This is a genomic window from Chitinophagales bacterium, assembly GCA_020635995.1.
In the GTDB taxonomy this organism is placed as follows: Bacteria; Bacteroidota; Bacteroidia; order Chitinophagales; family UBA8649; genus JAFMKE01.
Window position 1 is genome coordinate 1 of sequence record JACJYS010000005.1, and the last position, 196,900, is coordinate 196,900.

Below are 196,900 nucleotides of genomic sequence, written 5' to 3' on the forward strand. Positions count from 1 at the left end.
AGTTTTTTTGTACTGAGTTAAAACCATCTCCTCTCTATCTTTTATAGAGAAAAACTGCAAAGCCTGCCCTTGCACTATTGTTTTATGTAAATGTCGGGTTGACTGAATTACATCATAAGGATTTCTATGTAAATTAATAAACTTAGCATTAGGATAAAGTTCTAAAAGCTCTTTAATTCTACTGGTATTATGTGGGTTTTTTAATACCAATTGCTTACCGTCATTAAAAAAAGTAATGTTTTGCAATAAAAAATGATAATCTTTTCTCCATTCAGCTTTTTCTTTTGCACTAACTCCCTCAAATAAATTATACTTAGTGAAATAACTTTGATTTTGAGGGAAATTCCACGAATGGATTCCCGATTTAGTACTCAAAACACTCATAGGTTGCTCTTCTTCTGCCGGTAAATCGGGCGAAACTCTAATATTATCCTGTGGTCTTTTGCTGGGCATTAAAGGCGAAAGCACAATTTTTAATAAAGAGCGACTTAAATGTGCCACATTAAACAAAAAACTTTGATAGTTGCTCAGTGTTCCGTACTGTGGGTCTTTGTGCATCAAATAATGAAGATGTGTGGTGCCACTTCGCCAATGACCTAAAATAAAAATAGGTTGTTGCTTGCTTAAATCTACTTTAGATATTTTTTTATTAAAAATTATTTTTTGCAAGAATTGCAAAGGCATCATTATAAAATAAACCATAAAAGTAATATACCTTGCTTTCTTTTTATAAATGCCGGTTATTTCATTTTCTTTTTGCAACTGACGCCATACACGTGGCAGTGCATTATATAATAAATGACCTATTACCTTTTGGTTTTTTCTCTTTGTCATTATTAGCTATGATGTTTTTTTTGCAAAATTAACAATAATAATTCTATATTTTTTCAGAACATTTTTTATTTTCGGTGCGTATAAGAAGATAAGGGTTATCCTTTTGCCTAAAAAACCACAAAACTTAGAATGAAAAAATTATTAAGTCTGCTGTTGTTTGTTAATATTCTAATATTTGCATCCAGTAGCCACACACTAAACGAAGACAGTGCGACCAACAGTTCTTCTGATATTTCTGACAATGATATAAACAAACAAAGTGTTTTTGAAAGCATAAATTTTGGTATCAACGTACCTTCAAAAAAAATGTTTGATTTGGCTTATGCCGGATATACTAAACTAAAAGAACAAGGTAAAATAAAGAAAGAAATATTAAGTATTGTTGATTTTGAACAATCATCTAATAACAAACGACTTTGGATTATTGATTTAAAAAACAAAAAAGTGTTATTCAATACTTTAGTAGCTCATGGCAGAAATAGCGGCAATGAGTTTGCTACTTCATTTTCTAATGTAAATAGTTCTTACAAAAGTAGCTTAGGTTTTTATATTACTGGTGGCACTTATACCGGCAAGCATGGCAATTCTTTGAAACTTTATGGTGTAGAAAAAAATATAAACGATGCGGCTTATGAAAGAGCTATTGTAATACACGGAGCTGATTATGTGAGCAGTAAATTTGCTCAAGCTTATGGCAGAATAGGCAGAAGTTTAGGTTGCCCGGCAGTACCTGTTGAATTAGCTGACGATATAATTGCGGATATAGCCAACGGTTCGTGCTTATTTTTGTATAAAAACGACACTAAATATTTAAGTGCAAGTCAGTATGCGGACAGCAAAAACAATCCTTTAGTTACAAATTATTAGTAGTTTATATTCTTCCTTTTATCTTTCAATTCATATTTTCCTACATAAATTTGAAAAAACTACTACCACCACAACTTTTTCTGCTTTGCATAGCACTAATGATTGCTCTGTATTTTTGGTATCGTGGAATTATAGTAATAAATTATCCTTTCAATTTATTGGGGATTATATTCATTGTATTAGGTTTAGGCATTACTATAAAAATAAGCAGAAAATTTAGTGCAGTTGATACAGAAATACACACATTTAAGACACCAAGAAAATTAGTTATCAATGGTCTTTTCAAGTATAGTAGAAACCCTATTTACACAGGATTTTTAATTGCTTTAATTGGAGTTTCTATTCTTCTTGGCAACCTAAGCTCTATTATTGGAGTTCTTCTATTTTTTTTCGCTGCCAATTTTTGGTACATCCCTTTTGAAGAAAATCAGTTAGAAAAAGAATTTGGCAAACAATACAGCGAATACAAAAACAGTGTAAGACGCTGGATTTAAAGCATAAATATTTGATAAACTATATATAGTTTAAATTAATATTTATACAATTTCTTTTACTCCTCTAAAATCCCTTCTAAATCGGCAGGAGAATATGCTACAGATTTTAGCACTTTATTATCACCTACCCTATATACCAAATATTTATCTTCCTTCTGCTTAATAAAAGATTGCGTGCCGTCTTTTGCTTGATATTTAGCTTGTGTAGCTTCTGCCTCTTTATGTGTAGCACAAGCTTTGCTCATATTACTACGCTGTACTTCATTAAACAAAGTTTCAAATTTATCTGCCAAACCAAATTCTAATACTGCACCGGAAAGTACGTATTGTATATCTGCCAATGCATCTGCTATTTCTATTATATCGTTATCTTTTATAGCTTGTTTTAGCTCGTTTAATTCCTCTTGAAGCAAATTAACTCTAAGCTCACAGCGGTCTTTAGATGGTATAGTGGGTTTATCTAACACCGGTGCATCAAAGGTGTGATGAAATGCTGCTACACTATTTAATGCCTGCGGTTCTTTATACTTTTTCATTTTGTTTTGTTTTAGCTGTTTGCGATTTTAAACTTAATATTTCTTTTATGTACTCATTTATTTCATCTGCTCGGTTTACTATCATAAAATGGGTGCCACCACGCACTTTGTAATAGTTTTTTATATGAAAAAATGGAAAAACTCTATCGGCAGTGCCATGTATATGATACAAATTTTTAGGAACTGTTTTATTTTTCCAATACACGGCTTGGTTGGCACACCAATCGGTAAAAGGTCCGTCTATAACATCTACCATACTTTTTATTAATGCCTTATCCTCATCTGTTGTTTTTCCAAAAGGAAACCAATACCAAAACTGAAATTTACTTACTCTGTCTGCCTTAATAAGTTTGTGCAACGGAATTGCCTTTGCCATTTTTATGGTATTAGGAAACTCTCTTCGCGTTTTTACGCTAGAAATTAATATGGTTTTTTCTACAGGCAATATTTTAGCCAACTCTACAGCAACTATTCCACCAAAACTTAAGCCACACAAAATACTATTCTCGGGGTCTTCTATTTGGCTTGATAAACGTTTTGCATATTGTGGCAAATCTTCATTTTCTTTTGGTTTCAACCATTTTATGCCTTTTCTTTCATATCCGGGGAACTCCAATTTATCAAATGCATGCACGGTAGCTCCAAGCCCGGGAAGCAAATACACAGTTTTTTTACTCATATTAATTACAAAATTATTATTTTAGTGTCTCTTTTAAACATATTTACAAATGTCAGATTATCTAGAAACAAAAAACCACTACAATCCACCGCCAAAAAATATAGTTAATTTCTTAGCTCGCTTTAGCCAATGGTATTTTGAACCAGAGTACATAGGTTTAAACAATCTACATAAAGATAAACCCGGCATTTATGTTTCTAATCATACATTATTAGGCATAACCGATGGTCCTCTTTACATCCCAAAATTATACAATGATTTAGACATTTACCTAAGAGTTTTGGTAGATAATATGCACAAATCTGTTCCATTGTGGAGAAGTATTATGACAGACTACGGTGCTGTAACGGGCAGCCGAGAGCACGCTAAAGCATTAATGGAAGCCAAACAGCATATTTTAGTATTTCCGGGAGGTACAAATGAAATATGTAAAACCAAAGGAAATGAATACACTTTAATGTGGAAAGATAGATATGGATTTGTAAAAATGGCTGTAGAAAATGCTTATCCTATTTATCCCATTGCTTCATTGGGTGGAGATGAACTTTACGATATTATTTATGACAAGGAAGATTTAGTTGATTCTAAATTTGGTAAATGGCTTGAAGAAAAAGGTATTTTAGATAAATATTTTAAAGGTGGCGAGAATATACCTCCATTAGTAAAAGGAATAGGTCCTACTCTTTTGCCTAAACCTAAAAAGATTTATTACAAATTCTGCAAACCTGTAGAAACCAAAAAACTAAAAGGTAAGGCTACTGAAAAGCAACTAAAAGAAATTAGGGAAAAAGTAGAAGAAAAAATTTATGACGGCATTCACGAGTTAATGGAGCTACGCTCTAAACAAAACGATGATGAGCAGCACCCAATAAGAAAGTTTTTGAATAGTTTGTAAAAACTAATTTTCTTTAAAGGTAAAGGCTATACCTATTAATACTATTAATCCACCAACTATAAGTTGCATAGTAATTTGTTCATTTAAAAAAAAGCGGGCAAAAATGGCACTAAAAAATGCTTGACTTAACAAACTTAAAGACACTCGGGTGGCTCTCATATTTTTTAAAGCAAAACTGATGAGCACCCATGCTAAGACTTGACAAATAATACCCTGCACTAAAAATGAAAACCAAGCATTTTGAGAATGAAATAAAAAGTTTTGTTTGGTAAATAAGCAAATAAAAAATAAAAACACCGTAGAACTTACTAATGACACAGAAAGAAAACTCATTACGTCCATTTTTTTCATGCTTTCTTTGCTTAGCAAAATATACCCGGCATAAAACATTCCTGAAATTATAGCTAAAATAAAACCTCTGTCAAAATCAAAATGGCTTACACGCTTTACGCCCAGCATAAAAATTAATCCTAACAGAGCAATACCTACACCTATCCAAAAATTTCTATGAGGTCTTACCTTTAAAAATAGCAAAGAACCTATACCCACCCAAACCGGTGCTAAATTTACCAATAATGTAGCTTGCGTTGCATTAGATTCCATTATTGAAACGTTCCATAAAGCAACATCGCTGGCAAAAAACAAACCACTTAAGGCAGACAAACCCAATAATCTTTTATTAGGAATATGTAGTTTTTTACTTGCTATGGTAAAAGGAACTATCACTACAGTGGCAATTCCCATGCGATAAAATGCGGCAATAAAACCACTTGACAACTCTAATTTAATAAGTATAGGAAAAATAGAAATACAAAGTATTCCAACAAACAACGCCAGTCTTGCTTTCATAAATAACAACAAAAAAAATGGTAGCCGCTTAAATAAACAGCTACCGTAAATAATTTATTCTTTTACAAATCTAAATAGTTTAGAACTTTTATTGTTAGATAATTTTACAAAATATACGCCACTTGCTTTTTGGTTCATATCAAAAGTTATATTTCCCTTTTGAGTGTTCAGCTCTTTTTGAGCAATAATTAACTGACCAATAGTATTATATATTTCTATGTTTAAATCTTGATTTTCAGTAAATACATAATCTAAAGTAATGCTACTATTAGTTGGATTAGGGTATAAACTAATGTAAGAAATCCAGTTAACTTGCTCTATTGCCACATTGCCAACAGTAGCTGTATCTATATCTTGACAACCATTAGCATCTGTAGTGGTTAATATATAAACTCCCGTACTTAGATTGTTTAAATTTTGGGTTGTAGCTCCATTAGACCATGAAAAAGTATAAGGTGGTGTTCCACCAAAAACATTGGTATTTACATTGTTATTATTTACTATTAAATCAACACTTAATGTATTTTGAACTGTTATAATTTCTTGTTCTAAAGTATCGCTACAGCCATAAGCATCTGTTACAATTACGGTGTAATTTCCGGCAGGAATATTATTTAAGTCTTCTGTTGTAGCCACACCCCAGTTGTAGGTTAAATTTCCCGAACCACCTACTACATCAATATCTATACTTCCACTATTGCTACCACCGCAACCTACATTTTGAAAACTATTTACACTTACTTGAGGGGCAGGTTGGTTTACTACTGTGTATGTAGAATTATATGTACAGCCATTGCCATCGGTTAAACTAAAAACGTAGCTTCCTGCATCTAAATTATTAATGTTTGAACTTCCTGCATTTCCGTTCCAGCTGTAACTATAAGGTTGTGTTCCGCCTGTAACAGCTAATTGAATTGTTCCATCTCCTTGTCCACAATGCTCATCTACAACAGTTTCTGAAACCAAAATTTCATTAGGTTGGCTTATAGTATAATTTTGTTGTACCATACATCCTGCGTTATCTGTAACTGTAAGTGTATAATTACCTGCATACATATTGCTATTAGTATTTGTAGCTCCCCAGCTATAGTTGTAAGGAGATGCTCCTCCTGTAACAGTAGCCGTAGCACTACCTGTATTAGTGCCATAGCAAGTAGCACCCGTAGTATCTATAGATAAAATAGGTGCATTAGCATTTGAAATTGAAAAACTTTGTACTTGAGAACAACCATTTCCGTCAGTTATAGTAACAGAATATGTACCAAAACCTAAACCCGAAACGCTATTAATTCCTGTGGATGTACCCGAGCTAAAATTAAAAGTATATCCACTTATGCCACCATTTACGGTAGCTGTAGCCGTACCATTGTTTTGCCCACAAGCCGCTGGAGAAGTAGATACAGCAATATTATAATTAGGTACAAAATTTCCAATAGTAAAACTTTGTGTGGCTGTACAACCATTAGAAGCTGTAATAGTAACTGAATATGTGCCAGATACTAAACCACCAACACTATTTGAACCCGTTGAAACACCATTGCTAAAGCTAAAACTATAACCGGATGTTGTTCCATTTACAGTAGCACTTGCTTTTCCAAAACCTCCGTTACAGGTATCTGAAGAAGTTGTTACTACAATATTATATGTTGGAGTTGTATTTGTTATGGTAAAACTTTGAGTTTTTGTACAATTATTAGCATCAGTAACTGTAACCGAATATGTGCCTGCCGACAAATTAGTATTACCTCCACTTGACCAAGAATATGAATAAGAACCCACACCTCCACTTGCACTTGCCGAAGCACTTCCATTACTTTGGTTACAAATTTCATTATTTGTAGATACAGATAAACTTAAAGCCGTAGGTTGCGTTATAGAAGTTGAAATACTATTAGAACAACCTGCACTATTTGTAACTGTGGCAGTATATGAGTTTGCAATTAAATTACTTGCCGTAGCACTTGTGGAGCTACTATTTGTCCAAGAATAAGTATATGGCGAAAGTCCGTTAGAAACGCTTACTGTAGCACTACCATTATTGCCACCATTGCAAGAAACGTTAGTTTTAGAAATACTTAAGTTAGGCAATGGACTAACCGTTATATAATTTGTTTTAGTTTCGGTATCAGAGCCGTCTGCATTGGTAGCTGTTAAAGTTACCGTATATGTGCCTGCTGTATTATAGGTTACAGTTGGGTTTGCTTGTGTAGAAGTACTTGGCGTACCTCCACTAAATGTCCATGCATAAGATGTAGGATTATTGGTACTTTGATTAGTGAAAGTAGCTGAACTACCTATACAAACCGTAGTATTACCCACTGTAAAATCTGCTACAGGAGGATTAGAAACCGCTGCAACATCTATATTTATATTATCTATGTACAAATTATTTCCATATCCATTTTTGCCTACTATAGCAAATTGAATATTAGGCTGATTATTAAAAAATGGATCGTTTAAATCTAAAACCATATTTTCCCAATCTGATGAAGCTGGCGTATATGCACTATTAGTGCTTCCTGCTGTAGCTAAATCAGTTCCACCTTCTTTATAAATGGCATACCAATTAGTACCACAGTCATTAGATGCTGCCACTATTAATGTGTCATAAAAAGAATTTCCACTTTGAGAGCTATAATAATAAGCATAAGCATAATCGTAGCTTAAAGTAGCACTTGTAACTCCTGTAAAATCTAAAGCCGGGAGCATAAACCAATCTAATTGACCTGCACCATTATAACTATAATTATCTATAAACATAGATGCGGTACTACCACTTCCTGCACTTGTTGTTCTTTGCCATGTATCGCTGTTGTCTGGGTTGTATAAACTATAATTAGTAGGTGGAAAAGTAGAATTTTGAAAATTTTGTGTTAATGGTAATGCAACGCCCATAGTAACATTAAATGTAGTAGTTTTAGAATCATTAGATGTATTTTGGTCTGTGCCACCATTAGGATTTTGAGTGTAAACAGTTAAAGAATTGCTCCCATTTACAGCATTATTTAAAGTATTTAAAGTTACACTTTGAGTAGCATTAGTAGTTAAACTACCTGTCCAATTGTAAGTATATGTAGTTCCTCCATTAAGCTGATATTTTATGGCACAAGATGTTAAAGTACTACTTCCATAATTTCTTAAAGTTACTATGGGAGTATAACTAGTTCCACAAATATCGGTACTTGGTTCATCTATTGTAACTATTCCTGCATCTCTTGCCACAGAAGGTGCACAAGGGCTGTAGGTTCCTGTTAAACTGGTAGTAGAACCACCGCCTACAGGATCTAACCAAACATCTAATCTTCTATTATTAGCACTGCCATTAGAGTTCCAATGGTAAGAAACTTTACCGTAATAATCTGCTGAGTTAGGTGCGGAACAATATGAACCTCCTCCTGTTAAAGTACCTATTATTTGTCCTAAATTATTAAACAATGGAGAACCGGAAGATCCTCCTTCTGTAACGCCATGACCATTTGTTGTAGCTGCCCAAGTTGTTTGATAATGAGAGGGCAAACCATTACTATTCCAGCCCGTAGTAGTTAAGTTTGAAGTATAAGTAGATATTTTTTTAATATCTCCCGCAGGATGGTGTATGCCTACTCCGTCTGTTGTTACCGTATTTAATAATGCCGAGTTCCACCCATTGTAATATACATTATAACTTTGAGGGACACTGTTATTAAATTCTAACAAAATAAAATCTGAACTGCTACTTCCGCCATTATTACTACTAGCCAATACGCTACAGCCTGTTACCGTATTAGAACTAGGCTCGCTACCAGGATTTGAACAACCGCTTGCCTCATAATTAAAATAGAATACCCAACTATTAAAATTTGAAGTAGATGAACCTTCTGCACAATGGAAAGCCGTTAAAAAATAAGGTGCACAGTCTAAATTTGTATTATTAACCAACGAACCCGAACACCAACCAGCAGAATTTCCTGCCACAACATAAATTCTTGCTACTCCTCTTTTCTCATCTTGCCAGTTTGCTCCTTCTGAACAGTTTACATTTATTTGGCAATTTTCAGAATCATTAAAACCATCAATATAAGTTTGATTAGGTAAACCTTTATACATGTGAATTAACGAGGTAATAGAAAAAGTACCTTGACCTTTAACATTAGCAGGTTCATAATACTCTACTATACTTTTGCTTCCCTTTATTAATTCTGTAGTAAATTGTTTTGATTCATGATTATTAAAACTGGTAAAAGCACCTATTATTTTGCTGTAATCTTCATTGTAAACAAATAATTTTGCTCCATTAGGTAAATGAAAATCATTATACATTAAAGTGGTAGCTAATGCTCCTTTTGACTCAATTTCTACTCGCCAAATCCTATCGCCATTTTCTAAATTAACCCATGTTCCGCTATTTAAAAGCGAAATATTTACTTGCCTTACTATACCGGTTCTTTCTATTCCGCCCTCTAAATATTGAACGCTATTTAACTCCCTTTCGCTTGGCTTTTCTAATTCAACTTTTTGAAATTGTTTGGATAACTGATTAGTTAATGAATAAGGTTTTCCTCCTTGACTAATTTGTGCTTTTACAAAGCAAACACTTACTAATAATGGTAAGAAAACAAGTAATAATCTTTTCATCTTTAATATTTATTTAGTGTAAATTTAGTTATTATTATTCGCTATTGAAATTTATTCGTTTTTTAACACTACAAAAATCATACTAAAGAAAGCAATTTAGTTTTCAATTGAGTGTAATTTTCTATTTCAGAACTATTCTTCTCCTTATTCAGTATTTTTTCTACAGCTTGCGGAATAGTTGTTTTAACATGCAATGTTTCTTCCACCACATCTATAAATTTGCAAGGATGAGCCGTTTCTAACGCTACAACAAGTGCTTCTTTATTTAACTCTCTATATGTTTTACTTCCCAACATTGCCACCGCTCCGTGTGGGTCTAAAATGTAGCTGTGTTTAGTATAAATCTCACGCATCATTTCTTGCGTTTCACTATCCGAAAAACTATACGAACTTAAATCTTTTTTTAGTAAATCTAAATTGCCGTTATACAACTCCATTATACGCACAAAATTACTGGGCAAAGCCACATCCATAGCGTTTGATATGGTAGAAACAGACACTTTTTCTTCTAAAATGCCTGTTTTCATATACTGCGGTATTACATCATTTGCATTGCAGGCAGCTATTAAATGCTTTATGGATAATCCCATTTTTTTAAGCATAAAAGCCGCACATATATTCCCAAAGTTTCCACTTGGCACCGAAAAAACAAACTGTTTTTTGCCTTGTTTAATTAATTCTTGCAAAGCAAAAGCATAGTAAAACATTTGAGGCAACCAACGAGCCACATTTATAGAATTGGCAGACGTCAATTTTAATTTAGATGTTATTTCCTTATCCAAAAAGGCTGTTTTTACCATTGCTTGACAATCATCAAAACTACCATTTACCTCTACAGCTTGTATATTGCCACCAAAAGTTGTCAGTTGTTTTTCCTGTATGGCAGACACTCTGCCTTTAGGATACAAAATAACCACATCTACACCCTCTACGCCATAAAAGCCATCTGCTACAGCTCCGCCCGTATCACCGGAAGTGGCTACTAACACACAAACTTTTTCTTTATTGCCTTCATTAAAATAGCCTAAGCACCGAGCCATAAACCGTGCTCCCACATCTTTAAAAGCCAATGTAGGTCCGTGAAATAATTCTAAAATATAATTATTGTTTTCAAGTTCTATTAAAGGAAAATCAAAACTGAGGGTTTCCGCTATTATTTGTTGCAATTTATGGGCAGGAATATCATTTCCCACAAAAGGTTTTATGAGCTCAAAAGCTAAATCGTTTCTACTTAAAGTAGAAAAATTATCCATAAAATCTTTATCTAATTTAGGAATTTCAAAAGGGAAATACAAACCTTTATCCGGAGCTATTCCATTGATAACAGCCTCTTTAAATGAAGCGGTATTTTCTTTATTATGTAAGCTAAAATATTTCATTTTCTAAAAAAAACGCAAGTTACAATAAAGTTGTAGGAAACTTCAAAAGTTTCAGCAACTTTTAACCTAAGTTCGGTTATTCCGGCAAAGTCAAAATTTATAATTGCAAGGCAGATTTTGTAAAGGATAGCCCTGCTATCGTGGGAGGAACTCATACCACGACTTTGAGTTGTGGCACGAGTACAAAACTTTCTTCGCAATTTAAGGTGTTTTTACCTTGAATAATTCCCTTACAAATTCAGCATTAATAATAAAACCGTTATTCTACCAATAATTTATGCTTTAAGATAGCTTCTTGGGACGTTTAAGTAATTTGAATTACAGTTTGTGGTCTTTTACTTTTGTCTTGATACAAAAGTAACAAAAGATCAAGACTGTAATCAAAAACACTAAAATGCTATAAAACAGACGAGGACAAATTAATGTATGCTCAATTTTAGTTTTCCTAAAGTATTTTTATTTGTAGGAGCATACTAATTTGTCTGTTTACTGTTTTATAATTTCATTCATTTTGGATGTCTGTTTTACATCATTTCTTAACGTATTTTTGATTAAGGTCAGGTAAAAGTGCACCTTAAGTTTGCAAGCGGGACACCCATTAACCGAAAACTCCGTAAAAAATTAAACTGTTTGAAGAACAGAGTGATGAGTTTTTGATTTTTAGGAGTTGAGGTTATAATGGGTCGCTGAAAACTTAGTGCGATTCTTTTGTAACTTTTCTTCTAAAGAAAAGTTAATGTAAAATACTTCATAGGTATCTTTATGGATAATCATAAAAAAAGCTATCCTTTTCTATGCGATTACCGCATACACGACAATGACGTTCTTGGGAGAATTTTTTTCTATGTAGCTTATTAACCAATTAACATTAATCACTCCGCATATTTATCAAAAGCTGTAATAATTTTGCCTACTAATGGGTGGCGTATTACATCTTTAGTAGTTAGCTCTACATGACCTATGCCTTTTATATTTTTCAATAAATTAATAGCCACACTCAGCCCCGATTTTTGATGTTTAGGTAAATCTATCTGCGACATATCGCCTGTAATAATACACTTAGCACTTGGTCCTATACGCGTTAAAAACATTTTTAACTGCGAAACCGTAGTGTTTTGTGCTTCATCTAAAATAATAAAAGCTTTATCTAATGTTCTACCACGCATAAATGCCAGCGGAGCTACTTCTATCACTCTATTTTCAAAATAATAAGACAATTTTTCTCCCGGTATCATATCATACAAGCCATCGTAAAGTGGACGTAAATAAGGATCAATTTTTTCTTTTAAATCGCCAGGCAAAAAACCTAAGCTCTCCCCTGCTTCTACTGCTGGGCGAGTTAAAATAATACGCTTAACTTGTTTTTCTTTTAAAGCCTTTACAGCCAGTGCCACCGCAGTATAAGTTTTCCCTGTTCCTGCCGGACCTACGGCAAAAACTATATCATTTTGGTCAGAAATTTCTACCATTCGCTTTTGGTTAGCCGTTCTGGCTCGCACTATATTGCCATTATTGCCATAAACTATAATATTGCTATTATCGGCAGGCAAAGATTCATTTACTTTATCTTCATCGCCCAAAAGCTCATCTATTTCTTTAGCTCCTAGCTTTCCATATTTTTCTAAATAATTTAAAAGCACTTTTACTTTTGCTTCAAAAAGTGCCAATTCTTCTTCACTACCAGCGGCTTTTAGCTTGGTTCCTCTGCTTACAATTTTTAATAATGGAAACTTCTTTTTAACAAGATTAAGTTTAGAATTGTTAACACCAAAAAAATCTATTGGATTAACTTGCTCAATATTAATGGTTAATTCGTTCAAATTAGTAATTTTGTTGAGTTAATAAATTAATTTTACAATTTATGCCTTTAATTACACTAACTACAGACTATGGCACAAAAGACCATTACACCGGTGCTCTTAAAGGACAACTATACTATGCAAACAAAGATATAATAATAGTTGACATAAATCATGAAATTACTCCTTACGAAATTATTCCTGCGGCTTTTACAATGAAAAATGCTACAGCTAAATTTCCTAAAGGAACTATTCATATTGCAATAATAAACATTAGGGACGGAAATAGTCGCTATTTAATTGTTAAAAGAAAAGAAATTTTTTACATAGTTCCCGATAATGGATTAATCTGTATGATGTTTCCCGATGAAGATTTTTTGGCTTATGCTTATCAAGACTTAGCTAAAGATTTTTCTTATAATGAATTGCACGAAGCTCTTGGTATAATGATTAAAGCTATAAGTGAAAATAATATAGAAGAAATTAGTGTTCCTATAACATCCTATAAAGTGCTAAACTTTGCTCAACCTTTTGTAAGCGGAGATGTTTACAAAGGTTCTGTTATTTATATTGATAATTATAAAAACATTATTACCAATATTACCAAAGAAGATTTTTATAATTATGTGCAGGATAAACCCTTTATTATTTCTATAAGACACAACAAAATTTTTAAAATAAGTAAACATTATTCAGAAGTAGATGAAGGCGAAGCCTTGGCACTGTTTAACGATAATGATTACTTAGAAATAGCCGTAAACAAATCAAGTGCTTCGGGATTATTGGGTTTGCATTATGGGCAAGTAGTTTTAGTAGAGCATCAGTTAATATAATTATATGCGTTTCACTTTTTTAGGCACAGGTACATCAAGTGGCATTCCATTATTAGGGTGTAGTTGCCCTGTGTGTACCTCTACCGACTGGAGAGACAAACGCCTGCGGTGTGCCGGACTTTTAGAGTGGGATAACAAAACTATAGTAATAGATGCCGGGCAAGATTTTAGGCAACAGATGCTCCGAGAAAATGTAAAACACATAGACGCTATTCTCATAACGCACGCACACATGGATCATATAGGTGGCTTAGATGAATTACGAGCCTATAATTTTGCTCAAAATATGGATATGCCCGTTTATGCCGATGCTTTAGCTGCTGAAATGATGAAAAAGATGTTTGCCTATATTTTTGCAGAAGAAAAATATCCCGGTGTTCCTAATCTTGATTTAAAACTGATAGAAAAAAACAAAGCCTTCAATTTATTAGGAAAAGAAATACTGCCCTTAGAAGTTTTGCACGGCAAAATGCCTGTTACTGCATTTAAAATAAACGATTTTGCTTATGTAACAGATGCTAAATATTTTTCTGATGAAACTACAAAATCCTTAAAAGGTATAAAAACCCTTGTAATTAATGCTGTACGAATAGCCGAGCACCACAGTCATTTAAACTTAAAAGAAGCTTTAGCATTTATTGAAAAAATAAAAGCTAAAAAAGCATATTTAATACATATTTCTCACCGTTTTGACAAGCATACCGAAATAGAAAAAATGCTCCCTCCTAATGTAAAGATAGCTTATGATGGTTTGCAAATAGATGTGTAATACTAATATCCGTAAAGATACTCATGATGTATTTTGGAAGAACAGAAAACATCAAACACTTTTCTTTACTTCGGGATTTCCACTTTCGTGGGAATGACGTTATACCAATAAGGCGAAGCCAATATTGGACTATTATATATTCCTAATCGTTATAAGATTGCTTCACTCCGTTCGCAAAGACGAACCGATATGAGTACGTTCTTGCTAGTGAGGCACGAACGAAGCAATCTCTACAGTAAACAATAAAGCACAACTTGACAGTTATTAACAAGAGTTGCTATTAACTGTTAGGTTTTTTAGGCATAACTTTCCGCTATGACATTCCACTCTAATATTTCATAATTAAACATTAACAATCAAACATTGACAATTATTTATTTATCATCAATCTTCTAGTATATACCTTGCCGTCTAATATAATTTTGGCAGTGTATGTACCAGAGGCCAACTCTTTAATATCAAATGCTATGTTTTGATTGCCTTCGTGTAGTAATTGGTCTTTGGCTATTACCAATTTGCCTGTGGCATCATACAATTCTATGTTTACATTGGCTTCTTTTACTAATGTAAACGATATAGCACTTGTATGGTTTGCCGGGTTTGGTACAAAAGCTCCTACTCCATTATCGGCTTTTCCGCTTATGCTTGTCGAACGGATTTCGCTATACTCAAACTGCCCGTCATAGTCTATTTGTTTTAGCTTGTAGTAGTATGTGTCATTTGCACTTAAATTTTTATCTAACAAGGTGTAGCTGTGCACTTCATTGCTTGAACCAAATCCATCTACCCACGCTATTTTTTCAAAACTTTGTCCGTCTGTGCTTCTTTGCACTTCAAAACCTTCATTGTTTATTTCTGTTGCCGTTATCCAGTCTAATTGAATATATGAGTTATCAATAGCTTTGGCTTCAAAACTTATTAGCTCTACTGGTAGTGGTACATTATGTTCTGAACCATGTATCCAAAATTCCGAAAATTGACTTACAGTTATTTCTACATAATTGCCGTTAAAGTTATTATTTCCTGTTCCACTGTTACTTGGTGTTAATAAATAGGCTGTGCCATCGCCTGCTGTAAATGTACCGTCTTCATTGGTAGCTCCGTGTATTTGCGTTACTACTAAATCGTTTATGGTGTTTACATCATCATCATCTTCGCAACCATTAGGGTCATAAGCCGGTGCTGTACTTGATGTATGCGAGTTGGCTACTAAGGACGCTAATTCCGTATCTGTAAAATATAATCGTAAACCAACATTGCTTGTAGGAGCGTTTGCCGAGTTTATTTTAAAACTTCTGTTTAGCACCGCTTGTGTACCACAACCGCCCGATGCGGTAGCTACATTAAATGAGTTTCCGCCATTGTAATATACTTGTGCGGTTACATCGCCTAAGTCTTGCCCATGGCTATTTACCGATGCTATTATATTTCCTGCTGCATTGTAGATATGTACCCACGCATTATCTGTTACGGTACATGTTCCTGTGGCATCTGTCATCACTATTGGGTTTGGATTGTTTACTTCTATATCTACAGCATCATTAGTGGCTGTACAGGTACCATTTGTTATTGTCCATGTGCCTGTATAAGTACCACTTGTACTAAAACTTACTTGAGCATTATACGTATTTGCATTACCACTTACATAAGTAGGGGCAGAAGGACTCCATGTCCATGTACCTGTTCCTATAGTAGGGTTGTTGGCTGCCATGGTTGTGGTATTGCTTAAACAAGAAAATTGGTCTGCTCCTGCGGTGGCTGCTGGGGATGGATTAGCTGAAACAACAAAATCTACATGAGCATTTGAAGTACAGTTTGCCATACCGCTTGGATGATCCCAACAAAAACCACAAGCATTTTCCCATCGTGCATGTATTCTATATGTTCCGGGTGTAGTGGGGGTAAAGGTAAATCCATTACTTGCTGCATTAGGATTTTGGTTTGTATATACATTCCATGAAGCATTTCCCGGGGGAGATTGAACCCAATAATGTGGTGTGCCATTACCTCCTGAAGCGGATACCCCTATGGCTTCTCCTATACAAACAGATGTTGCTGTACTTGCTGTTAAAGTCCCATCTATACCTACAGGATCTACTGTTACGGTAGTCGTACCACTTGCTGCACTTGTACACCCACTCACACTTGCCGTTACGGTATAGCTTGTATTAGTAGTCAAATTACCTGTCGTTTGGGTTTCATTTACAGAAGCTGCCGGAGCACTTGTTCCCGTCCATGTATAAGTGTAATAATTAGGATCTATATAAGTACCATTTACAGTAGCATTAGACCCAGTAAGTGCTGTTCCATTTCCATTAAGAGGTAAGTTTTGTAATAAACCTGTAGTAACAGTAGGCGTTTCTAAACGCATATCATTTATGATATTTGTTTGGCTTCTTGCTAAATTCCAAACACGAATATTATCAATTTGACCGCCAAAATATCCGTATCCCATACTCACAATAGAACTTGGGAATGTAGGATATAGTGATGGTAATCCCGATTTTACCAAAGCACCATTAACATAAAGATATGGAACATTGCTTATATGAACTACCGCTATGTGTGTCCACCCTGTAATAGTACCCGCATAACTTAATGTAACGGGAAAATGACAAGGACCGTGCTGTACTACTTCTATACCATTTGTTCCTACCGAAACACCAACTCCTACATTAGTAGGTGTGCACCCACTACCCCCTATATTCCTAGGTTCAATAGCAAATGAATATTCCGTAGTAGGAGATCCTAAACTACCCGATACTCCTGAATTTTGTTCCGTATGCAATACAACCGTTCTACCGGGGTTTACCCAAAATTCTATTGTATGATTATTTAATACGGTAGTATGTGCTGTTCCATTTATTTTATTGGTTGAATTATTTGCCATAGATACACCTTTCCCACTCGGTGCCATTCCTGCCACTGTTAAATCGGCAGGAGCACCAATACATACCGGACCATTATTTGATACAGAAGGAGGTGCAGGAATATATACATAATTTACAGTAGTAGAAGCACAAGAACTAACGCCACAATCTCCTTTTCTGTGTGTATAGTAGGTAGTAGTAGCCGTTGGAGTCACAGTTATAGATGAGCCTGCTCCAATTATAGGTTTTTCATCTAAAGAAATAAAATCTAAATCCATAGTAACACCACTTGCCGTAGCCCAATCATAACGCCATCCTTGTATGTTCCCTCCGGTAGTATATTGCGGATCTTGCCACATATCAATAGATAAAACATGCCACTGTCCATCAGAGATTAGTGAGCCAAACCCCGTTTCTCCACCTACGGCATAGTTATGTGTCGGATTATGAAAAAAGATTTCTGTACTTCCGGCTGTACCTGATACTACTCTATATCTTAGGTTGATATATCTATATACTGTAGGGTCAAAAGAACCTAAGTTGTTCATGTGAATCATTGGGTCTCCATTGGTAGAAGTAACCCGTAAAATTCCATTGGTAACGGAATTAACTGTGGTATTGCTTACAGAAAAAGGCTGAGTACCCCAGTTTTGGCTATAGGCTTCATTACAACTACCTGCAAACCAAACTTCCGTAGCATTTGTTCCTAATGTTCCGCCACTTGCAGCAAGAGTTGTATTATTTCCTGCACATAAAGTTCCACCTCCGGACATTGAAGTAGCTGCTGTGGGAGGAGTACAATTACTTATAACTTGAATCTCTCTAAAATTTGGATTTGAAGATCCTTGTATGTTGCTAAATCTAAGTCTTGACGTAGTTATGGAAGAAAATGTTATACCATGGTCACAAGTTGTTGAGTTATTATAATTGTAAAAAGTAACATAGGATGAACCATTCCAATACTGAATAGCACAACTTGTCATAGGTCTATTGGCTTTATTAAAAATTATTTGATCAAATGTTTGATTAGAAGACCATATATAATCTATGTTAGCACCTGAAGTAACCCATCCCCATTGATATGTCCCTGTAATAGCACAAGTAGGAATAGCATTATTGTTATATAATTCCGGACCATATCCTGTTCCAGAAGTACCACCACTACTATGTGAAGCTGTTGCAGTAAGTCCTACATTTATTTGAGAATTTACTACTTGAATACAAGTTAATAAAGTAATAAAAAGTAAAAGTTTTTTCATAGTAAGTAGTTGTTAGTAATGTTAATGATAAACAAATTTCATACCAAATATAATAAAAATATAAATTATTTTATAGCTTTATTGAGTCTTTTTTAACAGAATGACTATTAGTATGGATACTTACACGGTTTTTTTCAAAGAGATTGCTTCACTCCGTTCTCAAAGACATACCGTTTTTTTTTAAATCGTTAGTCATTCGTAATTCATAATTCGTCATCAGAAATAAGAGATTACCACAAAATTACTCCTTCATCATAATTTCCTAAAAATGATGCGTTTATTAGACAAACATTAAGCATTATAGAGATAGCAGATAAGGTTATTTGTTCCTCATAACTTTCCGCTATGACATTCCACTCTATATTTAATTAAACATTAACAATCAAACATTGACAATTACTTATTTATCATCAATCTTCTGGTATATACTTTGCCGTCTAAAATGATTTTAGCGGTGTATGTACCCGATGCCAATTCTTTTATATTGAATGGAACTGATGAATTTCCTATTCCTAATGTTTCTGTTTTATATTCTATTAATTTTCCAGTTATATCATAAAATTCTATACTAACATTAGTTTCCTTAATCATGCTAAATTGTAAAACACTACTATTATTTGCCGGATTTGGCACAAAATTTCCTACATGATTTTCATCTTTTCCACTTATACTTGCCGAACGAATATTGCTATATTCATACTGCCCATCATAGTCTATTTGTTTTAATTGATAGTAATATGTTCCTACATTTACATTATTGTCTTGATAAGCATAATGATGAATTTCGGCACTATTACCATATCCATTAGCCCAGCCTATTCTTTCAAAATTAACACCGTCTGTACTTCTTAGTATTTCAAAGCCTTCATTGTTTATTTCAGTAGCTGTAGTCCAGTTTAATTGTATAAACTGATTATTTACAGCTTTAGCTTCAAAAGAAGTAAGTTCTACAGGCAGAGGAACGTTGTGTTCAGAGCCGTGTAAATATATATCTGAGAAACTTGAAACTGCAAAATCAACATAATATGCTTGGAAAGTGGCATCATATCCATTGCCTAATTGTGTATAATTAATAACGCCTCCAACACTTCCCGGGGGAACTCCAGTAGCATATTTAGTTATAACTATATCACTAATATTTCTAACATCATCATCATCTTGACATCCATTTGCATCATATACAGAAACACTAATACTTGGACTTGTACTGTGATCCACTAATGATTCATCAATTAAAGAAGCTAATTCTGCTTCAGTAAAATATAATCTTAAATTAATATCATTAGTGTACCAAGTTACATTTGTAGAGAAAAATCTAAAATATCTACCCATATAAGCATTCATACCGGTAGAACCACAAACATCAGATGCTGTAGCATTCCCCACATTTGGAACAGTTACTGTAACATTCCCCATCATATATCCATTATCATCTACAGATGCTATAATTTTACCATCATTATCAAATAGATGTACCCAATCATTAACTCCATTTGATGTACATGTACCTGAAGCTCCAGCAGTAGTTGTAATAATATCCGGAAGATTTACTCCTATAATTACATCATCACTACTACTTGAGCAATTGCTCGTTATAGTCCATGTACCCGTATAAGTTCCACCTGTTGAAAAGCTAACAGTAGCATTTGGAGTATTTGCGTTGCCCAATACATAAGTAACTGTACCAGGCCCACTCCATGACCATGTTCCCGTACCTACAAGTGGAGTATTTGCCCCTAATACAATATTAGAACCTCTACAAATAAAATCATCATTCCCAGCAGAAGCACTTGTTGGTGCATCTTCCGTTACGGTAACAGTAGCATTACATGTACTTGAATTTCCATTATTATCTGTAACGGTTAAGGTAACTGTATTTGTACCTACATCACTACAAGTAAATGCAGTTTTACTTAAACTTAAACTTGCAATTCCACAAGCATCATTACTACCGTTATTTATATTTGCTGTAGTTAAAGTTCCATTACCACTTGCATCTAAAGCTAATGTATAGTTTTGACAAATTGCTGTTGGATTTACATTATCTTCTACCGTTACTGTAGCAGTACAAGTATTTGTGTTACCATTACCATCATTTACAGTTAAGGTTACGCTGTTAGCTCCCACATCACTACAATTAAATGTATTTGGAGAAACAGATACTAAGTTTACTGTTCCACAATTATCAGATCCCGTATCATATACGTCAGCTGAAACAATACTAGCAGAACCTAAAGCGTTTAAGTAAATTGTAATATTCTGACAACTAACAGTAGGTGGTGTATTATCTACAACAGCCACATTAAATGTACAATATGCTGTATTACCATTACCATCATTAGCCGTTAATGTTATAGTATTAGTAGAACCACTTATAGTGGAACCAATAGCTGGTGACTGCGTAATAGTAACTGTACCCGGAGGTGCACAATTGTCAGAAGCTGTTGCCAGACCTCTGTAATCTGGCAAAGTAGCTTGACAAGATGCATTAGCATTTACAGTTTGATTACCTGGACAAGATATAATAGGATTTGTATTGTCTTGAACAGTAACAACTCTACAATTACTTGCCCACTCAGCCCCTCCACAATCTGGTGTCCCTGTTGGATTTACTGTAACAGCATAAGTAGTAGTAGTAGTTAAACCACTTGGTGGATTATAACTTGAACCAGTAGCCCCACTTATGGCTGTCCACCCTGTAGTTGAAGTTCCAGTAGGACAAGTAACTGAACCCGTTCTTGAATACCATTGATAAGAATATGTTCCCGCAGCTCCTGAAGGTGCTGTACTAAACGCAATGTTGGCAGGATCTCCTAAAGGACAAATAGTCTCATTACCATTAGCTACAGTTCCTGGATTAAAATCAGGTAATACTGTAATTGTTACCACATCAGTCCATCTATAACAACTACCTGATTTTACTCTTCTAACAAAACATGTAGTGGTAGTTAGATTTCCTATAGTACTACCTGCTAAAGTAGTGTTATCAACACCCAATGCAGCATACCCAGAAGGAGCCGAAGCACTTGTATAACTTGAAAAATTAAAGCTACAATTTGTAGTTGAAGAATACCATTCATATTCATAAGCTTGGCAGGCAGGCAATACTCCACCCGTTGTAGCTGAAGTTTGTGTTAAAGAACTAGGTTGAGTATTATAACATATAGTTTGATTGCTACCCACAGCACCTGCTGTTAAAGCATTATAATCTGGATGCTGAAGATTCGTATTATAGGTACCTGCACCACCATTGGCATTACCTGTACCTGCAGCTACAGATATAGATGCAGAGTTAGTATATGTACCACATGGGTTTACAAAAACTTTTATACGTCCTCCTCCTCCTCCTCCTCCCGAAGCACCTGCTGTAGCATTATTAAAATACGCTCCTGTTCCTTTTGCTCCTCCTGCTCCTCCATTTCCACCCTCCGCTTGAAGTGTTCCTGTTAGACTAATATTGCCTGCTGCAGCTAACAAAATTCCACCACCAGAACCTCCACCGGCTCCTCCGCCACCACCACCAGAACCTGAGTATGTTCTTTCATCACAACCTCCAGACAAATCACCACAACATTCTCCAGTTTCATAACTATTACCGCCTTTACCACCAGCACCACCATTAGCTCCGTTCATATATATAGCTCCAGGCACTGTTAAATTGCAAGAAGCATTTAAAAGCACACCTCCACCTCCAGCACCACCAGAAGAACCACTAGTAACACCTGAAGGTCCTCTTCCTCCTCCTCCAGCTCCTCCTCCTCCTGAACCAAAGTCTATATCAAATCCAGTAGATGTACCATACGTATCTGTTCCTGCATTACCTCCTGTTGCTCCGCCTCCATAATCATCTTTAGTATTACAAGTAGCAGTATTACACCCCGTTTCATCTCCTCCTCTACCTCCAGAACCTCCAGCACCAGCAAAGCCTCCATAACCACCACCTTCAGCTCCTCCTCCGCCTCCAGCACCTTCTATTAATCCCCCTTCGTCATCCCAATTATTGCATTGTTGCTTTACCCCATTTCTATATGCTGCTGTACCGCCTGCTGTACCACCTGCTGTACCACCACCCGTACTTCCTCCATTACCGCCATATAATCTTAAGTCTCTACAATTATCTTTATCCCAACAATAAGTAATTCCCCTTCCATCGGTGTATCCTCCCTCACTCCACAATGCTCCATAGCTACCACCACCACCACCTGCTGCACCTCTTCCATTTCCATCTATTGTGCCATTAATTGTTATATTATTGGCATTAACCTCTAGTAAGCACCCATTTGCAACATATACAGTAACACCACTATTAACTGTAAAATCATTAGCACCTAAATTATAAGTTCCAGACATAGTAACATTGCTAGTTAAAGTAAGGTCACCACCACTATAGTTACCTCTAGGGATAACTGCATCTGAAGAAACTGAATAACCATAACAGTTTATACCTCTTCTTACTCTATAATAAGTATATTGAGGGTTAGTAGCGGCAGTTATAGTATAAGTAGAACTAGTAGCTCCTGAAATATTTGTCCAAGAAGAACCATCATTACTTCCTTGCCATTGGTAGCTTCCTGTACCTCCAGAATTACTTAATACTGTATTGTTACAATTGTATGCTATTGAGGGCTTTGCTCCTCCGTCATGATATATTTGCTTAACTGTTAGAGTATGAGATGCTGCAACCCAATTACAATTATTGTGCCTTACATAAAGGTAATAAGTTCCAGCTACAGGCAACTCAACTGTATAAGATCCAGTTGTTACATTACTTATTACGTATGAGTCTGTATATCCCGTAGGACCATCTACATAAATATATGTGTTGCTTCCACCTGATACAGAAAAAGTAAATCTATCACCAGCATCTAATGCTGTTATTTCTACTCGCTGAGTAAATGCAACATTAGAATATGTTCTTGTCCCATTACATTCTGGGTCAGTTTGAGTAGAATGTTGATTATAATAAGTTGTACATTGGCTATATGTTTCAAAAGAAATAAATAGTGCTGTAAAAATTAAAAGTATATATTTTTTCATGGCTTTAGTTTTTTGGTTAGTTACTAATTGTCAGATTTTTTTGATTCTATGAATGTTCTAAATTCAGGATGTTTTATATACCATTGATATAGATCATTTAGATATAAAACAACATCCTCTTGAGTAGGATTATCTTTTTGAATAGCTTGAAATTTCGGATAGCTTGGGAATTTCTTAAAAATATTAAAACCCCAAACATTTTGAAAATGTATTTCAACCATTTCATCAGAAAATGAAAAAAGAATGGGTTGAGGATTGTATATAAATGTAGATTTATAATCATCATAAGACCACTTACCTATATAACTCTCATTACTCTCAAACGACTTTTGAGAAAATGAAAAACCATAAACGAGTATAAAAATGATAGAAATGTAAAATGCTTTCATGATTTAGAAGTTTAACGGTAAATAATATCAAATACTGTACCAAGTTAATAAAAAAAAAGTATTTATAAAAATTCTTGCCTAATTATTTTTGCATCTCCATGGTTCGGAGCCAATTTTTCTCCAATTTCTAAATATTTTTTTAGCATTTCTATATTAGATAGCTTTCCGTAAGCATAAGCTATGTTTAAATACGCTTCCGGTACTTGAGGATTGTTTTTAATTATTTCTTTATTTAGGTCTATTACATTATTATAATTCCCTAAATCATATTCTAATGAAGATAGATTGAAATATAAATCAATATTATAACCCGCGTATTCTATATATTTTTTTATGTTAGTAACTGCTTTTATTTTATTGCCTTGCTGTAAATATAAATCTGCCAACGACAAATAAACATCATAAAATGTACTGTCTTTTTCAATAACATAATTATAATGTTTTATGGCTTCATCATCTAATTTTAATATTTCATCAACCCGAGCTAAATCATAATGCGAATTAAAAAAATCGGGATAAATTTTTAGTGCCTGCTCTAAATGGGTTTTAGCCTGTTTAACGTTTTCAACGTTAATTCCACTTGGCTTAGTGGTTTCTTTTTTCATTATAGTATGAGCCATTAAAGAATGTAATTTAGCTGACTGAGGGAAATTCTTTACATCCGTTGAAAATAATTTATAAGGAGTTTCCCATTTTTGAACTCTAAAAAATGAAACTAACACAAAAGTCAATATTAATATGCCTAATAACGATAAACTAATTTTTTCACTTTTCAAAATTTTAAAAATCAACGATATTAATATAATGGAAAATGGTAAAACTAAAATAAATGCCAATCTATCTGCAACAATGCCGGGTATAACTTCAAAAATATTTGAAATACTTACTAATGTAATTGCCGATAATAAAATGCTCCACAAAACAATTTTTTCTTTCCTAAAAAAATAAGTTAAAAAAGCTCCTGCGACTATTAAACCAAACAATATAAAAAACTGATTTAGAGGGCTGAGAATGGGATTAATAATATTGTATCCATAATAAGAAGATAAGGGATAAGGCACTAATATTTTTTTTAAATAGAATAAAGCACTACTTATACTTTGTCCGTTTTGTATAGTATTATTTTTATAATAGTAATAAGGATTTTCGGTTAAATCAATAACCCTTGAAGAATAATCGGTATTTTGATGAATATACTCTTCATTAATAATTTCTTCTATTTCATAATCTCTAAATTCTGAAAAAACTCTATTTGGATATGAATAATCAACGTAAGAAATCAGGAAAAAACTAATTAGTATTAATGTAATCATTTTTAAATAAAGAACTTTAGATAAAGATGCCTTAGTGTCTTTCAAAAATGCATTTACAATAATAAATATGATGAGTAACAAATTAAAAACATCATAAAGTACATTGTTATTTTCTTGAATAGTATAAAATAAATCTATAGAAAATATAATAAGGAATCCAAACAATATATAATTGATAATCTTCTTGTTTTTAAGCTGTAAAAGATGCAATGCCGTATATAAAATTGGAAGAATTACTCTCGTATCAACTTTCTGCTTACTATAAGAAATCCATATTCCAATAATTATATAAACAGTAATAAACAGCCATTCTTTTTTTATTTTAATTCTATTGAATGAAAACAAATTACTTTGATATATGACCAATGTAATTAATATTACCATCCAATAATTCTCTTCTATAATGAGAAATAAATAGGCAGGAAACAATAAGCTAAGCTTTAGATAATTATCCGATAAAATTTTATTCTTAAATAATAATGGCACTATCATGAATAAAATATACCATCTCCCACCTTGATAGGCTATAAACAAACTTGCTACAACAATAGCTATTAATATAAAGACACCAAAATATCTACTCTCTTTATCTAAAAATTTTTGTCTTAGTAATGAATAACTATTAATTACGATAAGACTTATTGAAACCAATAAAAATATTGCAATCAATTTACTAATAACAAAAGAATCCTTAATAGAAATAATTACAAAAGGTATATAACTTAAAATAAGCAAGCCTAAATTCCACCAATTTAATTGCCTCAACAACACCACTAAAAATGGCAAACTCACAACTAAAGCCAATGCACTTTGCTTAGAGTATATAGCTAAAAAATTGCAGAGAGCTACCAACAAAAACAAATACCAGCGTTTAGAATCTATGGCTTTCATTGATATTATCAATCCTAAAAAGGGAAATAGAAATGCTAATAACTCTTCCCTATTCTTTATACTTGCCACCGCTTCTACATGTAGAGGGTGCACTAAAAATAATAAGGTAATTAATAGTGGTATCCACTTGCTGGGAAACGGTATATAAGTAGATAAAAAATAAAATATCAAACTACATATAAGTATATATAATACTACATTAACAAAATGACTAAAATGAGGATTCTCGCCAAATAACTGATATTCTATAGCAAAAGTAATTTGAGATACAGGTCTATAACCATATTTATACCCCATATCATCTTCATAATAATATCCTTCTAATATTTCTTTTATGCCATCAAAACCTTTTTCTACTCGTTTGTTTCCTACAGTTACAAGCTCATCATCCATATTAAATTTATAGCCTATAGACTGACCATAAATGAGCAAAGTAAGTACGGCTATAACAAAATAATTATAACTATTTTTCCATTTCACATTTCAAATATAATACTTTGGCTTGTAGTATTATAGGCTGATTACTTATCTTTACACCACTTATGAATTCAACATTAAAAATATACAACACGCTAACGAAACAAAAAGAAGAATTTAAACCTATAAACCCTCCTTTTGTGGGCATGTATGTTTGTGGTCCTACGGTGTACAACGAAGTTCATTTAGGCAATCTCCGACAGTTTATTAGTTTTGACGTAGTATATAGATACTTACTTCATTTGGGCTATAAAGTTAGGTATGTTAGAAACATTACAGATGTAGGACACTTAACAGATGATGGCGATAATGGAGAAGATAAAATAGAAAAAATGGCTTTAGCTCAAAAATTAGAGCCCATGGAAATAGTGCAACGCTACACCAATAGTTTTCATCAAGTGAGTCATTTGTTTAATTTAAAAAACCCCGATATTGAACCCACCGCCACAGGACATTTAATAGAGCAAATAGAAATGATACAGCGTATTATTAACAACGGATATGCTTACGAAGTAAATGGTTCTGTTTATTTTGATGTAAAAAAATACATTGAAGACCACGATTATGGCACATTATCGGGTAGAAAAGTAGATGAACTGCTTGAGCAAACAAGGGAAGAATTAGAAGGCTCTGACGAAAAAAGATTTTTTGCCGATTTTGGTTTATGGAAAGCTGCATCGCCAAATACTATTATGAAATGGAACTCTCCATGGGGCGTGGGCGTGCCCGGCTGGCATTTAGAATGTTCTGTTATGAGTACAAAATATTTGGGGCAAGAATTTGATATTCATGGCGGTGGTATGGATTTAAAGTTCCCACATCACGAATGCGAAATAGCCCAAAGTGTAGGTGCAGATGGCAAAGCTCCCGTTAAATATTGGATGCATGGCAATATGCTTACTGTAAATAACGACAAAATGAGCAAAAGTAAAGGCAATGCCTTTTTGCCCATGGAATTAGTAACCGGCAACCACCCTATTTTAAATAAAGGATACGCTCCTATGGTTATTAGGTTTTTTATACTTCAAAGCCACTACAGCAGTACTTTAGATTTTAGCAATGAAGCCTTAGATGCTGCCGAAAAAGGCTATACAAGATTAAGCAATGCTTTCAAATTAATAGATAAATTAGAAATCCATAAGGAAAAACAAAATACGGATAAAGTATTAGCCGAATTAAAAGAGCAATGCTACAACAATATGAACGATGATTTTAACACACCAAAAACTATTGCAGTTTTGTTTGATGTAGCAAGTATAATTAATAAAGTTTATAGCAAAACTGAAAGTATTAGCCAAGAAGGATTAGACATAATAAAGACATTAAAAGAAGGCATACTTGAAGATGTTTTAGGCTTAAAAATTGAAAGTACTAATGAAAACTCTGTAATAGACCCGGTAATGGATTTGCTAATAGAATTAAGAAACGATGCCCGAAGCGAAAAAAACTGGACAGTTTCCGATAAAATTAGAGATGGTTTGCAAAAAGCAGGCATACAATTAAAAGACGGAAAAGAAGGAACTACTTGGAACGTAAACTAATTATTAGTGATTAATTATTAATTAAAAATGAACAATACGAATCTTTTTAAAATACTTGCCATTACCGAAGGAATAAGTTTTTTACTAATATTGTTTATCACCATGCCTTTAAAATATTTTGCAGATATGCCAATGCCTAATAAAATTGTAGGAATGGCACACGGTTTTTTATTTATTGCTTATGTAGTTATGGTTTTTATGGTAAAAAACAAATTTAAGTGGACAAAACAGCAAACTATGTTAGCCTTATTAGCTTCTATTATACCTTTTGGCACTTTCTATATTGAAAAAAAATTTGTCCCAAAAAATTAAATCTTCTAAAATGAAAAGAATTATAACCATTATTAGTGTACTATTTTTACTAAGCCAATGCAAAACAGACCCAAACAGTACAAATACTAATACAGAAACTACCACTAATAATGAGCTAAAATTAAATGATGCTCCTACATTTAATGAAGATAGTGCCTATATATATGTAAAGAAACAAGTAGATTTTGGTCCGCGAGTGCCTAACTCTACTGCTCATACTGAAACCAAACAATGGCTGTCTAACTTTTTAAAGCAATATGCAGATACTGTAATAGAACAAAATGCAGATTTAAAAGCTTTTGACGGGAATATTTTAAAATCAACAAATATTATAGCCAGTTTTAATACTGAAAACAAAGACCGTATTTTATTATGTGCCCACTGGGATACCCGCCCCTTTGCCGACCAAGACAAAGAAAACATTAAAGAACCAATAACAGGAGCTAATGATGGAGCGAGTGGCGTAGCTGTACTTTTAGAAATAGCCAGACAAATAAAAACAAAAGGCATTAATAAAGGTATAGATATTATATTGTTTGATGCAGAAGATTACGGACAACCCAATTTTAGCACAGATGATTACATGCCTAACTCATACTGTTTAGGTTCTCAATATTGGGCTAAAAACTTGCATACGCCTAATTATAAAGCACAATTTGGTATTTTATTAGACATGGTGGGAGCACCTAATGCGGTTTTTACTATGGAAGGCACTTCAGTAAATTTTGCTAACGACTACTTACACCAAGTGTGGAAAATAGCTCATGCTATAGGCTATAGTTCTTATTTTTCTTATAAAGAAACTTCTCCCATAACTGACGACCATTTATATATTAATCAGATAGCTAAAATTCCAACTTTAGACATTATTCATTATGATGCCACTACGCCATCCGGGTTTGGGTGGTACTGGCACACTCATAAAGACAATATGGATGCTATAGACAAAAATACATTAAAAGCAGTTGGACAAACTGTGTTACAAACTATTTATCAAGACTAATAATCTTTAATTAAATAATTACTGAGTTTTTTAACTTTAGTCTAAATCTTAGTCAGATAACAGAAAACAGTTAACAGATAACTAAACATATCTTAAATCTACACTAAATTTTTCGGGATGTTTTCCTGTAATGTTTTTGTAAAAACTCATTATCTCTCTCATGTCTTTTTCCATATCATCGCTTGGATAAAGAACCTTACCCACTCCAGCTAATTTCTTTTTATAATCTAAAAAACCTAAAGCAATAGGTACGCCTGCCAATTTTGCAACATGATAAAACCCTGTTTTCCACTCCGTTCTTTTAGAGCGTGTACCTTCTGGTGTAACCATAACTGCTATTTTATCATTTTCTTTAAACATATTAGCCATTGCTTGCACCGTACTTGGTCTTTCTTCTCCTTCTTTTTTAGGTGTTCTATTAATAGGTATGCCTCCCAATGGTCCAAAAATTAAATTATAAGGAAATTTAAACAAAGAATCTTTAACGGTAAATCTTAAAGGAATTTTCATAATAACAAATGCCGCCTTAGCAATAGGAAAATCCCAATTGCTGGTATGTGGCGAAGCTATCATTACACACCTATCAATACCTTTAGGCATAACTTCTTGAACCTTCCAGCCTATCAATTTTAAAAATAATTTAGCAATCATGATACAAATATCCGATAATTTGAAACAATAATGTAACTACCAGCGTACATAGTTTTAACAAAACACAAAACCATGAAAAATATAATTACAATTTTAACAGTTTTACTTCTTTTAAACTTTGCTACAGCAAATGCACAAGAAACGCCACTACCACTACCAGACCATTCAAGCAATGAATTTAAACCGGAAGCTCCTACTTCTCAGCATGTATGGGTAAAAGGACATTACGAATACAAATCGGGAAAATACTACTGGATTAACGGAGCTTATGTTTTAGGCTTAGAAAATCAAACTTGGGTAGATGGAAAATGGGTATTAAATGAAAGTTCAAATATGTACAGTTACTCTCCCGGATACTGGAAACAAGAATTAGAAAATATTACACACAATGGTATAGTATATGAACCTGGTGTTGTAACAAAATTAAGTGTTGTTGAGATGTATGATCCTACGCTTTATAGTGCCTCGGCAGAATAAACTATAAAACTGTAGTTTCATTTTTTAAAAGCGAGTATATAATAATGTACTCGCTTTTATATTTTTATTAATATGTATATGCTGACACAAAATAGATTAGACTATTTTGTGTTTCTTACACCACCCATATAGTGGCTATCTATTTTTGCATGTCTTTATCCACATAATTTTCCTGACGTTTGAAACTACAGAACAGGAAATTTTGTATTGTATTAAATGGTGTTGTATGGTCTTCTGTTACACAACGAATTTTATCAAAGCCGTTTTTAAATTCCTCTATCAAAGAGTGTTCTGTGTACTGTTTAATTTCAAGTCCGCTACACTTTGTTGGTCCATTTTCCGAAAAAGTCCCGATTGCCATAAAACCATTTACAGATTTCATTGCTGTTTCCACATATTTTGAAACTTGTTCATCTGTTGTCAAAAAATGAAAAGTTGCTCTGTCGTGCCAAATATCAAAAGTTGTATTTGGTTCAAATTCTGTAATATCGCTAACAACCCAGTTTACTTTTTCAGCTTTGTTACCTACACGAATTTTTGCTTTTTCAAGTGCTTTGGCAGAGATATCTAAAACTGTTATATTTTCAAAACCTCTTTCAAGCAAAAAGTCCACTAGTTTACTGTCTCCACCACCAATGTCAATAATTTTAGCATCTTTTGCCACATTAAAAGAAGAAATGAAGTCAAGAGAAATATTTGGAATTTCTTGCGTCCAACTTACTTGGTCTGGATTTTTAGTTTCATAAACTGTTTCCCAATGATTTTTCCTATTCATATTATTTATTTTCATTTATTTAATACCGCTTAAATAGCCGTTTAGAATAATCATTATTCTATTACACATATCCATGCGGTATTTTAATATAACAGTATTTACCATTCTAAAATTCAAAATAGATTAAACTATTTTAGAGTAACAAATTGGTATCACTTACACCTCAAACTCTTTCCCGTCCACAGCCAGTTCCGTATTTTCAAAAACTTCTTTTGCTTCTGCCTGAAAAGGACGTATATCATGATACTTTGCAGAATAATGTCCTAAAATTAATTTACCCACATTAGCTTTTTTAGCTATTAACGCAGCTTGCTTAGCTGTGCTATGATTCCACTTTTCTGCTTTATCTTCTTCGCTACTTAAATATGTAGCTTCATGGTATAGCAAATCTGCATCTTTTATTATGGGAATTATTGCTTCATTATAAACAGTATCTGAACAATAAGCATATTTTTTACAAACTTCCGGCTCAAAAGTAAGTAGCTCATTCTTTATAATTTCCCCTTTATCATTTACAAAATCTTTGCCTATTCTCAATTTAGGAATAAAAGTATTAGGCACATTATGCTTTAGCAATGCCTCAGCATTTATTTTCTTGGGCTTAGGTTTTTCTATAAATAAAAAGCCATTGCAGGGTATTCTGTGCTCTAAAGGAATAGTAAAAACTTCTAAATATTTTGTTTCGGCTATTTTATACGATTTCCCATAATTATGTGCATGAAAATAAACAGGATATAGCCAATCTTCTCTTGTATAATCGGCTTGCAACTGTATAATTTGTTCTAATTCCGGAGGACCATAAATGTGCAAAGGAGCTTCTCTCCCACCCAATCTAAAAGAGTTAAGCAAACCCACTAAACCAAAATAATGGTCGCCATGCAAATGCGAAATAAAAATATAGTTGAGATTAGCTCTTTTTATTTTAAACTTACTAAACTGAAACTGCGTGCCTTCGCCACAGTCTATTAAAATAGACTCATTTTTATACTTCAAAAGTTGCGAAGTAGGAAATCTATCAAAAGCAGGAACAGCAGAATTGCAACCTAAAATAGTTAAGCTAAAAATACTCATTTCATCTATCTCAAATCTCTTTCCAGTTCATTGAGCATTACTAAGTCAACACCTTCTTTTAATGTTGGCGTAATATTAAGTATAGTATCTAACTGCGATAATTTTATAAGTTTCAAAATATTATCGCTACAAGCAACCAAAACAAAATCGCCTTTGGCTTTAGTACAAATTCGTTCTGCTACTAAAAAAGCACTCAATCCGGAGGAATCCACATAGTTTACATTGCTTAAATCGCAAATTATATTTTTAAATCCACTATTGTTTAATAGCAGAAACTCAGTTTTTAAATCCGGAGCATTATTAGCATTAATTATTTCCTCATTAGGTATAATTACCGCATATTTTTCTTCTTTTGACGTTTCAAATTTCATAAGTCAATGTAGTTAATTGAACCAAAAATAGCGAATGTTATAGATTTACACAAAATTATGTGAATTAATTAACAACAATATTTGTTTTGAGTTGTACAAATTAAGTCTATCTTAGAATCGTTATAGAAATAACAATGGCTTAATTTTTGAATTATAGAAGAATATGGAAGCAAAATTTTCACCAGAAATAAAAGAAGTTCTTTCAAACAGTACAGAAGAAGCACTTAGGCTAAATCATGACACTGTGGGAATAGAACATTTAGTATTGGGATTATTGAGAGATAATGACAATATGGCAGTAAAAATTCTTAAAGAATTAGATGCCAAACCTGTGGTATTGCGTAAAAGAATAGAGCGTTCTATGGCAGACAGACCTATTTTTACTCATTTAAAATCTAAAAGTTTAAACTTAACAAAGCAAGCCGAAAAGATTTTAAAAGTAATGATGCTGGAAGCAAAATTATACAAATCGGAAAGTGTAGGAACAGAACATTTACTACTTGCCATACTTAAAAATGAAGACAATATCATTTCGCAAATATTTTATGCCGAAGGAATTGATTATCATTTGTTTAAATTAGAAATGGAATTAATATCGCCAAATGAAATAAAAAATCAAGCTGAAAATGACGATAATGGCGGTATGGGCGAAGACGATCCTTTTGATAAAAGTTTTGGTAGCAGACCTAAATCTACAAAATCAAAATCTAAGACACCTGTTTTAGATAATTTTGGCAGAGATATAACACATTATGCCGAGTTGGGAAAACTGGACCCAATAGTAGGAAGAGAAGTAGAAATAGAAAGAGTTTCCCAAATACTTAGTAGAAGAAAGAAAAACAACCCAATATTAATAGGCGAACCGGGCGTAGGAAAAACAGCTATTGCCGAAGGTTTAGCACTACGTATTATTGAAAAAAGAGTATCTCGTGTGCTATTTAATAAGCGAGTAATAATGCTGGATTTAGCCGCTTTAGTAGCCGGCACAAAATACCGTGGGCAGTTTGAAGAACGTATGAAAGCCATAATGAATGAGCTGGAAAAAACAGATGATGTAATTTTGTTTATAGACGAAATACACACCATAGTGGGTGCAGGCGGAGCTACAGGTTCCTTAGATGCGTCTAATATATTTAAACCTGCATTGGCAAGAGGCGAACTGCAAGTAATAGGTGCCAGCACATTAGATGAGTATCGCCAGCATATAGAAAAAGATGGAGCTTTAGATAGACGTTTTCAAAAAGTAATAGTAGATCCACCTTCTGTAGAAGATACGTTAAAAATATTAGAAAATATTAAACCCAAATATGAGGAGTTTCATAATGTAACTTATCAAGAGGGTTCTTTAGAAGCTGCCGTAAAACTGAGCAACAGATATATTACCGATAGATTTTTGCCCGACAAAGCCATAGATATAATGGACGAAGTGGGAGCAAGAGTGCATTTAAGTAATATTCAAGTGCCTAAAAATGTTTTGGACTTAGAAAAACAAATAGAAGAAGTAACGGAAGAAAAGAAAACTGTAGTTAGCAATCAAAACTATGAAATAGCAGCCAGTTTAAGAGATAAAATACGTCATTTAAACGACCAACTTAAAGAAGCTAAAGAGGTTTGGGAAGAAGAAATAAAAACAAAAAGATACCCCGTAACTGAAGATGATATAGCGGAAGTAATAGGCATGATGACGGGAATACCGGTAAGTAAAATAGCTCAAAGTGAAAACAAAAAACTGGTGGCTATGGCAGACGAGCTTAAAAAAATGGTTATAGGGCAAGATGGAGCTATAGAAAAAATAACAAAAGCCATACAAAGAAATAGAGTGGGCTTAAAAGACCCTAATAAACCAATAGGTACTTTTATTTTCTTAGGACCTACAGGAGTAGGAAAAACAGAATTAGCACGAGCTATTTCAAGGCTAATGTTTGATAATGAAGGCTCTATGATACGCATAGATATGAGTGAGTACATGGAGAAATTTTCAGTATCTCGGTTAATAGGTGCACCTCCGGGCTATGTGGGCTACGAAGAAGGTGGGCAACTGACCGAAAAAGTAAGACGCAAGCCTTATTCTGTAGTGCTTTTAGATGAAATAGAAAAAGCACACCCCGATATTTTTAATCTATTACTTCAAGTATTAGATGAAGGTATGCTTACTGATGGTTTAGGAAGAAAAATTGATTTTAAAAACACCTTAATCATCATGACATCAAATATTGGTGCCAGAGATTTAAAAGAGTTTGGCACAGGCGTAGGTTTTGCCACCAAAGCTAAGCAAGATGCTAATACCGATATTTCGCAAGGCGTTATTTCTAAAGCGTTAAAACGCACATTTGCTCCTGAGTTTTTAAATAGAATAGATGATGTAGTAATGTTTAATGCTTTATCTAAAGATGATATTCATAAAATTATAGATATTGTTCTTAAAGGCGTATATAAAAGATTAGAAGATTTAGGCTACAACGTTAAGTTAACTAAAGCCGCTAAAGATTTTATAGCTGAAAAAGGCTACGACCCAAGTTTTGGAGCACGTCCGCTACACAGAGCTATTCAAAAATACTTAGAAGATCCTTTAGCAGAAGAAATTTTAAATAAAAAACCTGAAGAAGGAGATATTTTGCAAGCCGACTTTAATAAAGTTGATAATAAAATAGAAATTTCAGTAATAAAAGGCGACAAAAAGAAACTGGACAAGCCTAAAGAAGAAAAGTAACATATAATAATTAAATTTTTATCAAAAACACTTTACTCTTTTAATTAAGGTAAAGTGTTTTTTGTTTCTATAAAACATTATTGTTAATTTTATACTGAAATGACTAAAGAAGTAAAAGAACCATCTATGGCTTATGGCAAAGTTTATACCTATGCCGATTATTTAACTTGGACTAGTAAAGAAAGAATAGAGTTAATAAAAGGTAGAGTGTTTAAAATGAGCCCCGCTCCTGCTGTTAAACATCAAAAGGTTTCAAGGGAGTTGAGTCGCTTTTTTTTAAATCATTTTCATAAATCATCCTGCAATGTTTTTGTCGCTCCTTTTGATGTGCGTTTAACAGATAAACGCAAAAAATCAAAAAAGACGAAGATATTACTACCGTTTTTCAGCCCGATTTATGTGTTATTTGCGATGAAAGTAAATTAGACGAAAGAGGCTGCATAGGTGCTCCCGATTTGATAATTGAAATATTATCGCCAAGCAATTCTTCTAAAGAAATGAAAAATAAGTACGAGCTGTACGAAGAAAACGGAGTTAAAGAATATTGGGTAGTTGATTACACCCACCAAACCATACTTATTTACATACTTGAAAACAATACTTACAAAAGTTTAAAGCCTTACACTTCGGAAGATGTAGTACAAAGCTATTTATTCCCTAAATTAACTTTTGATGTTAAAGAAATATTTGAAGATTAAATTTCTAAATTTTCATTATAAGAATATTTATATAATTAAGGTAAAGTGTTTTTTGTTTCTATAAAACATTATTGTTAATTTTATAGTGAAATGACTAAAGAAGTAAAAGAACCATCTATGGCTTACGGCAAAGTTTATACTTATGCAGATTATTTAACTTGGACTATTAAAGAAAGAATAGAGTTAATAAAAGGTAGAGTGTTTAAAATGAGTCCTGCTCCTGCCGTTAAGCATCAAAAGGTTTCAAGAGAATTGTCATTGCAGTTGGGTACATTTTTTAAACATACAAACTGCCAAATGTTTACCGCTCCTTTTGATGTGCGTTTAACAGATAAACGCAAAAAATCAAAAAAAGACGAAGATATTACTACCGTTTTTCAGCCAGATTTATGTGTTATTTGCGATGAAAATAAATTAGACGAAAGAGGCTGCATAGGTGCTCCCGATTTGATAATTGAAATATTATCGCCAAGTAATTCTTCTAAAGAAATGAAAAATAAGTACGAGCTGTACGAAGAAAACGGAGTTAAAGAATATTGGGTAGTTGATTACACCCACCAAACCATACTTATTTACATACTTGAAAACAATACTTATAAAAGTTTAAAGCCTTACACTTCGGAAGATGTAATACAAAGCTATTTATTTTCCAAATTAACTTTTGACGTTAAAGAAATTTTTGAAGATTAAATTTCTTTAAGTTTGTACAATAAAGCCGTAATTTTATAGAATGAAAAACATAGTAGTAAGTGGTGCCAGCAAGGGAATTGGTAGAGCAATAGTATTATATTTTGCACAAAAGGGATTTAACGTAGCTTTTTGCTCAAGAAGCGAAGAAAATTTATTGAAATTAAAAGAAGAAGTTTTAGCAATTAACCACGAAGCAATAGTGTTAGCTATAAAAGCCGATGTTTCAAAAATTAAAGAATTGCATTTTTTTGCAGAAATTGTAAAAGCAAATTTTGATAAAATAGACGTTTTGGTCAATAATGCCGGTGTTTTTTTACAGGGCAATTTAACGGATATGGAGTTTGATGATTTTGATACCGTATTAAAAACAAATCTTTATAGTGCATTTATCCTTACCCAAGAATTTACACCATTTTTTAAAAATCAAAACAATGGTTATATTTTTAATATAAGCAGTATAGCTGGCTTAGAAGCCTATAAAAATGGAGGTGCGTATAATGTTAGCAAGCATGCTTTAACGGGTTTTAGTAAAACTTTAAGAAATGAACTTAAAGATTTTAACATTAAGGTAAGTACGGTTTATCCCGGAGCTACTTTAACGGACTCATGGGCAGGAGTTGATTTACCGGAAAACCGTTTTATTCCTGCCGAAGATATTGCCAAAACTATTTTCAATATTTATTCTTTAAGCGATAGAACCGTAGTGGAAGACATAATTCTTAGACCTCAATTAGGAGATATTTAATATTTAATAATGAAAAAAGGTTTATTCTTATTTTTCTTATTTACAATTAGTTACTCTTTAGCTCAAAACAGCAAGCACCAAGTTATAGTTTTAGGTATAGACGGTTTAAATAATTATCGTTTTGATGAAGCTTATACGCCTCATTTTGACTATTTAAAACAGCACGCATCTTGGACTTTGCATGCACAAGCTAATGAGCCGCTTTCCAGTAGTCCAAATTGGAAATCTATTATAACGGGTACTACTCCGGAAAAGCATTTAATAACTGAAAACGGTTTTAGCAGAAAAGTTTATAAAAACAATCCTACATGCGAGGAAGAACCTAAAAAATTCCCTACTATTTTCACTATGATAAAAAGAGATAATCCCAAAGCAAAAGTGGGTTTATTTGAACACTGGGGAGCTTTTTGGCGATTAGTAAAAGGAGATAAACTCAACAGAAAATTTTGGTGGGAATTTAAACCTAAACCCAGCGTAAAAAGAGCAATGGCATTTTATAAAAAGAGAAATACTACCCTATCTTTTATTCAAATAGACCAGTGCGACCATGCAGGGCATAAATATGGACACGAGTCGGCAGAATACGTAAAAGCCGTAGAGCAAGCAGACGAACTTTTGGGCATAGTACTTAAAACCATAAATGAAAAAGATAATTTTAAAAACACCACTTTAATTGTTGTAGCCGACCACGGAGGCAAAGGGAACAGCCATGGAGCTGGCACACCAGAAGGCATGAATATTCCTTTGTTTATTATGGGATCAAATATTAAAGCAGGCTACGAAATTAAAAATACTACAGTAAAAAATGAAGATGTAGCTGTAATGGTTTTAAAAGCATTGGGCATAAAACCCCATAAATGCTGGACTGCTAAATATATTGATGAAATTTATTTATCAAACTGATTAGGGTAAGTATTTTTTAAACTATCTATTGATTTTTCAACTTTAGCTTTTAAAGCTTCTTTATAATCGGCTATATTTTGAGCTACTTTATCATCAAAAGCTCCTACAATTTGAGCCGCCAAAATACCGGCATTTTTAGCTCCGTTTAAAGCAACCGTTGCCACGGGAACGCCTCCCGGCATTTGCAAAATAGAAAGTACGCTATCCCAGCCGTCAATAGAATTGCTACTTTTTACCGGAACGCCAATAACGGGCAAAGTAGTTAAAGAAGCAACCATACCCGGCAAATGTGCCGCTCCGCCTGCTCCCGCTATTATAACTTTAAGCCCTCGTTGCTTAGCACTTTTGGCATAATCAAACATGCGTTCTGGTGTGCGGTGTGCCGAAACTACTGTTACTTCATAACTTACACCCAATTCTTCTAAAACAGCAATAGCCTCTTTCATTATCGGCATATCACTTTCGCTTCCCATTATTATTCCTATCATTTTAGTCGTTGGTTTTTAGTCGTTGGTCATTGGTTTTTAGATCTGAATCTCAATTCTAATATCTAACATCTCACTACCACTTTTTCCTTTACAAATTTAATTTTTTCTAAAACTTCTTCATCAAAATTGCCTAAAATAGTAATGTGTCCCATTTTTCTACCTGGCTTTGTTACTTCTTTGCCATACAAATGTACAAATACATTTTCTAAAGCACTTATCTCTGCAATTCCTTCATATAAAACCTTGCCCGTATATCCTTCTGCTCCTACTAAATTAACCATTGCACTCACATTAACTCGGTTTTCAGAATTTCCTAAAGGTAAACCTGTTAAAATTCGCAACTGCTGGTCAAACTGTGAAGAAGCCGAGCTTTCTATAGTATGATGCCCGCTATTGTGAGTTCGGGGAGCTGTTTCATTTACCAGCACTTCTCCTTCTTTGCTAATAAACATTTCTATAGCAAAAATTCCGGCAGAATGTAAACCGTCAACCACTTGCTGTGCCAGTCGTTTAGCTCTTTCTTGCTGATAATCAGTAATATTTGCAGGAGCTTTTAAATAATCTACTAAATTATAAACAGGGTCAAAAACCAACTCAACTATTGGGAAAAACTCCGTATTTCCATTCACATCTTTAGCTACTATTACCGATATTTCTTTGTCAATATCTACTGCCTTTTCTAAAATACTGGGAGCTTCAAATGCTTTATCTAAATCATTTTCATTGGCAATATACTGCACTCCTTTCCCGTCATATCCATCGGTTCTTGTTTTTTGAAAAGCAGGCAAAAAAGTTAAATATTCAGCAAGCTGTGCTTTATTTTCTATTAATCTAAACAAAGAAGAAGCTACTTCATAATCTTTATAAAACTGCTTTTGTAAACCCTTGTCTTTTATAATTTTTATGGCTTTAGCCGAAGGGATAACTTGTACGCCCTCGTTTTCTAATTGTTCTAAAGCTTCTACGTTAACGTGTTCAATTTCTATGGTAACAACATCTACATTTTTACCAAATTTGTAAACTGTATCAAAATCTTTAAAGCTTCCCTGCACAAAATGTGGCGTTAAAGTACTACACGGAGCATTTTCCGAAGGATCTAAAATATGAATTTCAACATTATACCTTAGGGCATTTTCTATAAACATACGCCCCAACTGACCGCCACCTAATATACCTATCTTTTTTTGTAAAGGATTTTTAGTTTCCATTAGGGCAAAAATAGGTAGTTATTTTTAATTTTTAGTAGCTTAGCAGGGCAATGATAAAACACTACATCAAAACACAACGCACTGCCCGTTATTTTTTATCGCAAGAAATACATAGTGGCATAAAACACGTACTTTTTGTATTGCATGGCTACGCCCAAAATGCCGATGATTTTTTACAAAGTTTTGCTCCTCTGTTTAAAGATAATACTTTAATAGTAGCTCCTGAAGGCTTATCAAAATTGTATTTTAAAGATTTTAGCAATAATCCTGCTTCAAGCTGGATGACAAGGCTGGAAAGAGAAAATGAATTAGCCGATTTTTATACTTATATGAAAAAAGTAGAACAAGAAATTGTAAACAAAATAAATGGAAAAGTAGATTTTCATGTTTTAGGATTTTCGCAAGGTGGAGCTATGGTAAGTAGATATGTGGCTGACAGTCAATTGTTTTTTAAAAACATTTTTATTTACGCTTCCTCTCCTGCCCACGATTTAGATTGGCATAAAATACCGAAAGAAAGCCAATGGCATTTAATATATGGCGATAAAGATTGGGTGGTAACACCCGAACGATTTAATGAAGTTCAGCAATTATTTAAACAACAAAACATAGCTATTTCTACTTTTAAGTTTGAAGGCAAACACGAAATAGATAAAAAAGCATTGGAGTATATAATGCCAATGGTTGATTCAAAATAGTATAAACCTCAAACCAGCACTACAAATCCACTTTATGTTTTTCAAAAAAAGGAATATCATCATCGGCTGTATAGTTTACTGTTTCTTCTGGCTTGTAATTTCTATAGTCAAATAAAGCCAATGCTATACCCACTATAGCTCCTGCCAAATGCCCTTCCCAACTTACATTTTCTTCTACAAAAAAAGGAAAAATACCCCACACCATACTCCCATACGTCAGTATAATAAAAAAAGTGAGTGCCATGGCATTTCTATTCCTAATTTTAATACTTGCCGTAAACAAATAGGCTGCCAAAGCATAAATTAAACCACTTGCTCCCACATGCACACTATTTTGCCTACCTATAAACCAAAGCAATAAACCCGAACCCAAATACAAAATCAACAATACTTTAAAGCTCCTATGTTCATGAAAAATAAATAAACCAGCCAATAACATAAACAAACTAAAAGCATTAGATATTAAATGATTCCAATCGCCATGTATAAAAGGAAAAGTAAGCACACCATACAGTCCGTTTAAAGATTTTGGCTTTACTCCGTATGCTTCTAAATGCAATTGAAAAAGATTATCAACAATTTCAATAACAAAAAGCACAAAAATAAACAAGGCACTCAATTTTAACTTGAAATAAAATGCCTTTCGTTCCTTTATATTACTTATATTTGTTGACAAGTTGTACTTTAATTTCCTTAAAACAAAAACCTTACCGTGTACATTTTTCGTTTTATATTCACTTTTTTACTGACAATATGTCTAATAATAGTTTTAAACATGAGCATTGGTGGCTTGCCCGCATTAGGCTCTTTACTAAATCCTTATACCGGGTTTTATAATTCTGCTGAAAATCCCTCGGACTTGCCCTTGCCCAATGAAGTAGCTTTATCAGAACTAAAAGAAGAAGCCAATGTTTATTTTGATGAACGCAGAATACCGCACATTTTTGCTAAAAATGAACAAGATTTATATTATTTGCAAGGATATGTAGTAGCCAGCTTGCGTTTGTGGCAAATGGAATTTCAAGTATTAGCTGCTGAAGGCAGAGTAAGCGAACTGCTGGGCAATGACGAAAAATATATCAATTTTGACAAACAGCAGCGTAGGCTGGGAATGAAATACGGTGCAGAAAACAAACTGAAACAAATAACTCAAGAAGCAGATAAATCTAAAGATATTATTGAAGCTTTTTCAAAAGGTGTTAATGCCTATATACACAGTGTTAAAGATAAAGACCTACCTATTGAGTATAAATTAATAGGCTACAAACCCGAAGAATGGAATACCTACAAAACAGCACTTTTGCTTATGAATATGAGCAATGTATTAACCAGCACTGAATACGATATTGAGAATACAAATTTTGTAAGTGAATATGGCAAAGAATTGTTTGAACAACTTTATCCTTCTTACGATTCTACAATAGTTCCTATAATGGAAACACCGAAAGAAGGCTGGGTAAATAAGCTAAAAGAAAAAGACACTTTGCAGCAATTAAACTTACCTATAGCTCCTGCCGCTGCGGTAAGTAACCAAACAAGCTTAAACAAACTTTACGATAAACCGGATGTACAAATAGGTAGTAATAACTGGGCAGTAAGTGGCAAAAAAACAAAATCGGGGTATCCATTGCTTGCCAATGACCCACATTTAAGACTAACCTTCCCTTCTGTTTGGGTAGAAATGCACTTAAATTCTCCGGGACTAAATACTTACGGTGTTGTTTTTCCTGGTGCTCCGGGTATTATCATTGGTTTTAATGATTATATAGGTTGGGGTGTAACCAATGCCGGACGTGATGTTAAAGACTGGTACGAAATAGAATTTAAAGACAACAACAAAGATTTTTATAAGTGGGAAAACGGCTGGAGAGAAACTACTAAAGTAGTTGAAGAAATAAAAGTAAAAGGTGCATCAAGTGTTTTTGACACTATCGTTTTTACGCATTTAGGTCCTGTTACTTATGAAAATTTTGATACCAAAAGTGGGAAAAAGAACTTGGCATTGCAATGGATGGCTCATAAATCCAGCAATGAATTAATGGCATTTTATAAGCTGAACAGAGCCACAAATTTTGAAGATTATTTGAATGCTTTAAGACATTATTCTTGTCCTGCACAAAATTTTATTTTTGCCGATGTAAGTGGCGATATTGCTATTAGACAACAAGGAGAATTTCCTGTTTTAGAAAAAGAAGAAGGTGTATTTATTCAAGACGGAGCTACCCACGAAGCTTGGTCAAAATTTATTCCTTTTGATGAAATACCGCTAATGCACAACCCTACACGAGATTATGTAAGCAGTGCCAACCAACAAATAGCAGATACTAGCTATCCTTATTATTACAATGGAGTTTTTGAATATTATAGAAATAGAGTTATTAATTCTACCTTAGATACTTTGCAAAATGCTACAGTTGAAAGCATGAAAAAACTACAGTTTAACAACTATAATAAAATGGCAGAAGAATGTTTGCCTTTATTAATGGGATATATAGACGAAACACAACTAAATGACGAAAGCAAAGCTATTTTTAATGCTTTAAAAAAATGGGATTACTACAATGAAGTAGATTCTAAAGAAGCTATTTATGCCCAGCTCTTTTTAGAGTCTTATTATACTAATTTATGGGATGAATTTGTAGAGAAAGAAGTAATTGGCGGCTGGGATCCATACACTTGGAAAGATGGCTGGAAAGCACCAAATGAGTTTCAAACGTATGTACTTTTAAGAGATAGTATTCAGCACCAATTTATTGATAATAAAGAAACTACAAAAGAAGAAACTACGGCAGATATAGTGCTAATGTCTTTTGATGAAATGGTAAAAGGAAGTGAAAAATTAGCCGATGAAACTTGGGGCGAATACAAAAATACTTACATAGAACATTTAGCTATGCTACCTGCATTTTCTGAGCATGTAATAACAGGTGGCAATTATAAAATAGTAAATGCTACAGGGAAATTTCATGGCCCGAGCTGGCGAATGATTTTAGATTTTGACAAAGGAAAAATAAAAGGCTACGGAGTTTATCCGGGCGGACAAAGTGGCAACCCCGGCAGCAAATATTACGACAACATGGTAGAAGAATGGAAAAACGGAAACTACCACGATTTAATAAACAGTCAAGATGAGAGTTTTTACTCATCAGATAATTATTTAAAAGTAACTTTTAAAACAAAAAATTAAATGAAAGAAATAATAGCTTTTATCATTTTAATAGTTTTAGGCATCATAGCACATTTGTTTTTGCCGTGGTGGTCGGTAGCCATTGTAGCGTTTTTAGTAGGCTTAGGTTTTATAGAAAGTACTTCAAGAGCCTTATTAATAGGCTTTTTAGGTGTTTTTATACTATGGGGAGCAAAAGCGTTAATTAGCTCTTACCAAAATGATTTTATATTGGTAAACAGAATGTCAGAATTGCTACCTTTTAAAAATGGAATACTTACCATTCTTGTAACAGCTATATTAGGAGGAATTATAGGAATGCTAAGCACCTTAAGTGGGTATTTCCTTCAAACTATAGGAAACAGCGGTAAAAGAAAAAGATTTAAGTAGCAGTTTTTACTCATCATCTTCTTCTTCATACTCTTCGTCTGTATTGTCCTCTCCTTCAAAATCCGATAGATTAAAACCATCTCTTTTAGCAAAAGTTTCAGAATTTAGTTTTACTAATTCTATCCTATCTAACCTAAAAGTTCGCCAGTCATTTCTTAAACGGCAAAAAGCTACTAAGTTCCTTTTTCTGTTTTTATAAATAAGTGCCATAGGCTCTACTTTTCTTTTAGTAAGCTCATTGCCACTTGAATCGTATTCTAAATCAACCACTACTCTATTTTCAATTGCATTGTTTAAACAAGCTAATAAATTAGGGGAATAGTGCATTTTTTTTCGGGCGGATTGGTTGTCATATCTACTCATATTGCATTGGATTGTTTACTCTAATTTAAAAAAGTATTTTAACTAAATAATAAAAAGGCTGTGATATTTAATACCACAGCCTTTTCTGATTTAGGGTTAGTTACAATAATTTATTGAAATTCAGCCACTTGAGTTGCCGCAGATTCATTTATAAAATAAAATGTTTTGCTACTAAAGTTAGCCACTTCAAAGTTATAAGCAGCCACTTGCACCGCTCCGTAGCCACTTGCACCCGATAATTCTGCCGATGTAAATGTAACAGAAGTAACACCTGGAGCTACAGTTCTTGAAATAGAAGTACTACCAAATGATACTACATAAAAAAGAGAATCTGCATAAGAAGGAGCACTTTCTATAGAAACCACTAAGTTTTGGTTTGTATTAACGGTTGAATAATCTCCAGAAAGTTTAACCATACTTGGTGTTCTTTTTACTGTAGTTTTATTAAAGGCAGCTACGCTTCCATTTCCTGTTACAGACCAAGTATTTTGACCACCGGTATAAATATTATAATCTAATTCAGTAGAACCACCAGTAGTGCCCGGTATAGAATAAGCATTATTGCTAAATTTTTCTAATTCATAATCGGTGTTAATAGTTACAGTTCCTATATCTATAGCAGAACCGTTTTCTTGTACAGCTGCTGTGGCAGCATCCATATCAATATCAAATGTCCCTACGGGTGTAGTAGTAGATGTTTGAGTTTGAATAGCCGCAAATACACCATCCGAATCTCCAAAACTTGGAACAGGATTAGCAGGTGCAGTTGCCGCAGGTGTATCATCATCGTCTGATTTATTACAAGAAGTTGTAAACGTTAATGACAATAGTAAAAGGGGTAATAATAAATAGGTTAATTTAGTTTTCATAATATATATTTTTTGTTTACGCAAATATAATACAATTAGAGCACCTACGTAAATACGGCAAATTGCGTATATTTTAGCTACGGAGTATGTTGCTTCCTAAAATGTTTGTAAGAAATTTGTGTCAACGAATTATAGATATGTATAAATTGGAAAAGAAAATAGAAATTCCGATATAACTATCCGTTATTATAACAATAACTTATGCGTTAAGATAGCATCTTGGGACGTTTAAGTAATTTGAATTACAGCTTGTGGTCTTTTACTTTTGTCTTGATACAAAAGTAACAAAAAATCAAGACTGTAATCAAAAACACTAAAATGCTATAAAACAGACGATGACAAATTAATGTATGCTCAACTTCAGTTTTCCTAAAGTATTTTTATTTGTAGGAGCATACTAATTTGTCTGTTTACTGTTTTATAATTTCATCCATTTTGGATATCTGTTTTACATCATTTCTTAACGTATTTTTGATTAAGGTCGGGTAAAAGTGCACCTTAAGTTTGCAAGTGGGGCACCCATTAACCGAAAACTCCGTAAAAAATTAAACTGTTTGAAGAACGGAGTGATGAGTTTTTGATTTTTAGGAGTTGAGGTTATAATGGGTCGCTGAAAACTTAGTGCGATTCTTTTGTAACTTTTCTTCCAAAGAAAAGTTAATGTAAAATACTTCATGGGTATCTTTACGGATAGTTATATTCCGATTTAACACATAACTCTCCCCTACACACAACAGTGTTGTGCATTCGTTTTTCTATCTAATAACTTTTAATTTTCGTTTGCTGATACATTCTTTAAATACGGAAAAGGTCATTCCTTTTGTTTCTTTCGCAATTTTCTCCTTTACAGCTCTAAAAATTTAACTGTGTCAAATGTTTTGTTCTTTATTTTTCATTTTCAATAATATCTTTTGGAGAGATGTTCGTCTAAACTAACTCACAACCATCCAATTTCAAAAATAAACTGACATTTGCTCCTGTAGTTTCTTAGCCTCTTTGCCGGCTACTATTGCAAAATTTTCAGTATTATCTGCATATATAATACTTCTTGAAGAGTTTATTATTAAACCAATATCCTCTTTAATTAAAGCATTTTCTACTACATCTTTTACGCTTCCACCTTGTACTCCCACTCCGGGAACTAAAAAGAATACTGTAGGAACTTGCTCTCTTATTGCTTTTAATTCTTTGGCATGGGTAGCTCCTGTTACAAACATTATATTTTCATCATTGCCCCATTGCATTGATTTTTCTATAACTTTTTGATAAAGCATTTTACCATCTTGTTTTATATACTGAAAATCGGCACTGCCTTTATTAGAAGTTAAAGCTAATATTATACACCATTTATTTTTTACAGAATTTAAAAATGGCGTAACAGAATCTTCGCCCATATAGGGAGCAATGGTTACCGCATCAAAATTATAAGTTTCAAAAAATGTTTTAGCATACATTTTAGAGGTATTGCCTATGTCGCCACGCTTAGCGTCTGCTATGGTAAATATATTTTTAGGTATATAATCTACTGTTTTTTTTAAGCTATCCCAGCCTTTGCTTCCCATACTTTCGTAAAAAGCTATATTGGGTTTGTACGCTATGCAATATTGCTTTGTAGCGTCTATTATTCGTTTATTAAATTCAAAAACGGGGTCTTCAAAATCTAATAAAAATGTAGGTATTTTGGTAATATCTGTATCTAAGCCTACACATAAAAAAGACTTTTTTATGTGTATTTGTTCTATTAGCTCTTTACGAGTCATTTACTTTATTTCAGAATTATGAGATAAATTAACCGCTTCTACACTTTTTATTTCGGGTACAGATTTTAGTACAGCTTCTTCTACGCCTGCTTTCATAGTAAAAATACTTTGAGGGCAAGTTTCACAAGTTCCCAATAAACGCAATTTAAGTTCCATATCATCGGTTAATTCTACTATTTCTACATTGCCACCATCATTTTTTAAATAAGGTCGCATTGTATCCAACGACATTTCTACCCTTTTCAATATTTCTTCTTTACTTCTCATTTTTCGGTTATAATTGGTTCTTCTTTTTTAGTTAGGTTATTTATGGCTATTTGCTGAGCTACTTTTTCTGCTATGGTATCAAATGCTGCTATTACTGCACTATCATCGTGTGTAACAGCAGGTTTGCCTAAATCGCCACCTTCACGTATTCTTTCTTTTAAAGGAATTTCTCCTATAAAAGGTACGTCATAGGAATCTGCCAGCTTAACACCTCCTCCTTTACCAAAAATATAGTATTTTTTCTCCGGCATATCTTCTGGTATAAAATACGACATATTTTCTACCACGCCTAAAATAGGAACATTAACACTTGGCATAGTAAACATTGATAATGCTTTTTTAGCATCTATTAATGAAACCAACTGAGGCGTAGTTACTACCACAGCTCCCGTTACTTTTACGGTTTGTATCATGGTTAAATGCACATCTCCCGTACCCGGAGGCATATCTATAACTAAATAATCTAATTTCCCCCAAATTACATCTGTAACGAACTGGCGTAATGCCGATGTAACCATGGGACCACGCCATACTACGGCTTGTCTTTCATCTACTAAAAAACCTATGGATAAAACTTTTATTCCTTTAGCTTCAATAGGCAAAATGTAATTTTTGCCTTTTATGTTTCTAACATCGGGCATCTGTTTTCCTACGCCTAACATTGTTGGTATAGAAGGTCCGTGTATATCGGCATCTAAAATGCCCACTTTTGCTCCTTGTTTGGCTAATGAAAGTGCCAAATTTACTGTAACTGTAGATTTTCCTACGCCACCTTTCCCCGAAGCTACACAAATTATATTTTTAACACTTGGCAGTACATTTATATCCGTATTTCTGGCAGAAGTTATGTTTGATGTCATATTTATATCTAACACTGCCGAAGGATAAACTGCTTTAACTGCTTCAATACAATCTTGTTTTATTTTTTCTTTTAAAGGGCAAGCCGGTGTAGTAAGCACCACCGTAAAAGAAACACTTGTTTCCGAAATTTTAATATCCTTAACCATATTAAGCGATACTAAATCTTTATTCAAATCGGGGTCTTGAACGGTGCTTAGTGCTTTAAGTATTTTTTCTGTTGTAATTTCTTGCATTTCAAAGCAAATTTACGGATAGTTATAGTAATTTCCATTATTATAAACTTTCCATTTCACATTATCTAAACGATAAACAACTGTATGATTAAATAATTCAAAATCTGTTGCTATTTCTTTAGAAAATGAGGTCGTTTCTCCATTAAACATACCTTTTAAATAGCCATAATTATCTCTAAAAACTACAATATCGTTATCTAACTGAAATTTTGTAGGCGTATAAGGTGCTAATCGGCTTACTTTTCCTTTATAAAAACAATAAAAATTACCAAAATCATCGGTGTAAACCATTACATTTTCTTTTATAAGCACATCTTTTGGTTTTATACTCATTAATTCTATTGTTTCTCCTTTGTACCATACTTTAAACTGCTCCATATCATCTATATAAGCTACAAACTCCTCTCCCACTTCATACCAACTTGGCTTTTGATACATTAAAGTATTCGTTTCTCCTTTATACCATACTATAAAATCGTTTAAATTGCTTACATAAGCCAGTATATCTTTAGATGTTTTATAAGTAAATGGCGGATTACTTTCTAAAAAGGTAACTTCTCCTTCGTAAAATATTTTAAAAATATTGTTATTGTCCAAATAAACAATGGTATTATCTCCTGCTTTTATTTGATTAACTGCCCACTGCCCTATTATATATGTGGAGTCTTGATAATAAACTTTAAACTCTCCATACATATTTGTAAAACACAATATTTCATCTCCCAATGCAAAATTAGTTTCTACCCACGGGCATAAAAACTGTACTTTGCCGTTTTCTAATATCCAAAGTTGTTCATCTACAAAATAAGCTAAAATATTATCCTTAGCATAAAACTTAGGATTAACAATATTCATGTCTTTTTGTTCGCCATTGGTAGAAATAATAAATCGGTTGTTGTTTCTAATATAAGCCACATAATCTTTACCGTATTTAGCTTCTACTATTGGTATAAATTCAGCTTTTACAATTCTATCTTCGCTAAAAATATTAAAATAGTTCCAGTTTTTATCTGTAAAATATGCTGTTTGACCTTGGCTTAGCAGAAAGACTACTAAACTTAAAAATAGAAAAAAATGTTTCATATATATAGTATAATCATAAAAAAGGCGAGATGGTTTCATCTCGCCTTAATTTATTTCAATTATTTTGCCAAAATTTATTCTATAGATTCCGGCTCTTGAGCTTCATATTCAACTTCTATTGGTAATTCTGCTGCACTATTGTTAACTAATTTAAACTCAACACGTCTGTTTTTAGCTCTTCCTTCCGGATTATCAGAACCGTCAGGATTTTCATTTGGTGCAATTGGTTTGCTTTCTCCAAAGCCACTTGTTCTAATTCTTGCTTCTTCAATTCCTTTTTCTACTAAGTAATCCTTAGCTGCATTAGCTCTTCTTTCTGACAATGCTTGGTTATAAGCATCAGAACCTTTGCTATCTGTATGTCCTTCTACACTTACGTTTAATTCTTTGTATTTGTTCATTAACACAATAACAGAATCCATTTCATCTTGATACATTTCTCTAATATCATTTTTATCAAATGCAAAATAAACATTTTCTACTACGGCTTTGCCTATAGGACGCATTACTAAAGTTTTCAGTATGGTATCGCCTTCAGAAGCTAAAAATTCATCAGCAGATAAAGTTTCTATGCTTGGCCAGTAACCTTCTTTATTTCCATTCACTTTATAACTTGCTTCTTCTATTAAGAAATATATTGGGTTACTACCACTAACGCCTTCTCCCATAGGGTCAAATTCATTACTTCCCATTACTTTATACAATCCTAAATCAACACCATTTACTACTGCACCTTTAGTATCTACAGCTTTTACAGCTATATATTTATCAGTTTTAAGTGTTACTTTAAAAATATCATCACAGCAAGTTTCGCCTCTATCTGAAGTAGTGCCTGGTCTGTTTGAAACTAAATATCCTTTTGAACCGGCAGTATTTAAAGCTAAGTATAAATCATCGGCACTTGAGTTTATTGGAGCTCCTAAGTTTACAACTTCGTCAGACCAATTATCAATATTACCTTCCAATTTAAATACATCTAAACCTCCATATCCCGGATGTCCTTCTGAACTAAAATAAAGTATTTGATTAGTAACATCATAATGAGGTGTCATATCGTCCCATTTCGTGTTTACTGTATTGCCCATATTTACAGCACTTCCTAATTCTCCGTCTTTTCCTACTGTAGCATAAAAAATATCCATACCACCTTTACTACCTGTTCTATTAGATGCAAAATATAACACTTCATTTCCATCTTCATCTTGCCCTAATGCCGGTTGAGTAGTAGAAGCACCTTTTCTGTTTATAGCTAAAAACTCAGGGTCTGACCAGCTATTACCTTGTTTTTTACTTCTATATATATTACATGTCATGGCTGTAGCGTTATCTTCTGTACACTGTGTGTAGTACAATGTTTTTCCATCGTAAGAGAATACCCCATTTCCATTATGTTTTTCATCTACATTTATATTTTCCGGTAATAAATTTTCTGACCAAGCTCCATTTTGGTTGCTTGATAAAAATAATTTAGAATAATAATCTTTCCCTTCATCCCAAGCTTCTTCTCTATTTACAGCTCTCGGTTCTGTAATAGCAGACATTAATACAGTATTATCATCTACATATTTAGGTGCAAAATCTTGTAATTCATGGTTAATACCAGGAACTACATCTACTTCTGCTTCTTCTTTTTCGCCTTCTAAAGATTTAGCTAACTCAATACCTTCTATCTCAATTTTAGCTCTTCTTTTTAACGGAGCTAAAACACCATCTTTATCTTTAGCATCTTTAGTATCTCCTAAAAATTTTTCAAAACTATCTTTGGCTTTATCGTATTCTCCTTGATTTTTTTGCATTAAAGCTTCATAAAATTTAGCTTCCGGCCATGATTTTTCGCTTAGCTCAATGGTTTTTCCATACCATTTTTCTGCTTGTTTATAATCGTTAAGTTGTCTATTGGTTTCAGCCAACTTAAATGTTACGTTTGAGTTATTTTCTTTCTTCTGCTGAACTTCTTCAAAATAATCTACTGCGTTATAATAACTACCTTCTTCGTATAAATTTTCAGCTAATTTCATCTTCTTTGACGTGGCACAAGAAGATATAGTTAAAATAGCTACTCCTAATAAAAAGATATAATTTAGTTTCATGTTTAGTTTTGTTTAGAATCTTGGGTTGAACAAATATGTGTTTGTAGTAACTGATTTATTTTTGTAAGGACCGATATAACTAACTGCTATTTCAAATGCGTTAGGCATACGTGCTCCAGTATCGTTTTTCAAATCTTTTCCAAAAGCTCCTGTTCCTATATCATAAGCTCCTGATAATCTGAAATTTTCAAAATCAAATCCTGCTTTCGCTATTACAGCAACATCCCATCTGTACCAAGCACCTAAGAATATTTTAGCTGTTTTCTCTTTTTTTGTTAATAACTTATATCCAAAAGTAGAACCAAAGTTTATTTCTTTAGTTTTTACTGTAGTTTGGTATAATGCACCTGGTAGTATTAACCATTTCTTTTTAATTTCAAACTCAAAACCTCCATGTGCTACATGTCTAAATGGCGTTTGATTATCTTTTGTTGTTATAAAATCATCTTTATGGCGTAATACATTAAAGAATGAGTACCCTGCATAAAAAGTCATCCAATCTGTAAACTTTGCATCAAACAAAGCTCCAGCAGTCATATCAACAGAGTTAACAGCTTTTTGATTAGTTAAATTCATATCATCATAACCTGGTAAACCACCACTCAAAATATCTTCTTCAAAAAGATAATCTCCATTTATTTGTCTATTTCCATATACACCCTGCAAACCTAAAGCTAAATGATATCTGTTATTTTTATCTAAACCTTTATGGTAAGCTAAGCTTAAGCCCGCTTTTAAAGTATTTAAACCTCCTACTTTATCGTAAAATACCATTGCTCCAACACCCAAAGCGTCTGTTTTAAGTTTGTTTTTAAGCAATGAAAAATCTACCGAAAATGAAGGTGTCATATATGGTAGTGGATTATTGCTAACAGCATTTCTATATTGGTCTCGGTATATAGCATTTACACGCCAAAGCCCATCAAACTTACCTGTAAGAGCAGGGTTTAGTGTTAATGGCGAAGCATAATACTGCGAAAAATGAATGTCTTGAGCTTCAAGATGATTTGTAGCCAGAAATGTAAATAACACCGCCAGCAGGGTAAATAGTCTTATTTTCATGTTTATAGTAGTTTTTATTAATTAATTCAATTTTTATCTAAACAAGCTTACAGAGCCCGAAATTATATAATTTTCTGTTATTTTATCAATTACTATGTAATAGTTATAAACATCCACTGGTTGATCTTCCCCTTGGAATGTTCCGTCCCATCCATTATCGTTATTATATTGATAAACTAACTCTCCCCACCTGTTATAAACGTTAAATGTAGTTACATTAGAATTATTATCCAAATAAACTGGGAAAAATAAATCATTTTTTCCATCTCCATTAGGTGAAAAGGCATTTGGCATCTCCGGATTGGATACTTCTATCACATAAACTGTGGTAGAATCTGTTTCAATACAAGAGAAATTATCTCCATTATTTAATACAAACTGATTAATAATATCAACACTTACGGAGTTTAATCCTGCACTATCGGCACTAAAAGTATTTCCATTAAATCTACTAGCCGGATACCAAACATAATCTGTATTATCTAAGGAATTAACTACTTGATATTCGTGAGTTTGATTAATTACCAATGTATCTAATGCTTCAATTTGTCCGTTATTACAAGCAGTTGTAACGGTATATTCAGTAAGTGACTCACATCCATTTACGTCCACAGTTCTTATACCGTAAGTTGCATTAACACCACTAGTCAGGGTTACAGGTCCCGGAGCTGGGTTTATATTGCCATTCCAATAAACTCTATCTAAAGCTACTCCATTTTCAACTATTGCATCAAAATCTATTACTACCGTATCATTACAACATAGAACATTTCTTACTAAGTCTGTATTTAAAGTAGCTGGGTTTGCAATATTTACTTGTATATCTGTAGATCTTGAACATCCTAAAGCATCGGTAATCGTTAAGGTGTATAAACCCGTTGTATTTACCACTATGGAAGATCCTGTACCTGTTTCGGGTCCCGTCCATACCATATCATAAGATGAAGCGGCATTAGTTAATAAGGTAACAGGTTCATCTAAACAAGTACCTACTTGACTTGCTCCTCCATTTAAAATAGGTGCATCTATTTCATTAACGGTAACTGTTACTTGTCCATTAACGGTACAATTAGTTAACTCTACATCAACATTATAAGTTGTAGTGGTACTTGGGTATGCTGTTGGATTAAAAATAGTGTCATTAGATAAGGAACTATTATTGGGTGTCCAGACCGGATTAGAACCTCCATTAGCAAATAATTGAACAGTATCACCTTCACAAATTGTAGTATCATTAGAAACTGTTAATGAACCCGCAAAATTAATCTCTAAAGAATCTATAGTAGTACAAGAGCCGTCACTCACTTCTAAATAAACAGTAGTAACGGTATTTACTTCATCTGTTATAATTGGATTTTGAATAGTATCATCATTAAATGTCCATGCAGGATTTGAACTCCATTGATAACTAATTGGTGCATAACCGGCAGGAACATAATCTGTTTTAAATCTCACATTTGGTCTATCATTACTTGCAAATGGAGCATTTAAAGAACATCCACTTGCTCCGTCTGTAACATCATAAACTGCGGTATTCTGAACAGTTTCGGTATAGTAAACAGCATCATTATTTGTCCAATCATTATTATCAAAACAAGCTTGAACTATAATATTAGAAACACCGTCCCACGTAAAGTTGGTAGAAAAATTATGCCAATTCCATCCTAAATGTTCATTGTAGGTAGAACTTGGGGCTACAGTAACAAAGCCTGTAGTAACAAAGCCTGTCATAGCTGTAAGATTACTATGTGCCATTGAAATTGTAAATCCACTATATGGCATTGTAGAGTTTGAGGTAGCTACTTGAAACGCTATCCCTGATAAATTATCTCCTGCTACTAATCCTTGAGCACTTAATTCTGAGGCATAAAATAAATACTGTAATCTGGCATCTTCCCAAAGTCCTCTGTAAGGAGTATATGTAGTAGTAGATAAAACAGAATCTGTTCCAATTTGTATTACAGAATCTTTAGGTTGCAATAAAGTAGTTGTAGAAGCTGCTCCATAAAGCTGTATATTATCATCTGGACAAGACAATGCTATATCATCAGACAATGAATCTATAGTTATAGTATCAACATTAACATAAACTGTTGCACTTGTGGTACAAAATCCATCTTGCATGTTTACTGTATATTCTATATCTCCTTCAGGTGTGCTGGTAACTGTAGCCCCAGACGTAGAACTCAACCATGTAGGAGGAGTCCAAGTATAATTTGGATTTACAGGTGGACTTAAAGGGATATAGCTAAAGCTTGTTTGAGAAATTGTAAAACTAGTACTATTCAAAGAATCAATTGCATACCCCTCAGTTCCTGTGCCGTTTTCAATTCCTTGTGTCATTGTTGCAAATGTTCCATCATTTTGAACATCAATATTATTTATTACAACAGTACCATTTTCATATAAAATAACTTGTACAGAAACTGTATTTGAACTACCAAAATGATTTACACCAATAAAGTTAAAAACCACATATCTGTTAGGTGCTGTTCCGCCTGTATAATAGCTTGCTGTTCCACCTGAACTAAAGTTCAAATCATCCCATAACCAAGCTATAATGTTATTTGGTAAATTGGTTGAAGGAATAATAGTATTACCTATGTATGCTGAAGCTAATGAATTAAAACTTATAAAACCATTAGAACTCAAATAAACTTCGTTATATCCTGTTCCAAAAAAAGGAAAGTTAAACCCTAAGCTAATAGGTCCAACAGTCGTTTCATCGCCTAATCCTGTTATGGTTGTACCTCCTGTTGTTGACATTAAATTATAAGATGATTCAACCAATATATATGCAGGAGCATCTGGACTAATTCCTACAGTTAAATCTACAGAAGACCCCTCACATACTGTTGGGTTTTGAGGCGTTACGGCTATAGGTAAGCCTACACCTTGAACCTGTAATAATACTGAATCTTGAATAACACATCCACTATCTGAAGTTACTGTAGCTACATATTGTGTAGTTATCATAGGAGATGCCGTAACATTATTTCCTGTAGAATCATTTAATGTACCTACATTATTCCATTCTACTGAAGCTATAGAAACAGAACTTGGAGTAGTAGTAAGCATTATTTCTTCTGAACCATTTGCACATATTGTATCTAATTGATTAAAATGAATATTAAATGAGTCTTCAACAAATACCATCATACTATCTACACCACAATCAGAAGTAATGAAATATTCAGTATCTTGAGTAGGATTAACATAAGGATTAGGAACTGAAGGATCACTTAATCCCGCTGTAGGACTCCATGATACTGTAGCCCACGGTGCTACGCCTGTTGCATTAATTTGTCTGCCTATTCCTCCACACGAAACTAAAAAGTCTGGTCCAGCGTCAGTTGGATTCATATATACAGTAGCTGTAGTACTACAAGTGTCATCTATCAAATTGGTATAATAGTATGTGGTAGTATTAGTACCGGTAGGCACAAATTCTATAGGATTATCAAATAAAAAATTCCAGTTTTCATCAAAAAACCCATAAGTAGGGTCTGCTAAAAACACTTGAACATTATCTAAACCCCAGTGGTCAAAATTTTCTGTTGAACTAAATATTTGAGACCATTGAATTTGAGTTGAATTAGTTTGTGCTCCCACAGGAATAGGGAAACAATATGTGGCCCACTGAGTAAATGGAGTTTGCCCAGAAGCTCCCGGTGCTGTTGATGCATTACCCGGATTAGAAACCCAAATACCCGGTCCCCAGCCATTTCCACTTGGGTCAACAGAAGTTCCATTTGGAATAAAATAAGCAATATCTATCCAAGTAGTACCTCCGTCTATTGAATATTGCAAAGAAACGCCTTCGTCTGGTTCGTCTGGACCTTCTGTGGGCGTTGGATCACTTTGTACGGCATATACTAAATCAAAACATATTTGACCTCCATAAGTTAAATCTAATCCTATAGAAGTTAAATTTCTTGGTACATCCGCTTGGTCTCCCATCCATAAATAAGTATCATTAGTTAAACTTGGAATATACGGATTGTCAAACTGTGCTGAACTTGTAGCTTGCCACCCAGGACCCGCATTTCCTAAATTAAAGTCATTATTTAAGGCATAATCTGCAAAACCACTTAAAAATATTTTAGCAGTATCGCCACAATCTAAGGTATCTGCCAAAGGAACAGCATTTACAACACACTGAGCATTAACTTTCCCTATAAAAAAATATGATGATACTATTACAAGTAATAAAGTGTAAATCTTTTTCATGTTTCCTAATTTTTATTTAACATTTACTGAAAAATCAACTAATTTTCCTACAAATGCATTTTGGTGTTTTGTAATAGAATGATCAAAAATACACAAATTCTTTCTATAAAACTCTTCACAAGTTCCTTCTATAGATGAATTAGCAGGAATTGAAACACTATAAAACTTAGTGTCTTTCTTCTTTTCAGTATTGGCATTGCCATAATCCAAAGCTAAGGTATATTCCAAAGCTAAAGTTTCAGATGTTTTATTTTCAAACTTCAGCAATATATAATCGTAATCAAACCCTTGATTAGATTTACATACAGAATGTTTGTAAGTAATTGTATAATTTTTATTATCTTCTATATTTACCCAGTCATCACTATTATTAGTTTGACTAAATGCTACAGATATTAATAAAAAGAAAGAAAAAAGTAAAGTAATTTTTAATTTCATACTTATGTATATTGTTTAAGTAGGCAAAGTTAACAAAAAAGTAATAAATACTACTATCTTCTTTAAAGATTAATTAATCTAATATTTTGTGTGAAAAATTACAAAAAAGTACAGTAAAATATGCTTATTCAATTTTTGAACTTATATTTGCAAAATTATTTCTAATTAAAAAAACTTAACAATGAAAAAACTTAGTTTACTATTTATGTTGTTTGGAATAACAACAATGACTTTTTTATCAAGCTGTGGTGATTCTACAAACGCAGGGGAAGATGCACCCTTATTAACGGTTACACCTTCTGAAAGTGGTAATGTAGTGGAAGGTACAGTTGTAACTGTAGAAGTAAGTGCCGGACAAAATCCAACTTCTAAAAAAGATTTGAAAACATTAACTGTTGCAACACCAGGTACAGATACTACTATCACTATTAATGCACCAACTTATTCAGTTACTTTTAATGTAACCGCTCCTCAAGAAGGACAAAGTGATACTTACACTTTCACTCTAACAGACAAAGCTGATGTATCAACTACTAAATCTTTTACGTTAACAGGTACAAGTAGCTCAACAGGTACAAACTTTGGTGCTGAAATTTCCGGTGCATTTTTCCACATTGGTGGTACAGAAAAAGGTGCTTATGATTTAGTAGCAGAAACTCAATTAGCTGCAAGTGCTAATGATGCTAACAAAGATATGCTAAATTCAGATATAGCCGGAGATCCTTTTTCGGGTTCTTGGAAAACAGGAACAGGCAATGGAACAAGATATGTAAAAGCTAATTCTTTTGATTATGCTAATGGAACGGTAGAAGATGCTACTACTTACTATAATAGTGGTGCTAATATTTTATCTCAAGCTCAAAATCCACAAGCCGGGGATATCTTTATTGCAAAATTAAGAGGCGGGAATGATTATGCTTTAATAAAAGTAGTATCTATTGATCCTAACGATAATACTTGCGGTTGTGGTAACAAAGGGAAAATAACATTTAGTTTTAAAAAATCTAATTAAATAAATACACGCAATTAAAAGTTGTGCTAAAAAATTAACATTGGCATAGCTTTTGATTGTACCTTTGTATTCAATTCATAAAACAAAAAAAAATAACAATGAAAAAAATTAGTTTATTAATGATGTTGTTTGGAATAGCAACAATGACTTTTTTATCAAGCTGTGATCCTTCTGGAGATAGCGATGTAACACCTTTATTAACTGTTACACCTTCTGAAAGTGGTAATGTAGTAGAAGGTACAGTTGTAACTGTAGAAGTAAGTGCCGGACAAAATCCAAGTTCTAAAAAAGATTTAAAAACTTTGGTAATTACAAAACCAGGTACAGATACTACTATCACTATTAATGCAGCTACTTATGCTGGAACTTTCACATTTGTAGCACCATTAGCTCCACAAAGTGATACTTACACTTTCACTTTAACTGATAAAGCTGATGAAGTAGCTACTAAATCTTTTAGCTTAACAGGTACTAGTGGTACAACTACTACTCCGTTAGGTTCTGCTACACCTTTTACATGGCAAAGAGTAGGCGGTAGTGCTGGTACTGGATTATCTCAATTTGGATTATCTTGGACTTCAAATACTTCTACAAGTGCTATTATAGCTGACGCAGCAGATAAGTTGGTAGTTTTATCTTCTTCTCAGTGGTCTTCATTAACTACTCAAGAAGATTTACAAGCAGCTATTGACGCTGGTACAGGAGTTGCTCAATACACAGGAGTTTCTTCTCAACAAAATGGAACTTATGATGACGTTTTGGGTACTAAAAACGGAAGTAACTACTACTTAATTCATGTAACTAGTGGTCAAGTTTCAACTTCTGGTTCAGGTACTACTATTACTATTACAGGTAATTACAAAGAATAATAAATTCTTAATTTCATATCAAAACCCGAGCAACTTGCTCGGGTTTTTTGTTTATATTAACACCATATTTATTACTTTGGCACACTACTTGAACTTATCTTTGCAACTAAACTTTTAATAGTTATGAAAACCTTAAAAAATATAACAACCATCATTGCCGCTTTTCTAATTGCAAATATTAGCCAAGCTCAAGAAGGATATGATTATTCTGATAACATTAGAGTACTTTACGGTAGAGTTTTTAATGGCGATACCATTCCTATGGTTACTGTGCCAGAAGTGCAAGTAACTTACTATAAATTTAAAGACCAAAAAGAAGAATATTGGTACAACTACTATTTGAAAAGGGTAAAAAAAGTATATCCTTACTACCAAATTGCCAACCAAGTGGTAGATGAATTGGAATACGAAAAAAACAACTCTAATAAAAGAGGCTACAATAAATACAAGAAAAACCGTAAGCAAGAGTTGATGAAAGAGTTTGAAAAAGAACTTAGAGATTTAAAAGTTTCAGAAGGTAAAGTACTGGTTAAAATGATAAACAGAGAAACGGGTATCAATTTTTACGACTTAATTAAAGAATACAACTCTGGCATTAAAGCGTGGACATATAATATAGTAGCCAATAGATATGACTATGACCTTAAAGAAGTTTACGACCCTAATAAGGAAGAAAACAGAATGCTTGAATTAGCTATTAAGCAGGTATTAGATAATAATTAGCCTGTTTTACAATTTCATCTGTATTAATATCATTCATACATTTAAAATGTTTTTTAGGGCATTCCTTATAGCCTATTTTAGAGCAAGGTTTACAACTTAAATCTTCTACTTGAATTATTTTATAATTCTCTTTATCCATATATGGATACATTCCCAGTTCGGGCACAGTATTTCCCCATATAGTAATCATATTTTTATTAAATGCCGCTCCTATGTGCATTAAGCCGGTATCGTGGGTTATTAAAAGCTGAGCTTGTTTTACTACCCATGCCGATTGGTTCAAATTTAATTTGCCACAAGCCGTAACAACTTGCTGATTGGTTGTATGCCTAACTATCTCCTCTCCTCGTGCTAAATCTTCTAAGCCACCTAAAAGTATAATAGGCTGATTTAGCTTATTGCAAATCTCTATAATTTTTGTGTAAGGCAATCTTTTAGTGAAAAATTTAGCTCCAATAGCTATAGCTATATAATTATCTCCCACTTCTAGGAACATCTCGCTTACCTTAATTTCATCTTTTTTAGGAATAAAAAAGTCTAAACCTTTGCTATCGTTTTTTACTCCTAAAGTTTTAGCTGTGTATAAATATCTATCTACTATATGGTTGTACTTAGGCAGTTTGTCTATTTTAAACTGTGTGAGCAACCATTTTTCAAAATTGAGTTTATTTACCGTTTTACTCTTTATTCTTAATCTAAATTTAATAATTTGAGTACGTACATTATTGTGCAAATCAATAATTAAATCAAAATTCTCTCTGCTCAATTCTACAATAAGTTCCTTAATATCTTTATCTAAAGCGTGTACTTTATCTACATAAGGGTTAGATGCCACAATTCCTGCATAAGATTTTTTAGTGGCATAATGTATTCTTACATCAGGTACTTGTTCTTTTACGCACCTAAGCACAGGCGATGTTAGTACAATATCGCCAATAGAGCTAAATCGCAATATCAGTATTTTCATAAAAGCAAATAGGTTTAGGTTTGGTTTTTTGTTGCTTTACATTTAATACGAGATATTACTCGGCACTTGTTTCACTTAAAACGGTAGCGGAGTATTGGTGGTTGGCTATATTATTTACCATAGATATTATTTCGTCTTTTGTTACTACATTATTATCAAAAGATACGGTAGCCGTGCTATCTTCATAAACTACATCTGCTACTGCCACACCGGCCATATCGTTTAGTTCTTTTTCTATCAATCCTGCACAGCCTATTTCGCACACCATGCCACTAATAGCCAGCTTTGCTTCATCATTAGGCGTAACGGCTACTTTTTCTACCGCCACTTCTTCTTCATTGTGCTTTGCATTTTTATCGCAAGACTTTTGCGAACATGAAAATAAAGTTAAAGAAGTAACAACAACTAACAATAGATTTTTAAACATTCTCATAAATTCTTATTTTGTGCAAAGTTAAGAAATTTAAAAATAGGCTTAAGTTTTTTAACACCAAGCAAATGAAAATAAATGTGAAATATGAAAATTAAATTTTGTGGTGCAGCAGGCACCGTTACAGGAAGTAGTCATTTAATAACTTTAGATGATGGCTTTAAAATACTTTTAGACTGTGGGCTTTACCAAGGCAATGAAAGCAAATACGAAAATTTTAACTACACGTGGGCTTTCAACCCTGCCGAAATAGATGTACTTATACTTTCTCATGCCCACATAGACCACTGCGGTAGAATACCAAAATTTGTAGCTGACGGATACAATAAAGACATTATTTGCACCCACGCCACCAGAAATTTGGCAAATATTATGCTATTAGATAGCGGCTATATACAAGAAAAAGATGTAAGCTATATAAATGAAAGAAGAAAAAGAAAAGGGCTTCCTTCTGTTGAGCCACTTTACACCGTAGCAGAAGCAAAAAAATGTGCAGAAAACTTTGTGGGAATAGGTTATAACAAATGGCATTCTATACATAAAAATGTAGAGGTAAAATTTGTAGATGCCGGACATATTTTAGGAAGTGCCAGCGTAACGCTTCGTATAAAACAAGAGGACGGAAGCTATAAAACTATAGGTTTTAGTGGCGATATAGGCAGACCGCACCGCCCAATTTTAAGAGACCCTCAATTAATGCCACAGGTAGATTATCTTATCTGCGAATCTACTTATGGCGGAGAAGAACACAGCTCTTTGCCTAACGATAAAACCGATTTATTGAGAATAATAAGAGAAGCTTGTGTAAATAGAAGAGGGAAACTAATAATACCCGCTTTTAGCGTAGGTAGAACACAAGAGTTGGTTTATATGATGGATCAACTGAGTAATGAAGGTTTATTGCCTAATATTCCTGTATTTGTAGATAGTCCTTTAGCTATAGATGCTACCGAAATTTATATGCTACACCCCGAATGCTATGATTTTGATTTATTAGAATACATGGCTAACGACCCTAATCCATTTGGTTTTAGAAAACTAAAATATACACGTAGTGTAGCAGACTCAAAAGCTATAAACAATGTAAAAGGACCAGCCATAATTATAAGTGCCAGCGGTATGATGAGTGCCGGCAGAGTAAAACACCATTTAAGTAATAATATAGAAGACCCAAGCACCACCATATTAGTAGTAGGTTATTGTGCCGAAGGAACTTTAGGCAGAAGAATACGAGATGGAGAAAAGGAAGTACGTATTTTTGGAGAAACGAAAGCCGTAAATGCCCATGTGGAAATAATGGATTCTTTTAGTGCCCATGGCGACAACAGTGAAATGCTTGACTTTTTAGAAAATCAAGATAGAGAAAAACTAAAAACTATTTTTTTAGTACATGGCGAACCAAAAAAACAGCAAGCTTTTAAAGAAAGTTTGCACAGCAAAGGCTTTAAACACATAGAAATACCGGAGTTGAGAGATGTGGTAAAGTTGTATTAACAATTGATATTAAGTATTCTACAAGGGGTTGAAACCCCTTGGGTTATTGTATTTCTCCAAGGGGTTTCAACCCCTTGGATTATCGTATTCTTATTTCGCCAGTTTGTTATACACTTTCTTCTTTCAAAAATTAATATTTTGTTGCCCTTAAAAAAAGTAAAAAATTCTGAACGATTGGAGAGTTCAGAACTTTAAATATATATTTGTACCATGAGAAAAGACCCAATAGATAAACTATTAGTAATTCCTATTACCCGTTTTATGAATAATTCTACAACCAGTGGAATTTTACTATTTGCATCGGCTGTGCTTGCGTTAATATTAGCAAACTCTCCCTTAAAAGATGTGTACCATCACTTTTGGGAAAACACTTTTTCTATCGGTTTTGGAGATTTTGTTGTTTCTAAATCTCTCCATCATTGGATAAATGACGGCTTAATGTCAATTTTCTTTTTTGTGGTAGGTTTAGAACTAAAAAGAGAGGTAATGGCGGGCGAACTTTCAAGACCTAAAGATGCCATTTTACCCCTTTTTGCTGGATTGGGCGGTATGATTGTTCCCGCGTTATTATATTTAATTTTTAATTCATCGGGAGAAACATCTACCGGCTGGGGAATACCTATGGCTACAGATATTGCTTTTGCCTTAGGCATACTTTATATGCTGGGAAATAAAGTGCCTGTTTCACTAAAAGTATTTTTAACTGCTTTAGCCATAGCCGATGATTTAGGAGCAGTATTAGTTATAGCGTTTTTCTATACTTCTCACATTTCTATGGTAAGCCTTTTAATTGGAGGGGGATTTTTATTGGTACTCATACTTGCCAATATTTTAGGCGTGCGTAATACCTTGTTTTACGGAATTGTAGGAATAGCCGGTTTATGGTTAGCTTTTTTACTTTCTGGTATCCATGCCACTATTGCCGGTGTATTAGCAGCTCTTACTATTCCCGCAAATGTTAAAATACAAGACACAAAATTTATTGAAAAAATAAAAAGCTTAATAAGCAAATTTGAAAAAAGCACGCCAAACAATGTAACGCTGGTTACTCATGAACAATTAGAAATTTTGGAAGACATAAGATATTATTCAAAAGGAGCCATGACACCCCTACAACGCCTTGAACACGCTATGCATCCTTTAGTAGCTTTTGTGGTAATGCCCATTTTTGCCCTTGCCAATGCAGGTATTACTTTTTCTGGAGATTTCTTTAACGACTTAAGCAGCAATGTAAGTTTAGGAATTATATTTGGTTTAGCCTTAGGTAAGTTTATTGGAATTATTTCTGTTTCTAAAATCTTAGTAAAACTAAAATTTGCCACACTTCCTGAAGGTGTTAATTGGCGACAAATGTATGGCGTAGCTATGCTGGCAGGTGTAGGATTTACTATGTCGCTATTTATAACAGATTTAGCTTTTGTTAATCCTACGTATATTATTCAAGCTAAAATAGGCATTTTTATGGCTTCTATCTTATGCGGTGTTGGCGGTTATTTTACTTTACGAAAAGCATAGTTTAACTTTTTGCCACTTATTAAAACGGAGTAGAATCGTCTTCTGGAGTGGCATTATCAAAGCCATCAAAACCTTTATCAAAATCGCTTTTTTCATCTCCTTCGTTCATTTTAGACGATTTTGTAATAACATTACTTGGTCCAAAACTATCGGGCAAAACAAAACTTGAATTTCCTAAATCCTCAAACTTAGCATACTGACCTACAAATCTCGCTTTTACGGTTTTGAGCTCTCCATGTCGGTTTTTAGAAACTATTATTTCAGCTATACCTCTACAGTCATTTCCTTCTTCATCTTCTGTTATTTTATAGTATTCCGGTCGGTATAAAAATATTACCATATCGGCATCTTGCTCTATAGCTCCAGATTCACGTAAGTCAGAAAGTAACGGACGTTTATTTCCTCCCCTTGATTCTACAGCTCTACTCAACTGCGATAAAGCAATAATAGGCACGTCCAGCTCTTTAGCTATTCCTTTTAAACTTCTTGAAATATAGGATATTTCTTGCTCTCTATTTCCAGAGCCTTTGCCATCGTTAGTGGCAGTCATTAACTGCAAATAATCTATTATTATTAAAGAAACATCATGCTTAGCTTTTAATCTTCTACATTTTGCTCTTAATTCAAAAATTCCAATAGCGGGTGTATCGTCTATAAATATTGGTGCTTTTTGAAGGGTATCTATATTTTTAGTTAAATGTTTCCATTCTTTTTCAAGTAGCGTTCCTTTTCGTAGCTTATCAGATTCTATTTCTGTTTCCATTGAAATTAGCCTACTTACTAATTGGTTTGATGACATCTCTAAAGAAAAGAAAGCCACAGCTTTTTCGTTTTGCACAGCGGCATTTCTGGTTAAAGCCAAAGTAAATGCCGTTTTTCCCATACCCGGTCGGGCTGCCAATATTATTAAATCAGATTTTTGCCAACCAGCTGTTAATTTATCTAACTCTTCAAATCCACTTCTAACGCCCGTATAAAAATCGCCACCTATAGCACTTTGTCTTCTTTCATTTATATTATCTAACTCACTCATTAATACAGAACTAATACGTTCCGTATTTTTCTTCATGTTTTTTTCAGTTAACTCAAATAGCTCTGCTTCGGTTTTGTCTAATAAATCAAAAACATCTATCGTTTCGTCATAAGCATCTCGCAATGAAGTACTACTTATAGAAATCAATTCTCTTTGCAAATATTTTTGAGCTAAAATTCGGGCATGAAATTCAATATTGGCACTTGATGAAACTTTATTGGTTAAAGATGCAATATAATAACTTCCTCCCACCATATCTAAATCGCCAGTTGACTTTAGTTTGTTATTTACGGTCAATATATCTATGGGTTCATTTTCGTTATACAGCATTACCATAGCACTAAAAATTTTAGCGTGGGCATCTACATAAAACGATTGTGCTACTAATATTTCAACTATTTTATCAAAAGCTCCTTTTTCAAGCATTACCGCACCTAAAACTGCTTCCTCTAAATCTCTTGCTTGTGGCAAAAGCTTAGCGTTTTCAAGACTTTCAAGTTTGTTTCCTCTATTTTTTTTAATAGCTTCACTTAGTCGTTTATTAAAGTCTTGTTGTTCGTCCATTTATAGCTTTTTAGTTGTTTTTAAGAAAAATACACTAAAGGGAATAGTGTTTTACAGTTGTAAAAGTAAATGTTTAATTATAGCTTTTTAAACATTTGGCAAAGTAAAAAAGTTAACACTATAACGTTGAAAGAGTGTGGAAAATTTTATTATTTTTTTAAAGTTATCATGCACAGGTACTTATGATTATTCTACCGTTTTTTTCTTTGTTTGAATAAAAAAATAATAGCCAAATATGGCTGGAATTATTATATTGATTAGCCATATAGAAATTACAGACAATATGATGCCGAGTTCATTTGCTGTTAAGTTTCGTAAAATTAACATTAAAGCATTTCCTTTTACGCCTAAATCTATAAAAGGAACCGAAGGAAACATGGTATGGATAATCAACATTGTAGAAACTGAAGAAAACAACAAACTAAAAGGCAAATTGACACCAAAAAACAGCAAAATAATTGCATATTGGCATACATAAATAACATACCTCAATAAAGTAATCCCCAAAATTATAAGCAGTTGATTTTTAGGAATTTCATATTCTACGGGGTATTTTTCTGTTATTTTTCTTAATAAAGGAAATTTTGAAACCCACGATAGAACCGTTTTTAAATTGAAATATATAACACTTGTTATTAAAATAATAGCAAAAGCTAAGGGTACGGTATAGGAATCTATAGATTTTATATTGGCATGTTGCACTATAGTTTTGCCTCCCATATAAATTCCAAAGCTAAAAGTTACCAAAAATTGAGCTATGCCGCCCCAGTAACCGGCAGTTAATGCTCGCGACCTATATGCCGGTTCTAATGGTTTTAAACGCCCCACAAATTCGCCTACCCTGTTGGGTGTCATAAATCCAAAAAAAGAACCGCACAGCATACTCTGTATGGCTTGTTTCATATCAAATTTTTCATTGAAATTAGAAATTAGCTTATTCCATTTTATACTTTCTAAAAAAATATTGACAGGCATTAATACTAAAGCTATAAAAAGCAAATAAATTCTACTCCACGAAAAATTTTCGGCAAAAGCCTGTAAAAGGTTATATTTTTCAGTTCTTGTTTGAATTTGCCATGCAATCAAAAACATAAAAACTCCAAAGAGAATTATCTTTAAAAGGGTAGTTAAGAGTTTTTTTGTCTTAATTTTCAATTGAAAAGCTTAGTTTAGTGCTTTGTAAAGATAATTTTTTCCTATCTAATAAAAAACTATGGCCATTGTAGAAAAAATAATTTTAGGAATTGACCCCGGCACCAGCATATTTGGATATGGCGTTATTAGCATAAAAGGAAAGGAATTAACCCTATTATCATTAGGTAGTGTAACGGTAAATAAATATGATAATCATCAGCTCAGATTAAAATACATTTTTGAAAGAGTTCAATATCTTGTAGAAGAATATAAACCGGATGAGTGTGCTATAGAAGCTCCTTTTTACGGAAAAAATGTACAAAGTATGCTCAAATTAGGTAGAGCTCAAGGTGTAAGTATGGCGGCTGTGCTTACCAGAGATATTCCTATTGTAGAATATTCTCCAAGAAAAGTTAAACAAGCTATAACGGGCAATGGAAATTCAAGTAAAGAACAAGTGGCAGCTATGTTAAAAAGTATCTGCAAATTTGATAAAACACCTAAAAATTTAGATGCCACAGATGGACTGGCCGTGGCGGTATGCCATCATTTTCAAACGGCAAATGGAATAAATACCTCAGGAAAAGCTAAAGATTGGAGTTCGTTTATTAAAAACAACCCCGATAGAGTTAAAAAATAGGTTAGACTATTTTGTGTTAACAATTGGTATTAACTGTTAAAAGCTTCAGCTATTTTATGAGCTAATGCTGTCATTTCTGTAGCTTCTAACTGCAATTTAGGTTTAAAGAAATTAATATCGTCTTCTTTAACCAATGGCACTAAATGTATATGTGCATGAGGCACTTCTAAACCCAAAACTGCTACACCTACCCTTTTGCATGGCACTACTTTTTTTATAGCCAACGCTACTTTTTTTGCAAAAGAATGCAGCTCTAAATACAAATCGTCTTCTATGTCAAAAATGTAGTCTATTTCTTTTTTAGGTATCACTAATGTATGCCCTTTAGTTAATGGATTTATATCTAAAAATGCATAGCAATAATCGTTTTCTGCCACTTTATAAGACGGAATTTGCCCGTTTATTATTTTAGTGAATATGCTACTCATTATAAACTAATAGAAAGAATTTCAAAATCTATTATTCCTGCCGGTACTTTTATAGATACTTTATCGCCTACTTTTTTGCCCAATAATCCCTTAGCTATAGGAGATTCTATAGATAGTTTATTTTGAGATAAATCTGACTCAACAGCCGGAACAATTTGATACTTAAATATTTTATTAACCTTTAAGTTTTTAATCTCCACATTGCTCAGTAAAAATACTTTTGAAGTATCTAATTTAGACTCGTCAATTATTCTAGCTCTTGCAAAAGAATCTTCTTTTTCTGCTATTTTCTTTTCTAATAAACCTTGTGCTTCTTTAGCTGCATCGTATTCTGCATTTTCCGATAAATCTCCTTTTTCTCTTGCTTCTGCTATAGCTTGAGCTGCTTCTGCTCTACCTTTTGTTTTTAGCTCATGAAGCTCTTTCTTCAAATTTTCGTAACCGTCTTTGGTTAAATAAACGTAATTCATAGTTAAGTTTTTTATAAAACAAAAGCGTTTCTACAAAAGTAGAAACGCCTTGTGTAGTTTTTTAAATTGTTTTTATTCTATTGAAAGCTCAACTCGCCTGTTGTTGGCTCTACCTTCTTCGGTATCATTTGTATCTATAGGATTTTCTTCTCCATGACCTTTTGAGTTCATTCTATCAGAATCTATTCCTTTGCTTTCCAAATATTTTTTAACGTTGTATGCTCTTTCCATACTTAAATATTTATTGTCATCATCATCTCCTACATTATCGGTATAAGCATCTATATTTAAAGTAGCACTTTCTTTATCTTTCAATAGTTTTGCCAATTCATCTAAATTTTGTTTAGACTCATCTGTTAAATCTGCACTTCCTGTTTCAAATAAGATATTTTTAGCAATATAATCTATTTGTTCAGATTCTTCTTTTGTAAGCTTAACCGCTTTCTTTTTCTTTTTAAAGGCATCTTTACCGTCTTTTCCACTTACATCACATGGGTCTCCACCTTTGCCTAAACCAAAACGTAAACCTATACTGTGTGTTCCTCCAAAAGGATTAGATGTTCTATAAGAATAATCTATACCCAAAGAAGGTCCATTTTGCTTAAATGGTACATTTACAGAAACGCCACCGGCAAATCCGGTATAAGCATTTGTTCTTGTATCGGGGTTGTACATTCCTTGCTCATGTCTATATCCTACACGAGCCATAAACATTTCTTTAAAAGCATACTCTACGCCTCCTCCAAAATGGTCTTTTCCAAAACTATTTGAAGTAAACTGAGCTGACAATGTTAATCTGTGCAAATTATAAGCATCATTACATACATACTCCGGACCTAACCAAAAATCGTAAGACGCTGAAATATTTAATTGAGTAGGTAAATCAAATTTATTAGGTACTTCAGAACGAGTTCCTTCATAGTCTGCTCCACTTTGAGGTTCTCCTCTATATGTAAAACCATCTCCTTGGTATTTCATAGGTGTTCCCCAATTTCTTAAAGCAACTCCAAATCTAAGATTCTCCTTCTTTCCTAGTACATACTGCAATCCTAAATCAATAGAAAAACCTAACGCTCTAACATTCCCTACATTTTCAGTTATTAAACGCACTGTAGCTCCCCCATATATTCTATTAGAAAACATTCTACTATATGTTAGTCCTACATTTATAAATCTTGGTTTAAAAGTACCTAATCCATTATCCGGGTCAGGTTGCCCTACGGTAGTTCTGTATAACTCGCCAACATTTAATGATTGTAACTCAAAGCCAATAACATTATTTCCGCCTATATTACCTGCAAAACCTGCTTGGGTTACTTGTGTTTGAGAACCCTGAAACCACAATGAATGAGCTACAGCAGCTTCCATTTTATTCAAATGAGCTAAACCCGCAGGGTTTAAACGCATAGCTTCAATACCTGTTACTCTGGCGGCATACATATCCCAAAATCCTGTGGAACGTGGCCAACCGTTAATTAATAGTTCATAAGCTCCATTTTCACCTATCCTATCGGGATTACCGGCATAAGTATTTAGAGAAATTATTGATAAAAATATGATTAAAATTCTTTTCATTTATTTGAATTGAAATAGTTAATTAAAATTAGAAATTACTTACGTCAGTAGGTCTCATGAATACAACTGCTTTTGTTACTTTTTCGCCTAAATCAAAAGCATTTACATGTATAATATATGTTCCACTACCTATTGGTATTTGTTTAGAGTTGTTTAAATCCCAAGTTAAAGAGTTATCTAAATTAACTCCCTGCCCTGTAACTTGCCCAGATGTTGTTTCTGACCTATTACTTAATACTTCAGCCAATGCACCAACAGATCTATTGAATTTTCTTACTAATTTACCGTCTAATGAGAAAATACTTATTTCGCATTTATCCGGCAATCCAATAATTTTTACAACATTATCTATCTGATTTTGCTCATAAGCAGAATATGCATAATAAGGATTTGGTACTACTCTAATATTATCTAAAGCACTCTCAGCTATTTCAGTTTGATTTTCTAACGGTGCTTTTCCTACGGTGCTAAATCTGTATCTCGGTAATGAATCATTAGTTTCCGGTGTTAAAGTTTCGGCAGTAAATAATGGTTCAAAAGGCTGATTTACATTTATATTTATTCTAGCTGTAGTAGGGATATTTGTAGGAGTAAAAAACTCATATCCTTTTTCTACTATAGGAATAAACGTATAAATAATATCATCATACACATCACTTATATCAGTTGGGATAAGGGTAGTAGCACTTGTAGGAATAGTATTATTCATAAAAACTGAGTGTACTGCGTTTCCATTATCGTAAGGCGTATTAAATACATATACATAATGTCTTCCTCCCCAAAGAGGCAGGTTTGCTTCTGTTCCTATTAATGTTGTAGTGTTAGACGCTATATCACTTGTAGGGTTAAACACCATATCAACACCATTGTATGCAGATAAACTTGAGGCTTCTCCAAAAGCAATGTTTAATCTTTGCCCTGTTTCCAAGTTAATAGCATAACCCGGGAATTTTCCTTTTCCTACACCATAACCTATATCTCCAGAACGCAAAGCTCCTTTAGGTGTTCCATCAGCAGTATATAAAATATCATCTCCTGTTTCAAAAACCACACAATCTGACCATTTTGATTGGTCTGATGTTAAAACGATAGTTACACTTACTAATTTATCTAAATTGTTCTTTGGATTTTTAACTACTGTAGCGTTTGTGTTTGCAACGTCCCAGTATTCCCATCTAAAAGCAGGACCATATAAAAACTGTGGTCTTGAACTTTCTTCATTAGTACCTTCAAATCCCGGATTAGCGTAGTTACTTGCTAAACAGTATGGAGCAATTTGCCCATCTAAAATAGAAGTTCCAAACATAGTAGATTGGTCAACTTCCGGATCGTAAAAAATTTGAGATTGACTACCTCCTACATTATCATATTGGTGTGCGTCATAAACTTGAGCTAATGAAACTACTTGAGATTCACTACTTCCAGCTCTTATCCAGTTATTAGGTGTTATAAAACCATCATCTGCTATAAATGATAACCAAGGCTTGTCTATATTATCAAATACAAGCTCACTTGACAGTACACTATATACAGGATTTGAATTTAACAAATTGGTATTTTTTGGCTTAGGTATATTTACAGATACTGAAATACCATAATCTTCAATAACTTGTTCATAAGCATTATTAAATTCTCTATCTGCCTCTATCGTATCTATAGGTGTTCCACTTTCATTTGTTACAAATATTTTCCAAAAACTACTATCCGAGAATGACGATTCTGCATCTGCATATCTAACCGGAATAGTATCCATAACATTAGGTGTTACGGTTGTATCCAAGGAGTAAAGAGTGTCCCATCTAAAAGAATAAGATTCAAAACGCAATTCAAAATTTACATTCTGTAATTTTAATGGGTCTATAACTTTTGCTTTTAAAGGATCGGCTCCTAACTTATACTCTAAAACATCTTTAAATCCTCCATTAGTAATAATGTCATTTTCTGTTCCTTCAGATAATTCAATTACTTTTCCTCCATTACCTCTTCCTTCATATCTAAATACTTGAAGTGGGTCTCCCGTTTCTGCTTGTAGCTCTGTACCATTAGCTCTTGAATCTATAGCGTGAGGAATAGCCGAATATATTTTAAAATTATTTCTACCTTGCAAAAATACATCCAATTTAGGTAAACCTTGTGTAGTCGGATAAGGATTATAATCGGCATACGCATACGCAACAGCTGTAAAATAATATGGCTTATTATTCACTAAGGCATTATCTCCAGTAGCAAAGGCATCTGTAGTTACTTCTATTGTTTTATTAGTTCCCGTATTATTTCCATCTACTCTTAGTATTGCATTATATGTTCCATTTCCATTATCTTCATAATTAAAAACTTTACTTACATCATCTTCTATATCTGACTGATAAATTAATACTGCTTTTTCAGGATTAGTTAAATCCGTAGCAGTAACCTCTGCTACTTTTGTTTGATAAACCATATATCCTTGGAATCTATACAAAGAATCGTTAGTAGCTACACCATTATTTGGTAGAGGGTGAGGCTCTGCATACATTTCTCCAAAATTATTTGAACCTCTTTCATTAACTAAGTTAATAACTAATTTATTCTTTAGTTCTCTAATGGCTAAAGTAGGAGCATCTGGTCCGTCAACTATATCAAAATAATTATCAAATAAATTTTGAGCTAAATCATCAGGAGGTCCTAAAATAACATCTCTATCAAAGTTATTAACATAATTATCAGGAAATACTGTTAAAACACCTATAGTGATACGCTGAGGATCTCCTGGTTGCAAAGTAAAAGGGCCTGAATTTTGCACAAAACGTCTATCCGCAGGAGCGTTACTGCAAGATACTTCAGACAATTCAGCAGGATTAGCAGGGTTACCTGGGTAAACGTAACTAAAAGGAGGATTTCCTGTACGTGCATCGCAAGAATAAACAATAGGTAAGCCGTCTGCCCATTTACTTGTTTGATAATTTCTAAATTCTGCAGCTACGTCAGGGTCAGATTGAGGTCCTGTAGTATTATTAAAATATACAAAAGAAGATAAGCCTAATTGATTTCCGTTATCATCTAAAGGTCCCTCAAAAAAATCAATGGCCGTAATTGGTGGATTTGAGCCATACTGTCCATCTATAGCATTAGCATTATATACATATCCTATATCTCTAACCGTATCACAACCTATATAATCATCTGTAGCATCACCTAAATCCGGATCAACAAAAATACCCATATATGTTTCATACAAAGGATTTGGTGATTTTTTAATAATTTCAAATGTATAAAAAGTCATATCATTAAGTGCATTAGCTGTAGTATAAGCAAATGCTAAACAGTTAACTTGCACACCTATTACTGCTCCACCTGTTCTACCGTGTATTTGTCCATTATCGTTAATTACCCAAAATATCATTTGGTCTGCATAAGTAGGTTGAATAACTCCAAATTCATCTTTTACACCTATAATTGGGTAATCTCCTTTTCTTGGGTCGTAAATATTATTTCCATCTACATCAAAGAAAGGAGCTAAAGAACCTTCATTGTAATATTTGTCTGTTTCATTTTCTAAATAGTAGGGATTTCCTTTACCCGGCCATTTTAATACATTCTCAGGAATGTCAGCTGACGGAATGTCATTTCCACCAGCAGCATTATACAATGAAATCAATGTAGAAATTTCAGATGCAAATACTTCAAAATGCTCGTCATAAGTTTTACACACATCAAAATTCACATCTCCATACAAACCACTTAATGGCCCTGTATAAAAATCGTGCCCTTGATTTCTGTATGTTTGAGATGCACATTTTAAGTTTCCCCCATTATCTAAACCTGTAAACCATAACGCTCCTGTAAATAAAGAACTTACAGGTGTAACGCCTGAAGCAGGGTCAACCTTAGGCACTTCATATTTAGCTGTTTCTACTCCATCCCACCAAAAATCACCACCGCCTAATATTCTTGCTCTAATATTATTTATATTAATATCAATTTGGCTTGATGAAGGTGTACAATCAAATGCCCCTGTTTTTCCTGAAACGGGATTAACATTTGCATGATTTTTTCCTGAATAACCAACATACTTTTTAGCACTTACACTTGTAGCTAAAAGTAAAGTTGAAATTAAAATTATAGATTTTATCTTCATTGTTCTCATATTCATTCTGTTTAAAAATTAACTGATGCTCCTAAATAAATTCTTCTTGGCGATGAATATTTAGTAGGCGAATTTACTCTCGCTTTATACAAATCTCTATAGGCTGTAGGGTTGCTAGATGCTTCAGCTGCTTGAATTCCTGCCGGACTTTCCAAATAACCATCATCATTAGCTGTTCCAGTATATCTATATACATCTAATACATTAGCTGTACCTAATAAATTATCTATCCATAAATAAACATTAAAGTAAAGGTTTCTTTTTTCTGCATCTTCTTTCTTCTTACCGATCTCTACATTAAATGATTTGTCAATTTTTAAATCTGCTCTAAAGTTCCAGCCTATTCTTGAACCATTTATGTATCCTAATGTTACAAGTCTTGTAACCGCAGCTAAAGCTTCAGGGGATGCATCTCTTTGACGCGTATAAGGTGTACCTGAACGTGCCTGAGCTAATAAGTTGATACCAAAATTAGATAATATTTGTTTTCCTTTTTTAGAAACAGGACCATTGTAATCACTTCCCTCTCCAAAGCGGTAATCTATAGTCATATTGATAGCATGTCTTGAATCAAAATCTAAAGGATTAACCGTTCTAAAGTTTGTACCTGAATTTCTAACTACTTGTTGTTGTGTTTGGTCATCACTACCTGTACCTTCTGCAAATTGAAGTGTATAGTTAGCTGTTAATCTTATATTTTTTGTTCTTCTTAAATCATATCCAAATTCAAAACCTTTAGTATTTCCAAAGTCTATATTATCGTAAGAATAATAGAATTTAGAAGATTTTCCATTAACACCGTCAAACTTCTTAAACTGAATTAAGTTTTTAAATTCTTTATAGTAAGCAGAAAATGTTAAAGCCGAAGTTTTGGTTACTTTTTGTTTAAATCCTAATTGGAAATCAATAGTTGTTTCCGGTCTTAAATTGGGATTGTTAATTACTGTGTTTTGCTCTATAAAATAATAATCCATTGGATTCCCAATAGAACGGTTATTTATAAATCCATCAGAAATACTTGATTGAGGTGTTTGAGATAACACATCGTAATGAGCAAAGAATAAAGCATTATCTGTAATGTTAAATGAAAATTGCAAACGTGGCATAAAGTTAAATGCCGTTTTATAATTTTGAAATGCTTGGTCAATATCATAATCATCTGCCTGAGTGTCTGAAGCTTGTCCATCTGGTTTTACAGGCACTCCTTTATCTTCGCCTAATGAGTTATAGTTTTTAACTTCAACTCCTTCTTTATTATAAAATGTATTGCCATTTCTATAACCTGTTATAGCTCCACTTGTAGTACCATCTGAAGTATAAACAGCATAATCATTTCCTATATTAGAAGGATGCTCTCCTGCTTTAAATTCTCCCGCATTTAAAGAACCGAACATTGAGTATGGGTCTTTCAATACTTTTTGATTAGCGTTATAAGCATCTACTCTAAAACCTATTCTAAATGTTAAATCTTTTAATTGAAATTTATCTTCTATGTATCCAGCTGCATAAATAGGTTTAAATGGAGCAACAGGTCTTGTATGCACACCATTTTCATCTGTTTTCTTCCAAAAATCTTCAAATGAAACTTTTCCATTTACTCTATTGCCATATACGTCATATCCTCTGTAATCTCTATTAACAAAATTATTTCTAATTAACTCATCTGCACTAAAATAGTCTATACTAAAATTTTCAAGAGGTTGGTCATATACGTTAATCCATTCATTATCTGCTATGCCATTAGCTGCTCTAAAGTTTTCATCAAAATAAGATTGTACTCTTTCTCCTTTATCGTTATAAACAGTTGGTTTGTAGTAATAATAAATTGAATCTGTGAAATAGATTGCTTGTCCATCTACAGGAGTTAATTCTCCATTATTATAAAAATAAGGATTGTCCGTATCCAATTCTAAATGATTGTTAGTTAATTGTCTTGCTCCGTCCCATAAACCTAGTGGATTTAAAGCATAATGTCTCATAACTTGTTGCTGATACTCAACTCCAAATGTTAGAGAGTGTTTGTTTCTTGACTCTGCTCCCGGTTTTAAAATATCAAAACCTGCATTTATTTGTCCTCTATATTTTTCATCGTCATTATCTACGCCCACACCGTTATACTGACGTCCCGTATTAAACCAGTTAATGGAGAATGGGTTATTACTTGGTCTTTCTCCGTTTATAATAGCTTGAGTAGCTTGTAAATCTGCTACACTACCATTAAAGTAGTACTCTCCATTAGCGTCTTGTTTTACACCCGGTCCTTGTAAATCATAATAAGCGGTGTTATAATTTGAACCATATCCGTTTACATCTGAAGGGGTATAATATACTGCCGTATCAGCAAAGTTTGTTAGCTCCCAGTACTCACTATTAGCACTTTCTTCAAATACCGGTGCTCTGTCTGTTCTAAAGTTTCCAATATATCCATAATCCCAATAGTTTTTACCGTGGGTATCATCTTCATAATCTCTTCTATATTTCTCAAAATCAAACTGAACTTGATAAAAAGCATTTTGAAAAGCAGATTGTTTATCGCCTTCTTGTTTTTCTTTATTAAAATTTTGTGTGAAACGGATATATGTTTTATAGTTTTGAGTAGTATATAATGGGTTGTTTTCAAAGTTTAATAAAGCATAATCTTCTACCCATCTGTGTTCTCTTTTATATTCTATATTTCCCCCAACAGTTAAAAATTTACCATCACCTAGTCTAAAATCTAATTTTGCATTACCTCTAGCTTGGTGTCTAACGGTATTTCTTTTTATTTTATTTACTTCTAATGAATCTGCCGTTAAATCTTGTGCTCTTACTTTTATTACGCCATCTTCTATACGCAATGGTTGTTCTCTCATGCTTTCAAATATGTCGTCTTTAACTTTATACATATCTACAGATGAAGGTTTAGGGTCTTTATCTCTTTGATATTCTAAGTTAACAGCATAACCAATAACTGTTTGATCTTCTTTATTTTTTAATAATGGACCAGCTAAATTAAAGTTCACTAAGTCAAATCTCCATCTATCTAAAGAACCTTGATATTCAACGCCTCCTGTTATTTTTCTAGCTCCACCTTTAGTAGATATATTGATAACCCCGGCAGTTGCATTACCAAATTTTGCAGAAACACCACCTGTTATAATGTCTATTTGCTCTACAGCAGATACCGGTAAGTTTACGTTTCCGCTTACTCTTATACCATCTACGTAGTAAACAACAGCATCACCTCTACCACCACGTATATTTATACCTCCATCTTTATCGGTTTGTTGTACACCCGCAGTTGTAGATGCTATGTTTGCAATATTTCTGGTAGGTAAATCGGCAATATCCTCTGCTGTTACTGTGTTTTTAGATGAAGTTTCCCCTGCATCTATCAAAGGAACTTTATATTGAATTACCACAACTTCTTCTATAACTTGCTCTGTGGCAGCCATTTTTTTATCTAAATATGTGGTTTGGTCGTTTTTTACTACCACCCCTACTTCTCTTACGGTTTGATAACCAACTGTAGAAAATTGAACATCATATTTTCCAGGATTTAAAGGTTTAATAGAATAAAAACCATCAAAATCTGTAGTTGCACCAATACCAGTAGGCACTCCACCCTCTACTATTGCTACCGAAGCAAAAGGAATACCTTCTCCGTTTTCATCTGTAATTTTACCACTAATCTCCCCACTTTGTGCCATGGCAACAATAGAAAAGATAGACATTAACAGTACTAAAATATAATTTTTCTGCATATTAAATTGTTTAACATTATTTTAACAACGACCAAAGTTATAAATATTTTTAAGAAACATTAGCATTTTAGTGTCATAATATTAAGAGAATTTTAACAAAAAGTATCAAAAATTAGTCTAAATAGGCGTTCCCGAGAATTTTATTACTTAAAATTTTTGCCAACTTATATTTTGATTGGTGTGTCCAGCCTGCTATATGAGGCGACACAATGACATTTTTATGAGAGAATAATTCTTCATACATCTTCTTTTCCTCATTTGTATAGGTCTGTAGTTTTTCATTCTCAAAAACGTCTAAGCAAGCACCTAATATTTTTTTATTGTTTAATCCATTTGTTAAATCCTTGGTGTTTACCACTTTACCTCTTGAGGTATTTATTAAGTAAAAAGGATGCTTCATTTTATTTATAAAACCCTCACTAAAGTAATAATGGGTTTCTTTATTATATGGTACATGAAAACTTAAAACTTCCGCTTCATTATATATGTCTTGAAGATTAACCTGTTTTGCATATTTATCATCTTCTGTTTTTAAATATTTATCATAAAATAAAACTTGTACATCAAAACCATATAGCTTTTTTGCCATGACTTTGCCTGTATTTCCATATCCTATTAAGCCTATGGTTTTTCCTTTAAGCTCTTCTCCCCTTCTCTGTTCTCTTTGCCAAATAAAATTTTTTACTTCATTATTGGCATATATTAATTGGTTAAACAAACCAAGCAACATTCCTATGGCGTGTTCTGCTACGGCATCTCTGTTCCCTTCAGGCGAATTATATACTTTTATTCCTTTGCTTTCGGCATAAGGTATATCCACTATCTCCATACCACTACCCAAGCGACCTATAATTTTCAACTTTTCAGCTTTATTTAAGAATTGTTTATCTACATTAATTTTACTATTTATAATGAGTATTTCATATTCTGCTATTATTTTTTCTACTTCTTGCTGCTGAATATTAGGCAAATAGGTACACAGATAGCCTGCCTTTTCTATATCTTCTATCAATATATTGTGAACACTATCTGTAATTAATGCTTTTTTGGGGGTCATAAATAATTTGATATTACGCCCATAAATTTACAACTTGTTTGTGTATAATACCGATTAGGAATATATAATAGTCTAATATCAGCTTATTAGATGTATTAAACTAACGGTATTTACCATTGTAAATGAAGTAATTTGATGATTGGGATTACCGTATGCATGGCAATGACGTTTTGGGGAAGGTTAATAAATCTACCATGTTCGTCATACTTCTACCTATCGGTAGACAGGTATCGGCAGACACGGTGCGGAGGCAGGTATCTCAATATCAGTTAACACAGTTTTGTTGTAAGGTATTTCTGCTTCCTTAGGAATTGTAGTGTGTTTATAAGATTTAATACAAAAAACAAATATCTCATTTCTCTAATCTTATATAACTAATTTTAGGATTATCAGATTTTACATAAATCGTAAACCTTTGTTCTGTAGAACTAAAGTCATTTTTAAACTTATAACGATGTTCTCTTCTTACCGTATCCCCTTCAATGAGGTAATCAAAACTTACTAACTGACTTCCCTTATCATACACTGCTGTCAAAGGCAATGAAGTAATTGTATCAAAAGCAGAAGAATCTATGATTGGCTCTGTAAAAGACATTATCGAAAAAGAAGGATTATCAGAGTCATAATACACGTAATACTTTTCCCCATCAATTACAAAAGGGTAATCAGATTTAGACAATTTAACTTTATACACACGCCCCTGTACCAGATATTTCCAAGTAATATATCTAAACCCTGAGTACACTATTCCTTCAACTTTAATCCCCTTTTTAGGTAGATTACGGTAATTAATAGTTTTTACTATTGCAATACTCATTACTACCGAGAACAACACAAAGGCGAAAATATTTTTTCTCTGTGGTCGGCATCCCTGCTGATTTTCACTTCTTTTTTTCATACTCATAACTCAAATGTAAGTATTTTTTTATTTATATTTGATTAAATAGGTAGAGCGTTTCCACTACTCGTGCCACCACTTGGAGTGGCGGCACGAGTATTTCATCCTTTGTACTATGACTATAAAGAGATTGCTTCACTCCGTTCGCAAAGACGAACCGATATGAGTGCGTTTTTGCGAGTGAGGCACGAACAAAGCAAACTTAAGTACAACCGTCATGCCTCTACCTATCGGCAGACACGGTGCGAAGGCAGGCATCTCAATGTCAGATAGTGCAGTTTTATTGTAAGGGATTACCGCCTTCGTGGCAATGACGTTTTTGGGGAAGGTTTTTTCTATCTCGTACGTCTTTACGATGAGTGTAGTGAAACGGAACGAAGAAGTAATCTTTTTAGACAGAATTTAATTTACACTCCCAATCGCTGTTAAAACTCCCCACCTCCATCATCGGTAAATGTAGGTTTTTTAGCTTTATAGTTGTTTATTTTATATGATAATGACAATATAATACTTGGTGCTTTTGGTTTATTTACTCTGCTATAATCAAAGTTTGGCCCACTATTTATACTTTGCCTTTTTACTGTTCCAAAAATATTTCTGCCCTGCAAACCTATTTCTAATTGTTTGTTTAATAAACTTTGTCTAAATCCGGCATCAAAACTTAATATATATTTATCTTTTCCTTGTGCCGTAACTATAGGACTTGAATAAGAGGCATTAAACTGAAACTTTGTATTTTTCTTTATGGTAAAATAGTTATTCCATCTAAAATTATACGAAAAACTACTTCTATCATAACTAATATTTTGGTAGCTTCCTTTTAAATTAAAGTAAAATAAATTTGCCATTAAATCGGTATTCCACCATTTAAGTAATAAATAGCTCAAGCTTGATTCTAAGCCTACAGAGTTTGAAACACCTACATTTTCCGGACGTTGTAGTGTTAATTGATAATCTACGGGCAGTCTGATAAAGGAAATTACATTTTGCTCATTCCTAAAATACACTTCATTGCTCCAAGTTCCTTTTTTGCTAAATGTATATAACCAGCCCAGTTCTACACTATGAATATACTCCGGCAATAAATCGGGATTTCCACCCCACAATGTATTGGCATCGGAATAAATAACATTAGGTTCTAAATACCACGGTCGTGGTCGGTTTATTCTTTTAGAATAGTTTAAAAACATCTGGTGTTTATCATTAAACTGATAAGAAAAATACGTTGATGGGAATAAATCTAAGCGTTTAACTTTATAGGTGGTATTTAAGTTTTTAGATTCTATGGTTCTATTGGTATGCTCGCTACGCACACCTATTTGATAGCTCAACTTTTTCCATTTGCTTGAAAAAGTACCATAAAAAGCTCGTATATCTTTACTGTTTTTTAAATCGCTGTAAAACTGATTTTGCTCGGTAAATTCATTGGTATTTACGTCTAAAATATAAGCTATATTTTCGTCTTGCCCTTTTGAAAGTTCTTGCAAAAAGCCAAATTCAAACTTACTATTTTCACCTACGGGAGCAGTATAATCTATATTTATTCTCAGTCGGCTTGAAGGACCTTTTTCTTCACTTTTTGTGTTGAAAATCAATTCATCATTATCTTCTCTTTTATTGTCTATTTGTTCTAAAAAATTTCTAAAATTATAGTTGACACCCGCTTTTAATTCGTGTTTATTTTTAAAAGTATTGCCATAATTTAAAGCAAACTCGTGAAATGGACCTTTACGTAAACTTTCATTATAATTGGTGAAACTTTCCTCTTCTCCGGTAGTTCTATTTATAAATTGATAGTCTAATTCATCATTTGACAACATTTTAAAAGCACCGTATCTGTAGCTTACACCTATAAAACTATTGTCCGTTATATCGTATTCTATACCTGCATTTATATTATAGCGTGTAAAACTTCTTTTTTTACTTCCATTATTAATGGTGCTTACAGTAGTATCATTTAAAGTGGTGTTCATTACAGATTCATAAGTGCCGGGATGCCCCATGTGGTTATAATTTCCCGACAATAAAAAAGTAAATCTCTTTTTCTTATAAGAAAGCGTAGCATCTCCACCATAAGTATCCCAAATTCCCCCTCGTACATTTATAATGCCACTAAAACCTTCTAATTTTTGTTTTTTAGTTATAATATTTATAATACCACCTGTTCCTTCTGCATCATATTTAGCCGATGGATTGGTTATTATTTCTATATTTTCAATAGTGCTGGCAGGTATTTGCTGTAAAGCATCATTGGCATCTAAAACAGAAGGGCGACCATTTATAAAAACTTTAAAATTGCTACTGCCTCTTAAAGAAACATTGCCATCTATATCTGTTTGAACCGAAGGAACTGTAGCTAAAACATCGGCAGCAGTACCGCTACTGGCAGCTATATTTTTATCTACATCCACTACTTTTTTGTCTAATTCATATTTAACTGATTGTTTAATGGCTGTTACCTCCACTTCGCCTATTACATCTGCATCTGCTCCTAAGTAGGTTACGGGCAAAACTATTTTAGGATTGCTTGGACTTAACACCAAATTTCCTATTTTTTTAGATTTAAAACCTATGAAAGATACATCTACATAATAATTCCCGGGTTTTAGATTATCTAAAGTAAACTTTCCTTCTAAATTGGTAACTAACCCTGTTACAAGACTTGAATCGGAGGTATTATAAAGCGAAACTGTGGCATACTCCATCACTTGTTTTGTATCATTGTCTTTAACTATGCCAGATATGCTAAAATTACTTTGAGCTAAAGCTGATATTACAAACAAATTACTTATTATAAAAAATGTAAAAATTCTTTTCATTCAATTCATTATTGTGGCTAAAGATAAAATTGAAAATTTATCCTCAAAATAAATTATGATTATCTTAATTTATTTTAACTTATTAATGTCTAATTCTGTTTTTAAAGGTGGATATCCCAATGGAAGTTTTTGTAGGGTTTCTACTACTGTTTTGGCTATGGTATAATCTTTATACCAGTTTTGGTCGGAGGGTACAATATACCATTTTGCATATTCTTGGGTATTTTCTATACATTCATTATAATATTGCATATATAAATCCCATTGAGCTCTGGTTTCCCAATCTCCATCGCTGTGTTTAAAAAACTTTTCGGGATTTTTCATTCTGTCCAGCAAATCTTCTTTTTGTTCTTCTTTGCTGGCATTTAAAAAGAATTTTAGGATAATGGTATTGTTATGTTGTACAATATTTTCAAAATCGTTAATTAATTTAAACCTCTTTTTAGCCGTTTCATCATCTGTTAGTCCCAATACTCTGGTAACTAAAACATCCTCATAATGAGAGCGGTTAAAAATAGTAATTTGCCCTTTGCTTGGTGTGTGCCGGTGTACACGCCATAAAAAATCGTGAGCCAATTCTTCTCTTGTGGGCTGCTTAAAAGATGCTACGCTAATTCCAAAGGCAGGAATTTCAGAAAAAACTCTTCTTACTACGCCATCTTTTCCGCTGGCATCCATTCCCTGCAAAATAATAAGCAAGCTATATTTTTCTTGTGCTCGCATTTTGTGTTGCAACTCTGCCATTTCGGTTTTTAGCTCCTTTGTTTCTTTTTCTATATCTTTTTTGTCAATAGTTTTAGGTGCTTTAGTATCTAATTTTTGTATCTGCATATAACAAAAGTAAAAAATATTTTACATTAATTCTGAACGCTTATTTCGCCAGCCAAAGCTCTGGATTAGTTTTTTCAGTACCTTTCCATATTTCAAGGTGTACTTTGCTTTCGCCATTATCGGTATATACTTTTCCTATTTCTTGCTTGGTTACTATATTGTCGCCAGCTTTTACACTTACCGTTTTTAGGTTTGAATATACCGTAAAATACTCTCCATGCTTTACTATTACTGAATTTTGCGTAGCCGGCAAATAAAAAGAGTTAATAACTGTACCGTTAAATAAAGCTCTAACTGTAGCATCTTTTTCGGTTTTTATATCTACGCCATTATTGTTGGTATAAACTTCATGAAGCGTAGGATGCTCGTGTTTTCCAAATTTACTAACTATAAATCCTTTGCCTACAGGCCAAGGTAATTTCCCTCTATTGTTTACAAAATCTGTAGAAATTAATTTTTCTTCGGGAGTTAAAGCTAAACCTGTAGTGCTTACCGTTTTTCCTTTTGCTTTAGCTTCTTTGGCAGCTTTTTCTTTAGCTAAGCGTATTTCTTCGGCTATTATTTTTTGTATTTGGCTGTTTAAATCTTGAGCCGCTTTATTTTTATCTTTAGCTTGCTGTTGTAGTTTCCCCTCATCTTTTTTAAGCTGGCTAATTAGCGAGTTTTTTTCATCTTGCTCACTTACTAATTGCTTTTTTTGTGTTTCTTCTTCGCCTAAAAGAGCTTGTTTGTTGGCTTTATCTTCTTTTAAAGTTTCTATTTTATGGTTTAAATCGGCAATGGTACTTTCTATTAATTTAGATTGATTGCTTCTTGTTCTGGCATAACTTTGCAAGTAAGTAAGTCTTTGAATAGCTTGGTTAAAACTTTCAGCATTTAGTATAAATGACAAATAACTATTGCCTTTATACTTATTATTATAAGCATTTTGAACCATTACGGCATAGTCTTTTTTTAGCTGCTCTATATCTTTTTTTAATGAGGATATTACGGTTTCTTTATCGGCAATTTTTTCGTTCAGTAGGTTTATTTGTTCATTAATGTTGCTTATTAAATTTTGTCGCGAATTTATTTTGGTTTTTATGCTGTTTAGTTGCCCTAAATAATTACTTCTTTCTTGTTTGTTTTCTTTAATTAATGATTCAATTTCTTTTAATTCTTTCTGTATTTTGTTGTATTGATTTTGCAGTTTTTCTTTTTTGTTTTGGGCATTTGCATTTAATGAAAAACTAAAAAGTAAAACAATAATAAATATTATTTTAGCAACTATATTTTTATATGAAAGGATAATTTTATTCATTATTTTTTTAGTCTTTCAGGAACAGAAAAAGGAAAATCTAAGTTACTCTCTTTTTTTACTTTAGAAAAATTGAGAGCTAAACGCATATTGTTATTTCCATCGGAAAAAACCATATCTCTTAAAAATGCAAAAAGCTGATTTTCAATTATTTTATAGTCGTTATAAGTTAAATTTACTCTTCTATTATTATTGGTTTGGGTAAATAAAGCTCTGCTGTATTTGTAATCAAAATCAATAAAATAAGTAGCGTCTATATCTTGGTTTTTTTCTTTTATTACGTAGTTGTTTTTGTCTAATTCTACTTTATCTTTTCCACTGCCTGAAATATTAAAAGTATTGCCTACTAATAAATTTTCTAAAAAAGGTAAATCCACACTAAAAGGTATATATCTATTAATATACTCAAAAGTTTGATCTTCGTAAGAATTAGAAAGTTTATTTATAATTTGAACTCTATTGGGTTCTATAAGCACTCTGGCACCTTCTATACCAAATGGACCAGTAAGCGATAGCCAAATAGTTTTGTTGTGTTCTATTCTTATGTTTGCCGTAAAATTTTGATTAAAACTGCCGTCATCAAAATTAACACGAGCTTTTGCCGACAAATATTGGTATTTAAAATCAGCTTCGTTCATATTTTTTAATAAAACTTTGCTACTCGGAATTTTACTTTTTGAATCGCTTAAAGTTTTACTGTTTTTGCAAGCAGCTAACAGTAAAATAGAAAAAAATAGAGGAATAAGAAACTTATTCATACAATTTGCCCTCATCTATTTTTTGCTGTAAAAATTCAGAGCCTTCGCCATATTCTTTAGCTTCTTTCCATTTAGTTAGTGCTTCGCTTTTTTTGCCTAATTTATATAGTATATCGCCTAAGTGTTCTAAAAGTGTATCGCTTGGTTTTTCTCCTGCCGAAATTGCTTTTTCTTGATATTCAAGAGCTTTTTTATAGTCGCCTTTTTTGTACAAAATCCAAGCATAAGTATCTAAAAAAGAACTGTTGTTAGGTTCTAATTCATTAGATAATAAGCTCATTTCTGCCGCTTTTTCAAGTTTATCGCCACGCAAGGATAAATAATAACTGTAATTATTTAATGAATAAGCATCTTTTGGGTTGATTTCTAATGCGTTATCAAAACTTTCATCACTTTTTTCATATTCTTTAGTGTCATTATAAGCATTGCCTAAATTAGCATAAAACTGACCTTTTAGCAGCTTGTTGTCTCCTGTCATTTTTACACCTCTGTTATATGCTTTTATAGCTTCTTCATTGTCTTTTAATTGCTGATTTGCCATGCCGTTAAAAAAGTAAACCAATGCCTGATTAGGAAAATAGATTTTAGCTTCTTCCGTTTTATTTTTTAGCTCTTCATAGTTTTTTAAATCGCTATTAATAAAAAATATTTGCTGCCATACAGAAAATACATCTTTTTGTTTTTCTATAGATTTATTATAGTACTCCAGTGCTTTTTCCGGTTCATCATTTATATTTCTTAAATCACCAGCTATAGAATAGCCCTTGGCTTCTTGTGGATGAGCTTTAATTAATAAATCGGACAGGGTGTAGGCATCTTGTATGTCGTCTTTTCTTTTATCAAAAAACTGAATATAATTATAAAGCACGCCAATCTTAGCATCTATAGGAATATCGGGGTTAGAAAAAGCTCTTTCTTGGTAGTATAAAGTTTTTTCTTTGTCGCCTTTAGTGCTGTAATAATCGGCTAAAGAAGTTAAGGCAACAATATTGTTTGGGTCTTGTTTTAAAATTTCCTCATAAGTTTCTACGCCTTTTTCTTCTTGACCAATTTCTATATAATATTCGGCAATTTTGTTTTTCATTTCCAAATCATTAGGGTCTAAAGAGTAAACTTTTTTAAGCTCGTTTAAAGCTTTTTCTTTTTCGCCTAATTCATTATATAGTTTCTGTTTTTGCAAAGAAATATCAGGTTGAATACCTACTTCTTTTTCTAATTCGTCATAAACGCCAAGTGCTTTTTTGTATTCTTTACCTAAAATATAGTAATAAGCCTCTCTATATGAAAAATCATAAAACTCAGGATTTTTTGCTCTTAATTCATGATAAATTTTGGCGGCTTCTGTAAAACTACTTTGCGTAGCTAAAACATTAGCATAAAACTGTGCATACCATATATTATCGGGCGAAATGGCTAATGCTTTCTGAATACTCGCCTTAGATAAGTCATATTTTGAGCCCAATTGTTCTATTTGAGCCATTTCATAATAAGCGGCATCAAGTTTAGGATTTTGTTTTACAGCTTTAGCAAAATTTTCGTAGGCTAAATCTATATTTCCTACTATTTTTTCCCTTTGTCCATCAAAAAAAAGACGTTCAGCACTTAGTTCATTTCCTGCATCATTAAAAACATAAGTTACTTCTTTATCTTGTTTTTTATTTTTCTTTTTTTTCTGTGCAGATAGCGGTAGTATGCCTAAGCACAAAATGCATAAAAGAACTAATTTTAAGTTACGCTTCATAGTTTATATTTGTATAATCTCCAAGGCTATGATTTTCGGCTTTTCCGTTTAGCACAACTTTATTGCCTATCATAGCTCGGTCTAATATAACGTTTTTAATAGTGCTGTGTGTTTGTATTATAGAATTTTTAACAATACTATTTTCTACTTTGGTGTTTTTGCCTAAAGAAACATGTGGTCCAACAATGCTGTTTTTTATAGTTACGTTTTCGCCTATAAAGCAAGGTTCTATCACTATACTATTCTCAAAATTAGTAGAAAACTGCAATTTTTCTTTGCCTTTTGCATTTTCCAGCACTCTTTCATTAGAGTAAACACAGGCATCTTTATTGCCACAGTCTAACCATTCTGTAACCGTGCCCGGCACAAACTTAGCTCCTTTCTTCTTTAAGTTTTCAAGAGCATTAGTTATCTGAAATTCTCCTTTTTCACGCAAATCATTATTTAGCAAATATTCTATTTCTGTTTTTAAAGCTTTACCGTCTTTAAAATAGTAAATTCCTATTATAGCTAAATCGGAAACAAAGGTTTCGGGTTTTTCTACAAAATCGGTAATAGTGCCTTCTTTGTCTAATTTTACAACACCAAAAGCTTTAGGGTCTTCTACTTTGCTTACCCAAATAACGCCATCTTTAGAGGTATCAATTTTAAAATCTGTTCTAAATAAAGTATCGGCAAAAGCTACAATAATGTTTCCATTAAGGCTTTCTTTAGCACAATATATGGCGTGGGCTGTACCTTCCGGGCTGTCTTGATAAGAAATAATACCTTTTGTTCCCAAATTTTTAGCTACGCTAAGCAGTTTTTCTTCCGTTTCTCTGCCAAATTCTTCACGTATTACAAAGTTTATTTCTTCTATATCTTCATCTATAGTTTGTACTAAACCTTCTACTAAACGCTGTACAATAGGCTTGCCGGCAATAGGCACCATAGGTTTTGGAATAGTTAGGGTGTGCGGACGTAATCTTGAGCCCCAGCCCGCCATAGGTATAATAATTTTCATTAGTTAATTTTTGTAATTGGGGCAAAGATAGGTATTATACCATTAAAATAGTTCAGACTATTTTGGATTTTACAGCCCACAAAAAAAAGCTCCTAAGAGAGGAGCTTTTTTTTTATTTTCAAAAGTGTGTGTGTTGTTATTCCATTATAACGTACGAGAAGCTTTCATTATTTAGCATTTCAATATTGCTAAGTTCAGTTACAACTCCCGGCTCGTATGCTATACCATTAAATTTAATAATTTGAGCTTCGTTATTTTTCCAATATCCTTGGCTATAAGAGTACAAATTAGTTTCAGCATCTTTTACCCATTGACCATCTACCCAACTACTATTATCTAATTTTTCTACGTAAGCACCGTTTACCCAATAGTATTTACCTGCTTTTAGTTCGTAATGACCTTTTACATATATGTGGTCAGCACTTGGTGCTTCAGGTATTATTTCATTGCTTACTTTGTCTTCTAAAGGAGTAGGTAGTCCTTGTGCTTTAGCAACTGTGAAAGAAAAGAAGAAAACTGCGATTAAGATTGTTAAATTTTTCATGTTTGTGCGTTTTTGATTTAGTAAGGTTTACGGCAATGTTTTTTATATTGTTTCAAATAGTTTCTTTTTTTTTCAAAAAAAATATTTTTTATTGAGAAACCTATGTATATATCTTTTGAAACGCTATTATCAATTTAAAACAGTATAAACTACAGGGAGCGTATAGTGTAATAATACGTTTATATCAAAAACACTCGTGCCACCATTTGGAGTGGTGGCACGAGTATATCTTTTAAAAAAAGTTCAAAACGCTTTTTTACTCTTCATAATAAGTTGTACCCTTATCTTCTTTCTTTTTAAACATATATACAAAACGGAAAGTAAGAGCATTATGATACCAACCGTTTCTTCTTGCTTTTGAGCCAGGGTCGGGAGATGCTAAAATAGAATTTAGCGAATAGTTTACTTTTAAATTAAAACCAAATCTTTTTTTAAGTATAAATGTACCACCTGCCGTAATACCAAATTCCCATTTTTTAGGGTCTGTACTTACTAAATTAATAGCATTTCTGGCTTCATTTCTTATTAGCCTACCAAAAGTAATACCTGCACTAAAAATAGCCACTTCTTTTTCGTGGTAGTTAAATAATACGGGAATTTCAACATAATCCATAGTATATTTCTTAAAAGAAGTGGGATTATTATTTTTAAAAGCCTCTTGGCTTCCTTTCATTGAGTATGAAATTTCTATACTGTTAGAAAAAAATGGCTTATACATAATATATGTTCCCACTCCGGCATTAGCTCCCACTTTTCTGTAGCCCGCCATTCTATCGCCTGCTATCTGCGATACATTCATACCTGCTGCCAAGTACCCAACAAAGAGCTGTGTGTCCCTCTGTTTTTTTTGAGCAGTAAGCAAAAATGGAAGAAGCATAATAAAGCCAATCAGAATATTTCTCATATTGTGTATATTTACTTTTCAAAAGTAAGGCAAAAAAGATAGTTTGCTTATAATTTTGGGTTATAATTTATGAAATACACTAAAACAACGCTAAATAAAGCAGAAAAATTATTAGAGGATATTGATTTTATAGTTCGCTATGAAAAAGGAAATTTTAATAGTGGCTACTGCCTGCTTGAAGATAAAAAAGTAGTAGTTATTAATAAATATTTTGAAATAGAAGCTAAAGTAAGCTCATTAATAGATATTATAATGAAACTCAAATTTAACACCAAAGACCTAAGCGAAGAAAGTCAAAAGTTTTATTTGCAGATAAGTCAATTAGAATTAGGAGATTTAGAATGAACCCAAAAGATTTGCATATAGAAACGGAACGTCTTTTAATAAGACCTTATACTATTGAAGATGCCCCTGCAATAAAGGAAGCAATAGATAGCAGTTTGCCTGAGTTATTGCTTTTTATGCCGTGGGCTAAAAATGAGCCACAAGGTATTGATGCAAAGAAAGAATTAATAAAACATTGGACTAAAGAAATAGAAGAAGATAAAGACTACACCTTAGGTATTTTTGATAAAGTATCAGGGGATTTTATTGGTTCTACAGGAATCCATACCATTAGAAGTAAAGAAAGACAAAATTTTCATATAGGGTATTGGTGTCATTCAAAACATACCAGGAAAGGCTACATTACAGAAAGTTCAAGAGCACTAACTGACTTTGGTTTTAATAAATTTAATGCGGAGAGAATGGAAATACATTGTGAGGAATCTAATATAAAAAGTGCAGCAATTCCAAAAAGATTAGGCTATAATTTAGAAGGCACTTTTAGAATATTAGAAAAAGACGAACACGGAAATAGAAAAAAACACCAAGCGTGGTATATGTTTAAAGAAGAATGGAAAGGATAAATTATGATAGTACGAATAGTGAAAATGAAATTTAAAGCAAATGAAATTGATAATTTCTTGGCTACTTTTGAAAAACAAAAAGAATTTATTGCCGGTTTTGAAGGATGTAGCTTTTTAGAACTGCTTAGAGATAAAAATGACGAAACTATATTTTTTACTCATAGCCACTGGGATAATGAAGAAACTTTAGAGCGATACAGACAATCTGATTTTTTTAGAAATATATGGAGTAAAGTAAAATTACTATTTAGCGACAAACCCGAAGCTTGGTCAACACAAAAATATGCATAATATAAACTTACATTTTGGCGAAATTAATGAGCTTTTAAACGCTTATTTAAAAGAAAACTCTTTTAATAAAATCTTTATTCTTGTAGATGAAAATACTAAAAGAGATTGTCTGCCACTTATCCATTTTAACAATTTTATAGAGATAGAAATAAAAAGTGGAGAACAGCATAAAAATATACAAACTTGCCAGCAGATTTGGGCAGTTTTATTAGAACATGAAGCCCACAGAAATGATTTACTTATAAATTTAGGTGGGGGTGTTATAGGCGATATGGGCGGTTTTTGTGCCTCGGTATTTAAAAGAGGTATTAGTTTTGTAAACATACCCACTACCCTGCTTGCTATGGTAGATGCCAGCATAGGCGGTAAAACGGGGATTGATTTTTACAATCAAAAAAATATGCTGGGGGTGTTTAACAAACCTAAAGCTGTATTAATAGACAATATTTTTTTAAAAACACTTCCTACACGGCAGCTACTTTCCGGAAAAGCCGAAATGCTAAAACATGGCATTATAGCTAATGAAGAACATTTTTTTAGTATTCCTATTGATGAAATTCCGACCTTAAATTTAATAGAAACATCAATTAATATTAAAAATGATTTTGTAAAACAAGACCCTTATGATAAAGGATTGAGAAAAACACTAAATTTTGGTCATACTTTAGGGCACGCCTTAGAAAGCTATTGTCTTTCAGAAAATTATGATTTGCTTCATGGCGAAGCTGTTGCTCAAGGTATGCTTTGGGCTATAGATTTATCTGTTAATTTTAACGCCTTAGATTTTTCTATGGCTACGAGATTAAAAAATCATATACGCCTGTTTTTTAAGCCTTTGCAAATACCTAATACTTCTTTAAAAGAAATAATTATTATAGCTCAAAACGACAAAAAGAATAATGATTCAAGTATTAACTTTTGCCTTTTAAAAGATATAAGTAATCCTATAGTTGATTTAAAACTCAATGCTAATCAAGTATATGATTGCTTATCGGATTAAAGTTACATTACCTGAAAGCACTTTATTTTCTCCGTCACAATAATATTCTACCACATACATGTAAACTCCTATATTTTGTGGTTGACCTTTATATGTACCATCCCAAGGGAGTAATGAATCATGTATTTTTTCGCCCCAGCGATTGTATATTGTAAATGACTGAACTATTGTTTTCTCATCTAATACTATTGGTTTAAACGTATTATTTACCGCATCTCCATTTGGAGAAAATGCCGTAGGAATGACTAAGCAATCTTTTAAATTTTTAATATTTACAACCAAAGTATCATAAGAAATACAGCCGTTATTAATTGCCTGTAAAATATAAATCATACTTGAATCGGCATTAATAATAGGTTCTTTACAATTAATACACGATAAACCATAAGGCGGTGTCCAATACCAATCTACTGCATTCCCAATTACTTCGGCTTGTTCTTCATCATTTTCATACATTTCTATAGGAGAAACTATATCTATTTCCGGAAACGTATCTACATACAAATTAATAGAAGAAGTATAATTACCGCAATAATCGTTATATAAAATAGCAGTAATGGTTTCTGAAATAGTAGCTGTATCTGCTAAAGGATTTTCATTAGAACCCACACTCCACCACACACTATCATTTGTAGCTATGTTTAAGTTGTAAATATCCCCTTCGCAATAAATAGTATCGCCTATTATTGTGGCATTAGGTGTATCTATGGCTACTACAAATAAGCTATCATAATTACTACAGTATTGGTCTTCATAATTTACTATAATTGAGGTATCATTTGCTATAGTGTATTGGGTGCTATTGGTTGTAGCTCCATTTGACCATAAATAAGTATAACCTACAGGCAAACTGTATGTTTCTACAGTATTAATACATGTAGTATCATTTCCTACAATACTTAAATTAGGTAATGAACGAGCATATATATTTATGGTATCATAAACACTACAATAACCATTGTAGGTTTGTAAAATAACCGAAGTATCATTATTTACTACAAAATCTATTTGCGTAACGGTATCGTTATTTAATGTAGTTGTAATACCCGTAGAACTAATAGTTATGATATCGTTTTCATATTGACATACGGTATCTGTATAAGTAAACAATCTTGCAGGAATAGTATCTATATTAAGTGTTATAGAATCGGAAACCATTCCACAATAATCATTAAATTGATAAACCACTATTGTATTGTCTAAAGTAGTTGCATTTCCAATATAAGTATTGCCTATTGTTCCATTGTTCCAATAAACGCTATCTGTAGTATTTACAATTAAATTAACTACATCGCCATCGCAATAATTTGTATCTCCTATTATAACTATTTGAGGTGTATCTATTACAAAAACATTAAATGAATCGGTATTTTGACAATAAGCATCTTCATAAGTAACATAAATGGTAGTATCTGATTCTATAGTATATGTGGCAGAATTTGATGCACTACCATTTGACCATAAATAATTATACGCTCCTGCTACGCTATAACTTTCCGTACTATTTATACAAACCGTATCTACTCCCGTTATACTATCTTCCGGCAAATCTCTTGTATAAATTTGTATGGTGTCCTCTGTTCCACACAAACCATTATAGGTAGTTAAGTAGAGTATGGTATCTTGCTCTATAAATACAGGATATGCTGTGGCAGTATCTCCACTTTCCCAAACAGGTATGCCCGTAGTTTGTACATTTATGGTATCCCACGAGTTAATACAAACCGTATCATTAAATACTAAATTAATATTAGGGATAGTATCTATATTAAGTATTACAGAATCGGAAACCATTCCACAATAATCATTAAATTGATAAACCACTATTGTATTGTCTAAAGTAGTTGCATTTCCAATATAAGTATTACCTATTGTTCCATTGTTCCAATAAACGCTATCTGTGGTATTTACTACCACTAAATTAACTACATCCCCTTCGCAATAATTTGTATCTCCTATTATAACTATTTGAGGTGTATCTACTACAAAAACATTAAATGAATCGGTATTTTGACAATAAGCATCTTCATAAGTAACATAGATTATAGTATCTGATTCTATAGTATATGTGGCAGAATTTGATGTACTACCATTTGACCACAAATAATTATACGCTCCTGCTACGCTATAACTTTCCGTACTATTTATACAAACTGTATCTACTCCTGTTATACTATCTTCCGGCAAATCTCTTGTATAAATGTATATAGTGTCTTCTATCCCACACAAACCATTATAGGTAGTTAAATAGAGTATGGTATCTTGCTCTATAAATACAGGATATGCTGTGGCTGTATCTCCACTTTCCCAAACAGGTATGCCTGTGGTTTGTACATGTATTGTATCCCATGAGTTAATACAAACCGTATCATTAAACACTAAATTAACATTAGGGATAGTATCTACTTCTATATTTAAAGTATCATAGAAAATACAATCTTCAATAAATAGTCTAACTGTTATTTGTGTATCTTGAAGTAAAACAAAATTAAGTGTATCAAATTGGCTACCATTACTCCATATTAAAGAATCATTTGGGGCATCAACATAAAGTTGCACACTATCATTGGCACAAATAGAAGTAGCACTATATTTTATTATAGAATCGGGCTCATATACAAAATGAATAGTAACACTATCTGTATTTACACAGCCGGTAAAATTATCTGTAACAACCACCGTGTATGTTTCTGAGTAATTTATACTTGCTATAGGATTGGCAATATTTGAATTATCTAAGCCATTAGTAGGTGTCCATATATAAGTATAGTCAGAAATACCTATATCTCCTAATTGATAATGTACACTATCATTACCACAAATATTGGTATCCGGAGCTAAGTTTAATAAAGGAATATCATTTACATAAATATTCTTTAAAACAGTATCTTGCCCGCAATCATCAGATAAAATTAACTGCACTTGATACATTCCCGGAATTGTATATGTAACCGCAGGTGGATTTTGTCCCACATAAGTTGCAGGGCTAGCCCCTGTTCCAAAATTCCAAGTAAAGGTTGGGTTTGTTCCTTCTATAGATGTATTGGTAAAAGTAACTGTTTCATTAACACAAATAATGCTGTCGCTTATATCAAAATCGGCAAAAGCACCACAACAAGGTAATACATTAATGATAACCGTATCGCTGGCTTCGCAACCATTACTATTTTGCCCTATTACTATTAATGTATCTGTTGTATTGCCATTAAAAATTGGGTCAGCTATATTGGCATTATTCAAATTAGCACTTGGCATCCAAATATAAGATACTGCTCCGGTGGCATTAAGTTGAACGTTTGTATTTGGACATACTGTTGTGTCATTAAAAGATGCTTCTACGTCTAAACTACTAATTTGTATATGCAGGGTATCAAAATATTGGCACACAGAATCTTCGTAATAAACAATATATGTAGTATCTGTTTCCGGCCAAAAAATTGGGTTTGCACTATTTACATCAGATATATTGTAATTAGGTGTCCACGATATATTGCTTACTGCACCTAAATCTATTTGCAATGAATCGCCTAAACAGATTAATGTATCTATAGAAGAGTTATTGCATACTACTATAGGATTAATTGGTGTATCGCAATTTACTTCACATTCTATTTCAGTTAAAACAGTAAGGGTATTAACTGTAGGAATATCATTAAAAACATTTAATGTAATATTTGATCTAGTAAAATTAATAGTAGTCATAGAGGAGGAAACAGTACCAAAGGCTAAAGTTGTATCTACTAAAATACAAGAACTTAAGGCTGTATCTGTTTTTATTATACCTACTTTATTTCCGTTAGAAAAATATGGCGAAGTATAAGCTATAATGAGTTCTTCTGCACTTGCTGCCGGAACTATAGTTCCATGCAATAATAATGAATTGTTTATTGTTGATGTTTTTTCTTTAAGTACATTTCCCGAAGCATCAAATTTAATTAATAATTCATCTTGAATAGTACTACCTACATATACAGGAGTATATAAATATAAATTACCAAAAGCATCTTTTAATATTTCGCCATCATATACATCTCTATTGGAAATCCATCCTGTACTTTGCTTCCAAATAGGATTAAAATTAGCATCAAATTTTTCTATAAAAATTTTAGCATTGCTTCCACTTTTATCTGAACCGTGTGCATAATAAAAGTTTCCATCTTTAAATATACTTCTATATAAAGAATAAGTGGAGGAATTCTCTATTTTACTATGTATTATATTTCCATTTGGATCTATTTCAAGTAGGAAAGGATTGGAAGAAAGAACTCCTGACATAGCAAGTCCTCCTGCACCATTAGATATAACTCTAAAAAATTGGTCATCAGAATAATCGTATTGATAAGACCATAATACATTTCCATTTCCATCAAATTTATACACTACCAAATTATCGGATGAGCCAGAAGGTGCATACCAGCAAACCATATAATATTCATTGTTTCCGGCATTTACTAGTTTAGGTCGTCTTATGATACCTTTTTGCAGACGTTTATTCCAAACAATGTTTCCTGCATTGTCAATTCTATATATTATTGCTTGGTCATTTTTTAATTCTACTGTTAATATATCCGAATTATTATCGGCAAACAAAATAGTGCCAATAAAAGAAGTAGTGCCTGCACTAGCAGCATACTCTCGCGACCAGTTAGTAGTTCCGTCTGTTTCCATATTTGCCATAAATAGATTGCCATTTACGGTTCCACCACTCATGTATAGTTGATTCGTAGCACTTTTATAAACAATATCATTTACAGTATTATAATTATTGTATGTTTTTAAATAATCACAATTTGAATTAGTTTGGGTGTTACACAACACCTCACATATAACGCTTTCAGTTATAGGCATAGTCAGTTTAGATAAATTGGCATTTATTTCTGTAGGGTATATTCCTTCTGTAAAAGTTCTTGAAACGGGTGTAATATTAATATTAGATTCATTCCAAAGTACTGTATTTATTTCATTGCAAACCGTATCTGTTCCTAAACTCAATTTTGTAATGGTAATGTCAAAATCATTTCCGCCATAGCTTCTAGTGGCATAGGAAAGTAACCCATATCCTTCATTTTCATTTATTTTAAAGAAACCATCTCTATGAAAAATATCTTCTTCGGCAGCCCCACCATATAATTTTGTCCATTGCTCTACCCCATTTGCATCTAATTTTGTTACAAACACATCATAACTACCATGACCTGCTATATTATTAGTTTTACCCGCCATGTACAGACTTCCGTCAGAAGATACCATTATCTCATCTCCAAACTCTGAACCTGATTGATTAAAATATTTATTCCAAATAATATTACCTGCATAATCTATCTTGGTTAGTATATTGCCACCATTACTTGCTCCGGTAAGTATTATATTGTTATCGGGTGTTTTATTTATACTATAATAAAAATCGCTTCCACTATAGTTATCGTAGGTTTTAACCCAATCAACATTCCCATTAGAAGGTTCTAATTGATAAACAACTCCTTTTTCGCCACCTCCAAAGGCCGTTGTGGTGCCACAACCATATATTTTACCATTATTACCTAATATTTGTCGCATTCCATGCTCTATAGAACCAAATCTTAATTTCTTCATCCATATTCTATTGCCACTACCGTCTATTTTTAACGTATAAATTTGTGCTCCACCACCCGATGACCCCATTAAGTAAAATTCATTATTATATTCTAAAATACTTGAGGCATGCAAGTAAGAAGAGCCCGAAACATCTATAGCTTTTTGCCAAACTATATTACCAGTTGCATCTAATCTCATATAAACTAATCCTCCTGCATCAGTTCTATTTGAATAGGCAGTTGATTCAAAAGCTACAAGATAGTCGTTTGTTGTAGTTTGAATAATATAAGCTGTACCTGCCAGCTCTCTTGAAGTAGTACCATAAGTATTAGACCACTCAACTTGGTTATTGGCATTATATTTTACTACAAAAATATCTTCTTGCCCTGCGCCATAACTATTAGTCATACCAGCTATTACATAACCCCCATCGGAAGTAATATAATTACTGATGTTTTTAGAATCTTGGGAGTTGTCATAATATTTTTGAAATAAATCGGTGCAAGAAGTTTCCGAATTAGAATTACAAACAGCAAAACAGCTTGTATCTACAACCATAGGATTAACTGTTTCAGACATATTATATGAAGCAAAATTACCCAGAGATGTATTAGATGCACTTATATTTTGAACAATTGGATTTATGGTTTGCTCTACCCACAATATTCCTTGTGCACTGCAACTGTCTTGTTCCTCTAAATTAAATTTAATTATATAAGGATCAAAATCACTTCCCCCGTAACTTTGGGTAGAACCTACCAAAATTCCGTAACCACCACTTTCATTAATTGCCAACATATTAGGATGTGCATAAACAGATTCATCTTGTTGCCCACCATAAATTTTAGTCCAAATTTCATTGCCCTGTCCATTAATCTTTGTAACAAATAGCTGCTTTCCATTACCAAAACTTGAGGTAACACCTGAAATGATATAACTATCTCCGCTCATTTTCTTAATACTCATTCCTTCATCGTAATCCGAACCAGCCAAAGATTTTGACCAAATTAAATTCCCGATAGCATCTACTCTAATTATATACAAATCAGCATTTGCGTTCACGTCAGTTCTTCCCAAACCTAAAATATCTCCATTATCAGCTTCTACAAATCCATCAAATCCATCAGCCAAATTTGGAATATCATATTTTTTAGCCCATAATGCATTTCCTATATTATTAGAACAATGAATAGTTGCTGTTGAAGCACCTGAAGCAAAAGTTCTATTAAGACCTCCCCAATACAAATTATTGTTAGAATGTAAAATTACATTTATTGAATGATCTATATATGAACCATTAAAACTACTTGACCATAAAGCATTCCCATTGGCATCTACTTCCATTAAAAAGGCATCTGAATTGCCTCCATTACTTATTATTTGACTGCCCGTTAAATAATAATGTCCATTTTGAAAAATTAAATCCCTTCCATTAAAGTAATCAGAAGTATTTGGTATTAATTTATTTTTAGCCCATATTATAGAACCGGAAGTACTTAATTTTATTAATGTTGTATTTTTTGTCCTATTTGCAAAATCTATATATTGAGATGATCCCGACATTACTAATAAATCTCCATTATTATCCTCTATCACATGAATTGACACCCCCTTTTCTGAATTAGACGTACCAATAATTTTATTCCACATTAATTGATCTTGGCTATTAAATTTACTAACAAATAAATCAATAGAACCAAAAACACCATCATTAGTATACCCCACTAATACATAACCTCCATCCTGTGTTAAAACAACAGCATTTGCTTCACTATCTCCGTTATCATTCAATGTAAATTGATAGGAGTTTGAACAATTTGTAGAAACAGACGTGCTTACATTCACTTCCGCACTCCCACTTACCGTTCCATTACAGTTATCATTACTCATACTTACCAAACTGTAAGTAGTGGTTGCAGAAGGATTTACCTGAATATAATATGGCGAATACTGAACATTATTTTGTGTAAAATTGTTAGTGCCATCTGTATAAGTAAAACTATAAGGTGGTACACCTGTAAAATCCACTCTTAAAAAAGCTACTCCGCCCGGAACTATAGTTGCATTTCCCGAAATAGTGGCTGTAGGTGTAGTTACTGTTATATAATTTGTTTTTGTTAGCACATCATTACCATAGGCATTTGTTACGGTTAAAGTAACACTATACACTCCCGTAGTAGCATAGCTTACTGTAGGGTTTTGCAATACCGAAGTGCTAGGCATACCCCCCGGAAAAGACCAGCTATAGGTTAAAGGTTGCACCCCGGCACTTTGGCTATAAAACTGTATAGATTGATTGGGACATACCAAGGTATCTTCTGCATAAAAAGCCACCACAGGAGAAGTACTCAAGCACTGCAATGCCGCTTGTGCATCTACCCTGCCTGCTCCTAACTGATTGATATAACTGGGGTTTTGTGCATCTATATTTACGGCAGTTGTTTTAAGGCAACTTTCTATCATATCGGGGGTAGCACCATAATTATAGCATTTCATTAAAGCACATAAACCTGCCACTAGTGGCGATGCCATAGATGTTCCTTGCTTAATATCATAGGCATTATCTGCTCCTGCCACCGTACTTAGTATAGCTACCCCGGGAGCTGCCACGTCTATAGTGCTTCCATAGTTTGAAAAAGAAGCTCTTGTATCTGTTTGATTGGTGGCAGCCACACTTATAACATGGTTATAAGCGGCAGGATACATAGGCACGCTTGTATTGCTATTTCCAGCTGCTGCCACAAATGTTATTCCTTGGTTGTAGCCTGCTGTTATTAAATTTTGATAGGTAACTGAATACGAACCCCCACCCCAACTCATATTTACAACATCTACATAACCACATGCTATGGTATAATCTATTCCTGCCCATGCTCCTACTAAACTACCACTACTATTTGCTCCTATTTTTACAGGCATTAATTGTACGCCATAACCTATAGAAGCTATTCCAATAGCATTGTCCGTAGCTCCGCCTGCTATACCTGCCACATGCGTACCATGAGAAAAATAAGAATTAGTAGCCGATGCCGGAGGAGCAGGATTATTATCATTATCTGCTGCATCCCAACCTACTACATCATCTATAAAGCCATTATTATCATCATCAATGCCATTATTAGGTATTTCATTAGGATTATTCCACAAAATGGGTGCAATATCTTCATGGGTTATACGCACTGCGTCATCTGTAATAGCCAACACTACTTGACTATTGCCTATACAAGTAGCAATATCCCACGCTAAAGGAGCATTTATTAACGGTAAAGCATATTGCTGTGGATACAAAGGGTCATTAGGTGTATAAAAAAGTTCGTACTGCGGTACTTCTTCTATATATTCTATAAAAGAATATTGTTTTGTATTTTCCAATAATCTTTCTAACGATATATTAGCATTGGTTTTAAGTAAGTATGTATGTTGTAAATTGACATCCTTCGTTTTAAAAGGCTTTTCTATACTTTGTATTTCATTATTTTTTATAAAATCAAATAATGGATTATTTTGAGAATAAATATCTTCCGATAAATCTATTTCAAAATAATTATACGTTTTAAGAAAATACTCATTTTGGGAATAAATGAAAAATCCAAATAAAATTAATATTTTTGTTAGTATAATTTTTTTCATCCTAATTTTTTAATCATAAAATTAATAGGATATAAAAGTACAATAATTATAATGTATTTTAATAAATTTAGCAATTTAATTTTATAAATAAATATCTAATCTATCTAAATGGGTACTTTATCTGACAAAACATCTAATATTTCAATAAATCTTCCCGCCTCTAAAAGTATAAGCAATAGAGCTTTAATTATTCAAGCTATATGCAGTAATTCCATTAAACTTTTAAACATTTCCGCTGCTGAAGATACTCAGATAATGTTGCATAATTTATCTGATAATTCTACAAAAAAAGATGTAGGCATGGCAGGCACGGCAGCTCGTTTTTTAACTGCTTTTTATGCACTTAAAAAGCAAAAAACACACATAACTGCACACCCAAGAATGCAAGAACGCCCCATGAAAGAGTTATGCTCAGCTTTAGAAAACTTAGGTGCTAAATTTGAATATTTAGATAAAAAATATCATCTTCCGTTTATAGTTGACGGTACTAATACTACAGGCGGAAATTTAGAAATAGATGCAACTATAAGTAGCCAATTTACCACAGCACTTATGCTGATTGCTCCTGCGTTAAAAAATGGTTTAACTATAACATTAAAAGGAAAAACAACTTCTGAATCCTATATTTTAATGACAAAAAATATAATGGAACATTTTGGCGTAAAAGTAAAATACAAAGAAAATAAAATAGAAATTAAAGAACAGGATTACCATCCGAACTCACTTGTAATAGAAAATGATTGGAGTAGTGCGTCCTATTTTTACAGTGCATTTGCATTAATGAAAAACGGGAGACTAACACTTAAAAATCTAAGTTCAAACTCATGGCAAGGCGATAAAATTGTTGCTGAAATTTATTACAGATTAGGTGTAAAAACAATTGTAAATGGAAATGATTTAGTTCTTGAACATTCAGAACATAAAATAGATTACTTAAACTATGATTTTTCCGATTGTCCCGATTTAGCTCAAACTGTAATTTGTACTTGTACAAGCTTAGGTATACAAGGCAATTTTAAAGGACTCCACACTTTAAAAAACAAAGAAACCGATAGAATAAAAGCTTTACAAAATGAACTTAAAAAACTAAGGTGGTTGCTCATAGAAAACAAAGACCATTCTTATACTTTAAAAAGAGCCTTACCCACAGAAACTTACAACCCTAAAATTAATACTTACAACGACCACCGCATGGCTATGGCTTTTGCTCCTTTAAAATTGCTACATCCAAAATTAGAAATTGAAAATCCCGAAGTAGTAAAAAAATCTTTTCCTAATTTTTGGTTAGAAATGGAAAAAATAGGAATATTTGCATCGTAATGCCTGTTTATCAACTTACGGAAGAACTCATTTTCCCTCATCCATCGTTAGCAGAATCCGATGGACTATTAGCCATTGGTGGAGATTTATCTACAGAAAGATTAATTCTTGCCTATAAAAATGGCATTTTCCCATGGTATAATGAAGACGAACCTATTTTATGGTTTGCCCCAAACCCACGCTTTGTTTTGTTTCCCGAAAAATTAAAAGTTTCAAAAAGTATGAAACAATTAATAAACAAAAACGAATACCATATAACTTTAAATCAATCATTTGAAAATGTAATAGGAAATTGCAAAAAAGTAAAACGCAAAAATCAAAATGGCACCTGGATAACTAACGATATGGAAAAAGCCTACATAAAATTGCACAAAAAAGGCATGGCACACTCCGTAGAGGTTTGGAACAAAAAAGAAGAATTAGTTGGCGGTTTGTATGGCGTAAATTTGGGAACTGTTTTCTTTGGAGAGAGTATGTTTCACAAAGAAAATAATACTTCTAAATTGGCGTTAATTCATTTAGGAACGAAATTTGATTTCAGTATAATAGATTGTCAAGTTTATACTAAACATTTAGCATCATTAGGAGCAGAAAACATACCGTTTAATTCCTTCTATGCAAAAATTGTTAAAGAAACCGAAAAACAATCTGTATTTTAAATTTATATTAACTTTGTAAAATGAAATTAAACATGAAAAAATTATTTGGCACTTTATTTTTAACTTTTGCTGTAGCATTTATGTTTGCTCAAGGCAATATTGAAGGCATTTGGTACAACACTACTAAAACAGGAAAAGTAAAAATATTTAAAAAAGGCGACAGCTATTATGGCAAAATAATATGGCTAAAAGAACCTTTGAGCGAAAAAACCGGAAAACCAAAAACAGACGAAAATAATCCTGAATCTAAATATAGAAACAATCCTATAATTGGTTTAGAAGTACTTCAAAACTTTGTTTATGATGATGGCAAATTTGTAGATGGCACTATTTACGACCCCGAAAATGGAAAAACATATAAATGCAAAATGACCTTGACAGATGCCAACAATCTTGATGTTAGAGGATATATAGGCATACCTGCATTAGGTAGAACAGAAAAATGGACACGTACTAAAGAGTAATGTTTAAAACACACATTATTTATATTCACACACAATCATAAATTTGTAAGATGCAAATATTTAAACTTATTAGGGCAGTTTTTGTATTTACTTTACTGCTAACCTTATTTTCATTTTCTTTTAATGGCAAAAAGAAATTAGTTAAAAGCAATCATGAAAAAAAAGGAGTTTATTATTCAAACTATGGGAATTTTAAAAACGGTAGTTTAATTATTAGAAACACCGTAAAACCCAATGAATTTCTATCTACAGTTTTTTCAAAATTTGATTTAGACAACAATTCAGCTTTAAGCGTAAGCACTTACAATGCCGATATATTTGATGCCAAAAAATTTAAAAGTGGAAACCCTTATGCTTTTGTAATAAATGTAAAAGACAAAAAAATAAGTCCACGCAAATTTATTTATGAAAAGAATGTAATAGAATACGCAGTATTTGATTTTACAAAAGATGAATTAACCGCCAGCTTAGAAAAAAAGCCTATTGAAATTCAAAGCAATGAAATAGCACTGCAAGTAAATGGTTCTTTGTACAATACTTTAATGAGCTACGATATCAATCCTACTTTGGCTATAGAAATGAGTGATATTTTTAAATGGACAATAGATTTTTACAGAATACAAGAGGGTGATTTTTTTAAAGTAATATATGATGAAGAAATAGTAGAAGGTCGTTCTATAGGAGAATTTGATATAAAAGCCATTAATTTTAACCACTTAGGAAAAGACCATTTAGCATTTTCTTACACAAGAGCAGGCAATGAAAAATTTGAGTATTTTGATGAGGAAGGCAACACCCTAAAACAGTTCTTTTTACAAGCTCCTGTGGCATATAGCCGTATCAGTAGTAAATATTCAAAAAACAGATATCACCCTGTTACTAAAAAGAATAAACCGCACTTAGGAACCGATTATGCTGCACCTACAGGAACGCCTATTTATGCTACCGCAAATGGTGTAGTAACTAACGCTCAGTATAAAAAATATAATGGCAATTATGTAAAAATTAAACACAACGACACATACAGCACACAGTATTTGCACATGTCAAAAATAGCTAAAGGCATAAAAAAAGGTGTGTATGTGCAGCAAGGGCAGGTTATAGGTTATGTGGGTAGCACAGGTTTAGCCACTGGACCTCACGTTTGTTATAGATTTTGGAAAAACGGAAAGCAAGTTGACCCTTATAAAGAAATAAAACCAAAAGCAGACCCATTGCCTAAAGATGAAATACCTGCTTACAAAAAAACAATAGAAGATTTATACACTAAAATAACTAATTTAAAACTCCTTAACGTATGATAAAGATTTATTTAACCCTATTAGGACTGCTTTTGTTTTCAATTGGAAACTCACAGGAGTACACCAAAGAAGAAACAAAAGAAGCTAAAAAAGAGATAAAGGCTTTGCTTAAAAATCCTGAAAATATATTGTTCTAAAAAATGAATCTCAGGAAAAGACAAAAATTATAGGCGACCAACAAGAAGATATAAATGAGCTAAAAAGTCAAGTAGCAATATCTAATATGGAATATTTGAAACTAAAGAATAGTTTACAAACAACACCTACTGCTCCTGCCGTTACAAAATCTCAAACTAATATAGCAGCTGGAAATTATAGAGTACAGATTGGTCTATTTAGCAATTTTGACATCAGCGATTTATTAAATAGTCCTAAGGCAATTTTTCATGAAATAATTGCAGGATCTCATAGATACTCAATAGGTAATTTCAATTCTCTTGAGGAAGCTTTAACTTTCAGAGACCAAATTAAAAAAATGGGTATTAAAGATGCTTTCGTTACAGAATATGCAGAAGGTGCAAGAAATATGTCTTTCTCAATAGATAATTATTCAAATACTCAGAATAACGCACTTACCAAAAATTCTAATAGTACAAACAATAATAAAAAGGTCAATTTTACCGCTGACGAAATTAAATCAATGACAAACACTACAAGTATTCAAACTGATAATTTGAATAACAGTAGTAACAGCTCTAATAATATTAGCAACAAAAAAACAAAGAAAGATTCTCCCTCTAATGAAGATTCTATAATATATATGGATACGGAGTAAGCTTATAACTGAAAAATTTTAAAAAAGCACTTGAAATTTCAAGTGCTTTTTTAATTTGCAATATATACTTATCTTTGCACGCTAATTAAAAATTAAAAAACAATCTAAAATAAAAAACACGAAATTATGGGTATAGCTTTTTATTTACCACTTATCCTTGCTTTAGTAGGTTTAGCATACATGTTTTACTTACAATCTTGGGTAAAAAAACAAGATGCAGGAAATGAAAAAATGCAGTCATTAGCCACTTTTATAAACGAAGGTGCTTTGGCTTTTTTAAATGCAGAATACAAAATCTTAATGATATTTGTTGCTATTGCATCCGTTCTTTTATTCTTAATATCTGTTATAGTTCCTTCTACACATTGGTTAATTGTTCCTGCATTTATTATAGGAGCAGTTTTTTCTGCTTTAGCGGGCAATGTAGGTATGAGAATAGCTACGCAAGCTAACGTAAGAACCACACAAGCAGCTCGTTCATCTTTATCTAAAGCATTGCAAGTTGCCTTTAAAGGTGGAACAGTTATGGGACTTGGAGTTGCAGGCTTAGCCGTGTTTGGCTTAAGCTTAATATTCTTAGTATTGGTTAAAATGTTTATGACAGAAGGTGGAGATTTCTACCACGAAATGACGATGGTACTTGAAGCATTAGCAGGTTTCTCATTAGGAGCAGAGTCTATCGCTTTATTTGCTCGTGTGGGTGGTGGTATTTACACAAAAGCTGCCGATGTAGGTGCTGATTTAGTAGGTAAAGTAGAAGCCGGTATTCCTGAAGATGACCCTCGTAATCCTGCTACTATTGCAGATAACGTGGGCGACAACGTAGGAGACGTAGCCGGTATGGGAGCCGATTTATTTGGTAGTTATGTAGCTACTATTTTGGCTACTATGGTTTTAGGAAACTACATTATTAGAGATACTTTTATAGAAGATGGCATTTCTGTAGGCTATGGTCCTATTTTATTGCCTATAGTAATTGCAGGTTTAGGTATTATTTTCTCTATTATAGGTACTTTCTTTATAAGTGCTAATGATGATGCCAAAGAAGCACAAGTACAAGGAGCACTAAACAAAGGAAACTGGGGTTCTATTGTTTTAACTTTAATTGCCTCTTTCTTTTTAATTAAATGGTTAATGCCGGAAACTATCACTATGAATTTCTTTGGAGAAGGTTCTATGGTTGTAAGCCAAATGAATATATTTATTGCTGTTTGTATCGGTCTTTTTGTCGGTGCGGTAATATCTGCTATGACAGAATACTACACAGGTTTAGGCAAAAAACCAGTTTTAGAAATAGTACAAAAATCAAGTACCGGAGCAGCTACAAACATTATAGCAGGATTAGCTACAGGCATGATTTCAACTGCCGGACCTGTTATTTTATTTGCTGCCGCAATTTGGGCATCTTATGCTTTTGCTGGTTTTTATGGTATTGCTATAGCCGCCAGTGCTATGATGGCAACTACTGCTATGCAGTTAGCTATTGATGCTTTTGGTCCTATAGCAGATAATGCCGGTGGTATAGCAGAAATGAGTGAACTACCTGACGAAGTACGAGAAAGAACAGATATATTAGATTCAGTAGGAAATACAACGGCTGCTACGGGCAAAGGTTTTGCTATTGCTTCTGCCGCACTAACGGCTTTAGCTTTATTTGCTGCTTATGTAACTTTTACAGGAATAGACGGTATCAATATTTTTAAAGCACCTGTATTGGCCGCTTTATTTGTAGGCGGTATGATTCCTGTTGTTTTTTCTGCTTTAGCAATGAACAGCGTAGGAAAAGCTGCTATGGAAATGGTAAAAGAAGTAAGACGCCAGTTTAAAGAAATTCCGGGAATTATGGAAGGAACAGGCAAACCGGAATACGGAAAATGTGTTGATATTTCTACAAAAGCAGCCTTAAAAGAAATGATGTTACCGGGAGCTATTACTATTGTTACACCTCTTTTAGTGGTGGGTATTGCTATTATTGCCACAGGTTTTGATTATAAATTGGCTGCCGAAGTTTTAGGTGGATACATGGCGGGAGTAGCCGTAAGTGGCGTACTTTGGGCTATTTTTCAAAACAATGCTGGTGGTGCGTGGGATAATGCTAAAAAATCTTTTGAAGCAGGTGTAGAAATAGACGGTAAAATGACTTTTAAAGGTAGCGATGCTCACAAAGCTGCCGTAACAGGAGATACTGTAGGAGATCCATTTAAAGACACTTCTGGTCCTTCTATGAACATTTTAATTAAATTAACTTGCTTAGTGGGCTTAGTTATTGCTCCAATTTTAGGAGAACATATTAATGCTAACAATCACCATACAGAAACTACAAGCCATGTAATAGAAGAAAGAGTTATTGAAATAGCTGATGAAACGGATGGTAGCACAGTAGAATTTAAAGCAGTAGAAGTTGATGGCGTTAAAACTATAGAATTTGTTTCTGGAAGTATTGAAGATTTAGATGAAGCAACTATATTAAAATTAGAAGCTGACGGTTTTGATTTATCAAGTTTTATGGACGAAGAATAAATCTCAATCAAAAACTATAATGAAAGGCTACAATTAAAATTGTAGCTTTTTTTGTTTCCGTTAACAATCTCATACAATATAACTGTGCTAACTGATATTAAGATACCTTTCTACAAACCATGTCTGCCGACAGGTAGAGGCATGACGTACGTGATATATTTAGCAAACCTTCCTCAAATCGTCATTACCGCGAAGGCGGTAATTCCGTAAAATAGAACTGTACTAACTGGATATTGAGATACCTGCCTCCGCAGGCATGACGTACGCTGTATATTACTTCCAAATTACCCAATTACCTCATTTTCAAATTAAAGTTTAGAAAATGTAAGGAATCAATATTTTTCTTTCTTTGGGATAATTATCAAATTTCTCTTTATACCACTTATGGTTGGCTATGGCTCGGGGAACTAAATTAGCTAAAGTCCACACCAAAAACGAAAAAGAAGGCAAGCACCACGTCATCACTGCAAAACCAGTCCATTCTATTATTTCTCCAAAATAATTAGGATTAGTAATGTATTTGTACAAAAATCCATTGGGTATTTTATAACCCACCTCATTGGGTTTTCTTAAATTTATTAAAATATAATCGCTGTATTGGTTAATTAAATATCCTATAATAAACAACAAAGCTCCTACTATAAACTGCCACGAATGAAGCCAATCAATTCCATATCTTTCAGGATTTTTTGCTAGAAAAGAAGCTATAAAAAAAGTATTAACACTATTAAAAAAAACAGCAGCTAACACTATAACTAAAGGCATTCTTTTTCCCTTAGTTTTTATTCTAAAAGGGAAAATTAAGGTTCGGTTAACATAGTGCAACAACCAAAAAATTACAAAAACAAGTACCACACTGTTGGTATAATCTTTAAATGCAAAAAAGTAAAATAAGAATAGAAACAATGCCGGAGATTCCATTAATATCCATCCCAATTTATTATCTACGGTAGGACCCCAGCCTTCTTTAGTGTGCCTGCCATAAGGAGCTGTTTTAAAAAAAATAAGATATAAAAAAGTGAGAACGCCTATTCCAATCCATATCCAATTCAAAATAGTAGTTAAATTCATTAGTTTGGTTTTGTCTTTGTTACAAAGCTATAAATAATACTCGTATTTTTGCATTATGACTAAAAAAGTGGTTGTAGGATTATCGGGCGGAGTTGATAGTAGCGTTGCGGCTTATTTATTAAAGCAGCAGGGCTATGATGTCATTGGCATTTTTATGCGAAATTGGGTTGATGATGAAGTTATTATTTCTGACGAATGCCCGTGGATAGAAGATAGCAACGATGCTCTTTTAGTGGCAGATAAATTGGGTATTCCTTTTCATGTTATAGATTTTAGTAAAGAATACAAAGAACGTATAGTAAACTATATGTTTGACGAATACGAAAAAGGTAGGACACCCAATCCGGATATTTTGTGCAATAGAGAAGTTAAATTTGATTTATTCTTAAAAAAAGCCTTGGCTTTAGGAGCTGATTATGTAGCAACAGGACATTACTGCCAAAAAACTACAACTAAAGACAATAACGGAAAAGAAATTTACCACCTTATAGCCGGTGCCGATAAAAATAAAGACCAAAGCTACTTTTTGTGTCAGGTAAGTCAAGAACAACTGGCTAAAGCTTTATTTCCAATAGGACATTTACAAAAAAGTGAAGTACGCACAATAGCTACAGAGCAAAAATTAGTAACCGCAGATAAAAAAGATTCGCAAGGTTTATGTTTTATAGGCAAAGTTCGTTTACCCGATTTTTTACAACAACAACTAAAACCTAAAGAAGGAAATGTTATAGAAATACCCGAAAATCATGCGGATTTTATTAGAAACTGGGAAAATGACACCTTAGAAAATTTAGCTCAAAATTTTATTTACAACGAAAACGATGGGAAAATAGTAGGTAAGCATCAAGGAGCTCACTACTATACCATAGGGCAAAGAAAAGGCTTAAATATAGGTGGCACTCCTCTCCCACTTTTTGTAATAGCTACCAATACTCAAACTAATACTATATACGTTGGGCAGGGAGAAAACCACCCCGGTTTGTACCGAAAAATATTAAAAGTAGCAAATAAAGACATCCACTGGCTACAAGAAAATTTAACACTAAAAAATGGTGAAGAAGCTAAATATAGTGCAAGAATAAGATACCGACAGCCACTTGAAAACTGCACACTTTACCAAAAAGAAGATGGCTTGTACTTTGTGTTTGATAATTTTCAAAGAGGAATAGCCGCAGGGCAATTTGTAGCTTGGTACAAAAATGACGAGCTTATAGGAAGTGGAGTTATTGGTTAAAAAACCAGCATCAATTCTTTAACAATAATATAAAAAGCCACTATAAAAGTAAAAATAGCGAATCCCTTTTTTAAGGCTTTATCTTTAATGTGTTTAGATAAATACATACCTACAAAAATACCAATAACAGACATGGCTGTATAAGAAATTAACAATTTCCAGTCTATATTATAACCTGCTTTTAAATCGCCTAAAAAACCAATAAAAGAATTGAAAGCTATTATAAATAATGAAGTACCTACAGCTTCTTTAATATCTATTCCTAATATAAGCACTAAAGCCGGAACAATTAAAAAGCCGCCACCTGCACCTAAAAATCCGGACAGCAAGCCTACTGCCACACCTAATAATAACAATGTTAATCTTCTATTTTTAGTTTCTTCTTTTCTACCCGAAACGTCTATTGGCTGGGTTTTATACATTCTTATTCCGGCTTGAAAAGCAAAAAAGGCAAACACAATCATAATAACAACATCTCTTTGCACAGAAATTCCTCCAATACTAAATAGAATAGTGGGAATAGCAGGCATTATCCATAATCTTGTAGCAAAAGTTACCATAGATGCAGGCAAAGCAAACATAACAGCTTCATCTAATTTCACATTGCCCGAAAAATAATTTTTAACAGCACCCACAGCAGAAGTTGCACCTACTGTAAATAAAGAATATCCTGTGGCTACAACGGGATTAATATGCAATAAATAAACGAAAACCGGCAAGGTTATTAATGAACCGCCACTACCTATTAAACCTAACGACATGCCCATAAATAAGGCAATAATATATGCTATTATCTCCAAAACGGTGCAAATTTCTTAAAACGAAAGGAATTACTTAGTGCCATTTAGCACAAAGTAGGATAATTTTATTAAAAACTCCTTAGAGTGGTGGCACGAATACACGTGCTAATACTTAGCGTTTTTATATTTTGACTTAGTAGATTTCCCCTTTGAGAAAAAATTTGAGTGGGCATTCCCACTATTACTTTTTCCTTTTTTTGAAGATTTTCTTCCTTTTCTGTCTGATTTTCTACCCGATTTTTCAGAAGAAGATGAGGAATCGCCATCTCTACCTTTAGCTTTCACTACCAAACTTTTACCATTGTTTTTAATAGTTTTAAAAGCTCTTAAAACCATCTCGGCATCATCATCTTGAAGCGTAATGAAAGAAAAATTTTCTAACAAATATGTATCTAAAAAAGCATTTTTATCTATATGCGATTTGCTTACAATATAGTCTTCTAAACTGTCTTTATTAAAACTATCTTTTTTGCCTTTTGCTATAAATAATCGGGTTTCTTTATTAGTACTACCAGCCAATGTTTTTGGCATTTTTATATCATCATAATAATCAGAAGTTAATTCATCTTTTAAAAAGTACTTTAAGGCGGATGTCAATATAGTTTTAGGATCATTGCTTTCTAAAAGCTGATTAGCTAATTCTAAAATAAATTCGTCTTTTTTATCTACTACACTTGAAGCAATATCTAAATACAATTGCGTTAATTTAGCTTCTATAAGTTCATCGGCACTTGGCAGTTCTGCTTTATGCAATGAAGTTTTAGCTATACTTTCTATAATTTTAAGTTGTTTTTTCTCGCTCCCCGAAATTAAAGAAATAGCCACTCCTTCTTTTCCTGCACGCCCAGTTCTTCCTATGCGGTGTACATACTGCTCAGGGTCTTGTGGCAATTGATAATTGATTACATGCGTTAAATCATCTACATCTATTCCTCTTGCAGCTACATCGGTAGCACATAAAATAGTACAACTTTTACTTTTAAATCTGCTCAATATTCTTTCTCTTTGGTTTTGAGCTATATCGCCATGCAAAGCTTCTGCCGAATAATCTAATTGATTAAGCTGGCGTGTTACATCATCTGTACCCATTTTAGTATTGCAAAAAATAATTCCATAAAAATTAGGATTTACTTCTAAAATCCTTTTCAAAACTTTCATTTTATCTTTTGCATAAACTGCATAATATAGTTGCTCTACATTAGTGGTGGTTATTTGTTCTTTTTTAACTTGCACTAACTCATAATCGCCCATATATTTTTTAGCCAGCGACATTATTTTTTTAGGCATAGTAGCAGAAAAAAGTAAAACTTGTTTTTCTTCATTGGTTTGATTAATAATAAATTCAATATCATCTATAAAACCCATATTCAACATTTCGTCTGCTTCATCAAGCACAAAATATTTAATATTTTCTAACTTAAGTTTATTTCTTTTTATTAAGTCAATAACACGACCCGGAGTACCTACAACTATATCTGTACCTCTATTCAAATCTCTTATCTGTCGGTCTATTGACTGCCCTCCATAAACGGTGGTAATAAATAATTTTTTATCTCCTTTAAAAGAAACTATTTCATTGGCTACTTGCAGTGCTAACTCCCTTGTAGGCGTTAGTATAAGTGCTTGTACTGCATTAGTTTTTTCTTTTAAATTTTGAACTATAGGCAAACCAAAAGCTGCCGTTTTCCCTGTTCCGGTTTGTGCTTGCCCTACCACGTTGTTTTTGCCTTCAAGCAAAATAGGTATAACTTGTTCTTGGATAGGCGTAGGTGTTTCAAAACCTTTTTGAGCCAATGCTTCTACTATAGACGCACTAAGCCCTAAATCTTTAAATTTTTGCATAAAATGTCTTTGATGTTTTGGAGTTGCTAACTACTGAAGGAATTTTTATAGTTACATTATTTTTCTCGCAACCTCCAACAATTAACCTGCTCGGTTATAAATTTTGTGCAAAGGTAATGAAAATTATTGATTTTTTTATTTTTATCCAAAAGTCCACAAATAATTAGCGGTAAAATTCCACAGCATATAAACTATCATAGCTACAATTTTGGCAGGATAAAAATTCATTAACTTCCATTTTTCGTGTAAAATAAATATAACGCCATTTACGATGCCTAAGCCTATTAAAGCAATTATTCCAAATTGCAACATTTGCCACAACCAGTTTGGATTTTCATTTTGAAATGCCCAATATTTATTGGCAAAAAATCTAAAAGTAACGCCTATAAAAAAACCAATAGAATTAGCCGTGTATTTTTGTAATTGAAGTTTTTCTTTAAAAATAAAAGTAGTTAGTACGTCTATGCCAAAACCTAAACCGCCTACTACAAAAAACTTAGAAAATGTAAGCCAAAATGCACTCATTAAATGGTAAACTTTCCATTTTCATATACTTTTGTCCCATCAGCATATATTTCTCCTCCATCAGTCATATCCGCTATCATATCCCAGTGTATTGATGAATCATTTTTGCCTCCACACTGGTGGTAGCTTTGCCCTATAGCCATGTGAATAGTACCGCCTATTTTTTCATCAAAAAGTATATTTTTTGTAAACTTATCTATTTTAAAATTAGTACCTACGGCAGCTTCGCCAAATCTGGTAGCTCCGGGTATCTTAAAAACTCTGTCTAATAAATCCTGCCCTCTTTTAGCTGTCCACTTTACAACTTCTCCATTTTTAACTTCCAGTTTAATGTCTTCCACTTCTTGCCCCATATATATACTTGGGTGCGAAAAACGCACCACTCCATTTACCGAATTTTCTACAGGTGCGGTATAAACCTCTCCTGATGGCATATTTGTTTTACCATCACTATTTATCCAAATTCTCCCTTTGGTGTTAAATTTTATATCTACATCATTACTCTTATAATGAACATTTTCACATTTATTTAAGTAATCTACTATGCTTTGCTGGCGTTCGCTTAGTTTAAGCCACTCTTTTATAGGGTCGTCATATTCTAAATTACAAGCTTTATACACAAAATTCTCGTACTCACGCAAGCTCATACCCGCCTCTTGGGCACTTGCTTGGGTAGGAAATTGACACAAACTTCTTCTTAAATCGTAAGAACCTGTACGCTTCATATAAGTTTTCATCATAGGGCTTCGTGCCACGCTGGCTCTTTTTCTTTTCTCTCCATCTACATTTTGTACATCCTTTAAATTAAAAGGTGCTCTTATTACTAAATAACAATCAAAAGTTTCCATAACTTGCTCTAAAAACGGATTAACAAAATCTAATTGATGGTCTGCTGCATTATCTAAAAATATTTTATCCTGCTCTTGTATTTCAACATCTAAAAATGGATGCCCTCCGGCTAAATATATTTCTTTTAGCAACTCTTGCAATAATGGTTCTGCTAAATAAGTAGTCCTCACATAAACTTTATCGTTTTTCTTTACTTGAAGACAGTAGTTTGTCAATAAATTGGCATATTTTACGTATATATCTCTCATGATTTATTTAATATTTGAACTGCAAATATAAAATATTGAGCATCAAGAAGTAAATAGATTTTTAATTAATCAGATATTTTGAGTATAATTGTAAGCGAAATACAAAACCACATACAAAAATGATAATTATAGGAATAGCCGGAGGGACAGGTTCTGGGAAAACAACAGTAGTTAACAAGATACTAAATGTTATACCCAAAGGTCATGTGGCTGTACTTGGTCAAGATTCTTACTATAAAGACAATGGACATTTAAGTTTTGAAGAACGACAAAAAATTAATTACGACCACCCTCGTTCTATTGATTTTGATTTATTGGTTAAACATTTAAAAGAATTAAAGGCAGGAAATAATATTGAAGAGCCAATTTATTCGTATATTAACCACTCAAGAGAAAAGGACTACAAAGTAGTTCACCCTAAAGATGTAATAATTGTAGAAGGTATTTTGGTTTTTACCAATGAGGAATTGCGTGAGTTATGCGATATAAAAATATTTGTTCATGCCGATGCAGACGAAAGACTAATAAGGCGAATACGCAGAGATATTAAAGAAAGAGGTCGGGATATAGATGAAGTACTTAACAGATATGAAACCATGCTAAAACCTATGCACAATCAGTTTATAGAACCCACTATGAAATATGCCGACATAATTGTACCTATAGGTGGCGAAAACCATGTTGCCATTGACGTTATAGCTTCTATGATAAAAGATAAATTGAAAAATTAACATGTATAAACACAGACAAAAAAAATTCGCTATTCCGTAAATTTTAGGAATAAAATGTATAAATTTATATAATCCTAATCGGCATTATAGAGGCAAATACCCCATATTTAGCTCATAATTTATACTTAAATTACAGAAATAACACACAATTACAACCCCAATAATCCTTAATAATGATACTTGAACACTTTAACTTTTCCATACCAAATGATGTAAAAAAAGAAATAAATAAAGTAAACTTAAGAAATTTACTTTCACTAAACATTATAGTACTTGTTGTTTCTATTATATTCTTATTGCTTGATTTAATAAACTATAACGCTGGCGTTTGGAATAATTTTGCCTCTCAACTTTACACATACATTTTACATTCTTTAATAGCAGGTACTGCCATTTTTTTAATTGTATTTACTAAAGAACTTGGGCTAAACGATAGAATAAAGTCCAATGCAATGGTAAACTACACACTAATTATTGTGCTTTCAATATATGTGCCCTTTGTAGTTGCCATAAATTATTTAGAACTAAAAGACCACTCATCTACAGGCTTTATAATGATTTTTCTTTTTATGATGGCTTCATTAGTTAGGGTTAACACCTTTGTTTCTATTGCAATTTTAACTCTTTACGGTGCTATTTATTTTGTAATGTTAAACTATTTTCAATTAACTATTTTAAAAGCTCCCAGCCTTTATTTTAATGGCATAGGTACCTTAATTTTTTATTTTTTAATAACCAATTACTTAACGCACAGAGAAATAATACATATTAGAAACGAACTTTTGCTTAAAGAAAAAAACGAAAAATTAAACTTATTAAATGTCAATTTAGAATTAGCACAAAAGAAAATAGAAAAACAGAATGTATTTTTAACAGAAAGCAATGCCAGCTTTAAAAATTTTGCAGCAATAGCCGCTCACGATTTAAAATCTCCACTTAGAACAATAGCCGGATTTACCGAAATACTCTCAAGCAAATATCATGACACTTATACAGAAAAAGACAAAGAATTATCAAAACTAATAACAAAAAACAGTCTTTCACTACAGCATTTAATAGATGATATACTCACTTTTTCTGACATCAATAAAAACCTACCCGAAAATGAAAAATTAAGTATTAATAATATCCTAAATCACATTTTAGAAACTTTAAGCAAACAAATTGAAACCGCTAATGCAAAAATAACACTACCCGAAAAAGATTTTTTTGTTTATGCCCATACTTCTTTGTTTAATCAACTGTTTCTCAATATTTTAAGCAATAGTATAAAATACAGAAAAAAAGACGAAGAACTATTTATACATATATCAAGCTACTTAAATTTCAACAACAATTTATGCATAGAAATTGAAGATAACGGCATTGGTATAGAAAAAAATTACCTTTCCAAAGTATTTGAGCCCTTCACAAAATTGCACAACAGCAACTATGAAGGAAGTGGCTTAGGATTATCTACCTGCAAAAAAATTGTAGATTTTTATAACGGTACTATTATAATTCAATCAGAATTAGGTTTAGGAACTAAAACTATAATTACCTTTCCAAAGGAAATGCAAAATAAATCATAAAAGTCTGTTAAGTAATCTAAGGCAATTAGTAAAAAAGACTTAAATTTACACCCTTAAACAAAAAAACCTAATGGCATCAACATCTGATATTAGAAACGGACTTTGTATGAATTTCAACAACGATGTATATACCGTTGTAGAATTTCAGCACGTAAAACCAGGCAAAGGTCCTGCGTTTGTAAGAACAAAATTAAAAAGCTTAACCAGCGGAAAAGTAATTGATAACACTTGGCCTTCCGGACATAAAATAGACGAAGTAAGAGTAGAACGCAGAAAATTTCAGTACCTATACAAAGACGATATGGGTTTTCATTTTATGAACAGCGAAACATTTGAGCAAGTTGCCATTCCTGAAGAATTATTAACAAATAACGATTTAATGAAAGACGGCATGGAAGTAGAAGCATTATATAATGCCGGCACAGATGAAATTTTAACAGCAGAACTGCCACAATATGTTATTTTAGAAGTAACTTACAGCGAGCCGGGCGTAAAAGGCGATACGGCAACAAACACAACAAAACCTGCTACATTAGAAACCGGAGCCGTTGTAAATGTTCCTTTATTTATAAATGAAGGCGAAAAAATAAAAGTAAATACCTCTGACCGTTCTTATATGGAAAGAGCTAAGTAAATACACATCAAACCAAAACTACTATGAATACTAAAGAAATTCACGAATTAATAAAAGTACTTAACGATTCTAATATTGCAGAATTCACTTTAGATAAAGATGATTTTTCAATAAGAATACGCACTAAAGATTTTTATAAAGGCAAAGCTACAGAGGTAGTTAATATTGCACAGCCAAGCGTAGTTGCTCCTGTGGCGGCACAGCCTGTGGCTCCTAAGCAAGAAACCGCTAAAGCTGAAACCAAAGAAACTAAACCCGCAGAAAAAACTAATTATATAGAGTTCAAATCTCCAATGGTAGGCACTTTTTATAGAAAACCATCTCCAGATAAAGATGTTTTTGTAAAAGTAGGCGATACTATTAAAAAAGGCGATGTAGTTTGCATTATAGAAGCTATGAAACTATTTAATGAAGTAGAATCTGAAATGTCAGGCAAAATAGTAAAAGTAATGGTTGACGACCAATCTCCGGTAGAGTACGACCAAGTATTATTTTTAATTGACCCTGCATAGTAGTAAACTTACATTTCAGGTTACTTTTCAAAAAACCAAACCGATATGTTTCAAAAAATACTAATAGCCAATAGAGGCGAAATAGCCCTTAGAGTAATAAGAACATGCAAAGAAATGGGAATAAAAACTGTGGCGGTTTACTCCACTGCCGATAAAGACAGTTTGCACGTTAAATTTGCAGATGAAGCCGTATGCATAGGTGCTCCTAAAGGAGCAGACTCGTACTTAAACATTAATAATTTAATGGCAGCAGCAGAAATTACCAATGCCGATGCCATACACCCGGGATACGGATTTTTAGCAGAAAATGCTTCTTTTGCCAGAATTTGCGAAGATGTAGGCATTAAATTTATTGGGCCTACAGCCGAAATGATTTCTAAAATGGGCGATAAAGTAACCGCTAAAGAAACAATGATAGCCGCAGGAGTTCCCGTTATTCCCGGCTCTGACGGCTTGCTTAAAGATTTAAAAGCTGCCGAAAAAGCTGCCGAAAAAATAGGCTACCCCGTTATTTTAAAAGCTACTGCCGGTGGCGGTGGCAAGGGAATGAGAATAGTGCACAGCGTAGAAACTTTAGAAAACGCTTGGAACTCAGCTAAACAAGAAGCAAAAGCGGCATTCTCTAATGACGGTATGTATATGGAAAAATTTATTGTAGAACCTCACCATATTGAAATTCAAATAGCCGGAGATAAAAGAGGTGCAGCGTGCCATTTATCTGAAAGAGATTGCTCAGTACAAAGAAGACACCAAAAACTAATAGAAGAAGCTCCCTCTGCTTTTGTTGACGATAAATTAAGAAAAAAAATGGGCGAAGCAGCCATTAAAGCCGCTAAAGCCATTAATTATGAAGGAATGGGCACGGTAGAATTTTTGGTAGATAAGTACAAAAATTTCTACTTTATGGAAATGAATACTCGTATTCAAGTAGAACATCCTGTTACTGAAGAAATAATGCAAGTAGATTTAATTAAAGAACAAATTAAAATAGCTGCTGGCGAGAAAATTGTTGGAGATGCTTATCTGCCCGAAGGAAATTTTGCTATGGAATGCCGAATAAATGCAGAAAATCCTTTAAAAAACTTTCAGCCTACACCCGGAACGATAACAGCTTTTCACACACCTAAAGGCTATGGCGTAAGAGTAGATACCCACGTGTATGCCGGCTACAAAGTGCCACCTTACTACGATAGTATGATAGCAAAAGTAATATGCAGAGGAAAAAGCCGAGCAGAAGTTATAGCCCGAATGAAAAGAGCTTTAAAAGAATTTATTGTAGAAGGAATAGAAACAACTATCCCTTTGCACTTAGCACTTTTAGAAAATGAAGAATTTATTTCCGGAAATTACGACACGGGAATAATGGAACGCTTTGATTATAACAGCATTCAAGCATCTAATGCTCACTAATGTAAAATTAAAATAGATTAAACTATTTTGAATTAACATTTGGCACAACTTTTATACTTTTTAAAATAAACCGAGCTATTAGTACGGTGTAAATAATATAATAAACGGCACATATAGCAAAAGCTAAGTTAGAATCTAAATAACCAAATTTGTAAACAGCCACTAAAAAAGCTAAAATCATTAAGTTTTTTAGTCCAAAAAAACCTAAGTAAACACTGGTCATTTTTGCCCACTTTAGCTGTTTTGTAATCATAAAAAATAGATTTAAAACAATATAAATGGCTAAATACAAACAAGAAATAAAAAAACTTAACTCGCCTAATTTTATACTGTAAAATAAATAAAGCGGCAAACTTACCACCAAATTTAAAATAATATACGCTAAGTAAATTGGGTTTTTAAGCGTATTCACTTTTTAATAAATTCTTTAAGCACAATATACAAACTGGCTACTACAAACAATAAACTACATATAGCTGTAAATATTTTTTGAGTGCCAAATTTATTATCTAAATACATACCTAAAAACAAGCCAATAAGTATGGTGGCAAGCATTTGAAAAGCTATACCCGAATATCTTAAATACTTATTCGCATCATCTTTAGACGGCAACTTGTCCTTGAGATTTTTCACTAATATTGTTCAGTTTATTAACCTTTCCCATGGTAACTTTTCCGTTAAAAGAAGCTCCTTCTTCCACCACAATTTTATCCGTTAGTATATTTCCCACTATAACTGATTTACTTTTAATAATAAGTAAGCGAGTTATTTCAACATTGCCTTCTATTTTTCCTTCAACAGTAGCATCTGTACAAAACAAGTTGCCATTTATAACACCTGTTTCTCCTACCACTAATTTTCCCTTAGCAGAAACAGAGCCTTCTAATACGCCATCTATTCTAATGTTTCCTTCGGTTTTTATATCTCCCGTTATTGTTGTTCCTTTTCTAAAAGTATTTGTAGAAAAATCTGTGCTGTTAGTTAAATCTTTTTTCTTTTCGCCAAACATGTTATTTTGTTTTTTAGTTTATAGACTTAAAATTAATAAAATCTTGTGGATTTTTTGGTTTTCCGTTCTGCCAAATTTCAAAATGCAAGTGCGGACCGTCAGTTAATTCGCCCGAATTGCCTACAATAGCAATAGCATCTTGCTTTTTTACATAAGTTCCTACTTTTTTAAGCAATTCTTTATTGTGCTTATAAAATGTAATTGCATTATTTCTATGCTGTATTGCCAGCACATTTCCCGTTTCAGGATTCCATTCCGATAAAACAACCACTCCATCTTCTGCCGCTTTAACTACATCTCCCGCCACTGTTGCCAAATCAACACCAAAATGCTCACTTTTACTATCAAATTCAGATAACAAAGTACCATTACTTATAGGCGATATAAATTTTAAAGGAAAATAATTAGGCTGAACATTTTTTGAAGAAGTTTCTACACTTAACAACTCTATTTCGTCTTTCAACTCTTCTCTAAACTCCTTTTCTATATCATTAGTCAAAGCCAAATTAATATCCTGCTTTTCCGCATGAGAAAAAGTATCGGAATAAGTAAAAGAAGAGTCAAATTTCCCGTCTAAAGCTTGCTGTAAATTTTTTAACCAATAATTTCTTTTATCTATCTGGCTTTCAAGAGAATCTGTCAATAATTCTACTTTTATCAACTCCGACCTTACATCTAAAGAGCCCACGCCAGGCATCATAAATTTTAAAGGTGTAAAAGCAATAATTAAAATTACCACTATTATGTTAAACAAAACAAATAAACTGCCTAATATAAACAAGTTAAGTCTTGATAATCGCAAGCTCGCTTTTTGCTCATAAGTTTCTTCATTTAGCACCACCAGCCTATACTTGTTCCTTAATTTCTCAAAAAAAGATTGGTTTGCTTTATTATTATTATCTTTAGCCATAAATTATTTAGCAATAATAACCCATTTTTAACGCTTAAAATAATATTTTTGTGTTTAATGAGTTATTACAAAGTTAACAAAGAAAAGAAAATCAAATTGAAGAATTACATCTCTATATATTTAATCTTGTTTTTTTTCATGTTTTTAACTTCTTGTGCCAAGCATAATGCACCTATTGCAAAACAAACTTATCACGATTTAACCAGTCATTACAATGGTTATTTTAATGCAAAGGAAAATTATAATACACAGTTAAAAAACTTAGCAGAAAACAGAAAAGACAATTACGACCAAATTTTATCTATATCTCCTTATGGCAATATCAAAGATATTAGTGCTCAAAACGATGCTCTTAATGTTACCATAGAAAAAGCAAGGTTGGTTATTCAAACACACCAAGAAAGAGAAAAAGGGAAAAATTATAAAAAAAATGATGACAACTCAGTAAGTAACTGGGCAGATGATGCTTTTTTAATAATTGGGCAATCATACTATTACCAAGGGCAAATGGACTCTGCCATTAGCTGTTTTAGATACATAACTTCAAATTTTAACGATGGCGTAGATGCCCGAAGTAAAAAGAAAATAAAAAAGCAGAAAAACAGCAAAAAATTAAAAGCTAAAGCTAAAAAAATAGAGAAAAAGCAAATAGAAGCTCTTAAAAAAGGCAAAGACATAAGACCTAAGAAAAAACTAACGGTACACGAACCTGCCAATAGTGAAGCTATGGTATGGCTGGCTAAAGCATATATTGAAAATGACCAACTTACAGAAGCACAGTCTGTTTTAACATTTATAGAAGCAGATAAAAATTTTATAAAAAATTACGATAGAGATGTAGCTCAAACAAAAGCCGATTTACAGCTAAAACTAAACAGCTACGATAGAGCCATAGAAGACATAGAAAAAGCCATTTCTTATAAAAAGAAACAAAGCAAAAATGCCAGAATGCAATTTATTTCTGCTCAGCTTTACGAAGCACAAAATAAAAGTGATAGAGCCGCAGAATTATACAAAAAATCAATAAAAGGCAATAACAATTTTGAAATGATATTTTATGCACAGCTTAAACTAATTCAAATGAATAGGAAAGCTGACAATGTAGATAAAGCTACCAAAAGATTAATAGCTAAAATGCTGAGAGATAATAAAAACAGAGATTTTTATGACCAGCTTTATTATGAAAAAGCTTTAATTGCACTTCAAGATGATGAAAGAGAAGATGCTGAAAAATATTTAAAAAAATCTATTGAAGTTTCTACTAATAACGATAAACAAAAAGCAAAATCTATAGTTCAGTTAGCCGATATTTATTACGATGAAGAAAACTACAAAGGAGCTCAAATGTATTACGACAGTTCTTTAACATATATAGATAGTAGTTTTACTAATTATGGAACCGTGCAAAGCAGAGCCTCTGTGCTAACAGAATTAATAGAATATTTGAATACCATTAGCTTAAACGACAGCTTATTGGCTCTTTCAAAACTAAGCAATAAAGAGTTAGAAGCATTGTTATACAAAAAAGCCGTTGACGAAGTAGATAGACAAATTAAAGAAGAAAAAGAGCAAAAGGATAACAATTTGCAAGCAGCCAACAGTAGTGGCAAAAACAATAAAGGCAGTTGGTATTTTTATAGTAGTTCAAGCAGAACAAACGGCTACAAAAAATTTAAGCAAGTGTGGGGCGATATAACTTTAGAAGACAATTGGAGAAGAAGCAATAAAAGTTCAGATGCCGAATTTGCCGATGGCGATAAAGACAATGGAGATGAATACATGAGCAGAATAAACGCCACTTATGAAGCCATGCTGGAGGCTGTTCCTAATAGTGAAGAAGAAAAAACAGAATTAAAAAATAATATTATTGATGCTTATTACGGATCGGGAGTTTTATATAAAGTTGATTTAGACAACATACCTAAAAGTATAGAAATGTTTGAAAAACTAAACAACTTATATGCTTCCAATAAATATAAAGCAGAAGCATACTACTTTTTGTACACACTATATACCGATAGCGACAAAAAATCTAAAGCTAATGATGCAAAAAGTATCATTTTAGGCGAATTTCCTAACAGTAAATATGCCAGCTTAATTAAAAACCCTAATAAATATAACGAAAAGGAAATAGAAGATTATTACGATAATCTATACACTTTATATACTAAAGAGCAGTACGACCAAGTAATAACAAAAGTAGATGAAGCAAAAACTAAATTTGAAAACAACCCTATTCAAGCTAAATATGATTTAATAAAAGCACTATCAATAGGAGGAAAAAAACAGTTAGAAGAATTTAAAGCTTCATTAAGTTATGTAGTTAATGAACACAAAAATACCGAAGAAGAGAAAAAAGCTACAGAAATATTAGCTTATCTTAATGGGCAAAATCCTGTGTTAGATAATAATCCTTCGCCTACAAACACCATAAACACACCTGTTAATAATGGAGGAAAAAATACTTTATCAAAAGACAAAATAGACAAGATAAAAACTCCTGAAAAAATAGATGAAAAATCTCGTGATGGTTTGAAAATTAACATAGGTAAAAAAGAGTTTAACATTGGAGGAAAAAATAAAGTTGACTCCAAAGACACTAAAAAAGAAGGCGAATAAAAATTTGACCAAACTGAAAATATGGCTTCTACAAAAACTAAAAGCAATAAAATGATAAGAACTATTTGGTTAGCATTCTTATTTCTAATTATTTTTATAGCAATCTTTTTTTGGGGAATATCAAAAGGCTTACTTGGCGAAATGCCCACTTTTGATGAAATAGAAAACCCCAATAGCGATTTAGCTACAGAAATTTATTCGTCAGATTCTGATGTGCCCATTGGTAAATATTATAGCAAAAACAGGTCTAATGCCAAGTTTGAAGAACTTCCTCAAAACTTAATAGATGCGTTAATTGCTACTGAAGATGTGCGTTTTTATAAACATTCCGGTATAGATATGAAACGTACATTCTCTTCAGTATTTTTCTTAGGAAAAAGAGGTGGAGGTAGTACAATTACTCAACAATTGGCGAGAAATCTTTTTCATGATGTTGATAGGTCAAGCTCAATTAAAAGAATATTTCAAAAACTAAAAGAGTATGTAATGTCTGTAATGTTAGAACGGACATATACTAAAGAGGAAATACTTACCATGTATTTAAACACAGTAGATTTTATACATAATTCTTTTGGTATAAAATCGGCAGCTAAAACATACTTTAATAAAAATGTAAGCGATTTAACCACCAACGAAAGTGCAACTTTAATTGGCATGCTTAAAGGTCCATTCGTCTTTAATCCTGTTTCAAATCCAGAAAAAGCTTTAAACAGAAAGAAAACAGTTATAGACCAAATGTACAAATATGGGTTTATAGACCAAGCGGCAAAAGATACATTAAGAGATAAAGAAATAGTTACAGATTTTAAAGCTACAAATCATATAAATGGCATAGCACCACATTTTAGAGAACAATTAAGAATGTGGTTAAAAGATTGGGCTACTAACAAAATAAACCCGAGCACAGGAAAACCATATAATATTTATAAAGATGGATTAAAAGTTTATACTACTATAAACGGAAAAATGCAAACCTATGCCGAAGAAGCCGTAGCAGAGCATTTAACAGAATGGCAAGATATGTTTTTTAAACATTGGAAAGGCAAAGACCCATGGGAGTATTACGATAAATATGACAGAGCCAACACCGCTCCTAAGCAAGAAGATTTGCTAATAGAAAATGTTACTAAAATATTTATGCAAAAAGACACTTTAAGTAAAGAAGAAGCACTTAAAGTAATAAATACACCAAGAGAAATGACTTTATGGAGTCATCATGGCAATATAGATACCGTACTTAGCCCCTTAGATTCCGTAAAATATTACAAAATGATTTTACAGACAGGTTTGCTGGCTGTAGATCCCAATACGGGTTATGTAAAAGCGTGGGTAGGTGGTGCTAATTTTGAGCAAAACCAATTTGACCATGTAAATATTAATACAAAAAGGCAAGTGGGTTCAACATTTAAACCACTTATTTATATTTTAGCCATAAAAGAAGTGGGTTATTCTCCATGTTTTAAAGTACCGGATGCACCTATTTGTTTTGACCCCGATGACCCAAAATGGCCTATTTTAAAAAAATATTGTCCAAAAAACTCAGATGGCAGTTCAGACGGAATGATGGCAATAAAAGACGGACTTGCGGCATCTAAAAATCAAGTAACAGCATATTTAATGCACGAGTTAAATGCTAATGCCGTGGTTAATTTTGCCCATAATTTAGGTATAGAAAGCGAAATACCTCCCTACCCTTCCATTTGCTTAGGAGTAGCCGATATTTCTGTATATGAAATGATACACGCTTACTCCACTTTTGCCAATGGAGGCGGAAACAGCATAGAACCTATCTTTGTTACAAGAATAGAAGACAGCCATGGCAATATTATTGAAGAATTTTATCCGCATAAAAAACAAGCTTTAGACGAACAGTCTGCATACATTATTACTCAAATGCTGAGAAATGTAGTGGACGGAAGTCCGTCTTATGCTACAGGTGCAAGAGTGCGTTTTAAGTACAATATCCCCCGAACATTGCAAATAGCCGGAAAAACAGGAACAACACAAAACAACTCTGATGGTTGGTTTATGGGCTACACACCGGAGCTTCTTGCCGGTGTTTGGGTGGGCAATGACGATAAATTTGTACGTTTTAGAAGCACATCTTTAGGACAAGGAGCCAGCACAGCACTACCTATATGGGCTAAATTTATTAAAAAAGTTTATGCCGATACTTCATTGCATTACAACATTAATGCTTCATTTGAAAAACCTACAGAAAAACTTTACGTAGAGCTTGATTGTACAAAGTTTGAAAATGAACACGGAAGTGAAGGACATACGCCAGAAATGAATAACTTCTTTGAGCAATAAAAAAAACCATAGTGGTTTAACTGATATTCTGCTTACTATACCCGAAAAACCGGGTGTATATAGGTTTTATTCTTCAAACAGTGATATACTTTATATAGGCAAAGCTAAAAATCTTAAAAAAAGAGTTAACTCTTATTTTACAAAATCTCACGATAGTTTTAGATTGCGTTTTATGGTTTCGCAAATTAGAAACATACAATTTACAGTAGTAGAAAACGAAAAAGATGCATTACTATTAGAACGCAATTTAATTAACAATGAAAAACCTAAGTACAATATCCAATTTAGAGATGATAAATCTTATCCTTCTATTGCTATAAAAAATGAACCGTTCCCTCGTGTATTCTTTACAAGAAAAAAAATAGATGACGGAAGCGAATATTTTGGTCCTTACACATCAGTTTTTTATGCCCGAAAAGCCTTTGAAACGATAACTAAACTATTTCCACTTAGAACTTGCAGTTTAAATTTAACAAAAAAAAATATTGAAAATAAAAAGTTTAAAGTTTGTTTAGAATATCATATTGAAAACTGTTTAGGTCCATGCGAGGGATACCAAAGTGAGGAGGAATATCTGAACAACATAGAGCAAATTAGAAATATTTTGCAAGGAAAATCATCAGTAGCTATAAGTTATTTAGAGGAAAAACAAAAAGAATTTGAAGATAATTTGGCGTACGAAAAAGCTCACGATTATCAAAAAAGAATAGAAACACTGCAAGATTATAAGCGGAAAAACAACATAGTGGACTCAAGTATAAATCATGTAGATGCCTACCACATATTATCTGTTGAAGAACGCAGTTTTATAACTTATTTAAAAATAAGAAATGGAGCTATTGTAAGCACTTTTAATTTTCAATTAAAGCACAAACTTGACGAAAACGATGCTCAACTGCTACAAAGTTTAATAGAAAAGCACAGAAGCGAAAGAACAGAAAATGAAAATGCTCCTGAAGTTATTGTTCCTATTGATATTGATATTGTTGATGTTAAAATAACTGTTCCAAAAAGTGGCGATAAACTGAAAATTTTAGAGATAGCATTTAGAAATTTAATATCTCAAAAGCAGCATTATTTTGATATTAAAGAAAAACAAGCAAAAAAAGAAAGCAATGTAGAACGCATACTTTTACAAATGCAAAAAGATTTAAGACTAACAGAAAAGCCCATACACATTGAGTGCTTTGATAATTCAAACATACAAGGCACTAATCCTGTGGCATCAATGGTTGTATTTAAAAACGCTAAGCCTTCAAAAAAAGATTATAGGCATTTTAAAATAAAAACTGTAGAAGGTCCAAATGATTTTGCCAGCATGGAAGAAGTGGTGTATAGAAGGTATAGTCGCCTTATTAAAGAAGAAAAAGAATTACCTAATTTAGTTATTGTAGATGGAGGCAAAGGTCAACTAAGTTCGGCTTTAAAAAGTCTTGAAAAATTAAATTTAATAGGTAAGCTTCCTATTATAGGCATAGCTAAAAGATTAGAAGAAATATATTATCCGGGCGATAGTTTACCTTTGTATATCAATAAAAAAAGTGAATCATTAAAAGTTATTCAACACTTAAGAAACGAAGCACATCGTTTTGCTATAACTTTTCATAGAGATTTAAGAAGTAAATCATTTATTCAATCTGAATTAGACCAAATAAAAGGCATAGGCGATAGTACTAAAGAAAAACTTTTAAAAGAGTATGGTTCCACAAAAAAAATAAAGCGAGCTTCTTTAGAAGAACTCGCTTTATTTATAGGTAAATCAAAAGCTAATTTGATTTACAATTATTTTAATGATTAATATGACCACAAATCATGCTCAAAATTAAATAACTCATCTTTAATTCTATCAGACTCAAATAAAGCATCTAATCCTGTAGCATATTCTTGAATAACTCTATCATAAACATTAGATTCTTTAGTTATATAGCTATCAAATAAACGAGCTTCAAAAATATCTTCCCAACTTAATCTTATAGCATCATTTCCTGTATTATAAGCTTCGTATTTAGAAATAATAGGTCTTAACTGTGGATAATAAACCCAGTACATTGTTTCATCTCCTAAGTAATTTCCATCACTACTATATGATTCTATTACTGGAGCAATACCTAAAATTCTAACTTGGAAAGTTGAAGTTTCTTCGTCAAAAAACCAATCTTCTTTAATTTTGTATTTAATAACCTTTTGTGGGTCAAATTCATTTACTTGAACAATTTCCTCTTGTTGTAAAGTTATAGGGTTAATACGCGAAATAGTATCTACACTATTGCCTATCATACCTACTTTCTCTACCGCCAAAGTATCTAAAAATTGATCAGCATTAAGAACCGACATATCATAAACTGTTAACTCCCCGCTAGCCGCAGCACTATGAATAATATCTATTAGAGGCATTTGAGGATAAGAGAAAATTAAATTCATTTTTTCTCTAACATCAATAGTTCTCCAAATTCTTTTTGTCCAAAAAACATCAGCTTCTCTGATATCATCGTATTCTATTATGCCTTTTTCCGATGTATTTTTCTTTTCATACACACCGTCTATCACAGGATCTTGTGCTTTTACGAATCCTATCGCAAAAAGGGCAACAAAGAAGATTGAAAATAATTTTTTCATAGTTAACATTTTATGTAATTATAACGTTCTTATTATACTTTAAATTGTCTATTAAAATACTTGGAAAGACATACTAGGTATTTTTCTAGTTTTTCCGTCTGGTCCTTTTACTTTAATATTATCAAATACCATCAAATCATTAGGTTTAGCTCTATCTATAAGATTATTAACTGTTCCACTATACATTGGTCCACTATTTCCTCTTGCCGGTAATAAGTCACCACCAGAAGTTAAATAGAAATCATAGCTCTCTACTGTAAAACGTGCTTCAAAGTCAAAATCTTTTAATAAAGGAACTATACCACCTTTAGCTTTAATAGTACCTTTTTGACCTTTACCGTTTAAGGTTAATGCCTCATCTCCACCTAATGTTGGTATTGGATCCGGAATAAATTTAACTCTAAATTCCATAGAGCCACCAGTATTAGCACCTGCTGCATTTTTACCACTAACTGAAATATTAGCTTTACCTGCTGAAGTTGGTCTTGCCACAAACTTTCCATTTCCTTGGTTACTTAATGTACCATTATTAATAGATGCAGAAACCGTACCCGGCTTAGCATCACCCACAGTTATTGACAACGGGTTATCAACACCTATGTATAATACGTTCATTTTAGTAGGAGAAATAGACAAACCTGCCGGAGGAGCTACTTCATAATCTGCTGTAAACGGATAGTTGTCAAATTTACCTTCTTGTCCTGGTTTAGGTATTTGAATAACTCCAGAATAAGAGTGAGAACCAACACCTGCTGAACCTGTATAATTTGCCATACCACCACTCATTTCTAATTCTTGTGGATTTGAAACCGGTAAATCTTTCTCTCCATTTCCAACGTAAGGTTTATAATTTCCTGCTGAATCTGTTTCAAATTTGCTCATGTCTAATTTACCTAAGTAAACTTTACCATTTAGGTTTGAACTTGAAGCTGCTAAGAAAATTTTAGCGTCATATTTACCTCCAGAAGGAAGGTAGCTTGATTCTGCCATTACTTGAGCTGCTAATTTGTCAATTTTAACTTGAACCGCACCTACTCTACTTAATAAAAACTCATTAATTGAAGCTTGTGCATTTACAGCATCATTTTTAATTTTATCTAAAATTGTAACTGTAGCACCAATTGGAACATGATAAAAGTTTTTATATTCCCATATTCTTTTTGGATTTCCTACAGGAAGTTCTTCATTATCATTTGCTTCTAATGTTAAGTTATTTTCAAAATTAGCTTTTTCTTGAGGAGCAACTTTTTCAACTATAGCTAATAATGCTACACGGGTATCATTGATTTTTTGTTTCAAATCTTTACCTTTGGTACCCTCAGCTAAAATTCTAGATGAACCATCATAATCGTCTGGTTTGTTAGGCAAATCACCTTGACCAAATTCTGTAGCACCATTTTTATAACCTCCACTTTCCATGGTTACTTCATGCTTAACTTGATCTATAAATTGTATTAGGTTAGCAATTTCAGAATTTACATCTTTAGAACTAGCTAATAGAGGTCCGGCAACATCCGGATTCTTTTCAGCTTCTTTAGCTAAAGCTTCATCAATTAATCTAACTTTATCTTCTACCGCAGAGGTAGAGTTGTTGATACCTTCTTGAACTGTTCTAAACGCTTCAAGAATTTCCGCTGACACATTCAATGCTAACATAGCTGTTAGTACCAAATACATCATGTTTATCATTTTCTGTCTTGGACTTAGTTTACCACCTGCCATTTTTTATTTCTTTTTAAAGTTTATAAATAAGGTTTTAAAGTTATTATGCTTTCATAGCCGATAGCATATTGCCATAAACTTTATTTAAAGAAGATAAATTACTTTGTAAATCACTCATTTGAGATTGTACTGCACCTGTAGATTCACTAATAGATTTAATAGAATCTAAAGTATTAGCTAATCCATCAGCTGAAGCTAAAGCAGATTCATAAGCGTTTTTAACTTTACCTAAAGCACCTGCTGCTGCTTTTGCATTAGAAGCATATTCTTCTGTAGCTAATGAAGCTGAACTTAAATCTCCCATTTTAGAAACATTATCACTTAACTTACCTAAGTTAGTTCCTAATCTAGAAATCATTTCTTGCTCTACATTAGCCTTAGCTAACATATCGTCAAGATTTTGAGTTAAAGAACCTTTAGAACCACTTCCTGTAGAAAGTCCACTAAATTCTTCATCTTCTTCTACTAATTCAGGGTGTACATTTTCCCAATGATATTCTGTTGGTACAGGTACAAATGCTTGTACTAAGAATATAAGTGCTTCTGTTCCTAAACCGAACATCAACATAACGTTAGCACCTGGTAAGTGCAAAATTTTAAATAATGCTCCAACAATTACTACCGCTGCACCTACACTGTAGAATACATTTAAAATAGTTTGTCCTTTTTTTGATGAAAGAAAATTTCCGTTTGCCATTTTTGTAATTTTTTTTTTAGTTTAAACAATAGTTTTTAGTGTTATCAATATTTCCGTTTATACATGACAACAATAAGTTTGATATAAATAATTTATTTTGATTAATTTGAATTATCTCTGTAATCTCTACCTAAATATGTAGATACACATCTGAAACCAATATAACTTTTAGACACATTTGAATAATCCCAGTGTCTTGTTCCTGTTTGAATATAGTATCCTATATCTTTCCATGAACCACCTCTTAACACTTTTCTCATTTTAGCTTCAGGATCTCCATCTTGAACATCATATCTAATATCTGGGTTCAAGTCGTGAACAAAGTTGTATGAATTTTCATAGTAAGCAGATGAAGTCCATTCAGCTACGTTTCCTGCCATGTTATATAATCCGAAATCATTTGGCCAGTATGCGTCTGCTCTAACTGTGTATAATCCACCATCTTCTGGATAGTTTCCTCTACCTGGCTTAAAGTTAGCTAACAAACAACCTTTGCTGTTTCTAATATAAGGACCACCCCATGGATAAGGAGATTGGTCTTTGCCACCTCTTGCCGCATATTCCCACTCATGTTCTGTTGGTAATCTAAAGTCATCTATTAAAGGAAGACCTTGACCTTTTTTATAATCATTATAGTAACGAGTTCTCCATGCTGTAAAAGCATTTGCTTGATCCCAATTTACACCTACTACAGGATAGTCATCAAATGCAGGGTGTCCGTAGTAGTTTCTTGCCATTGGCTCATTATAAGAGTATGAAAAATCTCTAATCCATACTAATGTATCCGGATAAATAGGCGTTTCCTCTTTAATTAATAGTTCTTCTCTATCTATGTCTTTTACATCAGCTGCTGTTTGCCAATCAATCCAAACATACTCATAAATAAGTTTTCTCGGGTCAACAGAATTAGGCTTCAATGGGTCACTTGCTGGTAAGTTCATTGAACCTAACATGTCTTTTGTTTCTTGACTTTCCCAATCAATTTCTTGATCCCAATCTATTGATTCTTCTCCTGTTTCATCATTAACTATAACGTGCTCCATTAATTTATGAGCTATTGAATCTCTAACCCAATGCTCAAACTGGCGATACTCGTTATTAGTTATTTCTGTGTCATCCATAAAGAAGCCAACAATTGAAATAGACTTATTTTTTGTTACTAAAGCATGATTAACATCTTGGTCTGAAGGACCTACATGTAAAAATCCCGTAGGAACGTAAATCATACCGTATGGCATCTCGGGCTGCCACCTTGGTCGGTCTAACTCACCTAAAAGTTGACCATTATAGCTACCTCCGCATCCACTTAAAAAGACAATGCTAAGTAGCAAACCTGCTATAAACAACGATTTTGTTTTCATTTCCATTTTTTTCGTAGTTGTTTTAAAGTGTGTAAATATAGAGTTTTTTTTCATAAACAAAAATATATCTGCACGCTAATGTAATTATTTTTTATAAAAATCTAGGATTAAATAAAATATTTTCTTTAGAAATACCTTTAAATCCTTTATTTATATTTAATCTAAAACTCAGTTCATGCGACCCAGTATTAGAGTTATTTAAGTAAGATAAGTTATAATCGTAGCTATATCCTACTTTATATCTATCATTTATATTTAACCCTATTATGCCAAACACTGCGTCATTATTTAATCCATTATATCCTCTAAATCCTGCTCCTATCATTAATTTCTTCCATTCTAACATGGCTTGCAACTGCATTTGCCACTTTAAAAAATCTGTTTTTACATAAAATAAGGGTGTTAAGTTAACACTTTTTAATTTTATAACGTACAAAGTACTTATATTTATTGTACGATTTATAAAAATAATTGTTCCACTTTGTGTTTTACTTATCTTTATTCTTGGAGAATTTATGTTTTGAATGCTTGCTCCTACTTCAAAGTTTTTAATACCATATACTACACCAAAAGAAAATGAAGGTGCTATTCCATTTGAATTTTCGTTTGGCAAATATGCATCATTATGTACTACCATGCCACTTGGGTATGAACCGTCTGGTGCTGTTATTTCATTTCCTTTTAATCCTAACTGCACAAAACCTACTGATGCACCTATAGATAACTTATGTTTGTTTTGTAATGGATGATATGCTGCAGATAGTTCTAATTGAGAATATCTTTGCAGACCTATTTTATCATTTAAAAATCTAAATCCTAAACCTAACTTGGGCGTTGCCACCGGCATACCAAAGGCTGCCTGCTGAGAATACATGGCTTTAGTACCCAATCCTACATATAAACTTCTGTGAGCTACTACGGCATCTATTTGTGAATTATAACCTGTATAAGCTGTATTATTGTATAGCCTATATTGATTTAATTGTGTAAACTGTATCCACTGCTGCGACTTAACATCGGCAAGTAAAAACAATAATAATATTAGTAAACTGATTCTCAAATTAATAAATATTCAAACCAAAGTTAAAATAGTTTTATTAATTTTTTAGTTTCTATCAAAATAACTTTCTATTACCATAGACATGGACCTATGTTGTTCGGTAGGTGCTTGTAGGTCTAAACGCAAACCTAATTCTTCTATTTTTTCGTGGGTGGTAGAACCATAAGCAGCTATTAAAGTATTGCCCTGCTTATATTTTGGGAAATTATCTAATAATGATTGAACACCTGTTGGACTAAAAAAGACTATCATATCATAATCATTTATTGCCATTTCGCTTAAATCGGCATTAACTGCTCGGTACATTACACTTTCTGTATAGTTAAATTCTTCTTGGCTTAAGTAATTTGCTAATTCATCATTTCGTATGTCTGTACAAGGCACTAAAAACTTTCCTGTGTTTTTGTGTTTTTTTATAAGTCTTTTAAAATCCTCAAAATTGCCATTTGAAAAGAATACTTTTCTTTTTCTATATTGTATATATTTTTGAAGATATAAAGCTATAGCTTCTGAAACACAAAAGTATTTTGTTTCTTGCGATATGGTGGCTCGCATTTCTTCCATCATTTTAAAATAAAAATCCATTGAATTTCTACTTGTAAATATAACCGCAGGAAATGTGTTTAAATCTACCCTTTGCTTTCTAAATTCTTTATTGGTAACACTTACTATTTCTATAAAAGGAACAAACTCAATTTTTAATTTATGTTTTTCAGCTATAGTGAAGTAATGCGACCGTGGATGAGGCTCTGGCTGAGAAACTAAAATTTTAGAAATTTTGCTCATAATTGATATTATCGGTAGTGTTTGTTTTTTCTATTTATTCAAAAATATGCTTATGAGTATTATAAACGGCATTATTTTGAATGTGCAAAGATAAATAAAAAAATGCAAATTAAATACCTTTGCCTTTTCTGTTATTAACAAGTAGTAGGCTCTCACTAATCTTAACACACTTAAAAGCACTATTGAAATACAAAAAATGTATGCTGTAATTTTTTGAATATTGTGCACATCTACATTAGCCACAAAGTACAACACTACTAATACGGAAAGCATTACTACATGAAAACTTAAAAAACTATTTTGTATTAATTGCATAACATTGGCTTGCGAAAAAAATAAGAAAATGTAATTGCTTATTATATCGTATAAAACAAGTAGTGCTACAAATAAAAAAATGTACCACAGACTTTGGCTGGGCAAAATATTGTTTTTAATAAATAATACGGAAAACAATATTAAAACCAAGGTTATTAAAACTAAAGGTATAAAGTTTGAATTTTTTTTGCTTCGCAAATATTGATGATTAAAATTAAAATCATACAAAGACTTAAATGAAGATGTAAACAGCTCTTTATACCAAGTGGCAAACCATGCAAAAAACAGAACAAGTATAAGTGCTTGTGTTATTTTATTTACGCCTTCATTTTGCCTATAAGTAGAAATTTTAGAAGTATGATTTTCTATTTTATTGGGATTAAAAAATATTAATTCCGGCAATGAATCATATAATAGTACTATGCTATCGTTTTGCAAACTGTCTATTTCTACATTGCTATTTTGTGCAAAAGTAAATGTAGAAAAAACGAAAAATAATAAGGTAAAAAGTATTTTCATTAAAATAAACTTACAAACCCAAAATGAATTTTGCCATTTCTAAACTGTATTTTATTGTTCAAATTTTTTCCTAAAGCATAGCTTAAATTAAAAATACCTGCTTTTGTTTCTACAGCCACTCCTACCCCAAAACCTATAGGCACATCTACATATCCTGCACCATATCTTTCATCTTCTACCAGTGCTATATCTGAAAACATATTAAAAAATGAATTTTTTGAAAGTAAAAATCTTATTTCGGTGGTAAAGATACTATAATAAGGTGTATAAATGGCTTCTTCATCAAAGCCTCTTAAATGTCGGTAGCCACCTATTCTAAATTTTTCGTTAGTCAATACATTTTTAGCTATATAAAATGCACTTTCATTTCTTAGCAAAAATGCCCATCTTTTTCGCAGCGGTATAAATCCACTTACTGAAAATCCTAAAGTATAATTTACTTTATTTAATTTTAGCGAATCATATTGGTTTCTTAATGGCTTGCCATCATAAGCTATTAAATTGGCTACACTTTGGTTTACTTTTATTTTATTTATGCCCACTTGCCCATATATATCTATGTCATATCCTTTTCGGGGATTTAGTACATAATCTAATTTTTGAAGCTCTAATGATAAACCATACTGATTGTTTCTTATATCTAAAACTGCGGGCAAAAGTCCTGTAGATTTAATTTCGCTTGTATCGGCATTAAGTATGTTAGACGTTTTATTTTTATAAAACATTTTTAAGCGATTAAAACCTCCAAACTGATACATAACGCCAACTTCCGGTTTTATATCTACAAAAATAGAGTCGTTTTTGTACAAATTAAATTTGCTGTAAATACCTAAAGGTAAATTAATAAAATAAGGATAAGAAAGTTCTATATCTAAATTTTGGGTGCGGGGTTTTACTTGCCTAAACTCTGCAAAAAGCTCCTCTCCTACACCAAATTGATTTTGCAAATGCAGTTTTCCCTCTCCGGTTATGGTTACTTTTTTGCCATTAGTTAGCTGGTTATTGGGCAATACGCCCAAAATTAAATTAAACTGATTGCTTTTTTGTTTTCTTAAATACAAATGTACATCTACATATCCGGGTTTGAAATACAATTTTGACGGTTCAGTTTCTGACAAATAAGGAAGTTGATTAATTTTTTTAGAAATATTATTAATCTTTTTCTGGCTAAAAATATCGTCTTTCATTATTCCTAAATACCGTTGCATAAATTTTGATTTTGTTTTAGTTTCGCCATGAACCACTACAGAATCTATAATTATACTATCATGCTTATTTACAAATACTTTTGCCGAAAAACTATTGTTTTTATCTATTGCTATTTCATCTAAATATACTTGTGCAAATGCCCAGCCATTATTTTCATATTCTTTTAAAATACTAACTTGAAAGGCTACAATATCTTCAAGTTTCGGATTTTTAAGCACTTTACTTTTATGTTTTTTCCAAAATTTAGTTTTTATATTACCATTTTGTATGCCGCTAATTTCAAATTTACTGCCCACAAAAACATGAGCTGTGTATGCTAATGAATCTTTAACTAAAGTGTCTAAAGATGCTGTGGCATAGCCCAAATTTCTCAATTTATAAACAAGTTCAGCACACTCATCTTCAACGCTTTGTGCTGTTTTATGCATTTCTTTTACTTTATACTTAAATTGTGGCACAGTATCTACCCACTCTACATTTAAGGTATAATTTTGCTGCGAAAAAGCAAACATAAAAACCAAGCTAAAACAATATGTAAGAATTTTTTTCAACTATGTATTTAAACTCTCTACTTTAAAATTTATTTCCAAAAGTACGTAATGAAGTTTTTTAACTTTTAATTTTGCTTTTGTTTTTTTAATCTAATTCATTGGCAGGCATTTATATTCACATACCTTTTTGTAAGCAAGCATGCAACTATTGCAATTTTTACTTTAGCACTTCTAATTTTTTTCAAGAAGATTTTTTGAAAGCTATTATCAAAGAAATTGAACTTCAAAAAGATTATTTATTAAACCAAAAAATTAATAGCGTTTATTTTGGTGGTGGTACGCCTTCTATTTTGCCAAGTGAATATTTAAACAAAATTCTAAATAAAATAAATAGCCATTTTAGTGTAGAAAATAATGCAGAAATAACTTTAGAAGCCAACCCCGATGATTTAACTTTAGACAAACTTAAAGAATTAAAACAAATAGGAATAAACAGACTTAGCATAGGTATTCAGTCTTTTTTTGATGAAGATTTAAAACTAATGAACAGAGCTCACACAGCAAAAGAAGCTACTAACTGCCTAAAAAATGCCGAGGATGTGGGTTTTAAAAATTTAAGTGTAGATTTAATTTATGGTATTCCCAACCAAAACAGTAGCAATTGGCAGCAAAATTTACAACAAATAAAACGTTTTAATATTAATCATTTATCGTGTTATGCACTTACCGTAGAAGAAAAAACACCGCTTTATTTTTTAATTAGAAAAGGGAAAATAAAAAATATTAGTGATAAGCAATCGCTAAATGATTTTACTTATCTACAAAACTGGGCAACGGAAAATAATTGGCAACACTACGAAATTTCTAACCTAAGCAAAAACAATAATTTCTCTTTGCACAACACTTCTTATTGGCAAAATAAGAATTATTTGGGTTTAGGACCTGCGGCACATTCTTACAACGGACGCACAAGGCAATGGAATATAGCAAATATTAAAAAGTATATTGATGCTTTAAAAAACAATACTATTCTATTTGAAAAAGAGGAACTAAGCGAAAAAGAAAAGTATAACGAATATATAATGACTTCTTTAAGAATCCAATGGGGTGTTAACTTAAATGAATTAAAGGCAAAATTTTCAGATTTTGAGCTTAGTTTTAATGAAAATTTAGCTAAAATAAATCCTGAATGGTTAAATATTGAAGAAGATAAAATTAGCATTAGCAAAAAAGGAATGTTTTATACCGATGGTATTGCAGCCGAGTTTTTTGAGGTGTGATTAAACTGATTTTAAGCTATTTGTAAATACTCATTTTCAATTTTTACTTTAAAATTTATATCGGCTTTTAAAGCTTTAAAAACTTTTAAAATTGTGTCAATAGTTGCACTATTTGCACTACTTTCTAATTTTGAAATTTGAGACTTTCGCACCCCCACAAGTATGCCTAATTGCTCTTGTGTTAAATTTCGCTCTTTTCTTGCAGTTTTAATCATCTTGCCCAAAACATCCATACGAAGTTCATATTCATAATCATCTCGTTCTTTTGTTCCAACTTTACCTATATATTTATCTTTCATTTCGGCAAGCGAATATGATTTCATTCCCTTCTTTTTCATCTTATTTATGGCTTTTCTTTTTAAAATATTCTTGTCTAATTTTTTCCGCTTTATCAATTTCCTTTTGAGGAATTTTCTGATCTTTTTTCACAAATCCGTGAGTTGCTAAAACAAGTGTTTGAGTTGAATCTGTTTTATCCCAAAAAGCTAATAATCTGTTTTGATTTCCCATATATCTACTTCTAAATTCCCAAATCTCATTTTTTAGTTTTTTAAAAAGCTTGGGGTCGTTAGTTTGCTCAGCTAAATCAATGTTATAAAAAATCTTTTTTATTGATTTTCTATCAAGCTTAGCTATAAACCTTTCCGCTTCTTCTAAAAATTCTGTTTTAAAAAATCTCACTACGCCATACAAAGATAATTAAAAGTTTCTAAATATTGAAACCTTTAAATGAGAAAGATTAGCAAATATTCCTTATACTTTTAAAATTTTAAAACTTTATCAATACTTTTACACTACTATGAAAACAAGCATAACATTTGGAAACAAAACCTACCATACAGATTTAAGCAAAGGCATAAACATAAGTTTCAGTTTACAAAACACACCTAATTTGCCCAAAGCGTTTTATGCTCCCAATTTTAATATTGAGCCTGTTCGTACTGATACTTTTGTAGGTAGCACTGATGAAGGAGGAATTTTAAATTTCAAAAATATATTTGTTAACCCTCACGGCAATGGCACGCATACAGAATGTGTAGGACACATAAGTAAAGAACCTTTCTTTATAAAAGATTGCCTAAAAAATAGTTTTCATTTAGCTCAATTAATAACTATTAAACCTAAAGAAATAGACGCAGATAAAATAATTACTTTAGAACAACTGCAAAACCTGAGTATAGATACAAATGCTAAAGCTATAATTATACGCACGCTACCTAATAAAATTGAAGATAAAAAACGAGATTGGAGTGGCACAAACCCACCATATATTCATTATAAAGCTATGGAATATTTAGTAGAAAAAGGAATAGAACATTTTTTAATAGACCTACCCAGCGTAGATAGAGAAGAAGATGAAGGCAAGCTACTGGCTCACAAAGCTTTTTGGAACTACCCAAGCAAGGCAATAAGAAAAAACTGCACTATAACAGAAATGGTTTTTGTACCAAATGAAATTAATGACGGTTTATATTTTATAAATATTCAAACAATACCTGTGGCAATGGATGCCAGCCCAAGTAGTGTTTTTGTTTATGAGGTTTTGTAATAATTCTACGTTTAATTTTATATTTTGAGAATAATTTACTAATTTGTGCAAAACGGTTAATATAGATATATGCCATACTTGCAACAAATAATATGACTATCCGTAAAGATACCTATGAAGTATTTTACATTAACTTTTCTTTAATAGAAAAGTTACAAAAGAATCGCACTAAGTTTTCAGCGACCCATTATAACCTCAACTCCTAAAAATCAAAAACTCATCACTCCGTTCTTCAAACAGTTTAATTTTTTACGGAGTTTTCGGTTAATGGGTGCCCCGCTTACAAACTTAAGGTGCACTTTTACCTGACCTTAATCAAAAATACGTTAAGAAATGGTGTAAAACAGACATCCACAATGAATGAAATTATAAAACAGTAAACAGACAAATTAGTATGCTCCCACGAGTGAAAATACTTTAGGAAAACTAAAATTGAGCATACATTAATTTGTCATCGTCTGTTTTATAGCATTTTAGTATTTTTGATTACAGTCTTGACCTTTGGTTACCTTTGTGTCAAGACAAAGGTAAAAAGGATACAAACTGTAACTAAAATTACTTAAACGTCCCAAGATGCTATCTTAAAGCATAAATTATTGGTATAAAAACGGATAGTCGCAACAAATAACATAGATTTATTTAAACAAAAATGGAATGAGTATTTTAACAATTAAAAAATCTAACAACGCAAAAAATGTTTCATTTACAGATACTAAAATGATTATTTTTTTAGAAGACGGTAGAGAACTTTCTGTTCCATTAGAATGGTTTTCCTCTCTCAGAAATGCTTCTTTAGCTCAATTAGAAAATTGGAGATTTATAGGAAATGGAGAAGGAATACATTGGGAAGAACTTGATGAAGATATTTTGGTTGAAAATTTATTAGATTAAATTTATACCGACACAAAATAGATTAGACTATTTTGTGTTAACAAAGATTGGTATAATTTCCAAATTATCTCATTACCTTATTTCTTCACTTTATTTCCAATAATTATTAGCCGCAGCTACTGTTTGAAAATTTACAGCCACTACTTGCGATGCCGCAGTTAAGCTATCGGCATTATTGGCATAGTTGGGTCTCAACTCATGTAGTTTTTCTACATCGGGTTGAGTGTATTTTACGCCCATTCTTGATAATTTAATAGCTAATTCAAAACCTTCTTGAGGTGTAGCCGTTTGCAGAGATTTCAACCAAATATCCATACTGATTACGTTTAAAAATTTTGATAAAAAACAAAGATAATTAAATAAAAGATAAGAATATCTTTTATTGTAGTTGAAATTATCTCATTACCACATTAACTAAAACCCGTAACCTTTCTGCTTATAAGCAAATTCAGCTACTTTTCTGCGTTCGTCTTTTACATTTATGTTGTAACGTTTTGTTAGCAGTCCCAATAAATATCTGTTGGTAGATTTGCTGAAACCTGTGGCGTAAGCGTCTATAATTTCATTTCCTGCTTTACGCACTATTTCTAAAGCATCGTACAAATATACTTTAAGCATACTTTCTATAGCTTCAATTTTATCTTGGCTTACCAGCTTATTTTCTTTTAGCTTTAAATACCGCATATACATAGCTTCTGCTAAATATCCTTCTGCTAAAATTCTTGATAAATTCATTACAATTTCTTGCTCATCTACCAATTTTTTGCCTAAAGTTTTGCCCGCATCTGCCGATAATAATAAGAAAGCAGCCTTTAAATTGGCTATCATTTTTGTTTCATTAGCTTCGCTAAAAGGCATAGCGTTTGACAATAGTAAACTTGGTATTTTTTTGCCTGCTGTTACTAAATTTATTTCTTTAGTTTTTAAGTGTCTTTTTGTTAATTCTGCCACAGAAAGCATACGGTTTATTTCGTTAGTGCCTTCGTAAATTCGGGTAATTCGGTTATCTCTAAAGCCCATTTCTATACCACTTTCTACACTGTAGCCCATGCCACCAAATATTTGTATGGTTTCGTCCAGCACAAAATTGGTATTTTCCGATGATTTTACTTTTAAAATTGAACATTCTACCGCAAATTCTCTTAAAGCTTCCACTTTGGCTTCGCTTTCTGTTTTTCCACCGGCTTTAAGTTCTTCTGTTTTTAAGTCAATATTTCTACCTACTTGATACACAGCCGATTCGCAAGCAAAAGTGTTGACCATCATAGTGGCAATTTTATCTTTAATAACGCCAAAATTGGCTATTTCTGTATCAAATTGTTTGCGTTCTAAAGCATATCCTACAGCCTTATTTATGGCAAATTTGCTTCCTCCTGTAGTGCCTGCCGCTAATTTTATTCTACCGGAGTTTAATATGTTTAAAGCTATTTTAAATCCGTCTTGTCTTTTGCCTAATAAATTTTCTTTGGGTACAGGGCAATCGTTAAAAAATACCTGAACAGTAGAAGAACCTTTTATACCCATTTTCTTTTCTTCTGCTCCAAGTGTTATTCCTCCAAAAGCTTTTTCTACAATGAAAGCACTTAATTTTTCATCATTATCTATTTTGGCAAAAACAATAAATAAATCGGCAAATCCACCGTTGGTAATCCACATTTTTTGTCCGTTAAGCATATAATGTGTGCCGGCTTCATTTAGCACGGCTTTAGTTTTGCCTGAGTTAGCATCGCTGCCTGCACCGGGTTCTGTTAAACAATAAGATGCTTTTAATTGTGCAGAAGCTACACCTGGCAAATATTTGTCTTTTTGTTCTTCAGTGCCGTAATAAACTATTGGCAATGAGCCTATTGAAGTTTGAGCTCCTATGGTTGTAGCAAAAGAAAAACCTTGTGCTGTAGCTTCGGAAAAAATTAATCCGGTGTTAAAATCTAAATTTATTCCACCTCTTTTTTCGCTTATAGCTACACCGCACAAACCCAATTCGGCAGATTTTTCTAATATTCTTTCTACTTCTTTTCTATCATTTTCATCAGTAGCATAAAGCTCTTTTCCTCTTTTGGTCATTGGTTCTTGTATTTCTTGTACACAAAAATCAATAATCATTTTTTTAATCATTTTTTGTTCTTCAGTAAATTCTTCCGGAACAAAAGCTTCTTTGTAATTACCTGCTTTTTCTATAAATGAGCAACCTTTTACCATAATTATATTCTTATTTTAGGCAAAGATAAATAAAATAATGCAATGCTTGCATTGTATTTTTAATGAGCTAAAATAATTTTATCTATTATCTTTGATTTGCTGAAAAATAAATTTAGACATATAATTGCTTTGCTGCTATTGGTAGGTATGTTAATGCCTTCATTGCTTTTTATTTTCTCATACAATATACAACAGAAGAAAATAAAAAGAGAAGTAAAAAAGATGATGATAGCCGGTATTCCATTAAAAGAACTGGTTCATTTTCAGTTTGATATGAATGATGCAGCGTTTCAAAAATTAGAATGGGAACACAGTAGAGAGTTTGAGTATAATCATAAAATGTATGATATAGTTAAAGCCGATACAGTAGGAAATTTGGTTACGTATATCTGTTTTCCAGATAAACAAGAAACAGCTTTAAATGCAAAATTCAGAAAGCATTTAAACGATTTTTATGCTAATAATGCCGACCAAGAAAATAGCAATAAAAGGCTAAATAATTTTATCAACGGTTTTTATTGTAGTCATATTTCCTTTATTTATCAATGCTACCCTAATATTCATTTGGAAAAAATAGGGTTTTATGCTCAAAAATTATCTTTAGTTTATTTAGATATAGAAGGTCCTCCACCTCGTTTTTCGTAAATTATTTTTTGATATAGAATGTGTCTTTTTCATAGGCACAAATTATTTATTAATACCAAAATAAAATTTATGAAAAATATAATGGTGTGGTTTGCTGTACTATGTAGTATAGTTATGGCAAACGCACAAACAATAACAATAAAAAACAATGCAAACGAGCCATTGGAAATGGCAACGGTTTCCAGTCATACGCCTAATTTAAGCGTAACTACCAATAAAAACGGTAAAGCAGATATTTCGGCTTTTAAAGGAGTAGAAAAAATAGAAGTGCGTATGCTTGGCTATGAAACAATAAGGACTTCATACACTAAGCTTAGTGCTAAAAACTTCAATTTGCAGTTAAATGAATCGGCTTTTAATTTGCAAAGTGTAGTGGTAAGTGCTTCTAAATGGGAGCAAGACATTAGAGATGTTCCCGTTAAAATTGAGAAAATTGACATGAAAGAAGTTGCTTTGCAAAATCCACAAACAGCTGCAGATATGTTGGCTACAAGCGGTAAAGTATTTATTCAAAAAAGCCAGCAAGGTGGCGGTAGCCCTATGATTAGAGGTTTTGCTACCAATAGGCTTATTTATACGGTGGACGGTGTGAGAATGAATACGGCTATTTTTAGAGGAGGAAACATTCAAAATGTTATCAATTTAGATAATTTCTCTACAGAAAGTTTAGAAGTGCTTTTTGGGCCCGGTTCTGTTATGTACGGTAGCGATGCCATAGGTGGTGTTATGGCTTTTAAAACACTAACGCCACAATTAAGTACAGATGATAAACCAAATGTAAATGGGAGTGCTTTATTTCGTTTTGCTTCTGCTAATACTGAAAAAACAGGACATTTTGATGTAAATGTAGGTTTTAAAAAATGGGCTATGCTTACCAGTATTTCTTATTCAGATTTTGACGATTTACGACAAGGAAGCAAAGGCCCGGATGAGTATGTTAAGCCCTATCATGTAGAAAGAATAGACAGCCAAGATGTGGTGGTAACGCAAAAAGATAAACTGCTACAAGTGCCTACGGCATATTCTCAGTTTAATATTATGCAAAAAGTGCGTTATAAGCCTACGGAATATGTAGATATTCAATATGGTTTTCATTATTCTGCTACATCTTCTTATGGTAGATATGATAGACATAACCGTATGCGTAATGGTTTACCACGCTATGCCGAGTGGGATTATGGCCCTCAAAAATGGATGATGAATATGTTATCTATTGAATATAGCAAAGCAACGGTTGCTTTTGATAAGGTGGCGTTTCGTTTTGCCCATCAGTTGTTTGAAGAAAGCCGTATAGACCGTTCTTTAAATAAAGATGATAGAACTACAAATGCCGAGAAGGTAAATGCTTACTCTGTAAACTTAGATTTAGTGAAAAAAATAAAAGAGAAAAACACCTTATTTTATGGTGTGGAGTATGTTTATGACAAAGTAAAATCTACAGGAGAAATAACAGACATAAGCACCAATGAAACAGTGGCAGGTCCTGCAAGGTATCCGCAGTCAAGCTGGCAAAGTGTAGGTTTGTACATAACTGATGAATACAGAGTATTGCCTAAATTAACTTTAACAGCGGGTTTGAGATACAATCATGTTATCATTGATTCAAAATTTGATACCAGCTTTTATTCCTTTCCTTTTACAGAAGCTAAAATTAGTAAAGGAGCATTGTCGGGTAGTTTAGGTTTGGCATATAAACCCATGTCAGATTTTGTTATCCATGCCAATTTTGGAACAGGATTTAGAGCTCCAAATGTTGATGATATAGGCAAAGTGTTTGATTCAGAACCGGGTGCTGTTACCGTGCCTAATCCAGGTTTGAAACCGGAATATGCTTATAATGTTGATTTGGGTTTAACCAAAATTTTTGCCGATAGAGTAAAAATTGACATTACAGGATATTACACCCGATTAAAAAATGCAATGGTTCGTAGAGATTTTACGCTTAATGGCGAAGATAGTATTATGTACCAAGGCACATTAAGTCAAGTGCAAGCTATACAAAATGCGGCTAAAGCCTATGTTTGGGGTATTCAAGCTGGTATAGAAGTGAAATTGCCTTTAAATTTCTATGTTTCTTCCGATGTTAATATTCAAAAAGGAAAAGAAGAATTAGATAATGGCGATTTAAGTCCGCTACGTCATGCAGCACCATGGTTTGGTGTTTCGCGTTTAAAGTATAAATACAAAGGTTTGTTGTTGGAGTTAAATGCACAGTATTCAGGCGGTTTGTTTAACGACCAACTGGCAATGGAGGAAAGAGGCAAAACAGAAATTTATGCTATAGATGATGTGGGGCGTGCTTATTCTCCGGGGTGGTACACCTTAAATTTTAAAGGAAGCTACCAAGTTAACAAGTATTTTATGATAAGTGCAGGTATAGAAAACCTAACAGATATAAGATACCGTACTTATAGTTCCGGTGTTTCTGCTCCGGGTAGAAATTTTATTATTACTGCTAAAACTATGTTTTAGGATAATACAAAACCAAAGTTCCGAACTTTCTAAAAGTTCGGAACTTTTTTATTAGCATCACCCCTTGGGCTTTTGCTATACTGCAAATCCTTAAAGTATATTTTATCAAACAACTTATCTAGGCCATCTTTGATAAACTCCAATTCATCTGGAATTTTATCTAAACTGATAACCGAGCTCAATGCTGGATAAAACCTGCGAGCTACTATGGGTGTATTTTGTTGTGGCATTTTGTTTTATGTTTCTTTAAATGATTTGGTTTTAACTCTTAATAAAATCATACCACATTTGCAATATATCCCTGAAATCTTGCGTAGGTATTACTATTTCAGGGCTATTACTATCATATATATATATACCACTTGGTGATACAATAGCCGACCCAAAATGACCACCAATATTGTCATCTGGAGTACTTCCACCAGATAAATAAAGATCACATAAAGCTATTCCATCAAGTAATATATCTTCATCTTCTCCTATTCTCATTAAAAACGTTGATAATTCAGGATGTCCATTAGTTATTAAAAAAGTATGTCTACTACCATTTCTTTTATAAAAGTTAAGATTATATTGTTGTAATAATTGATAATTCATAAGTTAAATTTTACATTTGGATAAAAAGACCTATGGTTGCCATTTGGGTCAAAGATTAGCATTTTTTCCGTTTAGGGTCTCTCATAGAGGACTCTAAACCACACTTAAATTTACAAAATTGTTGCGTGAGACACGCACCATGGCGTAAAGATAAATGGCAAAAAAATGATACCAATTAGTATTACACTCGTGCCACAACTCCAAGTCGTGGCACGAGTACTTTTAAAACCGAAGTTCGGAATTTTTCTTTGAAATTAATAATGCCTATCTAACACATACCAGCTAAAGGCACGTAGGTTTAGTTTCACCATAGAATCTCTTACCATAGGGTCTAAAATTCTCCAAGCGTTATTTAAAATGGTTTGGGCTTCTTCTACACAATCGTCAAGTGCATTTACTTTATCTAATAAGTCAACAGCTTCTTTTATTAAAGCTATATCACTCGTTTTTGCCTGAATGATTTCCCAAAGTCTTTGTCTATCCTTTTTTTCTAATTTAGACATAGCTTTGGCAACGGGATAAGTAATTTTTCCTGCGGTTATATCTTCGCCTTTGGTTTTTAAACCATCTTTAAAACCTCTTAAATTTAAGGTGTCATCTATTATTTGAAAAGAAATTCCTAATGCTTCATAATAATCTCCTAAACCTTTAATTTGTTCTTCTGTTCCTTTGCCTAAAATAACGCCTATTTGTGCTAAATAGCTTGCCGGAGCGGCAGATTTTAAACGGTGTATGCCTATTATTCTATTTTGTAGTAAATCTCCTTTGCCATTTTCTACCACATCGTCCATCATATAGTCAAGTCCGTGTATATCCATAGCTTGCCCTGAGTGAGCGGCACGTAAAGCTTCAAAATATAAATTGTAAATACGCAACTTTTTATCATCTTCAAGTTCATCAGCTTGATAAATAACTATTTGACCAATAAAATAACACGCACTACCTGCGTTAATTGCAATGGCTTCATTATACATTTTATGACAGCTCGGGCCACCTCTTCTTACATCAGATTTATCTTCTACATCATCTACTATTAATGAACCTACGTGCATAAGCTCTGGCAAAGCCAGCCAATCTATAGCTCGTTGAGAATTGCCACCCACTATATCGCAACACGCCAAAGCGGCATAGCTTCGCCAAGATTTTCCTCCTCTATCTATAATACTTCTTATCGGTTCAATTAATGCTTTTGAATATTGTTCATTATCAATATACTCGGCATAATGAACTTGGTCTTTTTTAGAAATTAACTCAGTTAATTTTTCATTATCAGGGTTTTTAGGTAGAATTTTCTTTACCGATTTTATCGTTTCACGGCTTACTATTTTAAAAAATTCTTCAAGGTTAGTTGAACTTTCAAAGCCACTGCGTTCTACAAAACCAGGACCCTCAATTTTTTCTCCTTTTATAGAACCTTTTACCTTTACACTGCCCTCCCAAAATGCCGGTTTTGAAATAACAGTAGCAAACTCTTGATGAGGAAAATCGGCTTCTGCTTCAATATATAAATCCAATTCTGGGGCTTCTAAAATCCAATCGGTAGGGTAATCGTTAAAAGTTCGGGTACTTGTCCAAACTTCCTTGGTTTTTGGATAGAGCTTAAAATTATTAATTTGAGTTCTATTGCCTTCTTTATCTATAAAAATTAAGTAAGAACCACAACCATCTTTTGTTTTATTATCTATTAAATCATAAGCGGTAAATTCACAGCCGTTTGTTAGCTGAGATGAAATCCAGTTCCAAGCCACATCTTTGCTTATCCCAAGTTCGCTTTTATCTTGTTCTTCTTCTTTTCTGTGGCAACCAAATTCGTGGTCGTACCAAGCAGATTGGTTTTTAAATTCATATTTTTCTCCTTTAATAGTAAAACTACCGGAAGCATCATTTCGCGGAATAAAATAATAGAACATATCTTCTGCCGAAACACCAAAAACTACTCCATTTTCTCCGTGTCTTGTTACCGGTTTTTTAGGTGTAAAATCCATTTTAAAAGATAAATCATGCTCATCATCATTAAGGACTAAAGAATAGGAATTTTCATTGTTTTTAATAAAAATATTATCATCAAATTTTAGATGTAATTTATCTAAGTTTACAATAATTTTTTGCTGAAATAATCTATCGGGATAAGGAACATTACCTTTTTCTAACATTTCAATAGCCGCTTTTCGTATGCGTTCATCTTTTACTATTTCTCCTTTTCTAAGTCTTTCTAATCCTATTTCGGGAGCTTTTTGGTCTATGAGAGAATTAGCATAGTATTTTTTCTCATCTTTATCTATTATTGCCCAAGTTATAGAATGAGCATAATTGGCTTTTTTGGTTTCCTCATTGTAGCTTACAAATTTCCTAAAGAAAGAAGCAAAAACAGAAAAGTTTCTGCCTGTTATAGTGGTAATATGACTGTTAATGTACCACCATTCTGTTGTAGAACTATTGTGCGGTAAGTCATGTACATTCAAATCAATATTGCCTTCAAGAGGCCAATCTTTAGGTCTTGTAAAGTTTTGATGAAGAGTTTTCAAAGTTTTAGTTTTAAAAAGAGTTTCCGAATATACAGTTATAAGTCATTAATTTAAAAGCAATGCAGGAAATAAATGTTTTTTTAAGAAAAAATAATGACTATCCGTATATTTACCATCAAACCTAATCTTAATTTGAAAAAGATATTAATCCTGTTAGTTATTTGCTCTATTGCATTTTTGTTTGCTCAAACTGGCGAAATAGTGGAAAACGCAAGCATAGCAGAAACAGAAACTGTTAGTGAAATTATTCCTTTTAGTTATAATAGTGCTACAAATAAATTGATTTATCAAGCTGAAGGAGTTTACAAAGAATTTCCGGGTTGGTTTTCATTACTGCCACCTCTTGTTGCTATTATTTTGGCATTGGCTTTTAAAGAAGTTCATATAGCATTAATAGCAGGAATTTTTATAGGCGTTTTTACTATTAACGGACTTCAAATAAAGGAAATAGTACCAACTTTGATGCACATAATAGATACCTATATTCCTCAGTCAATAGCGTGGGTAAGCGATGGAGAATTGCAAACAGGGCATTTGTCTATTATACTGTTTTCTGTATTAATAGGCGGTATGGTTCATGTTATTTCAGAAAATGGCGGTATGCAAGGTATTGTAGAAAAAGTTTCTAAACTTTCAACATCTGCCAGAAGAACACAATTAGCTACGGTATTAATGGGATGTTTGATTTTTTTTGATGATTATGCCAATACTTTAGTGGTAGGAAATACCATGCGACCTTTGACAGATAAATTTAAAATTTCAAGAGAAAAATTAGCCTACATAGTAGATAGTACCGCTGCACCTGTTGCCGCTATTGCTTTTATAACTACTTGGATAGGTTTTCAGCTTACCGAAATAGAAAAAGGCATACACGGGCAAAATTTAATAGAAATAAACGAAAGTGCTTATGGATTATTTTTAGGTTCGTTGAAATATGCTTTTTATCCCATTTTTACTTTGTTTTTTATATTAATATTAATATACACTAAAAAGGATTTTGGTGCTATGCTAAAAGCAGAACAAAAAGCACTAAACGAAGATTTTTCGGCTCAGAAAAAAGAAGAAAAAAAATATGTTTCGCATTGGCTAAATGCCGCTATTCCTATTTTAACCTTAATAGGGACAGTAATAGCAGGATTAATTATAACAGGAAGTAGCCCTGAAATTGTACAAAATTCAACTTCGTTTGTTGCTATGCTAAGAGATATATTGTCTAATGCCGATTCTTATGTAGCATTACTTTGGGCATCTTTTTTAGCCTGTATAGTGGCGGTGGTACTTACCATTGTTCAGCGTAGAACTAATGTGCAAGATAGCGTAGGTTTTATGATAGAAGGTTTTAAATCTATGGTGCCGGCTGTTGTTATTTTAATTTTAGCTTGGACATTAGCACTGGTTATAGAACATTTGCACACGGCTACTTATATTTCTTCCTTAATTCCTCAGCAGTTTAATATGCTGTGGTTGCCCACTATATTTTTTATTTTTTCGGCTCTTATATCTTTTGCCACAGGCTCAAGCTGGAACACTATGGCGGTAATGTACCCTATTTGTTTGCCTATCATTATAAAATTGGGCGTTGAATTAGACGGCACAGAACACATAGAGTTAATGATGCCTGTTATTTTAAATACTATTTCGGTTATTTTGGCGGCTTCTGTTTTTGGCGACCATTGTTCCCCTATTTCAGATACTACTATTTTAAGTTCTCTGTCCTCTGGTTGCGACCATATAAGCCATGTAAACACACAATTACCTTATGCTTTAACGGTGGGTATAGTTAGTTTGCTTTGTGGAGGCGTTTTATTTGCATTGGGCGTGCCTTGGTATTTACTTTATGCTATAGGTTTTGCTATTATTATAGGCGTTGTAGCATTTTGGGGGAGAAAAGTAGAGAGTTAATAATAGTTATACCGTTATAAAATTCAAAATAGTCTAAACTATTTTGAATCAACAATTGGTGTTAAGGATGTTAATTTTCATAGCGATTAGTATAAAAAAGCTCAAATATCTATATTTACTTAGCTTTACATTACCAAATTGTTAAGTAAAACTGTAACTTAACCCACTTAACCACTTAACTCATTTAATAATGAACAAATATTTTATACTATTTTTCATAGTATCTGCTACCTTTTTTTCTTGCAAAAAAGAAGCAAACAAAACTGTAGGCGAAGAAATTTTTGACAAAAACGCTCCCGATTCTTTAAAAATAAACCAGTTGCAATATTTAGGCAGCCACAACAGCTACAGAATGCAAATGGATGAAAAGGTTTATGACTTTTTAGTGGCAAATTCAGGTTCTTTACCCAGCGATTACAATCCTTTAGAACTTGATTATGAACATGTATCTTTAACTGAGCAAATGACAAAATATGGTGTAAGACAATTAGAATTAGACCTATTTTTAGACTATAATGGCGGAAAATTTTCTAATAGACGGCTTCCCGAAATTTTAGGCGAAGACGGCAACGCTAATGTAGAAGAACTAAACCAACCGGGAATAAAAATATTACACATTCCGGATGTTGATTTTAACACACATAATTATACACTCAAAAGTGCATTGCAAGAAATAAAAACTTGGTCGGAAAAATACCCCGAGCATATACCTGTTTTTATACTATTAGAGCTAAGCGAAACCAGCATAGCCGGTTCGTTGCCAGGTTTAGGTTTTACAGAAGTAGAACCTTGGAATAATGCTCAAGCACTCCAAACACTTGAAAATGAAATTTTAGATGTTTTTTCTACTACCAATATTATAACACCCGATGATGTGAGAGGCAACTATGCAACTTTAAACGAAGCTGTATTGGCAGGAAACTGGCCAACTATTGGAGAAAGTAGAGGGAAAGTAATGTTTTTATTTGATAAAACTAATATTAGAAACACATACATACAAGGTCATCCCAATTTAGAAGATAGAGTTATTTTTACCAATAGCTACGAAAATGAATCAGATGCGGCATTTATAAAAATTAATAACCCTTTAACTAACTTAAACAGAATAAAAGATTTATCGGACAAAGGATATTTAATAAGAACACGGGCTGACGAAGGAACTTGGCAAGCACGCAATAACGATTATTCAAACTGGAATACAGCTTTAGAAAGCGGAGCTCACTTAATTTCTACCGATTATTATAAAGCTGACGACCGTGCCGGAGATGGCACGTGGAGTGGCTACTACGTAGGTTTTAATAATGGACTATATCAAATAAATCCTCAAACTACAGATTAGCGAACTCCCATTTTTTTGTTTAGCAAACTTTCTATATTTCCATCCATTTTTAAGGTTTCAGTACCTCCCCAAAAATATTTATTGGAAAAATCTTCAATTTTAGAAGGAATGGTATTGTAGTCAGAGTTTTTTCGGTAAAACTGAGCTCTATCATAGTTTCTAAGCACCTTGAAATTGTTGATTAAATTGCCATTTAAAGAAACTTTATCTCTTCTTGATATATTTCCTGCACCATTAAATCCGCCCTCATTTATTACCCAAAAATCTCCATATTTTACATATTTAGCAGAAAATGAAAGTGCTTTAACACTAACGGTATAACCACCCAACTTCATCAATAATCTAAATCTAAGAGGTATTAATTTTTGAAAATCTATACCCTCCGGGCTTAAATGTACATCTATTTCTACAATAGCCAAACTTGCTGTATCTATATATACCGTACCTTTAAATAAAGTTTTTTTAATGCCTTCTGCTTGGTCAAAAGTAATAATGTGCATTACCACACCATTTTTAATAGCCATACCGGCATAATTAAACACATAATTTTTATCATTGTTTTTGCCCAGCACACTATTTTTATCACTTCTTAAATCTTCTAAATCAGGATTAAAGCCCAAAACAATTTGAGAAGATTGCTCAATATCTAAACTATCGTCTTCTATGTTTTTAGATACTATTTTACCTAAATCTCTATACGGTGTTAAATCTATAAATCCTCTTGCTTTTTTTATGGTAGCATTTCGTGGCAAGGCTTTCCTATTAAAGGTATTTAGTATATCATAATGCCCTTCTTCTACAATACTCAGTTCATTATTTGTGGTCAGTGTTTGTCTATAAAAAACCTCCTGTCCTATTGGAACACTGTAGTGGTTTTCAGGTATTTTATCGGCAGCTTCATTTATTAATTTATAAGCATTAATAGGCGTTACTACTACTTCGTTTAGCTGCTCTTCTTTCACTTTTAAATAAATAACATCGCTACGCATTAACTCAACTAAACTTATCGTTTTTTCTTCATAACCTATTATTTTAAAAGTAAATTTATTGTCTTGATTATAATTAGGTATTTCCAACAAAAATTTCCCGTCTTTATCTGTGGTAGTTCCGTTAAAAGTTCCATTTAGAATAACACTGGCAAAAGGAACCGGCTGTTTATTTTCTTCGTTTAATACCGTACCGCCTATTAAAGCTTGTGCAAAGGCTGTACTTATACTTGAAAGCAAACAAAAGATTAGGAGAACGTTTTTCATTTATTTAATTTTGTACAAAAATAGTATTATTAGTTTAATACTTTAATTTCATTACTTGAAATAGCATTTATGTCAAACAAATACCTTATAACAATAATGGGGCCAACAGCTTCGGGAAAAACTTCTTTATCATTAGAATTGGCAAAAAGCTATAAAACAGAAATTATCTCTGCCGATTCTCGCCAGTTTTACAAAGGAATGGATATAGGCACAGCCAAACCCACAGCTAAAGAAATGGACGGAGTGAAACACCATTTTATAGATATTTTAGAGCCAAATACAATGTACAGTGCCGGACAGTTTGAAAAAGATGCTTTAAAAGTATTGGACGAAATATACAAAACTAATGATGTGGCTATAATGGTTGGTGGTTCGGGTTTATACATTAATGCCGTTTTGTTTGGCATTGATCCTTTTCCAGAAATACCCGTGGATATTAGGAAAAAAGTACTACATGATTATAAAGAAAAAGGCATAGAACATTTAAGAAATGAATTAAGAAAACTTGATCCTAAATACTACGTAGATGTAGATTTAGATAACCCAAGAAGATTAATGAGAGCTTTGGAAGTTTGCTACGCCACAGGGCAGCCTTATTCCGATTTTACAAATACCGAAGCTAAAGAACGAAATTTTAAATCTATAAAAATAGCTTACCACTGGGATAGAGAAACGCTTTACGCTAGAATAAATGAACGGGTAGATGAAATGATAGAAAACGGCTTAATAGCCGAATGTCAAAAATTATTGCCTTATAGAAATGAATATGCGTTAGACACTATTGGCTACAGAGAAGTTTTTGATTTTTTAGATGGTAAAACAGATAAAGAAAACATGATTAAGCTCATTAAGCAAAACTCAAGACGCTATGCCAAAAGGCAAATAACGTGGTTTAAAAAAGACAAGGAAATACAATGGTTTTCTCCTGCTGCTAATATTGAAGATTTTATTTTGTTTATAGAACGCCTTAGAGACGAAGAAGATTAATGGATTTTTTCAATAAATACGAATGGCTTCTATTTGATTTTGACAATACTTTAGCCGATTTTACCAACAGTTCAAACAAAGCTTTTAAAGATGTTTTTTCTGATGTTTACACCCAAAATATACACCATTCTTTTCATGAAATTAATAGCAAATATTGGCATTATTTTGAAAAAGGAAAAATAACGGGAGAAGAACTGCACTACGGCAGATTTAAAGAGTTTTTAGAAACTAATAATTTGAACAATTTTTCTGAAACAATAGCGGATAATTATCTTGATGAGCTATTAAACCACTCAATTTGGATAGAAGGAGCAAAAGAAATGATACAAAAGCTGTCTGCTACGCACAATATTGCTATAGTAACCAATGGTTTACAAAAAATTCAACACAAAAGAATTAAAAAATTAGGCATAGATAAATACAACTTTCCCGTTTTTATTTCGGAAGAATTAAACAGCTCAAAACCTAATAATTTATTCTTTGAAAAAGTACATCATGCCATTAATTCTCCTGTTAAAAATAGTGTTTTAGTAATAGGCGACAATCCAAAATCGGACATAAAAGGCGGTAAGCAATTTGGCTACCACACATGCTATTTTCAGTACCATAAAAACAAAAGATGCACTGTGGCAAATTACACTATTAAATCATGGAAAAACAATGCCTAAAATTGGTTTAATATCAGATACACACTCTTATCTTGACAAGGCTGTTTTTGAGTATTTTAAAGATGTAGATGAAATTTGGCATTTAGGCGATGTGGGAGATATTGCTGTTATAAATCAGCTTGAAAAATTTAAACCGCTTAGAGGTGTTTACGGAAATATTGACAGCCAAGAAATAAGAAGTGTTTTTCCATTAGATAATAGGTTTGAATTTGAGGGTTTTGATATTTGGCTTACACATATTGGCGGTTATCCCGGCAGGTATAGTGCCAGAGTGAGAACTATTTTAGAAAAAAATGCTCCTGAAATTTTTATATGTGGACATTCTCATATTTTAAAAGTAATGAGAGATAAAAAATATAACAATATGCTTTGTATGAACCCCGGTGCTGCCGGAAAACATGGTTTTCATAAAATTAGAACTTTGCTTAGATTTGATATTAAAAATAAAACTTTAGATAACTTAGAAGTGGTAGAATTAGGCAAAAGAGTATAATTGGAATATTTTTTGTGGCTTAAAAAAAGAAATTATTTAATCATTAAAAACAATAAATATGTCAGTTTTAAAAGTATTAGAGCTTATGTCAAGCTCAGAAAAAAGCTGGGAAGAAGCAACTACAAAAGCAGTTTCTAAAGCCAGTGAAACCATTAAAGGAATACAATCTGCTTGGGTTAAAGACCAAAGCGTTGTAGTAAAAGACGGAAATGTAAAAGAGTTTAGAGTAACTTTAAAAGTAACTTTTAAAGTTTCAAGCGAAGCTTAATACTTTTTACAGCTTTTTTTAAAAAACCTCAACTTTAGGGTCTGAGGTTTTTTTATTTTTTATCCAAGCACTATTACTAAATCATCTTGTTGTACCATTTGATTTTCTGCTAAAACAACTTCTAAAACTTTACCCTCATGTGGAGCTACTATGGTACTTTCCATTTTCATAGCTTCAATTAAAAATAAAGGTTGATTTTTAGCAACTTTTTCGCCTGCTTTTACTAAAACTTGCGTAAGTTTTCCCTGCAAAGGAGCACCTATCTCATTATCCCCATTAGCTTTTTTATTACTTATTACTTCTATGTTTAAGCTTTTATCTTGCACTTGAATATGCCTATTTTGACCATTCAACTTAAAATAAACACTTCTGTTTCCATCGGCATCCGGTGCTGTTACGTTTAAGTATTTTACTATAATATTTTTCCCCTCAGATATTTCTATCATTATCTCTTCATTCTGTTTCATGCCATAAAAAAACGTAGGCGTTGGTATTACGCCAACTTCGCCATACGCTACATTAAACTTATGAAAATCGGTATAAACTTTTGGGTATAATTTATAACTTAAAAAATCTAACTCAGTTTTATCTTTTCCAAATTCTTTTTTAAATGCTTTTAATTCTTTTTCAAAATCTACAGGTTCTAAATGCTCATTTGGTCTTTCTGTATAGGGTTTTCTATCTTTTAAAATTATTTTTTGCAAAGCAGAAGGAAAACCGCCATAAGGCTGCCCTAAATCGCCTTTAAAGAAATTTATAACCGAATCGGGAAAGGAAATATCTGCCCCTTTTGTCAAAATATCTTCTTTTGTATATCCATTACTGGTCATAAACATAGCCATATCGCCCACTACTTTGCTTGAAGGTGTTACTTTTATTAATCCCCCAAACATATCATTAGCATCTTTATAATTTTGCTTTATGGTTTCAAATTTATCTTCTATACCAAGCCCTCTTGCTTGCGGACGCAAATTACTATATTGTCCACCTGGTATTTCATTTTCATATACCTGTGCCGTACCTGCTTTCAGTTCAGACTCAAAAGGGTAATAATATTCTCTTACATCTTCCCAGTAATTTGAAAACTCATTCAATTTTGGAATATTAATATCTGTACCTCTTTCATGCTGTTTTAGCATGTTGGCAATAGAGTTAAAATTAGGCTGCGAAGTTAAACCACTCATACTACTTAAAGCCACATCTACCACATCTACACCTGCTTCTACAGCTTTTAAATAAGTAGCAGACTGCACTGAAGAAGTATCGTGTGTATGCAAATGAATAGGAATAGAAATATTTTGCTTTAAAGAAGTAATTAATTTTTCGGCAGCATAAGGCGTTAGCAAGCCAGCCATATCTTTTATGGCTAAAATATGAGCTCCCATATCTTCCAATTCTTTAGCTAAATCAACATAATAATTTAAGTTGAATTTTTGCTTATTTGCATCTAATATATCTCCTGTATAACAGATACAAGCTTCTGCCAAACTGTTGGTTTCTTCTCTAACTGTTTTTATACTTAAAGCCATAGATTTTGTCCAGTTCAGCGAATCAAAAATTCTAAAAATATCCATACCATTTTCAGCAGCTTTTACTATAAAATTTGCTACCAAATTATCGGGATAAGCAGTGTATCCCACAGCATTGCTACTTCTTAAAAGCATTTGAGTGAGTATATTTGGCATAGCTTCTCTAAGCAGTTTAAGCCTCATCCACGGGTCTTCTTTTAAAAAACGCATACACACATCAAAAGTGGCTCCGCCCCATATTTCCATTGAAAAAACTTCAGGGTGATTTTTAGCAAAACTTTCTGCCACAGCCAGCATATCTTTAGTACGCACTCTGGTAGCCAAAAGCGATTGGTGGGCATCTCTAAAAGTGGTATCGGTATATAAAACTTGGTTTTGAGTTTTTATCCAATCAACAAATTTATCTCTCCCCAGTTCTTGCAGTAAGTTTTTTGTTCCTTTAGGGTAATCTTCAAATTTATGGAAAGACGGAACTCTTGGTATTCTAAATTCTTTATTTTCATCTACAAATTTCACATCATTATTGCCATTTACTATTACATCTGCTATATATTTTAATGTTTTAGTGGCTCTATCTCTTTTTTCTGTATAATTAAATAATTCGGGATGATTTTGAATGAAATTTACGGTTTGCTCTCCATTAACAAACACAGGGTGTTGCACTACATTCATCAAAAAAGGAATATTGGTTTTTACGCCTCGTATTCTGTATTCTATTAATGCTCTTGATAATCTTTCTGATGCACCTTTTAGTGTTCTTCCCCATGCCGAAACTTTAACCAGCATACTATCAAAAAATGGAGAAATAGTAACACCTGCATAAGAACTTCCCTCATCTAATCTTATTCCCATTCCCGAGGCACTTCTGTAAGCTATTATGGTTCCATAATCGGGCTGAAAATTATTTTCGGGATCTTCTGTGGTAATTCTACACTGTATAGCAAAGCCCTGGAATGGAACATCTTCTTGATTTTTAATATAAATACTTGGGTGCGTTAATGGCAAACCGCAGGCTATTAAAATTTGAGTTCGTACTATATCTATGCCTGTTACTTCTTCTGTAATGGTATGCTCAACTTGTATTCGGGGATTTACTTCTATAAAGTATATATTTTCCTTTTCGTCAAGCAAAAATTCAACAGTACCGGCATTATAATAATTTACATAATTGCCTATATTTAAGGCATATTTGTATAGTTTTTCTTTAGTTTCTTGTTTTATAGACGGTGCAGGAGCTACTTCCACCACTTTTTGAAATCTACGCTGTACAGAGCAATCTCTTTCATAAAGATGTACCAAATGTCCTTCTTCATCTCCTAATAGTTGAACTTCAATATGCTTAGGATTTGAAATATATTTTTCTAAGAAAATAGTATCTATACCAAAAGCTTTTTTTGCTTCACTTTTAGCTTCCGTAAAGGCTTTTTTAAGTTCTTCATCATTATTAACTACACGCATACCTCTACCGCCACCGCCTGCGGCTGCTTTTACCATTATGGGATAGCCTATTTTTTGAGCTTCTTTTAAAGCCGTATCAGTATTTGAAAGATCTATTTGACTATCTTCAATAACGGGCACATTAACAGCTCTTGCTATCTTTTTAGCGGCCACTTTATCGCCCAGTTGTTCCATGCTTTCTGGCGATGGTCCTATAAATTTAATGCCTGCTTCTCTACATTTTTTAGCAAAAGCTACATTTTCCGATAAAAAACCATACCCCGGATGAATAGCATCAATTTTATTTTGCTTAGCTACGCTAATAATTTCATCTATATCTAAATAAGGCTTTAAAGGTTCTTCATTATTTCCTATTTGATAAGCTTCGTCTGCTTTATATCGGTGCAAAGAATATCTATCTTCAAAGGTGTAAACAGCTACTGTTCTAATTCCAAGTTCTGTAGCTGCTCTAAAAATTCTTATAGCTATTTCGCCTCTATTAGCTACTAAAAGTCTTTTAATTGGTAAATTATTCATCTTGCTCCAAAGGTACAAAATGAAGCATTAAATTAAGCAATAAAAAAGCCATTCCGAAATTCAGAATGGCTTCCCTATTGTTAGCAGTATAAATATATTATTCTACTGATGAAGTATGTTTATTTTTACCAATATTGTAGTTAAAAGTATGAGATACTTTAAACATGGCATAAAAACCTATAGCAGGTGTACCCGGGAAACGTTGGAATTTATAATTTCCAATGTTGTAAAAGTTACCCGATAAAATTGTGTTTTTAGAAAAATTAGGACGGTAAGAAACACTTAAATCAATTAAATTAGCAGCACTAACTTCTCCTACATAAATAGCAGAATTTGCGGGGAAAGCATCTTGCCATCTCCAGTTTATACCTGCACCTAAACCAATATTAGCAATATTAGCTGCTTCTACTGATAATGAAGTTTTGAATTTTGGAGCATTCAATGCTACATATCCATCTGCTGCGCCATCTAAAGCTATTCTATCTTTATTTAAGAAAGAGAACATACCTGAAACAGTTAAATCTGTCTTTTTAATTTTTTGTAAATATGTTGCGCCTATATCTCCACCAAACATACTAACTCTACCTAAATTAAAGTAAGTTAGTACTAGATCAGAATTAACATAATCGCTTTCAGGTGCTAATGTTCCAACTGAAAAATCGTAAATATATCCATTTGAAGTTGGGTCAGAAGGGTCTCCTGCAAGTAAGCCCATAATTTCTTGATATACATTACCATCTCCATTTTGATCTAAATTAATAGAAGCTGAAAGTCCACCAGATAATACATCATTATATGTTAACCCAGGAAGATAATCTTCTTGTAAGTTAGCAGCTATTGTAGTTGCAATTGCGCCAGATAATTGCGTTGGATCAAACTGTACTCTATATGATGCAGGAGTTAATGGACTTGTAAAATTATCAATAATATTGTAGTAAAAATCTGCAGAAACAAAAAACTTATCAGCAATTATACCTTTATAACCTAATTCAAAAGTTTGAGTTACTTCACTTTTAACTGATTCTTTATCAGAAACTGAAGCATAATCAAACTCTTCGTTGGTTATAAAATCATAAACTTTTAAATCAACATTATTAACTGGAGAACTAGCATCTGTTAAACCTGCAGTTAATGCAGTCATTAAACCTTGACCAACAGTTGCTCCTGCCCCTAAAGCTTCTCCTAGTACTGCTCCAATTGATTGTGTAACATCTTGGAATAACAAATAATTTTGAGAATTATCAGCTACATTAAACCAATTACCTCCAGTATTTGTATATGCAGATGGAGCTCTAAATTGGGCATTTCCATCTACACCATAATTATATGAAAAACCAGAAGGATTTCCTAAACCTCTTGCAATAATCCCGTTAGGAATAAATGTATTAGGTAAATCTAATGCAGTTGTTAAAGCAGAAGGTGATGAGAATGCTCGATTATACGTTGCACGTAATGTATGTCTAGTAGTTGGTTTATATACTAAAGCTGCTCGAGGCGAAACCATAAATTCCTTAATTCTATCTTGATAATCACCACGTAAAGCTGCAATTATATCTAATTTTTTAATTGGGTGATATTCCGCTTGCGCATATAATCCATACTGATTTATATTATCATCATCTTCGTATCTTCCATATATTGTTCCATCAGAATTTGGTCTTGTCAATAAGAAATCTACTCCATAAATAAAGTCAAACATTTCTTTTATGTGAGAACTATGCTGCAATTGTATTCCATGAAATTTAGATTTATCTACCAATGTTTGATAATTAAAAGGACCTTCTTGATCGGAAGTTATTTGAGGGATTAAGTAAGTATCACCTGAATTACTAGCATTTAAGAAGTAGTTAAAATACAATTCTTTCCATCTAAATCTTGCTTGACCATAAGCATAACCCCATCCCACACCTTGTGCTGCACCTAAACCAGTTAACTCTAGGTTTGAAGTATTAGCATAACCTGCACTTAAAGTAACATCAATATCTTTTGTTACAGCAAAATCAAATCTTCCGTCAACATTATATTTTCTTAAAAAGAAATCTCTTCCTGCATCTTGTAATCCTCTAGCCGAATCAACTACAAAAGCAGTTCCATCTTTAACAGTTCCAAAATAGTATTTATCTCCCCATGTAGGTTCTCTTGGGTCATAATATTCAAAATCATGACCTTGCATATATCCACCTGATATTTTAAACCCTACTTTATCATTAATTTTTTGAGCATGACGCACACTTGGAGCCCATACACTTCTACTACCTCCTGTAAAACTTATAGTAGTTTCTGCATTATGGTCAGCACTCATAGCTAATGGAGATTTTGTAATTATATGCATTACCCCATTAGAAGCATTAGGACCATACAAAGCAGAACCTGGACCTCTTATAATTTCTATTTTTTCTATATCCTCATTACTACTTGGTAATAATTGAAAAGCATTAACTTTTAATGAAGGTACACGCCCTATTCTATTATCTACCATAGTCAATACTGAACCTGAGAAGATATTATTAAACCCTCTTACAGATACATTTTGAGATACTAAACCTGTTGGCATAACATCTACACCTGGTATTCCTTTTAAGTTATCTGTTGCTGATACTGCAGCTGTGTTTTCAATTTTTTCAGCATTAATTAATGAAACAGAAGCAGGAGCATCAAGCACTCTCTCTTTTCTTTTGGAAGCAGAAATAACTACAGCATCTAAGCCTATTTCATCTACTTCCATTTTAGGATTAATAGCCGTTCCACTGTAAGGAACTTCTTTATCTCTATATCCTACAAATCGGAAAATGATAACCGGATTTTCTTTTGTAAGATTCAATGAAAATTTTCCATCAAAATCTGTGGTAACTCCATTTGTTGTACCTTTTTCAATAACATTAACACCAAACATGGGTTCGTTATTTTCATCTACAACTCTACCTGTTGCAGTTTGTGCAAGTGTAATTCCAGCACATAACATGGCTAGAACAAAAACATAAATTTTCTTCATATTGTCTTTTTTGGTTAAAACAAAACTAAAGAAATTTTTTTAATTATTTTAACAAAAATGAAAGAGAAAGTATTAAAATAAAAAAGGAGTACTAAAAAGCACTCCTTTTCTATTTATTTTATTGATATTTTAATCATTTTGTCCAGCTTTTATGCCCGGATGTGGAGCTGCCGGATTGCTACTTCCTTTATCATTTGGTCCAGCTTGTGTTAAGCTAACTTTTCTTTCTCTATACTGAGCTGCTCTTGAAGTTCCTTCAGCATTAGATTCTCCTTCAAAATTAACGATAAATCTATTTCTGTCTATACCGTAATTTTTATTTAAGTAATCTATAACTGCGTTAACTCTATTCCAAGATAATTGTTCATTATACTTGTCATTATCATCTTTATCAGTCATTCCTGTAGCGTTTATCATCATATCTGGGCAAGAAACCATTTTATCAGCCAATATACTTAAATGAGCATAAAATTCTGGCTTGATATCGTATCTATCTTTATCAAAATGAACAGACGGGAATACAGCATCATCGCATCCACAACATGCTCCACCATTACTATTATCTTCTACTGGAGGTAAAATAGCTACACCTTTTGCATCCACAGGTAATCCTGGTTGAGAGAATGGCTCATCATCTTCATAATCTTTAACCCCATCACCATCACTATCTAAAGCTATACCTTTAGGATTTACAGGAGCACCTTCAGGAGTATTTTCTTCTTGGTCTAATCTATTTGGCACACCATCTTTATCATCATCTTGCAGTAAATCGTTAATAGCTTCTTCTGGATCTGCTTCAGCTAATTTTTGATATGTATAGTGCATAGGATTTAACAGAGTAGTTGATTCTGTTTTCTTTTTACCTATTAATTTGAATGTCAAACCTAAAGTTGTATTGGTGTAGGTGTCATAATCTCTAGTTAAACTTCTAGACCCTCCTCCTGTACCAGTAGAAACAGGCTCTTCCCATCTCATACCATCTACTAAATCATCTCTAGTAAACATCATTCTTGTTTGTAAGTCTAAATTCATAAACCTATTTAAACGGAAAGTCATCCCAAAACCAGCACCAAATACTGGTCTAAAACTATAGCTTCCAATAAAATTTGCATCTTTTGAATTAGGTTGTCCCTCTGCACGAGTTTCATAAACTCCGTTTCTCATAGCATTTAATGCTTTAATAACATCTTTTTTAGATACTCCATCATTATCTACATCTGGCATATTTGCAAGTGAATAATCATAAGGTTGTCCGTTATCATCTAATTGGTCATACCAAGTTTGATATAAAAATCCTCCACCAGTTACAAAGGCATTAAATACAACTTTAGTTCTTTCTTTATGAAAACGTACATTTCCAAAACTAATAACTGCATCTAAAGTAACATCATGAGCTACGGTATGAGAATTATGGAAAATTCTACTACCAACTGCATAATTGTCTCCAAGTTGTCTATCTTTTGTACTATTTATTTGATCAAAAGTTAATGTACTTGCTTTCCAATCTGTATTCCACATCTCCATGAAATCATAATTTAAACGCATAGAAAACATATATGAGAATGGCTTAATAACTGTTACTCCAAAAGTATAACCTGGCACAAAAGGCTTATTCCCTTTAAAAAAGTTTTGACTAACATCTCCATTTACTTGAGAAATACCTCCTCTCAAACCAATTTGCCATGCATTTTTTGGCTTTGCAGGAAAATAGTATTGATTATCCATGTAGGCATCTTGTTGCTTCTTTTTCTTTTTTTGCTGATTAAAGCCTTGCTCTACATCATACAATGGCATTTCAGGTTTAGATACATCACGTCTATCGTCTAACTGATATTTGTCTCCTTCAGGTTCTCCAATGAAAACATCAGCATCATCACCTTTTTTCTTCTTTTTGTCTTTTTTACTTTGCTTTTCTTTCTTTTCTTTCTTAGTTTCTTTGGTATCTGTACCGTCTTGAGCCATTACCCCAGCAACTAACACAAAGCTTAGAAAAATTGTAAATAACTGTTTCATTTTATTTTTAGTTATATTGTTTTCAATAGTTATAAGTGGACAAAACTAAAGTATAATGTTAATAATTACAAATTATCAACACTTTATTTTTTTAAATGCTCCAATAATTATTCCCTCTTATTACGGAGTTTAAATACTCTTTGTTACTAACTGATAATTTTTCTTTCTTTTGTTTAGCCAATTTATTTTCATAAATAACGCCAAACAACTTTGGAAATTTCTCATCAATATCTACAACACTACAAAGAATATTAGCCTTTATTTTATCCTTACTGTCATGAATCCACAAATCGTTATCACTAACATCTGCTCTATTCACAACAATAGGTGTTAATCCATCAAATTTTATGCCTAATTCTTCATTCTCTCCAAAAATTAATGGTTTTTCATCTTCTAAAAATAGTGTATTCCTTTTTTGAAGTGCTTTATCTGTATAGTTTTCAAATGTGCCATCGTTAAAAATATGGCAATTTTGGTAAATTTCTAAAAAGGAAGCCCCTTCGTGATTTTTAGTTTCTATAAGCATATTTTGCAGGTGCTTAGCTTCTCTGTCTATTGACCGAGCCACAAAAGTAGCTCCAGCACCCAACACCAAACTCAATGTATTAAAAGGCTTAGTGTCATTTCCAAAAGGACTGGATTTTGTTATCAAATTTTGTTTTGATGTTGGAGAATATTGCCCTTTTGTTAATCCGTAAATTTCATTATTAAAAAGTAAAACATTTACATCTATATCTCTTCGCAATAAATGTATTAAATGATTTCCACCTATAGATAAAGCATCTCCGTCTCCTGTAACAATCCAAACATCTAAATCCGGTCTTGTCTTTTTAAGCCCTGTAGCTATGGCGGTAGCCCTACCATGAATACTGTGCATTCCGTAGGTGTTCATATAATAAGGAAACCTTGAGGAACAACCTATCCCCGAAATAAAAACTGTTTTATCCGAATTAGCACCCGTTTTAGCCAATACCATTTGGGTTTGTTTCAGTATAGCAAAATCTCCACATCCGGGACACCACCTAATATCTTGGTCGCTTGCAAAATCCTTTGCTGTTAGCTTTTCACTCATCTGCACCTCCTAATCCTATTATTTGCTCTACTTTATCTACTATTTCTTGAGTTTTGAAAGGAACACCTTGTATTTTGTTTAACTTTAAAAACTTATAATTAGTAAAATTAGTTTGAAGCAATTTTATCAATTGCCCCGTATTTAATTCCGGGACTAATATATATTTGTATTTACTAAAATAATCTTCTAAGTTTTGAGGGAAAGGGTTGATAAAATCTATCTGGATATGTCCTACTTTATAAGCATTATTGTTTAATAACTTTGTAGCTGTTTTTATAGCTCCATAAGTATTTCCCCAGCCTACTATTAATAAATCGCCCGCTTCAACGCCACTATTAAGCTCTTGTTTTGGTAATATTTTTTGAACATTAGCAACTTTTTGCTGCCTAATATTGGTCATTAACTGATGATTTTCCGGCACATAACTTACATTTCCTGTATTGTATTCCTTCTCTAAACCACCAATTCTGTGTGTTTTACCTTCTGTGCCCGGCACTACCCAATCTCTAACTAAATTTTCATTTCTTTTATATGGTAAAAAAGTATTTTCATCCTGCTCAATATTTTTTTGCAAATTAATTTCAGGTAAATCTTCTAATTGCTGTATTTTCCATGGCTCACTACCATTAGCTAAATATCCATCGCTTAAAAAAATAACGGGTGTCATATATTCTATGGCTATTTTAGAAGCCCAATAAACCTGCTGAAAACAATTGGAAGGACTATGAGCAGCAATTATAGGTAATGGCGAATCTCCATTTCTTCCGTACATAGCAAAAAGCAAATCTGACTGCTCTGTTTTAGTAGGCATACCCGTTGAAGGCCCTGCTCTTTGTACATCTACTACCACTAAAGGCAGTTCTAACATTAAGGCTAAATTAATTGCCTCAGATTTTAAAGCCAACCCCGGCCCCGAAGTTCCTGTAGTACCCAACGCTCCACCAAAAGATGCTCCTATGGCGGCACTAACAGCGGCTATTTCATCTTCTGCTTGAAAACACGATACGTTTCCGCCCTCTTTTGTGTGTTTAGACAGCTCATGCAAAATATCTGAAGCTGGTGTAATAGGATAGCTTCCGTAAAACAAAGGTAAATTTGCATTTGCTGCGGCAGCCATCAGTCCATACGCTGTAGCTTGATTGCCCATTATATTTCTATATACACCTTTTTCTTTCTCTATAGGTTTTATAGTTGTTTTAAAAGCAAAAAGTTCCGCTGTTTCGCCATAATAATATCCCGATTTTAAAGCTATCTCATTAGCCTCTTTTATATTGTTTTTAAACTTTTTGTCTATAAAATTGAGTACTGAATCTAAATCTCGGTTATAAATCCACAGCAATAAACCCAAAACGAACATATTTTTACTTCTTAGCTTCTCTTTAGGTTCTATGTCTATATTTTCTAAAGCTAAAATGGTTTGTTCTGTAATATCTAAAGTAATTAATTTATAGGGTGCAAAAACATCATTTTCCAATAGGTTTTCATTAGGGTTATATCCTGCCAATCTTAAATTTTTAGTATCAAACCCCGCTTTATCGGCTATTACTATGCCGCCTTTTTTTAAAGATTTTAAAGAATCTTTTATTGCCGCAGCATTCATTGCTACTAAAACATCGTATTCATCTCCCGGAGAATGAATATCGTAGCTACCAAAATTTATTTGAAAACCCGACACGCCATGTATCGTTCCTTGCGGTGCTCTTATTTCTGCCGGATAATTGGGGAAAGTTGTGAAATCATTGCCATATAAAGCTGTGTTATTTGTAAACTGTGTACCTGTTAATTGCATTCCATCGCCAGAATCTCCGGCAAATTTTATAACAATATTTTCTTTTTCTTCGGACATTTTAATATGCTCTTTTATTGATACCTTCCATAAAATAAATAAATGATTTATTAACTACTTTATTGCCTCCCGGTGTTGGATAGTTTCCTGTAAAATACCAATCGCCTAAATTATTAGGGCAAGCTAAATTTAGCTCTTCAACACTTTGAAAGATAACCTGCACTTCAGAAAAAATATGTTTTGGCTTAACTATTTCACTTATTTTATCCGAAATTTCATCATCTGCATATAAATCGTAAAGCTCTTTTACGTAATTTTTCTCTTTTGAAGTTCCCTCTCTAAATGCTGTTTTGCATTTATCATAAACTTCTTTAAGCATATATTCTTTATTGTCTTGCTTTAAAAGTGCCAATAAAGCTCTAAATGCTATAAAATCTTGCATCTTACTCATATCTATTCCATAGCAATCGGGATATCTTATTTGCGGAGCAGAGGAAACAATTATTATTTTTTTGGGTCCTAATCTATCTAAAATAGACAATATACTTTTTTGTAAAGTTGTTCCTCTTACTATGGAGTCATCTAACATTACCAGCGTGTCTATATTTCGTTTTATAGAATCGTAAGTAATATCATAAACGTGCGAAACCATTTCGTCTCTTGCAGCATCTTCCGTAATGAATGTTCTCATTTTTACGTCCTTAACTGCTATTTTTTCTACTCTTGGTTTTAATCTTAATAATTGGTTTAATTTTTCAGTATCTAAATTAGGATTTTTTGCTATTTCCTTTACTTTATACTGATTAATATGCTCTTCTACTCCTTTTAACAAGCCATAAAAAGCTACTTCTGCGGTATTGGGTATAAAAGAAAAAACTGTATTATCATAGTCATAATTTACAGCTTTCATTACTTTATTAGTGAGTCTATATCCTAAACTCAATCTTTCTTTATAAATATCGGCATCTGTCCCTCTGGAGAAATAAATACGCTCAAAACTACAAGATTTCTTTTCTTTTTCCGGCAAACACCTTTGCATGCTTATTTTACCATCTTTTTTAATAATAAGAGCATTGCCTGCCGGTATTTCTTTAACTTTTTCGGTGGTTAAATTAAAAGTGGTTTGAATAGCCGGTCTTTCTGACGCTACTACGACTACTTCATCATCGGCATAATAATATCCCGGTCTTATTCCATGGGCATCTCGTAGCACAAAAGCATCGCCACTGCCCACTAATCCTGCCATTAAAAATCCTCCGTCAAAATCTTTAGCAGCACTTTTTAAAATGGTGGCTATATCTAACTCTTTTTCTATAAAATCGCTTAATGTTTTATTATCGTATTGGTTGGCTTTATATTTATCAAAAATACGCTGCACATCTCTATCAAGATAATGCCCTATTTTTTCCATTACCGTTATAGTATCTCTTTCTTCTATAGGATGCTGACCTATATTTATTAAAAACTGTATAAGCTCATCTACATTGGTAAGATTAAAATTTCCTGCCATTACTAAATTTCGGCTTCGCCAATTATTAGTACGTATAAAAGGATGACAAGATTCTATAGTATTGCCACCATGTGTGCCGTATCTTAAATGACCTAAATATAACTCTCCAACAGAAGTAACATTTTCTTTTAACCAACTTCCTGTTATATTATTTTTAGGTATTCCTTTTGTAGATTTATTAAATTCTTTAAAAACTCTTCTGAAAATATCTTGTATAGGCTGTTGCTTTACGCTTCTTATCCTTTCTATGTATTTTTGCCCCGGTTTTGTGTCAAATTTCACATAAGCTATTCCCGCACCGTCTTGACCTCTATTGTGCTGTTTTTCCATTAGCAAATACATCTTATTTAGGGCGTAAGATGCTGTTCCATATTTATCTAAATAGTACTGAACAGGCTTTAAAAGCCTTACCATAGCTATACCACATTCGTGTTTTATAGAATCACTCATAAAAGATGGGGCAAAGGTACATAATTTTAGATTGTATAATGATTTATATTTGTGTTAATCAACATTAAATGTTAGCTTCTAAACCAAATATGTTTTCTAATAAACTTACCTTTGCAAAAAATAGTTTCTGACATGAATAATGATATACCAAAATTTGTAGAAATATATACCGAAAGTACGCCTAATCCTAAAATGCTGAAGTTTGTAGCCAGCCATGTATTTTTTCCTAATCAAATGATAGAATGTAAAACTATAGAAGAAGCTAAAGATTCGCCTTTGGCTCAAGCTCTTTTTCAGTTTGATTACATAGAAGCCGTATTTATTTCAAACAATTTTGTAACTATAAGTAAAAAAGAAACTGAAGAAGAATGGTTTGAATTGTCTTTTGAATTAAAAGCTTTTTTGAAAGAATATTTATTGAGCAATAAAGAAATTGTAACTGCATCTTTTATAGAAAAACAGCAAAAAGCAAATAATGAAAAAAATGCTCAGTTAGATGATGTTGACAAAAAAATAATTGGCTTATTAGAAAAATATGTTAAGCCTGCGGTAGAATTAGACGGAGGAAACATAGCTTTTAAAAATTATAATGACGGTGTAGTAACTCTAACTATGCAAGGAGCGTGTGCCGGCTGCCCAAGTAGCACTGTTACGCTTAAAGACGGCATAGAAGCCATGCTAAAAAGAATGGTGCCGGAAGTAACAGAAGTGCAAGCAGAAACAGAATAACAACTTTATCTTCTTTATTTTTTATTTATTGATTTATAAAATAATTTCACATTGTTAGATACCATTACTTACTCAATTTTTTGGTTTTTTATATTAGCTGTTGCCTTATACACTTTATTGCGTTCTGCGGATTATTTTGTAGAAACTGCTGAAAAATTTGGTTTAAAATTTAAAATTCCTGCTTTTATAGTGGGAGCTACGGTTGTAGCTTTTGGCACTTCTCTACCCGAACTTGCCGTAGGCGTTATTTCTGTTTTACAAGATGAATCGGATATTGTTACAGGAACAGTGGTAGGTTCTAATATTAGCAATATTCTTTTTATTATTGGTGTAGGCATAGCTTTAAGTAGTGGTTTAAAAATAGATTTTAACAAACAAAAAGTTGAATTTTTAATACTAATTGCTACAACCTTAATTTGCTCATACTTTTTGTATGATAAACAAATGACAACCATAGAAGCCATTATATGCTTATTAATGCTATTGGCTTATTTAATTTATGTTATCAAATTTTCTAAAAGTGAAGAGGAAGAAGAGCAAAGTGAAGATGAAAAATTTAATGCTATAAAAATAGCTTTGTTTATTGCCAGTATTGGTGGTATTTGGCTGGGAGCAAAGTTTGTAACCGATGCTATAGTTAACATCAGCTCACGTTTAAATTTAGGTAGCGATGTAATATCTCAAACCGTAGTGGCTTTAGGTACTTCTTTGCCTGAACTGGCGGTAACAATATCTGCTACAAGAAAAAAGAAGTTTGGGATAGTATTAGGCAATGTTATAGGTTCTAATATTTTTAATTTATTGGCAGTACTTTCTATTCCTGCTATTGTGGGCAATTTAACTCATCATTTTTACGTAGTAAAAGACAATTCTTTTAATACTTTTAGCATTCCTATTATGATAGGTGCTACACTATTACTTGTTCTTTTGTCCTTATTAAAACAAACGCCACGTGTAGCGGGTTTTATTTTTATACTGCTTTATTTGTTTTTTATGGTAGGTTCTTTTTTGAAGATTGAATTGTTGTAGTATAATTTCATTTTATATTAATAATTTATATTTTAAGACATAGTCTTTGGACATTAAAGTAATTTTAGTTACAATTTATCTTCTTTTTACCTTTGTCTTGACACAAAGGTAACCAAAGGTCAAGACTGTAATCAAAAACACTAAAATGCTATAAAACAGACGATGACAAATTAATGTATGCTCAATTTTAATTTTGCCATAGTGGTTCTACTTGTAGGAGCATACTAATTTGTCTGTTTACATTTTTATAATTTCATTTATTTTGGATGTCTGTTTTACACCATTTCTTAACGTATTTTTGATTAAGGTCGGGTAAAAATGCACCTCAAGTTTAATAAGTGGAATAATACCGTTTAGGAATATATAATAGTCCAATATCGGCATTTACCATTGTAACACACAATATAGATTAGACTATTTTGCATTAACAGTTAGTATCATTTTCTGGTGTTCCAAAATATTTCCACAGCAAAACAGCTGATGTAGCACCCAAAATTGGAGCAACTATATACAACCAAAGGTTATTAAGATTGCAGGCAACTACAGCAGGGCCAATACTTCTGGCGGGATTGATAGACGCTCCTGAAATAGGTCCTGCAAACAAAATAATGGCAACTATAACCAAACCAACTACTAAACCTGTTAAATGCTCTGTTTCTTTTTTAGCTGTAATACCTAAAACTGTCAATAGCAAGATAAAAGTCATTATAAACTCTAAAACAAAAGATTGTAAAACACTACCCGAAGGCATAGTGCCACCCATAGTTTCCGTTTCCGGAAATAGAATTTTCAACAAAGCACTTGCCGCAATTGCCCCAATAATTTGAGTAAGCAAATACCCAAGCACTTCTTTTTTTGGCATTAAACCTCCTATAGCTAAGCTAATAGTAACCGCAGGGTTAATATGTGTACCCGAAATAGGACCAAATACATAAATTAATGCTGCCACTACTAAACCCCACGCAAAAGAAATGCCTACCAAGCCCAAACTGCCATCGGTTTGCACATTTACTATAACAGACCCCGTGCCCAAAAAAACTAATAAAAAAGTGCCTATAAATTCTGCTATGTATTTTTTCATAATGCTTGGTTTTTAATTTTTGTAGTTAGTAAAAATAAGAAATACCCATATTTTAGTTTACTCTTTCTTAGGTTCACTAAATTTTCTTGAAGTTTCTTCTGCATCTATATCTTTTTGGTAGCTAACTATGTTTTCTATTTTTGAACCACCTTTAACATGTAAATCTCGCTGAGGGAACGGAATTTCTATATTGTATTTTCTAAATGCCGCATCTATCATAAAATGTATATCACTCTTAACATCTTCTATTTTTTGATATTCATTGCTCCAAAACAGCAACTGAAAATCTAAAGATGAATCGCCAAAATTTACAAATCTCACAAATGCACCGGGGAGCACCTTGCTATGTCTTTCGGCACATTCAAGGAGTACTTTTTTAACTAAATGCGTATCGCTACCATAAGCCACACCTACTGGCACAATGTGAAGTGTTGTTTTATTAAAATGGCTAAGGTTTATTACATTATTTACCGTTATTTGCGAATTGGGAACTATAATAGAAATATTTCTTCGGGTGGTAATTAAAGAAGTTCTCATTCCTATTTTTTTAACCACACCTTCCATCTCTCCCACTTTTATCCAGTCGCCTTTCTGTACTGAGCCTTCCATAAGCAGAATAATACCTGAAGCAAAATCGTTAAATGTTTGTTGCAAACCTAAACCTATACCTACTAAAAGTGCCGCACCGGCTGCCCATAGTTTAGATATTTTAAAACCCAGTGTTTGTACTACCAACAAAAAAGCAATAATTACCAGCACATATTTTATTAACTGTTTTATGGCATAAACCCTGCCCGGCTCTATTTTTCTTCTTTTAAAATACGGGTTTAAAACAAATCGTACTAATAATATGTATGCTACCATAATAAACAACACTATTAATACCGATAGTATAATATTTTCTAAGTAAAAAGGAGTGTCCTTTATAGTAAATAGCTTAAATTTTAATATGCTTTCTAACATACGATGCTAAAATACAACTTTTGCATTACTATCTACATTAAAGTTTAAAACAAAGTAGGAAATTATCTCTTGTACTTTTCAAGGTGTTCTTATCTTGAATATAGATAAGTAGCCCTTTAAGTTTTTTAACCAATAAATTTGAAAATAAGAAATAAATAATATATCTTGCACTCCGTACAAACGAAATATATATGACATAAGCGTTTGTATATACAATTGTTGTGCATTACCTAAAAAGAATAACTAACCATACAAATGATACAGACAGTACGATTATCTACTTTTGACAGATTACTAAACATTCATCAATCTGTTAAACTTGAAGAACTCACAAAGTTGAATAAAAGAATGTTAGATGTTCAGGTTCATCAAAGCAAACAACTTAATGCTCTAAATAAACAACTATCAGAAACAACACAACTAAATAAACAAATTTTAGATAACCAAATTGCTGAGATTACTTTAAAAGAAGAACAGAGATTTTATAAATCATTAGCATTTAATAATATTCAAATATTAGAATTAATAAATAATATTCAACTTCCAAAATTAAAAAAGTACTTTGTTGAAACATATTATTTACGATTAAAAAAAAGTTTTGAAGACGCTATCCAAATATTAGAAGAAATTTCAGATAAGTCAGAAATCAAAGAACATATGAAAATTCTGAAAGATTTAAAAAATGAAAGTTCCGCAAATAGCGATTTATCAAAAACAGTTTTAGACAATTTAAATTCAGAGTTAGCAAAATATCAAAAACTAGAAAATGATTATAATCAAAAAATCACTGAATCTTATCGTAGATTACAATTAATAGAAATACCTTCAAAAGGTTTGTTTGGTTTGAATAAATCAAGACATTATGAACAAAAAGAGTTAAAAAATAAGCAATTATTCAATTATGAAAATTTAAGGAAAGAAAAAGAGAATGTTTTAAACAATCATTCATTACATAAATCTTTGAAATATCTTGAAGACAATTATCCGACTTTTGAAACAATATCTGAAGAAATTCAAACTTTTGATAAAAGTTTGAATGATAAGTTTTTTCCAAAACCAAAAATAATTTTGACGGATGAACAGAAAAGAAACAATTTCTTTTTAAAGGCCTGTAAAGCAATTATTTTAAATAAACAGGGTTCAGTTTCTTTAATACAAAGGACTCTTAAAGTGGGTGTAAAACAGGCAACGAAGATTTTGGATGAAATGGAAACTACAGGTTTGGTTAAACCAAATGCAGATGGCAGTATCAGAAAAGTAGTTATAGATGATTACAAGGAATTTGAAAAAATATTAAATGAATAGGCGAATGCACAATATAGTAGACGGCTCTCCCCATAGTTGAGGAGAGTGCACCTCTCAACTAAGCGAAGCGTTCTCATGAATACCGCTGAAAAAACATTTTATTATAAATATACCACTATACGTATGGTTCACAGGCTGTATGCGGTGGTTAGATTCACGTCCCCACCAAGCTCTTTTCACCTTGATGGATAGCCCGTAATTTAAGCATGAGCTATATTGGCTCATGACCAATACCCTCATGCACATTATAGACACATATATGTAAGTCGTTGTACCACATACTGAACAAAATTTGGACAATCAAAACCAATTTGAAATAATTTTTTAAATTTATAGAAAATTTAAAGTTGGATGGAAACAATTAGAATAGAAATACTAAACCCAAAAGCTAAAAATCTTTTGAAAGATTTAGCTGATTTGAACTTAATCAAAATAAATAATGAAAATGCCAAATATGATTTTTCTGCACTTCTAAAGAAATTAAGATCTAAATCATCAAGCAATCAAATTTCACTTGAAGAAATAACAAAAGAAGTTGAGGAAGTTAGAGAAAATAGGTATGAGAAAAAGTAAAATAATTCTTGACACAAATCTTTGGATTAGTTTTCTGATTACCAAAAACTTAAATTCTCTTGACAAATTAATAATTAATGGGAATATTCAATTGGTTTTTTCAAATGAATTGTTGGAAGAATTTGTAGATGTTGTAAGCCGACCAAAATTTAAAAAATACTTCACGAAAAAGGATATTGAAAAAGTACTCAAACTTTTTGAAGAATATGGAATACTCGTAAAAGTAAAATCAGATGTCAAAATATGCCGAGACGAAAAGGATAATTTTCTGCTAAATCTCTCAATAGATTCTAAAGCTGATTACTTGATAAGTGGAGATAAGGATTTATTGATTTTAGAGAAAATTGAAAAAACAAAAATTATAACATTTAGTGATTTTTTAAACGGAATTAAATAAATGCTGACACAATTTAAAAAATAAGATTATGAAAATAAAACCTATAAAAACAGAACAAGATTACGAAAAAGCACTATAGAGACTATAGCTAATGCTATGTTGTACTTTAGATTGTTTCGTTCGTGCCTCACTCACAAGGACGTGTTTGCGTAGGTTCGTCTTTGCGAACGGAGTGAAGCAATCTTATATCTATTAGGAATATATCGGCATTTACTATTGTAAAACATAAAATAGATTAGACTATTTTGTGTTGGTATAAGGTAATAACAATACTATAAAGGCTTTGTAACATTCGCATAGCCTTTTTTGTACCTTTGTGGTCTATTAAAGGGACTTTTAATATGAGTGATAAGATTATTCAAAGCAAAGATTATAAAGATTGGTCAGCATTTATTTCCAACAAAATAAAACTCGCCCAAACCCGAACAGCATTAAAAGTCAATACCGAAATGCTCACGCTTTATTGGGAAATCGGGAACTCTATTCTTGAAAAACAAAATCAAAACGGCTGGGGAAGCAAAGTAATTGACCTTTTGGCTATAGATTTAGCTGAAAACTTCCCTGAAAATTCAGGCTTTTCGGTAAGAAACCTCAAATATATGAGAGCTTTTGCCGAAGCCTATCCTCATTTTCCAATCGTGCAAGTTCCACTTGCACAATCAGAAAATGAATTTGTGCAAGTACCACTTGCACAAATAACCTGGTATCATCACATCAGTCTATTAACAAAAGTAAAAGATACCACAAAAAGAGCTTTTTATATAAGTGAAACAGCCAAAAACGAATGGAGCAGAGATGTAATGCTCTTACAAATACAAAGCAAACTTTACGAAAGAGACAGCAAGGCATTGAACAATTTTGAAAATACCTTGCCCGATTATCAATCCGACTTGGCAAAAAGTATTTTTAAAGACCCTTACAATTTTGATTTTCTGATGCTTTATAGAAAAGCCAAAGAAGTAGAAATTGAAAATCTATTGACACAAAAAATCACAGATTTTCTATTGGAATTAGGAAAAGGTTTTGCATTTGTAGGCAGACAATACGCTGTTGAAGTGGACAATACCGATTATAAAATTGATTTGCTTTTTTATCATACCGTTTTACACGCCTATGTTGTGATAGAACTTAAAGCAGGTGAATTTTTGCCCGAGTATGTTTCTAAACTCAACTTTTACATTAGTGCTATTGACGATAAGCTAAAAACACCAACAGACGAGCCAACTATCGGACTTTTGTTGTGTGCATCAAAAAGCAAGGTAAAAGTAGAATACGCTATGCGTGGCTTAGACAAACCTTTAGGAGTTGCTTCCTATCAATTAGAACGGTTAGTAAAGGAAAATATAGACAAACTAAACAACAACGAAGAACAATAGCCCGAAGAAAGCCCTCCGTTAACAATATAATACCAATCTTTGTTAACACAAAATAGATTAGACGATTTTGTGTTAATTGGTATAAAATGAAAATCAGAAAGGTTGCCAACTATGGAATAAAAGATTCTTCACTCCACTTCGTTCCGTTCTGAATGACGAGTGCCTTGAGAATTTGAGTAGATTTAATGTTAAAACAATACTCCTAAACGCAATTTTATTTCGCTAAGGGTTACTCTTGAATTGTCAGACTTTGTAATGTCTATTAATCCATGACTGTATTCTATACCTGCTACGGCTCTTAAATTGTCTTTTAAAAACCAATGTATTCCTGCACCCACATTAAAAGGTACATCATAAAAAAATACATCTTTTTTTACTTTAGCATCAAAAGCCGCATCTTTATTGCCTCCCGGTCTTATATTAGCTCTTGCACCTAAGTTAAACCTATTGGTTATTCCCACTAAAGCATATATATTGTAGTTATTAATGTCGTTGGTTTTCAACTTTAAATTAATAGGCAACTCTAAATACTGTAGCTTGTACTTAGAAATACTGTTGGGTAGCATTGCCACAGGAATATCCGAATCGTAATAAGTGCTTTTTAAAGCATATAAACTTTTATTTTCTACTCTAAAAGTTCTGTAGCTCCCTCCTAATCCTGTGTTTAAAGCAAAGCGGTCGCTAATATCCCAATCTACCATTAAACCGTAGCCTATTCCACCGCCTATACCTTTGTTTTTATCTAAATTTGGAGTAATAGCAAATTCTATAGCGGGATCAACGTACAAACCTATATTTACAGTACGCTGTGCTTTGTTTTGCCCTACGCTTATTAATGTTATTATTGCTGTTAAAAGTATTATTTTTTTCATTATAATGTTATGTTTTTTATTGATTACTAACACTTTAAGAGCCACAAAAAATATACCAAGTAAGCTTATTTTTAAAAATCAACGCCTAAAGAAAATTGTAATCTTGCTTTGTTAAATTTGCCTGTATCGTAGCCCCAGCCGTAATCTATTCGTATAAAATATCCAAGTAATTCTATTCTTGTTCCTAAGCCTAAAGCCATTACAAAAGGCTGTTTATAAACATCTATTCTAGCTACTGCCGTACCAGTGTTATTTTGTCTTGTTTCTTGGGCTATATTATCATTAGAAAAAGGTGTTGCTCCTTCCCATGCTGTTCCTAAATCATAAAAACCTATTAACTGCAAATTCTTTAAGAAATTAGAACGCAAAGGTTTTTTTCTAAAAGCAGAAAATATAGGTACTCTCAATTCTGTGTTCCAAACCAAAAAGCTATTGCCATTTCTTATATTTTGCATAAAGCCTCTCATATTCACTGCCGCACTTTGATATGCATAATTATTATTATAATTAATGTTAGTATTTTCATCAAAACTTGGAGATATAATACCGTCTGTAGCTCCTAAATAATATATCATTTTTTTAGTGCCTACCGATGTGCTATAAGCTAATCTATTTGCCCAAATAATATTATTATATACTTTTTGATAATGTCGTGCATCAAAACCCCATATTAACATATACGAGTTATTAAAAATGGGCATTTGTACACTTTCTTTGGCTATAGTATCTTCTTTTGTAGGAAACTCTTTTTGAAACTCTACAAAAGCATTAAACCTAAAACCATTTCTTATATTTTGCTGTATTTCTATAGTATGGTCGTGTACGTATTCAAGTTTTGTGTATAACCAATTTTGGCTTGAGTTTGCCTCATTTAAAGTAATATAATCTGTAGATTTAAAAATATTTCTATCATTTCTAAAACCTACGCCTACCCTCAGGCTATTAAGCATATTAAATGGATAAATAAACTTGGTTTCTACTATATTTGTCCTAATATTTAAGTTGGCTAAAACTGCGTCTGTGCCATTAGACAGCACTCCTATTTTGTTGAAATTTCTTCTATAATAGGTAAATCTTTTATCCCACCGCCCTTTTAGGTTTTCGTAGGTTATGTACAGCTGGTTATTATCAAACAGCCTTACTTTAAAAGGCAAAACATAGCCTGGAGGTGTTTCAGGGTTAGCGTTAGAGAAAAAATCTAAACTAAAGCCTCCGTATATTTTGTGGTTTTCAAATAAATCGGTTATTCCAAAACTTATCATACCGCTAATTGCCGGATTACGCAGTGCCGGCATTCCCGGCTGAAATGGCTGATATTGTGAAATTAAAGTTGAAGTGTTTAAGCCTATTGCCACATCTTCTGTCATAAATTTTAAGAAATACTGCCTTGTTCTTGTAAATTTATAAATGTTGCTTTTTTCTTCTTCTATGGTTCTGTTTATTTCCAGTGCTTCTCGGTGCTTAGCAGATAAAATATCCCAGCTATCAAATTTGCTTTGGTAAATTTTTTCTCTATTTATATTTTTAAAACTTACGGTATCTACTTCGGTTTGTAGTTGATTTTGTTTTAAACTTTGCTGTCTTGCATATTTGTCTAATTCTCCTTGCATAAATAATGTATTGCTACCGTTATTATTTTCTGCATTATCTATATCTTTTACTAAAAAATATTGCTTATTGCCTGCTTTAAAACTCTCTAACTTTTTCTGTCTTAATAATGCCAAAGACAAATTAGAGAAACTCATATCGTAATTAGAGTTTAAATAATTGACACCTTGTGTTTTAATTATCGGTACATTTTCTTGGCTTACTACATCCTTTACTTCTACACCTTCTTCCATAGCATCTTGCAGGTTTATTCCTTTATCTATTATAATAGAGTCTTCTTTGCCAAAAGAAGTGGTTGTAGTATAAATGTATTTTGTGCGTTCGCCTACTTGTACAGAGTTTAAACTTCCTATATATTGATTGTTTACTCCCGTATAATCGCTAAGAAAAGTGTAGCTACTATCATTAAACTGCTGTGGATAGCTCTCATTAGCCAATGGTGTAAATGTTACTTGTGCTAATTTTTGAAAAGGATTATTAAAATCATAAAAGAAAACATCAAAATTTCTATTGGGCAAAATGGTATCTAAACGCTGATTAATAAGTGAATCGTTTGGACGGTTAGAAATAAAAAGCACGCCTTCTCTTGCTCCCAATTTTGCAAAACTTGGTTGCAAATCATCATAAAAATCTTTGGTAAGGTTTTCTAATCGGCTACTGGGCAAGTAATAGGTATAAATATCTATTTGTCCATTTTGCATGGCCGACATTACTATATTTCTACTATCTTGTGCATAAGCAAAATCAAATATTTTTTGAAATTTTCTAAAAGGTCGGGGTTTTTCTTCTCGCTTAAAATTTTCTGAATCGTAGTGTGCTATGTAAAACATATCTTTTCTTTCATAAACAACGCTCAGCTTTTTCCCTTTAGGTTCCCAAGCCAATATAGGAGAAGATAAATCTGTTTCTAAATTAAAGGTTTTAAAACCGCCACTTTTTATATGTTTTGTAGTTTCATCTTGTATGTTGTAAACAAATACTTTCCATCGCCCTAATTTATTGGCGGCATAAGCTATATATTTTCCATCGGGGCTAATAACGGCATTGTATTTTTCAAACTTTTTCTTCTTTTTAAGTACTATACTTTCATCTACATCTACTTTTTGCTTATTCTGCTGTTCTTTTTCAAATCTATCTTTATGATAAGTGTACCATTGCTTTAAAAATTCATCTAATGAATAGCCTGTAGAATACACAAAAGCCTCTTCTACACTTCTATTTACTTTAGCTAAATATAGTATATTGCCTATTACATCTTTAGAAAAATTTTGTTCTAAAAAAGACCAAACAGAATGTCCTACAAATGCTTGGTCTTCAATACTTAATTTAGATAAATCTGAAAATTGTCCCGATAAAATTCCTTGTTTTAAGCGGTTGTCATTTTCTGTAGTCCAATCTTCTGAAACATAGCGTGCCAATCCTTCTGCAAACCAATAAGGAAAATCTACTAAAAAGGAGTTTTTAATTAATTCTTGTATGCCATTTCCTCCTGAAACTCTATTGATATACAATTCGGCTATTCCTCTTTTAATTTGCTTATCTATATCGCTATGTTTGCCATTAAAATATACAAAAAGCCTATTGTTTTTAAGCTGTACTGTGCCCGATATATTTTCTACATCTTCTTTTATGCCAATATTGGTTTGGTGCATATCAGAAATATCATTGTACACAATTATGTCTAATTTGTTTGACAATTTGAAGTCAAGCAATTCATTTACATGCTCCAAGTTTTTTTCTGCTGCTTGAATTACATACTTTCCAATATCTTGCCCACCTTGAGAAAAATAAATTCTAAAATTGTCGGTTTCGTAAAATTGCCACTTAAATTTTTTATACTGAACTCTATTTTTACCAAACTCCACATTAGAATATTGGGCATTAGCAAAAAAGAAACTCCCTATAAGAGTAAAAGTTGCCAAAATGAATTTTATATGTAGTTTTTTAGCTTGCATTAAATTTGAAAACGAAAATTACATAGAATAGTTTGTTTACTATAATTATATTTTATAAAATTTACACTTTAGTGTAAAAAAACGTAAAAAAATGATAGAAGTTGCCTCATTTGCCTTTAATCCATTTCAAGAAAATACCTATATACTTTTTGATGAAACCAAAGAATGTGTAATTATAGACCCCGGTTGTTATACCGAAAATGAAAGGAGGCAATTAAAAACTTTCATAAAAAATAAGGATTTAAAACCTATAAAACTTTTAAATACACATTGCCATTTAGATCATATTTGTGGCAATGCTTTTGTGGCTAAAGAATATAACTTAAAATTAGAAGCTCATAAAGGCGAAAAAGTGGTGCTTGATGCTGCTCCGGCACACGGACAGATGTATGGTTTTATTTTTGAGCCTTCGCCTGCTATTGAAAAATATATAGATGAGGGAGATATTATTACTTTTGGCAACAGCGAATTAAGTATTTTATTTACACCGGGGCACTCGCCAGCAAGTATTTGTTTTTATAGCCAAAAAGATGGTTTTATAATAGGTGGAGATGTACTGTTTTTTATGAGTATTGGCAGAACAGATTTGCCAGGAGGCAATCATCAGCAACTATTAAATTCTATAAGAGAAAAGCTATTTGTACTACCTAATGAGACTAAAGTGTACAACGGACACGGGCAAGCTACTCAAATAGGTTTTGAAAAGGAAAATAATCCGTTTTTTTAAGTTTCGTTTATTTTTAAACTTTTTTCATGTCTTCTTCCGTCCCATAAAGATAGCACTATCAATTCTTCATTATTAAACTTATAAAACAACAAATAATTTTTTACAATTTTAACCCTTACTTTACTAAAATCTGTATTCCTTCCAATTTTTGGATTTTTTGCTAAACGTTCTAAACTTTCTTGAATTAAAGCGTTAAGTTTTATACTAAAATATTTTGATTTGTTTCTATTAATCCAATACTCTAATATTGCTAGTCTTTCAGCTACTGCTGTCTTTGTCCAAATTATTTTTCTTTTAGCCATGTGTCAATCTGTTTATTGACGCTATCATTATCTATTAATTCAGAATTTTTAAGTTCTTCTTCTGCTTTCAATATTCTTTCTTTTTCAAGCTTACTCAATTTATATGTAACTGTATCTAACTCAAAATCTAATATTTTTTGAAGTTCTTCAACTATTGAATTATTTTTTAATTCAGTAATTTTATTTATCAAATTCAGTTTAATTTCAGCAACATTCATAGCACAAGTATTTATTCCAAATATAACGAAAGGATTTTAGAATAAAAAGTATTTAATTAATTTTCCCTTTATACCTATTTTTTAAATACACCATACCTGCTATACCTACTATTATCATTGCCACAGATATAATTTGTGCCTGCGATAAATTGAAAAAGTTTGGATATCTATCGGTAACTCTTATTATTTCTATAGGATAACGCTCTAAACCACTGGCTACAAACAGCATCATAAACATAAAACCGGGCATAAATTGCACTTTTTTACGCAAAGACCAAAGAATGGCAAATAAAATAAAAAACATAAGAATTTCGTAAATAGCTGTTGGATATACGCCCTGTGGCAACTGATGACAATAATTACCTACACAACCGGCTATTTTTTCGCCTTCGTTTATAACATTATGTGCGTATTGATTGCTCCAAAAATACTCTGGCAGCCAACTTGGTGCCGGGTGCGGATTTACTTTTCCCCAATCGCCATCGCCACTAAAATGACATCCCATACGACCAAATGCCATAGCTAAAATAAAAGTGGGAGAAATAGTATCAAACAATACCCAAGGTTTTAGTTTTCTGTATTTTGCATAAATAGTAACGCCCAATATTCCAAAGAATAAGCCTCCATAAATAGTCAATCCACTTAAAAAATTCATAGGGTCGCTAAATAATTCTGCTAATGTCATTTCTGACTTTGGCTGTATAACTTCAAAAATGCTGGCACCTACTACGCCAAAAAATGCTGCCACAAAAACTAATTCGCCTATTAAATCTTGTGGTTCAATATTTACATCTACTTCTTTTGGGGTAGGCAATGCTGCTTTGTTTATTTTGTAATAAGTATAAGCCACAGCCAAAGCTCCTGTAATAAATCCATATAAGGGAAAACCCTGAGATGAAAATAAATAAGCTACTGTGCCTTGCCCTTGAGTTAATAAACTGGGATTATGAATTAAAGCCCCTAAAAACTTCATTCCCACAAAAAACCACAATAAAAATGGAAAAATTAAATCTTTAATTTTAGGTTTTTCGCCTATTAATTGTTTCTCTACTCTTACATCTAACTGCCCTATTTCTCCTCTTCTTTTTAATTCTTTAGAAGCAAAAATAGCCGCCATCATAAAGCCCATTGCTACAAAAAAACCATAGGTATTAATAGGAATATTGGGTATATTAGTACCAAATACTGCATTGAAAAACTCAGGTATAGTGGCATAAGCCCTTAAAAAAAATATGTTCATTAAGTATTAGTTTATAAGGTTTTCAGTTAAAATTTGAGCATCCATAGCTCCATTTCTATTCACTTTGCTCAGTTGCACTTTTTGTATGGTATTAACCATTTCTTCTTGATAAGGAACAGCCACTTTTATATAATTTTTGGTAAAGCCATACATTATTCCTTCATCATTTTCTGCTTCTAATAGTACTTGAGCATATTCATTTTCATATTGCTCATAAAAAGCTCTTCTTTTCTTTTCTGACAATATACGAAGTTGCTTGCTTCTTTCTCTTCTAACATTTAATGGCACTACGGGTTCTATATTTAATGCTTTTGTATTGGCTCTTTCGCTGTAAGTAAATACATGCAAATATGAAACATCTAATTCTTTTAAAAAATTCATTGTTTTTTCAAACTCCGCATCTGTTTCTCCCGGAAAACCAACAATCACATCTACACCAATGCAACAATGAGGCATTACTTCTTTGATTTTACTAACACGTTGTCTATATAAAGCGGTATCATATTTTCTACGCATTAGTTTTAGTAAATTATCGGAGCCACTTTGCAAAGGAATATGAAAATGGGGTACAAACTTTTTAGACTGTGCTACAAAGTCTATTATTTCATTGCTTAATAAATTAGGCTCTATAGACGAAATTCTAAAACGGTCTATTGCTTCCACTTTATCTAACTCTTGCACCAACTGAAAGAAATTTTCTTGGGTGTGTTTCTTACCGTCTTCGGTTTTGCCAAAATCGCCAATATTAACGCCCGTTAATACTATTTCTTTAACTTTTGTTTGAGCCACTTTTTCTACTAAATCAAGAGTTTTATTTATAGAAGAACTTCTACTTCGTCCTCTGGCTAAAGGAATAGTACAAAAACTGCAAAAATAATCGCAACCGTCTTGTATTTTTACAAAACTACGAGTACGCTCTCCATAAGAAAAAGCTTCGCTATAAAAACCAACTTCCTTAATTGGTCCTGCTATCACTTTGGCTTCTTCGCCTATTTTATCTAAATGCTCATGCAAATTAAATTTTTCATTAGCACCCAAAACTAAATCTACACCGTTTATACCTGCAATTTCTTCCGGTTTTAACTGAGCATAGCAACCTATAATTACAACTTTTGCTTCCGGATTAATTTTTTTTGCTTGTTTTACAATATTCTTGCATTTTTTATCGGCATTATCTGTAACCGAGCAAGTATTAATAATATAATAATCTGCCCTTTCAGAAAAATCAACTTTAGTATAACCATTGTCTGTTAAACTACGGCTAATAGCAGATGTTTCTGAAAAATTTAGTTTACATCCCAGTGTATAATATGCTACTTTTCTATTGTAAAACATAAAAATGAAGTGCGAAATTACAATTTTAAAACAGTTAAATGTTATGAAATGTTGTACTTTTAAGAAATTTCAATTATTTTCACAAAAAAATTAAAACTAAAATGAAAAAATTAATACCGATTTTATTTATTCTAACACTTACTATTGGGTGTAAAGATAAATGTCAAGACAGTTTTTGCCCATCGGGCATGGTATGTGTAGATGGACAATGCAAAACTGCAGATGGCAGTTGCCCGGATGGCTACGAAGGCGATAATTGTGATATTGCTTCTAATAAAAAATTTGCCGGGACTTATGACGTAGATTACACAGGAAGTGGTGGATTGAGTGGTTCTGACGGAAATACTACAGCTAATGTGGCTGACGTAAATGGTACTGCTGATAAAATAAGAATAGAAGTAGCATTAGATGTAAATGCCAGTGTTATGGGACAATCAATAACACTTCCATTAGACATATCTGTAGTAGCAGATGTAGATGGAGACACTTATTCTGTTCCTCAAACTACTATTAGCACAAGTGTAACTATACCTAATGTACCCATTCCTATTCCAATAGATATTGACTTTAAAGTAGATGGTGAAATGGTTAGTGAAACACAATTAAACTCAACTTTAACAATGAGTGGTTCTTTAGCCGGTACTATACAAATGGTAGGAACTAAATAACAGTTTCACATTGTAAATAAATAAAAAAGCTCGTATTGATAATCAATACGAGCTTTTTTGTTTTTGTCTATTTCCCTTGTAAATAGTTTGAAAACACAACAGCTCCTTCTGTAGATAAATGGTCGCCATCGGGAATAAAATCTTTTTCTTCAAAAATTAAAGTGCCGTAAAAAAGTTCTTGCATGCGGTTTTCTTTTAAAACAGTATTGTATTTATCTATAAACTTAATAGGAACTTTAGATTTATAATAAGCGTGCAAAGGTGTATTGAGTACATAAAATTCAACCTTATATTCTTTGCAAAGCAATTGTATTTTTTTCAAATATTCTATGCTGATGTTAGAAAACCCATTTATTTCTCCATTTGCATCATAATACTGAAATTTTAACCGTTTATCCATTATCTTTTTATCCGCATGAGTATTGCTATATTTATTCAGATATTTTCCTTTGTACGGTTTTTCTTTGCCTTTCAAAATATCAAAACCTACCTTCACTACACTTTTATAAAAAGAGACATGATAATAATTATCTAACAGAAGTGAAAATTTTGTTTTATTTGGCAATAAGTAATAATATTTTGGTGCCGTAGTTAACGAATATTCTCCTTTAACAAAAGGGTCGTAATAGTTGGATATATTATGATAACTAAAACCTAAATAAACCTCCTTTATATTGGGGTTGTTTTTTAGTAAATATTTTAATTTATAGTAAGAGTAAAAAGTTGCTTCTGCCCTTTCTCCTATATTTATTGCCTTTCCTATTAAAGCATCATTAATATCTTTTTGTATGTGTGAATCGCCAATAAATACTTTTTCTATACTACTATCAATATTAAATTCCTTAGCTTTTTTATTTACTATTAGCATAAAAACAAATAAACTGAATGCAGTAAATAATCCTACAAAAACAAAAAAGGAAATGATATGTTTTATAAATTTTTTCATTAAAACTGAAAGTAAATAAATGTTTGTTCTTTACTTATATTCCATAAAATAAATAAAAGCAATATGGTATAAATAAAATATCGTACATAGACATTTTTAACGGCTAATCCTATTTTTTCTATAGCAAAAGTATCTCTGCGTCCCAGCCATTCTATTGCCATAAAAATAACAATTAAAAAGAAAAGCCATATTGATGTATTATAATCTTTATAGTTGGGTTTTAGTAAAATAGAATGAGAAAAAATACCACTAATATACAAGTAGGCTTGTTTCATACTATTAGCTCTAAAAAATATCCAAGCAAAAACGGTAATAGCAAATGTGAGTCCCATTGAAAAAACTTCTTTTATAGAAGGAAACCAGTTATTTTTTGCCACAATATCTATGTTTTCTCTATTTTTATTAAGCAGTAATAATGGTAAAAAGTATAAAGCATTTAACGCTCCCCATGCAATAAAAGTCCAATTAGCTCCATGCCAAAATCCACTCAAAATAAATATGATAAATACATTTCTAATAGTTTTTAGCTTCCCTACTCTACTTCCCCCTAATGGAATGTATATATAATCTCTAAACCAAGTGGTAAGCGAAATATGCCATCTACGCCAAAACTCGGCTATATCTCTTGAAAAATAAGGGAAAGCAAAATTTTGCATTAAATCTATTCCAAAAAGTCTGGCTATGCCAATAGCCATATCTGTATAACCCGAAAAATCGCCATAAATTTGAATAGCAAAAAAGAATGCTCCCATTACCAGAGCACTCCCATTCATTGTTTCATAATTTTGGAAAACATAATCAGCATAAATAGCACAACTATCGGCTATAACAACTTTTTTAAATAAACCCCACAGTATTTGACGCAAGCCTACTACTGCATTGTTATAACTAAAAGTTCTTTTATTTAAAAATTGAGGTAATAAATGTTTGGCTCTTTCAATGGGACCAGCCACTAACTGAGGGAAAAAACTTACAAAAGCTGTAAAAGCAACTATGTTTTGTGTGGCTTTTATTTTTTTTCTGTAAACATCTATGGTGTAGCTTAAAGTTTGAAAAGTATAAAAACTTATGCCTACAGGCAGTATTATATTTAAAGTAACCAGATGGATTGGCTTGCCTAATAAAGTAAAAACCTCTGCAAAGTTTTGAATGAAAAAATTAGCATACTTAAAAAATGCCAGCATACCTATATTGACAACAATACTAATAGCTAATAAAATTTTTCTTTTAAAAACTTCCGTTTCGTTTTGAAGTAATTTACCTACAAAAAAATCGGTAAGAGTACTAAAAGCTATGAGAATTAAAAAACGCCAATCCCACCAGCCATAAAATATATAACTAACTATAACAATTAATACATTTTGAGCTTTCGTATTTTTAATTAGCCAATACAGTGCAAAAACTATAGGCAAAAAAACTGCAAAATCTATGGAATTGAATAGCATGAAAAATTAACTTCTGTGCTAAATTAAAGAATATTAATCATTTTAGTGCATCTTTATATGTATCTAAAGCTCTTTGCCTACTTATTTTTCTATCAATAATGGGTTTTGGATACTCAAAAGGATTATCATATTCTTTTATCCATTTTCTCACATATTTTAGTTCTGCATCAAACTTTTTCAACTGACTTTCAGGATTAAAAATCCTAAAATAAGGAGCAGCATCGCAGCCACTGCCTGCCGCCCATTGCCAGCCTCCGTTATTAGCCGCTAAATCATAATCTAATAATTTTTGAGCAAAATAAGCTTCGCCCCACCGCCAATCTATCAGCAAATCTTTAACCAAAAAACTTGCCGTTATCATACGCACTCTATTATGCATATATCCCGTTTTATTTAACTGCCTCATGCCTGCATCTACTATTGGAAATCCTGTTTTACCATTGCACCAAGCTTTAAATTCCGCTTCATTATTCCGCCATTTTATATTATCGTATTTAGGTTTAAAAGCTTGTGTAAGCACCTGCGGATAATGCCATAATATCATCATATAAAAATCTCTCCAAATCAACTCATTTAAGTACTTTTCATTATGCTTTTGAGCTACTTTTGCAAGCTCCCTTATTGAAATAGTACCAAAACGCAAATGGACAGATAAATGCGTAGTGCCACTATCTAAATATGGAATATCTCTTGTTTTATGGTAGTTTTTTATTGTTTGAACATCTATATTTTTTGTGGGGAAAGAAATTTCTGTTTCTTCAAAACCTATAGATTTTAATGTTGGAATTTGGGTAAATTCTTTAGCAGAAAAATTAGAGAAATATTTTTCAGTAGGATAAGGCTTTACATAAAATTCGTTCAACTTAATTTTCCATCTTTTAGAATAAGGCGTAAATACGCTATATGGTTTGCCATTATCCTTTAGTATTTCATCTTTTTCAAAAATGGTTTGATCTTTAAAAGTTTTAAAAACCACATTATTTTGCCCACAATATTCACTCACTTTTTTATCTCTTTGTACAGCATAAGGTTCATAATCATGATTGGTATAAATAGCTTTTACATCTTCTTTGTCTATTATTTCTTTTATAATTTCTATAGGTTTACCGGTATATGTTTTTAAACCTGCACCATATTTTTTTAGCTCATTATTTAATTCTATTAAAGTATGGTGTATAAAATGAACTCGTGCATCTTTTTTATTGTCAAGTTCTTCTAAAATATTAGTATCAAAAATAAAAATACACTGTACGTTTTTGTTTTCTTTTAGAGCATAATACAATGCTGCATTATCTTTCAACCTCAAATCTCTCCTAAACCAAAAAATTGTTTTACTATTCATCAAGATGCTAAATTAATACAATTATAATCAGCTAATAAACTCATTAGTTTTAAAATTACTAATTTTGCACCTCTTAAAACAATGCAAAAATAATGGCGAGTGATTTAAAAAACTTATCTCATATTTCAAATGAACTACCAGACGGTAGCAACTATAAAATAGGTATAGTTGTATCGGAATATTATAGCGAAATAACAGAAAATTTATTAGCTGGTTGCCTTGAAATTTTTTCTAAACAAAATGTACAGCAACATAATTTAGTAATAGAATATGCTCCGGGTACTTTTGAACTGCCCATAGCTTGCCAAAGACTAAACAGATGGCATAAATTAGATGCTGTTATTGCATTGGGGTGCGTAGTAAAAGGAGAAACCGACCACGATAAATATATTAATCAATCTGTAGCAAATGCTTTGCAAGAAATGGCTTTAAAATATGGAAAACCTTTTATGTTTGGTGTGCTAACACCTAACAACTACCAGCAGGCATTAGACAGAGCGGGAGGAAAACACGGCAATAAAGGTCATGAAGTGGCGGCCGCTACACTTAAAATGTTAGCGTTAGAAAACAAACTGAAAAATAAATAAAATGAAACTACACGTAATACACGCAGGCTTATTCAAATTAGATGGCGGAGCTATGTTTGGCGTAGTACCTAAGGTGCTTTGGAGCAAATATCAAAAACCAGACGAAAACAATTTATGTACATGGGCTATGCGTTGTTTATTAATAGAAACTGATGATAAAAAAATACTGATAGACACAGGCATGGGAGATAAACAAGATGAAAAATTCTTTAGTCATTTCCACCCACATGGAGCATATAGTTTATTAGGGAGTTTAAAAGATAAAGGATTTACTCCGGAAGATATTACAGATGTAGTACTAACTCACCTGCATTTTGACCACGGTGGTGGAGCGGTAAGCAAAAACGAAAAAGGAGAATTTTTTAATACTTTCCCCAATGCTACTTATTGGGTAGATCAAGTTCATTTAGACTGGGCTTTAAACCCTAATGCAAGAGAAAAAGCATCATTTTTAAAAGAAAATATACAACCTTTGGTTGATTCCGGCAAAGTGGAATTTGTAACAGAATACACTCAAATAATTCCCGAACTGACTTTTGGTTTATGTGGTGGGCATACCGAAGGTATGTTAATTCCTTTTATAAATTTTGAAGGTAAAACCGTTGTATTTATGGCAGATTTATTGCCTTCGCCTTCACATATTCCTATAGCGTGGGTTATGGGTTATGATATTCGCCCATTAGATACAGTAAGAGAAAAAGAAGTTTTTTTAAAAGATGCCGTAGATAAAGATTACATTTTATTTTATGAGCATGATGCTTATACTGAAGCATCAAAAGTACAAGCAACAGATAAAGGAAACTATAAAGCAAAAGATTTAGGTAGTTTAAAAGATTTGATAGGGTAAAGCAAAACTGATTAACATTGTAATAGTAAGCATTTTAGTATTTTTGATTAAGGTCAGATAAAAAGTGCACCTTAAGTTTGCAAGTGGGGCACCCATTAACCGAAAACTCCGTAAAAAAATTAAACTGTTTGAAGAACGGAGTGATGAGTTTTTAATTTTCAGGAGTTGAGGTTATAATGGGTCGCTGAAAACTTATACCAATTGTCAACACAAAATAGTCTAATCTATTTTGTGTTTTACAATGGTAAATGCCGATAGAGCAATACCGCATGGATATCTGTAATAGAACAAGATTGTTCTAAACAGCTATCAAAACGGTATTATACCATATTTTGATTTATATTGTGTATAATATATTTAGTACAATAAGGTGCAACCGAAATTGGACTATTATATATTTCTAATCGGTATTAGTGCGATTCCCTGACTGCCGTCAAGGCAGGTTTTGTAACTTTTCTTCTAAAGAAAAGTTAATGTAAAATACTTCATAGGTATCTTTACGGATAGTTATACAATTATCAATATATTCACTGTGTGAAATTGGTGTTTCAATTAATCATGCGTGTAGCCATCGTAATAAGAATCTTCTTTTAAAATTTCTCTATACTTCTGCATTTTTCTTTCTTGGCGGGCTTTTTTATTAAGCTTATTATAAATAAAAGATAAGGGATTCATAATGGTAGGAGCAGGTTCTTCTGGTTCGCCCTCTATTCTCCTAAAACCTGCGTAAGGTGCTATAACTTCTTTTTCTGCTTTGCGGTCAAGCATGGCTTCTTTAAGCATAGTTCTATTTATGGGCCAAGGCACCACCACAGCTTCTTTTAAATATACCGTGTCTTCTACCATATTTATTAAAACTCTGTAGCTTAATGTGCTTAGCGTATCTGGCAAAGTATAATGAACAGATTTATAGCCGATAGAGGAGAAAATAAATTTATCGCCAGGCTGGGCATTTATTTTAAAATCTCCCGAAAAATCGGTAATAGTACCCGTCATTTTGCTAAGGTTATTTACCGTAACATTATAAATGGGCTTTGAACCTTGCACTATTTTCCCCATAAAAAGTACTGTGGAATCTTGAGTAAAACCAAAGGAAATACTAAGTATTAATATTAAACTAACAATAATTTTTTGCATAAATAGTTCCCAAAAATAATTTTAAAAAGTAATAGATTGGTAAAAAAAATAACAAAACTTGTTAAATATAATGAAGGTGTAGGATATGGTATATTATTTAACCATTAACTTTGCCCCATGAAAATGCTTAAAAACATTTTTCAATATGCGGCAATGGAGCTGAAGTTAGAATTTAGATTAAAATTTGCTTTAGCAGCTTTATTAATGTATGTGCTATCTACCGTTTACTTAATTTATTTTTCTATAGAATATCAAGGAGCTAAAGATAGTTTAGATAATACCATTTGGTCTATTTTATTTTGGCTAATTATTTTGTTTACAACGGTAAATGCTACGTTTAGAAGTTTTTCAAAAGAAAGTGCCGGGCGTATGTTTTTTTATTACACACTTTTAAACCCACGAACATTTATTTTGGGCAAAATGTTAATGAACGGATTGGTTTCATTGTTGCTTTCGCTTATTTCAGCTTTGGTTTTTAGTGTAGTTTTAGGCAATCCGGCTCATAATTATTGGATATATTTTGTAGGTATAGCATTAGGCACTGTAGGCTATGCTTTACTATTTACTTATGTTAGTGCTATTGCTGCCAAAGCAGGTTCAAGTGCGGTACTCTCGGTAGTATTGGGTTTTCCTTTATCTATACCTTTGCTTACCATAATTGTAAAGCTTTTTACCGAAACGTTTAGAGCCACTCCAAGCGTTAATTTTAATAATAATTTATTTATTGCTATAGCATTTATTTTTATACCCTTGTTATTAGCAGTAATACTATTTCCGTATATTTGGCACGACTAAGATTTATGACTAATTTTTTAAAATCAAAATGGTGGAAAGTACTTAGTATCCTTTTTTTGCTTTATGCAATAATTGGAGGTCTTTCTATACCATTATATACAGGACAAGAAGGTTTAGCGTTTCCCAACCTACCTATTTTAAATGAATCCATCAGAAATTTATTGTATCATGTGCCTATGTGGTTTGCTATGGTAGCTTTATTATTTGTATCATTTATATATAGTATATTGTATTTAAGCAATCCTACGGCATTAAAAGATAATATAGCGGCAAGTTTTGCTCAAACAGGCGTAGTGTTTGGTGCCTTAGGCATTTTTACGGGAATGGTGTGGGCTAAAAGCACCTGGGGAGCTCCGTGGACAAACGACCCCAAACTAAATGGAGCAGCCATAGGCATGTTAATTTATATAGCTTATTTAATTTTAAGAGCCAGTGTAGATGATGAAACTAAAAAAGCAAAACTATCTGCTACGTACAATATTTTTGCATTTATAATGTACAATGCTTTTATATTTATAATTCCAAGGCTTACAGACTCTCTGCATCCGGGAAATGGAGGAAACCCGGCATTTAGCTCTTACGATTTAGACAATACATTAAGATTGTTTTTCTATCCCGCCACTATTGGCTGGGTACTGCTTTCTTTTTGGGTGGCAAGTATAGTTTTTAGAATCAACCAAATAAAAATAGATTTAAGTGAAAATGAAAATTCAAAAATTCTTAGCGACAATATTATTTCTAATAATTAGTATAGTAAGTTTTGCACAAAATCAATCGGGTTTTGAGCAAAGTTTAGTAGGCACTAATAAAATGATAGCCGTAATAGTAGTGCTGGCAGTAATTTTAATAGGAATAGCTATTTTTCTTTTTTACTTAGAAAGGAAAATAAAAAATATAGAAAACGAAATCAAACCAAATAAATAAAAAATTATAAAACCAACAATATGGCAAAATCACCAAGTTTCTACAAAAATGTAGAAAAAAACTTTGACAAAGCCGCTAAGTATTTAAACTTACCTAAGGGCTTACTTACGCAAATTAAATTGTGTAACAGTGTGTACAAAATGAAGTTTCCGGTAAAAGACGGAGATGACGTATTAGTAGTGGAGGCATATAGAGTGCAGCACTCGCAGCACCGAGTACCTACAAAAGGAGGAATAAGGTATAGTATTCATGTAAATCAAGACGAAGTAATGGCTTTAGCCGCTTTAATGACTTACAAATGTGCTATTGTAGATGTTCCTTTTGGAGGAGCTAAAGGTGGCATAAAAATAAGCCCAAGAAATACTTCGCCAGAAATTTTAGAAAGAATAACAAGAAGATATACCGTAGAGCTTATAAAGAAAAACTTTATAGGTGCGGGTATTGATGTTCCTGCTCCTGACTATGGTACCGGAGAGCGTGAAATGGCGTGGATTTTAGATACTTATTTAACACTAAACTCTCATGCTATAGATGGCTACGGGTGTGTTACGGGCAAGCCTGTTTCATTAAATGGAATAAGAGGAAGAACCGAAGCTACAGGTAGAGGCGTAGTTTATGGACTAAACGAAGCAGTTAGCTACAAAGACGATATGAAAGCATTAGGGCTTACTACAGGCTTAAAAGGCAAAGAAGTAGTGGTGCAAGGTTTAGGAAATGTAGGATTTCATGCGGCAAATATTATTACTCAATTTGGAGCAAAAGTAATAGCTGTTGCTGAGCTTGAAGGAGCTGTTTACAGCAAAAAAGGCTTAGATATAGAAAAACTATTGGAACATAGAAAAGCAACGGGAAGCATTTTAGATTTTCCGGGAGCTAAAAATTTAGAAAGCAGTGCTGCCGGCTTAGAAGTAAAATGTGATATTTTAATACCTGCTGCTTTAGAAAGTCAAATAACTATAGAGAATGCCGATAGAATAAATGCTAAAATTATAGCAGAAGCAGCTAATGGCCCTGTTACTCCGGAAGCAGAAGAAATTTTAGAGAAAAAAGGCGTAATGATAATACCGGATATTTATATTAATGCCGGAGGAGTTACGGTATCTTATTTTGAGTGGTTAAAAAACTTATCTCATGTGCGTTTTGGTAGAATGAATAAGCGTTTTGAAGAATATAATCAAGAAAATATGATTAATATTATAGAAAAAGCTACAAGTCATAAAATACCGTCAAAAGATAAACAAGCGGCCATAAAAGGAGCTAATGAATTAGATTATGTTAACTCTGGTTTAGAAGATACTATGATAGATGCATACAGAGCTATAAGAAGTGCTAAACTTGAAAATAAAATTTCAAATTTAAGAACAGCGGCATTTTATGTTTCTATTTCTAAAATAGCCAGTGCCTACGGAAGTATGGGTATTTTCCCATAAAACATTAAGCTATCTACTATAATGAAAGGCTAATTCAATTTTGGGTTAGCCTTTTTTGTACCGATTAGGAATATATAATAGTCCAATTTCAGCTTTGCCTTATTGTACTAAATATATTGCTCTATCGGCATTTACCATTGTAAAACACAAAATAGATTAGGCTATTTTGTATTAACAATTGGTATAATATGACTCAAACTGCTGTTCATTGACGAAATCTAAAAGCTTTTGGTAGGTTTTTTCATCATAAAAATTATTGTGCCATAAAATACTCAACACACAAGATTCAGCATTATTCTTAATAAAATTAATAGCCACTAAAATCATATCTTCATTGTTAGAAATGTGGAGATAATAATATAAACTGCTATCCATTACATTGAGAGGGAAAACAGTAAAAGAATATTGTTTTTCAAGTACTGGATGGTATGGCTTAAAAGGTAATCCGTAGGAATTTCTAAACCCTAAAACAGTAGAAAATCCGAGTGAATAATCTTCTTGAATTTTTGAGGCTTCAATTTTTTCAAAATCTTCTTTTACATTAAATTTTAGATAGTGAAATCTTAGTTTATTTGCCAGTAGTTTTGTTAATTCTTCATTTATAGTATTTGAAGAAATACTTTTGTGCAAACCTATATTATGATACTTACTTTTGTTTATTTTATCT

At 32.5% G+C, this 196,900-nt stretch carries 159 protein-coding genes and 1 pseudogene; 68 read left to right on the forward strand and 92 right to left on the reverse strand.

The annotated features are described in order from the left end of the window. On the reverse strand, positions 1–834 hold an 834-nt coding region (locus tag H6578_08530; GenBank protein ID MCB9227193.1), incomplete at its 3' end, for a sulfotransferase. Between the two features lie 129 nt (positions 835–963). Here H6578_08530 and H6578_08535 point away from each other — a divergent pair. Both H6578_08535 and H6578_08540 read left to right on the forward strand, forming a co-directional pair. After that, complete coding sequence (locus H6578_08535; protein MCB9227194.1) at positions 964–1,701, forward strand: murein L,D-transpeptidase catalytic domain family protein; 738 nt, start codon at positions 964–966, stop codon at positions 1,699–1,701. A 50-nt stretch (positions 1,702–1,751) separates the two neighbouring features. Then, positions 1,752–2,195: an isoprenylcysteine carboxylmethyltransferase family protein gene (locus H6578_08540; GenBank protein MCB9227195.1), complete on the forward strand. Its 444-nt coding sequence runs from the start codon at positions 1,752–1,754 to the stop codon at positions 2,193–2,195. 56 nt (positions 2,196–2,251) lie between these two features. On the opposite strand, the gene H6578_08545 is transcribed toward H6578_08540, so the two are convergent. Next, positions 2,252–2,731, reverse strand: a complete 480-nt coding sequence (locus tag H6578_08545; protein ID MCB9227196.1) for a nucleoside triphosphate pyrophosphohydrolase family protein — start codon at positions 2,729–2,731, stop codon at positions 2,252–2,254. Further along, positions 2,718–3,410: an alpha/beta hydrolase gene (locus H6578_08550; protein MCB9227197.1), complete on the reverse strand. Its 693-nt coding sequence runs from the start codon at positions 3,408–3,410 to the stop codon at positions 2,718–2,720. The genes H6578_08545 and H6578_08550 overlap by 14 nt, the downstream gene beginning before the upstream one ends. Before the next feature lie 49 nt (positions 3,411–3,459). Here H6578_08550 and H6578_08555 point away from each other — a divergent pair, with 49 nt between their 5' ends. Then, positions 3,460–4,305 carry an acyltransferase family protein gene (locus tag H6578_08555; GenBank protein MCB9227198.1) on the forward strand — a complete coding sequence of 282 codons (846 nt, stop codon included), beginning with the start codon at positions 3,460–3,462 and terminating at the stop codon, positions 4,303–4,305. A gap of 3 nt (positions 4,306–4,308) precedes the next feature. Here the strand turns inward: H6578_08555 and H6578_08560 are convergent, their stop codons facing one another. The 4 genes from H6578_08560 to H6578_08575 all read right to left on the reverse strand — a co-directional run bounded on the left by H6578_08560 (position 4,309) and on the right by H6578_08575 (position 12,967). Further along, entirely contained in the window at positions 4,309–5,154 is an 846-nt protein-coding gene (locus H6578_08560) for a DMT family transporter (protein ID MCB9227199.1), read from the reverse strand. Between the two features lie 54 nt (positions 5,155–5,208). Further along, positions 5,209–9,768, reverse strand: a complete 4,560-nt coding sequence (locus H6578_08565; GenBank protein ID MCB9227200.1) for a T9SS type A sorting domain-containing protein — start codon at positions 9,766–9,768, stop codon at positions 5,209–5,211. Positions 9,769–9,845: 77 nt separating this feature from the next. Next, a complete protein-coding gene (gene thrC / locus H6578_08570) occupies positions 9,846–11,147 on the reverse strand; it encodes a threonine synthase (protein ID MCB9227201.1) in 1,302 nt (433 codons plus the stop codon). A gap of 872 nt (positions 11,148–12,019) precedes the next feature. After that, entirely contained in the window at positions 12,020–12,967 is a 948-nt protein-coding gene (locus H6578_08575) for a PhoH family protein (protein MCB9227202.1), read from the reverse strand. Between the two features lie 41 nt (positions 12,968–13,008). On the opposite strand from H6578_08575, the gene H6578_08580 reads away from it, so the two are divergent. Next, a complete protein-coding gene (locus H6578_08580) occupies positions 13,009–13,779 on the forward strand; it encodes an SAM-dependent chlorinase/fluorinase (GenBank protein ID MCB9227203.1) in 771 nt (256 codons plus the stop codon). Between the two features lie 4 nt (positions 13,780–13,783). After that, positions 13,784–14,548, forward strand: a complete 765-nt coding sequence (locus H6578_08585) for an MBL fold metallo-hydrolase (protein MCB9227204.1) — start codon at positions 13,784–13,786, stop codon at positions 14,546–14,548. A gap of 370 nt (positions 14,549–14,918) precedes the next feature. Here H6578_08585 and H6578_08590 read toward each other — a convergent pair whose 3' ends face one another. From H6578_08590 to H6578_08605, 4 genes are all read right to left on the reverse strand, one after another. Then, positions 14,919–18,677: a T9SS type A sorting domain-containing protein gene (locus H6578_08590; protein MCB9227205.1), complete on the reverse strand. Its 3,759-nt coding sequence runs from the start codon at positions 18,675–18,677 to the stop codon at positions 14,919–14,921. A 396-nt stretch (positions 18,678–19,073) separates the two neighbouring features. Continuing rightward, positions 19,074–23,714 (reverse strand): HYR domain-containing protein, encoded by a 4,641-nt coding sequence (locus H6578_08595; protein ID MCB9227206.1) that lies wholly within the window; start codon positions 23,712–23,714, stop codon positions 19,074–19,076. A 23-nt stretch (positions 23,715–23,737) separates the two neighbouring features. Next, complete coding sequence (locus H6578_08600; GenBank protein MCB9227207.1) at positions 23,738–24,103, reverse strand: hypothetical protein; 366 nt, start codon at positions 24,101–24,103, stop codon at positions 23,738–23,740. 62 nt (positions 24,104–24,165) lie between these two features. Then, positions 24,166–26,787: a hypothetical protein gene (locus H6578_08605; protein MCB9227208.1), complete on the reverse strand. Its 2,622-nt coding sequence runs from the start codon at positions 26,785–26,787 to the stop codon at positions 24,166–24,168. 62 nt (positions 26,788–26,849) lie between these two features. Here H6578_08605 and H6578_08610 point away from each other — a divergent pair, with 62 nt between their 5' ends. From H6578_08610 to H6578_08620, 3 genes are read left to right on the forward strand one after another with little or no spacing between them, the layout of a single operon-like run. After that, entirely contained in the window at positions 26,850–28,325 is a 1,476-nt protein-coding gene (locus H6578_08610) for a cysteine--tRNA ligase (GenBank protein ID MCB9227209.1), read from the forward strand. Between the two features lie 27 nt (positions 28,326–28,352). Beyond that, positions 28,353–28,637, forward strand: coding sequence for a DUF3817 domain-containing protein (locus tag H6578_08615; protein ID MCB9227210.1), 285 nt, complete (start codon positions 28,353–28,355; stop codon positions 28,635–28,637). A gap of 10 nt (positions 28,638–28,647) precedes the next feature. Then, a complete protein-coding gene (locus H6578_08620; GenBank protein ID MCB9227211.1) occupies positions 28,648–29,640 on the forward strand; it encodes a M28 family peptidase in 993 nt (330 codons plus the stop codon). Between the two features lie 81 nt (positions 29,641–29,721). On the opposite strand, the gene H6578_08625 is transcribed toward H6578_08620, so the two are convergent. Then, positions 29,722–30,300, reverse strand: coding sequence for a 1-acyl-sn-glycerol-3-phosphate acyltransferase (locus H6578_08625; GenBank protein MCB9227212.1), 579 nt, complete (start codon positions 30,298–30,300; stop codon positions 29,722–29,724). 63 nt (positions 30,301–30,363) lie between these two features. Here H6578_08625 and H6578_08630 point away from each other — a divergent pair, with 63 nt between their 5' ends. After that, positions 30,364–30,768, forward strand: coding sequence for a YXWGXW repeat-containing protein (locus H6578_08630; GenBank protein MCB9227213.1), 405 nt, complete (start codon positions 30,364–30,366; stop codon positions 30,766–30,768). Between the two features lie 139 nt (positions 30,769–30,907). Here the strand turns inward: H6578_08630 and H6578_08635 are convergent, their stop codons facing one another. From H6578_08635 to H6578_08645, 3 genes are all read right to left on the reverse strand, one after another. Continuing rightward, positions 30,908–31,558, reverse strand: coding sequence for a class I SAM-dependent methyltransferase (locus H6578_08635; GenBank protein ID MCB9227214.1), 651 nt, complete (start codon positions 31,556–31,558; stop codon positions 30,908–30,910). A 141-nt stretch (positions 31,559–31,699) separates the two neighbouring features. Further along, positions 31,700–32,614 (reverse strand): ribonuclease Z, encoded by a 915-nt coding sequence (locus tag H6578_08640; GenBank protein MCB9227215.1) that lies wholly within the window; start codon positions 32,612–32,614, stop codon positions 31,700–31,702. Positions 32,615–32,619: 5 nt separating this feature from the next. Then, the gene (locus H6578_08645) at positions 32,620–32,985 is read right to left on the reverse strand and encodes an STAS domain-containing protein (protein ID MCB9227216.1); all 366 of its coding nucleotides are present in this window, start codon (positions 32,983–32,985) and stop codon (positions 32,620–32,622) included. Positions 32,986–33,148: 163 nt separating this feature from the next. Between H6578_08645 and H6578_08650 the strand changes: the two genes are divergently transcribed. The 5 genes and pseudogenes from H6578_08650 (at position 33,149) to H6578_08670 (ending at position 38,731) form a co-directional block, all read left to right on the forward strand. Then, positions 33,149–35,695: an ATP-dependent Clp protease ATP-binding subunit gene (locus H6578_08650; GenBank protein MCB9227217.1), complete on the forward strand. Its 2,547-nt coding sequence runs from the start codon at positions 33,149–33,151 to the stop codon at positions 35,693–35,695. A 99-nt stretch (positions 35,696–35,794) separates the two neighbouring features. After that, positions 35,795–36,393 (forward strand): annotated as a pseudogene (locus H6578_08655) (Uma2 family endonuclease). Between the two features lie 90 nt (positions 36,394–36,483). After that, on the forward strand, positions 36,484–37,083 hold the full coding sequence (locus H6578_08660) for a Uma2 family endonuclease (GenBank protein ID MCB9227218.1): 600 nt from the start codon (positions 36,484–36,486) through the stop codon (positions 37,081–37,083). A 40-nt stretch (positions 37,084–37,123) separates the two neighbouring features. Next, positions 37,124–37,828 carry an SDR family oxidoreductase gene (locus H6578_08665; GenBank protein ID MCB9227219.1) on the forward strand — a complete coding sequence of 235 codons (705 nt, stop codon included), beginning with the start codon at positions 37,124–37,126 and terminating at the stop codon, positions 37,826–37,828. A 9-nt stretch (positions 37,829–37,837) separates the two neighbouring features. Further along, positions 37,838–38,731 carry an alkaline phosphatase gene (locus H6578_08670; GenBank protein ID MCB9227220.1) on the forward strand — a complete coding sequence of 298 codons (894 nt, stop codon included), beginning with the start codon at positions 37,838–37,840 and terminating at the stop codon, positions 38,729–38,731. On the opposite strand, the gene purE is transcribed toward H6578_08670, so the two are convergent. Together purE and H6578_08680 are read right to left on the reverse strand one after the other, a co-directional pair. Continuing rightward, complete coding sequence (gene purE / locus H6578_08675; protein MCB9227221.1) at positions 38,716–39,219, reverse strand: 5-(carboxyamino)imidazole ribonucleotide mutase; 504 nt, start codon at positions 39,217–39,219, stop codon at positions 38,716–38,718. The genes H6578_08670 and purE overlap by 16 nt on opposite strands. 62 nt (positions 39,220–39,281) lie before the next feature. Continuing rightward, entirely contained in the window at positions 39,282–40,427 is a 1,146-nt protein-coding gene (locus H6578_08680; protein ID MCB9227222.1) for a 5-(carboxyamino)imidazole ribonucleotide synthase, read from the reverse strand. A gap of 50 nt (positions 40,428–40,477) precedes the next feature. Here H6578_08680 and H6578_08685 point away from each other — a divergent pair, with 50 nt between their 5' ends. Then, entirely contained in the window at positions 40,478–41,125 is a 648-nt protein-coding gene (locus H6578_08685) for a hypothetical protein (protein MCB9227223.1), read from the forward strand. 19 nt (positions 41,126–41,144) lie between these two features. On the opposite strand, the gene H6578_08690 is transcribed toward H6578_08685, so the two are convergent. Then, on the reverse strand, positions 41,145–41,801 hold the full coding sequence (locus H6578_08690) for a rhomboid family intramembrane serine protease (GenBank protein MCB9227224.1): 657 nt from the start codon (positions 41,799–41,801) through the stop codon (positions 41,145–41,147). Between the two features lie 99 nt (positions 41,802–41,900). Here H6578_08690 and H6578_08695 point away from each other — a divergent pair, with 99 nt between their 5' ends. Continuing rightward, positions 41,901–44,312, forward strand: a complete 2,412-nt coding sequence (locus H6578_08695) for a penicillin acylase family protein (protein MCB9227225.1) — start codon at positions 41,901–41,903, stop codon at positions 44,310–44,312. Then, the gene (locus H6578_08700) at positions 44,313–44,681 is read left to right on the forward strand and encodes a hypothetical protein (GenBank protein ID MCB9227226.1); all 369 of its coding nucleotides are present in this window, start codon (positions 44,313–44,315) and stop codon (positions 44,679–44,681) included. It begins immediately after the preceding gene. A gap of 6 nt (positions 44,682–44,687) precedes the next feature. Here the strand turns inward: H6578_08700 and H6578_08705 are convergent, their stop codons facing one another. From H6578_08705 to H6578_08750, 10 genes are all read right to left on the reverse strand, one after another. Further along, complete coding sequence (locus tag H6578_08705) at positions 44,688–45,044, reverse strand: WYL domain-containing protein (protein MCB9227227.1); 357 nt, start codon at positions 45,042–45,044, stop codon at positions 44,688–44,690. Between the two features lie 110 nt (positions 45,045–45,154). Further along, positions 45,155–45,913: a hypothetical protein gene (locus H6578_08710; protein ID MCB9227228.1), complete on the reverse strand. Its 759-nt coding sequence runs from the start codon at positions 45,911–45,913 to the stop codon at positions 45,155–45,157. Between the two features lie 953 nt (positions 45,914–46,866). After that, positions 46,867–47,673, reverse strand: a complete 807-nt coding sequence (gene pyrF, locus H6578_08715; protein MCB9227229.1) for an orotidine-5'-phosphate decarboxylase — start codon at positions 47,671–47,673, stop codon at positions 46,867–46,869. Next, the gene (locus H6578_08720) at positions 47,674–47,940 is read right to left on the reverse strand and encodes a NifU family protein (protein MCB9227230.1); all 267 of its coding nucleotides are present in this window, start codon (positions 47,938–47,940) and stop codon (positions 47,674–47,676) included. Further along, entirely contained in the window at positions 47,937–49,034 is a 1,098-nt protein-coding gene (locus H6578_08725; protein MCB9227231.1) for an Mrp/NBP35 family ATP-binding protein, read from the reverse strand. The genes H6578_08720 and H6578_08725 overlap by 4 nt, the downstream gene beginning before the upstream one ends. Before the next feature lie 12 nt (positions 49,035–49,046). Next, complete coding sequence (locus H6578_08730) at positions 49,047–50,117, reverse strand: hypothetical protein (GenBank protein ID MCB9227232.1); 1,071 nt, start codon at positions 50,115–50,117, stop codon at positions 49,047–49,049. Between the two features lie 74 nt (positions 50,118–50,191). Further along, positions 50,192–52,207 carry an OmpA family protein gene (locus tag H6578_08735; GenBank protein ID MCB9227233.1) on the reverse strand — a complete coding sequence of 672 codons (2,016 nt, stop codon included), beginning with the start codon at positions 52,205–52,207 and terminating at the stop codon, positions 50,192–50,194. A 12-nt stretch (positions 52,208–52,219) separates the two neighbouring features. Then, positions 52,220–53,269, reverse strand: a complete 1,050-nt coding sequence (locus H6578_08740; GenBank protein ID MCB9227234.1) for a PorP/SprF family type IX secretion system membrane protein — start codon at positions 53,267–53,269, stop codon at positions 52,220–52,222. Positions 53,270–53,302: 33 nt separating this feature from the next. Continuing rightward, on the reverse strand, positions 53,303–57,499 hold the full coding sequence (locus H6578_08745) for a gliding motility-associated C-terminal domain-containing protein (protein ID MCB9227235.1): 4,197 nt from the start codon (positions 57,497–57,499) through the stop codon (positions 53,303–53,305). 12 nt (positions 57,500–57,511) lie between these two features. Further along, positions 57,512–57,937, reverse strand: a complete 426-nt coding sequence (locus H6578_08750) for a hypothetical protein (GenBank protein MCB9227236.1) — start codon at positions 57,935–57,937, stop codon at positions 57,512–57,514. A 181-nt stretch (positions 57,938–58,118) separates the two neighbouring features. Between H6578_08750 and H6578_08755 the strand changes: the two genes are divergently transcribed. The 3 genes from H6578_08755 to H6578_08765 all read left to right on the forward strand — a co-directional run bounded on the left by H6578_08755 (position 58,119) and on the right by H6578_08765 (position 60,541). Next, the gene (locus H6578_08755; GenBank protein MCB9227237.1) at positions 58,119–58,949 is read left to right on the forward strand and encodes a hypothetical protein; all 831 of its coding nucleotides are present in this window, start codon (positions 58,119–58,121) and stop codon (positions 58,947–58,949) included. Positions 58,950–59,047: 98 nt separating this feature from the next. Continuing rightward, the gene (locus tag H6578_08760) at positions 59,048–59,818 is read left to right on the forward strand and encodes a hypothetical protein (protein ID MCB9227238.1); all 771 of its coding nucleotides are present in this window, start codon (positions 59,048–59,050) and stop codon (positions 59,816–59,818) included. A gap of 123 nt (positions 59,819–59,941) precedes the next feature. Then, positions 59,942–60,541: a DUF4294 domain-containing protein gene (locus tag H6578_08765; GenBank protein ID MCB9227239.1), complete on the forward strand. Its 600-nt coding sequence runs from the start codon at positions 59,942–59,944 to the stop codon at positions 60,539–60,541. On the opposite strand, the gene H6578_08770 is transcribed toward H6578_08765, so the two are convergent. Continuing rightward, positions 60,516–61,508, reverse strand: a complete 993-nt coding sequence (locus tag H6578_08770) for a glycosyltransferase family 9 protein (GenBank protein ID MCB9227240.1) — start codon at positions 61,506–61,508, stop codon at positions 60,516–60,518. The two genes, H6578_08765 and H6578_08770, sit on opposite strands and share 26 nt — an antisense overlap. A 55-nt stretch (positions 61,509–61,563) precedes the next feature. Continuing rightward, complete coding sequence (locus H6578_08775; protein ID MCB9227241.1) at positions 61,564–61,941, reverse strand: heavy-metal-associated domain-containing protein; 378 nt, start codon at positions 61,939–61,941, stop codon at positions 61,564–61,566. Between the two features lie 84 nt (positions 61,942–62,025). Here H6578_08775 and H6578_08780 point away from each other — a divergent pair, with 84 nt between their 5' ends. Together H6578_08780 and nhaA are read left to right on the forward strand one after the other, a co-directional pair. After that, complete coding sequence (locus H6578_08780; GenBank protein ID MCB9227242.1) at positions 62,026–63,432, forward strand: MBL fold metallo-hydrolase; 1,407 nt, start codon at positions 62,026–62,028, stop codon at positions 63,430–63,432. Between the two features lie 201 nt (positions 63,433–63,633). Further along, positions 63,634–64,947, forward strand: a complete 1,314-nt coding sequence (nhaA, locus tag H6578_08785; GenBank protein ID MCB9227243.1) for a Na+/H+ antiporter NhaA — start codon at positions 63,634–63,636, stop codon at positions 64,945–64,947. A 19-nt stretch (positions 64,948–64,966) separates the two neighbouring features. Here the strand turns inward: nhaA and dnaB are convergent, their stop codons facing one another. Further along, on the reverse strand, positions 64,967–66,544 hold the full coding sequence (gene dnaB, locus H6578_08790; GenBank protein ID MCB9227244.1) for a replicative DNA helicase: 1,578 nt from the start codon (positions 66,542–66,544) through the stop codon (positions 64,967–64,969). 186 nt (positions 66,545–66,730) lie between these two features. Further along, complete coding sequence (locus H6578_08795; GenBank protein ID MCB9227245.1) at positions 66,731–67,636, reverse strand: flippase-like domain-containing protein; 906 nt, start codon at positions 67,634–67,636, stop codon at positions 66,731–66,733. Between the two features lie 121 nt (positions 67,637–67,757). On the opposite strand from H6578_08795, the gene ruvC reads away from it, so the two are divergent. Then, positions 67,758–68,318 carry a crossover junction endodeoxyribonuclease RuvC gene (gene ruvC / locus H6578_08800; GenBank protein MCB9227246.1) on the forward strand — a complete coding sequence of 187 codons (561 nt, stop codon included), beginning with the start codon at positions 67,758–67,760 and terminating at the stop codon, positions 68,316–68,318. A 29-nt stretch (positions 68,319–68,347) separates the two neighbouring features. Here the strand turns inward: ruvC and H6578_08805 are convergent, their stop codons facing one another. The 15 genes from H6578_08805 to H6578_08875 form a co-directional block, all read right to left on the reverse strand. Next, positions 68,348–68,746 carry an HIT family protein gene (locus tag H6578_08805; GenBank protein ID MCB9227247.1) on the reverse strand — a complete coding sequence of 133 codons (399 nt, stop codon included), beginning with the start codon at positions 68,744–68,746 and terminating at the stop codon, positions 68,348–68,350. After that, complete coding sequence (gene greA / locus H6578_08810; GenBank protein MCB9227248.1) at positions 68,746–69,216, reverse strand: transcription elongation factor GreA; 471 nt, start codon at positions 69,214–69,216, stop codon at positions 68,746–68,748. The genes H6578_08805 and greA overlap by 1 nt, the downstream gene beginning before the upstream one ends. A gap of 72 nt (positions 69,217–69,288) precedes the next feature. Continuing rightward, positions 69,289–70,791 carry an OmpA family protein gene (locus tag H6578_08815; GenBank protein MCB9227249.1) on the reverse strand — a complete coding sequence of 501 codons (1,503 nt, stop codon included), beginning with the start codon at positions 70,789–70,791 and terminating at the stop codon, positions 69,289–69,291. A gap of 28 nt (positions 70,792–70,819) precedes the next feature. Further along, positions 70,820–74,923 (reverse strand): hypothetical protein, encoded by a 4,104-nt coding sequence (locus tag H6578_08820; protein MCB9227250.1) that lies wholly within the window; start codon positions 74,921–74,923, stop codon positions 70,820–70,822. A gap of 5 nt (positions 74,924–74,928) precedes the next feature. Beyond that, the gene (locus H6578_08825; GenBank protein MCB9227251.1) at positions 74,929–78,660 is read right to left on the reverse strand and encodes a carboxypeptidase regulatory-like domain-containing protein; all 3,732 of its coding nucleotides are present in this window, start codon (positions 78,658–78,660) and stop codon (positions 74,929–74,931) included. A 112-nt stretch (positions 78,661–78,772) separates the two neighbouring features. After that, positions 78,773–79,717 carry a hypothetical protein gene (locus H6578_08830; protein ID MCB9227252.1) on the reverse strand — a complete coding sequence of 315 codons (945 nt, stop codon included), beginning with the start codon at positions 79,715–79,717 and terminating at the stop codon, positions 78,773–78,775. Between the two features lie 352 nt (positions 79,718–80,069). Next, on the reverse strand, positions 80,070–80,615 hold the full coding sequence (locus H6578_08835; GenBank protein MCB9227253.1) for a hypothetical protein: 546 nt from the start codon (positions 80,613–80,615) through the stop codon (positions 80,070–80,072). A 425-nt stretch (positions 80,616–81,040) separates the two neighbouring features. Then, entirely contained in the window at positions 81,041–83,434 is a 2,394-nt protein-coding gene (locus tag H6578_08840; GenBank protein ID MCB9227254.1) for a TonB-dependent receptor, read from the reverse strand. A 69-nt stretch (positions 83,435–83,503) separates the two neighbouring features. Further along, positions 83,504–84,265, reverse strand: coding sequence for a polyphosphate kinase (locus tag H6578_08845; GenBank protein ID MCB9227255.1), 762 nt, complete (start codon positions 84,263–84,265; stop codon positions 83,504–83,506). Between the two features lie 40 nt (positions 84,266–84,305). Further along, positions 84,306–85,565 (reverse strand): peptidoglycan DD-metalloendopeptidase family protein, encoded by a 1,260-nt coding sequence (locus H6578_08850; protein ID MCB9227256.1) that lies wholly within the window; start codon positions 85,563–85,565, stop codon positions 84,306–84,308. Continuing rightward, complete coding sequence (locus H6578_08855) at positions 85,565–86,320, reverse strand: DUF4292 domain-containing protein (protein MCB9227257.1); 756 nt, start codon at positions 86,318–86,320, stop codon at positions 85,565–85,567. The genes H6578_08850 and H6578_08855 overlap by 1 nt, the downstream gene beginning before the upstream one ends. Continuing rightward, positions 86,313–88,061 carry a tetratricopeptide repeat protein gene (locus H6578_08860; GenBank protein MCB9227258.1) on the reverse strand — a complete coding sequence of 583 codons (1,749 nt, stop codon included), beginning with the start codon at positions 88,059–88,061 and terminating at the stop codon, positions 86,313–86,315. The genes H6578_08855 and H6578_08860 overlap by 8 nt, the downstream gene beginning before the upstream one ends. Beyond that, on the reverse strand, positions 88,051–89,064 hold the full coding sequence (locus tag H6578_08865) for a nucleotidyltransferase (protein ID MCB9227259.1): 1,014 nt from the start codon (positions 89,062–89,064) through the stop codon (positions 88,051–88,053). The genes H6578_08860 and H6578_08865 overlap by 11 nt, the downstream gene beginning before the upstream one ends. Positions 89,065–89,200: 136 nt before the next feature. Beyond that, positions 89,201–89,608, reverse strand: coding sequence for a hypothetical protein (locus H6578_08870; protein ID MCB9227260.1), 408 nt, complete (start codon positions 89,606–89,608; stop codon positions 89,201–89,203). A 256-nt stretch (positions 89,609–89,864) separates the two neighbouring features. Then, a complete protein-coding gene (locus H6578_08875) occupies positions 89,865–90,512 on the reverse strand; it encodes a PorT family protein (protein ID MCB9227261.1) in 648 nt (215 codons plus the stop codon). Positions 90,513–90,581: 69 nt separating this feature from the next. Here H6578_08875 and H6578_08880 point away from each other — a divergent pair, with 69 nt between their 5' ends. From H6578_08880 to aroB, 4 genes are read left to right on the forward strand one after another with little or no spacing between them, the layout of a single operon-like run. Further along, complete coding sequence (locus tag H6578_08880) at positions 90,582–90,857, forward strand: hypothetical protein (protein MCB9227262.1); 276 nt, start codon at positions 90,582–90,584, stop codon at positions 90,855–90,857. After that, positions 90,854–91,420: a GNAT family N-acetyltransferase gene (locus H6578_08885; GenBank protein ID MCB9227263.1), complete on the forward strand. Its 567-nt coding sequence runs from the start codon at positions 90,854–90,856 to the stop codon at positions 91,418–91,420. The genes H6578_08880 and H6578_08885 overlap by 4 nt, the downstream gene beginning before the upstream one ends. A gap of 3 nt (positions 91,421–91,423) precedes the next feature. After that, positions 91,424–91,711: an antibiotic biosynthesis monooxygenase gene (locus H6578_08890; GenBank protein MCB9227264.1), complete on the forward strand. Its 288-nt coding sequence runs from the start codon at positions 91,424–91,426 to the stop codon at positions 91,709–91,711. After that, positions 91,704–92,711: a 3-dehydroquinate synthase gene (aroB, locus tag H6578_08895; protein ID MCB9227265.1), complete on the forward strand. Its 1,008-nt coding sequence runs from the start codon at positions 91,704–91,706 to the stop codon at positions 92,709–92,711. The genes H6578_08890 and aroB overlap by 8 nt, the downstream gene beginning before the upstream one ends. Here the strand turns inward: aroB and H6578_08900 are convergent. Then, on the reverse strand, positions 92,700–101,915 hold the full coding sequence (locus H6578_08900) for a S8 family serine peptidase (GenBank protein MCB9227266.1): 9,216 nt from the start codon (positions 101,913–101,915) through the stop codon (positions 92,700–92,702). The genes aroB and H6578_08900 overlap by 12 nt on opposite strands. A 108-nt stretch (positions 101,916–102,023) precedes the next feature. Here H6578_08900 and H6578_08905 point away from each other — a divergent pair, with 108 nt between their 5' ends. The 7 genes from H6578_08905 to H6578_08935 all read left to right on the forward strand — a co-directional run bounded on the left by H6578_08905 (position 102,024) and on the right by H6578_08935 (position 108,954). After that, a complete protein-coding gene (locus H6578_08905) occupies positions 102,024–103,235 on the forward strand; it encodes a 3-phosphoshikimate 1-carboxyvinyltransferase (GenBank protein MCB9227267.1) in 1,212 nt (403 codons plus the stop codon). Then, positions 103,235–103,894, forward strand: a complete 660-nt coding sequence (locus H6578_08910) for a leucyl/phenylalanyl-tRNA--protein transferase (GenBank protein MCB9227268.1) — start codon at positions 103,235–103,237, stop codon at positions 103,892–103,894. Before H6578_08905 ends, H6578_08910 begins: the two co-directional genes overlap by 1 nt. 32 nt (positions 103,895–103,926) lie before the next feature. Further along, on the forward strand, positions 103,927–104,358 hold the full coding sequence (locus tag H6578_08915; protein MCB9227269.1) for a DUF2147 domain-containing protein: 432 nt from the start codon (positions 103,927–103,929) through the stop codon (positions 104,356–104,358). A 50-nt stretch (positions 104,359–104,408) separates the two neighbouring features. Continuing rightward, the gene (locus H6578_08920) at positions 104,409–105,659 is read left to right on the forward strand and encodes a peptidoglycan DD-metalloendopeptidase family protein (GenBank protein MCB9227270.1); all 1,251 of its coding nucleotides are present in this window, start codon (positions 104,409–104,411) and stop codon (positions 105,657–105,659) included. Continuing rightward, positions 105,656–105,796, forward strand: coding sequence for a hypothetical protein (locus tag H6578_08925; protein MCB9227271.1), 141 nt, complete (start codon positions 105,656–105,658; stop codon positions 105,794–105,796). The genes H6578_08920 and H6578_08925 overlap by 4 nt, the downstream gene beginning before the upstream one ends. Before the next feature lie 86 nt (positions 105,797–105,882). Next, positions 105,883–106,434 (forward strand): SPOR domain-containing protein, encoded by a 552-nt coding sequence (locus H6578_08930; protein ID MCB9227272.1) that lies wholly within the window; start codon positions 105,883–105,885, stop codon positions 106,432–106,434. Positions 106,435–106,560: 126 nt separating this feature from the next. Further along, positions 106,561–108,954 (forward strand): sodium-translocating pyrophosphatase, encoded by a 2,394-nt coding sequence (locus H6578_08935; GenBank protein ID MCB9227273.1) that lies wholly within the window; start codon positions 106,561–106,563, stop codon positions 108,952–108,954. Between the two features lie 315 nt (positions 108,955–109,269). Here the strand turns inward: H6578_08935 and H6578_08940 are convergent, their stop codons facing one another. Next, entirely contained in the window at positions 109,270–110,025 is a 756-nt protein-coding gene (locus H6578_08940) for a DUF1295 domain-containing protein (protein MCB9227274.1), read from the reverse strand. Positions 110,026–110,080: 55 nt separating this feature from the next. Between H6578_08940 and mnmA the strand changes: the two genes are divergently transcribed. Further along, the gene (mnmA, locus tag H6578_08945; protein ID MCB9227275.1) at positions 110,081–111,259 is read left to right on the forward strand and encodes a tRNA 2-thiouridine(34) synthase MnmA; all 1,179 of its coding nucleotides are present in this window, start codon (positions 110,081–110,083) and stop codon (positions 111,257–111,259) included. Here mnmA and H6578_08950 read toward each other — a convergent pair. The 4 genes from H6578_08950 to H6578_08965 all read right to left on the reverse strand — a co-directional run bounded on the left by H6578_08950 (position 111,256) and on the right by H6578_08965 (position 115,523). Continuing rightward, a complete protein-coding gene (locus H6578_08950) occupies positions 111,256–112,026 on the reverse strand; it encodes a sulfite exporter TauE/SafE family protein (GenBank protein MCB9227276.1) in 771 nt (256 codons plus the stop codon). The two genes, mnmA and H6578_08950, sit on opposite strands and share 4 nt — an antisense overlap. Positions 112,027–112,164: 138 nt before the next feature. Further along, positions 112,165–113,901: a DEAD/DEAH box helicase gene (locus H6578_08955; protein ID MCB9227277.1), complete on the reverse strand. Its 1,737-nt coding sequence runs from the start codon at positions 113,899–113,901 to the stop codon at positions 112,165–112,167. 141 nt (positions 113,902–114,042) lie between these two features. Then, entirely contained in the window at positions 114,043–114,426 is a 384-nt protein-coding gene (locus H6578_08960; GenBank protein MCB9227278.1) for a GtrA family protein, read from the reverse strand. Then, positions 114,426–115,523, reverse strand: a complete 1,098-nt coding sequence (locus H6578_08965) for an aminopeptidase (GenBank protein ID MCB9227279.1) — start codon at positions 115,521–115,523, stop codon at positions 114,426–114,428. Before H6578_08965 ends, H6578_08960 begins: the two co-directional genes overlap by 1 nt. A gap of 119 nt (positions 115,524–115,642) precedes the next feature. Between H6578_08965 and udk the strand changes: the two genes are divergently transcribed. The 5 genes from udk to accC all read left to right on the forward strand — a co-directional run bounded on the left by udk (position 115,643) and on the right by accC (position 120,381). Next, positions 115,643–116,254 carry a uridine kinase gene (udk, locus tag H6578_08970; GenBank protein ID MCB9227280.1) on the forward strand — a complete coding sequence of 204 codons (612 nt, stop codon included), beginning with the start codon at positions 115,643–115,645 and terminating at the stop codon, positions 116,252–116,254. A 173-nt stretch (positions 116,255–116,427) separates the two neighbouring features. After that, a complete protein-coding gene (locus tag H6578_08975; GenBank protein MCB9227281.1) occupies positions 116,428–117,825 on the forward strand; it encodes a hypothetical protein in 1,398 nt (465 codons plus the stop codon). A 70-nt stretch (positions 117,826–117,895) separates the two neighbouring features. After that, positions 117,896–118,459 carry an elongation factor P gene (gene efp, locus H6578_08980; protein ID MCB9227282.1) on the forward strand — a complete coding sequence of 188 codons (564 nt, stop codon included), beginning with the start codon at positions 117,896–117,898 and terminating at the stop codon, positions 118,457–118,459. A 23-nt stretch (positions 118,460–118,482) separates the two neighbouring features. Next, positions 118,483–118,971, forward strand: a complete 489-nt coding sequence (accB, locus tag H6578_08985; protein ID MCB9227283.1) for an acetyl-CoA carboxylase biotin carboxyl carrier protein — start codon at positions 118,483–118,485, stop codon at positions 118,969–118,971. Positions 118,972–119,016: 45 nt separating this feature from the next. Next, positions 119,017–120,381 (forward strand): acetyl-CoA carboxylase biotin carboxylase subunit, encoded by a 1,365-nt coding sequence (gene accC, locus H6578_08990; protein ID MCB9227284.1) that lies wholly within the window; start codon positions 119,017–119,019, stop codon positions 120,379–120,381. Positions 120,382–120,403: 22 nt separating this feature from the next. Here accC and H6578_08995 read toward each other — a convergent pair whose 3' ends face one another. From H6578_08995 to H6578_09010, 4 genes are read right to left on the reverse strand one after another with little or no spacing between them, the layout of a single operon-like run. Beyond that, positions 120,404–120,793 (reverse strand): hypothetical protein, encoded by a 390-nt coding sequence (locus H6578_08995; protein MCB9227285.1) that lies wholly within the window; start codon positions 120,791–120,793, stop codon positions 120,404–120,406. Beyond that, on the reverse strand, positions 120,790–121,014 hold the full coding sequence (locus H6578_09000; GenBank protein ID MCB9227286.1) for an AtpZ/AtpI family protein: 225 nt from the start codon (positions 121,012–121,014) through the stop codon (positions 120,790–120,792). Before H6578_09000 ends, H6578_08995 begins: the two co-directional genes overlap by 4 nt. Further along, entirely contained in the window at positions 120,983–121,390 is a 408-nt protein-coding gene (locus H6578_09005) for a polymer-forming cytoskeletal protein (GenBank protein MCB9227287.1), read from the reverse strand. Before H6578_09005 ends, H6578_09000 begins: the two co-directional genes overlap by 32 nt. 13 nt (positions 121,391–121,403) lie before the next feature. Beyond that, positions 121,404–122,300: a M23 family metallopeptidase gene (locus H6578_09010; GenBank protein ID MCB9227288.1), complete on the reverse strand. Its 897-nt coding sequence runs from the start codon at positions 122,298–122,300 to the stop codon at positions 121,404–121,406. Between the two features lie 138 nt (positions 122,301–122,438). Between H6578_09010 and H6578_09015 the strand changes: the two genes are divergently transcribed. Genes H6578_09015 through H6578_09025 form a run of 3 tightly spaced genes read left to right on the forward strand, consistent with a single transcriptional unit; the run spans position 122,439 to position 129,030 of the window. After that, on the forward strand, positions 122,439–124,919 hold the full coding sequence (locus H6578_09015) for a tetratricopeptide repeat protein (protein ID MCB9227289.1): 2,481 nt from the start codon (positions 122,439–122,441) through the stop codon (positions 124,917–124,919). A gap of 21 nt (positions 124,920–124,940) precedes the next feature. Continuing rightward, on the forward strand, positions 124,941–127,232 hold the full coding sequence (locus H6578_09020) for a transglycosylase domain-containing protein (GenBank protein MCB9227290.1): 2,292 nt from the start codon (positions 124,941–124,943) through the stop codon (positions 127,230–127,232). After that, positions 127,222–129,030, forward strand: coding sequence for an excinuclease ABC subunit C (locus tag H6578_09025; protein MCB9227291.1), 1,809 nt, complete (start codon positions 127,222–127,224; stop codon positions 129,028–129,030). Before H6578_09020 ends, H6578_09025 begins: the two co-directional genes overlap by 11 nt. On the opposite strand, the gene gldN is transcribed toward H6578_09025, so the two are convergent. From gldN to H6578_09065, 8 genes are all read right to left on the reverse strand, one after another. Further along, entirely contained in the window at positions 129,027–129,848 is an 822-nt protein-coding gene (gene gldN / locus H6578_09030; protein MCB9227292.1) for a gliding motility protein GldN, read from the reverse strand. The genes H6578_09025 and gldN overlap by 4 nt on opposite strands. 51 nt (positions 129,849–129,899) lie before the next feature. Then, positions 129,900–131,570, reverse strand: a complete 1,671-nt coding sequence (gene gldM, locus H6578_09035; protein MCB9227293.1) for a gliding motility protein GldM — start codon at positions 131,568–131,570, stop codon at positions 129,900–129,902. A 43-nt stretch (positions 131,571–131,613) separates the two neighbouring features. Continuing rightward, on the reverse strand, positions 131,614–132,267 hold the full coding sequence (gene gldL / locus H6578_09040; GenBank protein ID MCB9227294.1) for a gliding motility protein GldL: 654 nt from the start codon (positions 132,265–132,267) through the stop codon (positions 131,614–131,616). A 101-nt stretch (positions 132,268–132,368) separates the two neighbouring features. Then, complete coding sequence (locus H6578_09045; protein ID MCB9227295.1) at positions 132,369–133,628, reverse strand: SUMF1/EgtB/PvdO family nonheme iron enzyme; 1,260 nt, start codon at positions 133,626–133,628, stop codon at positions 132,369–132,371. 91 nt (positions 133,629–133,719) lie between these two features. After that, positions 133,720–134,688: a PorP/SprF family type IX secretion system membrane protein gene (locus tag H6578_09050; GenBank protein ID MCB9227296.1), complete on the reverse strand. Its 969-nt coding sequence runs from the start codon at positions 134,686–134,688 to the stop codon at positions 133,720–133,722. Positions 134,689–134,733: 45 nt separating this feature from the next. Continuing rightward, positions 134,734–135,474, reverse strand: coding sequence for a uroporphyrinogen-III synthase (locus tag H6578_09055; protein MCB9227297.1), 741 nt, complete (start codon positions 135,472–135,474; stop codon positions 134,734–134,736). 30 nt (positions 135,475–135,504) lie between these two features. After that, positions 135,505–136,308, reverse strand: coding sequence for a DUF4271 domain-containing protein (locus tag H6578_09060; GenBank protein ID MCB9227298.1), 804 nt, complete (start codon positions 136,306–136,308; stop codon positions 135,505–135,507). Further along, complete coding sequence (locus H6578_09065) at positions 136,308–138,068, reverse strand: BamA/TamA family outer membrane protein (GenBank protein MCB9227299.1); 1,761 nt, start codon at positions 138,066–138,068, stop codon at positions 136,308–136,310. Before H6578_09065 ends, H6578_09060 begins: the two co-directional genes overlap by 1 nt. 98 nt (positions 138,069–138,166) lie before the next feature. On the opposite strand from H6578_09065, the gene hemW reads away from it, so the two are divergent. After that, positions 138,167–139,288: a radical SAM family heme chaperone HemW gene (gene hemW, locus H6578_09070; GenBank protein MCB9227300.1), complete on the forward strand. Its 1,122-nt coding sequence runs from the start codon at positions 138,167–138,169 to the stop codon at positions 139,286–139,288. 11 nt (positions 139,289–139,299) lie between these two features. On the opposite strand, the gene H6578_09075 is transcribed toward hemW, so the two are convergent. After that, positions 139,300–139,626, reverse strand: coding sequence for a helix-turn-helix transcriptional regulator (locus H6578_09075; GenBank protein ID MCB9227301.1), 327 nt, complete (start codon positions 139,624–139,626; stop codon positions 139,300–139,302). Position 139,627: 1 nt separating this feature from the next. Further along, on the reverse strand, positions 139,628–139,969 hold the full coding sequence (locus H6578_09080; protein MCB9227302.1) for a type II toxin-antitoxin system RelE/ParE family toxin: 342 nt from the start codon (positions 139,967–139,969) through the stop codon (positions 139,628–139,630). 118 nt (positions 139,970–140,087) lie between these two features. Between H6578_09080 and H6578_09085 the strand changes: the two genes are divergently transcribed. Then, positions 140,088–140,837 (forward strand): cyclase family protein, encoded by a 750-nt coding sequence (locus H6578_09085; protein ID MCB9227303.1) that lies wholly within the window; start codon positions 140,088–140,090, stop codon positions 140,835–140,837. 654 nt (positions 140,838–141,491) lie between these two features. Beyond that, positions 141,492–141,728: a DUF2442 domain-containing protein gene (locus H6578_09090; protein MCB9227304.1), complete on the forward strand. Its 237-nt coding sequence runs from the start codon at positions 141,492–141,494 to the stop codon at positions 141,726–141,728. Between the two features lie 90 nt (positions 141,729–141,818). On the opposite strand, the gene H6578_09095 is transcribed toward H6578_09090, so the two are convergent. After that, the gene (locus H6578_09095; GenBank protein MCB9227305.1) at positions 141,819–142,043 is read right to left on the reverse strand and encodes a hexameric tyrosine-coordinated heme protein; all 225 of its coding nucleotides are present in this window, start codon (positions 142,041–142,043) and stop codon (positions 141,819–141,821) included. A gap of 99 nt (positions 142,044–142,142) precedes the next feature. Then, on the reverse strand, positions 142,143–143,927 hold the full coding sequence (locus tag H6578_09100; protein MCB9227306.1) for an acyl-CoA dehydrogenase family protein: 1,785 nt from the start codon (positions 143,925–143,927) through the stop codon (positions 142,143–142,145). Between the two features lie 96 nt (positions 143,928–144,023). On the opposite strand from H6578_09100, the gene H6578_09105 reads away from it, so the two are divergent. Continuing rightward, positions 144,024–144,572: a hypothetical protein gene (locus H6578_09105; GenBank protein MCB9227307.1), complete on the forward strand. Its 549-nt coding sequence runs from the start codon at positions 144,024–144,026 to the stop codon at positions 144,570–144,572. A 69-nt stretch (positions 144,573–144,641) separates the two neighbouring features. Continuing rightward, complete coding sequence (locus H6578_09110; protein MCB9227308.1) at positions 144,642–147,044, forward strand: TonB-dependent receptor; 2,403 nt, start codon at positions 144,642–144,644, stop codon at positions 147,042–147,044. 29 nt (positions 147,045–147,073) lie between these two features. On the opposite strand, the gene H6578_09115 is transcribed toward H6578_09110, so the two are convergent. From H6578_09115 to H6578_09125, 3 genes are all read right to left on the reverse strand, one after another. Next, positions 147,074–147,274 (reverse strand): hypothetical protein, encoded by a 201-nt coding sequence (locus tag H6578_09115; protein MCB9227309.1) that lies wholly within the window; start codon positions 147,272–147,274, stop codon positions 147,074–147,076. A gap of 31 nt (positions 147,275–147,305) precedes the next feature. After that, complete coding sequence (locus H6578_09120; protein ID MCB9227310.1) at positions 147,306–147,641, reverse strand: hypothetical protein; 336 nt, start codon at positions 147,639–147,641, stop codon at positions 147,306–147,308. 254 nt (positions 147,642–147,895) lie between these two features. Further along, on the reverse strand, positions 147,896–150,166 hold the full coding sequence (locus H6578_09125; GenBank protein ID MCB9227311.1) for a polyprenyl synthetase family protein: 2,271 nt from the start codon (positions 150,164–150,166) through the stop codon (positions 147,896–147,898). A gap of 132 nt (positions 150,167–150,298) precedes the next feature. Between H6578_09125 and H6578_09130 the strand changes: the two genes are divergently transcribed. Both H6578_09130 and H6578_09135 read left to right on the forward strand, forming a co-directional pair. Then, entirely contained in the window at positions 150,299–152,068 is a 1,770-nt protein-coding gene (locus tag H6578_09130; protein ID MCB9227312.1) for a Na+/H+ antiporter NhaC family protein, read from the forward strand. Positions 152,069–152,258: 190 nt separating this feature from the next. Continuing rightward, complete coding sequence (locus H6578_09135; protein MCB9227313.1) at positions 152,259–153,407, forward strand: hypothetical protein; 1,149 nt, start codon at positions 152,259–152,261, stop codon at positions 153,405–153,407. Here H6578_09135 and H6578_09140 read toward each other — a convergent pair. Continuing rightward, positions 153,404–154,660 carry a carboxypeptidase-like regulatory domain-containing protein gene (locus H6578_09140; protein ID MCB9227314.1) on the reverse strand — a complete coding sequence of 419 codons (1,257 nt, stop codon included), beginning with the start codon at positions 154,658–154,660 and terminating at the stop codon, positions 153,404–153,406. The genes H6578_09135 and H6578_09140 overlap by 4 nt on opposite strands. 69 nt (positions 154,661–154,729) lie before the next feature. Between H6578_09140 and miaA the strand changes: the two genes are divergently transcribed. From miaA to H6578_09160, 4 genes are read left to right on the forward strand one after another with little or no spacing between them, the layout of a single operon-like run. Beyond that, positions 154,730–155,647: a tRNA (adenosine(37)-N6)-dimethylallyltransferase MiaA gene (gene miaA / locus H6578_09145; GenBank protein MCB9227315.1), complete on the forward strand. Its 918-nt coding sequence runs from the start codon at positions 154,730–154,732 to the stop codon at positions 155,645–155,647. Beyond that, entirely contained in the window at positions 155,647–156,315 is a 669-nt protein-coding gene (locus H6578_09150; GenBank protein MCB9227316.1) for an HAD-IA family hydrolase, read from the forward strand. The genes miaA and H6578_09150 overlap by 1 nt, the downstream gene beginning before the upstream one ends. After that, positions 156,308–156,808, forward strand: coding sequence for a metallophosphoesterase family protein (locus H6578_09155; GenBank protein MCB9227317.1), 501 nt, complete (start codon positions 156,308–156,310; stop codon positions 156,806–156,808). Before H6578_09150 ends, H6578_09155 begins: the two co-directional genes overlap by 8 nt. Positions 156,809–156,866: 58 nt before the next feature. After that, entirely contained in the window at positions 156,867–157,076 is a 210-nt protein-coding gene (locus H6578_09160) for a dodecin domain-containing protein (protein ID MCB9227318.1), read from the forward strand. A 59-nt stretch (positions 157,077–157,135) separates the two neighbouring features. On the opposite strand, the gene H6578_09165 is transcribed toward H6578_09160, so the two are convergent. From H6578_09165 to H6578_09190, 6 genes are all read right to left on the reverse strand, one after another. Next, the gene (locus H6578_09165; protein MCB9227319.1) at positions 157,136–160,579 is read right to left on the reverse strand and encodes a pyruvate carboxylase; all 3,444 of its coding nucleotides are present in this window, start codon (positions 160,577–160,579) and stop codon (positions 157,136–157,138) included. 97 nt (positions 160,580–160,676) lie between these two features. Then, complete coding sequence (locus H6578_09170; GenBank protein MCB9227320.1) at positions 160,677–163,541, reverse strand: TonB-dependent receptor; 2,865 nt, start codon at positions 163,539–163,541, stop codon at positions 160,677–160,679. Positions 163,542–163,700: 159 nt separating this feature from the next. Next, a complete protein-coding gene (locus H6578_09175) occupies positions 163,701–165,584 on the reverse strand; it encodes an OmpA family protein (GenBank protein ID MCB9227321.1) in 1,884 nt (627 codons plus the stop codon). A gap of 91 nt (positions 165,585–165,675) precedes the next feature. After that, complete coding sequence (locus H6578_09180; protein ID MCB9227322.1) at positions 165,676–166,656, reverse strand: 2-oxoacid:ferredoxin oxidoreductase subunit beta; 981 nt, start codon at positions 166,654–166,656, stop codon at positions 165,676–165,678. After that, entirely contained in the window at positions 166,649–168,502 is a 1,854-nt protein-coding gene (locus H6578_09185; GenBank protein MCB9227323.1) for a 2-oxoacid:acceptor oxidoreductase subunit alpha, read from the reverse strand. The genes H6578_09180 and H6578_09185 overlap by 8 nt, the downstream gene beginning before the upstream one ends. Before the next feature lies 1 nt (position 168,503). Next, the gene (locus H6578_09190) at positions 168,504–170,402 is read right to left on the reverse strand and encodes an amidophosphoribosyltransferase (protein ID MCB9227324.1); all 1,899 of its coding nucleotides are present in this window, start codon (positions 170,400–170,402) and stop codon (positions 168,504–168,506) included. Between the two features lie 132 nt (positions 170,403–170,534). Here H6578_09190 and H6578_09195 point away from each other — a divergent pair, with 132 nt between their 5' ends. Both H6578_09195 and H6578_09200 read left to right on the forward strand, forming a co-directional pair. Then, positions 170,535–171,131 carry a NifU family protein gene (locus H6578_09195; GenBank protein ID MCB9227325.1) on the forward strand — a complete coding sequence of 199 codons (597 nt, stop codon included), beginning with the start codon at positions 170,535–170,537 and terminating at the stop codon, positions 171,129–171,131. Between the two features lie 51 nt (positions 171,132–171,182). After that, on the forward strand, positions 171,183–172,160 hold the full coding sequence (locus tag H6578_09200) for a calcium/sodium antiporter (GenBank protein MCB9227326.1): 978 nt from the start codon (positions 171,183–171,185) through the stop codon (positions 172,158–172,160). Between the two features lie 424 nt (positions 172,161–172,584). Here the strand turns inward: H6578_09200 and H6578_09205 are convergent, their stop codons facing one another. Both H6578_09205 and H6578_09210 read right to left on the reverse strand, forming a co-directional pair. Beyond that, entirely contained in the window at positions 172,585–173,241 is a 657-nt protein-coding gene (locus H6578_09205; GenBank protein MCB9227327.1) for an aquaporin, read from the reverse strand. Positions 173,242–173,298: 57 nt separating this feature from the next. Beyond that, positions 173,299–174,204, reverse strand: coding sequence for a mechanosensitive ion channel (locus tag H6578_09210; GenBank protein ID MCB9227328.1), 906 nt, complete (start codon positions 174,202–174,204; stop codon positions 173,299–173,301). A 255-nt stretch (positions 174,205–174,459) separates the two neighbouring features. Between H6578_09210 and H6578_09215 the strand changes: the two genes are divergently transcribed. The 4 genes from H6578_09215 (at position 174,460) to H6578_09230 (ending at position 177,855) form a co-directional block, all read left to right on the forward strand. Next, the gene (locus tag H6578_09215; protein MCB9227329.1) at positions 174,460–175,509 is read left to right on the forward strand and encodes a hypothetical protein; all 1,050 of its coding nucleotides are present in this window, start codon (positions 174,460–174,462) and stop codon (positions 175,507–175,509) included. 351 nt (positions 175,510–175,860) lie between these two features. Continuing rightward, entirely contained in the window at positions 175,861–176,082 is a 222-nt protein-coding gene (locus H6578_09220; GenBank protein ID MCB9227330.1) for a hypothetical protein, read from the forward strand. Then, the gene (locus H6578_09225) at positions 176,069–176,479 is read left to right on the forward strand and encodes a putative toxin-antitoxin system toxin component, PIN family (protein MCB9227331.1); all 411 of its coding nucleotides are present in this window, start codon (positions 176,069–176,071) and stop codon (positions 176,477–176,479) included. The genes H6578_09220 and H6578_09225 overlap by 14 nt, the downstream gene beginning before the upstream one ends. Positions 176,480–176,820: 341 nt before the next feature. Further along, positions 176,821–177,855, forward strand: coding sequence for a DUF1016 domain-containing protein (locus tag H6578_09230; GenBank protein ID MCB9227332.1), 1,035 nt, complete (start codon positions 176,821–176,823; stop codon positions 177,853–177,855). A 188-nt stretch (positions 177,856–178,043) separates the two neighbouring features. Here H6578_09230 and H6578_09235 read toward each other — a convergent pair whose 3' ends face one another. After that, complete coding sequence (locus H6578_09235) at positions 178,044–178,727, reverse strand: outer membrane beta-barrel protein (GenBank protein ID MCB9227333.1); 684 nt, start codon at positions 178,725–178,727, stop codon at positions 178,044–178,046. 71 nt (positions 178,728–178,798) lie between these two features. Then, a complete protein-coding gene (locus tag H6578_09240) occupies positions 178,799–182,257 on the reverse strand; it encodes a PD40 domain-containing protein (GenBank protein MCB9227334.1) in 3,459 nt (1,152 codons plus the stop codon). A gap of 124 nt (positions 182,258–182,381) precedes the next feature. On the opposite strand from H6578_09240, the gene H6578_09245 reads away from it, so the two are divergent. Beyond that, positions 182,382–183,017: an MBL fold metallo-hydrolase gene (locus tag H6578_09245; GenBank protein ID MCB9227335.1), complete on the forward strand. Its 636-nt coding sequence runs from the start codon at positions 182,382–182,384 to the stop codon at positions 183,015–183,017. On the opposite strand, the gene H6578_09250 is transcribed toward H6578_09245, so the two are convergent. Genes H6578_09250 through mtaB form a run of 4 tightly spaced genes read right to left on the reverse strand, consistent with a single transcriptional unit; the run spans position 183,014 to position 186,112 of the window. Further along, positions 183,014–183,319, reverse strand: coding sequence for a type II toxin-antitoxin system RelE/ParE family toxin (locus tag H6578_09250; GenBank protein ID MCB9227336.1), 306 nt, complete (start codon positions 183,317–183,319; stop codon positions 183,014–183,016). The genes H6578_09245 and H6578_09250 overlap by 4 nt on opposite strands. Next, positions 183,301–183,537 (reverse strand): hypothetical protein, encoded by a 237-nt coding sequence (locus H6578_09255; protein MCB9227337.1) that lies wholly within the window; start codon positions 183,535–183,537, stop codon positions 183,301–183,303. Before H6578_09255 ends, H6578_09250 begins: the two co-directional genes overlap by 19 nt. A gap of 52 nt (positions 183,538–183,589) precedes the next feature. After that, complete coding sequence (locus H6578_09260; protein ID MCB9227338.1) at positions 183,590–184,777, reverse strand: prolipoprotein diacylglyceryl transferase; 1,188 nt, start codon at positions 184,775–184,777, stop codon at positions 183,590–183,592. 6 nt (positions 184,778–184,783) lie between these two features. Next, a complete protein-coding gene (gene mtaB, locus H6578_09265; protein ID MCB9227339.1) occupies positions 184,784–186,112 on the reverse strand; it encodes a tRNA (N(6)-L-threonylcarbamoyladenosine(37)-C(2))-methylthiotransferase MtaB in 1,329 nt (442 codons plus the stop codon). Between the two features lie 101 nt (positions 186,113–186,213). On the opposite strand from mtaB, the gene H6578_09270 reads away from it, so the two are divergent. After that, positions 186,214–186,780, forward strand: a complete 567-nt coding sequence (locus tag H6578_09270) for a hypothetical protein (GenBank protein ID MCB9227340.1) — start codon at positions 186,214–186,216, stop codon at positions 186,778–186,780. A 67-nt stretch (positions 186,781–186,847) separates the two neighbouring features. Here the strand turns inward: H6578_09270 and H6578_09275 are convergent, their stop codons facing one another. From H6578_09275 to H6578_09285, 3 genes are read right to left on the reverse strand one after another with little or no spacing between them, the layout of a single operon-like run. Further along, positions 186,848–187,726: a hypothetical protein gene (locus H6578_09275; GenBank protein ID MCB9227341.1), complete on the reverse strand. Its 879-nt coding sequence runs from the start codon at positions 187,724–187,726 to the stop codon at positions 186,848–186,850. Further along, positions 187,726–189,171, reverse strand: a complete 1,446-nt coding sequence (locus H6578_09280; protein ID MCB9227342.1) for an MBOAT family protein — start codon at positions 189,169–189,171, stop codon at positions 187,726–187,728. The genes H6578_09275 and H6578_09280 overlap by 1 nt, the downstream gene beginning before the upstream one ends. 37 nt (positions 189,172–189,208) lie before the next feature. Then, a complete protein-coding gene (locus H6578_09285; protein ID MCB9227343.1) occupies positions 189,209–190,513 on the reverse strand; it encodes a deoxyribodipyrimidine photo-lyase in 1,305 nt (434 codons plus the stop codon). A 92-nt stretch (positions 190,514–190,605) separates the two neighbouring features. On the opposite strand from H6578_09285, the gene H6578_09290 reads away from it, so the two are divergent. Continuing rightward, the gene (locus H6578_09290) at positions 190,606–191,100 is read left to right on the forward strand and encodes a 6,7-dimethyl-8-ribityllumazine synthase (GenBank protein MCB9227344.1); all 495 of its coding nucleotides are present in this window, start codon (positions 190,606–190,608) and stop codon (positions 191,098–191,100) included. A 1-nt stretch (position 191,101) separates the two neighbouring features. Beyond that, on the forward strand, positions 191,102–191,947 hold the full coding sequence (locus H6578_09295) for an MBL fold metallo-hydrolase (GenBank protein MCB9227345.1): 846 nt from the start codon (positions 191,102–191,104) through the stop codon (positions 191,945–191,947). Between the two features lie 552 nt (positions 191,948–192,499). On the opposite strand, the gene H6578_09300 is transcribed toward H6578_09295, so the two are convergent. After that, complete coding sequence (locus H6578_09300) at positions 192,500–193,084, reverse strand: carboxypeptidase-like regulatory domain-containing protein (GenBank protein MCB9227346.1); 585 nt, start codon at positions 193,082–193,084, stop codon at positions 192,500–192,502. 117 nt (positions 193,085–193,201) lie between these two features. On the opposite strand from H6578_09300, the gene H6578_09305 reads away from it, so the two are divergent. From H6578_09305 to H6578_09320, 4 genes are read left to right on the forward strand one after another with little or no spacing between them, the layout of a single operon-like run. After that, positions 193,202–193,879, forward strand: coding sequence for a heme exporter protein CcmB (locus tag H6578_09305; protein MCB9227347.1), 678 nt, complete (start codon positions 193,202–193,204; stop codon positions 193,877–193,879). Between the two features lie 5 nt (positions 193,880–193,884). Then, complete coding sequence (gene ccsA, locus H6578_09310) at positions 193,885–194,628, forward strand: cytochrome c biogenesis protein CcsA (protein MCB9227348.1); 744 nt, start codon at positions 193,885–193,887, stop codon at positions 194,626–194,628. Then, positions 194,582–194,803 (forward strand): hypothetical protein, encoded by a 222-nt coding sequence (locus H6578_09315; GenBank protein ID MCB9227349.1) that lies wholly within the window; start codon positions 194,582–194,584, stop codon positions 194,801–194,803. The genes ccsA and H6578_09315 overlap by 47 nt, the downstream gene beginning before the upstream one ends. A 20-nt stretch (positions 194,804–194,823) precedes the next feature. Next, positions 194,824–196,233, forward strand: a complete 1,410-nt coding sequence (locus H6578_09320; protein MCB9227350.1) for a Glu/Leu/Phe/Val dehydrogenase — start codon at positions 194,824–194,826, stop codon at positions 196,231–196,233. Positions 196,234–196,404: 171 nt separating this feature from the next. Here H6578_09320 and H6578_09325 read toward each other — a convergent pair. Next, positions 196,405–196,900 (reverse strand): hypothetical protein (locus tag H6578_09325; protein MCB9227351.1); only part of this gene is annotated, 496 nt, incomplete at its 5' end.

Bases quoted from the DNA above. Each gene is read 5' to 3' on its own strand.
- H6578_08535 (MCB9227194.1), top strand. From the start codon at position 964: ATGAAAAAATTATTAAGTCTGCTGTTGTTTGTTAATATTCTAATATTT.
- H6578_08545 (MCB9227196.1), bottom strand. From the start codon at position 2,731: ATGAAAAAGTATAAAGAACCGCAGGCATTAAATAGTGTAGCAGCATTT.
- H6578_08550 (MCB9227197.1), bottom strand. From the start codon at position 3,410: ATGAGTAAAAAAACTGTGTATTTGCTTCCCGGGCTTGGAGCTACCGTG.
- H6578_08555 (MCB9227198.1), top strand. From the start codon at position 3,460: ATGTCAGATTATCTAGAAACAAAAAACCACTACAATCCACCGCCAAAA.
- H6578_08560 (MCB9227199.1), bottom strand. From the start codon at position 5,154: ATGAAAGCAAGACTGGCGTTGTTTGTTGGAATACTTTGTATTTCTATT.
- H6578_08565 (MCB9227200.1), bottom strand. From the start codon at position 9,768: ATGAAAAGATTATTACTTGTTTTCTTACCATTATTAGTAAGTGTTTGC.
- thrC (MCB9227201.1), bottom strand. From the start codon at position 11,147: ATGAAATATTTTAGCTTACATAATAAAGAAAATACCGCTTCATTTAAA.
- H6578_08580 (MCB9227203.1), top strand. From the start codon at position 13,009: ATGCCTTTAATTACACTAACTACAGACTATGGCACAAAAGACCATTAC.
- H6578_08585 (MCB9227204.1), top strand. From the start codon at position 13,784: ATGCGTTTCACTTTTTTAGGCACAGGTACATCAAGTGGCATTCCATTA.
- H6578_08590 (MCB9227205.1), bottom strand. From the start codon at position 18,677: ATGAAAAAACTTTTACTTTTTATTACTTTATTAACTTGTATTCAAGTA.
- H6578_08595 (MCB9227206.1), bottom strand. From the start codon at position 23,714: ATGAAAAAATATATACTTTTAATTTTTACAGCACTATTTATTTCTTTT.
- H6578_08600 (MCB9227207.1), bottom strand. From the start codon at position 24,103: ATGAAAGCATTTTACATTTCTATCATTTTTATACTCGTTTATGGTTTT.
- H6578_08610 (MCB9227209.1), top strand. From the start codon at position 26,850: ATGAATTCAACATTAAAAATATACAACACGCTAACGAAACAAAAAGAA.
- H6578_08615 (MCB9227210.1), top strand. From the start codon at position 28,353: ATGAACAATACGAATCTTTTTAAAATACTTGCCATTACCGAAGGAATA.
- H6578_08620 (MCB9227211.1), top strand. From the start codon at position 28,648: ATGAAAAGAATTATAACCATTATTAGTGTACTATTTTTACTAAGCCAA.
- H6578_08630 (MCB9227213.1), top strand. From the start codon at position 30,364: ATGAAAAATATAATTACAATTTTAACAGTTTTACTTCTTTTAAACTTT.
- H6578_08635 (MCB9227214.1), bottom strand. From the start codon at position 31,558: ATGAAAATAAATAATATGAATAGGAAAAATCATTGGGAAACAGTTTAT.
- H6578_08640 (MCB9227215.1), bottom strand. From the start codon at position 32,614: ATGAGTATTTTTAGCTTAACTATTTTAGGTTGCAATTCTGCTGTTCCT.
- H6578_08645 (MCB9227216.1), bottom strand. From the start codon at position 32,985: ATGAAATTTGAAACGTCAAAAGAAGAAAAATATGCGGTAATTATACCT.
- H6578_08650 (MCB9227217.1), top strand. From the start codon at position 33,149: ATGGAAGCAAAATTTTCACCAGAAATAAAAGAAGTTCTTTCAAACAGT.
- H6578_08660 (MCB9227218.1), top strand. From the start codon at position 36,484: ATGACTAAAGAAGTAAAAGAACCATCTATGGCTTACGGCAAAGTTTAT.
- H6578_08665 (MCB9227219.1), top strand. From the start codon at position 37,124: ATGAAAAACATAGTAGTAAGTGGTGCCAGCAAGGGAATTGGTAGAGCA.
- H6578_08670 (MCB9227220.1), top strand. From the start codon at position 37,838: ATGAAAAAAGGTTTATTCTTATTTTTCTTATTTACAATTAGTTACTCT.
- purE (MCB9227221.1), bottom strand. From the start codon at position 39,219: ATGATAGGAATAATAATGGGAAGCGAAAGTGATATGCCGATAATGAAA.
- H6578_08680 (MCB9227222.1), bottom strand. From the start codon at position 40,427: ATGGAAACTAAAAATCCTTTACAAAAAAAGATAGGTATATTAGGTGGC.
- H6578_08685 (MCB9227223.1), top strand. From the start codon at position 40,478: ATGATAAAACACTACATCAAAACACAACGCACTGCCCGTTATTTTTTA.
- H6578_08695 (MCB9227225.1), top strand. From the start codon at position 41,901: ATGAGCATTGGTGGCTTGCCCGCATTAGGCTCTTTACTAAATCCTTAT.
- H6578_08700 (MCB9227226.1), top strand. From the start codon at position 44,313: ATGAAAGAAATAATAGCTTTTATCATTTTAATAGTTTTAGGCATCATA.
- H6578_08705 (MCB9227227.1), bottom strand. From the start codon at position 45,044: ATGAGTAGATATGACAACCAATCCGCCCGAAAAAAAATGCACTATTCC.
- H6578_08710 (MCB9227228.1), bottom strand. From the start codon at position 45,913: ATGAAAACTAAATTAACCTATTTATTATTACCCCTTTTACTATTGTCA.
- pyrF (MCB9227229.1), bottom strand. From the start codon at position 47,673: ATGACTCGTAAAGAGCTAATAGAACAAATACACATAAAAAAGTCTTTT.
- H6578_08720 (MCB9227230.1), bottom strand. From the start codon at position 47,940: ATGAGAAGTAAAGAAGAAATATTGAAAAGGGTAGAAATGTCGTTGGAT.
- H6578_08725 (MCB9227231.1), bottom strand. From the start codon at position 49,034: ATGCAAGAAATTACAACAGAAAAAATACTTAAAGCACTAAGCACCGTT.
- H6578_08730 (MCB9227232.1), bottom strand. From the start codon at position 50,117: ATGAAACATTTTTTTCTATTTTTAAGTTTAGTAGTCTTTCTGCTAAGC.
- H6578_08735 (MCB9227233.1), bottom strand. From the start codon at position 52,207: ATGAAACTAAATTATATCTTTTTATTAGGAGTAGCTATTTTAACTATA.
- H6578_08740 (MCB9227234.1), bottom strand. From the start codon at position 53,269: ATGAAAATAAGACTATTTACCCTGCTGGCGGTGTTATTTACATTTCTG.
- H6578_08745 (MCB9227235.1), bottom strand. From the start codon at position 57,499: ATGAAAAAGATTTACACTTTATTACTTGTAATAGTATCATCATATTTT.
- H6578_08750 (MCB9227236.1), bottom strand. From the start codon at position 57,937: ATGAAATTAAAAATTACTTTACTTTTTTCTTTCTTTTTATTAATATCT.
- H6578_08755 (MCB9227237.1), top strand. From the start codon at position 58,119: ATGAAAAAACTTAGTTTACTATTTATGTTGTTTGGAATAACAACAATG.
- H6578_08760 (MCB9227238.1), top strand. From the start codon at position 59,048: ATGAAAAAAATTAGTTTATTAATGATGTTGTTTGGAATAGCAACAATG.
- H6578_08765 (MCB9227239.1), top strand. From the start codon at position 59,942: ATGAAAACCTTAAAAAATATAACAACCATCATTGCCGCTTTTCTAATT.
- H6578_08770 (MCB9227240.1), bottom strand. From the start codon at position 61,508: ATGAAAATACTGATATTGCGATTTAGCTCTATTGGCGATATTGTACTA.
- H6578_08775 (MCB9227241.1), bottom strand. From the start codon at position 61,941: ATGAGAATGTTTAAAAATCTATTGTTAGTTGTTGTTACTTCTTTAACT.
- H6578_08780 (MCB9227242.1), top strand. From the start codon at position 62,026: ATGAAAATTAAATTTTGTGGTGCAGCAGGCACCGTTACAGGAAGTAGT.
- dnaB (MCB9227244.1), bottom strand. From the start codon at position 66,544: ATGGACGAACAACAAGACTTTAATAAACGACTAAGTGAAGCTATTAAA.
- H6578_08795 (MCB9227245.1), bottom strand. From the start codon at position 67,636: ATGTTTTTGATTGCATGGCAAATTCAAACAAGAACTGAAAAATATAAC.
- ruvC (MCB9227246.1), top strand. From the start codon at position 67,758: ATGGCCATTGTAGAAAAAATAATTTTAGGAATTGACCCCGGCACCAGC.
- H6578_08805 (MCB9227247.1), bottom strand. From the start codon at position 68,746: ATGAGTAGCATATTCACTAAAATAATAAACGGGCAAATTCCGTCTTAT.
- greA (MCB9227248.1), bottom strand. From the start codon at position 69,216: ATGAATTACGTTTATTTAACCAAAGACGGTTACGAAAATTTGAAGAAA.
- H6578_08815 (MCB9227249.1), bottom strand. From the start codon at position 70,791: ATGAAAAGAATTTTAATCATATTTTTATCAATAATTTCTCTAAATACT.
- H6578_08820 (MCB9227250.1), bottom strand. From the start codon at position 74,923: ATGAATATGAGAACAATGAAGATAAAATCTATAATTTTAATTTCAACT.
- H6578_08825 (MCB9227251.1), bottom strand. From the start codon at position 78,660: ATGCAGAAAAATTATATTTTAGTACTGTTAATGTCTATCTTTTCTATT.
- H6578_08830 (MCB9227252.1), bottom strand. From the start codon at position 79,717: ATGACCCCCAAAAAAGCATTAATTACAGATAGTGTTCACAATATATTG.
- H6578_08835 (MCB9227253.1), bottom strand. From the start codon at position 80,615: ATGAAAAAAAGAAGTGAAAATCAGCAGGGATGCCGACCACAGAGAAAA.
- H6578_08840 (MCB9227254.1), bottom strand. From the start codon at position 83,434: ATGAAAAGAATTTTTACATTTTTTATAATAAGTAATTTGTTTGTAATA.
- H6578_08845 (MCB9227255.1), bottom strand. From the start codon at position 84,265: ATGCAGATACAAAAATTAGATACTAAAGCACCTAAAACTATTGACAAA.
- H6578_08850 (MCB9227256.1), bottom strand. From the start codon at position 85,565: ATGAATAAAATTATCCTTTCATATAAAAATATAGTTGCTAAAATAATA.
- H6578_08855 (MCB9227257.1), bottom strand. From the start codon at position 86,320: ATGAATAAGTTTCTTATTCCTCTATTTTTTTCTATTTTACTGTTAGCT.
- H6578_08860 (MCB9227258.1), bottom strand. From the start codon at position 88,061: ATGAAGCGTAACTTAAAATTAGTTCTTTTATGCATTTTGTGCTTAGGC.
- H6578_08865 (MCB9227259.1), bottom strand. From the start codon at position 89,064: ATGAAAATTATTATACCTATGGCGGGCTGGGGCTCAAGATTACGTCCG.
- H6578_08870 (MCB9227260.1), bottom strand. From the start codon at position 89,608: ATGAAAAATTTAACAATCTTAATCGCAGTTTTCTTCTTTTCTTTCACA.
- H6578_08875 (MCB9227261.1), bottom strand. From the start codon at position 90,512: ATGAGAAATATTCTGATTGGCTTTATTATGCTTCTTCCATTTTTGCTT.
- H6578_08880 (MCB9227262.1), top strand. From the start codon at position 90,582: ATGAAATACACTAAAACAACGCTAAATAAAGCAGAAAAATTATTAGAG.
- H6578_08885 (MCB9227263.1), top strand. From the start codon at position 90,854: ATGAACCCAAAAGATTTGCATATAGAAACGGAACGTCTTTTAATAAGA.
- H6578_08890 (MCB9227264.1), top strand. From the start codon at position 91,424: ATGATAGTACGAATAGTGAAAATGAAATTTAAAGCAAATGAAATTGAT.
- aroB (MCB9227265.1), top strand. From the start codon at position 91,704: ATGCATAATATAAACTTACATTTTGGCGAAATTAATGAGCTTTTAAAC.
- H6578_08900 (MCB9227266.1), bottom strand. From the start codon at position 101,915: ATGAAAAAAATTATACTAACAAAAATATTAATTTTATTTGGATTTTTC.
- H6578_08905 (MCB9227267.1), top strand. From the start codon at position 102,024: ATGGGTACTTTATCTGACAAAACATCTAATATTTCAATAAATCTTCCC.
- H6578_08910 (MCB9227268.1), top strand. From the start codon at position 103,235: ATGCCTGTTTATCAACTTACGGAAGAACTCATTTTCCCTCATCCATCG.
- H6578_08915 (MCB9227269.1), top strand. From the start codon at position 103,927: ATGAAAAAATTATTTGGCACTTTATTTTTAACTTTTGCTGTAGCATTT.
- H6578_08920 (MCB9227270.1), top strand. From the start codon at position 104,409: ATGCAAATATTTAAACTTATTAGGGCAGTTTTTGTATTTACTTTACTG.
- H6578_08925 (MCB9227271.1), top strand. From the start codon at position 105,656: ATGATAAAGATTTATTTAACCCTATTAGGACTGCTTTTGTTTTCAATT.
- H6578_08930 (MCB9227272.1), top strand. From the start codon at position 105,883: ATGGAATATTTGAAACTAAAGAATAGTTTACAAACAACACCTACTGCT.
- H6578_08935 (MCB9227273.1), top strand. From the start codon at position 106,561: ATGGGTATAGCTTTTTATTTACCACTTATCCTTGCTTTAGTAGGTTTA.
- H6578_08940 (MCB9227274.1), bottom strand. From the start codon at position 110,025: ATGAATTTAACTACTATTTTGAATTGGATATGGATTGGAATAGGCGTT.
- mnmA (MCB9227275.1), top strand. From the start codon at position 110,081: ATGACTAAAAAAGTGGTTGTAGGATTATCGGGCGGAGTTGATAGTAGC.
- H6578_08950 (MCB9227276.1), bottom strand. From the start codon at position 112,026: ATGGGCATGTCGTTAGGTTTAATAGGTAGTGGCGGTTCATTAATAACC.
- H6578_08955 (MCB9227277.1), bottom strand. From the start codon at position 113,901: ATGCAAAAATTTAAAGATTTAGGGCTTAGTGCGTCTATAGTAGAAGCA.
- H6578_08960 (MCB9227278.1), bottom strand. From the start codon at position 114,426: ATGAGTGCATTTTGGCTTACATTTTCTAAGTTTTTTGTAGTAGGCGGT.
- H6578_08965 (MCB9227279.1), bottom strand. From the start codon at position 115,523: ATGAGAGATATATACGTAAAATATGCCAATTTATTGACAAACTACTGT.
- udk (MCB9227280.1), top strand. From the start codon at position 115,643: ATGATAATTATAGGAATAGCCGGAGGGACAGGTTCTGGGAAAACAACA.
- H6578_08975 (MCB9227281.1), top strand. From the start codon at position 116,428: ATGATACTTGAACACTTTAACTTTTCCATACCAAATGATGTAAAAAAA.
- efp (MCB9227282.1), top strand. From the start codon at position 117,896: ATGGCATCAACATCTGATATTAGAAACGGACTTTGTATGAATTTCAAC.
- accB (MCB9227283.1), top strand. From the start codon at position 118,483: ATGAATACTAAAGAAATTCACGAATTAATAAAAGTACTTAACGATTCT.
- accC (MCB9227284.1), top strand. From the start codon at position 119,017: ATGTTTCAAAAAATACTAATAGCCAATAGAGGCGAAATAGCCCTTAGA.
- H6578_09005 (MCB9227287.1), bottom strand. From the start codon at position 121,390: ATGTTTGGCGAAAAGAAAAAAGATTTAACTAACAGCACAGATTTTTCT.
- H6578_09010 (MCB9227288.1), bottom strand. From the start codon at position 122,300: ATGGCTAAAGATAATAATAATAAAGCAAACCAATCTTTTTTTGAGAAA.
- H6578_09015 (MCB9227289.1), top strand. From the start codon at position 122,439: ATGTTTTTAACTTCTTGTGCCAAGCATAATGCACCTATTGCAAAACAA.
- H6578_09020 (MCB9227290.1), top strand. From the start codon at position 124,941: ATGGCTTCTACAAAAACTAAAAGCAATAAAATGATAAGAACTATTTGG.
- gldN (MCB9227292.1), bottom strand. From the start codon at position 129,848: ATGAAAAAATTATTTTCAATCTTCTTTGTTGCCCTTTTTGCGATAGGA.
- gldM (MCB9227293.1), bottom strand. From the start codon at position 131,570: ATGGCAGGTGGTAAACTAAGTCCAAGACAGAAAATGATAAACATGATG.
- gldL (MCB9227294.1), bottom strand. From the start codon at position 132,267: ATGGCAAACGGAAATTTTCTTTCATCAAAAAAAGGACAAACTATTTTA.
- H6578_09045 (MCB9227295.1), bottom strand. From the start codon at position 133,628: ATGAAAACAAAATCGTTGTTTATAGCAGGTTTGCTACTTAGCATTGTC.
- H6578_09055 (MCB9227297.1), bottom strand. From the start codon at position 135,474: ATGAGCAAAATTTCTAAAATTTTAGTTTCTCAGCCAGAGCCTCATCCA.
- H6578_09060 (MCB9227298.1), bottom strand. From the start codon at position 136,308: ATGAAAATACTTTTTACCTTATTATTTTTCGTTTTTTCTACATTTACT.
- H6578_09075 (MCB9227301.1), bottom strand. From the start codon at position 139,626: ATGAAAAAGAAGGGAATGAAATCATATTCGCTTGCCGAAATGAAAGAT.
- H6578_09085 (MCB9227303.1), top strand. From the start codon at position 140,088: ATGAAAACAAGCATAACATTTGGAAACAAAACCTACCATACAGATTTA.
- H6578_09090 (MCB9227304.1), top strand. From the start codon at position 141,492: ATGAGTATTTTAACAATTAAAAAATCTAACAACGCAAAAAATGTTTCA.
- H6578_09095 (MCB9227305.1), bottom strand. From the start codon at position 142,043: ATGGATATTTGGTTGAAATCTCTGCAAACGGCTACACCTCAAGAAGGT.
- H6578_09100 (MCB9227306.1), bottom strand. From the start codon at position 143,927: ATGGTAAAAGGTTGCTCATTTATAGAAAAAGCAGGTAATTACAAAGAA.
- H6578_09110 (MCB9227308.1), top strand. From the start codon at position 144,642: ATGAAAAATATAATGGTGTGGTTTGCTGTACTATGTAGTATAGTTATG.
- H6578_09115 (MCB9227309.1), bottom strand. From the start codon at position 147,274: ATGCCACAACAAAATACACCCATAGTAGCTCGCAGGTTTTATCCAGCA.
- H6578_09120 (MCB9227310.1), bottom strand. From the start codon at position 147,641: ATGAATTATCAATTATTACAACAATATAATCTTAACTTTTATAAAAGA.
- H6578_09135 (MCB9227313.1), top strand. From the start codon at position 152,259: ATGAACAAATATTTTATACTATTTTTCATAGTATCTGCTACCTTTTTT.
- H6578_09140 (MCB9227314.1), bottom strand. From the start codon at position 154,660: ATGAAAAACGTTCTCCTAATCTTTTGTTTGCTTTCAAGTATAAGTACA.
- miaA (MCB9227315.1), top strand. From the start codon at position 154,730: ATGTCAAACAAATACCTTATAACAATAATGGGGCCAACAGCTTCGGGA.
- H6578_09150 (MCB9227316.1), top strand. From the start codon at position 155,647: ATGGATTTTTTCAATAAATACGAATGGCTTCTATTTGATTTTGACAAT.
- H6578_09155 (MCB9227317.1), top strand. From the start codon at position 156,308: ATGCCTAAAATTGGTTTAATATCAGATACACACTCTTATCTTGACAAG.
- H6578_09160 (MCB9227318.1), top strand. From the start codon at position 156,867: ATGTCAGTTTTAAAAGTATTAGAGCTTATGTCAAGCTCAGAAAAAAGC.
- H6578_09165 (MCB9227319.1), bottom strand. From the start codon at position 160,579: ATGAATAATTTACCAATTAAAAGACTTTTAGTAGCTAATAGAGGCGAA.
- H6578_09170 (MCB9227320.1), bottom strand. From the start codon at position 163,541: ATGTTATGTGCTGGAATTACACTTGCACAAACTGCAACAGGTAGAGTT.
- H6578_09175 (MCB9227321.1), bottom strand. From the start codon at position 165,584: ATGAAACAGTTATTTACAATTTTTCTAAGCTTTGTGTTAGTTGCTGGG.
- H6578_09180 (MCB9227322.1), bottom strand. From the start codon at position 166,656: ATGAGTGAAAAGCTAACAGCAAAGGATTTTGCAAGCGACCAAGATATT.
- H6578_09185 (MCB9227323.1), bottom strand. From the start codon at position 168,502: ATGTCCGAAGAAAAAGAAAATATTGTTATAAAATTTGCCGGAGATTCT.
- H6578_09190 (MCB9227324.1), bottom strand. From the start codon at position 170,402: ATGAGTGATTCTATAAAACACGAATGTGGTATAGCTATGGTAAGGCTT.
- H6578_09195 (MCB9227325.1), top strand. From the start codon at position 170,535: ATGAATAATGATATACCAAAATTTGTAGAAATATATACCGAAAGTACG.
- H6578_09205 (MCB9227327.1), bottom strand. From the start codon at position 173,241: ATGAAAAAATACATAGCAGAATTTATAGGCACTTTTTTATTAGTTTTT.
- H6578_09210 (MCB9227328.1), bottom strand. From the start codon at position 174,204: ATGTTAGAAAGCATATTAAAATTTAAGCTATTTACTATAAAGGACACT.
- H6578_09215 (MCB9227329.1), top strand. From the start codon at position 174,460: ATGATACAGACAGTACGATTATCTACTTTTGACAGATTACTAAACATT.
- H6578_09220 (MCB9227330.1), top strand. From the start codon at position 175,861: ATGGAAACAATTAGAATAGAAATACTAAACCCAAAAGCTAAAAATCTT.
- H6578_09225 (MCB9227331.1), top strand. From the start codon at position 176,069: ATGAGAAAAAGTAAAATAATTCTTGACACAAATCTTTGGATTAGTTTT.
- H6578_09230 (MCB9227332.1), top strand. From the start codon at position 176,821: ATGAGTGATAAGATTATTCAAAGCAAAGATTATAAAGATTGGTCAGCA.
- H6578_09235 (MCB9227333.1), bottom strand. From the start codon at position 178,727: ATGAAAAAAATAATACTTTTAACAGCAATAATAACATTAATAAGCGTA.
- H6578_09245 (MCB9227335.1), top strand. From the start codon at position 182,382: ATGATAGAAGTTGCCTCATTTGCCTTTAATCCATTTCAAGAAAATACC.
- H6578_09250 (MCB9227336.1), bottom strand. From the start codon at position 183,319: ATGGCTAAAAGAAAAATAATTTGGACAAAGACAGCAGTAGCTGAAAGA.
- H6578_09255 (MCB9227337.1), bottom strand. From the start codon at position 183,537: ATGAATGTTGCTGAAATTAAACTGAATTTGATAAATAAAATTACTGAA.
- H6578_09260 (MCB9227338.1), bottom strand. From the start codon at position 184,777: ATGAACATATTTTTTTTAAGGGCTTATGCCACTATACCTGAGTTTTTC.
- mtaB (MCB9227339.1), bottom strand. From the start codon at position 186,112: ATGTTTTACAATAGAAAAGTAGCATATTATACACTGGGATGTAAACTA.
- H6578_09270 (MCB9227340.1), top strand. From the start codon at position 186,214: ATGAAAAAATTAATACCGATTTTATTTATTCTAACACTTACTATTGGG.
- H6578_09275 (MCB9227341.1), bottom strand. From the start codon at position 187,726: ATGAAAAAATTTATAAAACATATCATTTCCTTTTTTGTTTTTGTAGGA.
- H6578_09280 (MCB9227342.1), bottom strand. From the start codon at position 189,171: ATGCTATTCAATTCCATAGATTTTGCAGTTTTTTTGCCTATAGTTTTT.
- H6578_09285 (MCB9227343.1), bottom strand. From the start codon at position 190,513: ATGAATAGTAAAACAATTTTTTGGTTTAGGAGAGATTTGAGGTTGAAA.
- H6578_09290 (MCB9227344.1), top strand. From the start codon at position 190,606: ATGGCGAGTGATTTAAAAAACTTATCTCATATTTCAAATGAACTACCA.
- H6578_09295 (MCB9227345.1), top strand. From the start codon at position 191,102: ATGAAACTACACGTAATACACGCAGGCTTATTCAAATTAGATGGCGGA.
- H6578_09300 (MCB9227346.1), bottom strand. From the start codon at position 193,084: ATGCAAAAAATTATTGTTAGTTTAATATTAATACTTAGTATTTCCTTT.
- H6578_09305 (MCB9227347.1), top strand. From the start codon at position 193,202: ATGAAAATGCTTAAAAACATTTTTCAATATGCGGCAATGGAGCTGAAG.
- ccsA (MCB9227348.1), top strand. From the start codon at position 193,885: ATGACTAATTTTTTAAAATCAAAATGGTGGAAAGTACTTAGTATCCTT.
- H6578_09315 (MCB9227349.1), top strand. From the start codon at position 194,582: ATGAAAATTCAAAAATTCTTAGCGACAATATTATTTCTAATAATTAGT.
- H6578_09320 (MCB9227350.1), top strand. From the start codon at position 194,824: ATGGCAAAATCACCAAGTTTCTACAAAAATGTAGAAAAAAACTTTGAC.